The sequence below is a fragment of the Salinigranum marinum genome (genome assembly GCF_024228675.1).
GTDB classification, from domain to species: Archaea; Halobacteriota; Halobacteria; order Halobacteriales; family Haloferacaceae; genus Salinigranum; species Salinigranum marinum.
This window is the reverse complement of the sequence record NZ_CP100461.1, coordinates 2,187,195-2,412,357: the sequence shown is the minus strand read 5'-3', so window position 1 is coordinate 2,412,357 and position 225,163 is coordinate 2,187,195. Positions and strand designations below refer to the sequence as shown.

The window sequence follows — 225,163 nt, the reverse complement described above, 5'->3', positions numbered from 1 at the left end:
TGCACCCGCGAGTCCACGAATGAATTGCCTCCTGTCTACCATGGTGCTACACTCCACCCTTTTTCCCATTATTAATAATTCTTTCTATGGGTGGATACTCCTTGTACACGTAATACACGTCGTGAAACTCGCCCGCAGACACGCGTGAGGGTCGGCCACGCCGGCAAACGCCCTCGTCGAAGGGGATTCGCACCGTCGCCGCGCTGGTCGACGATAGTCCTGAATCTCCGGGAGCGATGGTCGCGAAAAGAACAGTTCCCCGCAGGAGCGGGATCGAACCGGGACGGTCTGTCTGTGATCGGCGGCCCGCTCAGACGGAGATGTTCTCGATGTCCATGCAGGTGTTGAGGCCGCCGTCAACCTTGAGCACCTCGCCGGTGATGAACGACGCCTCGTCGGAGGCCATGAACCGGACCGCGCTCGCGACCTCTTCGGGCTCCGCGCGGCGGCGCAACGGCGTCGCCTCTTCCAGCTTCCGGAAGTTCTCCTTCTCGGTGGCGGTGAGTTCCCCGCGCTCGGTCTTCACTTTCCGCCCCGGGATGACGCTGTTGACCCGCACTCCGTTCGGGCCGAGTTCCGCCGCGAGCGTCTTCGTCAGACCGATGAGTCCCGTCTTCGTCACGACTCCGTGTGCCTTGGTTCGCCGTCCCTGTACCGCCATCAGCCCGAGGACGTTGACGATCGCACCCGATTCGTCCGGACGCATGTCCGCGTACGCCTTCTGCGAGAGCAGGAACGCCGACCGGAGGTTCACGTCTTGGACGTGCTGCCACTGTTCGAGCGTGATCTCCTCGAAGGGAACGGAGGGACGGATGGCCGCGTTGTTGACCAACACGTCGATAGGGCCGAGTTCGTCGCGGACGTCGGTGACCATCTGGTCGATGTCTTCGGTGCTTCCGAGGTCACCGAGTGTGATGGCCGCCTCACCACCGAGCGCCTCGACGGCCGCCGCGGTCTCCTCACACCCTTCCCGGTCGCTTCGGCCCGTGATGCCGACGTTCGCGCCGGATTCGGCGAGCGCGATGGCGATGGCTCGGCCCAGGTTCTTACTCGACCCTGTCACGAGCGCAGTCTTTCCTTCCAGTCCAGGATAACGTACCGTGTCAGTCTCCGCCATGATGCAGAGGGGGTCGTTCATCACATAAATAGCTGTTGGCAACGTCGGCGACTGCTACTCCCCCGATAAACGTTAGTTAAATATATGAGGGTGTGGTCGGATTTGACGCCAATGGTTGAGGCTTTACTCCCGCCAACAGTGGACGCAATAGTTCTGCAAGTACTCCCAGCGCTAGACCCAATCGTCCTGCAGGCGGTCCTCATCGACTACTTCGCGTGGCTGTTCGAGAATCTAAGGGGGGCCGCCAGCGTCGTCGCGAACAACTACCTCTTCTTGCTCACGGGCGTCATCGCGGGGATGGTTATCGGGACGATCCCCGGGATGGGCGGGACGGTCGTGCTGACGATCCTACTCCCGTTCACCCTCGCCTTACAACAGTATGAGGCGTTCGTGCTGTTGAGTGGTGCCCTCGGCGCGACGACGTTCTCGGGTTCGCTGACGGCGATCCTGATCAACACGCCGGGATCGAGCAGTAACGCGGCGACGCTCATCGACGGCTATCCGATGACGCAGAAGGGTGAGTCGGAGACGGCCATCACGATCTCGGCAATCTCCTCCGCGTCGGGGGCGGTGCTCGCGGCGAGTATCTTCATCCTCGCGATCCCGCTCATGATTCAGGTGGTCCTGTTGTTCGGCCCCTCAGAGATCTTCTGGATCGTCATGTTCGCGATCGTCATTATCCCGTTCGTGGTTGCGGACCGACCGCTGTTCGGCGTGCTCACCGGCGGTCTGGGGGCACTGGTCGCGTTCATCGGGGTCAGCCCGCAGACGGGCGAACCGCGCTTTACGTTCGGTATTCTCACGCTCAACGACGGCGTCGAACTGATCGCGATGCTCATCGGGTTCTTCGCGATCTCGGAGATCGTCCGGATCGCGTCGCTCGGCCGGAACACGATCGTCGACTTCGATCAGGTCGAACTCGCCGGGAGCAAGATGGAGGGGCTCCGCATCTTCCTCGCGAACAAGTGGCTCTGGTTCCGCTGCAGCATCATCGGGCTCGTCATCGGTGCGATTCCCGGCGCGGGTGGCTCTGCGGCGGCGTTCGTCGCGTACGCGCACGCGATTCAGTCCTCGCCCGACAAGGAGACGTTCGGGAAGGGGAACCCGCTCGGCATCCTCGCTCCCGAGTCGGCGAACGACGCGAAAGACGGCGGACAGCTGTTCCCGACGCTCGGCCTGGGTATCCCGGGTAGCGGGTCGATGGCCGTCTTCCTCGGCGCGATGCTCATGCACGGCGTCTTCCCCGGTCCGACGGTCCTGACCGACAACACGGAGCTGGTGCTCATCATCGCGCTGTCGGTCCTCTGCTCGAACGTGATGACCTCGATCATCGGCCTCGCGGTGGCCAACAAGGCGACGTACATCCTGCGCGTCCCGGTGCCGCTCCTCCTGACGGGAATCACCGTCCTCTCGTTGACCTCAGTGCTGGTCGTCCGAAACGCGGCCGTCGACATGCTCGTCACGGTCGTCTTCGCCGTACTCGGCATCATCATGGTCTACCTCGAGATCAACCGCATACCGTTCCTCATCGCGTTCGTCCTCGCGGGGATCCTCGAACGGCAGTACCACCTGGCGACTCAGTTCGCGGGCGGCGACAGGCTCGGCGCGTTCTTCGGCGCTCCTCTCGACCAGTTGCTGATCGCGATCTTCGTTATCTCTCTCGTCTTGCTCGTGATTCCGCGGGAGAAGCTGCTCGAACGCTTCGTCGGTTAGTGTCCCCCCGTTCGGACTCCGTCTCGTCGACGCCGACACCGGCTGGGGATCGCTGACCACCCGTTGCCATCCGACCGCTGTTTTTGCTCTCAATCGCGTCGTCGTCCATCTCCGACCGGTGTCGCATCGTTCGTCCCCGACCTCTCCAGCCGGTCGTAGGTCTCGTTCGACTGACCGTCCGCGATGGTTCGTCCCGGATCCCATCGGGATCGTCTCCGGAGTACCGACACCCACTGGCGAGTGGGTGCTGTCATCGATCCCCGACGTATGTCGCGGACGCGTCCGGAGACCTGCCTGCCGCTGGGCTGATGCCGAACGGGAGCGACCCGGGTCGGACGGCCTGTCCACCGTGTCAGCTCCCACAGAACCGGCCGACCGACTCTCGCCGCCGCCCGGCTGCCATGTCGGCGAGCGATCGCGCCACGGCTGTCGCGCACGGTCACGAGAGCAGTACAGTGACGTGCGGTCCCCGGCACGGTCGACGGCGCGGACGCGTATCCCCGTCCGCTGCCACCACTCTCGCATGGTTCCGAGGACATCTGAAAACACGGAGGCCGCCGCCACCGACGACGCGCCGACAGCCGCGTCTGAGGATCCTATCACGAGAGAACAGTGTTCGGATTCGTCGGTTCGGTACGCCGGTCGACCACCGGTTCGGATACGGGCGGGCAGGGGTTCGCGCGTTACGGTAGGAACCCGAGGCGCCAGACCGACGAGACCCGAAGGAACTCGACGAAGAGGACGTACAGCACGCCGATGATGATCGCGGTCCACCCGAGAGCGAGCGGGATTCGCCGCTTTAACTCCGACGTCTCGTTGATCATAATATACACGATGCTGAACACCGCCGACATGGTGAAGAAGCCGATGTAGGTGATACTGAGAACGTAGGCGGTGACCCACACCAGCTCCTTGGCCACGCCGATCATGTTCAGGTCGTACAGGCCCGACATCGCACTGTCGTCCTCCTCCTCTTCCTCGTCGGCTCCGAAGTCGAAGCCCGCGCTCGTGTCCGACATCCCGACTTTCGCGCTGATCCGTTCCCCCCCGAACTTCATCACCAGGATGCCGATCAACGTGGCTCCGACGAGGTACAGCATGAACTGGGGGACGATCGCGGACGTATCGAGGAACGTCGTCGTCTCGATGTACGCGGTGATTACGACCATACCCACGACGAAGAGAAAGAGGAACTCGTACGGTTCCTCTCGAACCTTTTCGAGCATAAAAGTGGCTTGACTACAGAGGCTATTAAAGATATTCCCCCGTGCCGGCGGGAGAGCGGATCGGGGCGACGCACGAGAGTCGCCGTCTCCGGCCCGGTGCGGCCGGATCCGAGACTACTCGTCCGAGTCTGCAGTCGGCACGGCCACCACCGGCACGTCGGACTCCAAGAGGAGCGACTGTGCGGTGCTACCGAAAAGTACCTTCCCTGTCGGCGACCGCCGCCGCGGCCCGACGACTACGTACCGCGCGTCGTGTTCGTCGGCGTGCGAGAGTATGTTGTCGACGGCGCCGCCGACGAGGCCGACCCGTTCGACCGAGTCGCCGAAGTCGGCCGCGATCTCTTCTGCGATCGCTTCTGCGTGCTCTCGAATACGGTCGACGTCGACCGCGTGTCCGGTCTTTTCGATCTCGGTACGCTCCATCTCGATGAATTTCGACCGGCTCAACACGTACACCACGTGGACGGACTCTCCGAACGCATCCCCCAGCTCCTTCGCCTCCTGAATCACGTTGGCGGCGCGTTTCGATCGGTCGACAGCCGCAATGATAACCATAGCCAGATTCCTCGGCGCGCGCGTATTAGCTTTTCCGCCAACGCGGACAGAACCCGTCCCCAACGGACAACGAGGCGGTCGTCAGGCGCGGCTGAGCAGGCCGACCAGTTCCCGCGCGTCGATCTCGTCGAGGCTGCGGACGGCGTCGACGATCGCGTCCTGTTCGGCGGGCGTGTAGACGCCCTCCGCGAGCGCCGCGAACTTCTCGCCGAGTTGCTCCCACGACATCGGGGTGGCGGGGTGGCCCTCGAAGTACGACTTCTCGATCTCGTGGACCGTCCCGTCGGTGAGCGTCACCCGTACGACGGCGGGCATCTCGCCGTTCTCGTACCGCTCGGTGAGTTCGGGGTCCTCCCTGATGTGGATCCGCTTGAGGAGGTCCTGGACGTCGTCGCTGCGGACGCGGTCGAGTTCGTACTGGTCGTGGCCGAGTTCGCCGTCGAGCGCGAGCACGGCCATCGTGTACGGGAGGCTGTGGTCGGCCTGCTCGCGGTTCTGGACGTTGTGTCGGTTCCCCGACTCGCCTTCTTTCCCCGTGCCGCCCATGATGATCTTCGCCCGCTTGTACGTCTCCACCTCGATCTTCTCGATGTCGGCGGCGTCGATCGACTCCCGCTCCAACAGCTCTTCGAGCCCGTCTAGCTGTGTCTGGGCGACCGTCCCCGCCATGTACTTCTTCGTCATCGTCTCCGTGACGGCCTCGCCGGGCGTGTACGACACCTCGAACGGCCCCGAGATGATCTGCTTCCAGCCCTTCTGCCCCTCGAACACGTCGACCGGTCCCTCCATGCCGTTGTTCGCCAGCATGACAGCGTAGACGGCGTTCCGCCCCGCGTTCGACGCCGACAGGCCCTTCCACATCGTGAGGTCGCCCGTCCGCGTCACCCGCAGCGCGTTGTGGCCGGCCCCGGCGATACCGATCGCGTTCATCATCGCCTCGCGGTCGAGGCCGAACAGCGTCCCCGCCCCCGCCGCCGAGGCGAACGCGACGTACGTCCCGTGGTCCCAGCCGCGGTCCATGAGCGGGGCGTTCTTGCCCAGCTGGTAGTGGATCTCGTACGCGATGGCGATCGCCCGGAGCAACGCCGCGCCCGACGCGTCGGTGTACTCGGCGGCGGCGACCGCGGGCGCGACGTTGTTGCTCGGGTGGGGCACCTCGCCCGAGAGGAGGTACGCGTCCATGAAGTCGAGATACCGGACCATCCCGCCGTTGAGCGCCGTCGCCAGCGGCGGCGAGGTCCGCATGTCGGAGCCCCAGATGCTCGTCGTCCCGTCGTGGTCGAGTTCGGTCACCGTCTCGCGGAGGATCTCGATCGGCTCGGCGTCGGTCGACCCGCTCGCGATCGCGATCGAGTCGAGGAGTCGCTTCTTCGTCTCGTCGATCACCTCGTCGGAGAGGTCTTCGAAGCTCGTCGCTCGCGCGAAGTCGGCCATCTCGGCGGCTGTCGTCATGACAGTTCGCGTTCTCCCAGCCGAGCGAAGTAGCTTGTGATTCGCGCCACCGCTGCCGAGAGTTCGACCGGACGACCTGCCCCGACCGAACCGCTTATCATTGCAGGAATCGTCGCCATCGGCGACACGCGGCCGCGCCACACGCTCACGACGCGGCCGTCCCCGAGACCGACCGTCCTCCGGTCGTCACCGTCCGAGCGGAGACTGATACGACAATGGACTCACTCACGGACCGCCTCACGCTCGCCCGCGCGCGACAGTTGCTCGGGACGTTCGACGTGCTCGTGTTCATGTCGTTGCTCTGGCTCTTGGTCCAGTATCTCCGGTTCGTCTTCCCCCCGCTGTTCGAGACGATCCAGACCGAGTACGGCGTCTCGAACGCCGATGTCGGGATCATGTACTCGGCGCTCCTGTTCGCGTACGCCATCATGCAGTTCCCCTCGGGCTACCTCTCGGACCGGTTCAGCGAGCGGGGGGTGCTCACCGCGGGCGCGGTCGTCTTCGCGGTCGGATCACTGTTCGTGTTCCTCTCGGCTCCGTTCTGGTCGTTGCTCGTCGGCGTCGGACTGATCGGCCTAGGCACCGGGACCCACAAGACGGTCGCGATCAACATGCTGTCGCGGCTGTACCCCTCGCGGACGGGTCTCTCGGTCGGCGTGATGGACACGGTCGGGCAGGCCGGGGGGGCGCTCGCCCCCGTGACGGTCGTGGCCGTGCTGGCGGTCGCGGTCGACTGGCGAGCGATCTTCCTCGTCGGTGCCGTCGCCATCGTGGCGTCGGCGTACGGCTTCCACCACAGTGCTCCCGGGCCGTCGGAGCAGTCCGAGACGGACGCCGCCGAAGCCGCTGACGAGACCCACGGGGCCGACGGGACCGATGGGACCGACGAACCCGGCGGGACCGACGACACGGCGTCCGGCCGTGCGTACCTCCAGTTGTTCCGGTACTACCACTTCTCGGCGTTCGTCGCCGTCTCGTCGACGTTCACGTTCGCGTGGGTCGGGCTGACCTCCTTCTACCCGCTCTACCTGAGTAACGTCGCCTCCTTTTCGGCCGGCACCGCCGGCGCGCTGTACAGCTTCCTCTTCGTCCTCAGCGTGAGCCAGCCGCTCGCGGGGAGCCTCAGCGACCGCTTCGACGCGACGACGATCGTCCTCCTCACGTTCTGTTGCATCGTGGTGGGGCTGGTCGGCGTCCTCTTCTCGCGGACGCTCCTCGCCTTCGGTGCCACGACCGTTCTCCTCGGCCTCGGCTTCCACGGCTTCCGGCCCGTCCGCGGTGCGTACCTGATGCAGATCATCCCCGCGGCGGTCGGCGGCGGCGTGCTCGGCCTCGTCCGGACCGTCATGATCGTCCTGAGTTCGCTCGCGCCGACGCTTCTCGGCTTCACCGCCGACGCGTTCGGACTCGCCGCCGCCTTCGGCGTCCTCGTCGCGGTTTCGTCGGTGGGACTCGTCCTCGTTCTGTCGCTCAAACTCGTCCCGATGCCGCCCGAAGACGAGATCGTCTGACCCGCGATCGTGTGCCTGCGGCGCGGGCGTCCGATCCCTGCCCCGTCACTCCTCGGGCAGGTACTCCTCCTCCCACGCGAGCACCTCGGGCACGCCCGAGAAGTGGTCGTAGCTCTCGATCGGGGCGTCCTCGAACGCCGCTTTCGTGTCGCGCCACGCGTCCATTCCCTCCGTCCGGAGCTGTCCGAACCGCTCGAACAGCGCCGTGATCGTCGGCAGCGTCGACAGCCGGGGGAACATCACGACGTCGTAGCCGAGCCGCTCCGCGCGGTCGATCGGGACGATCGGGGAGCCGCCGCTACAGTTGTACAACAGCGGCGCGTCGACCGCCTCGCCCACGCGTTCGAGCTCCGCGACGTCCGCCGCGCCCTGGACGAACGCCACGTCCGCGCCCGCCTCGCAGTAGGCGTTGACCCGGTCGATCGCCTCCTCGAGGGTGCCGTCGGGTGCGCCGCGGGCGTCCGTCCTGGCGATGAGCACCAGGTCGGAGTCGTGCTCGTCGCGGACGTCCGCCGCGGCGCGGAACTTCCCGACGGCTTCGGGCTTCGAGATCACCCGCTTCCCGTCGACGAACCCACAGCGCTTCGGGAACGACTGATCCTCGATGTGGATCCCTCCGACGCCCGCCGCCGCGAACTCCCTGACGGTCCGCGTGACGTTGATCGCGTTGCCGAAGCCGTTGTCGGCGTCGGAGATGAGCGGGATGTCCACCGCCTGCTGGATGTACTTCGCGTTCTCGACCATCTCGGGGAGCGTGAGGACGCCGACGTCCGGCTGGCCGATCTTCGCGAGCGACGTCCCGTTGCCCGTCATGGCGACGAGGTCGAAGCCGGCCTCTTCTGCGACCCGCGCCGACAGCGGGTCGTGGACGCCGGGCGCGACGGCGATCCCGTCGCTGTCGAGTAGTGCTCTGAGTCTGCGACCGTAGCTCATACCCCGCTCTCCGCGGCACGCGACACTAAAGATACCGGAGCCGGTGACGGCCCGGACGCCGAGGCTGGCGACGACCCGAACACGGAAACCGGCGGTGACGTATGACCCCCCTGCCGTCGCTGACAACCACCGCTTCCACAAGCTAATTATACGGATTCCGCGAACGGAGGGACAACGACAACACCGTGACCTCTCTTCGCACACAGGCGGTCAGTGACGCCCGGACCGTCCTCCACGACCTCTGGCGCGGGGGCAAGGGGTGGATCCTCCTCACGGTCAGTGCCGGCTGGTTCCTCTCGATCGGCGGCCGCTACCTCTACCCGTCGGTCCTGCCGTTCCTCCGGCAGACGTTCGGCTTCGACCTGACGACCGCGGGGCTGCTCCTCAGCGCGCTCTGGTTCGCCTACGCGCTCGGGCAGTTCCCGGGCGGACTCCTTGGCGATCGGATCGGCGAGGGGAACATCCTGGTCATCAGCACGGCGATCTGCGCGGCCGCGATGCTCCTCGTGTCGGTCTCGGTCACCGTCTGGATGCTCTTTCTCGCGACGGCCGCGTTCGGCTTCGGGACCGCGCTCTACGGTCCTCATCGGTTCACGATCTTCACCGACATCTACACCGACCGGGCGGGGACCGCGGTCGGGCTGACGATGGCGTTCGGGAGCATCGGCAACACGGTGCTTCCGGCCGTCGCCGCGGCCATCGCCGGCTACGCGACCTGGCGGCTGGGCTTCGGTTTCGTCGTCCCGTTGTTCGTCGTCATGGCGGTCGGCATCTGGATCGTCGTCCCCTCCCGCACCTCTACCGCCGCGTCCGAGGACGGTGACGGCGACGACGGCGACGCTGCGGGCGCGTCGCTGTCGGCGGCGTCGATCCGCCGGCTCCTCTCGACGGTCAAACGCGGCGGGATCCCGACTGTCGTCGTCGTCCACATCGCCCTCGCGTTCGTCAGCCAGGGCTTTCTCGGCTTCTACCCGACGTACCTGATCGAGGCCAAGGGCTTTTCTCCCCAACTGGCGGCCGTCGTCTTCGGCCTCTACTTCGCGGCCGGCACGGTCGTCCAGCCGCTCACCGGAATGAGCAAGGACCGCTTCGGCGCGAAGTGGACGCTCGCGCTCCTCGCCGGCGTCTTCTTCGTCGGGCTGGTCGCACTGCAGTTCGGCCAGACTCTCCCGCACTTCCTGCTGTTGACGGTCCTGTTGAGCCATCGAAACGGTGTCGGCGTCGTCACGAACACGTACATCGCGGACACGCTCCCGACGGACATCAAAGGCTCCGGCCTCGGCCTGCTCCGGACCAGCTGGCTCCTGATCGGCGCGACGAGCCCGATCCTCGTCGGCTACCTCGGCGACCTCGGCCGGCTCACGGACGCGTTCGTGGTCCTCGCGGGCGTCGCGGGCGTCGCGACGCTTCTCACCCTGCTCATCCCGACCCGGTCAGAAGAGGCTGTGTGACCAGCCGCCGTCGACGTTCAGGCTGTGGCCCGTGATGTAACTCGCCGCGGGCGAGGAGACGAACGCGACGGCTCGACCGAACTCCGCTAGTTCGCCGTACCGGCCGAGCGGGATGATGTCGGCGATGAACTCCGCGCGCGCCTCCTCGTACGACAGGCCGTGCTCCTCGGCGTAGCGGCCGATGTGCGTCGTCCGGTCCTTCTCGGTCTCCGTGACCGGACCGACCTTCTTCGGGCAGACGCAGTTCACGCGGACCCCCTCCTCGGCGTACTCGTGTGCGAGCGACTTCGCGAGCCCGTAGATCCCCGGCCGGATCGTGTTCGCCAGCACGTGGTTCGCCTCCGGCTGCTGGGCCGACGTGGCGATGAGGTTCGTGATCGCGCCGTCGCCGTCGCCCTCCTGTAGCGCCGGGAGCGCGGCGTCGATCGCCACGATGACGCTCTTGAGCACCGTCTCGTACACCTCGTCGAACTGGTCGATCGTCGCCTCCGCGAACCCGATCTTCGGCGGGCCGGCGCTGTTGGTCACGAGGACGTCCAGCCCACCGAGCCGGTCGATCGCCGTCTCGACCCGGTCGCCGACCGACGCCGGATCGGACAGGTCACAGGTGAGCGTCACGACGCGGTCGTCGTCGACGCCGGTCGCCTCGACGATCTCCGCTTTGGCCGTCCGGAGGTTCGATTCGCTCCGCGAACTGATCGCGACGCGGGCTCCCTCGTCCACGAGCGCCCGTGCGGCGGCGTGGCCGATCCCCTGGCTCGACGCGAGCACCAGCGCCCGCGTGTCGGCGAGTTGTAGATCCATGAATCCTCTATGACTCCCTCCCCAGCGGACGAATTAAAGCCGCGGTTCGTGGTGAATCCCGCCGGATGCCCGGCTGATCGACCCCCGGCCGGTCACTCACTCCCCTCGACGAGGTGCTCCTCCCAGTCGAGGTACTGGCGCATCTCCGCTCGCCCCTGGCCGTACGGCTTCCGCTCGGCACGGCGGGGCGCGCGGACCATTCCCTCCTCGCCGTCGTCGGTGGCGAAGCCGGCCTCGCGCCACGCGTCGACGCCACCCCGAAGCGCCGCGACGTCAAGCCCCTCGACCGCGGCGTCGACCGCGGCCGCGGCGGACGCCGACCGCGTCCCGTCCCGACAGCTCAGGACGATCGGGTCGTCCGTCTCGATCCGCCCGGCTTCGAGGTCGGCGTCGAGGTCGTACCGCGAGGTCCACCGCGCCCCGGGGACGTGCGCGTCGACGAAGGCCTCGCTGTCGTCCACGTCGACGACGGTCACGGCCTCGCGTTCGAGGCGCTCCGCGAGCGTCGAGGGACCGACGCACGCGACGCGCTCGTCGACGAGGTCCGCGTCGATCCGCTCGGAGGCGTCAGAGCTCTCGACGAGGGGCCTGCCGTCATCGGTCCACGCCTCGATCCCGCCGTCGAGAACGGAGACACGCGCGAAGCCCATCTCCGCAAGCCAGTAGGCGGTGATCGCCGACCGGACGTGCGTCTCCGAGACGAGGACGATCTCGGCGTCACGGACCGCCAGATGTGCCTCGGCCGTCTGGATGAGTTGGCCGCCCGGCACGGAGATGGCGTCCGGAAGGTGCCCCGCGTCGTACTCGGCCTCGCGGCGGACGTCGATCACGGACACCGACTGCGTGGGGGGAACCGACTCCGGGAGGGCGGCAACGTCAGCGGGTGGCAGGCGCGAGACGCCCGCGTCGTCCAGCAACGCTTCGGCCGACTCGCGGAGGCGCGCGACGCGCTCGGTGTCCGGTGCTCGCTCCGCCGGCCGGCCGGGCCCGTCGGCCAGGTCGTGACCGGCCAACTGCCAGCCCATCGTCCCGTTTTCGAGTTCGTACACCTCGGAGACGCCGAGGGCGTCGAGCGTCGCGGTCCCGATGATGCTCCGGGTTCGGCCCGCGCAGTTCACGACGATCGGCTGGTCGTCGTCGCGGAGTTCCTCGGCGTACAGCGCGAGGTCGACGCCCTCGACGTTGACCGCGTCCGGAACCGTCCCCCAGCGGCGGTACTCTTCGGGGTTCCGCACGTCGATCACGAGCGGGTCCGCCCCGTCGCGCAGGTCGGCCAACTCCGACGGCCCGATCGTGGGGAGGTCCCGTTCGGCCGCGACCCGTTCGCCGAACCGCTTGCTGGTGTAGTTGAGCGCCGTCGCGTGGACGTGCCCGACCGCCTCGACGAGATCGAACCCCGCCTCGGACCACGCCTCGACCCCGCCGTCGAGAAAGGAGACGTCCTCGTAGCCGAGTTCCGTGAGCCACCGCGCGTCCCGGGGAGCGCGGTCGCCGCGTCGGTCACAGAGGACGATCGGGGTCGCTCGGTTCGGGACGAGCGCGGGCAGTCGGCGTTCGAGGTCGCGCCGGGGGACGAACGTACAGTCGGGGATGTGGCCCTCGACGTAGTCGAGCGAGTCGCGGACGTCCAGCAGGGCGAGGGGATCGTCGGTATCGAGCGCTGTACGGAGCGCCTGAGGTGACAGTGGCTCGGTCATGGTTCGAAGCGTGCTGGCTTCGCAGTCGGGGCACGAACGCAAAAACACACGGGGTCGTTCCGGAGTTGTTACCACAATTGGCCGGAGGCGGAACACGCAAGAGGGCGATGGCTCAACTGGAGGGACACAGACCGTGAACTCACGACATCGACGAGCGATCAGGAACGTCACAGCGGCGACGCGAGAGCTCCTCAGCGGCGACCGGGGCTGGATCCTCGTGGCCGTGAGCGCCGGCTGGTTCATGTCGTTCGGCGTCCGCCTGGTCTACCCAGCGCTCGTCGCCTTCTTCAGGGAGAGCTTCGGCTTCAGCCTCTCGACGACCGGGTTGCTCCTGACGGTGCTGTGGGTGTCGTACGCCCTGGGACACGTGCCTGGCGGCGTCCTCGGCGACCGGCTCGGCGAGGGGCGGATCCTGGTCGTCAGCACCCTCTGTGCCGCGGTCGCGGTGCTCGGTGTCGCCGCGGCGACCACCCCGCTGTTGCTGTTCGTCGGCACGGCCGGTTTCGGCCTCGCGACCGCCCTCTACGGGCCGACCCGTTTCACCGTCTTCACCGACGTGTACGGCGACCGGGCCGGGTCGGCGATCGGCCTCACCATGGCCGCCGGGAGCGCGGGCAACGCCGTCCTCCCCGTGCTGGCCGTCCTCGTCGCGACGGCCACGTCCTGGCGGGTGAGCTTCGGCATCCTCGCCCCACTGTTCGTCTGCGTCGCTGTCGGGATCCGGTGGAGCGTCCCGACCCGGACCTCGCCCGCGACGAGCGACGCCGGCGGGTTCTCGATGCGGACGATCGAGCGGATCACGGCGGGCGTCCGGCGCGCGTCGATCCCGACCGTCGTCGGGATCCAGCTCTGTTTCTCCTTTACGTATCAGGGGTTCGTCTCGTTTTATCCCCTCTTGCTCGCGGACGCCAAGGGGCTGTCGCCCGGCCTCGCGGCCTCGCTGTTCGGCCTCTTCTTCGTCGCGTCGTTCGTCGTCCAGCCCATCGCGGGCAGTTGCATGGACCGGTACGGAATCCGGGTGACGCTCGTCGGCGTGCTCGCACCGAGCCTCGTCGGATTCGTCGCGCTCCCGTTCGTCACGGGGACGGTTCCACTCGCGCTCCTCACGCTGGTGCTCAGCAGCGTGAGCGGCTGTGCGGTGCTCACCCAGACGTACATCGCCGACTCGCTCCCCGCGAACGTCCAGGGGACGGGCATGGGCGCGCTGAAGGCGACGTGGATGCTGCTCGGGGCGACGAGCCCCGTGCTCGTCGGCGTCCTCGGCGACTACGGCTACCTCTCCGAGGCGTTTCTCATGTTCGCCGTCACCGTCTCGGTCGGACTCGTGCTCGCCGTCGTCCGCCTGTGAGGTGTCGCTCCCCCTCCCGCCGGTCCTGCATCACTCACCCCCCTCGCGTCCGCACCACTCGCCTCTCGAAGCGCGGAGCGCGGCCCGGCGCACACGCGATATCCGCTCCACGAGAGTCGATGTCAACGATTAAATGGATGCCCGGCGATGCGGTCGTTATGGGACAGACGATGGCAGAGGCGCTCCTCGCCAACGCCTCCGGAACGGATCACGTCTCGCCCGGCGACCACGTCGTCTGCGAGGTCGACCTCACGATGACGCAGGACATTCACACGCCGGGCGTCGTCCATCTCCTCGAAGAGATGGGCGTCTCGGAACTGCACGACGCGTCGAGCCTCGTCGTGGTGTTGGACCACGTCGGACCGTCGCACACCGTGAACAACGCCGACGAGAAGGTCGGCATTCGCGCGTTCGTCCGCGACCACCCCGACGCGCACTTCTACGACGTGGGGACGGGGATCAGCCACGAGGTGCTCCCCGAGAAGGGCCACGTCCGCCCCGGCGAACTCATCGTGGGTACCGACTCGCACACGGTCAGCCACGGGGCGTTCGGCGCGGCCAGCACGGGCATCGGCGACACGGATATGGCCTACGCGCTGGCGACCGGCCAGGCCTGGTTCAGGGTGCCGGAGACGATCGAGTTCGTCGTCGCGGGCTCGTTCGGCGACCGCGTCTCCGCGAAGGACCTCCTCTTGCACATCGCGGGCGAGTTCGGCACCGACGTCGCGCGGTACAAGGCGATCGAGTTCCGCGGGCCGACTGTCGAGGCGCTCCCGATCGACGACCGCATCACGCTGACCAACATGTCGATCGAACTCGGGGCGAAGTTCGGCTTCACGCCCGTCGACGACGTCGTGACCGACTACGTCGAGGCCCGCACCGACGAGCCGTTCGAGGTGTTCCACGCTGAGGACGCCACCTACAGCGAGAGCCATCGGATCGACGTCTCCGATCTCGAACCGCAGGTCGCGCTCCCGCACGACGTCGGGAACGTCCACCCGATCTCCGACGTCGACCCGGTCGAGGTCGACCAGGTGTTCTTGGGGTCGTGTACGAACGGGAAGTTCGAGGACCTCGCCGCGGCCGCGGCGATCCTCGACGGCCACGAGGTCGCGCCGATGACGCGCTTCATCGTGACGCCGGCGTCGCGGGAGATCTACGGCCGCGCCGAGCGCGCGGGGATCATCCGGACGTTCACCGACGCCGGCGCGACCGTCACGAACTCGACGTGTGGGGCCTGTCCCGGCCTGGGGATGGGCGTTATCGGCGAGGGCGAGCGGTGTCTGGCGGCGCAGAACCGGAACTTCCGCGGTCGGATGGGCCACAACGACTCCGAGATCTACCTGGCGAGTCCGGAGACCGCCGCGGCGACGGCGATCACGGGTCGGGTCACCGACCCGAGGGAGGTGTGACGATGGCGTTCGAAGGGGCTGCTCACACGTTCGGCGACGACGTCAACACCGACTACATCACGCCCAGCGACTACTTCGGCCAGTCGTACGAGGAGATCGCCACTCACCTGTTCGAGCCGATCGACCCCGGCTTCTTTGAGCGATTCGAGCCCGGCGACGTGGTCGTCGCCGGCGAGAACTTCGGCTCCGGGTCGAGCCGCGAGACTGCGCCGAAGACGCTGAAAGTCGCCGGGGTGAGCGCGGTCGTCGCCGAGTCGTTCGCGCGGCTCTTTTACCGCAACGGGATCGCCATCGGTCTCCCGGTCGTCACCTGTCCCGGCGTGACCGCGATCGTCTCGGGCGGCGACGAGGTGTCGCTCGATCTCGAACGCCGGACGTTCACGAACGAGACGACCGACGAGACGCGCGACACGGAGCCGATGCCGGCCGAGATCCGGTCGATCTTCGACGCCGGCGGACTGCTCGCCCACTACGAACAGCACCCCGACGGGCTCGTCCTCGACTGAGCGCCCGCGGTGGTGTCGCGGGGTCCCGTCCCCTCCGTCTCACTCTCCGCGCTTACAGCCCTGCCGCGAGCGTGCGCACGCTGTCGCACGCGGGGAGTGCGTAGAGCCGCTCGAAGCACGCATCCTGGTCCGCCGCCGAGAGCGTCTCCTGGGTAAGATCGCGGAACTTCGCGGCGAGTTCGTCGTTCGAAAGGGGTGCTTCCGCCGCACCCTTCGGGTAGGCGACCTCGCGTTCGATCCGGCGGCCGTCTGTCGTCTCGACGACGACCCGTACCGGCCGCGTCTCGGGGTAAAGCGCCTCCATCTCGTCGGTCGCGACGACGGTCGTCCGCGCGAGCACCCTGGCGACGTCGTCGCGGTCGGCGTGGCCCGGATCGAACCGTTCGAGCGACGCCTCGCCCGTCGCCAGCGCGACCGCCACGCCGTAGGGGATGCTCATCTGCGCGTCGAGCAGGTTGTCGATCTCGGCGCTGTCGTGGTACGACGCCGAACGGTACGTCTGGACCTCGACCCTGTCCACGTCGGCCGGGGTGATCCCGTCGGCGCGGATCGCCAGGATCGCCTGGATCGGGCCGTGGATGTGTCGACAGCAGGGGTACGGCTTGACGTAGCTCTCGGTCACGGCGAATGGGTCGCCGAGACCGTCGAACGTCGACAGGTCGTACTCGTCCGAGAACGCCGTCGCGAAGCCGTCGTCGCCCTCGATGATCGTGTCGGGGCCGTCGAAGCCGGTCGCGGCGAGTTCCGCGGCGATCACGCCGGCCATCGCCGCCCGCCCTGGATGGAACCGTTTCGCCATCGACCCCTTCGTCATGAACTCGAAGAGGCCGCCCGCCTGCGTCCCCGCCAGCCCGAGCGCGTGTGCGGTCTCGGTCTCGTCGAGGCCGAGGACGCGGCTCGCGGCCGCGCCGGCCCCCAGACAGCCGGTCGTCGCGGTCGCGTGAAAGCCGCGCTCGCGGTGTGAGGTCTGTACCGCGACGGCCGTCCGGACCATCGCCTCGTAGCCGGCGACGATCGCCGTCACCAGCGTCTCGCCCGAGGCGTCGTGTTTCTCCCCGAGCGCCAGCGCGGCGGGGATGACGGCGCTCCCCGGGTGGGCGGACGCGCCGCGATGGCCGTCGTCGACGTCCAGCGCGTGTGCCGTCGTTCCGTTCGCGAGCGCGGCGAGGTGTGCGAGCGCCGGTCCGTCGCCGCCGATCACGGTGGCTTCGTCGCCGCCGAGCGTCTCGACGTACCCCAGCATCCGCGCCCCGGCGTCGGTCGTCGTCCCGGCGTAGGCGGCACCGAGCGTGTCGACGAATGCCGTCGTGGTCGCCTCGACGGTCGCCTCGTCCAGATCGTCGTACCCCAGCGTCGCACAGAACGCGGCGAGTCGAGCGGTCACTGCGGACTCCTCTGTGGTCATTGGCTCGTCGACGCGGCGGTCCGGAATAAACGCTCGGTCTCGGTGGCTCGCTTCCTCCGCTCAGCGCGGCTCGCCCAGCAGGGCGCGCGGGACGGTCCGGCTCATCCTCTCGACCGCGGACGCGGAGACGCCGTGTCGGCGTAGCCCTTCGACGAACGCGGCGTAGGCGTCGGGCGGCGACCGGTTCGTCGGCTGGCCGTGGTCGGTCGAGAGGACGCACCGCTCGGGCCCGATCTCGGCGATCCCCTCGGCCATCGCCTCGGTCGTGACATCGCCCTTTACGATAGGGAGGTAACACTTCTCGACGTACGCACCGCGGCTCGCCAGCTCGATCTGGTCGGCGAGCGACAGCCCCATGAACGCCGAGTCCGGGTGGGTGACGAGGTAGTCGACGGCCGTGCCGCGCTCGTCGATCGCGTCGAGGACGGCGTCGGTCTCGGCCGGGCTGACGTGGCCGTTGCCGAGGACGAGCCGGCGGTCGGCGTCGTCGAGCACGTCGAGGATTTCGAGCACCTCAGGCACGAGCTCGCCCGCGTCGTCCGTGACGGTCAGCGTCTGCCCGCGGAACGGGTACGGACGGTCCGTCTCGAAGTTCGCGGCGCTGAACGTCGGGAGCCAGACGACGCTCGCGCCGGTCTCGACCGCCAGCTCGACCGCCGATGGGTTGAGCCCGCCGACGAACGTGTTGAGCGTGAGCGACGAGTAGACGTCGACGCCAGGGACGGCGGCCCGCCCCAGCCGAACGGCCTCGAACGTGTTGCCGAAGTGGCTCTTGAGGACGATCCCGCCGAGCGGCGAGTCTCGCACCCGTTCGAGCAGCGTCGGTACGTCGTGCCGGCGTTCCCACAGCGACGGCGCGGCGTGGACGTGGCAGTCGATCGCGCCCGCGGGGATCACTCGCCGTCACCCCCGTCGATCGACCTCGTGACCGAGCGCGTCTCGCCGAACGAGTGCAGTGCCAGCGAGTGTTTGCCCGCGCCGCCGGCGACGAACACGACGACGTCTTGGGGACGTTCGACCAGCGGGATCCGGGCGTCACTGGACTCTTCCAGTCGGAACCGCCGGTGGAGGGTGTAGTTGTCGTAGACCCCCGCGGCCCGCAGGTCGGCCACCGTGTTCCGCGCCTGGTCGTACAGATACCACTGGACGTCCTCGACCGTCCAGCCGTCGCCCGCGACCGTCTCGGCGTGCTCCGGGCCGAGAACGAGCGCGATCTCGCCGCCCGAGTGGTGGGTGTTGTTGTTGCCGACTGTGGCGAAGACGTCCGCTGCGACCCCCAGTACCCCCGCCGCGTCGCCGTGGACGTGGTCGTTGATCTCGTGGGGCGCGTCGGCCCCCAGCACCGTCACCGTGCTCTCGTCGGCGTCGAAGCCGCGGCGGACGTGCAGGGGTTCCCACGGCGACGCCCGTTCGTTCTCGGCGACGCAGTAGCTGTACTTCCCGGGATGGCCGTGGGTCGCTCGGTCCATTTCGCCGGGGACGCCGCCGCCGACGTTGACGAGGAGGAGCCGGACCGCGCGGCCGATCGTCGCGTTCGCCCGCCAGCCCTGCCCGAACGCGTTGTAGCCGTAGTTGACGTTCAACTCGTCGACGATCGGGCCGTTGAGGACGAGCAACGGCGCGACGGGGTGGGTCGTGGCGTTGACCCCGTAGAGATTGAACGACTCGTCGGTCATCGCTTCGACCGCCGCCTCGATCACTGGCATGTACGCGGGCCGACAACCCGCCAGCACCGCGTTGATCGCGACCGTCTCGACGGTCGCCTCGCCGTACTTCGGGGGCACCACGCCGAGCGCTTCGTCGGGCTCTCGGTGGCTCCCCGCGAGCATGCGCTCGACGCGCTCGGGCGTCGGGGGGACGACGGGGAGGCCGTCGGTCATCCCCGCGCGGTACAACTGGTCCGTGACGGCCTCGACGTCGTCGGCCGCGATGTCGATCCGCTCCGAGGTGAACTCCATCCTGCCCCCTCCGGTCAGATCGGACACCGCAGGGTCGACGTGTCGACCGCGTCGTCGGCGTCGAGGTAGCGGTTCTCGTAGTCGGCTTCGAGCGCGTCACGGTCGCGGGTCAACACCGCGACGATCTCGGGGAGGACCTCCCGGGCGCGCTCGCGAACCTCGGCCTTGGGAACGCCGCCCATCGGGTGCGGGACGGTGACGAGCGGGAGGCCCGGGAGGCCGAGCGACCGGGCCTCCGACTGGCCGAGCGTGACGAACTCGTCGCTGTTCACCGTCGCCGTCGGCGTCCCCGCGCGTTCGAGGTGGACGCTGTCGTAGACGCACCACGACGTACACGAGCCGCAGTCGCCGTAGGCGTTGACCACCGCGTCACACCGCTGGTGAAGCTGTGTCGCGATCGAATCCGCCGGGATCGGGCTCTTGTCCTTGCGCCGCGAGAGCGTCTCGGCCACGCCGTACTCCGATTCGAGGAGCCGCCCGATCTCGGCGAGCAACACGTCGGCGTTGGCCTTCGAGTTGTCGAGCAGGCCGACCGTCGCCCCCGCCAGCGATCCGAGGCGGTCGGCGATCGGATCGCTTGCCGCGTTCACCGTCCCCCGGGGATCCAACACCGCCGTCGCTCTCGACTGTTCCGTCTCCGTGTCGTTCGAGCCCATGACTCACCGTCACGAGCGGGCCACAAAAGTGTTCAGTCGCCGAAAGCGCCGCGCTTGCCCCGACCAAACGTATTAGTCGGGGGCCGTCGTCGGTGCGGCCACGGAACCCACGCATCCATGAGTTCACTGAGCCGCGATCTGGCGGAGTACGTCGACCGGATCTCCTTCGATGAGTTCGACGAGGCAGTCGTCGACACCACGAGCGACCTGCTGTTCGACACGATCGGCTGTAGCATCGGCGCGTTCACGAGCCCCCCGGCCAAGGCGCTCCGAGACGAGTACGGCGGTCGCCGCGGGACGCCGGCCGCGACGGTCGTCGGCACGGACACCGACGTGGCCGTCGAGTACGCCGGGCTGATCAACGGGACGATGGCGCGGTACCTCGACTACAACGACTGCTACATGGCGACGGGCGGCGCGTGCCACCCGAGCGATCACATCATGCCCCTGCTCGCGGTCGCCCAGAGCGAGGGCGCGACGGGCCGCGACCTCGCCGAGGCGATCGTCGTCGCCTACGAGGTGCAGTGTCGCGGGCTGGATCAGGCCCCCGTCAGGGAGCGCGGCTTCGACTACGTCGCCTGGGGGACGTACTCCAGTACGGCCGCCGCGGGGGCGTTGATGGGGCTGTCGATCGACGAACTCGTCGACGCGTTCGGCATCGCCGGCGCGTCGAACGCGCCGCTGTACATCAGCCGCCGGGGCGACGTCTCGATGTGGAAGGGGATCGCCCACCCGTACGTCACGCACAACGCGATCCAGGCGTGTCAGATGGCGCGGGCCGGCATCACCGGCCCCAGCGCCGTCTTCGAGGGCGACTTCGGCTTCCAGGCGGTCGTCTCGGACCACGACCTCGACTTCGGCGGCACGCCGACCGGCGACGACTACCGGATCCTCGAGACCGGGATCAAGTACTTCGCCACCGGCTACTACATCCACTCGCCGGTGACGGGCGCGCTCGAACTGCTCGCCGACAACGACATCGCGCCCGACGAGATCGACGCGGTCCACGTCGACATCTTCGAGCGCGCCGCGGGCGCGCTCGCGACGCCCGAGAAGTGGGGAACCGACCAGACCCGAGAGACGGCGGACCACAGCATCCCCTACAGCGTGGCGGTCGCCATCGTCGACGGCGAGGTGACGCCGCGGCAGTTCGAGCCCGACCGCCTCCGCGGGAGTGACGTCCACGCGGTGATGGAGCGGGTGACGGTCGCCGAGGACCCCGACCTCACCGCCCACCGCCGCGAACGCCCCCGACACATCCCCTCCCGGACGACCATCACGGTCGACGGCACCGACTACGTCTCGCGGGTCGACGCCCCCCTCGGCCACCCGGAGCGGCCGATGACCGACGCCCAGCTCGCGGGGAAGTTCGCCGACCTCTGTGGGGGGCTCCTCGGCGACGACCAGATCGAACGGGTGACCGAGCAGTGTCGCTCCCTCCCGACCCTCGACAGCGTCGACCCGCTCGTCGACGCGCTCGTGATCTGAGCGCCGGCGTCCCGCTCTCGCCGCAATTCGCCGGCAGTCGACTCCACCGGCACGAGGAGTTATATCGGTGGGCTCCCCTCGGCCACTGTATGCAGTTCCAGCTCACGGACGAGCAGCGGATGATCCAGGGAGCCGCCGAGCGCCTCGCCGAAGAGGAGTTCGCCGACAGCGCGTTCACGTGGGAAGACGAGTTCCCCGCGGCGAACAAGGACCTGCTCGCCGAGCAGGGGTTGCTCGGCATCGCGCTCCCGGAGGCGTACGGCGGCGGGGGATACTCGGTCGTCGAGGTGCTCCTCGCCCAGGAGGCGGTCGGACGGATCTGCCCCGACACGGCGCACGTCCTCTCGCGGTCGTCGATGGGGGCGCCGCGGGCCATCGCAGCGCTCGGGAGCGACACCCTGAAAGAGCGGTACCTGCCGGCGGTGTGTGCGGGGGATCTGATCATGTCGGTGGCCGTCTCCGAGTCGGGGGCGGGCTCCGATGCAGGGGCGATGGAGACGAGTGCCAGAGTCGACGGTGACACGGTCGTCCTCGACGGGTCGAAGCTCTGGATCACCAAGGCCGACGTCGCCGGTGCGTTCCTCGTCTACGCCCGGTTCGAGGACGGCAACGTCGGCGCGGTCGTCGTCGACAAGGACGCCCCCGGCTTCGCCCTCGGGCGGGGTGACGAGAACATGGCCGGCCACGTCCAGTACGAACTCCTGCTCGACGGCTGTGAGGTGCCCGAGGAGAACGTCCTCGTCTACGGCGGCGGCGAGTCGTTCAAACAGCTGCTGATCGAGTTCAACGTCGAGCGCTGTCACAACGCGATGATGTGCGTCGCCTGCGGACTGAACGCCTTCGACAAGGCGATGGAACACGCGAAGACCCGGACGCAGTTCGACCAGCCGCTCGCCGACTTCCAGGGGATCGAGTGGAAGCTCGCGGACATGGCGACCCGGCTCGACGCCGCCCGCCTCCTGATCTACCGGGCGGCGGCCAACGCCGTCGACAGCTCCCCCTCGCGGCTCGAAACGTCGATGGCGAAGGTGATGGGCAACGAGGCCGGCCAGTTCGCCGTCGACGAGGCGCTCCAGATCCACGGCGCGATCGGCTACTCGAAGGCCAGCCCCCTCGAATACCTCTACCGGTGGGTGCGCGGCTGGCGCATCGCCGGCGGCACCGTCGAGGTACAGCGGAACATGATCGCCCGGGACCTGAAGAAACACGGCCTGGACTGACTCGCCCGGGGCTGCGGTTCCGTCGCCTGCGTTCGCCCCACGAGCGGTCGCGGTCACCGGCGTCGGCAGCTACTTATCGGGGCTGTCTGTACGTAGTCCACATGTCACAGCCTCTGTCGGGCATCAGCGTCCTCGATCTCGGACAGATCTACCAGGGCGGCTACACCGGACTGTTGTTGTCGTATCTCGGTGCCGACGTGGTCAAGGTCGAACCGCCGTGGGGCGAGAACGTCCGCACCCGGAGCGACGACGGCAAACCACCCCAGTTGCAGTATCTCAACGCCACCAAGCGCGGGATCACGCTCGACCTCAAATCGTCGGCAGGGACGCAGGCGCTGACGGATCTCGTCGCCGAGTGCGACGTCCTGATCGAGAACTTCGCGACCGGCAAGATGGCCGAACTGGGCCTCGGCTACGACACCCTCAGCGAGGTGAACCCAGAACTCGTCTACGCCCACGGCTCGGGCTACGGCGACAGCGGCCCGTACGCCGAGTACCCCGCGATGGATCTGACGGTCCAGGCGATGAGTGGCGTGATCCACACGACGGGCTACCCCGACCAAAAGCCCGTCAAGGCGGGGCCGGCGATCTGTGACTTCGTCGGCGCGGTCCACCTCACGCTGGGCGTCGTCAGCGCGCTCTTTCGCCGCGAACGAACCGGCGAAGGCGACTACGTCGAGGTGGGGATGTACGACTGTATGTATCCGACGCTCGCCTCGCCCGTCTCCGCGTGGGTCGCCGGGAAGGACACCCCGCCGCGGACAGGCAACAGACACTCCGGGCTCTCGATCGCGCCGTACAACGTCTACGAGGCCGACGACGGCTACGTCGCGATTATCTGTGTCTCTGAGCGCCACTGGACGGGGCTCGCGGGACTTATGGACCGCCCGGATCTGATCGATGCTGAGGGATATGACTCGAAGGCCGCTCGCGCGGAGCGACTCGAGGAGATCGACGCGCTCGTCGACTCGTGGCTCGACGGACGGACGAAAGACGCCGTCGTCGACGCCCTCCTCGACGCGGGCGTCCCCTGCGCGCCGGTCCAGACGGTCGAGGAGATCGTCGACGACCCACACCTCCGCGAGCGGGGGATGGTGAACGACCTCCGGAACCAGGGCGAGGGACGCGCGGAGATCCCCGTTCCGGGCATGCCGATCAAGTTCGCGGCCGTCGACGATCCCGAGGTCACCCAGGCACCGCTCCTGGGCGAACACACCGAAGAAGTGCTCGCGGAGATCGCCGGCTACGGCCCCGAGGAACTCCAGCGGCTCCGGGGTTCCGCCGACGGCGAGTGAGCCGGATCCGGCGAGGTCCCGCCCGACCTTTTTTGTCGGTTCGACGGGACGGAGCTGTGTATGAGCGCGTACGAACACATCGATTACGCGGTGCGGGACGGCAGAGCCGAACTCGTCCTCGACCGGCCGGACGTGTACAACGCGTTCGACCCGGAGATGCTGGTCGAACTCAACGAGTGCCTCCTCGAGGCGTTCGACGACGACGACGCCTACGTCGTCCTCCTCACGGGGCGCGGCAAGGGCTTCTGTAGCGGCGCGGACGTCTCGGGGATGGACGGCCGCGAGGACCGAGAGAACGCGTTCCGCTACGGCGCGCACCTCTGGAAGGTCCAGCACGTCACCCGCCTCCTCCACTTCGGGTCGAAGCCCACTGTCGCGGCGGTCAACGGCCCCGCGGTCGGCGCGGGCTGTGACTTCGCCCTCGCGTGTGATCTCCGGGTCATGGCCGAGAGCGCCTTCTTCCGGACCCAGTTCGTCGACATCGGGCTGGTCCCGGGCGACGGGGGCGGCTGGACCCTCCCACGGCTGATCGGCGAGAGCAAGGCGAAGGAGTACCTGCTCACCGGGCGGGACATCGAACCGGCGGACGCCGAAGCGATCGGGTTGGTGGTCGAGACCGTCGACGACGAGGACCTCATGACGGCCGCGCGCGACCTCGCGAACGAACTCCGCGACAAGCCGGCGACGGCGATGCGACACACCAAGGCGCTCATCGACGCGAACCAGTCGTTCGGCGAGTACGCCCAGGCGGCCCACGAGCGGCAGTACGACTGCATCACGGACCCCGAACACCACGAGGCCGTCGCGGCCTTTACCGAGCGCCGGGAGCCGGAGTTCGACCGGCCCTGGGAGTGAGAGAGCGCTACTCGCTCGTGTACCGGCGTTCGAGGTCGGTGATCTCGGCGAGTCCGGTGAGTTCGTTCCGTTCTTCCCACGTGAGCAGGTCGTCCATCACGCCCGCCTGCGTGCCCGTTTCGGCGATCTCCGCGTACACCTCGTCGAGCGCCTTCGCGGCGGCTTTGAACCCCGTCGCGGGGTAGAGGACGACGTCGAAGCCGAAGCCGGCGAACTGCTCGGCGGTGAAAAGCGGCGTCTCCCCGCCCTCGGTCATGTTCGCGAGCAGTGGGGCCTCGTCGCCGAGCGCCGTGGCGACGCGGCGGAGTTCGGCCTCCGACCGCGGTGCCTCGAAGAAGATCACGTCCGCGCCCGCGTCGACGTAGTCGAAACAGCGGTCGATGGCGTCGTCGAGGCTCGTCACCGCCCGGGCGTCGGTGCGGGCGATGATCGTGAAGTCGTCGTCCGCGCGGGCGTCGGTCGCCGCCCGGATCTTCTGGACCATCTCCGCGGTCGGGACGACCCCTTTCTCGTCGAAGTGGCCACAGCGTTTCGGGAACGTCTGGTCCTCGATGTGGATGCCCGCGACGCCCGCGCGCTCGAACGCCTCGACCGTCCGGACGACGTTGATCGGGTTGCCGTAGCCCGTGTCAGCGTCACAGAACACGGGCACGTCGACGGCGCTGACCATCTCGCGGGCGCGGTCGACCATCTCGGTCATCGTCGTCAGCCCCACGTCGGGCCGACCGTGGACGGCCGTCGAGACGGACGAGCCGCTCATGTACACCACCTCCCCGCCCGCCCGCTCGATCAGGCTCGCCGAGAGCGCGTCGTACCCGCCCATCGCGACGAGGATTTCGGGTCCCTCGATCAGCCGCCGGAACCGCGTCGTCTGCTTCACGTGGCGAGCCACGGGAGCGGTCGGTATAGTACCGACGGTGACGTGGGTGAGCGAGCCACAGCGCTGCGTCCACCTTCGATCAGCCAGAAACAATCGGGTAGATTTATTCACTCCGTGCGGGAATAGAGGCGCAGAATGGAAACACAGCGAGACAGCGAGCAACAGGGCCGAGTCGACGGGCTGTTGATGCGGGGCGGGACCAGCAAGGGGCTGTTCGTGCGGAAGTCGGATCTGCCGATCGGCCCGGATCACGAATCGTTCGAGGATTTCCTCTTGGAACTGTACGGCTCGCCCGATCCCTTGCAGGTCGACGGCATCGGCGGATCGCATTCGCACACGAGCAAGATCATGATGGTCTCGACGTCCGACCGCGACGACGCGGACGTCGAGTACACGTTCGGCGGCGTCGGCGTCGAGAACCCCGTCATCGAGTGGGGCGGCAACTGCGGGAACCTCACCGCCGCGGTCGGCGGCTTCGCGATCCTCGAGAACCTCGTCGAGGCGACCGACCCGGTGACGACGGTGCGGCTGTACAACACGAACGCCGACGCGCTGATCGAACAGGAGGTGCCCGTCGCCGACGGCGAACCCGCGGTCTACGGCGACTACTCGATCGACGGCGTTCCGGGCACCGGCGCGCGGGTGGACTCGCACTTCCTCGACCCGGCCGGCGGCGTCCTCGACTCGCTGCTTCCGACCGGCAACGCCGTCGATCGGATCACGGTCGACGGCGAGGCGCTGGACGTGTCGATCGTCGACGTGACGAACGTCGTGGCGTTCGTGCGCGCGTCGGATATCGGGCTCACCGGGACCGAACTCCCCGCCGAACTGGAGAGCGACCCCGAGATCATGGACCGCTTAGAGCGCATCCGCGGCGAGGTGTGCGTCGAACTCGGCCTCGTCGACGAGCCGGGCGAGGCGCTGTACGACTACCCCATCTTCCCGCACATCGCGTTCGTCTCCGAACCGCAGTCGTACGACTGTTCGATCGACAAACGGGTCGACGCGAGCGAGATCGACATCACGGCGCGAGTCATCAGCATGCAGAGCCCCCACCACGCGTACGCGATGACGAGCGGGCTCTGTCTCGGTGCGACGGCACGACTCCCTGGGACGATCCCGAACGAGGTCGTCCGCAACCCCGACGAGGAGTGGACGACGCTCGGCCACCCCAAAGGGACCATGTCCGTTGGCGCGGCCGTGACAGGCGAGGCTGACGACCCGACGGTCGAACGGGTGTCGATCGGGCGCACGTGCCGCCCGATCATGTGGGGTTCCGTCTACTACCGCTACCTCGACGAACTCCGCGCGCTGAAGTCGACGGAAGAGTGACGCGTGGCGCGTCGCATCGGGCGCACGCCGCGGTGACCGATTGCGTACGATCCGAGTGACTTTCGGCATACGACACGTCGGCTCCGGGCCGACGACCGACCGACCGTCCTCGTCTCCCCTTCTCCTCCTCTCCTCGTCTCCCCTTCTCCTCCTCTCCTCGTCTCCCCTTCTCCTCCTCTCCTCGTCTCCCCTTCTCCTCCTCTCCTCGTCTCCCCGTCTCCTCGTCTCCTCGTCTCCTCGTCTCCATTCCATCCGATCAGGGACGTCTCGTTGCACCCGAGTACTGGACGACCCGGTGCCACCTCGTGGTCCCCCCGGCCCGACGGTCGGCGATCCATCCAGCCGAGGTGCGTGTCGTATATCGAAAGATCGTGGTAGACGGCGCTGCTCTCGGTCACAGGCGCGGTCTGTCGGCTTCTCGGAGGTGTTTCCGGCGTCTGTCGGACGTACCTCTCCACAATGTGTGGGTCTTTCTCACATGGTATTCGGGCCCACAGTCGTGTGGTCGGAGGCGTCCTTCCCCGACGGAGCGGCGGAAATCCACCGTGTTTCGGACGGTTCGCCCACGAACCGACACGGAAGACCGTCTGGCTCCCGAGGGAATCGTTTCGGTATTGTGAACGCCGGCCCGTCCAGCGTCTCGGCCGGGTCGACGCTGCGGGTACGGTCGCCGGGCCCCTCGTCGCCGACGACGCACTCCGGACGCGGTCGTCGCGCGGCCCACTGCGGCGACCGACGCGACAGCCGCCGTTCGAGCCATCGGCGGCACCGTCAGCTATACGTCACCCGGTTGCAAGGCATGGGCTATGCACTACGGTCGAGCGCTTCGTGCGCGCCTTGCGGCCGACGAGATCCTGGTCACGCCCGACGTCCACGACCCGCTGAGCGCGCGGGTAGTCGAGTCGACGGGGCTGTACGACGCGGTCAAACTCACCGGGTCGGGATCGGCGATCTCCAGGGCGGGCCTCCCGGACGCGGGTCTCGTCACGATGACCGAGATGGTCGACCACGCGAAACACACCCAGGAAGCGGTCGACATCCCCGTCATCGCCGACGCCGACAACGGCTACGGCAACGCGACGAACGTCGTCCGGACGGTCCGCGAGTACGTCAAGTCGGGGGTCGCGGGGATCCACATCGAGGACCAGACGTTCCCCAAACGCAACGGCGACGTGAAAGGCGTCGAGGTGATCCCCTTCGAGGAGGCCGTCGGCAAGGTCGAAGCCGCCGTCGACGCCCGCGACGAGCGGGACCCCGACTTCGTGATCATCGCCCGAACCGACGTCCGGCGAACAGCAGGGGGAACGATCGACGACGCCATCGAGCGCGCCACCGCGTTCGCCGAGGCGGGTGCCGACGTCGTCTTCGTCAAGGTGCCCGAGAGCCGCGCGGAGGCCGAGCGCGTCGGGCGAGAGGTCGACGCGCGACTGTTGTATCCGTGTTCGGGAACCGCGATGCGGCTCGAACCGCACGAACTCGAAGCGATGGGGTGGGACATCGTCCTCTACGGCCGCCTCGTGATGACGGCGACGGTGCTGGCCATCCGCGAGACGATCGAACGGTTCCACGACGAGGGCGTGAGCGTCCTGCTCGAAAACGAGGCGGCGTTCGCCGAGTCGTTCGACAGCGTCCACCAGCTCGCCGGGATGTCCGAGATCGCCGACATCGAGCGGCGGTACCTCCCCGCGGCGGCTCTGGAAAAGTACGACGGCACGACCGGCCACGACGTCGAGTGACAGCTAGACAGTCAGGCGCTGTTTGATTACAGTTGTACAGTTGTAATCAGTTCTCTCGGGGACATTTGTTATAGAAGTAATTAGACTAATTGTCGGAATCGACCGGTTGCGACACGACGGACGACATCGATAGAAAATTGGTGATACGCTCGAACGATACGGCTCAGAGTGACTGAGTTCACTCGCGGCCGTGACCGCTCGACATTGGATCCGTTTCTCTTTCGCTGGTCTCGGTCGCTCGGTGTAGTTGAATCCAGATAGTAATATCTATTACTGTCCGATCTGCCTGTAGCTCTCGGATCCTATACCATTAGAAAATTAATGATAGATATCGAGTATCATAGTCGTCACGCGGCCGGCCGACCCGTGCGCGGGGCCGTCTCCGCGCCTATTTCACCCTTCGATCGGGCGGAACTTCGCGCCGTACCGGACGATGCCCTCCTGTTCGTAGATCCGCCGGACGACCGCCTCGACCCGGTGGCCACGGCCGACCGCGTGAGGGTCACAATCGGTCAGCATGCCCGGGACACGCGCGCCTTCGTCGAGTTCCACCACCACGACGCCGATCGCTCCCTCGGCGTCGACGAGGCGGGAAAACTCCGGTGGCGCGCCCCCCTCGATGACCGTGCGGGCGACGATCTCGCCCTCGCCCGACGGCTCGACCGGTTCGAGCGTGCCGACCGCGTTGCACTCGACGCACGCACCCTCCGCCGGGAACGTGTAGCCGCCGCACGCCGCACACTCGCCGAGGACGAGCCGATACCGTCCGTCGAGGGTGCGCCACCAGGTCGGGACGCTCAGGTACGCACCCATCAGTTGTCACCCCCGTTCGGGAGGACGTGCCCGCGTTTGCGGAGATACTCGGCGTAGGTGATGTCTGTCGCCGGCCGCCGCCACTCGACCGACAGCGAGCCCTCGACGACGAGCGCATCCGCGCTCGCCCCCGCGCCGTAGCCGACGACCGTCACGCGGTCCTCGCCGGCCGCCCACGCGGCGAGCAGGCCGAACAGCGGGCTGGCCGCCCCCGTGTCCCCGAGTTCGTCGGCGAGGTGGTAGACCGTGCCACCGTCGACGACGCCCCGCAGGCGACCGGGGAGCGAGCCGTCCGGCGCGGTCGGTGCGAGCGCGGTCGCCGGCTCCGACAGCTCCGCCACCGCACCGCCGATCACCGTGGTGTACGCGTCGCGCTCGTACGCCGTCGCGTCGTACGACTCCACGTCCTCGGAGCCACGCCGGCGGAAGCGGGTGCCGGGATACTCCTGGGCGTACGTCGCGCGCTCGCCGACCGTCGCGCCGTCGTCGCCGGTCGCGACGGCGACGGCACCCGCCCCCGCCGCGTGGTCGACGGCGCTGTCGGGTGTCCCCCGGGGGCAGTCGGCCGCGACTGCCAGCGCCGGCTCCCCTGCACTGAGCGCCGCCCGGACCGCCCTCGTCCCAGCGCGCGTCGACTGCGTGAACACCGCGACGTCGACGCCCGCGTCGAGACCGAGGATCTCGGCGACCGTGACGCCGACGTCACCCTCGTCGATCGGCGGGGTAGTCGTCCCCACGGCGAGCGTTCCGAACGCGTCACGGTCGGTCCCCGAGGCCGCGATTGCGTCCCTGCAGGCGGCGACGGCCATCGTCACCGCGTCCTCGTCCGCGCCGGCGACGCGTTTCTCCCCCACGCCGCGCGCGCGGAAGCCGTCCCACGCCTCGCCGATCGTCTCGGCCGTGATCCGATGGCGGGGGACGTACACCCCGACGCTCTCGATCGCGTTCACGCCCATCCCCCCTCGTAGACGTGGACAGCGACGGCGCCGCCCGACCCGCCGACGTTGTGTGTGAGCCCCCGTTCGAGCCCCGCGACCTGTCTGTCCCCCGCCTCGCCGCGGAGCTGTTTGAACACCTCGACGGTCTGTCCGGTGCCCGTCGCGCCGATCGGGTGGCCCTTCGACTTGAGCCCGCCGGAGAGGTTCACCGGCCGTTCCCCGTCGGGATCGGTCGCCCCGGACTCGACGTATGCGCCGGCCTCGCCGGTCTCACAGAAGCCCAGATCCTCGTACGCGATCAGTTCCGCGATCGAGAAGCAGTCGTGGACCTCCGCGAAGTCGATGTCGGCGGGACCGACGCCGGCGTCGTCGTACGCCTGTCGGGCCGCCGCCTTCGTCGCCGGTACGCTCGTCAGCGAGGGTCGCTGGAAGAGCCCCACGCGACCGCTCGCCTGCCCGCTCCCCGTGACCTGGACGGGGTCGTCGGTCAGTCCCTCGGCGACCGCGCGACTGGCGAGGAGGACGGCGCTCGCCCCGTCGGAGGTGGGACAGCAGTCGTAGAGGTTCAACGGCGCCGCGACCGCGGTCCCGTTGACCGCGTCGTCCAGCGAGCACTCGAACCGGAGGTGCGCGTGGGGGTTCTTCGCCCCGTTGGCGTGGTTCTTCACCGCGACCCGCGAGAGCTGTTCGCGGGTCGTCCCGTGCTCGGCCATGTGGGCGTCCGCCATCTGCGCGTAGACGCCCGCGAACGTCGTCCCGGCCATCCGCTCCCACTCCGTCTCCCCCGAGACTCCGAGCCAGTAGCGGGTGCGGTCGCCGCTCATGTCCGTCATGATCTCGACCCCACCGGCCAGCGCGACGTCGGCCATCCCCGCGCGGATCGACCCGACGGCCTGCCGGAGCGCGGCCCCCCCGGCCGCACAGGCGTTCTCGACGCGCGTACACGACGTGCCGTGCAGACCGACGTACTCGGTGACGCTCGGCCCGCTCAACCCCAACTGTCGGCCGCCGACGCCGAGCGTCCCGATGAACGCCTCGTCGATCGCGGTCCGGTCCAACTCTCCGTCGACGCTGTCGAGCGCCGCCTCGAAGGCCGTCGCGAAGAGCGATCGATACGACTCGTCGGGGAACGCGCCGAAGTCGGACTGCCCCGCGCCGACGACGTACACCTCTCGCATGACGCGTCGGTCCACGGCGGAGGAGTAAACCCTTTGGATCGATTCAGTCGTCGTCCGACCGCGGGGCTGGTCCCGGTGACGTCACCGCTCCGCTGCGGTCTCCCTGTCTCTGTCATCGACCCACGACTGAAGTCGTGGGCTTGTCCGTGGACTCCCGGTCTGCCTCCGAATTGGAGTAGGCGGTGTAATCGCCATTCCCGTTCAGCATCCCGGACTTGAGGGCGAGATGACCGTCGCCCAACTCAGCGGGACGTTTGCCCGCTGGTAAAGTTAGCAACTTCTTGGCGATGTTCTTCGCCGCGTTGTAGTCGCCGTCGAGTTCGTACCCGCACTCGTTGCACTCAAACCAACCATCCGAGTTACGGTTCGTGCTGGACTGATGCCCGCACTTTGAGCAGGTCTGGCTCGTAAACGCAGGCGGAATCTGCTCAACACGGATGCCGTACTCGGCGGCTTTGTACGCGAGCATCTCTTGGAGTTCACGGAACGCCCAGTTGTGCATCTGACGCTTCACTTGGTCGTTCCTGTTATCCATCCGCTCGCGGATGTGCGTCAGTTCTTCGACGGCGATATACGAACAGTCCTGGGCGTGGGCTTCCTCCACAATGCGTCGAGAAATCGTGTGCAGGCGATTCAGCACGAAGCGGGTTTCTCGCCCCGACAGTCGCCGGAGTACCTGCTTGGCGGAGCGAGTGCCTTTGTGCTGAAGGCTTCGACGCACGCGGAAGTAGTGGTTCTGACCCCACAACAGTTCGCCACCATCGTAGAACGACCCTGTTGAGGTAACGGCGACGTTCTTCAAATTCAAATCCACGCCCAGTACCTTGTCACCGTCACGTTCTTGCACTTCTTTCTTGATCACGATGTGGAGGTAGAACGCTTCTTCATCCTCGCGGTAATGGAGCGTCCCCATCCGTTTCTCGTAGTCGTCATCATCGACGTATGACTTCTGGTAGTCTCCGAGAACGTAGTCCACGGCGACCCTTCCGTTGATGGTAGAGAGAGTGGCCGACCTATCCTTGATGGTCAGTGTCCGTTTGTCGTACACCGCAGACGGTTTGTTGAACCGAGGGAGTGGGCGGCTGTTTCCCTTCTTCCAGTCTGCAACGGTGGACTTCATCGCTTCGACGGCTTTGGAGTACGCACGAACACAGAGGTTTGCGGGAAGGTCTGTCTCGTCTCGCAGGTCGTGGTACACTTTGTCGTGTATGGTGGACTTGTTGAGGATGAGGTAGCCGTCGTTCCTACCGTTCTGGATGGTGTAGTTGCAGGCGTGGTTGAACTGTTCAATGGTCTGATGGAGGTCGTCTTCGCGGTCTTCTGGAACCGAGAGTTTGACTGGAATGGTTCGTTTGACCTCCATCTGTAACTCCACACTCGGAGTGATATTTTTATAAACTCTATGACTGTTGTGGGGAGTCGGGCTGCTATCGCTCGTGGTTTGCGTCGAGCCTTGTCGGATTCCTCCCACGACTAAAGTCGTGGGCTTCCTCCTTGATTCTGTGTGATCTCGACGCGTTCGCCTCCCGCAGCACGACGCAGTGGCCGGGCGCGCTCGGCTGGACGTCCAACAGACCGCTCGTCCTATCGGTCCTGACGGGGCTCGTCGTCCTCGCGGTGCTCCTGTTCGTCGACCCGCTCGCGTCGCTCCTCGGCCACGCCCCACCGCCGCTGGTCGGCGCCGCCCTCGCCGTCGCGGCGGCACCGGCCGTCCTCGTGGTGGATCTCCTGCACAAATCGCTCCTGGCCCGACGGCGGGAGTGACGCCGATTTCCGGCGAGTGGCACGAACCGGCGGCGGTACCACCTCGTCGACCCCGACGGCCGTGCTGTTTCGGTTATACGCTCTCCGGACACCAGCCGTCCGAGTAACCATCTACAAATTGATATGCAGAGAAATAAAAGAAATAAATCACCTTCTATTACATGACAGAAATATATTGTTAACCGATCCCGGTACACGATGCGTACGTGGTGCGACTCAGTATCGGTCACTCCCGAGTGTGGTCGAAACGAGAGCGCAAACGACGGAGCGACGACACCACCACGGATCAACCGATGACACGTCCATGGACGGGTGATCGAACCGGTCGATCGGCTCGAAACGGTCGAGGAACAAAACGACGGTCGCTCGTACGCAATCTAATGCACGAATATCGAATATGTTTGGCCAATTCATGTATTTTATCAGAACGGCATTGACTAAACGGCACGTCGGTGTCGACCCACATCACCGGATGGGCCATCCCCGTCGACGACCGCGTTTTCGCGTTGGTAGTCGTGCATTTACTAGAGACATATGTATTACTGAATTATTATACTTCTGGCGTACTGGATCGAATTTCGAACCGTTCGGCCCAGCCGGACCGACACCCAGGGGAATCGATCACCGACCGGGCATCGGTCGACCCACTCCGGCCACCGTCGGCGAGGCGTCGGGACCGAGCGTCGGTATCGGCAGCAGCGCGGGATGTCAACTGCGTCCGTCCGCGCCGGTACGTACGTTTATTAGTCGGTACCTCCACCGTTCGGATAGAACAAGACGATGGGATGTAAAGTCGACACGCTCACCGAACGTCACGGACTCACGGTGGCTGCGTCCGAATACGACTCTGTCGACGACTTCCTGGTCGCTCGGTGGACCGGTCGGAACGGACGTTCCGCGGAGGGCTACAAAACCCTCACCGAGTGGTTCAATAAACGACTCCTCAAACGGATCTACGAGGCACACGGCCGTGACACGATGAGTGCTCATCTCGATCGGGAGTACGAACTGATCACGGGGGAGTCGACGCTCCAGCGGGACGAACTCGGGGCGGACCTCGCGACGGATGGACTCGACATCGACGACCTCGGTCGCGAACTCGTGTCGTGGAGTACGATGCGTCACCACCTGAAAGGGTGTCTCGACGCGGAGAAGGACGCGACCCCGGCGACGACGGATTGGGAGACGAACACGGTACAGCTCGCCCGTGAACGGACGGCTGAGAAAACCCGGTCCGTGCTGTCCTCGCTCTCGTCGAAGGAGCGCTTGCCGAACGCGGAGCGGGCGGAAGTACAGGTGCAGGTCAAACTGACGTGCCCCGACTGCTCCGTCCGGGTGCCGTTCGAGGAGGCCGTCGACCGGGGGTACGTCTGCGAGACTCACCTCGAGACCGACTCCGAAACGTCGTCCAAAGAACGCTGGCGGACGACGCTCTCCGGACTCGCGACGCCGTACGGTGTTCTCGAGGCCGTACAAACCGTCCTGCTCCAGGAATCGTTGCTGCTGGAGGCGTTCCTCGTCCCTGGGCTCTGAGCATGACGTGGACGCTCTCTCTGGAGAACATCGCCGGGATTCGACGTGCCGAGGCCGTCATCGAGCCGGGAGTCAACGCGGTGCGGGCAAGTAACTGGCAGGGAAAGTCGAGCTTCCTCGCCGGCATCGAAACCGTCTTTGGCACAGAGACATCCCTCACCGAGGGACAGGACACCGGGCGTGTCGCCCTGAGGACCGAAGACGACGAGTTCGTCGTCGAGCTCGCGCGACGCAGTGGCTCCGTATCACGGACCGGAACGCCCTACCTGAGTGACGACTACGATCTGATCTGTGCGGAGTTGTTCGCGTTCCTCGGCGACGACAACGCGATCCGGCGAGCGGTCCGCGACGGGGAGAACCTCGAAGAGCTGTTGACCCGCCCGCTCGACTTCGAGAACATCGACGAACGGATCGCCGACATCCGCGTCGAGCGGGATCAGGTCGAAACCGAGCGGCAGCGGGCAGCGGACGCCGCGTCGAGACTCCCACAGCTCCAACAGCGGGTGACGAAGCTCGAAGCCACGCTCGAAGAACTGCGCGTCGACCGCTCCGAACTCGAGGACGAGACGGCAGATACGGACGACGCACGCCGGGAAGAGCTGAGCAGTCTCCGGGCCGAGCGTGAGCGGGTCGAGACCCGCATCCAGCGGCTCGAAACGACTGTCGAGCGCGTCAGAGAGCGCCTTACCGAGACGGAGGCGGAACTGGACGCTCTGACCGTCCCATCGACAGAGGAGTTCGAGGAGGAACTCGAGACGACCCACGAGAAGCTCCGGGACGTCGAGCGCAAACGGGAACTCCTGCAGTCGGTGTTCGAGGCGAACAAACGCGTACTCGACGAAGGGGAGATCGCGCTTCTCACCGAGGTCTCACACGAGGTGCTCTCCGACAGAGCAGCGTGTTGGCTCTGCGGGCAGGCGACGACACGCGACGAGATGGAGACACAGCTCGACGCCCTCGATGCTCGAATCTCTGAGCTCCGAGCGGATGCATCGGCGTCCCGCGAGCGCGTCGAGGAACTCGAAACGAAGCGCGACGAGGCCCGCACAGCCGCCCGCCGAGAACGGGATCTCGAGGACCGTCTCACCGACCTCCGATCTCAACGTGCCGAAGACGAGGAGACGCTCGAGAACGCGCGACAGCGTCGAGACGAGCTGGTGTCACGGATCGAATCGTTCACCACGGAGATCGAGACGACCGACGACCGTGTCACGGATCTCGAGAGCGAGATCAAGTACACGGAGGCCGAGTTGGCCGACGCCCGTGAGGAGTTAGAGACCGCCGAAACGCGGGCGGCACAGCGCGAGGTACTCGCCGAGGAGTACGACGAGTTGACGCAGGAGATCAGGGATCTCCGAACGCGCAAAGAGACGGTCAAACGCCGGACCAGGGAGGCGTTTTCGTCGTCGCTCGCGGAGGTACTCGAACGGTTCGAGACCGGCTTCGAGACCGCCAGACTCACCAGCACGTTCGACCTAGTCGTCGCGCGAGACGGACGCGAGGCACGGCTCGACGCGCTCAGCGAAGGCGAGCGTGAACTCCTGGGAATCGTCGCTGCGCTCGCCGGTCACGAGGCGTTCGAGGTGGCCGAGCGCGTGCCGGTCCTGTTGCTCGACGGACTCGGCGGACTCGCCGGTGACAACCTCGATCTGCTCGTGGAGTACCTGACAGACCGAGCCGAATACCTCGTCCTCACCGCGTATCCCGAACACGGCGACTTCGACGGACACGAACTGTCGCCGTCGGACTGGGACGTCGTGTCACACCGCGCGGACGCCGAAGCGGCGTCGTAGCGCCCTCCCTGTTTCCCGGCACCCACCGCGATCCGGTCCTTCGTGCCCGAGCGAGGCCGGTCCACGCGAGTCGTGTTACCGTGTGACAAATTCTCGCCAGCGTTAAATCTACACCCCGTCTCGGATGACTCGATGAGTTGGTTTACCGAACAGCATCGGAACGGGGTCAGTGCGCTCACGAGACACCTCGAACACACGCGACAGACGTGTCGCAGGTGCGGCTTCGAAGACTACGTCCTCCACAGCGAGTGGAAGGCGCACGTCGAAACGACGCCGAAGTCCGGACACATCCGGTACCGTCTCACGTGCCCGGACTGTCACTCGACCGAGATCGTCGAACTGGACGTCTAACTCCGGTCGTCGGTCGTCGCGGTGGTGGGCGACGGGCTCACGGTGTCCGGCTCCGCGGGGATCGTGGGTCGACTCCGTCCCGTCGGTGGTCCATGTGGCCACCTTCCGACAGGGCGTTCGGCGGTGGATCAGTCCTCGGTGGGGTGTCCGGCGCGTGCGTCCGGATCGGCCGAAAGCGACTCTTCGACCTGCGTCCAGACGAGAACGAGTCCGATGAGCGCCAGCACCGCCCCGAAGGTGAACGGTGTCTCGAACCGCCCGACGTTGAAGAGAAAGCCCGATGCGAGCGGTCCGACGGCCACACCCAACCCGAACGCCATCGTCAGCACCGACAGGGTCGTCCCTGACTGTCCCTCGCTGGCGAGGTCGCCCGCAAGCGCGAGTGCCGGTGCGAAGACACAGGCGACCGCAACCCCCTGCAGGAGCCGGGCACCGAGCATGAGATACGGGTCAGTCACGAGTCCCTGCGCGAACACCGACGGGACGAGCACGACGAACCCCGCGAGGAGGAACGGCCGACGGCCGTACGTGTCGCTTGCACGACCGATCGGGATCTGGAACAGGACGTTCGCGATGACCACGGCCGCAAACTGGACGCTGAACAGGAACGTGCTCTCGTCCAGCCGTGCGCGTATCGGGCCTTCGAGCGTGGCGAACAGCGCAATCGTCGTCGCCATGAAGAACGTGCCGACGCCGAGGACGAACACGGTGTCGAACAGCGTCGAGCCGTCGGTGTCGAACACGCGGATCGAGAGGTCCTCACCTGCCTCGGCCTCGAGGGTCGGTGGGTCGTCCACGAGGAGACCCACGAGTACGAAGCTCGCGATCGCGCCGATGACGGCGACGCTGAAGGCGGCATTGAACCCCGAGAGCGGCCCGAACGGCGTCGGGTACGGATCGAAGCGATAAATACACCCGGGGATCCAGTCGTCCTCACTCGACGTCTCGGCCGGTGTCGTGTACCGGCCGCCCGACAGCGGGTGCTATGCAGAGCCCTACTGCGGCTGTTCGGGTATCGATCGCGCGCTACGCCGACCGATCCGTGAGTCTCCGTCGAACCTCGGACAGCTTGGGTCCGAACTTGTCGGTACTCAGTAAGTACGCGAAGTAGAACGCAACGGCGCCCACAACCGCGGCCCACGCCGCGAGCCTCGGTTGACCGGCCTCCACGGTCGCGAGCGCGAACCGTTCGATGTATGCACCGATCATAGCCAGTCCAACGCTACTGATTCCGAAGACCAACAACTCCAGGAGTGCCGGCAGGAGTTCGAACATGACGGTTTTCATCGCTATCCCATACTGGGTCACCGATAGAGATTCTTTCGATTCCGGGGAAGAGAAACGGTTAAGATTCTGCTGCTCGCACTGTCGTGTTGCATGACGGGTCGATACGGTGAGTTGAACTATCCGAAACTCACGAAACAGGGGATGGTACTCGGACTCATACTATTCGTAGTCGGCGAGATCGGCGTATACGCCGCGAGCGTTGGATGGGTGGTCGTTCCCGGGTGGGAGTCTGCCCTCCTGTTGGATACTGCCGTTATCGGCGTTCTCTTGCTGTTGCTCTCCCCGTTCGTGTTCGGCATCTTCCTCCCGCTCACCGAGTAGCACGACTGATCGCTCGAGTTCTCCGACCGAACAGCGACTCACTGGGGCGGTCGCGTCGTCCGGTGCCGAATCTCGGTACTGGTTTCGGATCACGGCGGTTCGAGAGGTCCCTGTGGGTTCGTCTGGGACTGAGCCAAAACAGGGGCTAAGTGGTTGTTACAGCGGGCGGGCCGTGCGTACTCACCGACACCGCGGGTGCGCTGCTCGCTCCGCCCCTTCCGGAATCGCGGCAGTGGTGCGGTCGCACGACCGTGGCGTTTCACCACCGCCTACACCCGTCACTTCGGCGGGCGGAGCCGGTAGTACCGACGGTTGAGGTCGTACATGTACCCCTCACGCATCGTCTTCAGCACCGCGCTTGGGAGGCGAACCGTTCCGGCTCTCACCCTTCGGCGGCTTCGACCCACTCTTCGAGCGGCTGGCGCTCGAAGTAGAGGAGTTCGACGCCCGCGACGGCGACCACCAACACGAGAACGGTTACGAAGACGCCGGGCTCCGTGTCGTAGAGATGCCAGAGCAACGCGACGGTCGTCCCCACCGCTCCGACGGAGCCGATCGCGGGGACGACTGCCGTCCGCCATCCCGACCGCTCCCGCAGGGCGAGCGCGCTGATGGCACCGAAGATGGTGATGAACGAGAGCGAGGCGAACGAACTGATGGCATTGAGGCTGCCGACCGTCACGAGCCCTCCCGTCAGCACACCTAAGAGCAAAAGCGCACGAACCGGTTCGTCCCCGTCGTCGCGTTCGAGTTGCTGCGGGAGCAGGTTCTCGGCGATCATCTGCTTGGACAGCCGTGACGCGCTGAACAACGTCGCGTTGAGCGCGCTGCCGGTCGAAAACAGCGCCGCGACGGAGATCAGTACGAACCCGATCCGTCCCAGGAACGGCTCGGCGGCGATGGCCAGCGCGGTTTCGGAGTGCTGCTGGATCGCGGCCGGTGTGAGAAGGTTCGTCGTCGGAATCGCGACGAGCACGTAGAGACCGGTCGCGATGGCGATCGAGAGGTAGATGGCCTTCCGAACCGTCCGCTTGGGTTCGGCGATGCTGTCTTGGTCGAACATGAGGAGCTCCCACCCCTCGAACGCGACGAACGCGATCGCGGCCGCGATGATCGGCCCCCCTCCAAGCGACGAGAGTCCCGAACTGAGTTCGCCGTTCGAGAACGCGTAGTACGTGCCACCGAGACCGAAGACGAGGAGGATGAGTACCTTGAGGCCGACGAGCACGTCCTCGGTCCGACCGGAGGCGTGGGCGCCGAGAACGTTGAGCGCGACGAACGACGCGACCGCGAGCAGCGACCACACCGGACGGAGCGGGACGCCGTACACGGTGCTCACGCCAATGAGTTCGGTGACGTAGCCGCCGAAGGCGTAGGCGTACAGCCCCATGGTGCCGACGTACCCGATGACGAACGTCCAGCCAGCCATCCCAGCGAGCGTCGTGTTGCCGGTGAACTGCTCGATGTAGGTGATCGGGCCGCCTGTCCCGTCGATGAGGTCGTTGAGTCTGACGAACGAGTACCCTGCACAGGCCGCGACGACGCCCGCGAGGACGAAGGCGAGCCAGGACGTCGGCCCGGCAGCACCTGCGACGACGCCAAGCACGGCGAAGATGCCACCGCCCACCATCCCACCGACGGCTATCGAAACCGACTCGAAGAGTCCGATCTTCTCGGCCATCGGGTTCCATATTGTCGACGACGTATTAAGAAAGCGGCTTGCGATTCGACTCTTTCCGACGACACTCCGCCGGGAGTGCGCCCCCGGTGAGGAAGCCGTACTTCGCGAACCCTTCCGCTGTCGAGACTTCGCGACTCCGCATGTCCCTCAACAGTCGAGAGCCGTACTGGGTGTTTCGGTTCGAGGTCTCCGCCGGGAGTGCGACCCGCCGGCCCGGACACTGACGACTCCGGATCGATCCACGACGCTCTGTCGCGGGGACATGCGGGGGTGTGGAAAACGCTGACACACTCGTGTGACAGAGTAGGACCTGCCGTCTATACCGCATCACGGAACGGACCGGTGGTCCACCAGCACATCCCAGTCGACTCCCTGGTCGAACGGGGTCTTGGTTGGTTCCTCACTCACGACCACCGATCCGTTCGATACCGGGGCATCCCACCCGGCGTCGGCCCGCGTTCGGTCGCGGTCGCCGTTGCCGGTTCGGCTCCAGTACCGAAGAGTCACGAGACCGCGTCTCCAGACGAACGAGCCGTACGGCCTGGGCACGTCCGTACCGCCGATCGGAGCGAATACCCGTGGCTGGTTCTCCGTCTCCCGAGCGTTCACTGGGGCCTCCGTCGAACCTGTCCGGCCGGACATCGTTGGGGAAACTGGCCGCCGCGATCGATTGGCTGGCCGTCACACGCGTCGACTCCTGTCGGTCGCCCGTGTCGCCGCCAGACAGGCGTGCCTCCTCGATCACGAGCCGCACCACGAGCGGTATGACAACCACTAAGCCCTTGTTATCTGGCGCGACGGTGTCATTACCTGAGGGATCGCGCCGGCTCCGCGGGGTCGATCACTTCGAGGCCCTGTACGTTCGCTTTCGGATCTCACCGCAGCTGGGACAGACGTGACGGTACAGGATCGTACTGCCATCGGTCATCGCTTTCCACTCTCCGTCGTCGTCCTCGTATCCGCACTCGGGACATCTCATGTCCTCGTGGTTGTATCTACTCTGCAGTCGTTCGAGAGGGGTCGCTCCCTCTTCGCGGTGAACCATGTCGAACGTATCATTCGTGACTCTAATAAATCTAGGGGTGTCAATTTTCGAAGGCAAAATTAATCCCGTTCGATATTCATGAATCAGATATCACAATGACGGATCGGCTCGACGACATCGACAAACGCATCCTCTATCACCTCACGGAGAACGCACGGGACATCTCGGCACCGATGATCGCCGAGACGGTCGACGTGACTCCCGCGACGATCCGGCATCGCATTCAACGGCTCGAACAGGACGACGTCATCGAAGGCTACCACGCCGACGTCAACTACGAACGGACCGGGGAGCGAACGAAGCGACAGATAACCTGCACAGCATCGGTCGAGGATCGGTCCCGTCTGGGCCGAGAGATCGCCCCCATCTCGGGAGTCGTCGAGGTTCGCGAGTTGCTTTCGGGTCGGGAAAACCTGGTCGTCACCGTCGTCAGCACCGACACCGACGACCTCTCACGCATCGAACGGGAGCTGTCGGAACTCGGCCTCGACATCGAGACGGAACACACGATCCGAGACGATATCACTCAGCCGTACGGCCCGTTCGCTCCCGGCCAGGGGCAGCAGAGCGCGACGTTGACCGACTTTCAGCGTCTGTCCGGTGGCGCGGAAGTCGTCGAATTCGCCGTGACAGACTCGGCACCGATCGCGGGAGAGACGATCGAGGAGGCGAGCGAGAGCGGACTGCTGGAGAACGTGCTCGTGGTGGGTCTCGAACGTGGAGACGAGCTGCTCACACCGAAAGGAGAGACCACGATCGCGGCGGGTGACGTGGTCACGATATTTGCGCGAACGGCGATTCCGGATCGGACGATCCGAGCGTTCGAGGGCGACGAGGATCGCGACGCTGTCTGATCAGTCCGCCCGTTCGACGGTGTCCCGTGCCGCTTGCGACACGAACGCCGAAAAGCGTCAGTCGCCGCTCGGCGTGTCATCACCCTCCCTGATGTCGGTCACCATCCCCTCGCCCGTCGTGACGATGTCGAAGTCGCCCTGTTCGGTCAACTCTTCGATCGTCTCGGCGAACTCCTCGGATTCGAGGATCCGGTACTCGTTGTCGAGTCCGAGATAGACGGTGTAACACATCAGACAGAGGATCACCGCGAACGGTACGCCGGTGGTGATCGCGGCCGTCTGAAGCGCGTTGAGGCCGCCGCCGAGCAGGAGGAGCGCGGCGACCGCGCCCTCAGTGACGGCCCAGAAGATGCGCTGTGCTTTCGGCACGTCGTGCTTGCCGCCGGAGGTCAGGTGGTCGACGACGAGCGATCCCGAGTCAGAGGAGGTGACGAAGAACGTGACCACGAGCAACGTGGCGAGCACACCCGAGAGCGCACCGAGCGGGAACTGCTCCAGCATGGCGAACATGGCGACGGTCTGGCCCACCTCGTTGTAGGTGACGAGGGCAGCACCGTTCCCCACGAGCGCGTTGTGCAGCGCGCTCCCGCCGAAGACGGACAGCCAGAGCGTCGAGAACAGTGACGGCAGGAACATGACCCCGAGGACGAACTCGCGGACGGTCCGTCCCTTCGAGATACGCGCGATGAACAGGCGACGCTCGCTCGCGTCCACCGCTCTCACGGGCCCCCGGTGGAACGCGGTTGTCTCTGTGAGTGCGACTCGTGCTATCTACCCACAGACCTTGTCGGCGTATCGTCATAAACGTTGATACGGACCGACATCTCGCGTGGAATCAGATCAGAGGACGCCTCTGATCCCGTGCGCTGACCCTCCTGAGACCCCCGGAATCCCCCGGAGTCGGACAGTAACAGCTCCTAAGCCGTTGCAAAATGATCATATATTTATCATATCTGGCTCCTCGACGGAGACTGTGTCACGTCCGTGACCGAGTGGTTCTCGCTGTCGAACGAACGCAATCGTTTAAGTACGAGGCGGTGGAGGGGACAGTCATGGGTGACAACACCCCATACGCAGACCCGGTAGAGACAGCGATCGGGACGCGGAGAGCACGGTCACCCAGCGAGCAGCTGTCGAGGTGAACCCGTGAGCACCGATACGCCCTCCCCTCCACCGGGCCTTCCGCGCCGGGTCGCGACCCAACTGCGTACACTGGACGACCACACACTCCGAGAGACGATCAGTTACCTGGGAGACGTTCTCGAAGCACACCATCACCAGGCGTTGGAGCAAGAGATCGAGGCGATTCCCGACCACGAACTCGTTCGCGTGACTGACCACGAGGGATACGTCGAAATCGTTCGCGGACACCGATGTGCGGAGGGCTGTTCTGAGTGTCCACACGGGCCATACCTGTATCACGTGAGCTCCGTTCGACATCCTGACGGGGAGGAGACGCTCCAGTGGGATCTCATCGGTCCGATCAACGAGACGTGATCATGTACGAGACTGTCCTCTATCCGACCGACGGCAGCGACACGGCGGAAGCGGCCTTCGAGCACGCTCTGGCGATCGCCGCGCAGTTCGACGCCACGCTCCACGTCGTCTACGTGTTGGAAGCGAACGAGCCGCCACCGACGACCGGGGACGCGGCTGCTCGGGGCGATCCCGATACGAGCGGGAGAGCAGCTTTCGAGGCTGCCACACGCGTCGCCGCCGAGCATGGAATCGAGACGATCGAGGCCGTCCTCAGAGGACCAACGGCCGACGCGATACTGATGTACGCCGACGAGAAGGGGATCGACCTCCTCGTGATGGGCACACACGACCGGTCGGGATTAGACCGACTGGTGATCGGAAGCGTTACCGACGAGATCGTCAGAGAATCGACGGTCCCGGTCGTCGTGTGCCGTGGCAGCGGGGAAGACTGACCCATGACGACCGACAGTGCGCTGCCGTCGCGAGCAGTCCATGAACCATCCGCTTACATCTCACACCAATGGTCGAGCACACTCGAACGTTAGATTTCAAGATCGCGTTTGCGATGGGTCTCGGAACCATGATCGCCGCGGGTATCTTTTCGCTCTCCGGAACGGCGGTTGCCGCGATCGGATCAAGCGCGGTTCTGGCGTTCGTCATCGCTGCGCTCGTCGCCGGGATCACGGCCGCCTCCTACTCGGAGTTCGCCTCGATCTACTCCGAGAACGGCGGCGGCTATCTCTTTTCGTCGCGCACCTTCGAACACGACACGCTCACGTACGCCGTCGGCGTGATGCTGTTTCTCGGCTACACTGGCACGACCGCCTTCTACCTCGCCACGATGGACGAGTGGTTCTTCAGGTTCATCCTCCCCGAGTCGCTGCAGTTCCTCCCACACGGGACGACGGGCGTCCTCGGCGCGGTGCTGCTGGGGATGCTCAACGCCCGCGGTACCGAGGAAAGCGGGACGTTTCAACTGTTCGTGACCGGTGCGAAAGTCGCGGTGCTCGTCGCCTTCGTCGGCGGAGCGTTCGCCTACCGGGGACCGACGACGGCGTTCGGCACGTTTGCTGGCCGGTTCTCCCCCGATGCCGTGGGAATCGTCACGATCGCCGCGCTCGCGTTCATCACCTTCTTCGGCTTCTCCGCGATCGCCGCCAGCGCCGGCGAGATCATCGAACCGCGGCGGACGGTCCCGCTGGCGATCGCGGCGAGCATCGTCACCGTCACCGTGCTGTACGCGCTGGTCATCGTGGCGATGGTGAACTCGCCGGTCCCCGCATCCGTCATCGCCGAAGAGGGCGAGACGGCGATGGGCCGGGTCGCCGCCGGGTTCATCGGGCCCGCTGGCCGGTCGCTGATCGTCGCCGGTGCCGTCTTCAGTATGGTCAGTGCCTCGAACGCATCGATCCTCGCCGCGTCGGGTATCGGGTCGCTCATGGGACGGCTCGGACAGGCACCCCGACCGTTCTCGCGTCTTCACCCACGGTTCAATACCCCGTTTTGGAGCATCGTCACGGCCACCGCGACCATCGTCGCGTTGATCGCCGTCTTCATCGGCGTGTTCCCGGCCGAGGGAGGGACCGTTCCGATCGACCTCAGTGTTTCACTCCCGGTGGTCGGTTTCCTCACGCTGACCGAACTCGGCCTGACGACGCTCACCGGGTTCGCCACGCTGAACCTGTTGTTGCCGCTCTCGGTCGTGAACGTCGCGTTGATCTACTCGCGCCGGCGGTACCCGGACATCACGCGAGGCTTCCGTGTGCCCGGGGTTCCGTATCTCCCGGCGCTCGGTGTCGTCGCGAACGTCGCGTTGATCTACAATCTCCCGATCAAAGGGGTGGTGACTGGACTCGCGCTCTTCGCCGTGCTCCTGCTGGCGTATCTGGTCTGGGGCGGTGCACCGGAGGTCGAGGAACTGTTCGAGCGTGTGGTTCCACCGACACGAGGGGCCGGGGGAGCGACCGGAGAGGGCGAGCGAGCGGCGGAGACTGAGAGCGAGGACCGGTTCCGAATCCTGGTCGCGGTTGCTCGGCCGGACCGAGCACCGCGGTACGTGCGGTTGGCAGCCATGCTCGGACGCCTCCAACACGGCGAGCCCCTCGTCGAGGTGATCAACGTGACGCAGATCCCCGAACAGACGCCGTCGGAGGCGGCCGAGGACACTGCGGCGGACCGCGTCGAGCGCATTCAACAGCTACTCGCGGCCGACGAGATCGCGGCTGACTACACCGTCGAGGGGCACATCTGTCGAGACGTCGCCTTCGACATCGTCCAGACCGCCCGCGACGACGGCGCGGACCTGATCCTCATGGGTTACCCCGAGGAACACACACGAGTCGCGGAGACGGTCGAGTTCACGGCTCCGTGTGGAGTGCTCTTCGCGAGCGGCTTCACCGACATGACCGACGTGAACGTCGTCAACGTCGGCGCTGGCGGGGGGCCGCACCACATGGACCTCCTGCCGCTCGTCGAGCGGATGGGACAGGATGGCGCCGAGCTTCACGTCATCAACGTGACGCCAGAGGGGAATCAGGGACGGCCGGAGAACACGGAGAACACGATCGCGGAACTGTCGGACGCGCCGTCGGTACAGGTTCACCACCTCACGTCGGTGAGCATCGCCGAGGGACTCGTCGACCAGGCCACCGAGAACGGTGGAATCCTGGTGATCGGGGCGACCCGGACACGACGGCTCCGTCGATGGGTGTTCGGGAGTACGCCTGACAACGTGATCGACCTCGCTAACCGGGAGGGACTGCCAGTCCTCGTCTATGCGAGTTCGCGCGGCGTCCAGGGCCCGATCGAGGACTACGTGTACCCACTCTACCGGTATCTCACGGGTCGACGCCGGTCCAGAGCCTCCGAGCCCGCTCCACGGGAGACGAACCAGTGATGGGCGGTCGGGCGGACGAACGACTGGCCGTGACGCGTATCGCGTCATTACACGTCAGTCGATTTATGTGTGTCGCACTCGTATCCGACGGCATGACGACCGAGACAACCGAGTTGAACGCGCGAGCGTTCGGACTTGCATGTGCGTCGCTCTGGTCGGGTGCGGTGGTCGTGTTGGGGATCACGGCCAGATTCGGGTGGGGACAACGATGGCAACGACTGCTCGCCGACGTCTACAAGGGGTACGACGAATCCGTCTCGGGACTGATCGTTGGTGCCCTCTGGGCGTTCGTCGATGGGTTCACCGGGGGGTACCTGTTCGCGTGGCTCTACGACCGTCTGCAGGGTCAGTGACCCACGACTGAAGTCGTGGACTTCCGCCTTGCACTTGTGTGAGGCCTGAGTCACTCTTCTGGTGGGGCCGCAATCGGTCTCGGCTTCTCCGTCTTGACCAGGTAGCGGTACGCTCGTTCGAAACGCGACGAGTCGGTTTCGGACCCGCCCCTGCCGGCCGACTCGAGGGATATCTTCGTCGATCTGATCAGAAGTTTCTGCCCGATAACTTCTGTTCCTGAACGGACCGATCGACGATCGCTCTCCACGGCCGTTCGTCGGACGCGTTCCACGGGCCAGGAGAGTACACGTCTCTTCTGGACGTCTCGGGGACGAATCGAAGTTCCGAACGGGTCGGGAGAACCCGAACGCGGTGTCGACGATGTCCGCACCCGTGCGAAGTCGTCCGATTCCGGCGTTTCGTACCGTCGAGCGTACAGGAGACGTGACGCTCCGATCGACAGGATAACGAGTCGTATTCTGAGTACTAACGAATAATTCTGCTCGGTTCGAAATTCGGACGTATTCGTCCGGCTTCGACTGTACCGAAGGGGCTTGATCTGACGGTTCGTTCTCCGACCGGAGACGTGTCGGGGGCGGCTCGCCCCGTCTGTAGGCGGGGCGAGCCGAGTGCCTCGGGGGTCAACCTGAGGCGGTTCACCGGCGACATGGCCTCGATGGACCGGTCAGCCGAGGAACCAGCGGAGCCAGGCGTTCTGCTGGACGATCGACGTCCGTTCGAGGTACTCGTCGACGCCGAGGATCCGGCCGGCACCGATCGCGCCGAGGCCGAACAGCAGGAAGGCGTAGACGAGGTGGTCGTCGACGACCCAGCCGTGAGCCAGCGGGAGGCCCGCGAGGAGGCCGCCCTCGAGCGCCGCGAGCCAGTAGAACAGCATCATCATGGCTCCCCAGAACGCGCTCCAGCGCACGAACGCCCCGAGGATGAGCGCGAGGCCAGTGAGGGTGAGTCCCCACATGTTGAGCGCGTCGATGAGCGGGTTCCCGGCCATCGCTGCGAAGAAGTCCGTCAGCGGGTTCCCCGCCGGGATGGCGTTCAGCAGGAAGCCCTCGGCGGTCCAGTTGTTCGCGGGGTCGGCGTCCAGGTAGGTGACGAGCTTCGTGATCCCGCCCTGGAAGAGTGTCCACCCCATCACCACGCGCATGGCGATGATGGCGTAGCCCAGCCAGTGTTCCGAGTACTCGAAATGCGTTTCACGACCGAACAGTTCGGCGTTGAGGGTACGGGTTTGGGTCGACATTGTGAATCTCCTCTACCTGGGCGGAGACGCGGAAGGGGTATTAATACGAGAGATCGTTCCCAGGGTTCGGAAATTTCGGGGCGTGTGACTCTCCCCGGCCACCCACTGAGACCCGCGAGCGACCCAGAGAGCCGTCGCAGCCCCCGGATTCTCGTTGTGTGAGAAGTATGCCAGTGTACCTGTTCGAGATCGATACGCACGGCGGCGTCGGCATCGCCCACAACGACGCAGGCATCGAAGGGAACACCGACCCGCTCGCCGAACAGACCGAGGAGGACTGGAACTCGACGGCCGATATCGACCTGTACGACGTCTGACTCTGCATGATGGACGAACTCCCAGGCCCGGTCGCCACGGACGGGGGACGATCGTGAACACCTCGTCGATCGCGGGGCTCGTCGCCGGCGGTATCCCGCCACTCCCGTTCCTTCGACGAAGTAGCGTCAATTCGGTCTGCCGCAGGACGTCCTGCGGTCCGGCACGCCCCCGGTTCTCCGACCCGATGAGACGTGGGAGCCGATACCGGCCGGCGCTGACGACGGCGAACAGAGTACCTCCACGAGTGTCCGTCCCTCGGCGTGTCAGTCCGTCTCGGCCGCTTCGGACCACCACCGCTCGATGACGGTCGAGATCGCGTCTTCCTCGCCGACCGTGCCGACGGTCTCCTCGAGGCCGCTCCGGCGGAGCAGGCGACGGACCTGCGCGTCCGCCCCCGCCAACCGGAAGTCCACGCCGCGCGACGCGAGCCCTGCGTGGAGCGATTCGAGCATTCCGATCGCCTCGAGATCGACCGTCGGTGAGGAGATCAGATCGAGGACGACGAGGTCTACGGGGCGGGTGGACCCGTCGACCCGCGCGAGAATCGTCTCTCGCACCCGCGACGCGTTCGCGTAGAACAGTTGCGCCTCGACGCGGTAGACCACGACCGCCGGGACGTCCTCAACTTCGCCGTGGCGTCCCTGATCGACGAAGTGGTCCGTCCCGGGGACGCGCCCCAGCGCCACGATCTTCGGGTCGCTGATCCGCTCGATCGTCACGAGCAGCGAGACGAACACGCCGATGAACACGCCCCAGAGCAGGCCGACCGCCATCACGCCGACGAGTGAGCCGACGGCGACGGTGAAATCGCTCTTGCTGACGCGGAACAGCCGCGTCAACTACCCCACCCTACTTCGCTCACCCTGGCGGGTTCGCTCGTGGAGGGTGGGGCTTGTCCATGAACTCGGCCTCGAACCCGTCTGGGTGGGCGGTGAACCCGCCGCTCAGCGTCACTGTTCCGGACTTCAGGGCAAGCTGACTGTTGCCCGTCCGCCGAGACGACTGTTGGCCCCGACGGACATACCGCATTCCGATGTTCTTCGCCGCGTTGTAGTCTGCGTTCGCTTCCGACCCGCACTTCACGCACTGGAAGTCATTGCGAGTTGGGCGATTCTCGTCTGCGGTAAATCCACACTCGGCGCACCGCTTCGACGTGTACGCCGACCCCACCTGTTTCACCGCGATGCCTTCCGGTTTGGCTTTATACTCAACTTGCTCGTAGAGCGTTCGGAACGCCCACTTGTGTCCCCACGACGCACCCGTGCGGTCGCGGATGTGGGTCAAGTCCTCGAACGCAATCACGTCGCACTCATAACGGCGTGCTTCGTTCACGATGGCGTTCGACGCTCGGTGGAGTACGTCGCGGATGTATCGCAGTTCTCGGCCACTCGACTGTTCGAGCGTTCGGTGAGCGCTTCGTGTGTCGGTCTGTTGGAGCCCGGCGCGAACTGTCTCGAACTCGCGGAGGTTGTGGGTCAACTCCCGCCCGCTGACGAATGAGGCGGTGCTGGTGACGGCGAGGTTCTCCATGCCGAGATCGACTCCGAGGACCGTTCCGTCCTCGGCGGTGTTCCGTTCGGTATCGGTCTTGGGTCGGCGGAAGCCGATATGTAAAAAGTAGTCGCCGTCGCGGGCAGTGAGCGTGCTTTCGGTGACGCTCCATTCGGCGGAGTCGAGATACTGCCGTTGGTAGCCATCGTCGGCGTCGGGCAGCGCAAGGTCACATCGGACGCGACTCTCCGTGGTGGAGAGGGACACCGTGTCGTCGTCGAACAGCGTCATGGTCCGCGTATCGTATTTCACGGTCGGTGCGGTGAAGGTCGGCTTGCTGACTTTCTTGCCGTTGGACCGGTGTTCGAGACAGCCAGTGATGGCCTCTGCGGCCTGGTGAGTGGCGAGAATCGTGTGCTGACTCCCGAGGCCGGTGTGTTCGCGCACGTCGTCGTAGGCGAGGGGCTGGACGTCGCTTTTCGCGTTGCACCTGCCCCACGCCATGTCGGTGGCGAGTTGGCACCCGCGTTTCCACTCAGAAATGGTCTCCTCGAGCAACTCGCGTTGCTCACCGTCTACCGAGAGGCGGGTTATTGCTGTCCGACGCACGTAGTCATCCGCCACAGTTTCAACGTAGATACGTGGTTATATGTAGGTTAGTGGTTGTAGCCAATACGAACGCGCTCCTCCCTTCCCTACTCACTCGCTTCGCTCGTTCGCTGAGGAAGGGGACTCCGCGCTACCGCTTCAGTTGAAGATAGAGCGTGAAGGCAGGACGAATCGGCCATTTATTTTTCCACTTTCAGACTGAACGACCACTCATTGCCCAAACGCATTGAGAACGGGGTCTCGTGGTACCGTCCCAAGCGTAGGCTGCTTGGCGGATCATCGTGTGAGAACACGTATAGAGTTCGTCATATCAAGAAGATCGACTATGCAGAACAGACCTGGGAGTAGTGCTCTGGAGTGGAGTGGACTGAGTAGTTCAGGATCGCCCCACTTTCGTTTCGACGCGCCGACAGGGGTATGCCCTCGGGAAGCGTACCGACCCTATGTCAACCCGGAGAGCCACGGGGCTCTTTCTGTTCATGGGGGTGGCGTTCGGCGGCGCCTTCCCGGCGATCAAGGCTGGACTAGCCGACGCGCCACCGCTGCTGTTCGCGGCTCTGCGGTACGACCTGGCGGCGCTGCTGTTGCTCGCCTACGCCGCGTTCGTCCTCCGGGACTGGCGCCCCCGCCGGCGCGCCGACTGGCTGGCCGTCCTCGGAGGGGGCGTGCTGTTCTTCGGGTCCTCGGGCTTCCTCTACCTCGGTCAGCAGTACACGACCGCCGGCGTCTCGGCGATCATCTACAGTCTCGGTCCCCTCCTGACGGTCGTCCTCGCGTGGGTACTGTTGCCCGCCGAGCGTCTCTCCCGAAGGGCACTGGTCGGCGTCCTCGTCGGCCTCGTGGGCGTCGCCCTCGTCGTTCGCCCCACCCCCGAGGCGCTGTTCAGCGACGACTTCCGGGGAAAGTTGCTGGTGTTGACAGCTATCACGGGCGTCACGCTCGGGTCGATCGCGATCCGCAAGAGCGGATCGCACATGCCCGCGGCGACGACGACGGGCCTCTCGCTGGCGCTGGGCGGCGCAGTGCTCCACGTCGGGAGTCTCCTGTCGGGCGAACCCCAGGCCGTCGCCCTCACCCCGACGTTCGTCGGATCGTACCTCTACCTCGCGGTGATCGCCACCACGATGGCCTTCGTGGCGTACTTCTCGCTGCTTGACCGAGTCGGCCCTCACCAGGCGAACCTCGTGGTTTACGTCGTCCCCGTCGTCGCCACGATCGTCGGGTGGGTCTGGCTGGGCGAGCGCCTGCCCGCAGTCACGCTAGCCGGGTTCCTGGTGATCTTCGGGGGGTTCCTCGTGGTCAAGTGGCCCGAACTGACCCGGAGCGTGCGGGACGCCCGAATCTGGACGCAGGGCCAGCGCGTCCGGCACTGATCCGGCCATTCGAAAGCGTACCAGTATATAGATAATAAACGGAGGGGTGAGTGCTGAATACGCGCTGTGAGCCGTGTTTAGACGCTAGGATTTGGGTTATTTAAAGGTCTGGAAGTAGTATCGACCACAGAGCTATCTGGCTAGAGAGCCAAAATTGCAAGATGGCAGATGACAAGAGCGGTCGAGACAACCAAGCAGACGACGCTGAGAGACGCCAGCAGGAGCGTGAGATCGCCACGGAACTGGAGCGCGGCGACGAACGAGAACCACCGGTGGTAGCGGAGGAACTGGCCGATTTTGAGGCGGCACTCGAAGAGCTGACATTCCCGGCTACGGGGGGCGAAATCGTCGCGGCAATCGGCCAACGCGAGATCGAATCGGTCGAGGGGAGCTACCGTATCGAGGAACTGGTACCGGAGACAGACGAGGACACGTTCGACTCTCCAGCTGCCGTCCGGGTACAGGTACAGCGGCCGACGGTAGCCGCGGCCATGAAACGGGTTGTGGAAGCCAGCAAGACGCTTCGGAATACGGATTTCAGTTGGACACAGCGCAAGGCGTACGAGAAGACCTTCCAAGAACTTGAAGCGATCGACGCCGATGACGACGATGAAGGCATCCGAGCCATCAGCGACTGGATCGTAGAGCGAATCCGCGACAAAGAAACGCTCCCGACGTCCCGGGCGGTACGCCGAGAAGCGGCGAAGTTCTGTCGGACGAACGGATATGAGGTCCGTAACGACGAGTGGCTCGGGATATAGACCGACGATCACGGGCGACCGCGGCAATGTCTGCTGTCAAGCCTCAAGCGTGACCCATACGCGCCCTCGGCCTTGTTTTGACGCGGTGCAGATCGTCCGCTACGACCGTTTCCCACAGAATACATTCGGGGAGAGAAGCACTCATAGGCGGATTCTGCTCACTCAGGAGAGCCACTAACCGACGCATCAGGAGCGTGTAAAAAAGCTCAGAGGATGTATTCCGCAATCGATTGGTGCCCTCACTACGACGGAGAGAACAAACGGGCAAGCAAACTGGAGCGTCCCCTGCAGTATCATATCACGTTGTCTCGTCGTACCATCGGTACAGCCAACCGAACGGCCTCAGTCGTTCGCTTGTGGAGGTGGGGTAGTTCACTTGTGCACACCCGCGCGCCTATTCCCCCGTATGTCACCCAAAGCCGCTGTCGACGTGGATTCGCTCCTTGCAGTAGAATCCGGTTCATGAAGTCCCTCTTGCGGTGTCTCACCGACGCCGGGAGGCTGACAGAACCCCTGATCGATCACCTTCGCCTCATAGCCACTGGCTCGGATCCGCAGCGGGAACCACCCTTCCTCGTCGATGCCGAGTAACGCCTCCGAGAAGCCGTCCTCGTCGTTCCCGGCCTTTGCCGATCGAACCCAGTTCACCTCGCGATCTGAGAGACTAAACCACTCGGCCAACTTCGGTGCCTCCTCGTTGACTCGATGGATAAGCGTCATCGAACAGAGGTTCGCGATCGTCCGAGCCTCCGGTGTGAGTGCGAATTCGCCACCAGTCTGGGTGATGAACTGCAGCGAGAGGTCGTAATGACGACTGTGCCTGACAGCCGTTTCGAGAAACGACAGTGACGTCGAATCGTGCATCAGGTAGTGCGCCTCGTCGATCACGAAGACGACCCGCTTGTCCGTCGTTTTCGCACGTTCGTAGACGGCCTTGAACAGCACTTGCATCATCAGACTCGTCTGACTGCGGCCACGTGTGCCCTCCTCTTGATGGAGGTCGAGGTAGATAACGTCCGAAGTAAAATCGAACTCTGTCGGTCGAGCGAGGTGTGCGAGATCACCGTCCGGACGGAACGACGGCCGAAGGTCGATCAGGAGCGATTCAGCGTGTTCGCGGACGTGTTCCTGTTCGGCCGTCGTCGCGTAGCCGAACGACGTCGGATCGTCGACGATTCGCTCCAGAACCTCGATCACGTCGGTCACCGTCGGAGACTCCTTGGAATGCGTTGAGGGGTCACGCGTGATTCCACGCTGGCTGTATGCCTCTTGGACGGCACGCCGAAGTGTCTGTGTCCGGTCACCGAGCGGATTGGCTGCGACCTGTTCGAAAAACGTCTCGAAGAACGTCATCACCCAACTGATCTGCTCTGCCCAGGGGTCAAGATCTGGAACCGAACGGAGTACGTCCGTTGGGATGGGCGTAATTTCGAGTGGATTGAACGCCCGCGTGCCACCAACAGTGACGCGTTCGCCACCGAGGAGGTCGTTCAGCCCACCGAATCCGGCTAGCGGGTCGAGCATCACGATGAGCGTGTCCGGGTCGTACATCGCCCGGCGAACGAGATGGAGTTTCGTCGAGAACGACTTGCCCGCACCGAGCTTTCCGATTACCATCATGCAGTAACCCGTTTCACGAGCGAAACGATCGAGGATAAGCGGGCTTTCGTTGAGCGCGTACGTCCCGTATTCGATCCCGGGTTCGGCGAACGTGCCCGCGACGAACGGAAACATCGCCCCGACTGCGCCCGCAAGCATCGGCGTCTTGGTATCGAAGCGCGTGACCAACCGGTCGACACCGATCGGACTCGCAGAGACGAGCGCGTCGAGCTGCGCCCACCGCGGGGTGATCGGCGTCAGATTCGCCGGTGACTGCCGTGCAACCGTCCGGACGCCCGCCGCGTCAATATCGTGTTCGGCGTCGTGCCGCGTGGTCAAGTACATCGAGACGTCGAACGCTTTCATTGGCGTGTTCCGCAGCACGTCGTAGAGGTCGCGGTGGTCGTTCAGGTCTTTCTTGATCCCACGAGCGCCAGCACGCCGTCGCGAGGCGAGAAATTCGAAGTCCGCTTCGAGGTCCTCGATTTGGTTTTCGAGCCCGTCGAGTGTCGAGCGTGTATCCCGCGGTTCGAGGTGCATCGAGATGTCCGTTCGGCGTGTTTCGGCTGTCGCATAGAGCCGCTCGAACAGGCCGTCGGACGGCATATCGGGAAACTCTCCGATCCAGAGCGTCCGCGTCCACTCGGTACCAGCGAACACTGACCCCGGTTGACAGTCGAGTGCTGAGGGACCAACCAGCCGTTGATACTGCTCTGTGACCGCGCGAGGCATCCGGTCCGTCGGGTCGGAACTCACGGTGACATCGTCAGCTGAGGCTGCCTCCTCGTCTTGGCTGAGTGACCCGTCGTCGGTATCCTTGATTGACTGCCCACCGTCACTCCCTGTCGACTGGGCTGTCGAGTCAGTCTCTTGCTTCTTTTCCTGTCCCTCGCCGCCGAATAGCGTATGTAGCAACTGAATCATGATTTACGTCGGATTACTGGTTGTCGTGACACAACCCGGCCAGGATCGTCGTACTGGACCTGCTCTCCTTCCCAGAACGACGCGAGTAACTCGGCCGCTTCGCTCGCCTCGATGTGGTGTGCGTCACAGCCGTCGATCTCTCGGAGCCCACGTTCGACGACGTGTAATCTGTCGGCCATCGCGTCGAACATTGCCGCCCGTTCGGCATCGCGTCGAGGTGCGAGTATCGCCTTGATGAATACGCCCAGCACAGGAACGTATGTTAGCTTCTGCGCCAGACTCTCCTGTTCGAATCGGACCTCCGGGGGCGTGACGGAGACGATGACGTAGTGGTCACGGATCGTCATCCGACGTTCGGAGAGCTCAGCCCGGTACCACTCAACGTACTCGTCGATGAGGGTCGCCAGTTGCGGGTTCGAACGCACGTCCGGGTCAGTCCGGCGTGATCTGTACTGGGCGAGGTACTCGTCAACCGGAAACGGCCGGGTCGTCGAGTACACCTGAATCGGAAAATCGACGGCCGTGTTCAGAAACTCCTGAAACCCCTCGGCCTTGTGTGCCCACTCGACATCTGTCGCGAGTGCCATCGGCGGTGGTAGTACCTGAACGAATCCGACGAGCGCACCGTCTGTCCGTTCGACGAGACCCTGTTCGGGATGGATGTCGTGCAGATGCGTGTGGTGGAGTGCTTCATGATGATCGAGTTCAGTTGCTCGGGACTGGAAACCCAACATGAGTGCGATCCACTGGACGGTGGTGAGATGAGCCGGGGTGAGGTAGACCACGAGCGCCCCGACGGCAATCGCTCCCGCTGTCAGCGGGAGTGTCGCACCAGTTAGTCGATAGCCCCCAACCGCCGCGTCCGGTGGCACGACGAGCTGAATCAACAGGATGACCGCTACTCCCGGAGTTGCGCCCACTGCGAGATCGGTAAGCGTGTATCGACCGATAATGTGTGTCCCCGTGTTGATCGACTTCGGAACCCGTTTGCTTGCGCCACGCGCGCTCACGGATCTCGCTCCCATGACCCACGACTGCGGTCGCGAGTGTCTCTCGAATTAGTGTCAGTACCCCATTCGCTGTTGTATTCGCGCGGTTCGTACCGTCCAGCGTCACGGCCCGGTTCGCTCCACCCGTCGTCGGTACCGAGGCGAAAGGTTTCTCTGAGTAACGTCGATCCCGAGCGAAGCCCCGAACCAACACGGTGGCCACGACTGGTCGCCGCCCCGGAGTTACTCTGCAAGAGTGTCTGTCCGTCGTGACGCACTGCTGGTTCATCACGGAGCCCCCGCATCGTGTTTCGGCCGGCGTGTGTGGCGTCGCCCATCCGCTGTCGTGCGTGACCAGTCCGCTGCTGGAGTCGCTCTCTCGAAGCGTGTCGGGCTAGCTTGTCTGCCACGGGCAAAATCGACCCCGCCTGCCAGACCAGAACGAACGGCGACAGGACCGCCACGAACGGAATCACGAGTGCTGTGAGCCACAGGCCGATCCCCCCGAGTGAGAGGGTCGCTGACTCCCCGAGAAGTTCTCCGAGTCGGAACAAGAGTGCAACTGGCACGGTCATGAGCAGGAACGGTACGTAGAATCCTGCAAGGCGCTGTGCGAAGCGGGCACTGAACCCGAACGGACCGACACCGGGAATCCACGCTACGATGAGTAGTGGCATCCCCAGAACGAACGCATAGAGGACGAGCTGTCGAACGAAGTAGATGAGCGCGATAAGTACGAACAGCAGGAGGTCGACGCTCAGCGTGGCGACGACACCCAGTAACCCGATACCCGCAAACGAGAGTGTCTGGAACAGTGAAATCGAATCGAGACTGGGCATGAGAAAGCGGGTGAGCTCATCGGCTAGCTGCAGCGAAAATCCAGCGATCCACCACCACGACAGAATACCCATCAGACCCACGAACGCCCGTCGTTTCAGGTGTGCACGGTGATAGCCACTGAGCAGGTGACTCATCGATTCGAGTAGAACGATCACGATGAGGCTCAAGCCGAACAGTAGCAGCGTAAGCGGGACAATCGCATCCCAGTAATATTGGTACAGCGCCAGCCACGGAGATGTGTTTGGCCTGGCGAAGATCACTTCGGGATGCGGCGTCCCCACGAGAAGGTCGAGAAGGCCGTTCGCGTGCGACTGGATGAGTCCTCGAATCGGGCTAAACAGTGTCTCCAAGAGCGATCTAAGACCGCTGACGATCGCATCCCCGATCGCCTCGTTCGAGAGATCACCCCCGGCTCCGGCCTCAGAGCCCGTTGAGTTATCGGTCGATGTCGGCGTTGCGGTTGCAGTCGACTGTGCACGGCCTCGGATTGGTCCACCGCCTACCAACCCCACTCCACAGAGTAGCGTGAGGATCGTGCGCACACGTTTTCGATCCTGCCTCGTGGGAGCCGACGATCTGAACGAACGTGCTATCGAAAGAGCACTGCCACATTTCAGAACGCGCAACTCCCTCCCCCCGCAACGATGTTATTGAGGATGAATTGAATGGTAACCGTTCCAAGGGGTGCGACAATGACTCCCCAGACGATTCCCTGATTCCGCATCTCCTTGAGTTCACGCTTGAGGTCTGCCCGTCGAACGGCCGACAGAGCAACCGTTGAACCGAGAGCGACAACGCCGCCGACCAACGGCCCACCGAATTGGATCACAGTGAAGATGTTCTTCACCGTTCGCGCGAGGGCGGTCTGACAGAACGTACTTCCTGCGGCCTGAGCCATCACCGGGTCGACCATGACCACGAACGCAGCGACCACGATCACCGACCGAGTAATTCGAATCGCACTGTGACTGCCGATATTACGGCCCGTTGTGTTTGTCGTGAGCCGATTCCCCACCGCTGAATACAATTTCTCGACGTCCAAGGTTGTGTTCTCTCCTTATGACCGTCTAATTCGACGGCCGTGCTTGGACACTGGGAAGAAAATCACCGTAATAACAGTATCTACAAGAATATCAATATTGATAGAATATGTTGGTTAGTGATAGAAATCACCTGAACTCGTGTCTCGCAAAGATTGGGTCCTCTTCGCTGTCATAGAATAGCGCATTAATTGGGGGAGTTGAAAAGAAACCAGAGGTGAACTGTTTTCGCCAATTCCTGTCAGATTTTGGTGAGGCCGAGACTGTATTCGAGTGCGGTATCGACCTCGTCTATCCGCTCTTGCGGAATCGAGCCGAGGTTCTCGTTGATGCGGTGCTCGATAGAGATGGTTCGAATCTGGCTACAGAGCGCGACTGAGTCTTCCCGAAGCGCACATTCTTGGGCTGGGAAGAGCACTTCGAACGGATAGAGCTGCTCGCCGAAAGAGGTAGTGAACGGGACAACGATCGTTGTCGGTGCATTTGCATTCCCTACGTCGTTCTGCACGACGAGACACGGACGTGTTCCCCGTTGTTCGGATCCCTGCGTCGGATCAAGTTCAACAATAACGACATCCCCTCGACGGACGGACGTTGCCATCCGCTACCACTCTGGGGCATCGCCCAGGTGTTCATTGGCCTCCGTCGAGACGCCCTCCAGTTCGTCAGCGAGTTCGCGGGTCCGGTGGGCACGCTGGCGGTATCCCTCAGCCAACTCCTCACGAGTTACCGATCGTTCGATAACGAGCTTCCCCCCCTCTTCGTGGATAATGACGTCGTCTCCTCCCTTCATTCCGAATCGTTCTCGGAGATCTTTGGGGATTGTCACTTGACCTCGTTTCCCGATTTTCCGGCGTTCGCCCTTACCCATACATATTCATATCATATTCGTACTCATAAACCCTTCGGGCTAAAGGCAGTCAGTACGAGCCCTATCTTTCTTCGAGGAGAGAATCCCACCCTTCAGGGTGGGAGTGAATCCGACACTTTCCACACAAGCACCGCCTATGGCACGGCCGGATATTCCACGTCTACGTTCACTTTCACTCCACTCGGAGCGATGCTAAGTACCTTGCCTACATAGGCGATGTATGGCGATTCAGGCCACTCGAACCTACGTTGGTTCGATCCAGAACCACTGGCAGGTCTGCGATGGCCTTGACTCACTCGGAGACGCCGCCTCAAAAATCTGGAACGTCGCACGATGGACAGCCGACCGCATCTGGAACGCAACTGGTGAAATCCCAGACGAAGGCGTGCTAAAATCGTATATGAAGAACCAGTCGTGCTGGAAAGACCTGAATGCCCAATCCAGTCAGAAAGTCATCGAAGAACTTTCCGACGCTTTCCAGTCCTGGTTCGACCTGCGACACAAGTTTGACGAGGCGAATCCCCCCGGCTACCGCAAACACGGCGACACCCGACCCAAGAGTACGGTCACGTTCAAAGAAGACGGCTTCAAACACGACCCCGAGAACAACCGCGTCCGACTCTCGAAAGGCTCGAACCTCAAGGAGTATTGGTCGGACTTCCTGCTCTGCGAGTACCAGACGCGCCCCGACGTTGACCTCACAGAAGTCAACTCCGTGCAGAACGTTCGCGCCGTCTGGAACGGTGACGAGTGGGAACTGCACTTCGTCTGCAAAATCGAACTCGAAACCACTGACTCCGCAGGCGATGGCGTGGCAGGCATCGACCTTGGCATCAAGAACATCGCCACGGTCGCGTTCCCTGACGAATATGTCCTGTACCCCGGGAATTCACTCAAACAGGACAAGCACTACTTCAAACGTGCTGAATACGATACTGAGGGCGAGAACGGCCCGTCTGAGAAATCGATGTGGGCACGCAGGAAACTCGCTGATCGCGAGACGCACTTCTACCACACGCTTACTGACGCCATCATCACAGAGTGTGTTGAGCGCGGTGTTGGCACGCTCTCGGTGAGTTGGCCCGAAGACGTGCGCGAGTCGGACTGGGGCAAGACTGGCAACAAGAAGTTGCACACGTGGGCGTTCGACCGCATCTACCAGTACCTCGAATACAAGGGCGAGATTCGAGGTGTCACGGTGCTGAAGGAGAACGAGTGGGATACCTCGAAGACGTGTTCACGGTGTGGTGATGACACGAGGTTGAACCGCAAGCACCGTGGCCTGTACGTCTGCTCGTCGTGCGGGTTGGTCGGGAATGCGGATTGCAACGGGGCGGAGAACATGCGCCAGAAGATAACTCCGAGTCCTCACGGCGAGGATAGGAGTAACGGCTGTGTGGCACAGCCATCGACATACTTGTTCGATTCAGAGAGTGGTGCGTTCGCACCGCGAGAACAGGTCGTGTCGTAGACCGGCAAATATCCCAACTTGCGGTTACGGGAAGCCCCGTCGTTTACGCCGGGGAGGATGTCACCAGGCACAGATCGAACTCGATGACACCGATATCGTCGACATGTCGTGCTCCTGCCCGTAGAATCACAGCGACTTCTAACGTGGTCTTGCTCACCTCTCTTTTCGTCGCTCGATACGCACGTTCTTCCCATCGATACGTTCAGCTCCTACAGTGCGCCTCTGTATTATTTGAACAGAGCTACTCCACCGGGCCAGCGAACCGTTCCCGTAGTGTCTCTTCACGCTCCTCGAATTGGGTCGCTTTCTCCTGAACGCCGTTGCTGACACGCTCGATCTGTGCGAGTGCCAACTGGCTTTCCAGTCCGGTCTGTCCGGCGCCGTCGGTTTCCGACTCTGCCTCCCGTTCATAGGCCTGTTCGACGCGTGAGAGGCTCGCCTCAGGATTGAACAGGAGGTCGTTGGCCGCTCTGACGTATCCGTCGAGTGCCGACCCTTCCTTCCCAGTGAAAAAGTGCGTCAGGGCGTAGGTGGCTCCCGAATGGAGCGTCCACATATCGATCTCGAACGGAGTTGATGCGTTCGCTCTGGCGTCACTCGCTGCTCGTTCTGAGAGATACGCTGGGAAGCTCAGAAGCGTGTAGAACTCTTCGACGTCGAACGGCATCTGGGTGAACTCTACCGTAATCTCCTGTGCGTCGGTGATGAACGCATAGAGGTCGTTGGCGACGAGTTCCACCTGCCCGAGGATCTGCTCCCACCACGGACCGAACGCGTCGACCTCACCGACGTGTTTCACTGTCTCGCGATCGGTGAGTGAGCGGATCGAGTTTGCACACGTCGTATCGCGGGCGAACCGTTCCTATTTTCGGTAGCAATTGGTAGTGACCCGTGCAAAACGGGACACACCACACGTCGCTGGGCTTGACGAGGAAGGTTTGCTACTATTGTTTTTCGTCTCTGTCGGGGTGACAGCGGGCGCGATATACGCCGACCCACCACCAGCAGTCACATCTTGTTCCGACTGTCCGAGATACGCTACGGGAGCGTCACCGAACGCGAGACGCGAGCCAGCGGAACGGCTAGCTGGCACGATTTCAGAATCCCCGATATACGAGGACCTAAAACCGTGTTCCAGCGTTGCCGAGTTACTGTAAAACACGCGAGCCACGTTGACAGCACCAACGTAATCTCGGTCGGCTTGATAACCGCACCGGGCATTATCACACCGGAAGTGCCCACCCCACCACACCTCAAACGAGTGGTCAGGCGACTTCGTAGTGTGACCAGTCGCACCACATCGTGGACACGACCGAGACGTGTTACCCGGATGCACTCGCTCCACGTGCAGTCCAGCGATTCCCGCTCGATACTCAATTTTTGAGATTATCTCTCGACGCGCCCACGAACTGAGTTCCCACGAAAGTTGTCCCTCACCACGAGGCGGTGAGAGACTCCGCAAGTCTTCGTGAACAATCGCATCCACGTCGTACACCAACGCGAGCGCAAGAACTTGGTTTGCAACATCGTGAACCAACTGCTCTCGCTTGTGCCGAATCTTGTTGTTCACACGCTCGTACTCTGCCTGAACGTGGTTGAACGAATCCGTGTGGTCACGCCCCTGACGGCGCAAATATGCCAACTTGGAGTTGAGTTGGTTGCGTTCACGAGCGAGATTCCTCATTCGCTCTCGCTCCGTGTTCTGGATGAAATGCGGGACAGAGAGTTGTTCCCCATCTTCGTTCACGACGACTGCGGTGGCGTCTTTTCTGAGACCTCCATCAATCGCTAAGACAGTTTCAACGTCATCAGTTTTCTCTTGGTGTTCGACTTCGATTGGGAACGAGAGGTCGTAGTAGTTGTCTCCAGTTTTTGTCTGCGTGGGGTGGAATGAGGGTGCGGAGAGACTGCCGTGTTCGAGGAGTTCGTGGAACGCTTCGTAGCCGTCCAACTCGTGTTCAGTCCACGTCCAGTCACCACGAGTCTCGGGTTTGAGCGTGTCAGGGGTTTTGAGTTTGACTGTAAGCGTCTGTGTGTCTTCGTCGCGCTCGTATTTCACAGCCTGCCCCGAAGTTGGCCCGTCGTCTGCGGAGTACGGAAGAACGCCTTTCGAGTACGTGGGACACTCTTGCATCTCAAAATACGAGTCTGGAAACCGTCCGTGACGGTCGTAGTACGAGTTGAGTTGTCCGATGAGCAAGTCAACGTACCCCGATTTGAGATACGTCGCAGAATCCCAGAGCTGTTCTTTGATTCGTCGGGAGTAGATACGGCGAATCTTGAGGTCGGGAAGAACGGACTGGATGGACTGGAAGGCTTTGCGTTTGTCGGCGTGACTGCGGAGTGTTTCTCCGACTTTCTGCATCACGCATCGTTTGTACCGGCTTGGGAGGTACAGGCCAACGTTTGCGAACGCTTCGTCTTCGTCAAAGTATTTCCACGCTTGGTATGAGTAGTCGTCAATCCCTTCGAGGTGTTCGGGCGTCCAGTATTGCTCGATGAGCGTATTTGCTACGTGAGTCGTGAGGGTGTCTAATCGAGCGTGGCGCTCTTGCTCCTCGAAGGGGAGTCGAATCGAGAGTGAGAGGTGTGTGGACGCCATTCTTGGTGGGTTAGTCTGTGTCGAGGCGGATAATTGCGACTTCTTCTCCAAGCCAGTCTTTCGGGACGAAGACGTGCGCTCCCGTCCCGGTTTTGGTGACTTCTTTCGTGATTACTTCCTGTCCCTCGAACGTGAACTCAGCCATTACCAACATATATATTAGATATACATATAAAGATTTGGAGTGGGTTTGATACCGAACACTACCAATCACGCCCGTTTTTCGTAGCAGTTACGCAACCCTTCTACGTAGACCGCATGTCCCCCGAAGTAGTCGTAGCCCGAGGTGAGTCCCATCGTGATGGGGTCACGCCGATCCGGGAGGTCGACCGAGAGACCGTCGAACATGACGTCCATGTGTACCTCGCCACCACCGCGGTACTGCCGGATCTCGCCGAACACGACCTCTCCGAGTGACCGATCGTCGACCGTCGTCTCACGCAGAACGCGCTCGAACGGCTCGTAGACATCTGTGGGGTTGATCACCGAATACGACTGCGTCGGGATGTGGAACAGCGCCCCGTCACCGTCGACCGCTCCCCGTGTACCTTCCCCCACCGACGCTGAGAGTTCCCCACCATCAGGTTGGATTTGCTCTTCGTTTTGTGCGTTCCTCGCTACCCGCGACGGCTCGACGAGTGCGTTGAATCGCGGCGTCTCGACCCACGACTCGTCGTACGGGTTGTAGTATGCGACTCGTGTCTCGACTGCGCGTGGCAGCGCTCTGATCACTTCGGCAAACGAGACGGCATCTGCGTCGGTCACTTCGCTCTGTTCGGCGAACCAGTCTGGAAGCCGTGCGTCCGCGCGGCCGTCGACACCCGCGAACACGGTCGTGGTTTTATTTCGTGTCATGGCTACTCTGCGAGGCACGCTTCTGCGCGCCCCGCACCCCCCAGGGGGCAATAAAATTCGCTGAGCGACTGTCGATTCGACCACCATGTGGGACACGACGCTGAGAATGGAGTCCAGACGGCCCTGTCGTAGGTCAGACCACCGTCACACAGCGCCCGCTCGAAGCTCCTCACACCGTGCTCGGATCGTCGTCGGCGTCGTCTCGGCGACCGCCGCGACTTCCTGTTGAGTCACCGAACATCCCGATTCAGTCGCCGCCAGATACACACATGCGGCTGCGACGCCTGACGGTCGCCGACCGTTCGCAATGCCTGTCTCCGCTGCGTGCTTGGCTAACTCTTGGGCCCGGCAACGAGCGTTCGGCGACAGGGTAACGTCGAGTTCCGACATGAGACGCGGGAGGAGTGTTCGCGGCCGGATGATCGCGGTCTCGAGCCCGAGTTCGGTGTTGACCGCTCGGTAGGCGGTTGACACGCCCGATTTGTCGACGTTCGCGACCGAGACGACTTCCTCGCGAGTTCGACCCTGTCCAGCACACCGACAAACTGCGTACACACACGCCGCGGCCATGCCTTCGATCGACCGCCCGACGACGAGGTGTTCGGCCATCGCCTCCCGGTAGAGCGCGCTCGCCTGTTCTCGAACGTCCCAGCCGAGATCGAGCGCGCTCGTGATTCGCGCGATCTCCCCACAGGCGAACGCGAGGTTCCGCTCCCGCTTCGAGGACCACCGTGCGCGGTTCTGATGGCGACGCAACCGGCCGAACTTCCGGCGCGTTCGGCCTGAGAGTGCGTTCCCGTGTGCGTCACGGCCGAACCCGATTTCGGTTGAAAGCCCTCGGTCGTGCCGCGTCATGGTCAACGGTGCGCCCGTCTGCTCGGTCTGGCTCTCGTCTTCGGGAAACGATCGTGGCGTCGCCGCGTGATCGATCCAGTATTCGGTGACGATGAGACCGCAGTCGAGACAGGCGACTTCACCGCCCGCTGTTTCCAGTTGACCAGAGCACTCCGGGCACTCCTCTGCTGAGATGGTTTTGCCGGTCTCTTCATCGAAGCCAGTGTCGTAGGTGTCTGTTAGCGACATCGGTATCCCGCGCGACGCATTTCCTTGCGCCCCGCACCCTCTCAGGGGCGAATAAACTCGGGCTGCGTCGACAGGGCTACTCGACACTCCGGATCGAATGGTGGTAACGGGTCACTGACGCGAGATACCGAGATCAGATACAACGGGAGAGGGACGAAATAACGGATTCACAGAACAAGACGACCGGCTCAAGCAATATATTTCATCTGAAGGAAGGAATATATATGCTAGTCACGTTGGTGGGGATATGACGGACGATCGCCTCCGTGACGGCCCGCCCTCGTTCGAGAGACCGTTCGAGGGCGAGGACACCAAGCAGCGCGTGTACGGTGCGGTGTTACACGCCCGAGACCCGATGACGGCTGCCGAAATAGCTGAGCGGGCGAACTGCTCGACTGAATCGGCACGGACGCATCTTTCGTTCTATGCTGGTCTCGGTATCGTCATCAGGCACGAGGGGCGGCCGGTCAGGTACGAGCGCAACGACGACTACTTCGAGTGGCGACGCGTAAACGAGTTGGCGCGAGAGAACACCATCGACGAGTTACAGACCCGGGTATCGGAGCTGACCGACCAGATCGAAGCGTACCGCGATGAATACGGTGCGGACTCGCCCGCCGAAGTCGATGTCCTCGAGTTCGACGCAGAACAGATTGACGATGTCTACGTCGAACTTGGGGATTGGGCTACCGCCATCGAGGAGCGTGGTCTTCACGAGCGCGCCAGGCGAAAAGTCGCTGGCTCCACGGCCTCGTCACACAGCTGAGGATGGTGCCGGTAGACGATGGCGCGAGCCCTGCGCCGATAGACCGGTCAGTGCTGGAACGGATGCGTTCTCGATTCGCCGGGAGTCGAACGTTCGAGTCGGCAGAAATGCACAACGAGGGGAACCTACACCTCCGCGTCGAGCTGTCCAGTGAGTACTATCCGAGTGAGGTGTCCGCTCGTTTTGAGATTCGTTGGTATCGCAACGATGATTTTAATTTCCACTATCAGGAAGAGCGCCTGGACAGCACGTGGAAATATCGATGGGATCGGCATCCGAACGCACATAACTCGAGAGATCACTTCCACCCGCCGCCGGCCGCCAGCCGTACCGACGCAGAGAACGCTCAGTGGCCTACTGACCATCGCGAGATGAGCCGCCTCGTCCTCGATATCATCGAAGAGCGCATCGAAACGCTGTGGGAACAGTACTGACTGACTTCGTTGAACCTACTCGATATTGGTCGGTGTGCCGTGCTGCAGACAGAGGATGAGTCCGGTACAGTATTTGACCCGGATTGAACTTCCCGTATAATCTCACAACTGATTTTTAGCTCCCGACGTTTTTTGTGCTGGTCATATCTGAGCAGCCATGGCTGTAACCTATCGGGAACTCGGGGAAGACGGTCATTACGAGATGGTCGTTCGGGTTCGCAATCGTTCGAAGGCCCAGAGAGAGAACCGCGCGTACGAACTGAGCCTTGAGGATGTCGAGGGGACTCGGTTCCAGTTTATCGTGTGGACGAGTTCAGAACAGGGGACGAACTGCGAGTGGAAGGAGGGCTGTTGGTATCGTCTCGGTGGAGTCACGGCCAACGTCTGGCCATCTGGAACTGTCCCACACGGCACGTCATCGCTTGTTGTCGAGTACCTCGGTCCCAAACGAAACAGACGACGGGCCGACATTCTTTATGCAACTGATAGCCATCTCGGAAAGACATCACACAGCTATGGCGGCTCGTCTTGGCCGATTTCTCCCGAAAACGGGTTCGACCGTGCAATTGAAGCTGCGATCAGCATGGATGTCGACGCAGTCATTCACGGGGGCGATCTCTTCCACAATCCGGGGGATGGGATCAGTCCAGAGGAAATCGCACTCTGTCGGGAGGGTCTCGTTGCGCTTGCCGAGAGCGGGATCCCGTTTTACTTCATTTATGGTAATCATGAGCGCCAGGCTGGTCGGCGGGTTATGAACCGATTCGTCGACGACAATTTAGCGGAACATCTCGGCCCCCGGTATGACAGCATTAACGATGCCGTCGCGGTTTATGGAATCGACTACCAGTCAAACTGGGCAGATTTCGTCCCCGACCTTGAACGTGCACCTGACAGCATGAGCACGATGCTCTTCGTACACCAGTCCCTCTCGCCATTCAGCGAGAGTAAGAGTCCGGATTGCTCGCTCCGCGAAGTCCGCGAGCAGGCAAACATACCGGTAGACTTGGTCGTAACGGGTCACGTCCATACGCGGACTGAGGAGCTACGTGGAGCGCTTCGAGGATTGTCGGGAGGCGCAACGGCACGAGTCGGTAAGTCACGTTCCGCCCTCCAACCGAGTGTGGAACTGATTTCTACCGGCGGTGAGGAGCCCGAAGTGAAGCGACTGTATCTCTAAGACCCTGTCTCTATAGTCGGTGTGCTACCACGCGAGTTCGTGGATTTGAATGTGCCGCAGACGCGCCCTCTATTCAGTGCGACTCACACGAACTCCTCGGCAACAGTCAGTAGTGATGTTCGAGATACAGAAGAGATCCCATCGAATACCGATCTACTGACAGAGGGAATCCTCGGTCTGCGGCACCGGACTGCCGTCTCATTTGCAGGAATTTCCCCACGTACACTCTTTTTCGATCTTCCGTTCTCCGTGTCAGCCATGGTGAGGCTGCATACAACCAGTTGACACGATGGGATACCTGACACGGCACAGACCGACTGCGATTGTGTGATAATTTCTCTAAACATTCGAACAGCCCAGGAGAGTGGCACGAACATCAACGGCAACGAACATATACCTCTCCTCCCTGGCCCTCAAGACAGAGGTCAAACGGCCTCAATCCGGATTCGGCTTTCTTTTTCATCGCGATATCCCTCCTCTCACCATTGGGTGACCATTACGGCTTAGTCCCGTCGGGGACAGGCGATACCGTGTGCAGTTCCGTCTCTCGTGTGCTCGTCGTTTCGATACTCCTCGTACTCGCTGGCTGTACGGCCGGTGTCTCCCCCACTGAATCTCCGACCACTGATGCCGGAGAGCAGTCACTCGCTCGTGGTGTGACGGTGACCATCACTCACGTCACCGACGGCGACACGATGGACGTCCGCTTCTCGGACGGACAAGAGGAGACCGTTCGACTACTGGGTGTCGACACGCCCGAGGTACACACCGAGACAGCCCCGAGCGAGTGGGAGGGAATCCCCGACACCGATGCGGGAGCAGCGTGGCTCCGGAACTGGGGAGAGAACGCGAGTCGGTTCGCAACGACCGAACTCGAGGGGGAAACGGTTCAGATCCGAACCGACCCACAGGCTGACCGCCGCGGGAGCTATGGTCGCCTCCTGGTGTATCTCTCACTCTCCAGTTCCAGTGACGACCGCTCGTTCAACCAGCGTCTCATCGAACGTGGCTACGCCCGCCTCTACGACACGGACTTTTCACGACGAGACGAGTTCGCTGCGGCCGAACGTCGAGCTAGAGACGAGGGAACGGGAGCCTGGGGATTCGCCGGCGCGTCGCAGGTGACCGCGACCGAGGCCCTCGCCGATAGTGGACAGTCCGTGCCGCTCGAACTCGTCCGCATCCACGCGGACGCCGCCGGGAACGACAACGAGAACCTCAACGACGAGTACCTCGTGTTCGAGAATACGGGTACCGAGACGCTCGATCTCTCGGGGTGGACCGTTGCCGACGAAGCCGGGCACACGTACATGATTCCCGAGGGAATGACGCTCGCTCCCGGTGAGCAATTGACGCTCTCCACTGGAAGTGGCACGAACACTCAGACAGAGTTGTTCTGGGACGCAGACGGCGCACTCTGGAACAACGGTGGTGACACCGTCATTGTCTCGACGGCTACCGGCACGGTCGTGCTTCGAGAGTCGTATTGACCTGTGCAGAGTTGACAGACGAGTCCTGATATGATATGAGCGAACTAGCGCAGTCATTTGCTCCGAGTGGCGCTCATGACCTGTCCATCTCACGCTGGATTCGTCCCGAGGGACGAGCACACCCCGTTTTGCTGCGATCCCGGTCAAGGGGACTCTGACTGGGTCGCAGAGCAACGGATACTGGTGACTGCCTGCATCCGAGTGGCCGCATCGAGAACCGCACGTCGCATCGCGACGGCGACGCGATGTTTACAAGCACTGTCGAAATGGGTGTCAGCTGGACAACTGCACGCGACCGGAACGCCGTCACGGATGGCCACGTCGTACTCGTGGTTCTCTGGGTCGGCGTAGCTGCCGTTCCGGACACGGACTCCACCTGGGATGAGGCTGAACTCGAACGCTTCGTACTGTGCGCGTTTCCGCACGCGACTCGAAAACTCGAGTCGAGCGAGCGGGTGTCGATCGTTCGTCTCTGTTGGCATTGGGTCTCTCTCCGGAGGATCGGGGTCGACTGCGCTACACTCGGTGCATCGCAAGTCCGTATGCCCCCGCCCCCGCCCCTCTGGGGCAAATAAACACGCCTTCGTTGCCAACACGATCGGCAACCGCTGCCGAGTCAGTGTAGAGGACTGGTCACTGCCGTTGGTCGGTCTCCGCTGACTCGAACGTCACATGAATATCCGGCCATTTACGCGGGACGTATCCGAGTGTTTCCACCCCGGAGGCGTACGTCTGGAGAAGCGCGACGAGGGCGCAGTCAGGCACGCCTCTTTCCGCATGGGTGCTCAGCCACCGTTCGAGATCGGTCATCGCTCGATTCAGCTGATCTTGGGAAACCTCTCGTGATGACTCTGATGTGTCTCTTTCCATTACTATCACGCAGGCATTGTTGCGCCTGCACCCTTCCTGGGGGCGACAAACTCTTGTTTGCGATAGCAGCTCATCTGGCGGCAGCACGCCAGTGATTCCCAAGTTGTGTTCTCCCTCGGGTCACGAACGGTCGGTGAACGACTGCAACGTCGTGTTCGTCGTCTCGGAGAGATATTCGCGAAGTCGCCGCTCTCGCCATCCGAGCGGTGCGAGCACGCTCGTCGCCGCCCGGACGAGGAGGTCGTCGTAGAACTCGGTATCGTATCGTTCACTTGCCTCCGTGGCGAGGCGCACCCGTGACGCCGTCTCGTAGTCGTCGTTCGCGACCACGTACGACAGTGTCTCCCCTGCCGACGTATCGAGCCCGAGTGTCGCGGCGCGTTCGAGCGCCGCGACGTTTCGGGTCGACTGCGTGTACCCGTCCAGCGTCTTCGAGACGCGATTGTCGATGACGAGTTCCGATACATCGACGTCGCCACGACGAAGCCGTCCGCGCCAGTACTGGAGTCGGTTACGGACTGCCTCTGCGGTCCGGTGTTCGTCGAACGTCTCGATCAGGTCACGCTGCGCTGCGGCGACGAACGGTGGCGTACTTCGCTGTCGGCACTCGATGCCCCGATACTTGTACTCGCCTCGGCCGCTGACGCGTCCGAAGTACTTCGTGAGCGCGCCAGCCTCGCTATCGCGCAGTGGACAGAACGCGATCCAGTCGTAGGCGTCCTCGTACTCCAGACGGATCCCCGTCGTTTCCGTAAGCTCTGCACAGAGTGCTTCGAGTGGCGTCTGTACATGACCATCCATCGGCGTCACCCAGAGGCTGTCGACGATTCCATGGATGATCTCCCAGCCGTTCGCTTCGAGGACCTCCTTCGCGTCGAGGAGGATCTCACGAGCGAACGCGTTGATCGCCTCGTGACATTCGATCCGGCCGAACTTCGCGTTCGAGAACCCCTGGTAGCCGAAGCACGAGACGAGGATCCACTTGAGGGCGTCCGACTGCCCGCTGAGACGACTTCGTTCATCAGGATCGGTCGCGTCCGTCAGCGCGTCTTTGAGCTCGTCTCGATCTGACACGAGTGGTTCGAGCACATCCGGGAGGTAGCCTGGCTCATCGCAGATGCTATAGCCGAGTCCGGGCACGTCTTCGCGGTCGTGACAGTCACATCGGACCGTCTCGGGGCTGATGTTCCGCGTGATGATGATATTGGGATAGAGCGACGAGAAGTCGAGTTCGTGGACGTCTTCGTGGAGTCCGACGTCGGGTGCGAACGTGACCCCGCCACGGTCGGCGTCGTGGAGTTGGCGCATCGTTTTGAATCGCTCTGGACGCCACGGCTTCCACTGCACGAGCACGTCTCTCGACCGGGCTTTGCGGATCTGGATCGCGGTAAGGACGTTGCCGATCGACGCCCACGCGAGTTCCTGCAGTGGCTTCTGTGACCGAGCAACGAGATCGAGACAGCCCTCCAGATTGGTCTCGTGGAAAAAGAACGTGTTCGCGCGGTTCACGATGACTCGGCCGGGAACGTCGTACCGAGCGGGTGAGTGGCCAACACGGCCATAACTCGCGTACGTCGATTTCTCGGCAAGTTGTTCACATCCGGGTTCCCGGCCAAGTTTGAACGACGCGTCTCCTCTCTCGTCAGCCATCTCGAAGAGAACGCGGACGAGTTCAGCCGTGTCGACGATCAAGACGTCTGGGTCACGCTCTTCGACGGCTGCTGCAACACGATCGAGAAGGTCTGGCGGTGGTCCAGAGAGTGGGTCGCCATCGACGCGAACTGTCTCGACCGGCGGATTCGCCACGTCGAGTTCGTCCACACCGAGCGACAGTGTCGATAGCTCCGTCTGTGGGGTTGGATCTGTCTCTGTCTCGAGACAGTAGCGGAACTGCGGAGAGAAATCGACGTTGAAACACCGGTACGTCCCGGGTGTCTCCCACGTGTGGATCTGACGTGCCAGTGTCTGCGTTGCTCGGGGCGGGCCAGCGATCGTGAGTTTGAGCACGCGTTCGACGTCGTGACGCCAACTCGGACGCTTGTCTGCGACCGAGACCGTGTCGACTAATGGAAGGTCTCGGAGCTGGTCGGCAGGCCCATCGAGGTTTTGCTCGTCGGTTGTGACGTACATCGTCGGCTGGTAGTCCGTCTCCTGAACGTACCCGGCCCCGGCTGCTGCTGTGTTCCACATCGTGACCGTCCCGTCCTCGTCGAACTCGAATTTGAATGGCATCGGTGTACTGGTGAACTGCCTCGGGGTCACCCCCCGAAGCACTCGGCTTGTCTCGCTGTAGATCTAGTTTCTGTCACGCGTCCAGTCGCTCGGCGTGAGAGGTGCTGTTCGATCAGTCGGTCTCCTCGGCCTCTCGCTGCGTGCTATCGATCGCCTGTTCGAGCGTGCTGAGTCGACGTTCTTGTTCGACGAGTATCGAGAGCAGCAACGGAAGTTCAGCGAACTGATGATTGAGGAGACCACCAGCATCAGCGTGGGCTCGGGCGTGTTCGAACAGTCGGTCGAAGTGAGACTGATCACGACAGCGGAGCGCCCGTCGAAAGGGTTGCCACTGGTCTTCGAGCCCACGGATGGTCTCTCGGTAGGTCGGATTAGTGCGTCCCATCGACAGACACCTCCGGAGGAGACATCGGGACTGAATCCGTCGATGCAGGGACGGACGGCGAGCGAGGTGTCGACCCTTCCTGTACTGCCTGGAAGCGCACCGAGAGGATCTCCGCCCAGTACGAGAGCGTCGTCTGGAAGCCGCCATCGACGGGATACACGAGTGTTTCGAACTCTTCTCCAACGAATCGCGGGCCGAACCGCGTGAGTTCACACCCGAGCACCGAATCGGCCGCTTCAACGATCGGAGCGCTGAGTGGTGCCGTCGTCTCTCTCGTCACGAGTATCGGAAGTTCACGCTCGCGAGCGAGCGTCGAGAGTGTCTGAATCCCCGTTTCGACGAGATCGTGTGCGACACCGAACCGCATGTCCGGGCTCCTGTACTGGTACTCGAACTCCGGCACGACGACGAGCGGCGTGCTCTCGTCTACATCCTCGGGGAGTTGTGAGACGAGACTGTGGTGCTGGTAGGCGGTGAACGCTCGGGCGACTCGAATCCGTTCGAGGAGGCGCATGCTCGGGACCACTCGCGAGAGGCTACTGGTCGTCGCCACGCCGTTACTATCGACCCAGACTGCTGTTGATCCAGTGGACTGATCTGTGAGGACGTGGTCGATGACGAGCGACTGGACGACTCCGACTGCACGCTCGTCGATGTCGACGAGGTGTAGCCCTGGGTCGAGCGACGGGAGCGTTGGCCCCCTCGCAGTCTCATCGTGCAGTGGCCGTTTCATTGAGCTCCGTGACATACCACGGACGAGAGACGAGAGACGGTTAATTCCGAGCGGGTGGTTTCCGAAACTTCCGTCTCTCGATGACCTCTCCGACTACCTCGGTGCCGACCGGAGAGTCGCAACCTTCCTCTCTGAATCTGTGTCATCTGTCGATCAGATTATACTCTTGACGCTCCTCAAAGTTACCGAGCACAGATGCAGATCGGGATCATCGGTTCGGGAAATATCGGAAGTACCGCAGCCCAACTGTTCGTCGACGCGGGTCACAACATCGTGATCAGCAATTCGCGAGGGCCAGAGTCACTTTCGGATCTCGTCGCCGAACTCGGCCCGAACGTACGGGCCGGAACAGTCAACGAGGCTGCTTCGTTCGGAGATGTCGTCCTCGAAGCGATTCCCTTCGGCGCGTACGAGACCTTGCCTGTCGATGACCTCTCCGGAAAGATCGTCGTCAGCGCGGCCAACTACTATCCACAACGTGACGGCGAGATCGATTTCGATGGCCACACGCAGACCGAACTCGTCGCTGCACACCTCGTCGATTCGACCGTGGCCAAGGGCTTCAATACCATGTATTATGAGACGCTTCGGGACGACGCGCACCCGGATGCACCGATCGAAGAGCGACTGGTCCTGTTCATCGCAGGCGACGATACCAATGCGAAGACGACCGTCGCGAGACTCATCGAGGAGATCGGCTTCGCCCCAATCGATGTCGGGTCGCTCGAAGAAGGTGCACACATGGAGCCAGGGTCTCCGATCTATAACGAGCCGATGAGACCCGATGCCGCTCGATCAGCGCTTGCGGATCTCCGCGAATGATCGGGTAGAACTCGGCCACGCAGGCTCGCGTACGTTCAGTTTGATAGCTCGGGCGCTCGTGCGGCGAGTCGATATCGTCGCCCCCGTTTCTGGCCCTCGGCGCGAATGAGGTTGTACTGTTCGAGCTTCGAGCAGTAATTTCGGATCGTACGCTTGGTCTTCGGATCATCGACCTGCTCACGATACTCGTCGTACAGCGTCCCAGGACTCACTTCTTCGGATTCGGCGATTATCTCGTACACCGTCCGCTGGTGGGGCGTCAGTTTCTCCAGATCCTTCCGTTTCAGTTCCGATTTGCCCTCGGGGACTGCCTCTTCGACAACGTCCATCGGGATGTGATCGAGTCCGTGCCCCTGTGCTTCCCGTGCGGCCGCTCGCAAGATCCCGATCGAGACACGGGCGTCGCCGGCTGCGGCATCGGCGATGTACCGAAGACACGCCTCGTCGACCACGTTCTCGTCGAGTCCCCAGTGAACGCGATCGGAGAGGATCGCAACCAGCTCGTCGACACCGTACTTGTCGAATCGAATTCGGACGGAACTCTGGAGGCGACTGCGAACCCGGTCGTCGAGTTGGGAGAACAGGTCACGCTCGCGGTTCGCGATGAGGATCGGATGGACGCCACGAATGCGGTGGAGGTCGTAGAGGACGTCCGTCGATTCGAGTTGATCCACCTCGTCGAGGATGACGACGTACGGTTTCCCGTCGTACGCGTGGAGCCGGTCGAGGAGTTCGTCCTTGGGTGTCGAGCGCCGATGGACGTCGAGCGTCTGGCCGATTCCGTCGAGGAGTCGGTACAGCAGGCGAAAGCGGGTGTAGTCCTGCCAGCAGTTCACGTACTGGTGTTCGACTTCGAGCATCGCCTCTCGGAGTCGGTCGACGGTAAAGCGGGCTATACAGGTTTTCCCCGTTCCTGAGGGACCGAGCAAGAGCGGTGTTTCGGCTGGATCGCCGTCTGTGAGGGGATCGAGTGCCCGTGAGAGGTGGTTGACCTCTGCATCCCGGTGTGCGACCTCCTTCGGGATGAACTCCGGTTGCAACACACGGGCGTCTTGGATCACACCTGCACACTGTCACGCGAGAGCACTTAATCAGAACCGTGCCATTTCCGATACTTCCGATATCGTGGGAGCGTTCAATCGGAATCGAAGCAATGTGAGGCGGGTTGTCGCGTTTCGGATTCCGAGCTGTGCCGCTCCTGTCCCAGTCACTTAAGAGGCGAGCGCAACAGCCCATGGCGAACGTATGGACCTATCGCAATCAAAAAACTTGAATAGTGGAAATAGTGGTATGACTTTGATCTCGTTCGGGCCTTCTCCCTACTGCAGCTACACCTAACAGTATACAAATAGGTCCATGAGTCGTGGTACTGATGAAGACGTTACTCAAGTCCTGCCGGTTGTCCATTTTGAACCCTGTCTGACGCATGGCTGACGGCAAGCGCTGTATCGTTGTGCAGGATATCGATTTTCACTTTCGTCCCGGTTGGATGACTTATTTACTACTCTCGATCGTGAATGGAACCGAGGGTGATACCATGAAGCCCTCGATCCGTGTGTCATACCGCTTCCCCCCTCTGGCTCGGACCCCTACACATGTCCCCGAAACACTCGTCCCGAATCGGAACATGCCCACACTGTCACAGTGAGATCACCGGACGGCATGTCCTGATCGAATATCAGACCGGTGATGGACAAGCATCAGTGTGGGCTGAGTGTCCTAGTTGTCTGGAGGTCGTCGACCCGTGATGTCTATCCTTGCAACCGCTGTAAAACGACTCCGTCGAACCAGGGAACACTGCATACTCCACGAGTGCCGCCACTGTGGAACAAACGTCGGCTACGACAGCGACCGGTGTCCGGAGTGCGACTCTCGGAACATCGCACAGTACGAGATCGCGTAACCTGTTTCGTCCCCTTACTGAGTTCAACAGTTGAGCTACTACGGATCGAGGCTGCTTGCACACCGATGCATGGTCTGAGAACAACCTGCTCTCTTTTCGTATTGGCGAGGCAACAGTAACTATGGCTTGCAGAACGCTCGTGGTTGTCGGCCTGATCGAAGCACTGTTTCCCCGAGGCGTAATCGACCTGGCCGAACGGATTGCATTCCAAGACCGCGGCGAGTCTACCCTCCGATCGTGGGTGATTCCTGCCGCCCGCTTGGAAGGCTTACTCTGGATTCTCCTCGGTCGACGAGACTCTAACTCTGCTCTCGGCTCGTTCCTCGGGATCGTCGGGTTCCCGATGCTCCTCGCCCCAAAACGAACGCTTGACACAATGCTGGCACTTGTCTACAAAGACAGCAAGAGCATCGAACTGGCCCCCTGGGTCGTTCCCATTGCGCGTGCAATAGGGCTACTTTACATCCTGATCGGTTTGAAGTCGATACGACGCTCGAAATCAACCTCTGAATAGCTAGAGTTGGTCCAGCAACGACACTGGCTCCCAGCTGTGCTGGTTAAACACGATCTTAGATCACCGCTGTCTATTGAATTTGAACCGTGATGAAAAAAGATGGACCCGACGGGAATTCGAGACGGTTCGAGACACAATTGAGTAAAGGCCTTCGCCGTCTTGCGTTTTCTACAACTGGCTTGCTATCACCTTCGTTGGTTCCTTAACCAACAATTCTAAACCGTTGGCTGCACAACCAACATTTGAGGGATGGAACCGACGGCCGACGAACTCGATGGGTACAGTAACGCCACAGTGTACGAAGACAGCACCGTGGTCCGCGTGTCGGTTCGTCGTACCGACGACGAGGCGTATCCATCGGGATGGCGGTACACGTTCCACTACGGTGCGCTGGCTCCCGATCCGGATACGCTCGAAGACGGGACGATCCGCCGCTACGACAACGCCCACGAAGACACGAAAGGCCACGAACTCCACGTCGCTCCCGACCCGGAGCCGAAACGTGTCGAGTTCTTGGGGATTGAGGAACTCTACGAACGGTTCTGGAACGAGATTCCGAAGCTGCGATTCGGTCCATCCGGCGACACAGGTGATATCCATGACTGACAACACGAACGTACTGCTAGTCACGGTCGATAGCGAGACGAACCCCTACGAGGAGGGGCTGGAAGCGATTCAGCAACTCACAGAGGGCGAATCCATCGACCAGCCAGCGACTGTGCGCTTCCCGAACGAGTCACAGCTGACGGAGGTGTTCAACGAGCGAACCTACACGCTTCTGCGTGTTATCAGGGACGAGGCACCGGAGAGTATCCGCGAAACTGCACGGCTGGTCGGACGAGACAAGAAGAACGTGTATCAGGAACTGACGACGCTGGAGGCACTCGGGGTGATTCGCTTCGAGGAAGTGGGCCGGGCGAAGCGGCCGGTTTTCCCGTACGACGAACTGATCGTGACGCCGCTCGCTCGTGGCTCCGGTGACGGTGCGGCGGCAGCGCCGTAGGATTGGATCCCATCCTCGTAGGAGATAGGCCTCATCGTCGCGGAGCGACGGAGTTCGAATCCGAGCGTACCACTACCTCGTTTGCCCACGTTGTACTCGACAGAGTCGCGTGAATGATTTGAGTCTGGTACGTTTCGAGACGAACTCTGCAAGAGTTCGTTATTCAAGGGATACAATCCGACGCTATCGGGCGATTAGAACGACGACGGACCCGAGGGGATTTGATTCTGTTTCAACTCTGTTCGAAGCCAAATCCAAGTCCTCTCCTCACGGACGCCAAGTGAGTACACAGACAGTGTACTTGGTCGTGGCTGCGCGCGCAGCGCCGAACGGCGCGAGCACGGAGCGGAGGGTGGGGAGGTGGGGCCTGGGTCGGACCGGCACGAAGCAAAAAAAGCCTGCAACGACCGGCTATTCCCACCACCGACCGCGCTCGGGGAACTGGATCTCCGACCACCCCGTCACGGCCAGCGACACTCGTCCGTTGTACCAGTTCCGGGCAGCACCCTGAATACGAATCTTCTGACCCTCTGCGATCCACGGCGCATCCGACGCCTTCCAGATCGTCACGCGCGTCTTCCCACTGTCGTCAGCGACGAGGCCGACCTGTGCGATACTTGGGTGCGAGGGATCCCACAGCGTCTCGACACGACCCTCGATGGTCACCTCTCTACGATCGACGGCTTCGAGCTTCTCGATCGGCACCGCCCGTCCCGGGGCCGTCTGTAACTCCTCGAACGTCCCGACCACCGCGCTCATCATTCCTTGCCCCCCAACGACTTTCTCGGCCAGCCGGCGACCGATCGCCACGCGCGACCACCCCTCTAGCTTCTCGGCTAATCGCACCGACTCTCTGTTCACCATCGCCAGTTCCTCCCGTGAGAGTTCCTCACGTGGATCGATCCGATCCGGGTCGTATCGTGCGTCGACGCTCGCCGCACGCTCGTCGAACTCTTTTTTCCGACTCGCACTCGCTTTCGTCACCACCTCACGCGTCCGCTTCGCCCGTCCTTCCTGCGTCCCGAGCTCCGCTTTGGCGCTGATCCGCTCCAGTTCGGCTTCCCGTGCTCGGATGCGTTCTTCTTGCGCCAGGGTCACACCGTAGATCCGCTCCTGACTGGTGTCGACGATGCCCTCAGGGTGGTTCGCATCGACCTTGGCCTGCACTTCCATCTGCACCGTCGCCCGGAACTCGGGCGTCTCGTCGACGATCTCGAAGCCATCCTCGTCGACCATCCCGCTCGCCGCCTGCTCGTATGCCTGTTCATCCACCGAAACTTCATTACCCAAAACGTTCTTACTCGACATTGCTGTTAGCTCCGAAGGCGCTCACTCGGCGTCTTCTTCCGACACGTCACCACGACTCTCCAGCCGTGGCTACTCACACCGACCAACCAACCGTCTTTGCGCTCTCGCTCGCGCCTCCGTGAGCGCCCGTGAGGGCGCGAGCGAGAGCGCTCGAAAGGGTCAAAAAACAGCCGCGCGCGCCGAGAGCGGGAGCCTAAGCGGCCAGCGACAAGGTGGTTCGCGGTCCGTCCCGTTCTGTGGGACCGTGTCCAGGCCGACTGTCGCGAGCACGGGGACGCGCCGACGCGAGGAGGTGCGGCACCGCGCGCAAGCGGCACCAAGGGCTGGAACGCGAAAGCCCACGAGGGTCGCAACCGCAACCACACTTGTCTGCTGGCGCACCGGGAGGGTGCGAGCGAAGCGAGGCGCGAGTGTAACGAGCGCCTCGAAGCGAGCGGTGAAACCGCGAGCGCGGCTCCCGCTCCGTGGAGGCGAGCGAAGCGCGGAACGAACGGAGGTCCCACGAGCGGAGCGAGTGGGGCTCGGAAGACGAGCATGGCGAGTCTTCCGTCCGGAGTGAGTTCCGCGAAGCGAACGGCGAGGGCGCGGGCTTTGCCCGCGAGACCGAGCCGTGAAGCGCGGCGAGGCACCACTTAGGTTCGGCAACAACTGTTTCCCGCGGGGAGGATGTCAACTGACGAGTCGCTCACTGGTGTTCGCCTCCCCGCTCTCAAAGCGATGACAAAACTGCACCTGCTCGCCCTCTTTCTGGCTCAACTTCGGCGATGATCACAGATACCGCCGCTGTTGCTGTCGCAATGAGCGCTATCTCACGCTTGCACCACGGTCGCTGTGGTTTTGATGGGAACACGACTGACATTTGAACTGCTCTGTTGAATAGCGGTCGAACTGGTTGATATCGTTGTTTTAGACAGGTGAAGTCGAGGAACTCGATTCTGACTTATGGAAGTCGACCTCCTCGACTTCATTGAACGGTGTCGTCACCTAGCCAAACAAGCGTTGGGGAAGCACGCGGGCGAGCCTGCCAGCGGCGGGTTCGCCCGCTGGATTCACGTCGTTCTACACTGCTTTCGGCTCGAAGAGGGCCATAGCTACCGTGAAACGCCGAATCGGCTGGAGTACATGACTGAGATACGTGATGTACTCGGGCTTGATCGGGACGACCTGCCCGAGTTCAGCACGGTCTACAAGTCGTTCGATCGGTTCAAAGTGTGGGTGTGGCGGGCGTTGCTGCGCGTTTCAGCGCAGCAACACCCGCACTCTGGGAACGCCGCTCTCGACAGCACCTTCTTCGACCGCCGTCGTGCGTCGTCGTACTTCCGTCAGCGGTCGGGAAGCACTGTACAGACGCTGAAAGTGACGACATTAACTGATGTGGAGTCGCTCGCTGTTCTTGACGTCCACATCACGGCTCGGTGGAAACACGATACGAAGACCGGGCCGCAGGTCGTCCGCCGGAACGCGGACGACCTGCTGACCGTCGCCGCCGACAACGGGTTTCAAGACTGGCACACTGAGTACGAGATTGCCGCACACGAGTTGAGTATCTCGTCCACTACCGCGGTTCATCACCGAAAGCAGCCATGAACAACGCGCTCATCCGAACAAAAGGCTATTCTCAGCGCTGGATGGCTGAATCCTCGTACTCGATAACGAAGCGCTCGCTCGGCGACGCCGTGCGAGCGCTGGGCTGGTATCGACAGTTCCGTGAAATTGTACTGATGTTCGCCATCATTAACGTAGAATCACTGTGTGAGCCGCTGTAACCATGACTCAGCATCTATTCAACAGAGCAGAATCGGCCTACTTCTAACAGTATCGAGGATTCGTTCTGCCAGCGAGTTGCCGATATTATCAGCCGCAGTCAGATCTTCGCTGCTCGCGTCTGTCACATCCGCTACCGTCTCGAAACCGATTGCCCTGAGCTCTTCCGCTCGGGTGGGACCGATCCCTTTGATGCTCTCTAATGGCATGTCTCTGTCAAGTGGCTCGCTCTGGAGGCTCTCTTCAACATCGAACTCTTCGGCTTCATCTGATTGCGATTCTCTTCGCTTGATTTTGACTTGGGCGCCAGCCTCCTGCAGACGCTCATCTATGAAATCTGCCTCTTCTTCGTCGTCCGTTTCTCTCACGACGCCGCCTGATTCGATGAGTTCCGATACACGTTGTTCGGAGTTCATAAGCCCGATTAAAATCTGCCGGACCTCATCCTCGCTCTCGGTAACCGGCTCGATGGTTATGAAGTACGTGGCTGGCATCCGAGATCAGGTCCCATCTTCACTTGATGCTTCCCAGGGAGGCAGGCGAATGAGTGGCCATTGCTATTTGTTAACAATAAACAATGGGCCACCTATTATTTATATTTTCGGCCGAAACAGGTGACACTGCTTAACGAAGTCGAGGAGTTCGACTTCCATGGACAGAGGCGAATTCCTCGACTTCACCCTTTTAACCCGGTGAAAGCGACCGGATCAAACGCTATTCAACAGAGCAATTTGAACCGCTTCTTGTTTCGGTTCGTGCGCTCCGTATGTCCACACATCGGGCATCGTTGACTCGTGTACGCGGGGTCAATCCACGCGGTTGGGATACCCTCAAATGACGTCTTGTATGACGTATAGAACTGACGAGCGCGGAACGGGAGGGGGGTGCAATCGCCGGTTCATCCGTGTACCGTAGTCGATACTGTCGCGCAGCTCTTTGAGGTCTTCAAAGACGATGCACGGCTTCTCGAACTGTTGATGCCATTTCGCTCTCCGAGGCTATTCAGAGTGGGCTATGGTGGGTAGTCTTCAAGTAGTAGTGGGTTATAGTGGGTAGCAAGATGAAAGTTGACGCCAACGACTTGCGAACGAACGAAACCGACGACCGAGGACGAATCTATCTCGGAACCGAATACGCGAACAAGCGCGTCACAGTTGCCGTTGTCGAGGTCGAATCCGACCGTCCTGACGAAGATGAACTGGCCGCCGCATACCGCGAGGCGTCCGAGAGTGCAGCCTCTCTTGGCAAAGAGTGGGACGAAACCTCGGACGAAGCCTGGAGCGGACTTGATGAATGAGCGAACGCCCAGAGGTAAGACGCGGAGACGTCGTCATCGTCCGGCTTGACCCGGCGGAAGGACACGAAATGAACAAGACGCGACCGGCGGTCGTCGTGCAAAACGACATCGGAAACAAGAACTCTGGGACGACTATCGTCGCACCTGCGACAGGAACCTATCGGGGGTACCCATTCGAGGTGTTGGTCGAGGCGCCGGGCTCTCCCTTCGAGAAGGATTCTTCGATTCGGCTCGACCAGATTCGTGCGATTTCCATCGAACAACGTATTCACTCTGTCGTCGGCTCACTAGACAGTCCGACGATGCTGGAGGTTGACGAAGCGTTGAAATTGAGTCTTGGTCTCGACTGAGTTACAAAACCGGTCGATTTCGAGAGCTACCATCTGAATGATCTTCCAGATGAGGGGACGAACGGGCGACGGATTCTCGAACACCTCGCACGGCATTCCGAACTTTGGTTCACACCGAGCGAACTTGCCGACGAACTCGACATCCCGCGAGGAAGTGTTGGGACGACGCTGAGCCGCCTCAACGAGCGGGGAGTCGTCCGAGTGAACTACCCTACCCTACTCGCTCACGGCTGACGCCGTTCGCTCCTTGAGGGTAGGGCTTCCTGCTTCCACGACGCGCTTTGCAGACACAGGTGTATCCACAGGGAGCGCAGTCTCCACAGGCGTTGATTCGGAGTATCCCACTCCTACGTCTTTGAGCCCACGAGAAAGAATGTTCCACGCCGCGTTCGCGTCTCTGTCCGCCTCGAACCCGCACGAGGGACAGGAGTGTTCACGGACCCACAACGGTTTCTCTGTCGAGACACCACACGACGCGCACTCTTTGGTCGTCCCTCTCGGGTTGACCGCGACGAAGTGCGTTCCCTTCCGCTCACACTTGTATTCGAGCAACGAGAGGAACGTCCGCCACGCCGCCGACGCCGTGTTGCGGCTGTTCGACGGCGACTCCAGCATCCCCTTCACGTTCAGGTCTTCGACCGCTACGAGGTCGTACTCCCGAGCGTAGTAGTTCGAGAGCTTGTGCAAGAAGTCGCGGCGCTTCCGTCGAAGGTCGGCGTGACACCCCGCCACGCGCCGCCGTTGCTTCTCGTAGTTGTTCGACCCGTGTTGCTTCCGCGAGAGTTTCCGTTGCTCGCGCTCCAAGCGTTCGCGTTCGTCGGAGAGGTCGAGCGACCCGACCGCCGTGCCGTCGGTGTCGTGGGCGTACTTGAGAATCCCTACGTCGATGCCGACGCACTTCTCGGGATTCTCGGGTGTCTCAGGCGGTTCACGGTCCAGTTGGACGCCGAAGGTGGCAAACCACTCGCCCGTCGGCTCTTTCTTGAGCGTGACCTGCTTGAGCGTGGCGTCGTCGGGGATGGCGCGGTGAAGCCGAATCGGTATGTCCGCGAGTTTCGAGAGTGACAGCACAGTCTGACCACCCTTCTTGTCGAGCTTGAAGCCAGACTGACTGTACGTGAAAACTGCGGAACTCCCGTGGTGGCTTCCACTTGAGTTGGCCGACGCCGTATCCGTTTCCTTGAGTGCCGAGAGTCCTTTGACGTTCTGCTCGATTCGCATGACTGTGGTTTGCAGAACTGTTGAATACACGTCCGAGAGGCCATCCCACCAGTCTTTCAGGGACGGGATTTCGTCTCGGATGGACCGAACACGCTGATTGAGCGTGCCTGCGCCCTCGGAAATTTGGTCGAAGCGGTAGAGCGCGTGATTGTACAGTTGCCTACAAATGTCTCGGTGTCGGTCCAACTCCTCACGGTGGGCGTCGGACGGCTTTGACGGTACTTGTAGGCGTAGTACATTCGCTACTCGTGTTCCTCGATATACTCGTCAAGCCGCTCGCGGATGAACGACGAGAGATTTAGGTGGTGTTCCTGAATCCACTCGTGTTGGTCCTCTCGGAGCGTGATTGTGGTCCGTTTCACCGTATGCATCGTATTCACTATATGCACAAAACAGTTGCGATTACGTGGGCCTGTGGGCCTGCAACCGTAGAGTGTATGAGAACCGTGCGGCGCTGTATCCCCTCCCTGCTCGCGCCTCCCGTTCGGTCGGCGCTCGCTGAGGAAGGGGGCTTAGCGCCTCAATTCAGCTAATGGTGAGTATTGGGCGATCAATATCGAGGCGGACGACGCTCAAACAGCCAGTGAGATCGGCCCGCGGGCAGTTGCTGACCGATTCGAGGGCGATCACGACCGGACAGGTCCGACGCTCGCTACGTGGTCCACTGTTCGGCCAGTCGTCGGAGACACATCATCGCACAATGCCGTCATGAGAACAGACGACCGCGCTGTACTGCCCAGCGCGAGTCTACACCTGGGAGGTCCGAAACATCCTCACCTCGTCCGAAGGTGGAGCAACCGGATTCGCCCGGCGAACAGTCCGAGAACGAGGCCGGTCATATGACCGATGAGAGCCGATCCGGGCCCCGACAACAGTATCGCGAGTATCACTGCAACGGAGATGAGCACAACCGTGGTCGCCCGGTCCGACTCGGTCACGCGGTCCACCCTGCGGAGCAGTCCATCGGCGACTCTGTTGCCGGTGATCAGGTATCCCATGAGAGCGAAGACGGCCCCGGACGCGCCCAGGACGCCGCGAGGGCGTACCGTCAGGACGGTCCCGGCCCCGACTTCGGCGAGCCCAGCGAGCATACCAGTGAGCAGAAAGAACGCGTGGAACCGCCGTCGGCTGGTCACACGCTCGACGAGCGCTCCGAACAGGATCAAGCCGAGAAGGTTCCCCACGAGATGCCCCGGGCTCGCGTGAGCGTACACGTTGGTGACGAGCGTCCAGGGCTCGACGAAGACGAGCGGACTCAGCGCGAACAGCCCGACCAGTCCCAAAAGCGTCAGTGGAAACTGGATCAGAAAGAACCCGATCAACACGATCGCGGTCTCGGCCGTCGGACTCCGCTCGTTCCGAGCGGTCGTCCGCGGGATCAGGGTACCACTGGATCGGTTCGACACGGGCCAGTTGCTCATGAGCACGGTAGCCGTCGCAGCCGCATGAACGTCCGGGTGCGTCTGTCGGAGCAGGTCTGAAATGTTCTTTGCGTCTCGAGCAAAGGCTGCGGTAGAAAAGTTAACCTCGTTGTATTCGCCTCGTGACCCTCGGCGGGGTCCAACTGGGCGATGACGACATCGCCACGCCGAAGCGCTGTCTCCTCCTTCATTCAGCTAGATCGTTCCACGCCTCGTCAGCTGTGTCATCCCACTCTTCGGCCAACGCCTCTGCACGCTTGGATGCGTCCCGATAGCAGAAACTTAATTACACTCGTTATCACACAGTTACAGTAGATTACAATGCCGGTCGATTTCGAGAGCTACCATCCGAGTAGCCTTCCAGATGAAGGAACGAACGGGCGGCGGATTCTCGAACACCTCGCACAGCATTCCGAACTTGGGTTCACACCGAGCGAACTTGCCGACGAACTCGACATCCCGCGAGGAAGTGTTGGGACGACGCTGAGCCGCCTCGACGAGCGAGGACTCGTCCGACACAAAGGTGAGTATTGGGCGATCAACATCGAGGCGTACGACGCTCAAACAGCCAGTGAGATCGGCCTGCGGGCAGTTGCTGACCGATTCGAGGGCGATCACTACGATACAAACCCCGACTGGGACGCTGCACTCCCAGATGTTGACGCTGAAGCGAACGACGAGCGATGCTTCGACGTGGAAGCATCGTCGTCGCCTCCGATCCCTATGGTCAACTCCTCGAAGACCCTACCTCATCTTGAGCGACGCGACACACCCATTCGCGGGTGAACAATACATCGCCGCCGGCATCACGACGAGAGAATACCCACCATCGATTTCGCTGGAGGGAGGGTTCGTCGAAGCGGCCTCTCGGAACGATCGTTTGTCTCGCCGTGGGCTGTCGTCTCTCTTCGCGAGCCCGATATCGAACGCGCAGTGGCAATCGTCGACCAAACGGTGACGAGAGCCGTGGCTCAACAGATAGCCTGATTCGTTGGCTACGGCCCAACCGACTCGTAACCTCCCGTTCGGAGCGTCAGGTGGCTCACACCGCCATCGGTGTGAAGATCGGTTGTTTGCTGAACTCATGCTTAATATTCAGTACGTCACTTCGATCAGACATTGATGGTTCGCTCATGGGAAGCACATTGTTGGTGAGTTAGAGAACGGTTCGAACGATTTCTTTGAGGGCGTCTCGACCAGGTTTGCGGAAGATTCGTCGGCGAAGTTGGAACGCTCTGAGATACGGCGTCAGCTTGTCTTTTGAGACACCTCGGTGCGGCAAGAGCCACCGTCGCGCCAGCGACGCGTGGCTCTCGCAGGAGTTCACGTGCGCGTCTCCATCTACGTATTCGCCGTCGCCGTGAATCACCGCTTCTCGTTGGAAGTTCTCGTCATCTTCGAGTGGATCGTATGCTCGAAATCCGTCGGTGTAGACAGTGAGCGACTCCTCCTCGCGGGCGCCGAAGAGGAGTCGCACGGCCGATTCGTCAGCTGATTTCGCTGGCACGACGTATCGCTGACCGCTGCCGCGATCAACGAGTGTGAACACCGGTGGCTTGTCCTCGGCGTAGCTTCCACGACCACGTTTCGACAGGCCACGCGAGCGCGACTCCTGGTCGCGCTCGCGGCCTTTCAGCCCCGCGGTGACGTACACTTCGTCGATCTCGACTGGACCAACGAGATCGATGGCTGGCGCGTCGAGCGTTCTGGCGAACTGCTCGACGCGCCGCCGGAGTGACCGGTAGGAGACGTCGAGCTCAGCGTCTAGCTGGCGAATACTCGTGTTGAACCGAAGCAACGTGTAGAACGCGAACAAGGGCTTGTCGAGGCCGATCTTCGCGTGCGCGAAGATCGTGCCGGTCGTGGGGTTGAACGTGCGGTCGCAATCCTTACAGAGAGACCGTTGGTAGTGTCGATAGCTGCCGTGTTTGATCACTGACTCAGACCGGCAGCGCGGGCAGTAGAGGCCATCGAACCAGCGAACCTGCTCCAGCAGGTTCGCGGCGCTCGCCTCTGAGTTCAGCAATTCAACTGGGAACATTGCATCGGGTGACGCATTCGCGTCACCCTTGCCCGCTGCGCTTCGACAGCGCCAGCTCTATGCGACCAACAACCTGCTTCCCAAGAGCGTTCCAGTTAATCCGCGTCACAAATGCAAACCCCACCCTCTCGGATCTGGTCGACGACGAAGCCGTGTACACTCCGAGCGAGTTCAGCCATGGCCTCGGCTTGATGATCGGTCGGCTGTCCACCGCCGTAGTAACTCTCGGTCCTATTTTCCGAATACAAGTTCTTCATGTTCTCGGCTGTTTCCCTCTCGAAGAGACCAAGTTGGTGGGCACGCTCATAGCTGAATTCGTGATCCCGGAACTCCTCTACTTCGTCTCCACTCATCGCTACCGCGTACGCCTCGATCGACCGTTCGATAGCACCGAAGCTCAGTTCGATAATCGCCGTGAAGTGGCCATTGTGCTCTTCGATGGACTCGATCACTTCCAAGAGCCTGCACGCTTTCGTGAGCTGTGTCTCCCAATCCCCGCCTGATTCGATTCCGTGTTCTGGAGTTGGCCTCCCGCGACCCCGATAGTCGAATGCATCTTGCGCCCGTCCGAGAGCATCGAGTATCTCATTCGGATCCGATCCGTTACTCATCACGTTCTACCTCGTTCATGAGAAGCCGTTCGACGGTCTCGAAATCGGATTTCTTGTGTACGGGGATCCCAGCCAACACGATCTCACGGATGTCCTCGGTGTACATCGGGATAGAGGACACGTCCTCCACGTCGATGTCGTACGCGTAGCGGCCTGATTCGAACTCCCGTTCCTCAAGTTCGCGAGCGACTCTATTGGCTGCCCGTTGACCCGCTGCTCGATCTTCGCTCACGAGGACCCATAGATCGATATCGCTCCGACGGTCTGCTTCCCCTCGCGCAACACTTCCGTAGAGCAAGATACCCAGGGTGTTATCGATCGTCTCAGTGAGTTCGTCCACAGCAGCTTTTACTGGTTTGTGAAATTCGGACTGTGGAATCTGGAGAATCGGATCATCAGGAACCGAGAGACGGTCACGGTTGATCCGGACGAGACGTTGGTTACCACCCGGTTCTTCAACGACGAGATCGTTCGACCTCAGGACATCGACCGCCCGTCCTACGGTTGGTTTAGTGTTTCCAGTCTGGGTTGCGATTTCTGAAACGGAGAACTCGTCGAATCGGTGTCGAGATAAAAAGAGAAGGATATCGTTGGTCGCCTTGTTCTTGTATATTTCAGGGTCTTGAGAGGGTACTTGGAGTGATATTCTGATACCGCTCTGGGGCTGCTTTTTCACCTCGTGTTCCATGTAATGCACAACGTAATCGAACTATTAATACTTCATTAGTAAATCGGCTCTTCACTTATATCCAAGTGTGTAATGACAATGGGGTGCGAATCGGCGCGGTCGACGAAGGACTTGGCGGCTGACTGGCTTCCGCCGAGGAAGACGCCGAGAGGACCATCTGCGCGATCTCGCTCGCGCCGTCGTGAGCGCCCGTGAGGGCGCGAGCGAGACGCCTCGTCGAGAGTGAAAGAACGAGCCGCTGGCCGCTCGGGCTCCCGCTCCGTGGAGGCGAGCGAAGCGCGGAACGAACGGCGTTCCCACGAGCGAAGCGAGTGGGAGCACGGAAGACGAGCGAAGCGAGTCTTCCGGAGCGAACGGGAACAAGCGAGATGTAGTCTCGCGTGGTCGCGGAATGCTGAGCCGTCGAGGGCTTCATCCTTCAGTTTCCCATCTCGACTGAGCCAGCAGATTGTTGCAAAACACCGAAAGGATTTATATATTAGTTCGCTAGTATGCAACAAGATGCTCACAGAAGGCGAGGTTCGCGCTCTCACTACCTTCCACGGTGAGCAGACGGTCTCTGAACTCGCAACAAGTCTTGACCGGAGTCCCAGCTACACCTCAGAACTCGTCGAACGGCTCGAAACAGCTGGCCTCGTCGAGACACGCCGACAGGGGAAGACTAAGCAGATTCGACTGTCGGACGCAAAGGCACTCGAGTTACTCACGGACCTCACGCAGCGGTATTCACACATCGACTGGCCGGAGTTGTTGTCAGGGTCAGCCCTCCGTGTGTGCTACTACCTCGACACCCCACGGACCGCGACCGATCTCGCACGCCATGCCGACGTCCACAGAAGTACCGTCCACCGTGCGCTTGCCCCACTTCAGCATCGCGGAGTCGTCTACCGAACCGACGACGGGACGTACGCACTGAACGACGGCTTCAAACAGCTAAGTGAATTCGCTCGTGAGCTTGCACATCACGCCCACCGCCAGACTGTCGAAGAACAGACCAACACGTACACGATTCTGTGGGAATCGCTTGACGAGTTCCTTGTGCAGACGACGACTGAGATCGCCAACGAACAGTTCATTCCGACAGGGCCAGACCAATTCCAGCGATATGGCCTCCCGCTGTTGGCACGTGACCGCAGACACTACCTCTATTCGGAGACAACGAGTGAGCTCTCGCCGGAGATGTTGTGCTGCCACATGCTCGTGATCGATTCGGGCGCACGGGCTCAGTCATACTGCCTGCTCTTGCTCAGTCACGTCGACATCGACTGCGACGAACTCCAAACCCAAGCCGTCACGTACCGCGTCGACGGCGTCGTCGACGAACTCTGCACATATCTCGACACCAGTGGCGACCAGCGAACGTCTTATCTTCCCGAGTGGGAGGACTTCGAAGAACTCGCTGAAGAGTACGAGGTGACGCTATGAGGGCACGGTTTGATAGCGCATACATTCGCTCAGAACTCGAGCGCATCGGTCAGCAGCTGGACAATCCACTCACCGTCTTCTTGATTGGCGGTGGGTCGATGGCGTTTCGCGGTCTCAAAGAGACGACCAAAGACATCAACCTCATCGTCTCTTCCGGCGACGACCTGAGTCAGTTACAAGTGGTGCTGCTTGAACTGGGATACGATATCGTCCGGGAGCCGGACGAAGAGTACGAAGAACTCGGTGCCCAGCGAATCTTCGAGAACGATGACGGGTGCCGTATCGACATCTTCAATCAGCAAGTGATCGGCAAACTGATTCTGTCTCCAGGCATTCGTGAGCGGAGCGAGCGCTATCTCGACCCGGGAGATCTCGTGGTCGAGCTCGTGAGTCCAGAAGATATCTTCCTGTTCAAATGCCTTGTTGAACGCAAGACAGCGTCGGGGTGGGGTTGCTGATCTACAATTTTACGGCGCTAAAGACGGCTTCTCGCCCTCAGAAGATGCAGTAGCTGTCACTCACAGCGGTTGCTGATGAGTCAAAACTATGGTACCTTGCTCCATTGTTCCGGTGACGGCGGCGATGCCTCTCCCGGATACGTCCGGAGAAGGGGAGCAGACGGCGAGCCCTAACTCGCCGCCTGCGTCAGGTTATGCACGATGCACTTGCGAGTCAGCTCCCGGAACTGGCCATGCCAGCTCCGGGAGCGGAGCTTCTCGCCGTCGTCTTCCTTCAACTGCGAGAAACCTGTCTCGCTCATCCAGCGTTGGTTGTAGTCCTCGTTCATCCGGGCGTTGTGGGCCTTCTGCAACGGTGTCTGCTCCCTGTGCTTGATCAACGGTCGCGTTGAGTTGGAGCGACACTCCTCGCGGAGGTCGCTCCACGAATAGTTCGCATCAGCAGACAACACACGCAGGTCTTCCGCGTTCCGGCGGAAGACCTGCATCCCGATGTGGCCGTCCCAGGCTTTCTTCGTCGTGAAATGAACGTCCTTGATCGCCAGCGAGTTCACGTCGATCAAGATCGTCGTCTTCATCGACTGGAACGAGTAATTCGCGCGGTCGCGGTAGTGGTAGCTGGTTTGATCGCGCTGGAAGCCACTCGCGTCAATCGCGGCTTCACCACTCCAGCCCGCCTGCTCCGCCGAAGCGCGGAGCAGGCGGCGCAGGTCACGCATCCGGTACTCTTGTTCCCACCGGCAGAACGAACTGTAGTGCGGTGCCTCGTCAAGTTCGAACACGGCGAGGACACCGGGCATCTCGTTAAGATAGTCTTCAGTCTCACGGAGGCTCTTCTCCAACTCGACGCGGTACAGAATCAAGGCGATCTGCACCCATTTCGCGTACCCGCCCGCGCCGTCCGGCGCGGCGGGTACTTCCGGGTCGTCAACGTGCTGTTTGGCAAGATCTCGACACATCCGTGCTAGCCGTCTGAGCGATGCCATATCGCCAGACGGCGTCCAATTACGGGTTAGCGTGACGGAATCTTCCCGTGAGAGCGTCTGAAGCTGCCGTTAGTCGACCGCAAAACAAGGCATGTTCAAAGCAGTCGCCGGCCGGGTGGACGACATCGAGGATATGTTCTCGTTGATGCAGACCGGCCTCGAGTTCGACATCGCCGAAGCAGAACTCGAGATGCAGGTCGAATTACTGGGGCAAGAGCTGTTCGTGACGTACGTGAACGAAGCGTTGACCGATCTCACCGAACAATACAACGTGGTGACACCATTGCACGACCCTGTCGCGAAGACTACCGAACGCGTCTACGAGGACCTGGAGGTGCTTCACGCGCTTGACGAACCGAAATCGGTGGCTGACCTGCAACAGGAATTCAACCGTCCTGTAGCAGACGTACAGGAGATTGTGAGACGTCTGGAAGAGAAAGACGCAGTCACGATAACCGATGGGCGCGTAGAACGTCGCTCAACGAAGATCTGACTGCGAGGGGCGCAACCACACTTGTCTGCTGGCGCACCGGGAGGGTGCGAGCGAAAGCGAGACGTGAGCAACGCGAACGTCGCGAAGCGAGCGGTGAAACCGCGAGCGCGGCTCCCGCTCCGTGGAGGCGAGCGAAGCGCGGAACGAACGGCGTTCCCACGAGCGAAGCGAGTGGGCGCACGGAAGACGAGCAGCGCGAGTCTTCCGGAGTGAGTGCCGCGAAGCGAACGGCGAGAGCGCGGGACGGAGTCCCGCGGGTGTTCGAGCGGGCCGTGCCCGCGAGATCGAGCCGTGACGCGCGGCGAGGCGCGGTCGTCACACTGGTCGAGAAAGGAGCGATCGCTCGACAGTCAGCCGAGTAACGTACACCCGATCACCCGGATGAGCAACGACAGCCCACACGAATCGGAGTGGGACGGAACAGAAAGACTGCAGCGGTGAATACTGGTGCATCTCGGTTACTCTGGTTGGTATGGATCGGTAGCGGTATCGAGTCGGTAGACGTCCTCCGCAGCGTCGAAGTCATCGTCGAACGCGTAGAGGTAGCCGAGTTCTTCGGTCTGCATGTAGGCGACGATGCAAGCGTCGACGAAGGAGAACTGTTCGTACTGCCGGAAGAGCGCTTTCCCCGTCGCGAAGGCATCCCCAGTCAGAGAGTCGATGTGGAATCGAGTATTTTCCTCGATTCGGTCGAGGAAGTCGGTCGCGGCATCGTGGCCTGCGTGAGTCGTCAACCCGTTCAGCGTCTCTGCAAGGACGTAATCGAGGACCACCACCTCAGGGAGGTCAGCAGTATCGACTCCCTGGAGTATTCGGAGGGCATCGTCATGTGCACCGTCCCGACGATACGCCGCCGCGAAGAGAACTGTCGTATCCACGAGAGCACGCGGCATCTATTCGATGTCGACGCCCCACGCATCGTGTTCGTCTGTGACCTCCGTTTCTCGATCTCCATCGTAGCCGTCGAAATCCCCGAACGTGCCGCTTCGTTGCTGGACGACCTGGACGCGGAGAGTTCCATCGTCCTCGATGCGCCAGCGGAGTTTGTCGCCATCGTCGATATCGAGCTTCCGGCGGATATGGGCGGGAATGTTCGCCTGATTTCCAGACACCTTGCTCTCGGAGTCAACCCCCTCACTACTCATGTTTGGGAGTAAGAGGTCGTACTTGATAAATAGTAGTGTGAGTACACACTACTATCCCGCTACACCCTTGACACCAGACCGAGTCCCTCGAAATCTCTCTGGGTAGACAATATAATTATATTGAATGTATGGAATTAGTATACTAATTGCGGTGAACCGATGCCTCCTTCCGAACGACACCCAGTTACGACCGAACCACCTGCGCCATCTGCCAACTCCTCCGCGACCGATTTCGACGCACAGCGGACGTACCTCCACATCGTTCCGACTGACACGTCGCTCAATCCGAAGACGGTGCACACACAGATCCTACGATTCTACGAGTTCTTGCAGGAGCGGCCGGTCGATCACAGATCCTCACGATTGCGACGTCGAGTAGCTAAGCGCCTCCTTGGAAGAAAAGACACACCCAGATCGTTCGAGTGCCTCGTCGTCACAGACGGCGACCCGGAGACACCGATCCAGTACTACCTCGGCATCGGATCGGTGACTGGGCACCCACCCACGGATCCAGCCGCCGACACGGGTGTCGATACTACCGCTAACGGAGACGCCGGCCTGGCCGCGTTCGAGCGGCTCGTTCGCGCAATGCTCCCGAACACGTACGAGATTGAATGCGTCCTCTGGCATCCCGAAGCCGTACTCGCCGCGCCGCTCTCACAACCGGTGGAAGGGGATGCTGCCGCGCCAGACCTGTCTGGTTCACACCTCGACGTGGAGGGCGACGAGCTAGATGAAGCCAGCTCGGAGGATCAGTTAACGCACCCCTCGGCTCCACCCACAGATGAGGTGGACTCCGACCGAAAAGAGACCGCAGATAGCGATTCGGACGCAGCCGTGACTGCTGACGGAGACACGAGCGCGTCTCCCGATCCCATCGACGAGACAGGCGCGTACCACGCCGTCGAGTTCGTCGGCAAGACAACGCGGCGTGCTGACTGGCAGACGCGTCTCGTTCCACTCGAAGCGTGGTACGACAACGGCAGCGCCGACATCGACTCGCGGCCGCCGCTGTCGACAGTGGTCGAGACGCTCGCGGCCAGTTCGATCCCCGCGGTGTATCAGGCGCTCGTGCAACCGATGCCGTCGTGGGCTGGTGCCGCCGAGGAACGCCGATACAACCTGCTCGAAGGCCGCGACACGTTCGTCGACCGGTGGTTCGACAATCTGGATCTCGGAAGTGGAGAATACGGCACTCGTAACAGAGAGACGCTAGAACGGCGGCGAGGTGAGATGACCGACGATCCCTTCAGTTCCGGTGGAGGCACGGCCACGGGTAGTGAATCGAATCCAGTCGACCGAGTCCGCGCGATCGAGGCTCGCGATGCCGACCGCTCGTTCGTCGTGAACGCTCGCGTGGTTGCCTGTGACCGGCTGCACGAGTCGACTGCGCCGCCCACCACCCAGACCAGTCCGCCCCCTACCGTGGACACTGACGCCGTCGGTGCTGCGTCACTTTGCACGGAACTCACGAGTGCGTTCAGTAGCATGCGTGGTCCGTACCACACGATCGAGGGTCGTCACCGCCGTGGGAGTGACGCAATTGCGGTTCGCGACGCGCTCTGTGGCCGGACCCTTCAGACTCCCGAGTACGACCGCGTCACGACGCGCTTGCCGGGCGTCCAGCCCACGAGCCGAGGGATCGTCGCGGGCCCTCGTGAGGCCTCCGTGTTCTGCCTGCTCGACGGTGGGAGTCTCACACCGACGGCGATGGAGGCACTCGCCCCCACGCCCGGTGAGCGTGCCCGCCCCGAGGGGCCACCGCCGTCGCGTGAGCTGTTGTCACGATATCGGGGCCCGGGCCTGACGCTCGGGACGCTCCAGCCGGGATGGACGACGGGCGTCGACGAGCACGGTGTCGGATACCACGACTCCACTTCTCGAGTAGTGGGTCGGACAGATTCCGGTACCACGGACTCGGGTATACGTACCGACTCGTTCGTCGTGCGACTCCCGCCGGCACTCCAGCGGCTTCACGTCGCCTGGTTCGGGAAGACCGGGTCGGGGAAGACGACGGCGGCGACGATCGGCTTGCTCGACAACCACGCGGCCACACAGGGAGCGACGGTCCTCATCGATCAGAAGGGCGACGGGATGGCGGACGACCTGATGCAGATGAAGTATACCCGTGAGGAACAGGCGGAACTCGACGATATCATCTACTTCGACGCGGCTCAGTTCCTCCCGGCCTTCTCGTTTTTCGACATTCGGGATCAGCTTCTGGCCGGTGTTCCCCACAGCGTTGCGGTCGCGGACGTCATCGACCACTACGTCGAGATCATCTGCCAGCTCAAGAGTCGCGAGTGGTACGACAGCGCCCCGCTCTCGGCGAAGCTCATCGAGGCGGTGCTGACGGCGATGTTCGACCCTGTCCACGGCCAGGACGCGTTCAGTCACCGCGAGTTCAGGGCGACGCTCTCGTGGATGCGTCGCGAGCAGACCGCCCCTGCTGTTTCCGATATCGAGACCCAGACGGTCCTCGAAGACGCCGTCACTGCTGGTGAGCGTGAGTTCACGAACATCATGAACGGCGTGCTCAACCGCGTCGACGAGATCACGAACCACACGTATCTCAGCACGGTCCTCAACAACGTGGGACCAGCCCCCGGTTCGGGAGCTGTCGCAGACTCACCCGAGAGCTCCGATCCCGACGTCGATGCTCACGCTGACTCTCACGCTTACTCGATCGCGGACCAGACTGACCTCGATGGTCGCGACAGCGCCGGTGAGACCGACCGTCTGGATGCGTCTCACCGCTCCGATGTCGGACGCGAATCGACACGGCGATCCAAACACGGATCCGAGTCCGACGCTCCGTCCGAGTTCGAGGCCGAGGCCGAGTCCGAGCCTGAGTTCGAGTTCGAGGCCGAGTCCGTGTCCACACCCACCTCCGAAACGCCCGGCTCTGGCTCAGAGAATCAGCACCCGCGTGAGACTATCCCGTCGTTCGAGTTCGGCGACGTGCTCGACACGAACACGATCGTCATCTTCGACACGGGGGGGCTGCGTGAGGAGGCACAGCGGGCGCTGACGGTTCTCATCGTCTCGAAGCTCTGGACGGCACTGCGTCGACGAACGCACCGACAGCAGCAACGGTACGGACATGAGCGAAGCCACGATCAAACTCCGGAGCAGCGTCACGGTCAGGGCCATGGCTCGACTCCGGACTCGGGGCGGGCCCTGGGAGTCAGTGACGATCTCGACTATCGTACGGATCGAACCACGGATGGTGACCGTGACCGTGAGGAAAACGCCGACGCTGGTGACACGACGCTCCCGCTGGTGAACCTGTTCGTCGAGGAGGCGTCGAAGGTGGCGGGGTCGGGCGTCGTCACGGACTTGCTCAAGCAAGCCCGCTCGTTCGGCTGTAGCGTCACGCTGTCGATGCAGTACCCCGCGCAGTTGAAGCACGCTGACGAGGAGACGTACAACGAAGTCCTGAACAACGTCTCGACGATCGTCACCGGGAACGTCCCGCTGGATCGCGACCTCGCGGCACGACTCGCCACGAGCGATATGCCACCGCAGGAGGTGGCCAACCGACTGCGTGCCCTCTCACGCGGCGAGTGGTTCTGTACTCTTCCGGCTGGCTTCGGACAGACCGAACCGCGACCGTTCGTGCTCGATTCCGCTCCGCTTCCATCGGGCCATCCCGAGGGTCCGGATCCGCTGCGGGGTTATGCGGAACTGCAGTGTGAGATCGAACAGGTGCGGTGTACGGACCGGACGCGGCGACGCCACGGGATCACGGTCGCACAGCCGAGTACGGTCGATGCCGAGCGTGACGGGGTCGAAGATGCAGTCGGAGCGCCGGCCGTCGAGACGGCTGCGATGAGTGGGGAAGACGACGCAGGAGCCGACGACGATCCGGACCGGCTTCCCCGCGTCGACACTGCGCTTCCGTACACCCGACGACTGCCGAAGACGGTCACGTACGTCGACGAGCGGCACGCACTGGACTGCACGGAGTGTGGCAACCGCTACGACCCATCGTCTGACGGGATGAAACGGGCCATCTCCTGTTGCTCGTCGCTGGAGGCTGTCGACCCCGACGACATCCCGATCACGGACGTGAATCTCAAACTCTCCCATGCGGAGCGCGCGGAGACGGATCTCTCGGATCGTGAGCTGCTGTTACTACAGGTGATTCACAACGCGCAGCAGCTCCGCTATGAGCCACCTGAGTACGACCTCTTACACGATTCGATGATCCGACTGCTGGAGCACGTCGGTGCCTCGAACGAGGACGTCCAGCGGCTTATTGAGGCGGGGTACCTGACACACGACGCTAACCACCCACACCGGCTCTACTCGGTCACGCCAACGGGCCGGAACGTGATCGGCGAGGCCTACCGCGAGGGCGTCGACTTCGGCCACGGAACGGGCGATCTCGAGGAGTCGAGCCTCCACGTGATGATGGTCGAGGTCGGCTATCGGTATCTCGTCCAGTCGTACAGGGACGACCCCGAGTCGCCGGTGACGGAGGTAATCAAATACTTCGACCTCGACCGGGCGCCGATCGAGACGACTGGTGGAGGTGTCGGAGGTGGTGAGGCAGATCGAGATGTGGCCACGAATGCGAACGGAGACGAAAAGACAGACACAGAGGCGGAAGTGGAAGAAACGACTGAGGCTGCTGCCGACACCGACGCGAACGCAGAGTCCAGCGATACGACGCCCCATACCGAGTCACGTCGTATCGATGCGGCGGGACTCGATGCCGAGGGCAACGTCGTCGTGACGCTCGAGGCCGAGCGTGTAAACCACGACGTCAGACGAGCTGTTCCTGCTGACTACGACAAGATGGCCGCATGCGATCCGGAAGACGCGATCTGGGTCTGCTGGAAGCAAAAAGAGGGGTACAAGATCCTTCGCGCGCTGAACGAGCCGCTCGATGGAATCACCCGGGTCGAAAAAGAGTACAGCTCTACGACGCCGCCACACCAGTACCGGATCGACACTCCCGGCCTGACTGCGATGTACAACGTCGAGTACCTCCGCGATCGCCTCGAAGGCGATCACGTTTAACCCGATCTTTGAGTTGAATCTATCGGAAGGTTGACTATCGTCGTGCGGAGGAAAACCTGGTCCGGGAGCTGTGACTGGTGTTGCTCTGACAGAGCAGTCTCAGCGACTATCGACTACGACTTTCTTCTGCTCGGCTCGGTGTTTTTGAAATTTGATAGAAGAGATGCCGCTGGATTTTCGGAAGACATATTTTTGATCTGATAGCTGAGCGATGCTGAGAGCGAGCGTGGACTGGTCCGCCTGAACGGAGATGGGTGTCGGCTGCTGCTGTCGACTGTGATGTAGGGATCTGGGACGATGAGCGGTTCATAATCGGTACGAAGGGCTAGTATGAGTCGATGGGTGGTCTCCGGTCGTCTCGGGTCGCGATGTGACGTTCATAATCGGCACAGACCCCGCACAGAGTGTCTCTGGGGCCATTCATGGCGTGGGACTAGGACGGTTTTGAGGGCGTTCGTGAGGGGGGTCCGTAGCGAGACCGCGAGAGTGTTAGGACGATTCGCGGGTCTTAGTGGGTCCAGATGCCTGAATCTCGGCTATTGGTGGTCTGCGATACTGGACGCCCGAACGTTGCCACTGGCCGAATATGGGCTCCCGAAATCGCCAGACGGAACCCGATTATGAGGATTTCATCCCTGACGTGATGTTTGTCGCCGCGTCGAGTTGTTCCCTCTTCTCTCGGTTTACCCTCTCTCTCGGTTGTGCAAGGCGTTTCCCACCACAGCGATATCCCCTCGTTCAGTGCCAATGGTTCCTCCTAGTTCCCCCTCTGTTGAATCTCACAGCGACTCTCTTGCGGAGCGATGGCCGGTTATGAACCATCTTTGAAGGTCTTAGAGGACTTAATACGTAGCATAGGACGAAATAAACCGATTATGAGGATTATGACTTTGCCGCCGCGCATTGTCCGTCATCGAGAGCCGAGTCGACTGGGCCCCGATTAAGATCGTGTGTAGGTCCTGGAGCGTATCATCAATCTAAATATGTATTCGGGATCGATACCATCTGTTAAATAATACCAGGAACCAAATATTTCCTCCATTCTCGCCACACCGACAGGACTGGTGCTGAATGTCGATCGTACTACCGTTCAACTTGTGTCTGTTACCTCTCTCGAAACCATCGTCAAAACCAGAATTACCGAAAATATTATGATATGTGTGGACGTATTCGTCTCAACACAATCAATGATAATCAACCCCACGTATGACCGCACTACCGACTACTGATCGACTCCCGTCTGATCTCCTCGACTGCGACCAATGGGTCTGCTGGCAAACGGAGACGAGAGACGGCAAGCAGACGAAGATCCCGATCGATCCTTCCACGGGCCGGTATGCCTCAGCGACCGATCCCGAAACATGGACGAATTTCGAGAGAGCGTGTGAGTACGCTCGTGCCACATCTTCAGCCGCTGGCATCGGATTCGTCTTTACCGACGACGATCCCTTCGTTGGCGTTGATCTCGATGATTGCCGCACAGGTGATGAGGTCGCTGGATGGGCGACTGATATCATCGAGCGCTTGGACTCGTATACGGAGATCAGTCCATCTGAAACGGGGTATCACATCATCGCCAGGGGCTCTCTTCCAGCGGGACCGAACCGGCGCGGTAACGTGGAGTGCTACGAGACTGCTCGCTACTTCACCGTGACCGGTGACAGCGTCCATGACCCATCACGTCCAGTCGCGGACCGACTATCCGAACTCGCTGCGGTCCACGCTGAGTACGTAGCTGACGACGAACCGACTGACGGTGACGAACATAACGGGACTGTCACCGAGGGCAGACGTGCCAACGCTTCGAACACCGGCCTCGACGACGAGACGGTACTTGAGAAAGCGATGAGCGCGACGAATAGCGCCAAGTTCGAGCGGCTATGGAACGGGTCGACGAGCGGCTACGACAGCCAGTCGGAGGCGGACATGGCCCTGTGCTTCCACTTGGCGTTCTGGACTGGGGGAGACACTGCACAGATCGATCGCCTCTTCCGGTGCTCGGGGCTGATGCGTGCCAAGTGGGACGAGGTACATTTCGCCGATGGAAGTACGTACGGACAGAAAACCGTCGAGCGGGCTGTCCATCGTGTCGATGATTTCTACGAACCGACAGAGTCGACCCCGAAATCACGACCCGATGGCACTGCGGCAACGCGTGATGAGCGCCTGAGGCCCGAGTTGAGCTCTCAGCACTCCCCATCTGCTCCTCGGAATGGTGCGTCTGCAACTGACTCTGACCCACGCTTGCTTGACATCGTCGACCGACTGGAGGCTCGCATTGAACGGCTTGAAGCGCAGAACGAAACGTTGCGAACGCAACTGGAAAACGCCCGCCGAGAGAATGATACTCATCGACCGGAGAGCGCTCCCGACGAGACGACTGCACCAACAGAGTCGACTTCGATTTGGACCCGAGTTCTCTCTCGGGTCACCCTTGTGGAGCGTGACTGAGCAGGGACATCACCTCTGTCGCCACTGGAGGTACGATCGGAGATTTATAGTGCAATTTAAATTATGATCGTTCTTTTCGGCCATGAGGCCGTCCACCGTGAGCGATTGAGTTCGACCTCGTGATTTTCGTATGGTAAACGAGACGCCCTTCTGTGTCGGAGATACACTCCACGAGGGCCTCCGTCGATACTGACCGGGCGGTCCTCGTAGGGGAGCGGTATCTTGGGCGTTCCACAAACAGCAACTGCTAGTAGATTCATGACGCTGCGTTAGTTTAATTATTATAGACTGTCTGATTATTGAGTGTGTATGCCAGGTAAAAAAGAAGAGGAGCGCGGAACACTTCCTTCAGTGCATCTTATCAGTCCCGAGGGTAAAGAAACAAATATCACGCCAGAATTTCAGTGGACAGCGAGTGATTCAGGAAATAAAAATCTAAATCACACCTTGCTGGTTTCAAAAGGAGATGGAAATCCTTTCTTAAAATCCAATTACAAATACACCTTCGATAGTGAAAATATACGAAAAATATCTGCCCGGCCGTTCATTCTCCAACGAAATGAGGATTATTCCTGGGGTGTGCTGGTTGATGATGGAGGGATTGGAGCAGCAAGATCTGAAATTTTCAGTATTGAGTTATGAATTCACAATTAGACTAATTTCATACTAATGTTTGTAGTATTGTATACGATAGAGTAAAAACGAGCAGTATGATATTCAATTCAACCCATTTTAATAATGCTCCTATAGCATATTCGATAACTGACATAACACAATTACAAATACATAACATTATAAATAGTCCACTTCCAGCTTCACCAGACAGATTTGCAAACGCAGCTATGATTGCTGTAATAAAGTATGAATTGATTGGAATTGTTACGATCAACAGGAATACTATGACGTCTGCGCCGATTCTTCCCTGCTTGAGAGACCATGCGAGTCTCTCAGCAACCCGATTATTGTATTTGTACATGACTGGCAGAGATACAAACGCGAAGAGAATACTCGGGAAGTAGTTGATCAAAGATGGATATACTCTACTGGATGCAGTAGACAAAACTCCACTAATTCGTTCTACTAGTGTTGGGGGCGAGTCGTCTTGAACTGATAGAGAAATATCTTGTACCCTTGTCCATGATCGGTTATCTCCATTGTTCAGTGTGTACACGACCCGTATGAGAATTGGATAGCTCCCCTCTTCATCAGCCGTCAGGGTAAAGCTTCCTGGACGGAGTCGATCACCGGGCTGTAGCTCGTTATTCGTTACAGGACATTGTGGATTACATCCCTCCGCCTGCATATTCGAAACCGACACGCCACTAGGGATGACCGCAATCAGTTGAAGACGGATCGAATCCGGATTTGAGGTGTACGCTACACCATCATAAGACACGATTACGCGTTCACCAGGAGCTACCTTGGTATCGGAGGTCCGCACAGCTACTTGCACGTGCTTCATCCCAATTGTGCCGTTCTGCTGAGCGAACCCCGACGTGGCAGTAGCCAACCCCGGCTGGGGCTCTGGAGTCTGAATCGACGATCGGTCCCAGCTCTGATCTCCCGATACTGGACTACTGATCAGACTCAATACGATGATCAAAAAAAGGACACCGCTGATCCATCCCGACAATGTATATTTAGACGATATCATAACTAAATTTATGTGTGCCTGTTGTGGGCGCGAATGTTCGGAACCATGTCTGTGTGCTGGACTAGCAAAGCTCGGAGAGTATTTGCTGGGCCTGCCCGATCGGAAGGCCTGTTTCTTCAACCACTTCGTTGATGACTTGTTCTACTGGGATCTCTCCATCGTAGCCCCTCTGTTGTTTCCATTGCCGGACAGCCTCCTTTGGTGAGACGTAGTAGATTGTCTGGTTATGTCGCAACTTCCCGAGTTCACCCTTAGCAACGAGTCGGTTCAGCACTTTTGAGACGTGCGAGCGGTGTCTGAGGCTCTTCGACTCTTCAACAATGTCCGGCCGCTGTCTCTCGATATACTTCGCAACATCACCAGCTGACGGTGGATCATCCAGTTCAGCGACAACTTGTCGGACCATCTCTTCGGCCTCCGAGAGCTGGTGATCGGTATGAAGTTTCTTTGTTTCGGCACGTGCTTGTGTGAGATAGATCTTCAGGAGGGCAGCGTCATCGTTTGTCAGGACTTGATTGATCAGTCGGGCGACTTTGGCCCCGTCTTCCTCCAGCTCAAGGTTACTGACGAGACGCTTGAATTCCTTATCCGGATTGATATTGGCGGTCATACAAGCCTCAACTGGACTCCGGTTGCATCGGAAGCATACGCTCGGAAGGCGTGGTCACGTGTCGGGCTACGCCACTCCACAAGCGTTTGATCCCCAGACGGACGTGACGGAGCAAAACGACTCTTTGGCTGATCAAACTCAGCTGTGAACGCATGGATCCCGAAACGAACGCGCACGTCCTCCCACGCCTGTCGATACGTCGATCCTGCGTCAACCCAGTTTGATTTGTCTGGGCCTGATGGTTTTGGCTCTGAACGCCGGGGATGTGTATGGACCAGTACAAACAACTCTGGCGTGTATGAGAGTTCACTATTTACGTATCGGATAACCTGCTGTCGATCATAGGAAATCCTCTCATAGGTCGCCTCGTTCACAACGTTAGCTGACGCCAGTGAATGAAAGCTATGGACTCGGTGTCGACTACGACCAGTCAATGCATAGAGCATCTCCACGTCGTCAGCATTGCCGGGTCGAACCTGCGAGATTGCTTTGTCCTCCATCTGATTGACGACCGCGTCTTCGGGAATTTCGATCCCGTTACTGTCCTCGTCTGTCGGTGGGCGTTTTTTTCTCGGCGTTTCCTTGGATTCTGGTCCATCTCGTTGCTGACGTTTAATGCGTACCTTACCACCACGTGCCGGCAGTTTGATTCGTTTGCGTCCCATGGTTGAGAAAAGCTGTCGTAGTCTTACTCCTCTAACATGATTTCGATTGGGCTGAACCCGCGGATAAGCGCGACGCCCCCAAGCAGGAGGAAGCCCGCAACACCGATGTACAGGATTAGTGACTGCGGAGGCCAACCACCATTACCGCCGCCACCAGTATCCCCACTAACGGCACCAGTACCGATGACCGTCCGATCACCGCTGGGATTATCGGGCGGCGAAGGGACACCTCTGACCGTAAACTGGAAACTGGGGTTGAGTATGTTGTATGCCTCGCGGTTGCCCTCTGGCCAGTAGGTGACCGTACCGTCCACAGTCATGTCCCGCACTTCAGTCGGATAGATATCCAGTTCGATAGTTCGGCTTGTCCCCGGCGGTATCTCGTAGGTGGCCGCAACGGTCCCTGCACCAGAGCCGGAGGCAAGTCGGCTCCCAACCATGTAGACGCCCGGACCAACACCCATCTGAGCATCCACGATCATCGTGCGTTCGTTGACCGCTGGATTACGAACGAATAGCGAAACCGTCCCCGGCGTGTTTTGAGTTACCGTCAACTCACGAGTCTGCAAGTCCACTGATGGCGGCTGATTGAATCGCACCGGACCTGACTCAGAGGGGTTGTTAGTGGCGGTCATTGCAGTCCCCGCTTTGATATCTGTCGTAGACTGAGCAATGGTTGTCCCGGCGAAGGCCGTTAATGAAGCTACCAGCAAGGCGCTCACGGCCAGCACCACTAGCACGGTCGCCACCGAGTGTCGTGTATTTTTGAGCATGGATAGTACGCGTACTAATTAATTGTACTCGTACAGAATATATCGTACAAGACCACTTATAACTTGTGCTAAATAAAGAATGTATCTTCAGACAGAATTTAGTCGTTCGTTTATTCCAAGACTGATATCAGAGTGTAGAACCTGAAGAAAGAGACCGTAACGACTGTCGCGACGACGCCGGGGTGGAGTTCGTACTGTGCTTGGACTTCCGGAGCGTACCACGCCTCCGAGTGGCCCGGCCCGACCGGTGCGGGGACGGGGTACCGCTCCGACTCGGCGCGTTCCTCCCCGGCCCCCACCTCACTTCCCCCTCGTCTGTTCCATGGGCCGAGTGTCTCTCTTTCCCACATAAGATTTCCACCGCAGAAATCACTCGTGAGAACGTGTACAACACACCGTCTGGCGCTCGGGGATAGAGCCCGCGTGACCGGCATCGTGAGGGGAAAGCGCCCGGATCGGGACGAACCACTCGGTACTCTCTCTCTCTCTCGCGCCCGCCCACCCGGCTAGAGCGTCGTCGACTCGCCGGCGAGCACGCGGTAGCTGTCGAGCGTCCCCGCCATTGACGGTGCCTCGCTGTCGTCCTTCCGTTGGGTGCCGTAGTCCATCCACTGCCCACGGCTGAAACTGTACATGTCGAACCCGGTCGTCGTCTCCACGATCACGTCCACGACGGCGTCGTCGGGTGCGTCCTTGGTGACGACCGTCGAGCGGACGCCCGTCTCGTGGTCCATCACCCAGACCGCGACGGCGTCGTCAACGTCGTCGAGCAGGGCTTCGGCCTCGGCCTCTGACAGGGGGCGGTCGGGCCAGTCGGCGGCCGGTTCGGGTCGATCCATACCTCCCCGTTGTCGACTGTCGGGCATGTAGCTTCTGGGCGACAGGGGACTCGAACGCCACGTCCGGTCAGACGGCCTCGCCCCGTCGACGGAACCAGACCCGCTGGCCGACGGGGTCCCCCTCGTCCAGTCGCCGGACGACGAGGTCCCGGACGGCGAACGTTACGACGAGTTCGGTCGCGCTCGACCCGCGCCCGGCGTCCGTCCGCTCGCCGCCGTCCCGATGGAGCGGTTCGACCACGAACACCGCGTGTCCGTCGCGTTCGGTCACCGCTCGAACGACTCCCTCGCGCCAGTTCTCAGGGTCGTGTGGCGGCCGGGCGTGGATGCGGTCGTGGGCCATACGGACCGTTCCCGCCGCGTCCACACGGGCGTTTCGTTCGCGTTCCGTCCGGCGTCCGGTCTTTCGGTCGTGGCGACCGAACTGCTTGCGGACGACCCGATCGTATCCCGGCACGCTTATCGCCGGTTACGGTCCGTACTGGCCGCGCGATGATTCGGTCGGCTCACAAAATTGCACGGCGGAAGCCAACGACTTCAGTCGTGAGTTACTGACTCGTCTCGGACTGTCTTCAGGTCAAGTCGTGGCGCAAACGATTCGTACGCCTCATCACTCGAGACGATAGTGTCACCATCGGATTCGACGAGATGGAGCGCATCGAAGAGTGCGAACCCGTGGTCTTCGACGTAGGTCGCAGCTGCGACGACTGTGTCCACGTCACCGCGCACCTCCAACAGGGCAGCCGCATTTGTGATGACTCGTTCAGTATCCCTTCGTTCACGGTACGCAACGATGAGCAGTTCGATGAGGGTGAACTGAGACTCCACAGTTCGTCCTGGTGCTCTCGGTAGACTGCCTCTGCAGCGTCACCAAGCCAGTCTTCATGCCTGATGAGCGCCAGAAGGAAGTCTGTTTCTGCGTACATTCAGCGTCCAGCCTCGTCTATCGCTGCGTTACGTGCTTCCTGGCGGAGTTCCTCGGTCGTCTTCTCAACGTCCGCGAACTCGGAACGGAGGGCATCGAGCGGATCGTCCTCGATTGGAACCAACTTGATACCGTCGTGAAGTTGGACAATATAATAACGTTCACCAATATCGTTCTCTGATTTCTTTGGAGAGCGTGAGACGACCACGACCGTCCAGCGTTGCCTCGGACATGAACGCACCTAAGATGAGTACATTCAAGAAATTTACCCGAAATCTAGCCCCCTACCCACGCAAGTAGGATGTCTCCTTTGCTGCATACACCCTCTGGGCCTTGTTTAGTCGCCTGAATTTAGCGGTTTGACCCCCCGATCGCGCGTTCGATGTTTCGCACCGCTGATTTCATGACAAGTTCTCGGTACTGACCGACCCACATTCTCGCCCACAGCGTCTCACCGTATCGCTGCCGTAATCCGAAAACCACCGATTCAGCGTTCGAACGCTGGTCATATGACCGACCGTAGATGAGTAAATTTCGGCTCTGTAGTTTCGCTAGACGGAAACGCCACGACTGCGTTATTGCCGTAGAAAGCGAAGAGACAGATCGGTGTGACATCTGAAGTCCGTCTCTTCACACGTGTTACGGTCGCTAAGTGTAAATCTGTTGCTACAAACCCTGACGAACCCGCCGACCCCGAAGGGGGTCGTGGGTTCGCTGAGTGGGCGATGCTCACGCTGCATGCACTTCGTATAGAGCTGGGCAAATCCTACCGCGTTGCGGTGGATTTGCTCAGCGAAATGCCCGGCGTATTAGACGAAATCGGCCTCACGCGGCTTCCTCACTACACTGTCCTCCGCACGTGGTTTGCGCGGATTCCAACGAAGACGTGGCGTGCGTTCCTCGACGCATCGGTCGAGGAACGCACTGGTCACGCCGCCATTGATTCGACTGGCTTCGACCGCGACCAACCGAGCCGCCACTACGCCAACCGCACTAACTACCGCGTTCGAGCGCTGAAAGTCACCGCTTTGGTGGATGTCGAAACGCTGTATATCACCGACATCCACTCAACTACCTCGAAGAAACACGATGCGAAGATCGGCCCGCAGGCCGCCCGGCGGAACGCCGGCGACCTGCGAAGCCTTGCCGCCGACCGAGGCTACGACGCGAAAGCCTTCCGCGACGAACTCCGCGAAAACGGCATCAGACCGCTGATCAAACACAGGATCATGAACCCGCTCGATCACGCTCATAACGCCCGCATGGACGGTGATCGGTACCACCAGCGCTCCATGTCAGAAACCGTCTTCTCGTCAATCAAGCGCACGCTCGGCGCTGCCGTGCGTGCGCGTAGCTGGTGGCTGGAGCTCCGTGAAATGCTACTGAAAGCGACCGTCTACAACCTCCGACGGAGCGTGAGATATCCGTGAAATCAACCACAGTGTGCCGAAACTACAGAGCCAAATAATTGGAGCACGGCGCGTTCGTCACTCCTGATGCTGAAGCACCGCTTCGACGGCGTCGTCCTGCAACCACACTCTCGCGACCCCGATCGGAAGGACATACGCTAACAGTACGACAGACCCCGATACGGTGTCGGGGAAGGCAAACGCAGCTGTCAACACGACGACAGTGGTGGGTACAATCACGTACACGACGATGATGATGAATTTAGCGACCGGTCGAAGGCCGAGTTCGAGTGCCTCTGCTGGCGATCGGTCCCGATACGAGTGATCGACGAGGAACTCGCGCCAGACGCGTAGTAGTTGTGAGACACAGATAGCGACTATCACGAGGCCAGCCGTCGGAGAGAGCAACGACGAGACGCTCCTGTCTACGATCGATATAAACATAACGACGAAAAACAAAAAGAAAACTGCGTATGTAAACATGTTATCCACGATCAGACCGATGTTTCGCGGATAAATAGGCGGGAGAAGTGGAACCAGTTGCACTGGGCTTGGGTCTTCACGCCACTTGTCAGCGTCGTGGTCTTCCACCGGTTGTGCTGCAAACAGTGCGACGATCGCGAACAGCACAGCGACGACGACGATTTCACTGAAATAGATGAATGTCAGCTCGACGACGTCCCACTCCAAAAACAGGATCCCGATAGTGAGCAGGAGATGCATCCCGATCGGCGAAAGGTAGTTGCGAGGGATCCCGAGCCGTTCAGCGATCTCCGTTTCAGCACTCCGCAACATCGCTGGTCTGTCGTTCAGATAGCGACGCCGTACTGTTCGTTTCGCTCGACGACGGCGTACCCTTGAGCTTCGAGCGCTTCGTCCCGGTACCGGTTCGCGACGATTCGCTGGGGAACCCGCCGCAGGCCGAATCGCCGATCCGCCGTGTACTCGTACTCGACGACGGTCCCGTCGTCCCGCGTGTCGACGGTGACGACGTACGTCGACCACGGCTGGCCGTCCACCGTGACTTCCAACTCGATCCGACGGCCGTCATCCGGCGTACGATCCGTCCGCGTCTCGACTGTCACCTCGGCCGAGCGCAAGCCGAACAGATACGAGAGCCGGTACGTGACCGTCCCGTCTCCGGTGAGAATCCCGTCAGCGATACCCCACTGAAACACGAGGATCGGCGGTGTCGGCCCAGTGAACGACTCGGCGACGGACTCGGCGTCCTCGTCGGTTCGAAGCCGGACGGTCCCGCGTGATTCAATAATCGGGGCACGTGCGACGACGATCAGCAGTCCCCCGACGGCGACTGCGGGTGCCAGCGACGTCGCGACGAACGTACCGAGGAACCCAGCCACGGCGAGCACGACGATCAGCGCACTCAGCGGGCGTTCACGTCTGAGATATCGCTGCGCGGCGGCGTGTGCCTCCCGTGGCCGGTCGACAGTTCGTGTGGAGGGCATCAATAAATCATCAGCGTGGCGGTCAATTAGTGGTGTTGGAAGCTTCTTCGCCGGTTTGACGACCGCGTCGATCCGTATGAATCTCCGGACACTGAGGAGTCGCGTTCGCGGACGACGGCGGGGACCGCTACGCCGGCTTGAATCGGCGTGAGACGTAGAGTAGAACGGCTCCGAACGTCGCAGTCACGACCGCCTCCGGAGCGACGACGGGTGGACGGGACTCCCCGGCCGTGCAAACCCGTAAACTGCCGACTTCCTCGGTAACGACGAGAAACGCCCCACCGAGTAGCAGTATCCCGGGAGAGCCTGTCCGGATACGCTCGGAGTCGAGAGACGACGTCCGTACTCACACGACGTCGCTACACGGCTCCGACACTTCAAGATTGGTTTCAGGATGAAAGATGTCCTCGATATCGCAGTCGAAAAACTCCGCGAGCGCAAACGCCAGTTCCAAACTCGGGTCGTACCGCCCTCGCTCGATGGCGTTAATCGTCTGTCGGGTCACGTTCACAGCATCGGCGAGCTCTTTCTGTGTCACGTCCACTCTCGCCCGCCGGACTTTGAGATCGTTTTCCACGAGTCTCACACCGACTGTCGTTTACACCACTCGTACAGTCCGAAGCGAGTGGCAACCATACCCAAGATCAAGATTACGAGACCCTCTTTGGCTGTCACGGGTACGCGTTCCGCCTCGACGATGAGAAACAAAATCATCCCGAAGGCGAGGGAGACTCTGAATGCAAGCTCCCCCGAGCGGTACGCAAGGTGTTCGATCCGCTCGTCGAACCTGACCTCGTCCGCTCGCTCTCGCTGTTGTCGGTACCAGGTCACCCCCCCGCCGAAGGTGGCCACGCCGGCGACAACTGCGCCAGCTTCAACCACGAGGCTGTCCGTGGTTCCCAACCCGATGCTCGCCAGCAGTACGCCAAGTAGTGCGGTGAGTATCGGACTGATTCGCTGGAGTTCCATCACGAGTGGATGTAAAATGTTCTTTCCATTTAGTCGTTATCCCATTACGTTACGGGCTTCGTCGATCTCTGCTCATAGATCGACACCACGCTGGTCGCCGCGTTCCGCTTCACCACCTGCGGTGGACTCTACGTGTCGCGTTTTGACGCTGTTACAAGAGGAATGAGGAAGAGCGGCCGCAGTCGCAGTGTCGATCCGCGAGGTCCCCGGCCCGAGGTTCGTCTCTCACGTGGAAACAAGCATCCATGCTTATCAATCGCCGACCCGGATTTCGAATATGCCCATGCAGTCGGTCTGTTCGGAGTGAGCGTCGGGCCGCTGACGGTCAGCGAATACGCCGGGCTGTCGAACTCGGGGGTGCTCGGCGTCGTCGTGTGGCAACTCGGGCTGCCCGCGTTCCTGCTCCTGTCGGCGACCGCTGCTCACCGGGCGTCCTGAATCGACGGGGTCACACCGTTCGGATGGCTGTTCGATCCGGCTCGAATCTACGGGAGACGGCCGCCCTGATGCGTCTCAGCTCGCCGTATAGAGGATCTGTACGAGAACGGCGGTCATCCCAGTGGCGATCAGGAACGCCCATCCGGTCACGCGGACGCGCCGTCCGTACTCGGGTAGCTCGTCGCTCTCCGTCCCGAGTATCGTGACGAGCCGACTCGGATGTCTGAACGGACTCGGCGGTTTCGGCTCGGAGAGCCGTCGCCGGAGCCGTCGGTACCGACTGAACGACTGGAGACCGTACAGGCACAGCGAGAGGATCATACCGACCCAGAAAGCGGCCCCCGCGAGCAGGGGGAGGCCGACTGGTCCGAGGAGGTCGGCCTCGACCGGTCGTGCCGAACTGTTGGAGAGGCTCAGGACGCCGAAGAACAGCCCGACCATCGAGAGCCAGAACGCCACGAAGCAGACGAGGAGTGCCCGTTTCGACAGCCGACGGATCCTCTCATTGTTGCGCTCGACCCACGTTCGGGACGGCGGCGACCGCACCTCGTGCTCCGGGCGGAGTTCGTACTGCCCCGGATGCTTCGATCCCAGTCCGGCGAGTACGACGATACAAAGCAGGACGCCCCCGGTGGCAACCGCTCGCGCCGGCCACGGGGTCCGCTCCCTGATCAGGAACGCGTCGCCCGGAGCGGATGGCCGCACGTACGCCCGGACCGTCGTCCCCGGCTCGTACGACCGAACGATGGACTGCGCGTTCGACCGGTCCGAGTAGGTTCGGATCGTCGGCCCCGGGAACACCTGCTCGCTCGTGTACGTCTCGCCCCGATACTCGTAGGTGTACTCGATCTCCGGTTCGTAATCGATGTCTCGACCGGCGTCGAGTCGCTCCACGCGTGCGTTATCGACCGTCGCTTGGACGGCGACGGCGTCGCCGACCGCCTGTTTCTGCTGGACGTGGCTGTACCCACCAGCCCCGATGAGGGCGACCGCCAGGACCAGCAGGTACACGCTCTTTCGTGAGAGGTGGAGGGTCGTGATTCCCACGGGGAGTTCCATCTCGGTCGGGAATATGGCAATCCAACAGTATGAGAGTGATGTCTGCCGCACGCATATCCGATTCTCAATCTAACATACGAGCGGCAGCCTCGCCCGCGAGTGCGGTCAGGGTGAACGCCACTGCAGCATCGAGGAGACTCCCGTTCCGTCCGGACACGACGATCAACAACCCGACGTAGATGACGAAGGTGGCGGTACACGCGGCGCCCGTGCGGACGACCGCGGAGGCGAACCGTGTCCCCAACAGGCCGTGTGACGTGAGCGTCGTCGGCGTCGAAACGCCGAGGACGATCAGTCCGAAGAACGCGGCGACGCCCGCACTGATGCGGAGTTGGATCACGTACGCGCCGGCGACCGAGAGGACAATGGCGACGGTGATACCTACATTCTCCGGCGTGAGGAGTCGGGGTTGAACGTCGCGGATGGAGGGCACGTCCCGGGCTTCGTGTGACGCATTATAAATCCTGTGCGGTGCGTGTCGCCATCGTACGGTTCGGTCGAGATTCGCTGCTGTCACTGGGCATCCCACACGTCATCGCTCCCGTGCGCTTACCGAAGTGCGAGGAGAAAGCCCCGCCCTTCACAGTAGACGCCGAATCAAATCGCGATCGGAGGAGATTCGAACCTCTCGATAGTTCAGGTGTAGCGATTGCGGAAGGGAAGCTCACAGAATGGAATTGGAGACCGAGGGACCGCCGCCGAGCGGCGGCGGTCCTGAGCGTTGCCACTCTGCGAGGGCGTTCTGACCGGTCGTCCCGGTCGGTGTGACTCAGCCGCTAGCCGTAGTCTGTCGAGAGGACGAACGTTCGGAAGATTCGTGTCGAGAGTGGCGGTTTCTTCGGAATCGTTCCACCCGAGAGGAGGACGTTCGCTAACACCCACAGATTGTACAGCGAGACCGCGAACAGGAAGTAGAACAACCGCACCGAGAACGTCGGCGACGACGTTCTCGGCAGGAAGTCGCCGATCTGCCGATACGATGTCTCGATTCCCCAGCGGCGGCGGAACGCCGCCGCGTACGCTTTGGCCGTCTCAGGCTCTACGTCAAGGTTCGTGACGAACCAAACGTGTTCATCCTCTCTCGTTCGATGTGGCACGGCGAAGACGGTGACATCAACCGACGCTGTCGGTGGCCGCTTTCGCTGCATCTGGTAGGCATCGACGACCGTCTCAGCGCCGGCGCTGAGACGGTCTTCCATCCTCTTACTCGGCCGCGCACGCACGATGAATCCGACATTCAATCGGTCTAATTCTGCGACGACGTGAACCTGGTAGAAGCCTCGGTCAAGATAGACGTGTCTAATCGACACGTACCGCCGCGCTTCGATGATAAGTGAGCGAACGGCTTCCTGCTTCGCACGGAAGCCGTTCGCGTCCATCGGTAAGACAGCAAAGCGTGAACCGAACACTCGGAGCGACGACACAGAGCGTCGCAAAGCAGTACGCTCGGTTCGTCCCGAGGTCAGGATAGGTGATGAGGACGTGGTCCGTGTCGGCTGAGCCGTAGAACCGCCACTCGTGGAGGTCGATCGCGACGTCAACACGAGCGGGCAGCAACCGGAGTGACCGAAGGACCTGAAACAGGCGGTCGCGGACGCCATCGAACTGTGCGTCGATGGCGTCCGCGTCAAGATGTCGAAGGTGATCGAGCAGTGATTTCGCGAGTGGGTTCCGAGCCGTCGACGTATGTCGACCGGCTCGGATCGATCCAGTTGGTCGGTCTTGCCGCCCGTATTGGCGAACTCTTGATCGAAGGCGATTCGAGAGAGGACTTGCGCGAAATCCTCTCTCGTGTAGGTCCCACACGGTTTGATCCTGAAGTCCAGTGCCGGGTAAACGAGGGTTGATGCGGCACGACAGACCTGTTTTGCCTCAGTCGTATCGACCATGCCAACGACTACGAATCGAGTCGTCAGTTAGGTTCGGCGTCTACTGTTTAGGGCGGGGAGGATGTCAAGCCGCGAAGAACTGTTCGAGTTCGTCGCGGGTCACTTCGATGCGGTACCGGCTGTCCGTGGTCTCCAGTTTGGCTGCCGCAGGGTGCCAGCTACCGTATCTGGTGACCTGTTCGAATTCGGTCTCCGCGTCGAAGCCTCGGTGGGCTTTTCGGAGGGTGATTATTCGCTTCACAGTTCCTACAAGGAGCCTCGCGGATTAAAGTTTTACTACAAAGTGAATAAATATCATTACCGTCGTTCGTACACTCCCGTCGCTTCGGGCGGATGTGGGACTGAGTCGGGAGCCCCGACCCGACCGAGGAGGCATCCGGTCGACGACCGCCATTGGGGTAGACGTGCGACGGAGCCGGTTCGCTTCGCACCCTCGCAGCCGGGAACGGGGGGAGCGGACGGGTCGCGCGTTCGGCGACCGTGGGACCGTGTCTCCTGTTCCCGTCCTCAGAGTTCGTGTTGTTTTTGATGTTTCAGTCGCTCAACGACGATGCCCGGTCTTGATTGGCATCATCGTCCGTCGGGTGACGCGGTGCGTCACCCTTGCCCGCTGTGACTTCCAGCTACTGCTCGGAACTAACCAACAATCCTCTACCCAAGAGCGGTTGAGTAAAGAAGCGCTCAAATACATGATCAAATCTGCGATAGGACTCACCGACAATCGACACCACAAGAACGTATAGTTATAATTAAAAAATGCTAATATCTATACAAAACAAGTACTTAGGCTATCTAATAAAGGAAGTTATCTATACTGAAATTTGGGGGCAAAAATAAAATAGATGGCAAGGACTGTCTGCAACACAGTTATGCCGGACCAAGCATCGTCGGCTTTCAGACAGTATATTGAGCGGACGCCAAACGGAACTGAAATCCCCGATGAGACGTTCAATAAGCGCCATCGCGGAGTTGTCCTGTTTACTGCAGCACTTCTCCCAGTTGTGTTCGCTATCAGCCGGATGCAGGGACCGGAGTCGATTACCGGTGCAACGCTACCAGCAGTCCCACTACTTCACTCCATCGTCGGGACCGGTCTCGTTCTTGGACTGGTTGTGATCGCTGCACTCCCACAGATGCCTCGCCGGATCAGGTCATCTCTGTCCGCGGTCGGATTCATGGTCAACGCTTCTGTCCTCGCGTATTTCACCGGCGGCTTCATCGAGGCACACTTCCTGTATTTCGTTGGTGTCGGCGTCGTTGCACTCTACGAAGATTGGATTCCATTCGCCATCACAATCGGGTATGTCGCGCTCCAGCACAGTGTCTTCGGGCTCGTAGAGTGGTTTACCGTATACAATCACCCGGCTGCGATGGAAAACCCCATTGTTTGGGGTGGCATCCACGCGGTCGGCCTGCTGATGCTCGCTACGACTATCACGCTCCTCTGGCAATCTCTTGCGATCCAGCGTGAACAAGCTCGGCAGAAAATCCAAGAGAAACAACAGAAGACCGCTGAGCAGAAAGAACGAATGGCCGCGCTGAACAAAGAATTAGAGGCCACAGCCGAGGAGTATCAGTCGGTGATGGTCGAATGCGCGAACGGGGACTTTACGCGTCGGCTGGACGCCTCTGTCGGCAATGAAGCGATGGCGGAGATCGCCACCACGTTCAACGAGATGATGGCCGAACTCGAGGAAACAGTCGGTACCGCCCGCGCGTTCGCCGACGAGGTTGCGACCGCGAGTGAGGAAGTGACTGTCGGGACAGAAGAAAGCCAAGACGCCAGTGAACAGGTGAGCGAGTCGGTCCAAGCTATCGCAGCGGACGCAGAGTCACAGTCCGAGAATCTTCAACAAGCGTCCAGAGAGATGCAAAGCCTCTCAGGGACGATCGAAGAAGTGGCGGCATCTGTCGATGAAATGGCTACAAAAGCAAAAGAAACGGCTGAGCTCGGCGAAAGTGGTCAGGAGGCAGCCACGGATGCCATGGACGAAATGGAAGCTATCAACGACAAAGCCGGAGGCACAATCGAGGAGGTCGAGTCACTCGCAACCGAAATCGGTGAGATTGGCGAGGTTGTCGAGTTGATCACGGATATTGCCGAACAGACGAACATGTTGGCATTAAATGCCTCTATCGAGGCTGCCAGTGCTGGTGAAGCTGGCGAGGGCTTCGCCGTCGTCGCTGATGAAATCAAGGGACTGGCCAGCGATGTCTCTGAGGCGACTACAGAGGTGGAGTCTCTCATTGCCGATATTCAATCCTCAGCTGACACTACTGTCGAAGACATTCAACAGATGGGCAATCGCGTGTCGTCGGGGACTGCAACGATTGAGGACGCCCTTGACGCGCTAGAAGCCATCGCAGCCAACGTCGAGGGATCGAGTCAGGGCATCCAAGAGATTAGCGCTGCGGCAGATGACCAAGCTGCCTCCACCGAAGAAGTTGCCAGCATGATTGACCAGGTTGCAGATGCTGCGGAACAAGTAAGTGGTGAATCCGGGAACGTTTCTGCAGCCGCCGAAGAGCAGGCATCCTCGCTCACGCAAATCGCACAGAACACGCAGACGCTTGCCGACCAAGCAGAGGAACTCCAAGGGCTGCTCTCGGGGTTCACGATTGGAGACGCAGCGGCTGAGTCATCAGTGCACACATCCAAAACGGGTGCGATGGCATCAACAGATGGTGGTATCCATCGCTAGCCTGTGAACCGCCTCGGGGTCAAGCCCCGAGGCTTCCCGTGGGTTAGTCGGATACTCCTATCCGACCATCAGCCTGATAGCCTCGAACGGTCGGATGGGTCACGGTCGGGGCGTCCACGGCCCCCGATGCCTGCCGTCGCACCTTCCGAACAACGGGAAGGCTGTTGAGAGCAGGCGCATCCCAATCCTGACACTTCTCGATGCCTTTCACGGCGATGTTGACGCTTGCACCTCGGTCGCTGTGATCTTGATGCCTACAGTCTCGACATTTGAACCGCTTCTTGTTGCGGTTCGCACGCTCCGTATGTCCACACATCGGACACCGCTGACTCGTGTACTCGGGGTTAATCCACGCAGTCGGGATGCCCTCGAAAGACGCTTTGTACGACGTGTAGTATTGGAGAGCGCGGAACGGAAGGTGGTGCAAGCGTCGGTTCATCCGCGTGCCGTAGTCGATACTGTCGCGCATTTCTTTGAGGTCTTCAAAGACGATGCACGGCTTCTCGAACTGACGACTCCACTCCACGATGTGACGACTCACCTTGTGGAGTCGGTCACGGACAAACCGTTCCTCACGCCCTTCCAACGTGTCGTGAATACTGTCTTTCCCCGCGTTCTGGACGCGCTTTCGCATCGTGAAGTAGCGGTGGCGCTCGAACTTGATTTCGGGGAAGTCGATAACCAACGTGTCTTCGACGCCAGTCTCGGAGAGTACGGTGAGGGCCACGTTGTCCTCGTTCACGTCCACACCGATAACCGTCTGCGACTCCTGTTTGTCTCGAACGATCTGTTCGGTGTTGGTGACGTTGACGTGCAACTCGGGGTTGTCGTTGTGGAACAGGGCTTCTGCCGTCCCAATCTTCCACTCGTCGCTTTCGAGTGCGGTCTTGAGAATGTCGAGGTGTGCGTCGTTGCCTTTGAGGACGCCCTTGACGTGCTTGTAGGGTTTCGCGCTGATGCGGAACGCCACGTCGCCGTCGTCATTGACATCCTCCCCGCCCTAAACAGTAGTTGCCGAATCAAGTTGAGGTCGGAGGAAATTCGTTCCTCTCGGCAGCTCAGGTGAGGCAGTTCCGGAACGGAAGCTCACAGAACGGAACCGGAGGCCGGGGGACCGCCGCCGCTCGGCGGCGGTCCCGAGCGTTGCCACTCTGCGAGGGCGTTCTGACCGGTCGTCCCGGTCGGTGTGACTCAGCCGCTAGCCGTAGTCTGTCGAGAGGACGAACGTCCGGAAGATTCGCGTTGAGAGCGGCGGTTTCTTCGGAATCGTTCCACCTGCGAGAAGGGCGTTCGCTAACACCCACAGGTTGTACAGTGACACTGCAAACAGAAAGTAGAACAATCGTACCGAGAACGTCGGCGACGACGTTCTCGGCAGGAAGTCGCCAATCTGCCGATACGATGTCTCGATTCCCCAGCGGCGGCGGAACGCCGCCGCGTACGCTTTGGCTGTCTCACGTGCTACGTTCAGGTTCGTGACGAACCAGACGTGCTCGTCCTCACTCGTTCGATGTGGCACAGCAAATACGGTGACATCAACCGACGCTGTCGGTGGCCGCTTTCGCTGCATCTGGTAGGCGTCGACGACCGTCTCAGCGCCGGCGCTGAGACGGCCTTTCATCCCCTTACTCGGCCGCGCACGCACGATGTAATCGACATTTAATCGGTCTAACTCAGCAACGACGTGGACCTGGTAGAAGCCCCGGTCGAGGTAGACGTGTCTAATCGACACGTACCGCCGCGCTTCGACGATAAGTGAGCGAACGGCTTCCTGCTTCGCACGGAAGCCGTTCGCGTCCATCGGTAAGACAGCAAGAGTGAACCGAACACTCGGAGCGACGACACAGAGCGTCGCAAAGCAGTACGCTCGGTTCGTCCCGAGGTCAGGATAGGTGATGAGGACGTGGTCTGTGTCGGCTGAGCCGTAGAACCGCCACTCGTGGAGGTCAATCGCGACGTCGACACGAGAAGGAAGCAACCGGAGTGACCGAAGGACCTGAAAGAGGCGGTCGCGGACGCCATCGAACTGGGCGTCGATGGCGTCCGCGTCGAGATGCCGAAGATGATAGAGCAGTGATTTCGCGAGTGAGTTCCGAGCCGTCGACGTGACGTCGACCGGCTCGGATCGATCCAGATGAACGGTTTTCCCACCCGTATTGGCGAACTCCTGATCGAGGGCGATTCGAGAGAGGACTTGCTCGAAGTCTTCTCTCGTGTACGTTCCACACGGTTTGATTCCGAAGCCTAGTGCCGGATAGAGGAGGGTTGAGGCGGCACGAAAGACCTGTTTTGCCTCGGTTGTGTCGACCATATCGACGACTACGAATCGAGTCGTCAGTTAGGTTCGGCGTCTACTGTAAAGCACGGGGCTTTCTCCTTGAATCTCCGTAAACGCAGAAGCCACTGCACTACGGGTACGACGCCACCGGCCGGCTAGTCAGTGTCGTTCGTCGGTCGACTGGTCCGTCGTGTCGCGGTAAAGCCACAGGTTCGCCGCGCCTTTGGGGAGCGTGTATGGGATGTAATCGCGCTCGAGGGTCCGACCGTCTGCCAACTGGAGCCGCTCACCGTGCACAGGTTCTCGTCGGTCGAGGAGTTCCTCGATCCGGTCGACGAAGCCGTCGGGGTCGGCGAAGAGCCCTCGCAGTTCGGCAGCCGCCCGCGCGCAGTCACGGCCGACGAGGTCCTCACACTGGACCGGCACGTCGAACAGGTCACAGAGCGTGTCGTTCGCCGCGATGATCTCCCGGTCGACGTTCTCGACGAGGACGCCGGTCGACAGTTCGTCGACGACCGTTTCCAGTACCGTGGCCGTCCGTGCGGCGTGTCGTTCGCGGCGTTTCCGCTCGGTTATGTCGCGCCCGAAGCCGGCAATCCGCGTGACGGTCCCGCTGTCGTCGGCGATCGGAGTGGCCTGCACCCACACCCATCGCTGTGTTTCCTCGGCGGGTGTGACCCGGTACTCAATGTCGACCGGTATACCGTCTGAGGCGGCGACCATCGCCGCCTCGACATCGTTCCGATCCGCCAGATGGACCTGATCGAGAAAACTCCGTGGATCGTCGAACAAGCCGTCGACCGTGTCTCCCCAGATGTCCTCGTACGCGGAGTTGACGTAGAGCAGTTCCTCCCAGTCGCCGTCGAACATCCAGAGCAGGTCCGACGTCGCTTCGGTCAACTCTCGCAGCCGTGACTCGATTTCGGCGACCCGCGCCTCGGCACGGTGCTGCGAGACCGCGTTTCGGACGCGGTTGGCGAGCAGTTCGTACTGCCCCGTGCCGCGCCCCTTCTGGAGGTAGTCGGTGACGCCGGCGGAGATCGCGTCGCTCGCGACATCCTCGCTCCCCTTTCCCGTGTATAGGATGAACGGCAGATCGGGGTGTCGGGTCCGGACCGTCCGGAGGAACTCGATGCCGTTCCGCTCGGGCATGTCGAAGTCGGAGACGACGCAGTCAAACGCCGCGAGGTCGAACGCCTCGAGGGCCTGCGCTGGGTTCGTCGCTGTCTCGACGACGAACCGGTCGGATTCCCGTCGGAGATACGTCGCGGTCAGGTCGGCGAACGCGGGGTCGTCGTCGACGTGGAGGATTCGAGTCCGGCAGTCGACCTGTCGGCGCGGGACAGTGATGCTCACGGTCGCTCTTGGGGTGTGCGGTGGGGGGGCATACCGACCGGTGCTCGGGTGCCGACACCAGACGGAGCGCCCGTTCCCCGCGCCACGCCGGTCGAGTACACTGCCCGGCGGTCGCTCACTCTCGCTCGAACCCAATGGAACGTCGGCGAGTCACCGTCGACCGTCGTCGTGTCGGGCCCGACTCGGGCAGTCACGTGGTCCCTCCGCCCATGCCTGCGGTCCTCATCTTATATATCTCTGAACTATCCGTCTATGTTTAATTTTTACTTTTGGATTATCATCGTAGATAATTTTCACCTATGGTAGCGTTTGAAACTCTTCGCAACCGATCACGTCATCTCTGTCGTTACAGCCGGTATCTGAGAGGCCTGTCCGAGCGAGTGAGTGGTTTCTTTCAAACGCTACTATAGTTCACCGACGCTGTCGCTCGGTGGGAGTGAACTCGAAGCGCACACCCCCAGACGCGCTCTTTGCGAGGTCGACCGACCAGCCGTGTGCGCCGGCGAGGTCGGTCACGATCGCCAGCCCGAACCCCGTGCCGTCGGGACTCGACGTGTAGCCGTACTCGAACACCTCCTCACGTTTCTCCGGCGGGATGCCGGGCCCGTCGTCTGCCACGTAGAACCCCTGTCGGTCCGTCAGTGGTTCGACGGTGACGCTCACGTCGTCGGGGCCGTGTTCGACCGCGTTGCGAAAGAGGTTCTCGAACAGTTGCGTGAGCAGGCTTTCGTCGCCCTCGACCGTCGGAAGCCCGTCGTCTATGTGCACCGCCGCGTCCTTCGTCTCGACGTAGCTCCACGCGTCGTGAGCGACCGCACACAGCGCACAGTCGGTCGAGTCCTCGATCTCGGTACCCGCTTTCGAGAGGGTCAATAGATCGTCGACGAGTGCCTCCATCCGGTCGAGCGCCGACGCCGTCTTCTCGAAGTACGCGGGCTCTCCCATCTCTTCGGCGAGTTCAAGATAGCCGTTCGCGACGCCGAGCGGGTTCCGCAGGTCGTGGGAGACGATACTGGCGAACTTCTCGAGGTGATCGTTCTGTGCTTCGAGCGCCCGCTCGCGGTCACGGAGGAGTGCCATCCCTTCCGCGCGGGACAGCGCACCGGACAGCGCTTCGGCGAGGAGTTCCAGAACGGTCGTGTCGATCTCGTCGAAGTCGGCTGCATCGATCTCGGAGACACCAATCACGCCGTGGGTTCCGAGCGGGATGGTCAGTGGCGTCTCCCTCGCCGCTGGGTCGACCGTCCCGCCGTCCGGAGATGTCTGTTTCCGGGTTGCCTCGCCGGTCGACGTGTTCCGCGCGAACGTCGAGAGCGGGCCGGCCTCGGCCGCGCGTTCGTACGTCGTCACCGCTCGGGTGGTCGCCTCGTCTTGGGGCGTGTTGGGAGCCCGTTGTGCGAGTCCCTGCAGCTGGATGCGGCAGAAGTCCACCCCGACGACGTCTATCGCCGCGTCGACACCGATCCGGGCTGCTTCGGCCGCATCCGACACGTCGATCAGCTGACTCGTGTACTGCTGAAGCCGTTCCAGTTTTCGCCTGTGTTTCTCGAACGGGGTGATGTCGGCCGCGATCCCCGCGAGTCGCACGACCCGTCCATCAGTGTCGCGGATCGGATAGACCCGCGACCGAAGCCACCGTGTGCCGTGCTCGGGGTGCCGGACGCGGAACTGCTGCACCTGTGGCCAGTCCGCCTCCCCCGTCATTTGCCGCTCGATGTCCGTTTCCATCGCGTCGAGATCACCCGGGTGAATCATGTCGAGCCACGCCTCCGGGTTCCGGCGCAGTTCGTGTTCAGAGACGCCGTAGAGGTCCTCGGCGGCCGAGTTTACGAACAGCACTTCCGAGTAGTCCGGTGGCACGAGAAAGAACCCCTGATCGACGTTCTCGGTGAACGTCTCGAACTGCTGTCGCGCCCGTCGCAACTCTCGTTCTCGGCGTTTTTGCTCGGTGACGTCTTGCATCACACCCCGCAGCATGGTGTTCGAGTCGTTGTTCACTACCGGATTGCCCCAGGCCCGAACGTCTCTGACGTCGTCATCGGCCCGGACGATGCGGAGGTCGAGTTCGTACGGGTTGCCCGTTTCGAGCGCTCGTTCGACGGCAGCAGTGATCGTGTCCCTGTCGTCGGGGTGGTAGAACTCGATCCCGTCGGTCAGCGTCGGCTCATAGCTCGGCTCGACACCGTGGATGCGTCTGACGCCGCGGGACCAGTAGAGGTCGTCCGCCGCCGGATCGTACTCCCAGATCCCGATGTCGGCGAGGTCCTGCACGCGCTCAAAGAGGAAGCTCTGTCGCTCAAGTTCGATGCGCCGTGTTTCCCGCGTGAGCTCTGCACCGATCAGTTCGGCCATGAGTTCCACGAGCGTGCGTTCGAACTCGTCGAACGGCTTGTCGCGGGCGCTTGGGCTCGAGAAGTTGAGCGTCCCGAACCGCTCCCCGTCGACAGTGAGGGGCACGCCGACGTATGCCTCTAGCTCGAACTCTTGGTACGCGGGGTGTGAGCCCTTGCCGGCGTCGATCGCGTCGACGAACGAGCTGACGGTGTCCGTCCTGATCACCTCGTCACAGTACGTCGCGGATAGGGCGAATTGGTCGCCGGGTTCGATCGGTGCGTCCGGCGCGTACGCGCCGTCGACGGTGTACGTGTCGTCTTCGATCGCCGCGACCAGACCGATGTCGAGGTCCAGCGTCTCACACCCGAGTTCGAGAAGCGACTCGACGCGCTCGTCGCTCGAGAGCGTCTCGTCGGCGACCACGGTCTGGACCTCCCGGAGTCGGTCGCGTTCGCGTTCGAGTTGCTGCTGGATCGCGTGTTGGTCGGTGACGTCCCGTGCCACGACGAGCACGTCTTGATCCTCGCCGCTCTCCAGGGGTGTCAGCCGAACGTCGTACCACCGTCGATCCAGTTGTGTGTCGAGACGGAGCCGGAGGTCGAAGTCGTACAACCCGGTCGCACCGCCGTCACCCTCGATCTCTCTGCGTGTCTCTTTGACCGCTTGGGTGAACTCCGTCGCGTCGGCGGCGGAAACCATCCCCTCGACGAGATCACCGAGTGACTCGTCTTCGACTCGCGCCGCGGTGCGTCGGCCAAGTGCTCTGGCGGCGGCGGCGTTCGCGAACTGCACGGTGAGTGTGTCGTCAACGACGAACACTGCGTCGTGCACGCTCTGGAGCACTGCCTCGTGTCGCTCGAGTTCCTGTTGCCGGTCTCGTTCACTGCTGATTTCTCGAGAAAAGACGGTGAGCCCATCGGCGTCAGGGAAGGCGCGGGTACGTACCCAGTAGTCGAACGGATTGCCGAGCCGTTTCTCGGCCGAGACGGGGAACCCGGTCTCCATGGCAGTCCGGTACTTATCTTCGAGATCCGTTCCGACGATCTCTGGGAACTCCTCCCAGAGCGTGTTCCCGACCACGGCGTCGGGGTCACGACCGACGCGCTCGGCCATGGCCCTGTTCATATACTCGATACGCCACTGCCTGTCGACCACGTACACGGCGTCGGTTGTCCGTTCGATCGTCTGTCGAAATCGCGTTTCGAGTCGTCTCGTGTGCCGTCGTTCGCGCACGTCTCTGACCTGTGCCCGGAGACGATCGGCTAAAAGCGCCACCCCGTCGTCGGGCATCTCATACGGGATGTAGTCGGAAACGCCCGCTCGGATGGCGCTTCGCGCCGTCTCGTCGCAACCGCTGTCGGTGAACAGCAGCACGGGGAGTGTCTCGTCGCGTTCTCTGATCGACGCGACGAGGTCGACGCCGGTCCGGTCCGGAAGTTCACTGGCAGTGACGACGCAGTCGACTCGCTCAGACGCGACCCGTTCGACGACATCTTCGGCACGGCTCTCGGAGACGATACTGATGTCGCCGTCCCGTTCGAACTGGGACTGCAACGCCTCTTCGATCGCCGGCTCACCGCCCACGCACAGAACCCGTGCCGGTGCGTCTCGTTCGTCGACCGGTCCTCGCATACTACCAGACTCCACGCAAAATCAGAAGATAAGCGTTTCCTGATACATTCAGAAGTGATAGCTATACCGTCGAATAACCGATACATACGGCTGGGCGTGACCTCCCGTCGGTGAGCTATAGTAACAATCAAAAATAGTTGCTCATGTTTGGAACAGAGACACGGTCGAGTGCTTTGTCGATCGCAGCGGTGAGTTCGTCGAGAGAATCGAAGAATCGGTTACCGAGAGCGTCTTTCAGTTGTCTCCAGCACTCTTCAACTGGATTGAGTTCGGGAGAATACGCCGGCAATCTCACGAGGGCGAGGTCGTCACGGGCCGTCAGGTCCGTGACGGCCGACGCCCGGAAGTATGGCGCACCATCGAGGATAACGATTAGATCTTCTTGGAATTCTTCGCACAGCGCAAGGATGAAATGCTTCGCGTGTTCGGCGGTGACGTACTCTTCGAATCGGGAGAAGAAGCGATCACCGTCCTCGGTGATCGCGCCAAGCACGCACGTCCAGTCACGTTGTCCAGAGAGTTCGACCGACGGCCGCGTGCCGCGCCGAAACCACGCGGCACGCGGCTCAACTTGCACGGATTTCTTGGTTTGGTCGATACAAACTACCGTGACGTCCATCTCTCGTCGCTTTTTTTGAGTTCTTCGTGGAATTCGTCTCGGTCTTCAGGCTCAGCTTCGGCGGCTGTACGACGAGGTTTTTGATAAGTCAATCCCGTCTCTTTCATCAACCGCCGACAACTGGGGATTGAATAGTTGACGTCGAACGCTTCCTGGAGAAACTCGCGAAGAAGCGCCAGCGTCCACGCCGGCGCGTCGATTCCTGCTTCAGTAGGTGGCTGATTGAGTGTTTGTTCCAACTGCTTCTGTTGTTCTTCGGTGAGCTTACGCGGTCTCCCTGACCGATGATCGTCCTGAACAGCCTGCTCAAGCGGCTCTGTTTCGAGCCGCTTGAGCCAGCTGTAAATTGTTCGTCTCCCCACACCGTACCACTCGGCAAGCTCGGTTTGTGTGACTCCGTTCTTGTACGCTATCGCTGCTGTCAGTCGCTGTGACGGCTTATTTCCCTCAACATTGTTGAGTGCGCGTTGAAGTTTCTCAACAGAAATCTCGTCGAGATGGTCCATGAGTAATAACAAATGCACGGGCAGAAAGTTCTAACGCCTACTATAGGAGTGGGGAATAAGAGTCGATGGAATCGGTACCGAGTCGACTCCGACTCTCCCTCACCCCCTTCGGGACGGTAAATTCGCGAATACGACAGGATTAGCAAGAAGCCGCACTGCGACTGGTTTGAAGACCGATTACGAACTACCTCGAAACATGACCCGGGGAACACTGCGGGACACCTACGTCGCTGCGCTCCAGCACGATCTAGTAGACCTGCCCGATCAAGCAGCCTTGGTCGGAGTTGTCAGATCGCCAATGCCCTGGTTTGCCCCAGCTGTCGACGAGAACCACCCCGCACTGAGCCCACCACAAACCTTCCTTGAGCAGATCAAACGACGGGCCGAGGAACTTGAGGCGGATGGGCTCGGCGATGCAGAAGCACACAACACGACGTGGGACGATGTCGACTTCGAACAGCGGTATCGTGAGCACTTGAACAGGGACGACGATGCACAAACGGACTTCAAGGCCCTCCGCACCCGGTTGCTGGATGGTGAGGCCGCACTGAATACCGAGCGCGAGTCGGTTACCCCGCTCTCGCTGAAAGGCGTTTCATCCCCGGTGAGTTCTGGAAACACTCATCTGCGTTCGGCGTCCAGCGTATGCCAATGCTCCGTGCGAAACTCTACCTCGATATGGAGACGGACTGTATCCTCAGTCAGGTCACTTCTCGCTGGGATACGGCGTTCACAGTCAACTACGAGGAGGTGATCGACGACGAGCACATCAAGTTCGTCATCGATGCCGGGGACAACGTCGACGAGTTCGTGCGGTTGTTCGAGGCATCGGAGCAGGTCCGCACCGTCGACCGGGTCGGTGAGACCCACGTGAAACTCACGAAGCGCTCGTGTGGCGCGCTGCCGATCATCCGGAACAACCACGGGATGATGCAGTGGTGGGACCGCGTGAACGGGACAGAGCGCATCTTCGATATCGTCGTCTATCGTCGGGACGACCTTCGGAACATCGTCCGAGAGCTTCGAGAGTTCGGATCGGTCGAAGTCATGCAGTTGCTGCCGTACAAATCGTCAGAGACGCTGCTGTCAGACCGACAGACCGAGGTCGTCACGCTCGCGCTCACAGAGGGATACTACGAGTGGCCCCGAGCGGCAGATGCCGAAACGCTCGCCGCAGAGCTTGACATCGCGCACTCGACGTTCCTCGAACACTTACGGAAGGCGGAGGCCCAGCTCTTAGCCAGCGCACTCGAGGGTGAACAGCGAAGTGGCACGAACGGTGACGGGGGGTTGCGTACTTCCTCCTCTCTCGAGAGTTAGCTTTCCGGCTCACCACGACGTCGAGTCACACACCTGCCGACACGGCAACTGGCAACGTTCGTGGAGCAGCCGACCCTACTTGACTGTCCTACATATGTAGGGCAAAGACGTTCATGATTAAGTGTAAAAGTAGGGGTCATGTCTCGGAGACACCGGTCTCGGCGTGCGTTCCTCACAGCAGCGGGCACCACAGCGACAGTCGGCCTCGCAGGCTGTCTTGGCAACGGTAGCGGCGACGGTGGCGGTGGAGAGACCAGCGGCGGTGGGAGCAGCGACGGCGGGAGCGATGGAGGGAGCGGCGGAGGCGGCGGGGGCGACACCTCGAGTACCATCACCTACCTCTCGGACCGCGGGGACTCGAAGGACGTCATCGACCAAATCATCTCGGAGTTCGAAGACGAGTACGACTACACAGTCGACGTCACGTACACCGCAAAAGGGACATCGACCGACGAGCAGTTACAGAAGATGCGGGCCGCGAACAACCCGCCGGACATCGTCTTCGACACCGCTTCGGACGCGTACCGCTACCAGCGTGACGGCAACGCCGCACCGGTCACGGACGCCGTCCAGGGAACCGGCCTTCCGGATCCCGTGAACGTCGGCGGCGAATCGTACTTCGTCCCGACGATGGTCGAACCCCTGATGGGGTGGTACCGGAACGACATCTACGAGGAGAACCCGACGACCTGGGAGAACTGGCTTTCTGAGGCCCAGCGCGCGAGCGAGGAGGAGGACATCAATGGGTACGTCGTCCAATCCGGGAACACGAACAACGCCGATACCTCGGTCACGCAGACGCTTTGGCAGAACGACGTCGACATCTACAGCGGTCCAGAAGGCGATATCGAGGTCACTATCGACCAGGGCGAGAACCGGACTCGCGCGGTCGAGACGTTCGAGTGGCTCGCGTCGATGGCCGAGTACGCACCGAACGGCTCGGGCTGGGAGTGGGGCGATGCGATCTCCGCCCTCCAGCAGGAGAACGCCGCCGCCGCAATGAGCGTCGGTGGGCTCCCGATTCTCACCATCATGGGGAACCGTCCTGACCTCGCTGAGAGGCTGTCTCCGACCGCGTTCCCCGTCCCCGACGGCAAAGAACAGGACAAATGGTGGGCGTACATGGAGGGCCACGTCGTCTGGGCCGACGGCGAGGCGACTGACGGCGCTCGCGAGTTCGTCAAATTCTTCAACGAGTCGGACAGGTTCATGGACTTCCTGCTCTCCGCACCGCTGTTCCAGTTCCCGCCGACGCGCGAGGGACTCGACAGTGAGGCGTACACCACCAACGAAACGGTTCAGAACAACTCCGAGGTCATGGACCTGGTTCGCGACAACTGGGATGCGTTCACGACCGTCCTCGCGACCGGTGACGACAACGCTCCGAACATCGTCGCGGCGGACGCCTACGGACAGCAGAAGTTCGGCGAAGCCGCCGATCAACTACTCGTCGGTGGGCTCTCGCCAAGTGAGACTGTGGACTGGCTCGCGGAGGAGCTCCGGGCACTGCAGGGCTAACTCAGGTATCTCTCCGCAATGAGTACCTCGACGTCTCTTCCGACACGGCTCGCAGACATCGACGAGCGTCGCCTGCTGCTGTTAGCGACGTTCGTCCCCCTCGTAACGTTCTTCTTCGTCGTGTGGGCGGTCCCGATACTCTACGCGCTCGGGATGAGCCTGTTCACCGACCCGACCGGCGCGAGCGTTTTCGTCGGACTGGAGAACTACGCCGAGATCTTGACCGCACCGGACTTCCTGACGTTCCTCTGGAACAGCGTCGTCTACGCCGTCTCGACAACGGTGTTCAGTCTCCTGCTCGGACTCGCGCTCGCGTTGGTCGTCAATCAGCAGATCAAGGGTGGGAACGTCCTTCGGACGATGATGATTTTCCCGTACCTCCTGCCGACGCTCGTCGTCATCTTCATCTGGCAGTTCCTCTTCGACCCGAACCTCGGCGTCATCAACCAGTGGCTGCTTGACTTCGGCGTCATCGACGAACCCATCGCGTTCTTCTCGACACTCCGGTGGGCGATGCCGGCCGTCGCGATCACGAGCGTCTGGAAGTTCGGTTCGTTCGCGTTCTTCATCCTGCTCGCACGCCTCCAGGCGATCGACCCGAACCTCTACGAGCGCGCCCGCGTCGAGGGTGCGTCGTCGTGGCAAGCGTTCCGTGATATCACGATTCCGCACCTCCGCGGGGCCATCCTCATCATCCTCCTCGTCCGCGGGATCTGGATGTTCAACAAGTTCGACATCATCTACCTCGCCACCAGAGGCGGTCCACTCGACGCGACGACTACGCTCCCGATTCGCGTGTACGAACTCGCGTTCAACGAGGTGAACTTCGGGGGCGCAACCGCACTGGCAGGGATCATGTTCTTCCTGCTCGCGATGGTCGCTGTCGTCTACTTCAAACTCTTCACTCCCGAGGAGGAGGTGGCGGCCTGATGGCCCTCGGCGAAGGCGCGGCAGGGTCGTACGTGCCCCAACGTGTCCAGGCGCGGGTCAAACGTGTCTCGCTCGTCGTGGTCGCGGTACTGGTCGCCATCTTCGTGACGATCCCCGTGTACGTGATGGTGGCTGTTGCGGTCCAAGCACCCCAGACCGTATTCGCCGGCGGTGACGTGAATCTCCTCGTCGACTCGCTCACGTTCAGGAACTTCGCGGTCCTGTTCGAAGAAACCGCGACCGTCCAGTACTTCACGAACAGTCTCATCGTCACGGTCTCTTCGACCATCCTCTCGACGTCGCTTGCGGTGGCGGCCGGCTACGGCCTCACACGCTTCGACTTCAGCGGGAAGACGATGGCGGCGCGTGCGGTGTTGTTCTCGTACATGTTCAGCCCGATCGTACTCGCGATTCCGCTGTACGTCATCTTCTTCACGCTGGGCATGCTGAACAGTTACTTCGCGCTTACGCTGGCACTGACGGGCATCTCCGCACCGTTCACGATCTGGTTGATGTGGCAGTACTTCCAGACCGTACCGATCTCGCTCGAGGAGTCGGCGTGGGTTCGCGGTGCGAGTCGCACCCGGACGCTCTGGGACGTCGTGCTCCCGGTCGCGCGACCAGGGTACGTTTCCGCAGCGATCTTCTCGTTCGCCGTTGCGTGGAACGACTACACGATGGCGCGCGTCGTGATGAGCCAAGACGAGATGTACACGATTACGGTCGGAGCGAGCCTGTTCCTCGACCGGGTCAGCATCGGCTGGGGGGAGACCATGGCGGTGTCGCTTCTTATCTGCATCCCGCCGTTCCTCATCGCACTGTTCCTTCAGAACTACTTGCTGCAGGGCTTCAACGTTGGAGGGCTCGAATAATGGCACGACCGATCCACTTCGATACGGTACGCAAAGAGTACAACACGGCCGGCACGGTCCACGTCGCCGTCGACGACCTCACACTGTCGATCCCGGAGGGCTCGTTCACGACGCTCGTCGGGCCGTCCGGCTGCGGAAAGACGACCACGCTCCGCATGATTGCGGGGCTGGAGACGCCGTCGAGCGGCCGCATCGCGTTCGGTGACGAGGACGTCACCGATCAGTCGCCACAGGAGCGTCACTGCGCGATGGTGTTCCAGTCGATCGCGCTCTACCCACACATGACCGTCCGCGAGAACATCGGATACGGTCTCAAGATCCAAGGGGTTCCGAAAGCCGAACGCGACGATCTCATCGACGAGGCGGCGGCCACACTCCAGATCACCGAGCAACTCGAGAAGATGCCGGCGGAGCTCTCGGGTGGCCAACAGCAGCGCGTGGCGCTCGGATCGGCCTTCGTCCAAGACCCCGACGTGCTCCTGCTGGACGAACCGATGAGTGACCTGGACGCGAAGCTCAAAGCCGAGCTTCGCGTCGAGGTCCAGCGCCTTCACCAAGAGCTCGACGCAACGGTCGTCTACGTCACACACGACCAGACCGAGGCGATGACGATGAGTGACCAGGTGATCCTCCTGAACGAGGGGCGGCTAGAGCAGTTCGCACCACCAGGCGAGCTGTTCGACCGGCCAGTCTCTGCGTACGTCGCGGAGTTTATCGGCACACCGTCGACGAACCTCCTGGCGGCGACCGTCGAAGCGTCCACAGACGAGTACGTCCTCAGCGCACCGGCGTTCGATGTCGTCGTGCCGGCCGAACAGTTCGCGAATCGTGTCGGCGAGCGCGTCACGGTCGGCATCCGCCCCCAGTATCTCTCGGCGGACGGTGGCACGTACGACCTCGACATCACCGCCGAAGTCATCGAACAGCTCGGCACCGAGTTCGTCGTCCACGGCTACACGAACGACGGCACGGCCGTCGACGCCGTGTCCGCCAGCTTCGGAGACGTCACCAACGGTGACGAACTCAACCTGTCGTTCGAGGCGAGCGACCTGTTTGTCTTCGACGCCGACGGGCAGACCATCTGTCACGGTCCGGACCTCGTCCGAGAGAACCTCTCACAGCCGAGCTGACCACCCATTTTTCCATCATCCACCTCATGACACACGATTCACCGACACAGGGAGCGCGAACGAGCCCCGAAGCGCGAGGCAGAGAAGACGGACCCGAGACCGTGACGTCGGTTATGACCGACGGTGGGCGCGTCGCGCCGTCGCTGCTTCCGGGCGGCGAGGGGCGGCCACTCTCGGACGTGACGGTGCTCGAACTCGGGCACATCATCGCGGGCCCGTTCTGCTCGATGATCCTCGCCGATCTCGGCGCGGAAGTCATCAAGGTCGAGTCACCGGGCGGAGGCGACGCCATCCGCGACTCCAGCCCGATCGGAAACAGCTCGTTCAACTACGTCAATCGGAACAAACTCAGTGTCACGCTCGACCTGAAGTCAGACGACGGCCAAGCCATCTTCGAGGAACTCGTCGCGAACGCAGACGTGTTGGTCGAAAACTTCGCGGCCGGGACGACCGACCGCCTCGGCGTCGGCTACGACGACCTCAAGACCGCCAACGAGGAACTCGTGTACTGCTCGATCAAGGGGTTCAACCAGGGCCCGTACGAGCGCTTCCCCGCGCTCGACCCGGTCGCCGAGGCGCTCTCGGGGGTCATGAGCGTGACCGGCCATCCCGGTCAGCCGCCGGTCCGGTCGGGAACGAGCCTCTCGGACATGGCGGCGTCGTTGTACGCCGCCGTGACAGTCCTCGGTGCCATGCGTCAGCGCCAGGAGACGGGGACCGGTCAGCACCTCACTGTCCCGCTGTTCGAGAGCACGGTCGCACTCATGGGTTACTGGCTCGCGTACACGCAGGCGTACGACGACGTCCCCGATCCGATGGGCGCGAGCCACCCCGGGTGGGCCCCGTACGACGTGTTTCAGTCTGCCGACGACGAGTGGGTGTTCATCGGCCCCTCGTCCGACCGGCAGTGGCGGCAGTTCTGTGACGTCCTCGACCTCGACATCGGTGACGACGAACGGTTTGCCGAACTCGAGAGCCGCCTGAAGAACCGCACGGAACTCCACGGCATCGTGGAGGCGACCTGCAAGCAGTACACGAGCGACGAGATCGTCGAGCGACTCCAGGACGGGGGCGTTCCGGTCGCCCCGGTGAACGATATGGGTGACGTCCGAGACGACCCACATCTCGAGGTGACGGAGGCACTCGCTGAGATCAAAGCGACCGAAGGTGAGGGTGCCCGGATCCGGACGCCACGGTTCCCCGCGCGCTCGACGGGCTTCGACCGGGTCGAGTCGACGGACCCGCCATCGCTTGGCGAGGACACCACTCCCGTCCTCGAGGCACTCGGCTACGACGAGGGAGAGATCGATAGACTCCGAGAGGCGGGCGTGCTGTGAAGCTTCTCGACTCACCTCGCGTGAGGTAGCACAGCGTCCGAGTGTCGAGCACAGGTCGACGACCGCTTATACACTACTGCGGCCGCACACAGCGTCCCGAACAGGTATGGGTCTGAACCCACAGTACGGACGTATGCAAGAACGTCAGAAGCACAAACTCGCCGACACGGCCCAGCAGATCGTCGGCGGGTTCCTGCTCGCTGGTCCGTTCGTCGTGACCCAGGAGGTGTGGATGCTGGCGCGGAACATGACGGTCTACCACAGCCTGTTTCTCGTCTGCGCGATCATGGCCATCGGCTACGGCGGGCTGTACGGTGCGGACAACGACCGCGACCCCAGTCGCGAAGCGGTCTTCGCCGGCGTACCGGTCCGGTTCATCTCGGTGATGATCGTCGCGTTCGGGTCGGTCGCGACGCTGGCGTACGCCATCACCGCGCCGGACCTGTTCCTCAGCGATCTCCAGCAGACCGATCGCCTGTACGTCACGTTCCGGGCGATGAGCGTCGCCGCGGTGTTCAGCGTCGTCGGCGCGGTGACGACGGACAGTCTCTTCTAGGGCTCGCACTCGTCTCATCAATCTCGTTTCTGAGATTCAAACAGGGCGCACCTACCTTCCCGGTAGTCCTTCGATCTCTATCTAATAGCTTTAAAGCGGCCAACTGTAGTTCTCGAAGTGTGGCTGTGAACTGCTCGTTCTGTACGGCCTCAAGAAATATCTATTCTGATACTCAACTGGTAAGCTATTTACAAGCAACTCGGGACCTCTCCGTGATGGGACTCAAACGCAGAGCAGTCCTCGCAACGATGGGGATCGGGGGAACCGCTGGCTGTGCGAAACTGGCAGCGAAGGGGGCGGTCAAGGCGGGCGACGACGTCGCCGCGCGCGCCACGACGGCGGAGCCGACGAACGGGGGGATCGCCGACGGGTTCGACGCTCTCGAATCGCCCGAGCCGATCGAGCACTTCGCGACCAGTTTCGACCTCGAGGTCCGCCTCGGCGTCGGGGAGCATCTCCCGCTCGAACTGTTCTACGCGGAGTACGCCGACTCGTCCGTCCGCGAGGTCGGCTTCGAGTACGCGATCTCGGTCGGGACGAGCGGCGTCGTGGACGTCGTCTTGTTCTCGCGCGACGAGTTCGCCCGCTACGAGCGGGGAGCTGAAGCCGAATACTACGTCGAGCCCTCGAACCTGGGTCTCGCCGACATCGAAACGGACGAACTCACGCTCTCGCCCCGGGATTATATTCTCCTGATCGAACACTCGCCGCCCGACTTCGTCGAATCCGCCGACCCGGTCGCGGTCGGCATCGAGACCACGGGGTGGCTCTACCGATGAGAGCGAACTGGTGGCACCTCGTGGTGGCGCTGCCGGTGTGGATCCTGGCCGCCGGCGTGTTGCTCCTCGTCGGGGTCGACCTGGCGATCGTGACGATCTTCTTCGCGCTCGCGTACCCGGTCGGGCTCTACCTGGACGTGCGGTACGTCCGCGCTCACTGTGAGACGTGGCAGCCGAACCGGGTCGTCTACGGCGTCCTCGGCGTGTTGGTGCTCGCGTCGATGGGTGTGCTGTCGTTCGTCGTCTCGCCGTACTACCTGTACAAGCGGAAGCGACACCGGGTCTGAACGCTACGCTGCTCGGACCTGCTTCTCGTTCGCGACGTTCCCACGCCACGCGACTCGTCCGCGCTCCTCGCGTCGATCCGGTCTCGACTGCGTCTGCCGTCGACGCCCGACGGTCGAGACCGGCTCACGAGCGCCAGTACGAGGGCGTCAGCAGGACCAATACGGGGATGATCTCGATGCGGCCGAGCCACATGAGGAACGTCATGAGGAGCTTCGTCGACCACGGGAACGGGTTGTAGCTCGCGAACGGGCCGGCGATCCCGAACCCCGGGCCGACGTTGAAGAACGTGGACGCGGCGGCTCCCATCGCCTCGAACTCGGTGACCGGCACCCGCGCGCGTGAGGCGTCGACGACGACGAGGATCGTCGCGACGATGAAGAACACGAGACTGACGAGCGTGTACGCGTAGATGTCCCGGATCGTCTCCTCGGTGACGACGCCCCCGCTGAGCCGGACCGGCCGGACCGCGTTCGGGTTCGCCGTCGTGAACAGGTCGCGGCGGAACGCCTTCAGCACGACCAGCCAGCGCAGCGTCTTGATCGAACACGTGGTGCTGCCCGCCATACCGCCGACGAACATGCAGACGAACAGCAGGTGTTTCGCCCCCGACGACCAGAGGTTGAAATCGGTGCTCGCGTAGCCGGTGGTGGTCACGATCGAGACGACCTGAAACAGCGCGTGCCGCGCGATCGCCTCGGGGTTCGTGTGGGGGCCGCCGTCGGCGAACAACACGCCCGCGATCCCGAGGGAGAACAGGCCGAGGATCGCGAGGTAAAAGCGGAACTCGTCGCTGTTCCGCAGTCGGCCGAAGTTCCCCTGGAGCACGAAGTAGATGAGCACGAAGCTCGTCGCCCCGGTGGCCATGAACGGGATGACCGCCCACTGCACCGCGGGCGAGAACGCGGCGATGCTCTCGGCTCGTGGCGAGAAGCCGCTCGTCGAGATGGTGGTAAACGCGTGGGTGACCGCGTCGAACAGCGTCATCTCGGGGGCGAGACCGGCGAGGTGGAGCCCGTACAGGACGGCGATCTGGAGCCCGGTCAGCCCGAGGTAGATCTTCCAGAGGAGGGCCGCGGTCTCGGAGATCCGCGGGGTGAGCTTGTTGAGGTCGCGGGTCTGGGTTTCGGTCTCCATGAGCTGTGCACCGCCGATCGAGAGCTGTGAGAGGACCGCCGTCGCCAGGACCAAGATCCCGAGCCCGCCGAGCCACTGGAGCACTGCCCGCCACATGAACACCGCCCGCGAGTGGCGTCCGAAGTCCACGATGACCGTCGCGCCCGTCGTCGTGATCCCGCTCATGCTCTCGAACAGCGCGTTCACCGGTTGGGCGAGCGTCCCCTCGCCGGCGAGGACGAACGGCACGGCACCGACGACCGCGACGCTCAGCCAGCTCAGTGCGACCATCAAGAACGCCTCCCGTGCGCCCAGATCACGCTCTTCGGTCAGTCGCTCGAGACCGAGGCCGACGATGACGGTCCCGGCCATCGGGACGAGGAAGGGCCCCACCGCGCTTCCGTCGAACAGCGCGATCAAGAGGGGAAACACCAGCGGCACCCAGAGCCACTTGAGGACCGTCCCGACCAACCGACAACTGACCCGCCAGTCGACTCGCACCCTCATACACTCCGTCCGACGTTCGAAGAGGCGAAAAGGGCGGGGGTCGCGACCGGCGGGAACCGGGCCCGCTGCCGACCTGTCGACCGGCGACACCGTCGTGTCGGCAGTCTGTACTGATATCGATATATACGCATATTTATATTATATGAAAGTTATTAAGTCATCGACCGCATAGAACGGAACGACGTTATGTCCAACCGACGTGAATTTCTCGAACTCCTCGGGGTGGCCGGTGCGGCCGGTCTCGCGGGCTGCACGGGCGGGAGTGGTGGCGAGAGCACCGATGCGCCGACCAGTACGCCCGGTGGGGCGTCGACGGAAGCCGCGACAGCGACGGAGACGTCGACGCCAGTCCCGTTCAACGACGGCCGGCTGACGTTCTACATGTCGCCGAGCGAACCGCAACAGTTGATGGAGTCGCAGTACGAGCCGGTCAAGAGCCGGTTCGAAGAGCAGCTGGGCGTCACCGCACAGCTCCAGTACGCGGCGGGCTACAGCGCCGCCCTCCAGAGCCTCGCGAGCGGCACCGGCGACGTCGGCGAGACCGGGCCGTTCGCGGCCGCGCTCGGCGTCGCCAACGACCGCTGTGAGATCGTCCTCCAGCGGTACGGCTACGGCTCGTGGACGTACGCCTCGGTCATCGTGACCCAGGAGGACTCCGACATCGAGTCGCTCTCGGACCTGGCGGGGGAGCGCGTCGCCTTCGCCGACCGGCTGTCGGCGTCGGGTGCGCTCTACCCGCTGTACATGATGAAACAGGCAGGGCTCGCCATCGGTGATCTCCCGACGGACACCGGCGACGCCGACTTCACGCCGCAGTTCTCCAGCCACGCGGAGGCGTTCGCGGCGCTCGAACGCGGGCAGGTCGCCGCCGCGGGCGTCGGGCAGTTCATCACGCTCGACGACAACCGCGAGCTGAAAGACGGCTTCCGGTACGTCGAAACCGAAGACGGGATCCCGCGCGCGCCGGTGATCGTCAGCCCGGAGCTGAGCGACGAGGAACAGCAAGCCGTCACGAACGCCATGCTGGAGGCGTCCGAGTCGATGTACCTCGGTGCCGACGGCGAGGCGGACACCGACGACGACCTCTGGTTCAGTGACGTCCGCGAGGCGACGAACGAGACGTACCAGCCCGTCGTCGAGGTGGCGAACGAACTCGAGATCACGACCGAGCTGCTGGACGGCTGACACCGGACCGCCGACCTATTTACTGCTGGTCGAGAAACTCACGACAGATGCCACGCGTCTCGCTGCAGAACGTGACGAAAGTGTACGGCGAGGACACCGTCGCCCTCGACGAGGTCTCCTTCGAGATCGATCCCGGCGAGTTCGTCGTCGTGCTCGGGCCCTCCGGCGCGGGCAAGTCGACGCTGTTGCGCATTCTCAACGGCCTGACCAGCCCGACCTCCGGAAGCGTCGAGATCGGCGGCGAACCCGTGTCGACCGCCGGAAGCGAGGTCGGCATGGTGTTTCAGATGCACTACCTCATCGAGTCGCTGTCGGCGTACCGCAACGCGCTGACCGGCGCGCTCGGCCGCACCGGCGACCTCCGGAGCGTGCTCACTCTCTACGCCCGCGCGGACAAACGCGAGGCGCTGCGCGCGCTGGAGACGGTCGGTCTCCTGCAGGAGGCCGAACAGCGCGCCGGCTCGATGTCCGGCGGGCAGAAACAGCGCGTCGGGATCGCCCGCGCGCTCGTCCAGAACCCCGAACTCCTCTTGGCGGACGAGCCCGTCTCCAGCCTCGACCCGAAGGCCGCCCGCGACGTGATGGGCTACATGAAACAGGCGGCCCGCGAGCGTGACCTCACCACCCTGGCGAGCCTCCACCAGGTGAACATCGCCCGCGAGTTCGGCGACCGTTTCATCGGGATCCGCGACGGCGAAGTCATCTTCGACGGCTCCCGCGAGGAGCTCTCGATGGAGGTGGTCGACGAACTCTACTACGGCGAGGGCGAGGGGACGTTCGCCGACGAGGACGGCCGCGGCGGTTCGACCGAGTCCGGCCAGGAGGACGAAGCAACCGCGGGAGGTGTCGGGACGTGAGCACCGACAGCGTCGACGCGATCCTCGCACGCATCGAGCGGCGAATCCTCGTCCGTCGGATACTCGTGTTCGTCGGCCTCGCCGTCGCCGCGCTGGCGGCGTACTTCGGCACCGGCTTCCTGGGGGCGCGGCCCGTCCCCGACATCGTCCGGTTCGCGCAGTTCGACTTCTTCGTCGCCGAGTTCGTCAAGTACCTCTCGCCGGACTTCGTCGACTTCACCCGCCTCACCCAAGAGGAGGGGATCGGCGGCTGGCGGGCGATCTGGGTCTCGGTGACGAACCCGTCGTCGATCGTCGAGACCGCGCTGTCGCTCCGGAGCAGCCTGCTCGTCTCGAGCATCGTGATCACGCTGTCGATCGGCATCGTGGGGACCATCATCGGCTTCCCGTTTGCCCTCTTTTTCGGCGTGCTCGGCTCCGAACGCGTCACGCCGTTTCCCTTCAACTTCCTCTTCCGCGGCGTGATGTCCGCGATCCGTGCGATCCCCGCACTCGTGTGGGTGTTCATCTTCGCGGCGCTGGTCCCGCTGTCGCCGCTGACGGCCATGCTCGCGGTCGCGACCGACACCATCGGGAACCTCGGGCGGCTCTTCACCGACGAACTCGAAGAGATCCAGGAGGGGCCGATCGAGGCGATCCGCTCGACGGGGGCCTCGGGCGGGCAGGTGATCAACTTCGGGATGCTCTCGCAGGTCTCCAGTTCGTTCGTCGCGTGGACCCTGTACATCCTCGAGATCAACACCCGGATCGCCGTCTCCCTCGGCGTCGTCGGCGCGGGCGGCCTCGGCCAGTACATCCAGACCAACCTCAACCTCTTCAACTCCTTCCGCGCCGGGGCGGGCCTGCTCACCCTGCTGTTTCTGGTGCTGTCGATCGAACTCCTCTCCTCGCGGCTGCGCGCGCGGCTCCGCCCCGAAGAGGAGGAGGGTCGCGGCTTCGTCGAGATGCTCCGCGACCTCGCCGACCCCGACCGCTGGCTGGGTCGCGTCGAGCGGTCGTAAAGTCGGACGGCGGCTCTTTTTTCACTCCGACGCCACGAACGCCACGGCGTGCTGGCCGTCGTAGTAGCCGTGTTCCGCGATGATGTCGTGAAGCTCCTGATTCGCCGCGAGGAATATGTCTCGAATGTCCTCGACCACCTCGTAGAACCCCCGGAACTCCAGTTCCTCCACCTCGTCTTCATCGAGGTCTCGAGCTCACCGAAACCTAATTGCCGCGCCTCCGCGCCGGGCTCTTCGGCCTCATCGCCGGCCGCCTCGTCGCTGGAGTCCGCTTCGTCTTCCTCGTCGTCTTCGTCCCACCCCTCCAAGGCGACCTTCCGCAGGTGGTAGCCGAGCGTCCACCGGGACGGGATGTCGTCCTCGTCGAACCAGTGCTTGTACTTGAGGCCGTCCGCGGCCATCGTGAGGTGGACGTAGTCCCGCGCAGCGCTGGCGAGCACCCGCAGGAGTACGTCTCTGGAGTGCGTGACGCTCTTGTCTCGGTTGAACCGGATATACGGGTAGGTCTTTTTGCGCAGGTCGCGGAGGATCAGCGTCAACGGGTACTCGCCCTCGCCATCGGAGATCGTCTCCGGGTAGATCGGCTCGCGGAGGTCCTCCACTTCGACGCCGTCCTCGTGGAGTTGGCGGACGGCGGCCTCGGCCGCGTCGTTCAACACCTCGGCGGCGTCGTACCCCGACACGTCGTCGTCCATGTAGTCCTCTTCCTCGATGCGCCTGAGCGTGGAAGCGCTCACCGACTCGACGCGAAGCTTCTCACGAAGTGCCGCTTGCCCCTGAATTCGGTCCCCGATGCGTGTCTGGGAAGACTCGTGCAGTTGATTGTAGAGGTGCCCGCGCATCATGTCCAGGCTGTCTGTGTAGCCATTCCACTGGTCCAAGACGTTCTTCGAGGGGTAATACGGGTGAAGACGGAAGTTCCCGACGGCCTCAGGGAGGTCGTCTCCGTTGCGCAGATTGCGGACCGCTGTCCCTCGATCCCGAGGTTCTACCAGTCGTTCAGCGTCATCACCGTCTCGGGCTCCGGCGAGTTGTAGACCGAAGAATCGGATGTCCGCGCCAGGTTCGTCGCACACTCGAGTTGGTCAGCGGCCTCTTCGTCCTGGTCGTCGTCGGGAACGTTGGTCACCCCTTCGCCGTCATCGTCGAAGAGCGACCCGTCGTCCGTCATTCCTCAGCAGACCAGACCAGAGAATTTCCGACTTTCTTCTTCGAAACCCGACCTTCATCCAGAAGACGTCGAAGCCGATAGTCCGCGCTCTGGCGTGCGATTCCAAGTTCGTCGGCGACCTCTTTTGTGCCCGCGGGCTCATGTTTTTGCACCGCATCGAGCACCTCCTCATCGGTGTGTTCGGGCTCGAACCGCCCGCCTTCGTTCCTTTCGCGGTCTTCGTCCATTACTTTCTAAGTTGCAGATATCCCCCTTCAACCTTCTGCTCAGGGGCAGGAGGCACAACAATTAATGCGGTATGCTGTGTAGCAGAAGGTGCGAAGGAAGCTCAGCCCCTCGGGCCAGGACCGTCGTAGGAAACGCCGAGTGCTTGGAACACTCGGGGCGGGCTTCTGAGGCCAAAAACCCATGAAGACATCCGTCCTGGCCGAATTTGAACCCTCTGGCACGACGATCGAACCGACCACTGAAGACAACTGCGACGAGTGCGCGAAGTTCGACGACGGGTTCCCGTGCGCGGACTGCTACATCTCCGGCCGCAAGGATTTCTTAGGTGACTACCGATGAGCGGCGAGGATGTCGATCCCGAGAAGGCTGAATCCCTCGCTCGTGACCACCTCGTGGAAGCTCTCCGGCACCCCGGCGAGTCCACCCGGAGTGACGTCGCCCGACTCGCCGAACTGACCGCGTCCATCCAGATCGTCTTGAAGCGCGGCGAGACGCCCGAGAAGCGCGACACCGAGCAAGCCCGGTTCTACACGGAGCAGGTCGAAGAGCGGCTTGAGGAAGTGATGGCGCTGTTCGGCTGGAACCCGTGGGACACGGGCGCGACATGGGGAGAACTCACCGACGAACAGCAGGCCGAGATCGAGGAACGCGATCGCCAGCGACTCGGTGACGACACAGACGAGTCGGACGCCGAGGACGACACCGAAGAGGAGGACGTACTGGAAGACGACGACCTCGTGTCGCTCCGCTCGAACCTCGAAGAAGGCCTCTCGCAGGTCGAACACAAGGGTGCCGACCACCGGCGACGGTCGCCAGCCCAGCTGGAGATCGTCGGCAGGCCGCGCGGGGAAAACGTGTGCGCCGGGGTTCGAATCGCCGAGCGGGCACTCTGGGTAGCGACTTACCGCGACACCAAACATGATTGAAGACATCGACCGCGACGTGTTCGTGCGGATTCAGACCGACCTACTGGTGGTCGGGGATAGCATCATGACCGACAGACACCACGCCTCGAACGGCAACTACGAGGACGACGACCCGCAGAACCAGATCGGCGGCATCATCCCCGCCTTCCCCCTCTCCGGGTGGCTTCGCCACGGCATGGAGGAAGTCGTCCACGAGTACGACGGCACCGCCTGTCATCCCGGGGAAGCCAACGCGAACTTCATGAAGGAGGACGTCTACGAGCGCGACCTCGACGACGGCTACCACGAGAAGGGCGCGTGCACCGACGACCCGAAAGAAGACGACGGTTGCGTGGTCTTCGACCTCTTCGGCGGCTTCGGTGGCGTCCCCGGGAAGGTGATGCGGCGGCCGATCAAGTTCAATCCCGTCCGCTCCAGCGTGGACTACACGCGTGGGCAGGCTGAGGGTCACTACCGTCGGCTGAACCGGAACGTCGTTTCCCGGAACGAGGAAGACAACCGGGAGCCGCTTCGGAACACCGAGGTTGACGCCGTCGCCAATCTGGACGGTTGCTGGCACCTCTCCTTCCGAGAGGTAAAACCGGAGTTCGTCGGCCTTCTGGCCGAGGGCATCGACTTCCTCGATGCTCACAAGACGGACTTCATGCACCAGCTCGGTGGCGCTCGCAACTTCGGCGCGGGGATCGTCGATTGCCACCTCATCAACCCGCTCTACAACGAGCGCGAGTTGAAGCGCGTCTTCGACCGCGGAAAGGGCAACACGAACAAGATGGACGAAAAGGACGACCAGTGGACCGAGGAGTACCGCCCGGCGTTCGTGGAGGCGCTGGGAGACCGTATCGCGGAGGGACCGTAGATGGCCGAGAACGCCAGCCTCAGCGACCTCCAGGGCGACGGCGGCCAGGACGTGATGGTCGCCGCGTACCGCCACGATGCTCACAAGATGAACGGCCAGCCGCACGACTACGCCCCGGAGACGTTCGCCGGGGTTCCCGTGAATCAGACGGTTCCCCACGGCGCGGACGGCGATGCGTCGGCGCTCAGCCGGCCCAACGGCCAGCCTGAGCAGACGATGGAGAACCACGAGACACTCTACAGGCTGTCGCTCATCGAGGGGGAGAGTCGGTATGACCCGGAGGAGTTCACGCGCAACGGCGTGGAGAGCGCCGTGAGGTCGCTCCTGACCGAAGACGACTCGGCGGCCATGCATCGGGCGTGGCTGGAGAGCGAGGTCGTTTCGGCGTTCAACGAGAGCGTCTACTACCCGTACACGAGCCTGAAGTACCACACGTTGCTGGTCGCGGCCCTACTCGACAACTACCGCGACGGCCACGAGTTCGCCGATCTCCTCCTGGTCGTGGACCGTGCCGGGGAGATCGTGCCCCACCGCACCGTGTACGCAGGCGATGACTTCGCACTCCGAATCGACGAGAGCGCAGGCGGACGGCCGTCGTCCCGTCTCGGGAGTCGGCCGTGGCGGTCGTGGGCTTCGATGTGGAACCGGCTGAGCGCGCACCCGCTCGACGCCGCTCACGACAAGTACGACATGGTGCTCGACGCGAACCTCCGCCGAATCGGCGCTTGGTCCACCGCGCTCCAGTACATCGAGGACTTCCGGGAGGCGTTCGACCGATGACGCGCATCCAGCAAGTCCATTGGGAGCTGGAGATGGATTACATCGGTCACCCATACTACGTTTCGGGGAACGCCATCATGCACGCGCTTGGTCAGCAGCTCCCGCACGACGTCCACCGCCACCTGAACGCGAGTCACGGCGTCTTCGTGCCCGGCCAGTTCGGGACGTTCCCCGAGGAGCACTCGCAGAGCGGCATCCGGCCGTACCTCGGGAGCGGCCTCCCGGACGTGGAGTCCTACGACGACCTGTTCCTGATGCGGCAGGCGTCGCACTCGTGGCTCCTCGATTCCCGGCCGCGAGACGCGCTGAACACCCACGATATCCGCGTCCAGGGCGGCCACCCGGCGCTGTCCCACGAGACCATCATGGGGAAGCCCGACGACGCGCGGAAGCAACAGCAGACGACGAAGTGGTACATCAACGCGTACCTCCACGCCGACCGCGACGACGTCCTCCCGCTCGACGAGAGCGCCCTGGACGGCCTCCAGTTCGGCGGAAAGCGCAACTACGGCTACGGTATCACGCGGCTGAAAGACACGCAAGTCGTAGACCTGGGGGCGTTGGACTACTCGCGTCTCGATGACGGTGAGGCGTTCATCCTCGAACTCGTGACGCCGTTCGTGCTGGAGTCGGAGTACCCGAACGCCCACGACCAGGACGTCCCGTGGTGGTGGAAAGAGGACCGCCGCGATCTCCGCGAACGCGAGGAGAAGGTACTGGAACAGCGGGAGGTGTACAAGCTCCAGACGGTGGACCACGGACAGGTGGTCGCCTACGAGGGCGACCGCCCGGTGGAAACCGCGAAGAGCGGTATCCTCCGGGTCGGCAGTCACTCGAAGTACGGCTTCGGAGAGCTACGAGTGAAGCCCGTCGAACCCCGCTCGAATCAGTGTCAGAACTCAGAGGAAAAGACGAAGGTCACCGGGTGAGATAACTCATGTGTGACGGGAGAATCGGCATGAAAAAACCACGCCGTAGACTGAATAAAGAAATCGTATTTGCAACAACTGTTACGGCGGCGTGAGTCGTACGACCGGCGCGTCGCCCGCGTCGACAGCCACGTAGAGGTGTCCCGTGTCGGGCTCCTCCGCGACGGTTCGGACGCGCCAGCCGCGCTCTGTGAGCAGCCGTTCGGCCAGCGTCGTCTCCGTCCCGTCGACGGTGAACCGGGCGAGCGCCTGCGACGCGAGGCCGCCGACGAACAGATTCCCCTGCCAGTCGGGGAACGCGTCGCCGGTGTAGAACGTCATCCCGCCGGGCGGGAACCCGCCGCTCCCGCAGGGCCACGAGTAGACCGGCGCGACGACGTCCTCACGGTCGCTGTGTGAGACGCCGATGGGTTCGCCCCCGCCGTACGTACACCCCTCGTCCGCGACCGGCCAGCCGTAGTTCCCCCCGCGGGTGACGACGTTGAGTTCGTCGCCGTCCTGTTCGCCGTACTCGCTCTGCCAGAGCGCTCCCGTCTCGGGGTGGACGGTCATCCCCTGGGCGTTCCGGTGGCCGTAGCTGTAGATGGTGTCCCGCGCCCCCTCGTCGCCGACGAAGGGGTTGTCCTCGGGAACCGACCCGTCGGTCTCGAACCGGAGCGTCGCGCCGTGTTCGGTCGTCAGGTCCTGTGCGGTGTGGTCCGGCCCGAAGTCCTTGAACTGCCGGTCCCCGACGGTCACGTACAGCCGCTCGTCGGCGTCGAACGCGAGCCGCGAGCCGTAGTGCCCGGCCGACTCGACGAACGGTTCGGCGGCGTGGAGCGTCTCGAACCCGTCGAGACTGGCGGCCTCGGGGTCGAGCCGTCCTCGCCCCACGTGTGTCGTCGACGCCCCGTCGGGCCGCGCGGCCGCGTACGTCAGATATAGCCACCGCGTCTCGGGGAACCGCGGATGAAGGCCCACGTCCAGCAGGCCGCCCTGCCCGCGCGCGTCCACCTCGGGCGTCCCCTCGACCCGTTCGACCGTTCCCCCGGCCGGGTCGACGAGGTTCAGCCGTCCCGCTCGCTCCGTGACGAGCAGTCGCCCGTCGTCGGGAACGAACGCGAGACTCCACGGGTTCTCGAAGCCCGACGCCACCGTCTCGACGGCGACCCGGTCACCGGAGCCCCCGGCCGACCCGCCGTCGCCGGTCGGGTTCTGGGCGGTGCCGGTCGGTTCCTCACCTCCCCCGGACGATCCACGGCTCGTGCAGCCGGCGACGACACCGCTCGCCGCCAGCCCCGCCATCGAGAGATACTGCCGCCTGTTCATGTCGTGTCTCCATCGTGGGGACGGACAGGTATCAACTGCGCGGCGCGGTCGTCCCGGACGGCAGAGCCGGCTGTCACGTCCGACGCGCGGGTGGGTACGCAGCCGACCGTCTCAGGCTCGTTCGTCGTCCGATTCCCGCCTGGCGAGCGATTCGGGATCGGACGCCCGCTCGTGTGGCGCTTCGCCGGTCGATCGCTCGGCTCCACTCCCGGTTTCGTCCCGGTCCTCGTCGTCGCCGTCCCACTCGCCGACCGCGGGCGACGCCGGGTCGATGTCGGCGACGAACCGCATCGTCGCGGTGTTGACCGCGAGTCCGAGGACGCCGCCGGCGACGATCCCGATCGGGACGCCCACGACGGGGGCGTTCACCACGACCACGGTCACGACCGGTGAAACCACGAAGACGAACAGCGCGATGCCGACGGTGTACGAGAGGTACGCGCCGCCGCCGACGGCGAGCGCGTACGACGCCCCTGCGGCTGCGACGAGCCCGGTGTCCCGCAGGACGACCAGATACGGCACCGGGTAGAACAGGTAGGCGACGACGAGGTAGACCAGCGCACCGAGGACGAACACGGCCCCGAGTGCGGCCTCGCCTCCCGTGGACGCGCCGAGGCCGACCAGCCCCAGGGCCGGCGGGAGCAAGACCGCGACCGGAACCACGGTCAGGATCAGAAACGAACCGAAGTACGAGACGACGTTCTCGACGAAGCGGTAGTCGCCGGAGACGAGTTCGTCCGCGAGGCTCCCGAAGTAGCCCGCCGACAGTCCCGCCTGGACGACGAGCAGGAGCGGCACCGTGGCGACCGCGACCGGGAGCGCCTCCAGGGGCACGCCAGGATCGACGTTCACGCCCGTCTGCGGGAGGCTCACGAACTGCCAGACGGTGACCACGGCGCCCGGCACGCCGAACCGAAAGCCGACGTGGACGCCGTCGAACGCGACAATCGATCGCATCCCGTCGATGTTCGTGAGCGCGAGCACCATCGGGACGAGCGCGAGGCGGAGCGAACGGAGCGCGCGCTGCCAGCCGTCGGCGAGGCGGGTGGTGAGGCCCGGCATCAGTGCCGCGCCACCTCGGTGTCGGTCCGGGAAGGGAGGGCGAGGGCGAGGGCGAGGGCAGCTGTCGATCTGCCGTGACGTTCGCACGACGGGGGCCGCCGGCGGCCGACCGGGTTCGCGGTGGCCGCACGCGACGCTCGGACTGTGGAGGGCATCACCTGGTGACTCCCGCGAGAGACACAAACGCGTTCTGGTCCGCGGAGACGGGAGCGCCGCCGCCTCAGTCGCCGGTCGCGTCCGCGCCCGCGTCCGGGTCCGGGTCGCTCGGTCGAACCAGGTTCGCGAGCGTGACGACGAACCCGAGCGTCCAGCCGACCGGCACGGCGAGGCCCGTCCACATCCCCACGTACGCGAAGCCGGCGAGGTCGAACCGCGCCCGCAGGAGGGCGTTCAGGTCGCCGACCACGAGCACGTTGTCGAGCAGCCAGATGGCGAGCGACTCGCTCTCGGGGAAGACGACGCCCGCGAGCGTCGGCGAGTACAGCGCGGCGACCACCGGCGGGAGGAAGACGGCGACGACCGCGAACGGGTAGGCGACGACGACGGTCGTCAGCCGGCCGCCGACCCGCGAGAAGACGAGCGCGAGGACTGTCGCCACGACGGCGACGGTGCCGGCGGCGGCCACCGCGAGGAAGCCCTCGGTCGAGAACCGCAGGCGTGCGAGCGCGGTCAGCCCGCCCCAGACCACGATCGCGAGGCCGACGGTGCCGACGACGCCGATCCGGGTCGTGGTCCGGTCGAAGCGGCGGACGTAAAACCGGACGGCGAAGCCGAAGACCGTGAGCGGGTAGCCGACGAGCAGGCCGAGCCCGCCGAGCACCGACCAGAGGCGATATGCCACCCGCTGGGCCGTCGTCTCGGGGTGCCACTGGCCCATGACCGGGTGGGACTCCCGCAACTGCGGGAAGGCGATCGCCATCCAGAGCCCGTGGAGCGTCCGCAGGTCGTACTGCACGCCCGCGACGATGCTCGACAGCAGCGCAACACCCATTTCCTCGCCGGTTCGCACGGTGAGGGTGTTAACTGTTCGGCATCGGTCCGCGCGTCGGCACTCGGCCCGGGCCGCCCAACACACTCCCTCCGGTCAGTCGTCGATCCCGTCTCCTCCGCCCTCGCGATCCAGGTGGCCCGCTCCCGTGGGGAGCCGCGAGTCGGCCGCGACACCTCCGGCCACGACGGCGTAAAACGGATCAGCCCCCGGCCGTTCCCGGATCACCGTCCGTCGCTCGAACCCGCCGGCGGCGTCGAGATACCGGTCGAGCAGGGCGATACGTTCGTCCATCGTGGCGGCGCGCCACGCCCGGACGGCTTTCGTCGGGAACAGCCGGTTCGAGAAACTGACGACGAGGACGCCGTCGGGCGCGAGCACGCGGCGGAACTCGGCGAACACCCGGCCCGGGAACTCGAGGTACTGGACGGACAGCGCACAGCAGACGGCGTCGAACGCGGCGTCCGGATACGAGAGGTCCTGGTCGGCGTTGAGGTCCTGGACGAACCACTCGTCGAGCCGGTCGTTCGCGGCGAGTTCCTCGGCGTTCAGCCCGTGGCCGACCACCTCGTACGACTCGTCGGGCAGGTGCGACACCCAGCTACTCATCGCGTCGAGGACGCGGTCGCCCGGTTCGAGCACCTCGCCGTAGAGGTCGGTTAGCCGCGCGCAGAACGCGTCGTCGGCGTGGGTGACGAACCGCGGCTGCTCGTAGAACGTCTGATCGGGCCGCTCGTCGAACTTGGTTCGCTCGGCGGCCGAGAGAACGGACCGCATGCACGACGGTAGGGCCGTCCGACGCATCAATCCGTCGTTCGGGGGAGTCGGCCGCTCTCCCGGACGGGGTCAGAACGAGTAGTCGTCGCCGGTGTCGGTCCGCGCCGCGGGATCCTGTTGGTCCTCGACGGCCTGCGAGAAGAGGTTCTGATCGGGTTCCTGCGATTCGGTGGTCGTGTCGTACGCCGACATGCCCATCGAGAGGAGCTCCTCGACGGCCTGGTCTTGGTTGACGAACTCGCCCTGCTCGACGAGCCGCCGGATCTCGCTGTCGATTCGGTCCGGCAACGAGACTTCGACTTTGGACATGCTCAACACTCAGAGATGCAGGGGTGATAAATGTGCGCTCTCAACCCCCCGCATCCGACCAACACGGGCGGTGTCTCCGCACGCTGCGTCACACCTAGTATATATAATTGCCGGTGAGTGCCCGTGTCGTTCGGCCGGTGACCGGCGCGGCGCTCCGTCGTGGCGACGCCCTGGCCTATATGGCTTCGACGAGTGCCATCGAGGTATGGAGCCGAAGAACTTCCTGTTCTGCTCGCTCGACGCCGCGCTCCTCACGGACGTCGCCTGGCACGTCCACGCCGAGGGCCACGACGTGAAGTACTACATCGAGGCCGAGAGCGACCAGGAGATCGGCGACGGTTTCGTGCCGAAAACCGACGACTGGCGGGCGGAGGTCGCGTGGGCCGACGTGATCGTCTTCGACGACATCTGGGTCGGGACCGAGGTCGGCACGGGCGCGCTCGCACAGGAGCTGCGCGCCGAGGGGAAGGCCGTCGTCGGCGGGACGCCCGACACGGATCGACTCGAGGAGGACCGTGGGTACGCGATGGAGGTCCTGGAGTCCCACGGCGTGAACACTGTCGACCACCGGGTGTTCGAGGATTTCGACGCCGCCATCGCCCACATCGAAGCCAACCCCGCGCCGTACGTCGTCAAACCGCTCGGGGAGGTCCAGAACGTCAAGCGCTTGCTGTACGTCGGCGACGACGACGACGGCAGCGACGTCGTGGACGTCCTGCGTGCCTACAAGAAAGCCTGGGGTCACCGCATGAAGGGCTTCCAGTTGCAGCGGAAGGTCGAGGGCGTCGAGATCGCCGTCTGTGGCTTCTTCAACGGCGAGCGTTTCGTCGAGCCGATCAATTTCAATTTCGAACACAAGAAGCTCTTTCCGGGGAACATCGGCCCGTCGACCGGCGAGATGGGCACGTCGATGTTCTGGGGCGGGCGGAACAAACTGTTCGAGGAGACGTTCGGCAAGCTCGAAGGCTGGCTCGCCGAGGAGGGCTACGTGGGGAGCATCGACATCAACTGCATCGTCAACGAGACGGGCATCTACCCGCTCGAGTTCACGCCGCGATTCGGCTATCCAACGATCGTCCTCCAGCAGGAGTCGATGATCACCCCGACGGGGGAGTTCTTCTTCGACCTCGCGCACGGGAACGATCCCGGCCTGGAGGCCCACCGCGGCTACCAGGTCGCGGTCCGGGTCTGTCTGCCCCCGTTTCCGTTCACCGACGAGGCGACGTTCGCGGAGAACTCCCGCAACGCGGCAGTCGTCTTCGAAACCGAGAGCCGTGAGGGAATCCACCTCGAAGACGCAAAGAAAATTGACGGGCAATGGCGTGTCGCAGGCGACAACGGGATGCCCATCGTCGTGACGGGTAAAGGGGACACAATGCAGGCTGCACGAGAGCAGGCGTACGGCCGCATCGACGACATCGTGATGCCGAATATGTACTACCGGGACGACATCGGTGAGCGCTGGATCAACGGTGAGGGCGACCGCCTCTTGGCGTGGGGGTACCTCGGGCCACAGTCGTAGTCAGCCGATGTACGGACGGAACAGGCCGAACGACTCGGGGTTCGCCCCCGATGTCTGTCACTGGACGCTCCCGTCGGTGATGAGTTCGGGAAGGCCGAAGAGTTGCACGTCATCTCGCGTGGTAGCGACGCGTTCGAGATCGTCGGTGTACCCGGATCGACTGAACAGGACGTACAGCGTCCTCCCGTCGGCTGGCTCCTCTGACCACCGGACTTCCGACGTCGTTCGCTCGAGGTCGGCGAGAACCCCTTCACTCACGGGTTGGGACGTGAACTTACACTCGCCGGCGACGAGTCCGTCGTCGGTGAGACCGAGGACATCCAGTTCGTGTTGCTTGAACCACCACTGCCCGACGTCACGGAACCGTCGGTCGACGAGGGCTGGGAGCGCTCGCTGGCAGAGTCGTTCGAACAGCGGACTCACGTAATCCGCCAGTTCTGGTGCGACGAGTTCGCCGTACGCGTCGTCGTCGAGCATTCGGAGCTGGTCCTGGGTGCCGTAGACGAACCGGAACCAGAACCGGAACAGCGGCGTAGCGATGCGATACCGACCGCGCTTTGATGCCGTTGGTGACTCCGTGACGGGGATGTGGCGTTCGACGAGGCGGAGTCGACGGAGTTTCTGGAGGTACGCGCTCAGCGACCCGGACTCCACGCCGGCCATGCCCGCGATCTCGTTCGGGGTGCGTCGCCCATGGGCGAGCGCGCGGAGGACGCTGAAGTACGTGTTCGGTTGTCGGAGTTCGGCACGGAGCAGGAACTCGGGTTCGGAGTACAGGAGGCCGCGCTCTGACAGGATCGCCTGCTGGACGTTCGTTCCCAGCGGCTGGTCGGGATCGATGGTCTGGACGTAGTACGGAGTGCCGCCGTAGATTGACCACGCGGTGATTGCGGTCTCGGGGCCGTAGTCGGGGAAGAACTGGCGTGCGTCGGCTGCGGAGAGGGGCTTGAGGTCGATCGTCGCCGTTCGGCGACCGTAAAGCGGCGCGCTTCCGGAGAGCACCTTGTCCTCCATGACGCTGATCGAGGAACCGACGAGTACGAGCGTCGTTCCGGTGTCCTGGAGTTCCAGATCCCAGACACGCTGAAATCGGGACGGAAGCGACCCGTCCTCCTCGATGAGGAACGGGAACTCGTCGATGACGACGATCGCGTCCTCCTCACCGAGTTCTTCGAGGAGCACCTCCCAGTCGCGCCGGACGTTCTGCAGCGAAGGGAACTGCGCAGTGACGGTCTCGACGAACTGTTCGAGCTGGTTCTGTGCCGTGGATTCGACTGCCTGGTAGTAGACGGCATCGTCTCGATCGGCGATGGACTGGCGGACGAGTTCGCTCTTGCCGAGGCGACGGCGTCCGTAGATCACGACGAAGTCAGCCGTCTCGGACTCGTAGCAGTCCGTGAGTTGATCGAGTTCGACGTCCCGATCCACGAATCGCTCCATACTATCGGTACCGTTCCCTGGCAAAATAGAATTTCCGAATTCGGAAATCGCGATTTCTGAAATCGTGATTTCTTTTGGATCGGTGTCAGAGACGGAGATCGGGAAGTCTCGGTGTCTGGATACTCTCTCGAATCGTTATAGAGAACCAAGGAGAATACCTGACCCTTTAGGGTCAGGATGAATCCGACAATACCCTACACAACCCACCGACGATAGCAAGGCCGGATATTCCACGCCAATCGACACTATTATGAAAATAGCGTTCATAACCAGTTATGAAGCCAGAAATGAGCCGAACCGTCCGAACCTTCGAGGCTACGATTACGAACCAGCAACAGGTTCGTGACGACCTCGACCAACTCGGATGGGCCGCCTCAAAACTCTGGAACGTCGGTCGCTACTACGCACACGAACAGTGGGACGAGACGGGCGAGATTCCCGATGACGGGGAACTCAAAGCCGAACTCAAAGGCCACGAACGCTATACGGACTTACATTCTCAATCCAGTCAGCGCGTTCTCGAAGAACTCGCTGAAGCGTTTAACGGCTGGTTCAGCAAGCGTCGGAACGGCGACGACCGTGCCCGACCGCCCGGCTACCGCAAAAACGGAGACTCCCACCCACGTTCAACCGTGTCGTTCAAAGCGGCTGGTTTCAAACACGACGCACAGTTCACCCGCGTTCGCCTCTCGAAAGGCCGTAACCTCAAAGAACACCGTTCGGACTTCATCCTGTGCGAGTACCAGACTCGCCCGGATGTTGCCCTGACTGAGTGGGACATTCAACAGGTTCGTGCCGTCTACAAACGCGACAAGTGGCGGCTTCAATTCGTCTGTCGCACCACTATCGACCCGGAACCGCCGGGTGACGAAGTGGCTGGTGTTGACCTCGGAATTTGCAACTTCGCCGCCGTCTCGTTCGGCGGCGAGTCGGTGTTGTATCCCGGCGGCGCACTCAAACAGGACGAATACTACTTCACGAAGAAGAAAGCCACGTGTGACGATTCCTCGTCCCGAGAGGCAACTCGTCTTGACCGCAAGCGAACGGGTCGCCGGACTCACTTCTTGCACGCACTCTCGAAAGTGATTGTGGAGGAGTGTGTCGAACGAGGCGTTGGTGCGCTTGTCGTTGGCGACCTCGGCGGCATTCGAGAGGACGACGAGAACGGCGAACCCCGAAACTGGGGCGACCACGGAAACCTCGACTTGCACGGGTGGGCGTTCGACCGCTTCACGACGCTACTCGACTACAAGGCGGAAGCCGAGGGCATCGACGTGGAGTTGGTGTCGGAACGCGATACGTCGAAGTTGTGTTCAGCATGCCTTGTTTTGCGGTCGACTAACGGCAGCTTCAGACGCTCTCACGGGAAGATTCCGTCACGCTAACCCGTAATTGGACGCCGTCTGGCGATATGGCATCGCTCAGACGGCTAGCACGGATGTGTCGAGATCTTGCCAAACAGCACGTTGACGACCCGGAAGTACCCGCCGCGCCGGACGGCGCGGGCGGGTACGCGAAATGGGTGCAGATCGCCTTGATTCTGTACCGCGTCGAGTTGGAGAAGAGCCTCCGTGAGACTGAAGACTATCTTAACGAGATGCCCGGTGTCCTCGCCGTGTTCGAACTTGACGAGGCACCGCACTACAGTTCGTTCTGCCGGTGGGAACAAGAGTACCGGATGCGTGACCTGCGCCGCCTGCTCCGCGCTTCGGCGGAGCAGGCGGGCTGGAGTGGTGAAGCCGCGATTGACGCGAGTGGCTTCCAGCGCGATCAAACCAGCTACCACTACCGCGACCGCGCGAATTACTCGTTCCAGTCGATGAAGACGACGATCTTGATCGACGTGAACTCGCTGGCGATCAAGGACGTTCATTTCACGACGAAGAAAGCCTGGGACGGCCACATCGGGATGCAGGTCTTCCGCCGGAACGCGGAAGACCTGCGTGTGTTGTCTGCTGATGCGAACTATTCGTGGAGCGACCTCCGCGAGGAGTGTCGCTCCAACTCAACGCGACCGTTGATCAAGCACAGGGAGCAGACACCGTTGCAGAAGGCCCACAACGCCCGGATGAACGAGGACTACAACCAACGCTGGATGAGCGAGACAGGTTTCTCGCAGTTGAAGGAAGACGACGGCGAGAAGCTCCGCTCCCGGAGCTGGCATGGCCAGTTCCGGGAGCTGACTCGCAAGTGCATCGTGCATAACCTGACGCAGGCGGCGAGTTAGGGCTCGCCGTCTGCTCCCCTTCTCCGGACGTATCCGGGAGAGGCATCGCCGCCGTCACCGGAACAATGGAGCAAGGTACCATAGTTTTGACTCATCAGCAACCGCTGTGAGTGACAGCTACTGCATCTTCTGAGGGCGAGAAGCCGTCTTTAGCGCCGTAAAATTGTAGATCAGCAACCCCACCCCGACGCTGTCTTGCGTTCAACAAGGCAGTTCAGCATGTGGTCACACCGATGACAAACAGCGTGTGGAACGTGGACTGTACGTGTGCGAGGAGTGCGACACCGTTGCGAACGCGGACGTGAATGGTGCGGAGAATATTCGGCAAAAGGTACTCCCGAGTCTCGCCACGGATGGTGGTGATAGGGATAACGGCTGGTTGGCACAGCCAGCGGTTCACCTGTTCGACCGTAGTGAGGGCTGTTTCGCCCCACGAGAACAGGTCGTTAACCGCGAACCGTAATATCCCAACTCAGCGGTGCGGTTCCGTGGGATTTCCGCGTCTTCAGGCGCGGGAGGATGTCAACTGGCTGATTTGGATCGTCGAATCTACCGTCGGCCGAGGACGGTGGCGCGAGCAGTGACCGCGCTCGTTGGGCCTTCGGAGCGAGGGCCGGTGACACCGACGTAACCCCCTGTCACCGGTGTCCGCGAGCGCTTATAGGTACTCGTCGGTAAGGATCAGTCACACCAACACGCACGATGTCACAACAGAAATCCGACTACGCTGACGACGCCGCGATCGACGAGACGCTCGACGACCTCCCGACCGACGCGGAACTCGACGAGACCGTCGAGAACCTCGAAGCGAACGGGTTCGAGGTACAGGTGGTCGACACGGCCGCGGAGGCGCTCGACGCGGTACAGGGGCAGATCCCCGGCGACGCCTCGGTCATGGACGGGCACTCGACGACGCTCGAAGAGATCGGCTTCATGGAGTACCTCATGGAGGGCGACCACTCGTGGCAGAACCTCCACGCCGAGGTGTTCGAGATCGACGACGACGCCGAGCGGTTCGCCGCCCGGCGGTCGGCGCAGACGGCCGACTACTTCGTCGGCGGCATCAACGCGGTCGCGCGCACGGGCGAACTCGTCGCGGCCGACCGCTCGGGCAGCCGGATCGGTGCGTACCCGTTCGCCGCGGGGAACGTCGTCATCGTCAGTGGCGTCAACAAGATCGTCGACGACCTCGACGCGGCGTTCGACCGCCTCGAGAGCGTCGCCTACCCGCTGGAGAACGAGCGGGCGAAAGAGGCCTACGGCGTCGAGAGCGCGGTCGCCAAACAGCTCGTCTTCCGCAAGGAACTCACCGAGGGTCGCACGACGGTCGTCCTCGTCCGCGAGAAGCTGGGTTACTGAGCGGCCGCCTGCGCCGTCCGATCGCCTCGTTCTTTCCGACACACCGTCGCCGTCCAAGCCTGACTATCCACCTTCCCCGTCGAGCGGCGGGAGCTGTGCCGTGATCATCTCCCGGTCGTCCGCCAGCCACGGCGGGAGTTCGAGCCGGACGCCCGACGCGTCGCTCTCGTCCTCGACGGCGACGCCCGGTCCGTCCGTCGCCAACTCGACGAGGATCCCGCCGGGTTCGCGGACGTAGACGGACTGGAAGTAGTGCCGGTCCGTCACGTAGGTTGGCTCGAGACCGTCGTCGAGGAGCACCTCGTGCCACTCGGCCAGCGCCTCCTCGTCCGGGAACCGAAATGCGACGTGGTGGGCGGTGCCGGCACCCTCGCGGCCGAACGGCACCTCCCTGTCGAGCACGTCGACCACCGTTCCCCGTGGTCCATCGGCCCGGTACCGGACGCGGTCGCCCTCCTGGGCGACGAGATCGAACCCGAGCGCGTCGACGACGCTCGCGGTCTGGAATGGGCTCGTCGAGGCGAGCGTCACGCCGTCGAGTCCGGTGATCGCGTACGCGGACGGGACGGGTCCGTCCCGCGTCGTCTGATCGTCGGCCGACGCGATGAGTTCGAGCGGCTGGCCGTCCCCGTCGTCGAACGACAGGTACGGCGCGTCGAACCGTCGGCCCCGCTTGACTCCGACTCCGTGTGCGTCGAGCCGGTCCGCCCAGTAGTCGAGACTTCCCTGGGGAACCGACAGCGCTGTCGCGGTCGGCTGTGGACTGCCGACGCGGCCTCGCTGGCCGCGCTCGGCGGGAAAGCAGGTGAGGAGCGTCCCGGGCGTCCCGGTCGGAGCCCCGAAGTAGAGGTGGTGCATGAACGGGTCGTCGTAGTTCACGGTTCGGACGACGAGCGCGAGCCCGAGCACGTCACGATAAAAACGGACCGTCGCGGCCGACGTCCCCGTGATGACCGAGACGTGGTGCAGGCCGGGCGTCGCCGGTCCGAGGCTCACTCTGCGCCCCTCCCCGTATCCGACGCGTCGGCGTCCGTCCGTTCGTCTCTCCGCAGCCCCGCGAGGAGGTCGCGGACGAGCGCCATCTCGTCGTCGTTCACCCTGTGGGCCATCCCCTCGTAGATCCGCTCGGTCACGTCGCCACCGAGGCGTTCGAACAGCGCGCGTGACTCGTGGACGCGCCCGACCGGAACGTGCGGGTCGACGTCGCTACAGCCGAGAAACACGGGCGTCCCCCGGAGGTCGCCTTCGTGGCCGAACGTCGTTCCCTCGGGGCCGACGAGGCCGCCGCTCAGGACGACGAGACCGCCGTAGCGTCGCGGGTTCCGTGCGACGTACTCCGCGGCCAGACAGGCCCCCTGCGAGAAGCCGAGGAGGACGATCCGTTCGTGCGGGATCCCGCCCTCGGTCACCTCCGCGACGGCCGAGTCGACCGCGGCGAGCGCGGACGACAGCGCCGGTTCGTTCCGCCCGACGGGCGCGAGAAACGAGTGGGGATACCAGCTGTTCCGTCGTGCCTGGGGGGCGACGTAGGCGACACCGTGTTCGTGGAACTCGTCGGCGAGTCGCAGGATGCCCTCAGCTGTCGAGCCGCGACCGTGCAGGGCGACGACCGCCGCGTCGGCGACCCGACGCGGTGCGCCGGCCCACTTCGGCGACTGTCCCCCGTGCCCGTCGAACGCGTCTTCGGTGTTCACATCTTCTGTGGGTCGACGACCGACATAACGGTTCGCTGTCACCCGCGTCCCCTGGTGACTTGGACGTCACCGCGGCGGTTCGCGCTCCGTTTGGAACAAAACAAATTAGATCTACTCTTCGATACTGGATTCGAATAAATACGATAATATATTTTATACCGAGTGATAGTGCACAAAAAACAAAGTAGAGTAAATTTACAGCTATAATAATAAATAAAAACTAATCTGAGAACACGAGAGATTTCGCGAGTTTAGGCACTTATATTAACAACCGGCGGTGGAGACGTCGGAGAGGAGTTTCACGCGGGGACTGTCGACCCCGTCGATCTCGAACGCCGCCGCGGACTCGCTGAGGAAGTCGCCCGGATGGCCGACGGCGGTGTGGAGCGGTTCGAGGACGACTACCCCCGCGTTCGATCTCCACCGGCCGACCGCTTTCGCGAGACACGAATCCATCACGAACGTTCGTGCAGTGGGGATTACACCAGTACACCTGTAATGGCATTCTCATCGGGTGCTCAGGTGAGCGAGTTCTCGAGCTCGAACTCGTTGGCGACGCCGAGGAGTACCTCCGGGATCTCCCGCTCGAACCGCTCGTCGGTCATCCGGTTCGCGGGGCTGGCGACGCTGAACGCGCCGACGACCTGTCCGTCGGCGCCGTCGACGGGGACGCCGACGGCTTTGACCCCGTCGAGCTGTTCCTCACGGTTGAACGAGACGCCGCGGTCGCGGACCGCCGAGATCTCCTCGGCCAGGACGTCGGCGTCGGTGATCGTGTTCTCCGTCGCGGCGGGGAGCCCCCACTCGTCGACGATCGCGGTGATCCGCTCGTCGGACAGCCGCGAGAGGATCGCCTTCCCGGCGGCCGTCTGGTGGAGGTGAAATCGCTTCCCGACGGTCGAGTACGTCCAGACCGCGTGTTCGCCCGAGAACGTGTACATGTACACGCCCCGGCCGTTCTCCTCGACGGCGAACACGGCGCGACACTCGGTCTCGGCAGCCAGTTGTTCGGTGTACGACTCGGCGATACGGTAGGCGTTTCGTCTGTTGCGAACGTAGTCGCCGAGGGCCAGGAACTGGAGGCTCAGCTGGTAGACGTCCCCCTGTTTCACCACGTACTCGGCGTCGACGAGCGTCGTGAGATGGGCGTGGACGGTGCTCGGTGCCAGATCCATCTCCGCTGCCAGCTCCGTCACCCGTGCGCCGTCCATCCGGCGAAGGGTCTCCACGACTTCGAGCGAGGTCGCCGTCGTCTGCAGCGTTCGTCCGCCGTCTCGGGTGTTCATACCTCCTGATACTCCGCCACGGTATTTAATATTCGGGAGATGCGAACCGGCCGTCGGTCCGTGCCACTAATCCTCGTGTCGTTTGCTTTCATTCGATGCTCTGCCCGACGAGCGCGGGATTCCGATTCGTCTCTCGTGAATGCGATCGTGACACTCGTGAACGCGACGGTGATCGCGCCCGTGAACGGACCGACGGAACTCTCCCCGGATCGCCTCCAGCCGGTCGGCTACACACCGAAGCGAACAGGGTGGGTTCAGAGCCCGAGCATCGAACGCGCTTCGGCCGGCGTGGCGACCTCGCGTTCGAGTTCCTCCGCGATCCGCGCGGTTCGACGGACGAGCTGTGCGTTGCTCTCCGCGAGTTCACCCTTGCGGTAGTAGACGTTGTCCTCCATCCCCACTCTCACGTGCCCGCCCATGGTGATCGCCGCCGTCGTCATCGGGAGCTGGTGTTTGCCGACGGCGAGGCACTGCCACTCCACGGGGTCGGGGAGGTTGTCGACGAAGTTCACGAGGTTCCGCGGTCCAGGGGGCATCCCGTTCTGCATCCCAAAGATGACGGTCGCCCAGTACGGCTCGTCGAGGAGCCCCTCGTCGATGAGATGCTGTGCCTCGGGGATGTGACCGGGGTTGAACAGTTCGAGTTCGGGCTTGACGCCCGCCTCGCGCATCCGCTCGGCGTACTCCTCGTTCTGTTCGCGGGTGTTCTCGGCGGTGCGGGTCTGCCCGAAGTTGATCGGCCCGAGATCGACGGTGGCGACCTCGGGTCGTGGCTCCGTCTCCAAAATGGGGGCGATGCGCGTCTCGCGGCTGTAGATGCCACCGCCGCCCGTGGTGAAGTTCACGATGATGTCGTCGCAGTGATCGTCGATGGCGTCTCTGAGCGCCTGAAACCGCTCGACCGACTTCGTGTCCTCGTGCGCTTCGTTCCGGGCGTGGAGGTGGACCATCGACGCGCCTGCGGCCTCGCACTCGGCGAGGTCTCGCGCCACTTCTTCGGGCTGGGTCGGCAGGTTCGGGTTCGCCTCCTTGCCGTGGAGCCCGCCCGTCGTCGCCACGGTGATGATGAGCTTCTTCTCGAAGTAGTCGGTGTAGCCCTGGTACGGCATGATTCGACCGACTCCATCGTGGGACTTTACGGTTTCGGGTACCGACCTCGTCGTCATCCTGACGACTCACTGACGGATGCGTCGCCCACGAGAAACCTCATCTTTATGTATGCGAGTACGAGTTGGGGCTACATGGAACGTGATAGCACAGCCCTGGTTACCGGTGGTGGGCGCGGCATCGGACAGGCGATCTGTGTGGAACTGGCCTCGGAGGGGAGTGATATCGCCATCGCCGACGTCGACGAGGACGGGATGGCCGACACCGTCGAACAGGTCGAGGCCGAGGGACAGCAGGCACTCGCGCTCCCGACCGACCTGAAGCACCTCGGGAGCGTCGAGGAGACGGTCGAGACCACCCTCTCGGAGTTCGGTACCATCGATCACCTCGTCAACAACGCGGGCATCGCGGGTCCGACGTCGATCTGCGAGGACATCTCCCCCGACGAGTGGGACGAGACCCTCGCCGTCAACCTCCGCGGTCCCTTCTTCACCTGTCGTCAGGTCCTCCCCTCGATGAAACAGCAGGGGTACGGCCGCATCGTCAACATCGCCTCCGTGACCGGCAAGCGTCCCCTGACCAGGCGTACTCCGTATGCGACGACCAAGATGGGTCTCATCGGCTTCACCCGGACCCTCGCCGCCGAGGTCGGCGAGCACGACATCAACGTCAACGCCATCTGCCCGGGGTCGGTCGACGGCCCGCGTATCCAGCGCGTCTTCGAGGAGAAGGCCGAGGCCACGGGTCGGTCCTACGAGGAAGTTCGCACCGACGCCGAGAACGAAAGCCCTCGGCGAGAACTCGTCACCAGGGAGGACGTCGCACGCGCCGTCGCCTTCCTCTGTTCGCCCGACGCGAACCGGATAACGGGGCAGGACCTCAACGTCTCGGCCGGAAAGGTGATGTACTGATGTCGGACAGGGGACGCCGGTAACGACACCGCCCGTTCGTTGCAGAACCATCCTGATTTTCAATCACAAACTATATATTGGGTTGTTCACCACATCAGGGTGTCGCAAACATGGTACGAGATAGCAGCAACCAGTCCAGGCGTCGCTTCCTGAAGAAGACCGCCATCGGTGGGTCGGCGGTCACACTGGGGGGCCTCGCGGGATGTACCGGCGGATCCGGCGACGGTGGGTCGTCGACCAGTTCGGGTGGGTCGAGTGGCTCTTCGGGTGGCGACTCCGGCGGGAGTGACTCGTCGGGCAGTTCCGGGTCGGACGGAGGCACGATGACTTCGATGGGCTCCATCGCCAACCGGCAGAACTCCTACTGGCTCAGCTGGGAGAAGGGGTACCTCGAGGCCTGTGAGGCCTTCGGCTACGAACCGAACGTCCAGACGAACAACGGTGAGGTCCAGACACAGCAACAGCAGTTCGACACGGCGGTGTCGAACAACGCGGACCTCATCGCCGGGCAGACCTACACCAACGCCGCCGCAATCACGCTGGCGGAGACGCTGGTCGAGGGCGAAATCCCGGGTGTCCTCGCGGTCACTATCGCCGACTGGTTCGTCCCGCAGGACGCCGGCGAGGAGTACGTGACGTTCTTTACGCCCCACTTCGTCAACCACGCCTACACGGGCGCGAAGATGCTGTTTGAGGCGATGGGCGGTAGCGGAACGTTCGTCCACATCGAGGGCAACCGCGGGACGGCCCCCAACATCGGCCGGAACAAGGGTGTCGACTTGGCGATGGAGGAGTACCCCGACATCGAGATGGCGGGGCCACGCCAGCCGGGCAACTTTATTCGCTCGGACGCCCGCAGCGTCATGAACGACAAGGTCTCGCAGTTCGGTGACGAGATCGACGGCTACTTCGGCCAGAACGACGCCGTCGCGCTGGGTGGGCTCACCATCCTGGAGGAGAACGACATCGACGTGCCCGTCGTCGGCATCGACGCCAGCGAGCCCGGGCTCGCGGCCATCGCCGAGGACCGGATGACCGGCACCGTCTCGGGCATGGGCCCGTGGCAGGCCGGCTGGTCGGTCGCGAAGTGCCACGACTATATCAACGGACACACGCTCAGCGACGCAGAGAAGATGATGTCGTTCAACGCGCCGGTCTGTGTCAAGAACCCCGGCGAGTGGACCGACGTCGTCGACCGGCTCCCGGTCGTCGACGCTGCCGACTACAACGAGGCCATCTTCTCGGGCGAGACGCCCTACGACTGGACGGCGATGTCCGTCGCCGAGGCCGGCGAGGACGCCTGGGACCCACAGATCGACATGCAGCCCATGAACCTCGCCGACATGAAGGAGGTCCTCGACTGGAAGGACGCGGACAAGCCGAGCGGCTACAGCCTGCCGGGCGTCTACACTGACGACGCCGCCCAGGAGGAGACGACCCAGCTGTACGTTGATCGTTTCCAGAACAACCCGCTCAAATAACGCTCACTGTACACCCCCATGGGACCACAAACACACACCGACGCGATGGACGCGGACCGGGCCAGGCCCGAGAGTGAGGGCGACCACAGCTTCCGCGTCGAGGGCATCTCGAAATCCTTCCGCCACGTGCAGGCCCTCAAAGACGTGTCGCTGGCGGTCGACCACGGCGAGGTCATCGGCCTGGTCGGGGAGAACGGCGCGGGCAAGAGCACGCTGTTGAACATCCTGACCGGCGTGTTGCAGGCCGACGAGGGGCAGCTGTACGTCGACGGGGAATCGGTCACGTTCACGAATCCGCGTGAAGCGGCGAACTACGGCGTCTCGCTCGTCCACCAGGAGCAGGACGTCATCACGACCATGCGGGGGTACGAGAACCTCTATCTCGGGCGGGAGATGGAGCGATTCGGGGTGCTCGAGAAGGACCGGATGCGCGAGGAAGCCCAGGCCTTCGTCGACGACCTGGGCATCGACATCGACGTGGACGAGCGCGTGCGCAACTACACGTTCAACGAGCGCCAGATGCTCGAGATCGCGAAGGCGTTCCACGTCTCCCAGAAGTCCGAGAACCCCGTCATCCTGCTCGACGAGCCGACGGCCGGACTCGAAGAGAGCGGCCGGAAGATCCTCTTCGACCTCGTGGACGACCTGCGAGAGCGGGCGACGTTCGTCTTCGTCTCCCACGAACTCGACGAGGTGCTGCAGATATCCGACCGGATCTACGTCCTCAAGGACGGGGAGCGCGTCGACGCCACCACCGCGGCCGAAGCCACCACGGACTCACTGCAGCAGGCGATGGTCGGTCGGGAGACCGCCGACGAGTACTACCGCGTCCCCGACCAGCAGCGCGAGGCCGACCTCGGTGAGACGGCGATGACCGTCGACGGGGTGGCGCACGAAGACACCGTCGGCCCACTCTCTTTCTCCCTCCGTGAAGGCGAGATATTCGGCATCGTCGGCGTCGAGGGCTCGGGTAAGCAGCGGTTCGGCCGGTTGCTCGCCGGCGACCTCGACATGACGCAGGGCTCGGTCTCCGTCGACGGCACCGCCCTGCAGAACCCGACGGTCTCGGACATGGTCGACGCGGGCGTCGGCTACATCCCGAAAGACCGGAAGTCAGAGGGCCTGCTGCTCTACCAGTCGGTGCTGGTCAACACCTCTCTGGCGATGGTTCGGGACATGAACGGCAACGTGCCGTTGCTCGACCTGGATGCGGAGAAGGAGGCGACCCTCGACGCCATCGAAGAGCTCGCTATCAAGACGCCGGGCCCCAACGCGCTGGTACACGGCCTGAGCGGCGGGAACCAGCAGAAGGTCGTCATCGCCCGCTGGCTGGCCCAGGAGACCCCGGTGCTCGTGATGGACAACGTGACTCGGGGCATCGACGTCGGTGCCAAGGAGGAGGTGTACCGTCTCTGCCGTGAACTGACCGAGCAGGGCGTCTCGATCGTCTTCATCGGCGACGAACTACCCGAGGTCATCGGCATGTCCAACCGAATCGCCGTGATGGCGAAAGGCGAGTTCGTCGGCGAACCATTCGACGCCTCGCCGGGCAACAAACCGACCGAAGAGGACCTGATACAGGAGATGATCTGATAATGAGTACGAGTAGCGTCAGCGAGTGGATCACCGACCAACGAGAGCAGCGCACCCTCCACGACTGGATCCAGGATCTGGGCCCGTTCGTCATGCTGTTCGGGCTGATGATCGTCTTCACGTTCACGACGGAGCGCTTCTTCACCGAGGGCAACCTGCTCGACAACGTCGCGAAGAACGCCGTCACGCTGCTCTTGGTGGCACTGGCGGGGACCTTCCCCATCCTCCAGCAGAGCATCGACCTCTCGGTCGAGTCGGTCGTACTGCTGACGGGCGTCGTGACCGTCGTCCTGATCTCGCAGTTCGGTCTGGGCCTCTTGGCCATCCCACTCGCCATCGGCGTCGGGATGCTCGCCGGCCTGTTCAACGGCATCGTCTTCACGAAGCTCAAGGTGCCCTCGTTCCTGGTCACGCTCGGGACGCTCTCGGTGATGGCCGGGGTCGGGAAGATCATCACCGGTGGCTCGACCATCACCTTCCGGAACCCCGCTATCCGCACCATCTCGACCGGGGACGTCCTCGGCATCCCCAACCTCGTGCTCTGGGGGTTGCTCATCTACGTGGCCACCATCGTCCTGGCCTTCCGGACGAAGTTCGGCCGGTACTGCTTCGCGCTGGGCGAGAACGAGCGCGTCGTCGAACTCGCGGGAGCAAAGGTCGACCGCTACAAGATCTACCCCTTCGTGCTGTCGGGGCTGCTCTGTGGCACCGCCGGCGTCCTCTTGACGCTGCGCATCTCGTCGGCCTCGCCGAACATCGGGAGCGGGCTCCTCCTGCCCAGCATCGCCGCAATCGTCATGGGCGGGACGGCGCTGACCGGCGGCGTCGGCGGGCCCCACCGCACCATTCTGGGTGTGCTTGTCATCGCGGTCCTGAACAACGGCATGAACCTGCTCGGCATCGACTCGTTCGTCCAGGAGATCATCCTGGGGCTCGTGGTCGTCGCGGCGGTGGCGCTCTCGATCGACCGCGAGAAGATCGACGTCGTGAAGTAGCGCGTCTCGGCGTTCGGTTTCCGGTTGCTTTCCGTCTCCACCGCTGCCGGACCCGCACTTTCATGCTCCCTAGTAGCGTACGGCTCGATATGGGACGCACACTAGTCGCGCTAGACGATTCACCACAGGCACAGAACGCGCTCGAGTACGCCCTGTCGGTCCACGACGACGACGAGTTCGTCCTCGTCCACGTCATCGACTACAGCGAGTCCATCACCGACCCCGGCCGCGGCGGCCGCGGGCGGCTGGAAGGCTGGTACCAGAAGGCGACCGAGGACGCCGAGGAGCTGTTCGCCGAGGCGAAAGAACGTACGGACGAACACGGTGTCTCCGTGACGACAGTCACCAGAGATGGCAAACCCGCCGGCGAGATCCTCGACTGCGCCGACGAGCACGATATCGATCAGATCGTGATGGGCAGCCACGGCCGAACGGGCGTTGCACGCGTCCTCCTCGGGAGCGTGGCCGAACAGGTCGTCCGTCGCTCCGAGTGTCCGACGACGGTGGTCCACTGACCTCGAACCGGTAGCGAGTACCGGGAACGGAACCGAAAACAGCAATAAAGGCGGAACCGGCGTGGGCGGTCAGTCGGCGCTCGCGGCGACGTCTACCTTGTTCGAGGGCACGGTCCCCTCGTCGGTCCAGCCACGTCGTTCGTAGTACTCGTCGAGGGCCGTCTCGAACTCCGGCAACTCGTAGGGAAGCGTGTCGTCCGCGCGGTCGACACCGCGCTGGTTGTTGAAATGTCGTTCGAGGTCGACGACCTTCGAACCCACCCCCAAGAGCGCCTCGTAGTCGGCTTCGAACAGGCCTTCGAGGCGTTCTGGCGTCATGAAACTCCGCGAGAACCGACAGATGATGCCGCAGTCCTCCAGCGCGCGGGCGTTCTCCTGCTCGATGACCATCTCGGGCTTTCCGTCCAGCCCCGTTGGGTCGTACGCCTCGTCCTTGTCGACGAGCGGGTACTCCCAGGCGTACATCGTGGTGAACATGTGATCTGCGCCCCGGGTGGCCGTCGCGTACGACAGCCCCTGACCGTTCAGGGTCCGACCGTCGTGGGCGGCGAAGTCGAGCCCCTTGACCGTCCAGTTCTCGACACCTAACTCTTGATGGAAGTCGTCGATGCCCTCCGCGAGGAGATCACCGATGCCCTCGCGGTGGGCGATTTTTTCCACTGTTTCGAAGATCAGCTCGGTGTTCCCGAACTCCTCCTCGCTCGCGAGATACGCCGAGACGACGTTGCCACAAGAGATGCTGTCTAATCCGTAGCGGTCGCACAGCTCGTTCGACTGCATCACGTCGACGATGTCGTCGACGCCGGCGTTCGACCCGAACGACATCACCGTCTCGAACTCCGGTCCTTCCGTCTCGACGCCCCGCTCGTCGTCCTTCGTCGGGAGCTTACAGGCGAACGCACACGCCGAACAGGTCCCCTTCTCGAACTTCTTCTCCTCGACCCGATCGCCGTTGATCCCTTCGACCCCCTCGAACTGGAGTTCGGAGAAGTATCTCGTGGGCAGCGCGCTCACCTCGTTGGCGAGGTCCGTCACCGACGTCGTCCCCTGCCGCTTCATGATGTGGTCGGCGGTCGCCGCGTCGCGGTGGACGTCCATCTGAATCGGCGGGATCTCGATTTCGGGCGCGGAGTCGCCATCGAACGTGATCGCCTTGACGTTCTTTGCGCCCAGCACCGCCCCGAGGCCCCCGCGACCGAACGCGCGGGACTCGGATGTCATGATACAGGCGAAGCGGACCTCGTTCTCGCCACCCGGCCCGATGCAGGCGACGTGGTCGTGTTCGAGATCGTGTTCTGATTCGACGTACTCGACGGTCTCGGGGACGGTCGCTCCCGCGAGGTCGGGAACCGGCTCGAACTCCACCCCGTCGTCGGTGACGTGGACCACGACGAGGTCGTCGCTCGCGCCGACGAGTTCGACCGCGCCGTAGCCCGTCGCGGCGAAGTTGCGGGACATGAAGCCGCCGGCGTTCGACGAGAGCAGTCCCCCGGTCAGTGGGGAGACACTCGTGCAGTTCATCCGCCCAGTAAAGGACATGTTCGACGCCTGCATCGGGCCGGTGGTGAAGTAGATCCGGTTCTCCGCCCCGGAGGGATCGGCGTCGAAGGGGATGCGGTCGTGGGCGAGTCGTGTGGCGACGCCGCGGCCACCGATGAACGTCTCGTGGACGGCGTCGATCTCGGTCGTCTCGGTGGAACGGTCGCCGACATCGACCGTCAAGAGGGGTCCCTCTGCGTGGAGCATACGCTCACAGGTCGCTCCCACGAAGTGATAAACGTTGCTCACGACACCTTCGGGGGAGTCGCGATCCGCCGTCGGTTACGCGGTGAACCCGCCGTCGATGACGAGGTTGTGCCCGGTGACGAACGACGACTCGTCGCTCGCGAGATACAGCGCCGCCTCGGCGACTTCCTCGGGTTGGCCGGCGCGACCCAACGGGGTCTGGTCGAGGATCCCACCCGCCGTCTCGCCGTCCTCCATGGTCATCGCCGTCTCGATGAACCCCGGGTTCAGCGCGTTGACGCGAACCCCGGCCGGGCCGTGTTCGACCGCCAACTGCCGCGTGAGGTTCGTCACACCACCCTTCGAGGTGCAGTACAGCGAGGAGTTCGCCAGCCCGCGTATCCCTGCGATCGAAGACATGTTGACGATGCTCCCGCCCTCGGCTTGCTCGCACATCACCTCGACGGCGGCCTGACTCCCGAAGTAGACGCCCTTGAGGTTGATCTCCATCAACCACTCGTAGTCCTCCTCGGTCACCTCCTCGAGCGCCAGTTGGCGCTCGACGCCGGCGTTGTTGACCATCACGTCGAGCGATCCGTACGCCTCGACGGTGGTGTCGACCGCTGCCCGGAGGTCCGCGATCGAACTCACGTCGCACTCGACGAACTGCGCTGCTCCCCCCTCGCGTTCGACGAGTTCGTGTGTCGGCTCGCCGCCCATTCGCGGATCCTCACGGACGTCGGCGACGGTGACGTTCGCACCCTCCTCGGCGAACCGTCGCGCGATCGCTCGGCCGTTACCGGACGATCCGCCAGTGACCAGTGCTGTTTTCCCCCGCAGTCGCTCGGACATAACAGACTACCGTGGTCTTCCGTCCCAATTAAGTGTTTCTCGGTCGCTGCGGGGGGAGTCCCGTGGACGGGTCAGTGGTCGTCGTTGGCACCGGAACGACGGACGAGGCGGATCGAACAGAGCGACTGTCCGGTCTTCGTGCTGACTCGGCTCCGCTCCTGTCGATTCGACACCCCCAACCGTGACGTGCTGCGCCTCTCAATACACTGACTCGCAGACCCCCTCGCGTGCGCGGCGCACGAAGACCCAAATGTTTAATAATAGCTCTCTGGACGTACACAGTGAGATGTTAGATAGTGGCTCACTCGTGGTTGACTCCGTGTCACACTGCTTCAACCACACCCCGGAGAATCACAAACACCCCCACGCACAGCGGTGGGACGACGAGACGTTCGAGCTCGGCGAGAAACTCCTCCCCGACGGCTACGTCCCCTCCAAGGAGGTGTTCTACCGCGACCACCAGCCCGAGGAACTCGCACGACTGCTCTTCTTGGAGAGTCAGATCGACTACTCGGTGTACCACTCCCTGCCGCTGGACGACTACTTCCACGACGGCTACGTCTCCCGCGAGAAGGGGTTCGAGTTCATGGAACAGAACCCCGAGCGCGTGTCGATGTACGTCGATATCAACCCGCTGGAGGACGACGCGGGGGATCAGATCGAGGAGTTCGCGGCCAAGGACGGCGTCGAGGGGATCAAGTTCTACCCCGCGCGGTACCAGAACGGCAACGATCTCTCGCTCCAGTTGACCGAGGACGCCGTCTGGCCCCTTCTGGAGCGAATCGCCGACTCGGAGGTCGACACGCTGGCGATCCACAAGTTCATCCCGTTCGCGACCGCTCCCGTCCGGTACTTCAAACCCGGCGACGTCGAGGACGCCGCGAACTCCTTCCCCGACCTGAACTTCGAGATCATCCACGCGGGCTTTTCGTTCATCGAGGAGACCGTCTTCGCGATGGCGAGCCACAAGAACGTCTACGCCAACCTCGAGAACACGGCGTGTCTCGTCAACACTCGCCCGCGGAAGTTCGCCAAGGCACTGGGCGAGATGCTCTACTGGGCCGGCCCCGACCGCATCGTCTACGCCGGCGGCGCGACGGCGCTGCACCCCCAGCCGCCCATCGAGGGGATCTGGAACTTCGAGATGCCCGAGGATCTCGTCGAGGAGTACGACTACCCCACGGTGAGCCAGGAGGACAAGGAGAATATCCTCGGTAAAAACGCCCTGCGGCTTCTGGACAAAGACCCAGAGCAGATCAAAAAGGACATCGAGGGCGACAAGTGGGACCAGCTTCGGCAAGAACGCGAGGAGACGAACGACTTCCCGGCCGAACCGTGGTCGACCTACGACGTCGACGTGGCGGCCTCCGCCGACGACTGAGAACCATGTCGACGTACACCGACCCGTACGCGAGTTCGGACCCGCCCACGCACGTCACCCCGGAGACGGAGTTCGACGACGAGCGCAAGAGCCGGATCAAAGCGAAGTTGAGTGAGGTGCTCGACCCCTGTAGTTGCATGAGCGAGCATCCGATCAACATCGTCGACCTCGGTCTCGTGGAGTCCATCGAGGTCGACGGCTCCGCGGTCGAGATCACGCTCCTCCTGACCTCACAGCGCTGTACGTACTTCCTCGACATCGACGACGAGGTGTGCGAGCGCGTCGAGTCGCTGCCAGAGGTCGACACCTGCGAGGTCCACCAGGACACGAGCGCGAAGATCTGGACCAACGACCGCATGTCGGACGCGGAGCGAAGAGCGAGACGAAAACGGTTCCACGAGCGGATGGAGGCCGCCGGAATCACGCCGTACGCCGAACGCTCGGACTGACCCCACACGCTTCGACTTCGCTGTTCTTTGTCTCCACGGCTCTCCTCCTGGCGCTCGTCGTGCGTCGTGCGAGAAAACGAACCGGGCTCACGGAGCGGTCAGGCGGCGTCCCGAAGTTCCTCTAAGGCGTCGGGGTTTTCGATGCTCGACATGTCTCCGAGCTCTTCGCCCTGGTAGACCGACGAGATCGCTCGGCGAATGATCTTCCCCGACTGGGTCTTCGGGAGCGCGGAGACGAAGAGGATCTCTCGCGGCCGGAACGGCTTGCCGTGTTCTTCGCCGACGAGCGCCGACAGTTCGTCTCGGAGGCCATCACTCGCCTCGTGGTCTGGTTCGAGCATGACGTACGCCACCACCGCCGTGCCCGTCGTGTCGTCGGGCACGCCCACCGCGGCCGCCTGGTTCACTGCCTCGTGCTCGGTGAGGACGCCTTCTATTTCGGCGGGACCGACCTTCCGCCCCGCCACGTTGAGCGCGTCGTCCGCCCGTCCATGGAGGAACCAGAAGCCCTCGTCGTCTTTTTGCGCCCAGTCGCCGTGGTCCCACAGACCCTCCCAGGTCGACCAGTACTCCGCTAGATACCTCTCGTCGCCCTCCCACAGCGACTTCGTCATCGACGGACACGAGTCCCGCGCGACCAAAAAGCCGCGTTCGTGGGTGTCGGCGATCGACTCGCCCGACTCGTCGACGATATCGATGTTCATTCCCAACCCGGGGCCGCCCAGGGAGGTGGGTTTGAGCGGTTGCGTCGGCATCGGCATGAGGAAACAGCCGCAGATCTCGGTCCCGCCCGAGATGTTGATGATCGGTGCCTCCCCGCCGCCGACGTTCTCGTAGAACCACTGCCAGGACTCGGGGTCCCACGGCTCGCCGGTCGAGCCCAGCAGTCGAATCGACGACAGATCGTGGTCTTCGACCCACTCGTCGCCGTGTTTTCGCAACGCGCGGATGGCCGTGGGCGAGATCCCGAACGTCGACAGGGAGTGACGGTCGATCATCTCCCAGAACCGATCGGGTTGGGGATGGTCGGGCGCGCCCTCGTACATGAACACGGTCCCGCCGAAGGTGTGGTTGCCGATCAGGGTCCACGGGCCCATCATCCAGCCGATGTCCGATACCCAGAAGAATCGGTCCGAGGGCTTGTGATCGAAGCCGAAGTAGATCTCTTTCGCACACTGCATCTGCACCCCGGCGTGGGTGTGGACGATGCCCTTTGGCTTCCCAGTGGTACCCGACGAGTACAGCAGCATCGACTCCTGCGACGAGGGGAGGGACTTGGTGTCGTAGTCGTCGTCCTGGGTTTCGACCGCGTCGGCCCACCACTCGTCACGCTCGTCGTGCCAGGGGATGTCGACGTCGCCGTCGCCGTCGCCGTCGCCGTCGGGTTCGCTTTCGCTGGCCCCGAGGCGGTCGTAGACGACCGTGTGGTCGACGTGGCCCGCCTGGGCGATCGCCTCGTCGGCGGTCCCTTTGAGCGTGATCGGCTTTCCTCTCCGGTAGAAGCCATCGCCGGTGAAGAGCACCGAACACTCGGAGTCGTCGATTCTGGTCGCGGTCGCGTCGACACCGAAGCCCGAGAAGATGGGGACGGCGATGGCACCAATTTTGAAACAGCCGTACAGAATGGAGACGACCTCGGGGACCATGGGCATGTAGAGGCCGACGGTATCGCCGGTGTCGATGCCCTTCGATTCGAGGTAGTTGGCGACCTTGTCGGACTGGCGGGCGAGTTCGTGGTAGGTGATCTCTCTGACGTCACCCGGTTCTCCCTCCCAGATGCAGGCGACCGTGTTCCTGGTTTCGGCGTCGACGGCGGCGTGGCGGTCGACGACGTTGTGGGCGACGTTCAATTCCCCGCCGGGGTACCAGTCGGTGAACTGTGGGCCGTCGGTGTCGTCTCTGACCCGGTCGTAGGGCTCGAAGAAGTCGACACCGAGGTACTCGGGCATGGTGTCCCAGAACCACTCGACGCCCGACTCGTCGATGCCAGCGAGATTCGAGGTGGTGCGTTCGATGAGTTCGTCGTAGTCGTCGATGCCGTACGTGGACATGAACTCGAACACGTTGGTCGATTCGACGAACTCTGCGGACGGGTCGTGGACGACGCTCTCTCGCTGTGGCTGGCTGGGCATGGCGTGTGCGACGAAATGACGCGCCACGCACTACAAGTTATCGAAAGCCCGTCGCCGTCACTCGAACCGACCCGTCTGCTTGTACTCTCGGCCGAGGTCGACGTAGTGCTCGTGGACGCGGGCGATCTCGTCGCGCTGCTCGTCGGTGAGCGGCTTCGTCTGCGCCGGCGCGCCGTAGGCGAGATGCCCCTCCGGCACTGTCTGCCCCTGGAGGACGACGGCTCCTGCAGCCACGATACTGTTCGATTCGACCGTCGCGTCCCGGAGCACACAGCTGTTCATGCCGACGAGCGAGTGATCCTCGACGGTGGCGTAGTCGACGACGACGCTGTGTCCAACGGTGACCTCGCTTCCGACGTCTGCCCCGTGGAGCATCGAGAACTCCTGGACGTTTGTCTCGTCCCCGACACTCACGGCACCGCCGTCGCCGCGCAGGCAGGTGAACGGCCAGACGCTCGCTCTGTCGCCGACGGCGACGTCACCGACGAGGTACGCCAGCTTCGAGACGAACGCCGAGTCGGCGACGACGGGTGTGTGTCCGAACAGCGATTCGCGCAACGAGCCTTCGGTACCGGACATACCCTCTCAACCCGCTCGAACGCGATAAAAACTGCGTCGTTCGGGTCACGCTCCGACGAGATCGTCCCGTGTGCGGCGTCCGAGTCGGCGTCGCGTCAGCAGGGTGATGAGCGCGATGCCGACCATCGCCGGGACCAGGAGGCGCATCCCGCTCCCGATGTCCACCCGTTCGGCGACGACGCCGACGACGAGCGGTGCCGCGGAGATGCCAACGTAGTTCGCGCCGGTCGCGATGGCGTTGACCGGACCGCTGTACGCGGCCGCGTTGTCGATGCCGAACGCCGAGAGGGTCGGGAAGAAGCCGGCGACGACGAAGCCGAGCGCGAGCGACCCGAGCATGAGGACGTCACTGGACTGGGTGGTGAACGTCACGGTGACCAGAGGTACCCCCACGACGGCGAGGCCGATGACGAGGTCGAGCGAGGAGAAGCGGTCACAGAGGTAGCTGTAGAGCAGCCGACCGGGAATGTACATGACGATGAAGCCGGAGAGCAGGAGGTTCGCCCGCGGTCGGGGGACGAACCCGCCGGCGTAGTAGGCGAACCACGCGAACACCGTCCCCTCGATGGAGCCACTGAGGACGAGTGCGGCGGCCATCCCGAGCACTGCCGGCCGGCGAAGCAGCCGTCGGACGTCCGCGAGCGAGACGCTGTGCTCGCGCTGCATCTCGCGTGGTGGGTCGGCCAGCGCGAGGAACGCGACGACGGGGACGAGCGGGAGGAGCAGGAGCAGGAACGTCGTCCGCCACTCCAGGGTCGAGAGGACCGCGTTGACGAACACGGGACCGATCGTTCCCCCGATGGCCCAGGTGAGCGCGTAGAGGTTGAACATGCGTCCGCGGGCGTCGGAGTAGAGGTGGCTGAGGAGCGGTCGGTCGAGCGCCCGCACCGTCCCGAAGCCGAGTCCCTGAAGCGAGAACAGTCCGACGAGCGCCCAGTACGAACTCACGGTGCTCAGCAGTGCGAGCGACGTGATAGCGATGCCGGCCCCAGCGAGCAGTCCGTGTCGGATGCTGACTCGACCGGCGTTCATCCCCACGACGAGGACCGCGAGGAGCAGTCCGATGCTGGCCGCGGGTGCGACGAGGCCGAGGAGTCCCTGAGAGACACCGAACGACGCCTCGAAGCTCGCGAGGAGCGGCCCCCGGGTCTGCCAGACGACGCCGTGACAGGCAGCGAAGAGGAAGAGGGCGACCGTCCATCGCGTTCGTGCCTTCATGACCGGTCGGTCACACGGTGGACGCTAAAATCGTTCGCCTTCTGTCGGGTTCGGCGCGATGATTTATGTGGGCTGCTGTCGAAGACCGACCGTGTACAGAGTACTCGTCGCGGTCAGTGACGAGGTCGAACAGGCGATCGAACAGGCACGGTTCGTCACCTCGCTGCCCGGCGCGTCCGCCACGGACGTGACGATTGCACACGCGTACGACGACACGGACGACCGTGACCCACACGGCGACCCGCTCCCACCCGAAGAGAGCGACGCCGTTCGAACCGTCAGGGCGCGACTGGCGGACGCAGGACTCACCGTCGAGACGCGGGAGGCGTACCACCCCGTCGCCGACGGCATCGTCGACCTCGCGGCGGAGGTCGACGCCGACCTCGTCGTCGTCGGCGGCCGACGGCGCAGCCCCGTCGGGAAGGCGATGTTCGGGAGCGTCACCCAGTCCGTCGTCCTCGACTCCCCGGTCCCGGTCGCAGTCGTCGGCGTCGAGTGACCGCCCGGTGTGCAACCACGGCGGTGACGGCACTGGTGGGGACGCCGAGTGCCGACGGGACGCTCTACATCCACTGCCCGTGCCTCTCTGTTGGCCGCACAGTGGTGCGATTTAGACAGTAGTAGTTGAATAATTGGCCGCGTTCGGTCGATCCGGTTGCGTCGTTCGGAGGATGGGCCGACACGCGAGCGACGTCCGGAACCGTCTCACGGTCGGTCGTTCCTCGGACCCGACCGACAGCCTCGGCTCTCTGGGGGTCGTCACGACCGTGCTCGTCACCGTCCTCGACGCCGTGGACTCCGTGGACACTGTCGCCGAACATGCTCGGTGACGCACGACGGACCCCGGTAAAGTCCAACTATATTTGTTCGATCACCGACTCGGTTCACAGTGGTGTGGAGGTTGTACAGGTTGACCCTCGGAACACCTCGAAGCGGTGTTCGACGTGTGGGTTTACCCACCGCGACAATCGGTCGGCAAGAGCGTTGTGTTGTCAGAAGTGTGGGTACGAAAACCACGCTGACTACAACGCCTCGAAGAACATCGGTTTGCAGTATCTCCGTCGTCGGCAAAACGCAAACGACGGAGGCGCACCCGTAGATGTGCGCTTGAATCGCGGGACGCTGAACGTGAACGGCGAATATTCGCCTCCCGCTCTCAGCGGGTAGAACGGGAGTCCACGCGAAAGCCTCGGGGCTTGACCCCGAGGCAATTTATAGAGATTCGAGGAGAGTACCCTATGTCCCGGTGAAGTCGATGCGACTCCCGGACGACCCCGTCTGTTCGCCCGACGAACCGAGGCGCTCGAACGCGTAGTCGTCCTCCACCACGAACACTTCGCCGTCGACGACGTCGATCTCCACGGCGTCGAGGTACGAGCCTTCGCAGGGGCCGAAGTTGCAGTAGCCCGACCCGGTCTCGAACGTCGCGGCGTGTTTCTGACAGACGAGCTCGCCGTTGCGGACGAGCGCGCCCGACCCCTTGTCGAGCCGCACGTCGGTCCAGTGTTGACAGTAGTTCTTGTACGCGACTACCTCGTCGTTCGCCCGAACGAGGACGACCTCTTCGAGGCCCTCGTCGCCCCGGACAGTGAACAGCAGCGTCCCGTCGGCTGGCACCTCGTCGAGCGACACGACGTGCCGGTCGTCGTCCATACCGGCGGTTGGGATGGGGTGTAGTCAACCGTTACGGTCGACGCCGCGGTCGAGGAGGGCGTTCGTGTACAGCGCCGCGACGTCGACCTCCTCGGCGGGGATGTGATCCCCGTCGAGCGTCCGGAGGACGTTCTCGTCGGCCAGCCAGGAGACGAACTCCGCCCACCGCTCGTGACGCATCCACCCCCACTCGCCCTCGGAGCAGTACGCCTCGCCGATCCGGCGCTGGCTCTCGACGAGGAACGCCTCGTCGTCGAGATCCGGCCCCTCGGCCGTCTCCGCGAGCAGTCTCGCGGCTTCTTCGGGGTGTTCGGCGGCGAACTCGTAGCCCCGCGCCGTCGCGCCGAGGAACGCCGAGAGGGAGTCCGAGTCGGTCTCGATGGTCGCCGGATCAGCGAGGAGGACCGGCGTGTAGCCGTACGGGACGCCGTACTCGTCGAGCGAGAAGGCGTTCAGCCCGATCCCGTCGCGCTCGGCCTGGACACCCTCCCACGGCATGAACACCCACGTCGCGTCCGCCGTCCCGTCGAGGAGCGTGTTCGGGATCCCGAGTTTCGGCGGCGTGATGACGTCGATCTCCCCCTGCCCGCCGTCGTTGCGGACGAGCTGTCGGACGATGTGATCCTCGAACCGAGCGTCGTACGACGCGTACGTCTTCTTGTCCAACTTTTTCGGTCGGTCGATGCCGCTCGATTCGAGCGTGACGACCGCGCTCGTGTCGCGCTGACACACCGCGGCGACCGCGGTCAACGAGGGGTAGTCGGGATGGGTGTGGTAGCTGATCGCGCTCTCCGACGGGGCGATGGCGACCGTCGCCGCGCCGTCGGCGACGCGCTTGGCCGGCGTCGTCTCGTAGTCGTCGTCGGCCGGCGAGTGGATCGCGAGGTCGACGCCGGCCTCGTCGTAGTATCCCTTCGCTCGTGCGACGTAGATGCCCGTGTGGTTCGTGTTCGGTGTCCAGTCGAGGGCGAGTTTCATCTGTGGTACTACTGGGTACTCGACCGGGCCGACACATAGCTCTGGTGTCCACGACCCGTTACGAGCCGTCGCCGACGTCCCACCGGCTATCGACGGCTCCGGTGTCCTCGCCGGCGTCGGTAGTCGCGTCGGTCGTCTCTGCGCCGTTGTAGTGCGCTCGTTCGACCCGCTCGTCGAACAGCCGCGACAGGAGCGCCGTGACCGGCCCGCCACCGCAGTCGATGCCGTCGACGGTCGCGACCGGGCGGAGTTCCCACGTCGTGTTCGTCACGAACACCTCGGCGGCGTTGCGGACGTCGTCGGGGGTAAACCGATCCTCACGCACCGGAATCCCCTCCTCGCGGGCGAGTTCGATGACGACATCTCGGGTGACGCCGGGGAGCACGGGACCGTCGAGCGACGGCGTACAGAGCGCCTCGTCGGAGACGAAGAAGACGTTGCTCGTCGCCCCCTCGGCGACCATCCCTTCCGAATCGAGCACGAGCGCCTCGTCCGCGCCCGTGACGCGGAGTTCGAGCCGAGCGAGGATGCCGTTGAGGTAGTTGTGCGTCTTCGCCCGTGCCGGGATCGCGCGGTCCGGGACGCGGCGCGTTTTTACTGTTTGGACCGTCGCCGGCCCGTCCCACACCGGGTCGCTCTCGCGGCCCCCGCGCGGGAGTTGCTTCACGACGACGACGACGGTCGGGTCGACGTCGGGTGAGGGGGTGAGTTTCCCGGGCTGGACGCCCCGCGTCACCGACAGGCGGACGTACGCCTCCGAGAGGTCGTTGGCCCCGAGTGTCTCCTCGACGCGCCCACGAAGGTCCGCGTCGGTCAGTCCGTGGTCGAGCTGGAGGAGCTCGCAGGTTCCGGCGAGCCGGCGGGCGTGGGCCTCCCACTCGAACACGCGCCCGCCGTACGCCCGGAGCGTCTCGAACGCCGCGTCGCCGTACATAAAGCCCCGATCACGGACCGAGACTGTCGCCTCGCTGGCGGGGACGAGCGCGCCGTCGACGTGGTAGACGCACTCGTCCGTCGGCGTCTCTCCGCCGGGCTCCGCCGCGCTCGTCGCGTCGTCGCCTGTCATCGATCGAGAGGAATGCACGCCGGCCGTATCGACCTTCCGACTCTCGCGAGTTACAGAGCAGCGCGTCGGTTGCGGGAGGCTTCGGGGGTCGACGCTCGGGCGACGAACGTGTGGGGACCGGTCAGTGCTCCTTGGCGCGGTCGACCCAGCGTGAGACCCGCTTCGCCGAGACGTCGATGGCGTCGGCCACTTCGTCGACGTCGGCGGCCGCCAACTCCGCGACCGTCTCGATCCCGGTGTCGGCGAGCCGGCTCGCGTACGCCGGGCCGATCCCTTTCAGCACTTCGGGCGAGTCCCCTTCGCCTTCGCCTTCGGCCTCGGTCGCTGTCTCTGCCTCCTCGGCGGCCTCAGGACCGGGCTCGTCTGTCTCGCTTTCGGACCCGTCGGCCTCGGACCCGTCGGCGTCGGCCTCGGACTCGTCGGCGTCGGCCTCGGACGCGGATTCGGATTCGGATTCGGCGTCCTCGTCCTCGGGCTCGACTTCGACCGCGTCCTCCGCGTCGTCGCCTGCCGGCTCGTCGTCGTGCGGCTCGTCCACGGCCGCGTCGTCCGGTTCCCCGGCCTCGTCCGCCTCCGGTTCGTCGTCCGCATCCCCTTCCGGTTCGTCACCCGCACCCACGTCGACGGCTTCGGCGGGCTCTGCGGCCTCGTCCGCGACGTTCTCGTCGACCATCGAGCCGGTGGAGGCGGCCGCGTCCCCCCCGGCAGCGGCCGACCCGTCGGTCTCGGGCGGCTCGGTGTCGACCTCCGTCTCGCCCTCGTCGCCGATCCCGACAGCCTCGGCGGGCTCCGCGGCCTCGCCGGGCTCGTCGGGTTCGTCGACCATCGAGCCGGTGGAGGCGGCCGCGTCCGTCCCCGACGCCGCGGGCTCGGGCTCGCTCTCGGCCCCCGCCTCCTCGCCGGCTTCGTCGGCTTCGTCGGGTTCATCGGCCTCGTCGGCGGGCATCTTCACCGCCGACTCGGTCTCCGTGCGCGCCTCGCGCGTGTCCCGCTCGACGGTCACACCGACCTCGTCGTCACCGCTCCCACGGTCGTCGCCGCCGAACCCGAGCAGCGACTTGATCGTGTCGAGCAGGCCCATCACGCACCAGCTCCCGTGGCGTCCAGCACCGCGCGTTCCTCACAGGTCCGTGTCATGCTTCGCCCTACGCCCCCTCGTATTTAAAACTCTTCGTCGGCAGTCGGACTCCGTCGTTCGGTCTTCGTCACAGGCGTGCCCGCAACGCCGCGTTCATCTCGTCGATCGGCGCGTCGTGGTCGGTCCACCGCTCGAACGCTTCGACGCCCTGGAACAGGAGCATCCACGCGCCGTCGATCGTCGTCGCCCCGGCCGCGCGGGCCTCGCGTAGGAGGCGGGTGTCGATCGGGCTGTACACCGCGTCGAGGACCGCGAGGTCGCCGTGGAGGTGTTCGGCGGGAACCGGCGAGGCGTCCTCGTCCATGCCGACGCTCGTCGCGTTGACCACGACGTCCGCCTCGGCCACCCGGTCGAGCGAGGCGAGGCCGCCCGCGGTCGCCCCACCCACTGCCGCGGCGAGTTCCTCGGCGCGTTCGACCGTCCGGTTGGCGACGTGGACCGCACAGCCCGCGTCCGCGAGGGCGAACGCGACCGCCCGTCCTGCCCCGCCCGCGCCGACCACGACGGCGTCGCGGCCGCCGAGCGCGACGTCGTGGTGGGCGAACGACCGCGTCACGCCCGCGGCGTCCGTGTTGTACCCGCTCGGGGGCGTCGTCGAGAAGTCCACGGTGTTGACCGCGCCGATGCGCGCCGCCAGCGGGTCCGGGTTGACGCAGTCGAACACGCGTCGCTTGAACGGGATCGTGACGTTCAGCCCGCTGACCCCGAGGGCGGCCGCGCCGTCGATCGCCCGCTCGATCGCCTCCTCGTCGGGTTCGAACGTGACGTAGCGCGCGTCGATCCCGAGCGCCTCGTAGGCGGCCTCGTGCATCGGCGGCGACAGCGAGTGGCCGACGGGGTTGCCGACGAGCCCGAACACCTGCATACTCATGGGTCGGCGGTGTCGGGCGGCGTACAAAAAGCGTGCGTTACCCGCGTGTGTCGGTCCGTCTCACGGGGAGGTTTTGTTTGCCGCCCGAGTACGTGACGTATGCTCCCCTCCACGGCGTGGCACGCCGCACTCGTCCTCGTCGGGGTCCTGTGTCTCTACCTCGGTGCCGAGGCGCTCGTCCGCGGTGCCACTCGCCTCGCGCTCGGTGTCGGCCTCCGGGCGGCGGTCGTCGGCGTCACCGTCGTCGCGTTCGCCACGACCACGCCCGAACTGTTCGTCGCCGTCCTCGCCGGGGCGGGCTACGCCAGCGCCCTCGGCCTCGGCGCGGTCGTCGGGTCGAACATCGCCAACATCGGCCTCGTCCTCGGTGTCGCCGCCCTGGTCCGCCCGTTCGATGTCGACGGCGAGGTGCTCCGGCGACACGTCCCGTTCATGCTCGGCGCGACCGGCCTGCTCGTCGTCCTCGCGATCGACGGCCGCATCTCGGCGTTCGACGGGGCCGTCCTCCTCGTGGCGCTCGTCGTGTTCACGGGCACGCTGCTGCTCCGCTCCTCGGGACGCGGCAACGCCACCCGAGAGGTGACCGCTCGGGATCTCCTCTTGGTCGGCGGCGGCCTCCTCTTCCTGCTCGCCGGCGCGCGCGCCCTCATCGAAGGGGGGACCGGACTGCTCGCCGGCTTCGGGATCCCGTCGCGCGTCATCGGCCTCACGGTGCTCGCGCTCGGTACCTCTCTGCCCGAACTCGCCACCTCGGTGGTGAGCGCCCGCCGCGACGAGGGGACCGTCAGCGTCGCGAACGTCGTCGGGTCGAACATCTACAACGTCCTCGCGGTGCTCGGCGTGTTGGCCCTGTTCGTCCCCGTCGCCGTCCCCCGAGAGGTCGTGACCGTCGACCTCCCGGCGCTCGTCGTCTTCACGCTCGCCGGGGTCGTCCTCATGCTCCACCGCCGCGACGTCTCCCGCCTCGACGGCACGCTGCTTCTCGGGGGGTACGTCGTCTTCGTCGGTCTGCTCGTCTGAGCGGCGAGCGGTCCGATGCGAAAGGCGTAACTCTCCCCCAGAGCCTCATTGAGACGATGAACCCGCGACTCCGCCACCCGCTCGTGGCCGTGGGGCTCGCCGCCCTGCTCACGTTTCCCTGGCTCGGGTTGCACACGCTTTTCGGCGTTCCCCTCTCGACCGTCCACACTGTCGGGCTGAGCGGCGTCGCCGTCCTCGGGGCGTCGTTCCTCCTGGCGTGGGGGGCCGAAACCGCCGAGGAGGACGTCCCGCGCGCGTTCGCCCTCGCCATCCTCGCCGTCCTCGCGGTCGCCCCCGAGTACGCCGTCGACGCGCTGTACGCCTGGGAGGCCGGCATCGACCCCGGGTCGCCCGCCTCGCAGGAGGCCGCCAGCCTCGCCGTCGCCAACATGACCGGCGCGAACCGCATCCTCATCGGCATCGGCTGGTCGGCCATCGCGCTGTTCACCATCGCCCGCGTCCACACGACCGGCGACCAGGCGGTGGAGAAGCGCGGGGGCTTCCTCGCGGACCGCGTCAACCTCGATCGCTCGGTCGCCCTCGAGATCTTCTTCCTCCTCGCCGCGACCGTCTTCGCCTTCTTCGTCCCGCTCGGCGGTGGGATCGGTGCGGTCGACATGCTCGTTCTCGTGGGGCTCTACGTCGTGTACATCTACGTCGCGCTCCACTCCCCCCACGAGGAGACCGAACAGGTCGGCGTGCCGGCGTACCTCCAGAATCAGGTAAAAGCCCGACGGATCGCCACCGCCGTCGGTCTCTTCTTGTTCTCCGGCGCGGTCATTCTGCTCGCGGTCGAACCGTTCGCCCACGGCTTGGAGGAACTCGGCACGCAGGTCGGCATCCCGCCCTTCTTGATGATCCAGTGGGTCGCGCCGCTCGCCTCGGAGTCGCCCGAACTCATCGTCGTCGCGGTGCTCGTGAACAAGGCCCGGTCGACGGCGGGGTTCAACGCGCTCATCTCCTCGAAGCTCAACCAGTGGACGCTCCTCATCGGGACGCTCGTGCTCGTCTACAGCCTCTCGCTCGGCTACTACGGCGCGCTCCCGCTCGACACCCACCAGTCGGCCGAGATCTGGCTCACGGCCGCACAGTCGTTCTTCGCGCTCGCGATCCTCGTCACGTTCTCCATCTCCGTCCGCGAGGCGCTGGCGCTTCTGGGCCTGTTCAGCGCCCAGCTGGTCTACTCCGTCCTCGGGGTCGCGCCCACCGTGACGCTCCCCGTCCTGGGGCCGGTGGTCGTCGACAACCTCTTCGCGCTCCACGCGTTCACCGTGCTGTACATCGTCCTCGCGTTCGTCCTCATCGCGCTCCGCTGGTCCGACGTCGTCTCGCTGGTTCGGAACGCACGCCAGCGCGTCGAACTCCAGTCGACCGGCGACGTCGCGCCCGAGACGCTCGAATCCGAGGACTGAGACGGGCTGTTGTCACTGGGGGCCGGTCGATCGCGGGATCGTCCGCGATCGATCCGGTCGTGACCGACAGGAGTCCGTCCGCTCCCGAGCAAGTACCGGCCGGCTACTCGTGGCTCCCCGCCCGAGCCGACGCGTTTTTGCCCGCCACCATCTTCACCCGAACCGTGATCGCTCTCGTCGTCAGCCGCGCCGACCGCGCCTCAGAACACATCGGCGAGCACGCCCTGGAGCTCGTCTCGTGGGACGAGCACGTGGACGAGGACAGGCCAGCGGAGGCGGGCGGCGGGACGTACTACCGCCGACCCGGCTTCGAACTCCGAACCTTCGACGAGTTGCATCTCCGCCTCGACGACGCGGCCGACGCCTTTACTGAGCCGTCGCTCCTGCTCTTCCTCTCGCGACACTCCGGCGAGACCGGCCCGCTCCTGTCCGCTCACTTCACCGGCAACTTCGGGCCCGCGGAGTACGGTGGATCGGACGGCGAGTTGGCACGGGCCTGTCCGCGGGCGCAGCAGGCCGTCGTCGCCGCGCTCGACCGGCACGCGCCCGACGGCTACGACGTCGGCATCGAGTGTACCCACCACGGCCCATCTCGGATCGGTGTCCCCTCGATGTTCGTCGAACTCGGTTCGAGCGACGAGGAGTGGGACGACCCCAATGGGGCACGCGCCGTCGCCCGGGCGGTCCTCGATCTGTCGGGCGTCCCCGCCGACCGGACCGACGGCGACCGGACGCGCCACGTCGTCGGCTTCGGCGGCGGCCACTACGCCCCCCGGTTCGAGCGCATCGTCCGCGAGACCGACTGGGCCGTCGGCCACGTCGGTGCCGACTGGCCACTGGACGCGATGGGACACCCCCGGGAGCACCCCGAGGTCGTCCGGGGGGCGTTCGAGGCGAGCGCCGCCGACCTCGCGGTGGTCGACGGCGACCGCCCCTCGCTCGTCGACGTCGTCCGGGAGGAGGGCTTTCGCGTCGTGAGCGAGACGTTCCTCCGGGCGACCGAGGGAGTTCCCCGGACGCTCGTCTCGCGCGTCGAGGACGCCCTCGGCTCGGTCGACGACGGGGTTCGGTTCGGCGACCACGCGCAGGTCGGCGTCGACGACGGGTCCACGCCAGACGACAGTGACGGCGACGGATCCTGCGGTGTCGCGTTCACCGTCGTCGACCTCCCGGCCGGTCTCCTCGACGAGGCGCTCGGGATCGACCAGGCGGCCACCCGGGCGGCCGTCGCCGCCCACACGGTCGGCTACCACACCGACGAGAACGGTCGCCGCCCCGCCGGCAGGGCGGCGTTCCCGCGGGCCGCCGACGGGGGGGCCGAACGTGCGGAGCGGGAGGGCAAAACGACGGCCGCGTACGACCGCCTCGTCGAGGCGCTCTGTGACGTCCTTCGCGGGCGGTACGACGAGGTCGTCCGTGACGGTGATTCCGTCGTCGCGCGGGAATCGGCGTTCGACCCCGAGGCCGCGGCCACCCTCGGCGTGGAGGCCGGCCCGGCGTTCGGTCGACTGGCCGCGGGCGACCCCGTCGAAGTCGGTGGTCGCCGGATCGACCCCGACGCGGTCCACCGCGAGCGGACTGTCAACTTCCGGGTATAAGCTCCGCTTAATCGCCAGAGAGCGCGTCAGACGGGCGTATGACATCAGGGGAAAGGTAATGAGGCTCCGTCCGGAACAGGGGTGCATAACGTATGGACTCCATCGTCGACAACGCAATCGATGAGGCCGAAGGGATGGAGGATGGGACGACACACGACGTCGACGGACCGTCTTCTTCGACTGGACCGACGGGAACGATGACGGACGAGGAACTGCAGGACGTTCTCCGGGACCTGCAGACGAACATCACGGTCGTCGGCTGCGGCGGTGCCGGCGGGAACACGGTCAACCGGATGGCCGAGGAGGGGATCAAGGGCGCGAAACTCGTCGCCGCCAACACGGACGTCCAACACCTGGTGAACGTCGAGGCCGACACCAAGATCCTGATCGGCGAGCAGAAGACCCAGGGGCGCGGTGCCGGGTCACTGCCGCAGGTGGGTGAGGAGGCGGCGCTGGAGTCCCAGGAGGACATCCACGACTCGATCCAGGGGTCGGACATGGTGTTCGTCACCGCCGGACTCGGCGGCGGCACGGGAACCGGCTCGGCCCCGGTCGTCGCGAAAGCCGCCCGCGAGGCCGGCGCGCTCACCATCGCCATCGTTACCACGCCCTTCACCGCCGAAGGCGAAGTACGACGGACGAACGCCGAAGCGGGGTTAGAGCGGCTCCGCGACGTGGCCGACACCGTCATCGTCGTCCCGAACGACCGGCTGCTGGACGCGGTCGGGAAGCTCCCCGTCAAGCAGGCGTTCAAAGTCAGCGACGAGGTGTTGATGCGCTCGGTGAAGGGCATCACGGAGCTCATCACGAAACCCGGGCTCGTCAACCTCGACTTCGCCGACGTGAAGACCGTGATGGAGCGCGGGGGCGTTGCGATGATCGGCCTCGGCGAGTCCGACTCGGAACAGAAGGCCCAGGACTCGGTCAAGAGCGCGCTCCGCTCGCCACTCTTGGACGTGGACATCTCCGGAGCGAACTCCGCCCTGGTCAACGTCACCGGCGGCTCCGATATGTCCATCGAGGAGGCCGAGGGCGTCGTCGAGGAGATCTACGAGCGGATCGACCCCGAGGCGCGCATCATCTGGGGCACCTCGATCGACGAGGAGCTCGACGGCTCGATGCGGACGATGATCGTCGTCACCGGTGTGGACTCGCCGCAGATCTACGGCCGGAGCGACGTCCAGCCGCAGGTCGACGCCGCGGACGACATCGACTTCGTCGAGTAGCGCGACACTCGATCCATCCCGTCGTTTCTTCGAGGCCGACACTCCGACGTTTCGACGGGCGTGCTGCGGACGCGACCATATTCAACGCGCAGCCATCGTCTCCGCAGGGAGTACGGATAGCGGGTCGATCCATCGATCGGCCCGACCAACCGCGACCGTGATCCGAGGGAGCGGCTCCCGCACTCGAAGCTCCGCACGGCGTTGTCCGGATGCGACGACTTTTGCTGTTCGACGGGGCAGACTGTTCCGTGACCGACGGCCAGCCGGACCCGCCGGTTCCGACGACAGTCCCCTCACCACGAGAGTGCGTGGGGGCGATAGCAAGACGGCGGAGCGGTTCGTGGACGGCGAGGTGTCGGGAGCCGTCGTCTGGCACCGTGAGGAGCTTCGGATACGTGACCACCCGGCTGTCACCGCGGCGCTGGACGAGGCCGATGTCGTTCTCCCGCGGTTCGTGTTCGGCCCCGGCTTCTACGGTGAGAACGGGCTGGCCTGTGACGCCCGAATTCGATTCCCCCACGAGTGCTTGGTGGACCTGAGCGACCGCTACTGTCGAGTACTCGTCCGTTTCACGACCCCGAAACCGGCCTTCCGTGTCACCCGATTCTGCCCCGTGAGAGAGCAGGTAACGACGAACTCGTAGGTTCCCTCCTCGAGGTCTGCCACGACGTACGTCGTTTCTTCTGTGTACGGCGTCGGGTGCGGAGTGAGGCTCAACGACCACCGGTGCGTCTCACCGGTGTCGAGTGTTCGTTCGCTGGAACTCCCGTCTCCACGTGCGACGGTTTCTCCGTTCGCCCCCTCGCCTTCGATCCGCCAACCGCTGGGAGCGACAGTCACCGAACACGAGGCTCGGTTCCGGAGTGTGAAAGTAAGGGTTTCGACAGTATCGTCTCCGGTATCGACCACGAACTCGTCGGTTTCCGCCTCCAGAGAGAGGTCGTCAGTTCCGGCACAGGTGGACGACCCACCGTCACGTACCGGCGCTTCGAGACACCCAGCAGCGGGGAGAATCGCCGTCGCTAAAACAGTCAGAACGAACCGGCGTTCCATACGAGCGCCTACCAGCTACACGGATAAATGCGTTCGATACGGTCAAGCACGCATTTGAGTGACCCACACCGAGACAATCACGACGAATACGACAGATCTCGCGCGGACGACCGACGAACCAACCGAACTCGGGGCTCGAGATTACTAGTCCAGACATCGTCGCCAATCATCACAGCCGTTGGTCTAGCGTGTTACTTCGTCAGTACAGTCGTATCTTCATTACCTTTCATCTGTTGAACAAACAGCGTCAACCCGGTATACACCGTTTGTTACAACGTATTAATTGTGAATCTAGTAATGTATATCTACTCATAAGACTTGGAGTGATGTGGAGTGAGGCCCCGGCCGTGACCAGAGTCACAAGGGGGGAAAGGGGTGTTTCGTTGAGCGGACCGCGCCTCATTCCGATCTGCTAACCGAGTGGGGGAGGGAATGACCCGGGGGGTCCATCACCGGTCTCGCCTCGGGGGAAAGACGCGATGGAAACCGCCCGGCCGCTGTCTTGCGTTGCCACGGGACAGTCACCGGGAGCCGTGTGAGTAACTAACGATATGCGTCTCGAATCGAGACGTTCGCTTCGATCGGATATTCGGTTCGTCCTGCTCCGGCGGTTCGGCCCGACCGCCGCGCGCATCAATAGATAGAAAAAGCCCGCCACCCTAGCGCTGGCAACAGACCATGGACGTCAAGTACGATCTCAACAGCTACGTTCGGGTGTTGAAGCTCGCGTCGACGCCCTCCTGGGGAGAGTTCTCCCAGATCTCGAAGATCGCCGGGGCCGGCATCTTCCTCGTCGGGCTCCTCGGCTTTCTCATCTTCGCGATCATGAGCTTCCTTCCCGGGGGCGTGTAGCGATGCCGATCTTCGCCGTCAAGACCACCGCGAGCCAGGAGCGAACGGTCGCGGACATGATCGCCAACCGTGAAGAGCGGGAGATCCACGCCGTCCTCGCGCCGGACTCGTTGACCTCGTACGTGATGGTCGAGGCCGACAACAACGCGGTCATCGAGCGCGTGCTGGAGGAGATCCCGCACGCCCGCGGCCTCGTCGGTTCCGGGGGCAGTGTCGGACAATCGTCGATGGCCGAGGTGGAGCACTTCCTCTCGCCGACGCCCGACGTCGAGGGGATCGCCGAGGGCGACATCGTTGAACTCGTCTCCGGCCCGTTCAAGGGCGAGAAGGCACGCGTCCAGCGGATCGACGAGGGCAAGGATCAGGTCACCGTCGAACTGTACGAGGCCACCGTCCCGATCCCGGTGACGGTCCGCGGGGACCAGATCCGCGTGCTCGACAGCGAAGAACGGTAGTTCCTCGGTCCGGTCCACGTTTCGCACCGTGTGTCGTCTCCGACCTTCAGAGTCATCCACCGACGGGGCGTCCGTTTGGCCCGTCGTCGACCGCCCGGCGTCGGCGTGACCGACGCGACCCGTGGAGGGCCGAATGCGTTCACCGCAGACCGACGCACCGGGGTCGACGCCCGGCTCAGCCCTCGTCGTCGGCCAACTGTTCGGCCAGGTCGTCGACGTCGACTGCGGATTCGACCACTGTCTTCACCCACTCGCGCTCGCGGACGGCGTCGGCGTCGAACTCGTACGCGCGGACGTACTCCGCGCGGCTGTGTTCGTCGAGCGCGTGGCGGATCGCGAAGTAACCCTCCGGGACGTCCGCGTCGCAGATCCGACACGTGTGGGTGTCGTGTGCCGTGGCCTGGTGGCGGATCGTCGCTTCGGCGTCGGGGAACTGCGCACCACAGCCGCGGATGGCGCACTGCCAGGCGGACATACACTGGACGTTACGGCCGGCGGTGAAAACGGTTTCGCGGCCACGGTCGGGCTGCGTGCTCCCGGCGTGACCCGGCTCTCGTGACGACGAGCGGGCAGTCGCCGTCACGGAGTTCGGCCCCGAATAGCAACCACTAACTGCCGACTGTCCCACGGGGCTGTCGTGACGCGCGAGGCGCACGCGGACGGGAGCGAGACACGGGTCGACATGCACGTGAAGATCCTCGACGACCGCGTCGTCGAGCGGGCGAAAGCCCGCGGCCTCGACGTCCTCGTCTACGCGCCCCACTTCACCCGACTGGGCGACATCCGCGCCCGCGCGCGGTCGTTCACCGACGACGACCTGCTCGTCGTCCCCGGCCGTGAACTGTTCACCGGGTCGTGGCGCGACCGCAAGCACGTCCTCGCGGTGGGGCTCACCGATCCCGTCCCCGACTTCATCAGCTTCGACGGCGCGATCGACGAGTGCAGACGCCAGGGTGCGGCCCTCCTCGTCCCGCATCCCGAACTCCTGAACGTGAGCCTCGACGCCGCGGACGTCCGGGCCAACCGCGACGCGATCTGCGCCCTCGAACGCTACAACGCGAAGTGCCTGCCGTGGCAGAACCGGGCGATGGGACGGATCGTCCGCGAGACGGGCCTCCCCGGCTTCGGCTCGTCGTACGCCCACCTGCACGCGACGGTCGGCGAGGCGTGGACGGCGTTCGACGGCGTGATCGACGACGAGACGGCGCTCGTCCGCGCCCTGCGTGAGGGCCGTCCGCGACGCGTGATGCGCCGGTCCGGTCCGAACCACCGACTCCGCGGTCTGGTCGAGTTCTCACATCTGGGCTACGAGAACACCTGGGGGAAGCTCGACCGACTCCTGCTGTCGGGGATGGAGCCGACACACCCCCGTCACATCGCCTACCGCGGCCGGTTCGACGACGTGGCCGTCTACTGACCCGGCGGGCGTCGGGGCCGACGCGAGCGTGAGCCGAGGCCCGGCCGGGGTCAGACCAGAAGCGCGAGCGACGCGAGCGAGGCCATCACGGTCTCCTGGAGGCCGGAGACGCCCGCGTCGAGCGGGAACGCGAGGTAGTGGATCCCGCCGAGGACGCCGAGTTCGACGACGGTGATGACGACGGTGACCGCGTCGGCGTGTCTGTGGCTCGTCGTCACGCCGGTCGGCAGGTTGTACTCCGTCTTCGAGAGGGGGTAAAACAGCGCGATCCCGCGGCGGCTCCCAACCACGTCGAGGAGGTAGTGCGTGGCGATCCCGATCCAGACGAACTGGAGGTTGCCGAAGAACACGGGGAAGAGGAGAAAGACCCCGAGCACGGGCAGGTTGTGGAGGGTTTTGCGGTGCTTACCGAAGGCCGTATCGACATCCGGAAAGAGCGCGCCGAGGGTCACGGGCACCGACAGTTCGACCACGCGGGCGAGGCCGTCGACGACGACGTCGGTCGTGGCTCGCGTCGTCGGGTCGACGGTGAGGATAACGCCCAGTCCGACCCCGAGCAGTACCGCGTTCAGCACGTGGCCCTTCTTGTTCACGACTGTTCGTGTCCCCGCGGGGGACTCAAGCGTTTCGTCCCGACCGGCCGCGCGGTCGCCTCGACCTGCGTTCGCGCTTCGATGGAAGCGACTGTCGGTACGCGGTTCCTAGCCAGCGGCCGCGCGCCGCTCCGACCCCGACCGATCTGCGGTTGCCAGACTATCTCGAGAGTTGACATGACTTAGCCGCACAGCAAGCTGGCCATAACGTTATGATAACAATCCGTCCGGTCCGCGTCCGTGCGGTCATGGACCACACCAACTCCGACGCTTCGATCGGCCCAACGGAACGGGCCGCCGGAGCGGAGTCGACACGGCCGACACGGACCCGGCGGCAGGCGATTCGTGCCGTCGGTGTCGCCGGGTTGGCGCTGGCGGGAGTCCGCCCGGCGCGCGGGCAGTCCTCCTCCTCGAGCGACTGTCTCGTCTTCGACCAGTCCGGACGGTACACGCTGGACGCGGACACCGACTGCGTGGAGATCACCGCCAGCAACGTCCGGCTGGACGCCGACGGCAACCGCGTCAACCGCACGACGGTTCTCGCCGACCGCGTGACCGTCCGGAACATCGGCGGGCCGATCGACTTCGTCGGCAGCGGGGTCACCCTCGAGTCGGTCGACGGCTGCCGGGTCGTCGACAGCACCGTCGGCGAGGACGGTTTCACGCTCACCGACGCCAACCGGAACGTCCTCCGCAACAACACGAAAACCAGGGAGGGGAGCGCGCTCACCCTGGAGCGATCCGACAACAACCGCGTCCTCGACAGCACGCTCGTGGGCGTGGAGACGATCACGCTCCGTGACTCCAACGGGAACACGCTATCGGGCAACGAGACCGACACCGAAGACGAGAACGTCCTTCTCGTCAACTCGAACCGCAACCGCCTCGTCGACAACACGATCAACGGTGAGGTGAGCACGACCGGCGTCACCGTTCGCGACTCCGAGCGAAACGAACTCCAGGACAACGACGTCCTCGGCAACGGCGTCGGGATCGAACTCTCGGACGCCGACCGAAACTCCCTGCGGGGCAACCGGATCGAAGCCGACGAGCAGACGGGGATCGCGCTCACGTCGGCCGACCGCAACACGCTCGTCCGGAACCGGATCACCGACTACGAGGTCGGCGTCCAACTCACCGACGCGGACCGGAACCGGATCGTGCGGACCCGGCTGTGTGACGTGGGTGAGGAGTTCCGGATCGACGCGGATTCGACTGACAACGTCGTGCGAAACACCGTCACGGACTGTTCGGCGGACTGACCCACGAAGGGTCGGTCGTCGTCTCGGTGTGTCGCCCGCGGCGCGAGGACGAAAACACCAACACCCTCGGTTGCTATCGGGGGGTATGGACTACGACGAGCCCCTGTTCTTCCACGTCATCCAGTACGCCCACCGGGCGGACCGAGACGTCGTCGACATGGTGAGCGGCAACCCCGACTGGGACCCGCCGGCGGCCCTCCGCGACGGGTTGCACGAGTACGCCGACGCTCCCACCGAAGCGTTCCAGTACCCGCCGAGCGACGGGCTCCGCGACCTCCGCGAGGAGATCGCCGCCCGGCGCGACGTCGACCCCGCGCGCGTGATCGTCACCAACGGCGGCGGCGAGGCGAACTACCTCGCGATGGCCCGGGCGATGGAGCGCGACGCGGGCGACGAGTTCGTTCTCACCGATCCCGTCTACCCCTACTACCCCGGCAAGGCGCAGATGCTCGGCGGCACGGCCACCACGGTCCCCGTCCACGAGGACGGCCACCTCGACATGGACGCGATGCGCGCGGCGATCACCGACGAGACGGCCTGCATCGTGGTCAACACACCGAACAACCCCACGGGGGCGGTGTACCCCCGCGAGACGATCGAGGAACTCGCCGGCCTCGCCGAAGCCCACGACGCGCTCTTCCTCGTCGACGAGGTGTACGACCACTTCGACTTCTCGGGGCGGTTCGAGTCCGCGCTCACGGTCGACTCCCCGAACCGAGTGGTCACCTCCTCGTACTCGAAGACGTTCGGGATCACGGGCTTTCGGGTCGGCTACTCGGTGTTTCCCGAGCCGCTGGCCGAGAAAGCCAAGACCCGGCACATGCTCGTCAACGTGACCGGGAGTCGGCCCTCGCAGGCGGCCGTCCTCAGCGCGCTCGAAGCCACCGGCCCGGCGTACCACGAGAACGTCCGCGACACGCTCCGGACCCGGATCGACGCGTTCTGTGACGCCCTCGACGCCGCCGGGGCCGACTACTCCCGGCCCGAGGGGGCGTTCTACGTGCTCGCGCGCTTCGACGGCTTCCCCGGGACGATGGAGAACGTGAAGGCGCTCATCGACGACGGCGGCGTCGCGGGGATGCCCGGCGAGGCCTTCGGGGAGGCTCGCGACGAGTGGATCCGCTTCGCGCTCTGTACGCCGCGCGCCGAGGAGGCCGCCGAGCGACTGGCGGCGTACTTCGCGTGAGCCTCCGCGGGACCGACGGGTACACAAGGCTCGACGGCAGAGAGCGCGTATGACGAACATCGACGTCGAACCGGTCGACTCCGTCGACGCCGCCGACGAGGGCGACGCGGGCGACGAGGCGCACGGGCACGACGCGGACGGCGAGTCGATCGACGTAGAGACCGACTCGATCGAGGACGCCGACGCCGACCTGCCCGTCGGGGTCGACGCGCCCGAGTACGTCCTCTACGGCGGCAAGGGCGGCGTCGGCAAGACGACGATGGCCGCCGCGACGGCGCTCGCCTCCGCGGCCGCGGGAACGGCCACGCTCGTCGTCTCGACCGACCCGGCCCACTCGCTGTCGGACACGCTCGAGGTGGCCATCCCGGCACAGCCGACGCGGGTCCGCGACGACGTGCCGCTGTACGCCGCCGAGATCGACCCCGACAGCGTCGCGGCGGGACCGTTCGCCGGCGGCGAGTTCGACCCTGGCTTCGGCCCCGACGACGGGACGGGCCCGACGGGTGCGACCGCCGGCCCGGGCGGCGTCTCCGGGAGCGACGAGAACCCCTTTACCGACGATGCCAGCGCCGACGCCGAGGACAACCCCTTCACCGGAGCGGACGCGACGGGGAACCCGTTTGCGGGTGGCGACGGCGGCCCGATGGGGATGGGCGGCCTCGGCGACCTCCTCGGGGGGGACTCCCCGCTGAGCGGGCCGATGCCCGGCGCGGACGAGGCGGCGGCGATGCAACAGCTGTTGGAGTATCTCGACGACCCGCGGTTCGACCGCGTCGTCGTCGACACGGCACCGACGGGCCACACGCTCCGCCTGCTCGAACTCCCCGAGGTGATGGACTCGATGGTCGGCCGCCTGCTGCGGATGCGCGAGCAGTTCTCCGGGCTGATGGACGGCATCAAGGGGATGTTCGGCGGCGGGTCGGACGCGGAGCGGCCGATGGCCGAACTGGAGGACCTCGCCGAGCGAATCGAGCGGCTCCGCGAGGTGCTCCGGGACCCCGCCCGCACGGATTTCCGCGTGGTGATGGTGCCCGAGAAGATGAGCGTCCTCGAATCCGAGCGACTCGTCAGACGGCTGGACGAGTTCGGAATCCCCGTGCAGACGGTGGTTGTGAACCAGGTGATGGAGAATCTGGCCGACGTCACGAGCGACGTCGACGCCGGGTGGGTCGTCTCGCCCGACCTGGAGCACTGTGAGTTCTGTCAGCGCCGCTGGAAGGTCCAGCAGGGGGCGCTGTCGGAGGCGATGGAGCTCTTCCGGGGACACGACGTCAAACGTGTCCCCCTGCTGGCCGACGAGGTGCAGGGCGAGGCGGCTCTCAGAGTCGTCGCGGCCTGTCTGCGGTGAGCGACGCGCAGAGCGACTTCCGTCCGGGACGCGTTCGAGGGACTGCGCTGAACACGGCGCGCGAACTCGGCACGCAGGTCCCATTGATCGACCGAGGGACCTGTCGGCAACGACCTCCGGATCGGCAGTCAACTATTCGTTTCTGGTGTTCGCATAGCGTCCGTGTCGCCACGGAGAACGAAATTGCCGATCCAGAGCAACGCGACGACCACGTCTGCCGATGCGATCAACCCCTGAGCGATTCCTTCGACGGCTCTCGCGGCTGCAAACGTGATCGCGAGCACCATCGCGATACCTGCCGTGTCACGGAGGAACCAGCCCATCGCAGATCGAGTTCTTTACAGGCTGTCGAGGAGAATTCCCCGGGGCTTGACCGCCGGATACATGTTTTTCGTGTGTCCGAGACCCGAGAGGGACTGCCGCCTGATACATAGTGCGAGCGCATACCCGCGTCTTCAGGTGCGGGTCAAGCGGACAATTCGGTCGGAAGCGAGCGGACCGATCGCACGCGACTGCCGACGACAGGGGACGTAGTCGGCACCCGACGCGCGTCGACTGCGGTACCCGTCGGTGGGGTCCGACCGCGGATGAGGCGTCGGCAACCTAGTCGTTTGGGCGTTCAGGAGAGCTTTCGAACCAGGCCGAACGCCTTGTCGCGGAGCGAGTCGGGGACGAACCGTGCCAGCACGCCCACGCGGGCGACGGTCCCGACGGGGTACCGGGCGGCGGGCTTCGTCGCCGACGCCGCGTTGACGATATCCTCGGCGACCCGTTCGGGGGTCTCCTCCCAGAACCCGCCCCCGCTGACGGCCTGGCTGTCGTCGAACGCCTTGTAGAACGAGTCGTACGCCTCCGAGCGGTCGAGTTCGCCGTCGACTTCGTCGGCGGCGCGCTGGTCGAACTGGGTGTCGACCGGCCCCGGTTCGATCAGGACGACGTCGACCCCCTTGTCGTCGACTTCGACGCGGAGCGCGTCGCTCATCGCTTCGAGGGCGAACTTCGAGGCGCAGTAGACGCCACCGCCGGGGATGGCGAGGCGGCCGGCGACGCTGGAGACGTTGACGATCGTCCCCTCCTCCTGCTCGCGCATGTGCGGGAGCACGGCTCGTGTCAGGCGGTGGGGACCGTAGACGTTGACGTCGAACTGGTCGTGGACCCGGTCGACAGGAACGTCCTCGACGGGGCCGAACTGGGCGTAGCCGGCGTTGTTGACGAGACAGTCGATGCGGCCGTGCTCGTCGACGATCCGGGAGACGACGCGCTCGACGTCCTCGTCGTCGGTGACGTCGAGCGTGGAGATGTCGCAGCCGCGGTCGCCCAGCGTCTCGATGTCCGCCGGGTTGCGAGCCGTGGCGTACACCTCCCACTCCTCGTCGAGGAAGGCGAGGGCGGTGGCGCGACCGATCCCGGACGAGCAACCGGTGATGAGAACCGTCTTTGGATGCACGGCGGTACGTCGGAACGCGGACAGTTAAGTGCCACCGATCCGGGCGGATCGAACGCGAGTCCGGCCGTCTCGCCCGACCCGCTCGGTTCGCCCCGCTCGCCGCCTCACTCGTAATCGGCGTTCACTCGGAGTCGGCGTTCACTCGTAATCGGCTTTCACTTCGTCCGCGTACGCGTCCGCGAGGCGGGTCGGCTCGGGGAGTTTGTAGCCGGCACAGCACGACGAGACGAGGTCTGCGGCCGTCCCGGCGGCGACCCGGTGGCCGGGGCTGACGTACAGTGGATTGATCGTCCGACTCGACTCGTACTGCCGCGACTGGACGGCGTAGCCGATGACGCGGCCGTCGGGCGTGTCCACGTCGGCGTTCGAGAGGATCGGCGTCCGCCACCCTTCGGGCCGGCCGTCGACGGACTCACGCGGTCGTCCACACAACAGGGACTTCGCGATGCCGACGCTCGGTCGGTCGAAGACGACGCCCATGTGGGTGGCGAGACCGGCCTCCCGGTAGTGGATGCGGCCGCTCCCGTCGAAGAAGAGCAGATCGGGGTCGGTGTCGAGTTCGGCGAGCGCGTCGACGATGGGTCCGCCCTCGCGGAACGACAGCAGGCCCGGGATGTACGGGATCGAGAGCGCCGAGACCGCGTGGACGCGTTCGATCACCTCTCCGTCTTGGAGGCAGACGACCGCGCTGACCGCCGCGTCGTCGAGGAACGCCTGGTCGATCCCGGCGACGACGGGGCCGTCCGCGCGCGACGAGCGGTCGAGATCGAGCGTGGTCTGCTTGCGGTCGCCGCAGACTCCCTCGGGGTCGAAGGCGAACTCGTCGGTGAACGAGGCCGCGTCCGCGACGGCGCGCTGGAGGGATTCCATCTCCGCGCGCGAGGCGGCGGGGTCCGGGAGATAGCGCGGAAAACGGGGCTCCATCGGTTCAGAAGCGCCCGCGACCGGGGCCGCCTGGCCCGCCCCGCCCCCCGCCGAACTGGAGCGACTGCGGGACGCCGACCGATCCCTTCACGCGACCGCCGTACGCGAGGCCGACCAGGAGGCCGACGAGGTGAGCGAAGTGAGCGACGTTGCCACCGAGCGCCCCGGCACCACCGAAGTCGCCGAAGCCGGCGACGAGGCTGAACGCCGCGAAGCCGAACGTCAGCACCCACAGCGGCATGGGGATGATGAAGTACAGGTACACCTTCAGGTTCGGGTTCAGTACCGTGAGCACCCCGAGAACGCCCATGATCGCGCCCGACGCGCCGACCACGCCGGGGCCGAACGGTCCCGTGGTGAGGAGCGTCGTCCCGACCTGTGCGAGCCCGGCGAGCACCCCCGCGCCGAAGAAGAGCCCGGTGAACCGCTTGGTGTCGATGTACCGCTCGACGACCGGCCCGAAGAAGTACAGCGCGATGCTGTTGAACGCGATGTGAGTGAAGCCGCCGTGGGCGAAGATCGAGGTGAACCAGGTCCAGACGTACACGATGTGGTCGGGGCTGAGGACGAACACGGCCTGCCAGACTGCAGAGCGAGGACCGAAGCCGAAGAGCGGAAAGACGAAGAACTGCAGCGCGAACGTGATCCACATCAGCCCGAGAAAGAGGTAGCTCATGTTCCCGCGGAAGTACCCCAGCGGACCGCCCATCGACGTGAGCCGGTCGAGCACGCCTTTCGACCCTCCGCCCCGCTTGTCGACCGAGTCGTCGAAGTCGCTCTCGAAGACGCCCGCGGGGTCATCCCACTCGTTCAACCCGGGACAGCTGTGGTTCTCCGGGAGGCGGTGTTCGCCGCAGAACGTCTGCCCGCAGCGCCGACACTGGTACGGCAAGTTCTCGTGTTTGCCGCACTCGTCACACTTCGCCATTACGCACGCTTAACGGCGTGACGGTAAAAGGGATTGCCCTCCGCGCACCACCGCTACACACCGCAACTCAGGCGTCTCGGTCGCGTGTCTCGGTCTTCGACCCGTTCTCCCCGCCGCCGTTCCCGCCGCCCACCGGCGCGGGGGCGGGGACGACCGTCAGGTGGTCGATGCCGAGGTGGTGGTGTCTGGCTGCCATCTCGTCTCCCTATCGAGGGGCCAACCACTAAAGATTACTCATGCGCATAATTTATCGACAGCGAGCCGAGTGATAACCGGTGGGTATACGCTCACCCGGGGAGGCTCCGGAGCGCCTCGCGCGCCTCCGTGACGAGTCGCTCGACGACCGTCTCCGCCGGCCGCACGTCCGAGACGAGACCGCTACTCTGTCCCGCGTACAGCGGCAGCGCCTCGACGTCACCGGTCGCCTCGGGGCTAGCGAGCGAGTCCTCGTACCGCCGGACGTCCGTCCCGTCGACCCGGGCGACCACGTCGCCCTCGCCGGGCCGCTCGCCGCGGGGTGGGCGACCCCTCGCGTCCCACTCGTCCACGGTGGCGTTGCGGAGGACGCGGTGGGGAACGTCCGGCCACCCTTCGTCGAACGGCGTCCCGGAGACGGTGTCCGTCTCGGCCGCCGAGACGATCCGTCGACGGTACCGGGTGTGCGCACGCGCCTCCTCGGTGGCGACGAAGCGCGTCCCGAGCCACCCCGCGTCGGCACCGAGCGCGAGAACGGCCGCGAGTCCGCGCCCGTCGCCGATCCCACCCGCGGCGACGACCGGGACGTCGACGGCGTCGACGACGCGGGGGACGAGCGCCATCGTCGACACGTCGCTCTGGAGATGTCCCCCGGCCTCGACTCCCTGCGTCACGACGACGTCCGCGCCGGCGGCGACGGCCTCCTGGGCCTCGGCCGCGCTCCCGACGGTCACCCACACGTCGACGCCGGCGTCGTGCGCCCGGCCGACGTAGGGCGTCGCGTCACCGAACGAGAGCGACAGCACGTCGACGCCGGCGTCGAGACAGGCGTCGACCAGCGCGTCCGTCGGCGTCGCCGTGGCGCCGGGGTCGACGACGACGTTCGCGCCGACCGGGCCGTCGGTCCGACGGCGGGTCGCCGCGACGGCCGCGGGGACGTCCGCGGGGTCGCGCCAGGTCACGGCGAGCGTCCCGAGCCCGCCGGCCTCGGCGACGGCGGCGGCGAGCGCTGGGGACGTCGCGCTCCCGATCGGAGCCTGGACGACAGGGACGTCGATACCGAGCTGTCGGGTGAGCGGCGTTCGGAGGGAGGGCATACGCTTCAGCTCGTCGAACGGCCCAAAAAAAGTCGGTGATCGGGTTAGGCGAACTGCTCCTCGTAGAGGTCCATCGCGTGTTCGATGGCCTCCTTCGCGGCGGCGGCGTCGTCCCAGCCAAGCGTTTCGACTTCCTTGCCCTCCTCGAGGTTCTTGTACGTCTCGAAGAACTCGCTGATCTCCGCTTTCTGCTGGTCGGTGAGGTCGTCGACGTCCTCGACGTGGTCGTACCGGGGGTCCTCGGTGGGGACCGCGATGACCTTGTCGTCCTTCTCGCCGTCGTCGTCCATGCCCATCAGGGCGACGGGGCGGGCTTCGATGACACAGCCGGGGAACGTCTGGTCCTCGACGAGCACGAGCACGTCGAACGGGTCGCCGTCGTCGTAGTAGGTCTGGGGCATGAACCCGTAGTCCGACGGGTAGTGGACGTTCGAGTGGAGCACGCGGTCGAGGACGACGCCCGGGACGTCCTTGTCGTACTCGTACTTGTTCCGCTCACCTTTCAGACACTCGACGACGGCGTAGACGACATCAGGCGCGTCCGGGCCCGTCTCCATGTCTTCCCACAGGTTAACCATACCTGGTTCTCCGCTGACCGGCGCAAAAATCCGTCGGTCTCCTCTCCCTCTCGGTCTCGGTCTCGCGGCCGCGTCACTCCAGCTGACGGCGTTCCTGTCCGAACGTTGCCCGATGACCGTCTAACCCCCTCACAAGTGACCTAGTAAGTCACTATACGGCAAATTCAGCCTAATTTGCCCGTTTCAGTCAAATGTTCTCGGTTACTCTGTCTTTTATTATACTTATATTTATCGAAAGAAACAATGGTATACGAAGTGTTAAGTGCCCCGGTGACATTTCGAGTAGTATGTCAGAGGCACAATCACTGGGCACAGAATCTGGCTTGGCGCGCGATCTGACCGCGTTCCAGCAGAACATCCTCGTTATCCTCGCCGAGGAGCCGATGTACGGGCTGGCTATCAAGCGCCATCTCGAGGACTACTACGGCACCGAAGTCAACCACGGGCGACTCTACCCCAACCTCGACGACCTCGTCGAGATGGAGCTCGTCGACAAGAGCGAACTCGACAAGCGAACGAACCAGTACGAACTGACTGATAAAGGGCACCAGACAGTTCTCGACCGGTTCAACTGGATGCTGTCGAAGTTCGTCACCGGTGACGAGCGCGCGGACGAGATCCAGGAACTGATCGACGCTCACCTGTAGTCGGGCAGGTCGGCTCCGGCCGTCTCGAACAGGAGTCGCAACGACTCCTCGACAACCGTTTTTTGACGCTCGCTTGGCCAGGCGTTCCTGGGGTAGTACTCGTCGAGGAACTCCCGGAGCTCGCGCCGAGACGCCGTCTCGACCCGTCGCGTGTAGTGGTTCCCCATGAAGTCGGCGAACGCGCGTCCGTTCGCCGCGTGGACGGGTCCGTGTTCTGCGTCGACCCGTTCGACCAGCGCGGCGTTGTGCTCCTCGACGGCACGCCACTTGTCGTCCGCCCCGGCGTCCGACAGCGGCCGCTCGATGGTGCGCGAGAGGTCGTCGATGCGCTCCGTGCGGACGACGCCGTCCTCGAACCACTCCGCGGGGTTCAACACCAGCGTGTCGTCGTTGGTGCGGTAGCGCGCGGTGTACCCGATCTCGGCGAGCATCTCGTCGCGTCGGTCGCGGTGGGCCGCCGCCTCGGCGGGGTCCGGCACGTCGCGCGCCAGCCGCGTCAGTCGTTCGGCCTCCTCGATCAGGTCGTCCGGAACGTCGTCAGCCATCGTCGAGTGCCCTGTTCGCCAGCGAGTCGGCGCGATCGTTTATCTCCCGCGGAACGTGTTCGAGCGACCAGCGGTCGAACTCCGACAGCAGTTCCCGCACGGTGACGCGGCGCTCGCGGAGGCCCGGGTCGTTGGTGTTCCACTCGCCGCGTACCTGCTTGACGATCAGTTCCGAATCACCGCGGAGGTCCACCTCGTCGAAGCCGTGGTCGCGGGCGACCTCCAGCGCGCGCACGAGCGCCTCGTACTCCGCACGGTTGTTCGTCGTCTCGCCGATCCGCTCGCCTCCCTCGGCGACGATCCCGTCGGCGGTGACGATGGCGTACCCCACCGCCGCCGGTCCCGGGTTCCCCCGACTCGCGCCGTCGAAGTAGACGTGGGCGCGCCCACCACCCTCCCGGAGGAGCGCGAGGAGATCGACGGGCTGGGCTCCCTGGACGACCACCTTGTCGTCGTAGGCGACGGCGACCGCGTCGCCGCGTGCTGCTCGCCACCGTTCATACTCGGTGTTCCCGGGTTCGACGTCGACGTCCGCCGCTGCGAGGCGTCGTCGGGCCGCGTCCGGGTCACACTCGACACTCGGCATCGTCTCGACCTCGGTGGCGGGACACTAAGACCGTTCGTTCCCGTCCGCCGGCCGTGACGCGACCGCACCGGCCCCCACGCTTAAGTGTCAGTGGAGATGGACGTGAAAAACGTGATGACACGGCCCACCCGTCAGCGAACGCGCGACACGGACCGGCGACGATGGCAGGCCGACGAGACGGAGGACGACGACGGGATCGACCTCGACGAGGTGGACTCCGACGAACTCGTCCGGACGGCCGACGGCGAACTCATCCACGAACCGACGGGAATCGTCGTCGAGGAGGAACAGATCGACCGGGGACCGGAGTGGCGGGCGTTCAACCACTCCGAGCGACAGGAGAAATCGAGGGTGGGGGCTCCGACGACGCAGACGATGCACGACAAGGGCCTGACGACGACGATCGACTGGAAGGACAAAGACGCCTACGGACGGTCGCTCTCCTCGGAGAAACGCTCACAGATGCACCGGCTGCGCAAGTGGCAAGAGCGCATCCGGACGAAGGACGCCGGCGAGCGCAACCTCCAGTTCGCGCTGAGCGAGATCGACCGCATGGCAAGCGCGCTCGGGGTCCCCCGCTCGGTCCGGGAAGTGGCGTCGGTCATCTACCGACGGGCGCTCGGCGAAGACCTCATCCGCGGACGAAGTATCGAGGGCGTCGCCACGAGCGCGCTGTACGCCGCCTGCCGGAAGGAGGGGATCCCACGGTCGCTCGAGGAGATCGCCGACGTCTCGCGCGTCGAGCGGAAGGAGATCGGCCGCACGTACCGGTACATCTCCCAGGAACTCGGGTTGGAGATGAAGCCCGTCGACCCGAAGAAGTACGTCCCCCGTTTCTGCTCCGAACTCGACCTCTCGAAGGAGGTCCAGTCGAAGGCCGAAGAGATCATCGAGACCACGGCCGAAGCGGGTCTGCTGTCGGGGAAGTCGCCCACAGGGTTCGCCGCGGCGGCGATCTACGCCGCCTCACTACTGTGCAACGAGAAGAAGACCCAGCGCGAGGTCGCCGACGTCGCGCAGGTCACCGAGGTCACGATCCGGAACCGGTACCAAGAACAGATCGAGGCGATGGACATCCACGCCTGAGACGAACTGCTGTCACCGGGTCCCGGCCGGTCGCGGGACAGCTGTGATCGATCCGGTCCTGACTGACAGCAGTCCGTTCGAGCCGGCCGGCCGACGCCCCGGAAACGACGCCGGTACGACGAGGTCGGGCCCGACGCTTCTTGTCGTCTCACGCGGTACAGGGGGACGATGATAGACCTGCCCTGGGGTGGCGACCGCGACGACGCAGGGGACACCTCAACCGACGGCGTCGGCGAGCAGGCCCACGCCGAGGCGGTCGTGGTCTGCGTGTTCCAAGACGGTACCCTCGCGGTGTACGAGGACCGAGTCGTCGTCGAGCGGACCGCGCGCTCGCGGTTCGACGACCGGACGGTCCCCTTCGACGAGATCTGCGGCGTCGACTTCGCCGGTGGGATCACCATCGGCTACATCCAACTCGAACTGGTCGGCGTCACCCCCGACACCGGCGGACTCCTCTCCGACCCGGTCAACGAGCGCACGCTCCACTTCGGCTGGGGTGACAAGGAGTGTGCGAAGCGGGCCCGGGACGCGATCGTCGAGCGGGCACGCGGGTGAACTGGCGGGGCAAGCCGTCAGCACGGCGAACGGCGCAGCGCGCGGCCGACAACCCTTATCAGCGGACCGCCTCTAGAGAAAGCGAATGCGCCTCGACGACTACCTCGACATCGAGGCGAACGAGCGCGCCGAGCGTCGCCGCCTCGCCGAAGAGAAGTCCTACGCCATCGTCGACCACCTCCAGCGCTTCGAGGACCGGTTCGACGAGGTCGTCCAGGGGGACGCGCTCTACGGCGGGGTGTCGCCCTCGATCTTCGTCGGTCGCGCGAACTACCCGCGCGTGTCGACGGGCATCCTCTCGCCCGTCGGACACGACGAGGACGCGGCCGCGTTCGAGACGAGCGCGGAGTGGTACCACGAGGGCGTCTCCATCTCGGACGTGTTCCAGCGGCGCACCTCGCTTTTGAACTCGAACCAGTCGGCGGCGGTCGAGGGCGTCCACGACGCGTGGGACGGCTTCCTCGGCGTCCAGCGCGAGGTCGCGATCGCGGACCGACCCGTGACCGTGGAGATCGGACTCGACGGCCGCCCGGACGTCGATCTCGATCCCGGCCGAGACGACATCGCCACCCCGACGGGGCCGCGCGCCCGTGCGCAATCGGCCGAGTTGGGCGAGAACCCCCACGTCCCCTCGCCCGTCGAGAAGACACTGGAGGACGACGACTGGAACGCACAGGGGGCGATGACGTATCTCTACCGGCGGGGCTTCGACGTGTACGACATCAACACGATCCTCTCGGCCGGCGCGCTCGGGCAGGCACACAATCGACGGCTCGTCCCGACCCGGTGGTCGATCACGGCCGTCGACGACACCCTCGGGCAGTACCTCCGCGGCAGGATCCGCGACGCCCCCGCCGTGGACCGCGTCGAAGTGTACCGCAACGAGTTCCTGGGCAACGCGTTCTGGGTCGTCCTCGCGCCCGGCGCGTGGGAGTTCGAACTCGTCGAGATGAAGGCCCCGGGAAGCGTCTGGAACCCCGATCCCGATTCGGGTGTGTGGCTCGCCGCCGACCGCGAGGGGCGGGAGGGCCGGACGGGCTACGTCGAAGAGACCGCGGGCGCGTACCACGCCTCGCGGCTGGGCGTGCTCGAACACCTCGAATCGCGGGGCCGACAGGCGAAGGTGCTGGTCCTCAGACACGTCTCCGACGACTACTGGGGTCCCTGTGGCGTCTGGCAGGTCCGCGAGAGCGTCCGGAACGCGTTCGACGAGGAGGGCGGCCGCGCGGAGACGCTCGGGGGCGCGGTCCGCTCTGTCGCCCCGTATCTCCCGGTCTCGCTCCAGCAGTTGCGCCGGAAGTCGACGATGGTGTCGGGGCTCCAGGCGACGCTGGCCGACTTCGGAGCCGACGGCTGACCGTCGTCGACCGTTCGAGGAACAAACCTATCATCGATGGTACCGCACCGTCGAGCATGGTCCCACTGTTCCCCGGGGTCCCGGGCGGTCCGGAGCTGCTCGTCATCCTCCTGCTCATGATCGCGCTGTTCGGGCTCCCGGTCGTCCTCGCCCTCCTCGGCTGGCGCTACCTCCGCGGAGACGACGTCGAGGACCTCGAAGCGCGCGTCAGCGAACTGGAGGCGGCACTCGAAGAGGACGACGAAAAAGAGTGACCTGCGGCCGCGGCTCAGTCGTCGGCTTCCACGGTCGCGTCGAGGTTCGACCACGCGTCCTCGACCATCTCGCCCGTGGTGGCGACGATGTCGGCCATCTCCTCGTCGTCGGGGGCCATCCCGACGAGCCGGGCGATGCGCATGATGCTGACGTGGTACACCTCCTGCACGCCGGGTTCGGTCTGCCGGACGATGACGTTACACGGCATCAGCCCGCCGAGTTCGTCGTCGCTGGCGTCGAGCGCCCGGTTCGCGACCTCGGGGCTGCACGCGCCGAGGACGTAGTACGGGTCGCGGTCGACTCCGATCTTCTCGTGCAGCAGGTCGGAGACGGAAAACTCCACCGCGGTGCCGAACCCCGCCCGCTTGAACGCGTCGCGGACGTGTTCGATCGCCTCCTCGTGCTCCATGTGGAGCGTCGTGCGGTGTTCACCGATGTCGTCGCCGCTGAGAACGGACGGATCGATCGGAAGCGTCATCAGGTTCGGTTTGGTCGGCGACCGAAGAAAAGGTATGGTAGTGTGTCTGCAGTGCAAGACAGTTTCGGGGAGCACACGCGACACACCGGGAGCACACTCACAGCGGGATGGGGAGGAACGAAAACCACTCGACGACCCGCTCCGTGGGGACCAGCGGTGGGTGGAGGACGAGCCAGTCGAGGAGCGCGAGACCCATCCCGTGGGCGACGACCGAGGGGAGGATCGAGTTGGCGTCGTAGTCGACGGCCCCGAACAGCACGTCCGTCGGCCCCGACAGGAGGAGTTCGATCGGCGGCTTGCCGACGTGGTGGAGCGCGTACACGACTGGCGAGATGAAGACGCTCTTGAACCCGAGTTCGTCCCGCACGCCCACGCAGAGGAGCCCCCGGTAGTACGTCTCGGCGGCGACGACGACGACGAACTGCTGGAGGGCGTGGGGGAGGAACGACCCCAGCGCCGTCGACGTCTGCCACATCGGGTAGTACGCACGGATGCTCGGGAGCGACGAGCCGACGAGATAAAACGGGAGGACGAACGCCGCGACGAGCACGGCGTTTCGGAGCGCGCGCCGGTCCACCCGCCAGCCGAGATGCCGGCCGTGGGTGACGGCGAGCGCGGCCGGCACCGCCACGAAGACGACGGCGTCGCGCAGGGCACGCATCGTGAGGTTCCCCTGTGGGACGTGCCAGGCACCCCAGACAACGGAGAGAACGACGCCGACGAGCAGCGTCCGCTGTACCCACGAGAGGTGTTCGAGCCGGGCGACAGAGAGCCGTTCGAGTCGCGTCACGCCCTACTCGGTCCGGACGGGACCGTGTCCGACGGCGTCGGTGACGGCCGTCACGAACGACGCGCGCGTGTCGAAGTAGGACACGTCTACTGCGTCGAGAACGGCGGCGAGTTCGCGCGGCCCCTCCGGCGTACGGACGATGCTGTCGCCTTCCTTCTCGACCACGCGACTCTTCTCCTTCGGCCAGGTCAGCCTGGACGCGACCCGCGCGAGCGGCTGCCCGTCGACCGGTTCGCGCTCGCCGAGTTCGACGACAGGCCCCTCGTCTTCTTCGTCGTCTGCCATACGCGACGGTTGGCCATCGCCGACAATAATCCCTTCCCTTCCGGTCTCGACCCGTCTGGGTTCGCTCGGCGAGCCGGCCCGACGCGCCACGGCCGGCCGCCGTCCCCCCGTCGCGTTCGGCCCGTCGCCGTCGGTGTCATGCGACCGTCTGACGTAGCGTTTTGTGTGCGGGCGGTGTATTCGGGCGTATGACCAGTCTCTCGGAGGTGTACACAGGGGAGGGACGGTCGGGCGAACACCGCCCGGACCTCCGGCGGCTGTACGCGGGAGTCGGACTCTTCCTCGTCGGGGCGTTGCTCGTCCTGGGTGGCATTCTCGTTGCGGCGACGGACGTCTTGTACACGACTGCGACCGTCGAAGGGATCACGAACAGTCGGCACGTCGGCGGCGTCCTCGGCGGGATCGGCGTCCCGGCCGTCTTCCTGGGCGTCCTGACCGTCCTCCCGTCGGCCAGACGGACGCGTGCGGCCGCCCTCCTCGGGGCCAGCATCGCCGTCCTCGGCGTCGGTCTCTTCTGGCACGCCTACCCCTGCCAGTGGTCCGGGTCGAACTGCGGGGCCGGCCTCATGGACCTCACGCTCCCCACCGTCGGCGTCTACTTCTTCGGGCTCATCACGACGTTCTGGTGGCTCTTCGTCGGCATCGCCAACTTCAAGACGCGGAACGCGCCCGGCGGCACGGTGCGGATGGAGGTCACCCGGCAGGGCGAGACGAAAATCGTCGAGGTTCCCCGGGGCGGAGCCAGCGGCGTCGGCTTCCTCGGCTCGCAGCCCGACGGCGGCGTCGAGACGCAGACCGGCTCCGGTGGTTCTGACGGGACCGACGGCACCGGCGACCGTGCGTCGTGGAGCACGTCAATGTTCTCGCCCGAGCCGACCTCGTCTCCGCCGCCCACGGCCGCGCCGGCGTCGGAATCCTCGTCCCGGTCGGCCACACAGCGCGCGTCGAGCGTGCGGGCTTCTCCCGGCGACTCGACGACGGCGTCCGACGGCGGCGCGTCCGCCTCCGACATCCGCTCGCCGCTCGACGCCAGTGACGACGGCACGGAGTTCGTCCCCAACTCGGGCGACGAGCCGACCCCTCGACAGGTCGGCGACACGTACTGCGGTAGCTGCCAGCACTTCGACTACGTCCGCACCGACACGGGCATCCAGCCGTACTGCGGCCTCCACGACGACCTGATGGACGACATGGAAGCCTGCGAGGAGTGGACGCCTCGTTGACCCCTTCGCGAGACACCCTCACCGCGTTCACGACGCTCGTTCTCCCGCCTGCCGGTGTGCGCACGGCTCGTCGCTCTTTGTACGCCACGCGTACGGCTTTCGAGTAAGCTACCCACGACTGAAGTCGTGGGCTTCCGCCTCGAACTTCTGTGAAACGCAACTCGGAACTCGGCTTCGTCGTCGGCCGCCACCTCGCCGTCTTCGCCGCTGCGATCTCCCCACCGAACGCGGCGGCGGGCATCGCCTTCGGCGGTGCGAGCGCCCTTCCCCTCGTCGTGATGCTGTTCTTCGAGGTGTCTCCCTGACCGCGCGTCCATCCGTCGGCGACAGCGCCTCCGTCCGTCCGTGACTGTGCGGCGGACGACCCTGTCACAAGCCTTCGATGCGTTCTCTGACGTCCTCCCAGTGGCTCCCCTTCCAGAACACCTGCTCGCAGTCGCGACACCGGTAACACGGAGTCTCCGACGGCTCGGGCGCGTAATCGGGCACCGACGCGTCCTCGTCGATCGGCTCCACCGGTCCGTTGCACCGCCCACACCGCGCTGGCTCCCCCGCGAGCGACAGCTCGAATCCCGCCCGTCGGAGCTCGCGGAGCTGGTCCGTGACCTCCCGCGAGTCGATGCGCACCCCCCGGGGAGCCCGCGTGGCCAGCTGGCGGTCCCGGGTGACGAGCGTCCGGTCCTCCGCAGTCGCGACCGCGAGGAGATCGTCGTCGGCCTCGACACCGCGGTCGAGCGCGTACGCCGCGTCGTAGCCACACATCCGGAGGTACCGGGCCAGCTTCCCCAGCATCGCATCGAGAAGGAGGCGGTCGGGCATCGGACTCACTCGTCGTCGACGAACGACCGCACGTCGGCCGCGCGCCAGGTGTTGAGCACGTCCGCCGATTCGGCCCACCCGCGCCGCGCCGTGTGGACGCCGTACCGGACGTAGTCCAGCTCCGAGGGCGCGTGTGCGTCGGTGTTCACGACGACGACCGCGCCGGCGTCGACCGCCGCGCGGACGCCCGTCCCCGAGAGGTCGAGGCGGTGAGGGTTGGCGTTCACCTCCAGCGCCGTGCCGGCGGCGGCGGCGGCCGCGGCGATCCGCTCGCGGTCGAGTTCGAGCCCCGCGCGACGGTTCAACAGCCGTCCCGAGGGGTGGCCGAGAACGTCCACCGCGGGGTGTTCGACCGCGCGCACGAGCCGGTCGGTCGCCTCCTCGCGCCCTTGATCGAGCGCGGCGTGCGGCGACGCGACGACGATGTCGAGCCGGCCGAGGAGGTCGTCGCCGACTGAAAGCTCACCTTCGGCGTCGATGTTCGCCTCGACGCCGTGGAACACCTCGATCTCGGCCTCGACCGAAGCGGCCGCCTCGGCCACGACCGACGCCTGCTCGGCCAACTCCTCGTCGGAGAGGCCGACGCCGCCGACCATCCCCGGGCCCGTGGCGTGGTCGGTCACGGCGTAGTAGTCGTAGCCGCGCTCCACCGCGCCGGCGAGCATCTCGTCGAGGGTGGCGCGTCCGTCCGACCAGTCAGTGTGGGTGTGGAGGTCCCCGCGGACCTCGTCGGTCGTCACGGGCGCCGGCAGGTCGTCGGCGGCGGCGGCCTCGACCTCGCCCGTGTCCTCTCTGAGTTCGGGTGGCATCCACGCCAGGTCCAGCACCGCGTACATCTCCTCCTCGGTGCGCCCGGCGATCCGCTCGCCGACGCGCTGGCCGGCGTCGGGCTCTTCCACGTCGGAGACGTCGAAGACGCCGTACTCGTTCATCTTCAGGCCGCGTGCGATGGCTCGGTTCCGGAGGGTGACGTTGTGCTCTTTGCTCCCGGTGAAGTACTGCAGGGCGGCCCCGTACTCCCCGGGGACGACGACGCGGAGGTCGACCCGGAGTCCGTCGACGCGGACCGACGCCTTGCTCGTCCCGCTCTCGATGACCGTCGTCGCGTCCTCCCAGTCGGTGAAGGCCGCGACGACCCGCTCTGCGTCCTCGCTGGCGACCAGCACGTCGACGTCGCCGATGGTCTCACGCCACCGACGGATCGAGCCCGCGACCGACGCCTCGGCGACGACCTCGTAGCCCGAGAGGAACGCGAGCAGGTCGTCGGCGACGGGGCGTGCCTCACCCAGCAGTGAGCGTTCGCGCGCCTCGCGTGCAAAGGGGATGTTCTCGAGGATGTTCTCCTCCGTCTTCGCGCCGAACCCCTTCACCTCGCGGATCTTCCCCTCGCTGGCTGCGGTTTCGAGGTCGTCGAGCGTCTCGACGCCCAGCGCCTCGTACAGCCGGCCCACGGTCTTTGGGCCGACGCCCTCGACGCGGGTCAGCGCCGCCATCTCCACGGGCAGGTCGGCGCGGGCCTCCTCCAGTTCCTCGATCGCGCCCACCTCGAAGTACTCGACGATCTTCGAGGAGATGGCGTCGCCGACGCCGTCGATCTCCGCCAGCGCGGACTCGCCCTCCGCGGCGACCGCCTCGATCGGCTGGCCGAACTCGCGGATGTTCTCGGCGGCCCGGCGGTAGGTCTGTGGCTTGTACGAGACGTCCTGGGCCTCTAGTAGGTCGGCGAACTCCTCGAACAGCGCGGCGACCTCGTCGTTCCGGCTCATCGTCTGTTCGGCTTGGTGGCGTCCTCGCGGCCGAGCGCCTGCCGGAGGAACTTCATCCACCGCTTCTGGTCGGCGGCCTTCTGCGCTTTCGCCTCGCGTTCGAGGTCTGCGGGCCGGAGCTGTTCGAGGGCGTTCAGCGCCCGGTCAATCCCGACGATGCTCTCGACCAGTCGCTCGCCCTCTCCGTAGGAGACCTCGTTGCGTTCGATGCGCTGGAGCCGCTGGAGCCGCTCGCGTCGGAGGTTCTTCTTCGCGCGCTCGACCCGGTCGCGCTCGCCCGGGGGGATGGTGTCCCGGCGCTTGATCTCGAAGACGAACTCCCGGAGGTTGATCTCCTCGCCCTGGACGGCGATCCGCTCGGGAATGTCCGCGCCGACGGTCGCGCCCTCCCTGTTGACGCGCTCCAACAGTTGCTTCTGCTGGTACTCTTTCACAGTTCTCGTTACCCCGCGGCGGACTTTGCTCCTTCGCCGCCGGTCCGGTAGCGTCTCGAAGTCCGGTCTTCTACCGAAGGGGTTGCGACGGTCGGGTATCGCTCGGTGGCGCTGTGTCGTCGACGGCAGGGGACGAACGAGTCGGGGCCACACCAGGGAGGTGAACGGCACCCTGCCCGCGCGGTCGCCAGGGCGGTGACGCCACAGACCTCCCCAGCCGACTGCGGTACTCGGACGCTCGTGTCACTCGCGCGCGGGTCGCGGACCGCCAGCCGCGACGCCACGCGCCACCACTCCGCGTGGTTGCGGTTGGCGCGCGGGAGTGAGTGAACGGAGTGAGCGAGCGGCGCGCGAGGGGCCTGCTCGCGGCTCCGTCCGCGAGCGACCCGGCTGGGGTGGAACGAGGCTGCGGTCCACCGCGCCCGCGTGTCGTGCGGTGGTCTCACGGTCTCACACGACTGAGGATCCGCTATCTCGGACGACCGACTACCGGCCGTCACGTCTCCTCTGCCGTACCCGTGCCCGTACGGTCGTCTCGCTGTCCCTCCCTGCCCCGGAGGTCGGCCGACTCTCGTCGCCCACCGCACGGAAAACCATCACTCTACACCTGTTCCCCGAGGTCTCCGCAAGAACGTCACCGGAAAAGAAGCTTCTTGTGTCCCTCTCAGGTATGAAATGGTATGGGACTGTTCGACCGACTGCGCGGAACCGACAACCCGCGCGTCGCCTTCATCGGAATCGACGGGGTACCGTTCACGCTGCTCAGCGAGCACCCCGAGGAGTTCCCCAACGTCGCCTCGCTCATCAACGAGGGGAGCGCCGGAGCGATCGACAGCATCGTTCCGCCCGAATCCAGCGCCTGCTGGCCCGCGCTCACCACGGGCGTGAACCCCGGCGAGACCGGCGTCTACGGCTTCCAAGACCGCGAGAACGGTTCGTACGACACCTACGTTCCGATGGGTCGGGACGTCCAGGCGACGCGGCTGTGGGACCGCGTGAGTCAGGACGGCCGCGACGCCACGGTGTTCAACGTCCCCGTCACGTTCCCGCCCCAGCGGAACGTCCAGCGTATGGTCTCGGGCTTCCTCTCGCCGTCGGTCGACAAGGCGGCGCTCCCCGACGACGTCGCGAACTACCTCAAGTCGATCGACTACGCCATCGACGTCAACGCCAAACTCGGCCACGACGAGGACAAGACCGAGTTCATGGAGGACGCCCACCGCACGCTCGACGCGCGGTTCGAGGCGTTCAGCCACTACCTCTCCGAGGACGACTGGGACCTCTTCTTCGGCGTCTTCATGACCACGGACAGAGTCAACCACTTCCTGTTCAAGGACTACGAGCGGCTCGCACCCGGCGCGAGCGGCGACACGGAGGGGCTCAAGGAGGAGAACCGCGAACTGTTCCTCGAGTTCTATCGCCAGGTCGACGAGTACCTCGGGAAGATCCGGTCGATGCTCCCCGACGACGTGACGCTCGTCGTCGCCTCCGACCACGGCTTCACGTCCCTGGACTACGAGGTCAACTGCAACACCTGGCTCGAAGAGCAGGGGTGGCTCTCGTACGACGGCGACGATCACGAGGAACTGGCCGATATCGCCGACGAGACCCGGGCGTACTCGCTCATCCCCGGTCGGTTCTACATCAACCTCGAAGGCAGAGAGCCCCGCGGGTCGGTCCCGCAAGCGGAGTACGAGGCGGCCCGCGACGAACTCAAATCGGAGTTAGAGGCGTGGGAGGGCCCCGACGGGAAGAAGGTCGCCGACCGCGTCGTCGAGAAGGAGGAGGCGTTCCGCGGCGACCACGACGAGATCGCGCCCGACCTCGTCGTCGTCCCGAACCACGGCTTCGACCTCAAATCCGGCTTCAAGCACAAGGAGTCGGTGTTCTCACAGGGCCCGCGCAACGGGATGCACTCGTTCGACAACGCGTCTCTGATCGTCGACGACCCCGACGTGGTCGTCGAGGACGCCGACCTCTTCGACATCGCGCCGACGATCCTCGACCTGATGGAACTCGACTACACGCGCACCGAGTTCGACGGCGGTAGCCTCGTCAGGCAGTAGTTACAGGTCGTCGAGTTCGTCGACGGCCCAGCCCGCCGCGGCGTCGTCGGCCGTCCCGACCGGGTCGGCGGGTTCGGCCTGTGCCTCGCGTGCGCGCTCGAAGAACGCCCGGAGGCGCTCGGTCCGCTCGACGCCGCTCAAAAGGACGAGCGACGCGAGCGAGTCGGAGGCGAGCGGGAAGTCGCCGCCGCGGACCTGCATACTGCCGGTCTCGTCTTCGACCCAGCGGCGCGCCCGCTCGACGCCTTTTCTCGGGATCGCCGCCGGGCGACCCGCCACGACCACGAGCGCCGCGTCGGCCGTCTCCGCGTCGGGAACGCTCGTCCCCGTCAGCACCGCCCGCCGGGTGATGCTCGTCACGACGTTGACATTCTCCTCGGCGTCGGGTGCGGCCACCGCGTCCGCGTAGCCGACCGCGGCGAGTTGGCCGTTCCGCAGCGTGTTGATGAGCTCCGACGAGTCGACGACCGACTCCGCGACGCCGTCGCCCGTCGTCTCGCCCGCCGCCAGCAGGAGTCCCAGCCGTGTGGCGATGGCCTCGTTGATGCGGTCGAACCCCCCGCCGAGGCTCTCGCCCGCCTGCCGGAACGCGTCGTTGTCGACGAGGACGACCGAGTCGGCCTCCCGCGCTAGCGTCTTCAGCGATCGGCCCGCGTTCACCTGGTACATCGCCCCCTCGTCGCGCCCCGGGAGGACACCGATGCCGTAGACGGGGCGGTCGTACACCCGCTTGAGTTCCTGGGCGAGCACCGGCGCGCCGCCGGAGCCGGTGCCGCCGCCGAGCCCCGCGACGACGAAGATCGCGTCGATCTCCGAGGTGATCGTGACGGCGTCGAGCACCTCGGTCGCGTCCTCGCGCATCACCTGCGCGCCGAGTTCGTTGTCGCCACCGACCCCGTGGCCGGAGACGCGTGACTGTCCGACGAGGAGGGTCTCGATCCCGCTGGGGAGCGACTGGAGGTCGGCTGTGGCGGTGTTGACTGCGTAGGCACGGCGGACGGCACCGTGGCTCTCGGCAGCGTCGAACGCGTGGAGGGCGCTGACGAGTTTGCCGCCGGCCTGGCCCACACCGATCAGGGCGGACTTCATGTCCCGTACGTGATTCTATCAGCTTTTTATACTTTCGTTATCTCAGATCCGGGCTGATCGATCGGGGCGAGAGTTTATCGATGGGGAGGCGGCCACCGGAGCGCATGACCGACGATCTGACGCGACGGCTGGAGGCGGTCGAGCGTGGCGGTGACGGACGGCCACACGGACCTCACGAGCGTCGCCGACGCGACCGACGTCGCGACCCGACTCGACGCGGTCGAACGCCGCCTCGACGATGTGGAGACGCGGCTCGGAGAGATGGAGGCGGCCACGCAGGCGCTCCGCGGCTACCTCGGCGGCGTCGACGGGGTTTCGGACGCGGTCGAACGCCGCGCGGACCTCGCACTGGCGAAGGCCGAAGCCGTCGAAGACGCGGTGTTCGACGGGCGCGACGGGCTCGCCGTCGAGCGACTCCCGGACGCGGATGCGCCGGCGCCGGGAGCCGACACCGCCGCCGACCCGGTCGACGGAGCCGACCCCGCAGCTGACACGGTCAACAGCGTCGACGCCGACCGAGACGGAAACCCACGACCGCGGACAGGAGGCCCGAACGTGAACCCGAGCAGTCGAGCCGCCGCCGAGGGCGCTCGGCGTCGTGCACAGGTGGAGCCGCTGGCGGCGCTCGCGGCGCTGTTCGCGGTCTGCGTGGGGCTGTCCGTCTACGCGCTCGTCCTGGCCGACGCGGGGCGTCCGACCGACCGCGGCCTGGCAGAGCCGGCGCTCGCGGCCGTCGACGACGCCGTCTCCGTCAGCGGCGTCGCACACCCCGCGCGTCTCGATCGGGCGGTCGACGCCCGTCCGTCGGGCACCCGGCTCAACGTCACGCTCACGACCGACAGCCGGGCGTGGGCGGTCGGCCCGACGCCGGCCGTCCACGGCGACCGCGCCACGCGGCGCGTGAGCGTCCGTCTCGGACCGGGCCGCGTCCGCGTTGGCCGCCTACGCGTGGTGGTGTGGCGATGACAGGCCGAACCCGCGGCATCAGCACGATCTTCGACGTGACGCTGTTCCTCCTGCTCGTCAGCGCGGCCGTCCTCTCGGTCGTCACCGCCGGCGGTAGCGTGACCAGCGACCCCGGGACCGTCGGCCGCGACGAGGCGGCCGTCGAGACGCTCGCGACCACGACAGCGACCGTCCGGTACGACCTGGGAGTCGATCGCCGGACGAACGACACCGTCCAACGGGTCAGTTACGGGACGCTGGCTGAACTCCTCGCGGAGGCAGCGCTCGTCTCGCTCGCGGTCGACGACGAGCGGGTGTCGCCGTACGCCGGAGGGTTCGTTGCCGCGGTCGGCGAGGCCGTCCGGCCGGCGCTCGACGGCCGGACCCAGATCGTGGCGACCTGGTCACGGTACCCCGGGTCTAGCCTTCGTGGACGCGTTCGCGTCGGCCCCACCCCGCCAGCCGACGCGACGGTCCACGCTGCGACCCTCGTCGTCGACAGCGGCGTTCCGCCGGCGCGCGACGCCGCCGTCGCCGCCGCGCCGACGGGGTTCGACCGCGTCGCAGCGGTCGTCGCCGGGCGCACCGTTCGTGGGCTGTTCCCACCGCGCCGGACCCACACGATGCTCGACGGTGGGGCCGCCGACGGGACGGTCTCCCGGGCGCGATTCGAGCGCGCGGCGGCGTCGACGGCGTCGTCGCGACGCGTGCGATCGGCGGCCCCGACGCGCTCGACCGGACCGGCACGGTCACCGGTGCCCGGCCGGACGACCTCGACGCGTGGGTGTCGGCCGACCTCATGGCCCTCCGCGGCGAAGTTCGAAACGTCTCCGTCGCCGTCCGGATGGGCGACGCCGCCACGGGGCGGTCGAACCCGGCCGCTCGACTCGCGACGGCGCTCGACGACCGGCGCGCGACGCTCCGTGCGGCCGAGAACGCCACCGGCCCGGACACGCCCGTGACGCGGGACGAGCGAGAGCGGCTCGAAGCGGATGTCGGCAAGGCGCTGAACGCGATCGAAGCCAGAACGCACGTCGTCCTCGCGCGCGAGACGTCGCTCGACTCCGACGAGCGCCACGACGCCATCGACACCGCGCTCGGGCAGTGGAGCCGACCCTCGACGACGGCGCTGGCCGTCACGAACGGCTCGTACGTGCCGGCGGTCGTCGACGCCGCCGGCGTCGAGGGCCGAGCGGCCGACCGCCTCCGGGTTCACCTCCGCGTCGCCGTCGCCGAGGCGCGTGCCTCCCCGGAGACGCGCGTCGCGTACGCCCCGGTCAACGACACCGCAAGCGCGGTCCGTCGCGTCTCGACGACCGCCCTGACCGCGGCGGCCGGGAGCGTGGTCGCGAACGGGACGGACCGACTCGCCGACCGCTACGAGGACGACGTCGTCGTCCTCCCCGCGGGGCTCCCGCTCCTCCCGACGCCGACGAACTGGTACGTCACGGTGAACGTCTGGGACGTCGATGTCCGGGGGCACTACTCGCGGTTCGCCGTCCGGACGAACCGGGGAACGCCCGGCGAGACGGTCACGTACGTCCGCGACGGCGGCCGGGCCGAACTCGATATCGACGGGGACGGGAACACGGAACCGCTCGGACACGCCGACCGCATCGACTTCTCGGTCCGGACCGTGGTCCTCGTGGCCGTCCCGCCGGGGCGGACGGGTGTCGGTGACGTCGACGGGCAGACCGAGGAGACGTCGCCGGGGTGGGAGGAGTGACCCTCCCGGCTCTCCCGACGGCGGTCGGTTCCCTCGCGTCCGTCGATTCGGGGGTTCGGGGCGGCCGTGGCCGTTCTACTGACCGTTCCGGGCGTTTGACTTCCACGCTCGGGGGAGTGACAACCGTTTTGGCCCCGCCCCGTCGACACATAGCCATGCTCTACGACGTGGTCGACGACCCGGCGTCGCGCGCGGCCCCCGAACTCCGGGCTGCGTACGAGCGAGCGCTCGCGGACGTCGTCGACGCACACGGCGTCGCGCGTGTCGCGACCGACGCTGGCGTCGACGAGGCGCGCCTCGAAGCGCTCGCCGCGGACGACGAAGTCACGCTGAGCGTCGAGGAGGCGATGGCCGTCCTCGCGGTCGACGCCGACCGTGACGCCGAGACGATGACGCTCGAACTCCGCGACCGACTCCTGATGGGGATGACGACCGGGGTGCTCGACGTCGACACGCTCGCCGCCGAGACGGGCCTCGACATCTCCGGCCAGGAGGTCCAGCAGTCGCTCGAGGGCCGTCGGACGACGACGCTCGCGGAACTCGCGGCCATCCACCGCGTCATCGCCGTCCGGAACGAGTAGGAGGTCCCGATGAAAACTGTCGTGCTCGGCTGTGGCTACGTCGGTCTCGCACTCGGCCGCCAGCTTGACGACCGCGGCCACGACGTCGTCGGGGTCCGCCGCTCCGACGAGGGCCTCGACGCCGTCGCCGAGGCGGGGCTCGACCCTGTCCGCGCGGACGTCACCGATCCCGAGTCGCTCTCGGCCGTTCCCGACGCCGACTGGCTGGTCTTCGCGGCGAGTTCCGGGGGCCGGGGAGCCGGCGCTGCCCGCCAGGTGTTCGTCGACGGGCTGCAGAACGCGGTCGACGAGTTCGCCGGCCGCGACGCCCCACCGGAGCGGCTGGTGTACACCTCGTCGACGGGCGTCTACGGCGACCACGGCGGCGACTGGGTCGACGAGGAGACGCCGCTGGAGCCGACGACGGAGAAGACGCGCGTCCTAGCCGAGGCCGAGGCGGTGGCGCTCTCGGCACCGATGCCGTCGGCCGTCACGCGCTTCGCCGGGCTCTACGGCCCGGACCGGTACCGACTCGAACGCTACCTCGACGGGCCGGTGACCGAGGGCTACCTCAACATGGTTCATCGGGAGGACGCCGCCGGCGCGGTCGTGTTCGCCCTCGAACACGACGTCGACGGCGTCCTGCTCGTCGTCGACGACGAACCCGTCTCGAAGTGGGAGTTCGCTGACTGGCTCGCCGACGCCTGCGGGGTCGACCGCCCGCCGAAGCGGACGAAAGACGAGCGGCTCGCCGACGGCGACCTGTCGGAGGCCGCCCGGCGGCGGATCCTGACGAGCAAGCGCTGTTCGAACCGACGGCTCCGGGAGCTCGGCTACGGGTTCGACTTCCCGACGTTCCGCGAGGGGTACCGGGCCGCGATCGACGCCTACCGTGCGGAACACTGAGTAATTCGTCGCTCGCTGAACGACACGATGTGGGAATCTTCATGACCTTCGACATTGACAGGGCGGGTATGCCGCCACGGACGGACGCCGTCGTCTTCGTCCCCGACGCCGGTTCGGCGCTCGACGAGGCCGAGTCGTTCGTGCGGATGTATCCGGAACTCGCCGCGGCCGTCGTCCTCGCGGCCGTCGCGCTCGTCGGTGGCACGTACGCCCTCCTGCGATTCAAGCGACCGACGGGGACGCGATTCTTGGAGACGATCGAGAGCCGAGACGAGGTCGCGGTGTTGATGCACCCGAACCCCGATCCCGACGCGATGGCCGCGGCCATCGGCGTCGCGTGCCTCGCGCGCCAGGTCGACACGGCGGTGACGCTCCAGTACACGGGACAGATCCGCCACCAGGAGAACCGTGCCTTTCGGACGGTACTCGACATCGAGATGGCCGACATCGACCACGTCTCCGAACTCGCCGCCGAGGCGGTCGTCCTCGTCGACCACAACGAGCCACGGGGCTTCGCCGGCGCCGAGGGGATCCTCCCCTTTGCCGTCGTCGACCACCACCCCGGTGACGGCACGGGCGAGGCGTTCACCGACGTCCGTACGGACTACGGGGCCTGTTCGAGCATCATCGCCGAGTACTTCCGCGACGTGGGCGCGACGCCCGTCCCGCCCGACATGCACGCATCGGAGGTCGCCGCCGAGTACACGCTCCCCTCGGACGTCTCGACGGGGCTCCTCTATGGGATCCTCACCGACACCAACCGGCTCACCGCGGGCTGTTCGGCCCCGGACTTCTCGGCGGCGGCGTACCTCTACCCGGGGGTCGACGAGGACCTCCTCAACCGGATCGCCAACCCCGAGGTGTCGAAGGAGGTGCTGGAGGCGAAAGCGCGCGCCATCGCCGGCAAGCAGGTGCGCGGCCCGTTCCTCGTCAGCGACATCGGCGCGCTGTCGAACCTGGACGCGATCCCGCAGGCCGCGGACGAACTCATCAAGATGGAGGGGGTGACGGCCACGGTGGTCGTCGGCGAGAAGAGCGGGAACATCTACCTCTCGGGGCGATCGCGGGACGACCGGGTCCACATGGGCCGGACGCTGGAGGCGGCGCTGGCTGACGTCCCCGGGTCGTCGGCGGGCGGTCACGCGCGGATGGGCGGCGCGCAGATCACGCAGAACGACGGCGTCGTCGACACCGACGGCGGCCTCCGCGTCGAGCGCGAGGCGCTCGTCGAGCGCCTGTTCGACTCGATGTCCGGCGAGACGTGAGGCGGTCTGAACGGTCCCGATCGCGAGTCGGATTTCGTCGAGGCGGTGTCCAGTGGGGACGCGTGAGTTGATCGTGTCGAGGCGCTCGTGACGACGGAGACGGTAGCTGGGCGCGGCGGGACCGCCCTGAACCTCCCCGGCCGCCTCGTTCGCTCGGCCGTCCCACAACTCATCGCACACACGGACCGACCAGTGCCAGATATCAACGCCTAACCCCGCCGACCTCGTTCGTATCGGTATGGCCACCGGCGAAGGAACCTGGCGCTACCGCGACCGCTTTGGCGACAGCTTCGGCCGCACCTACTTCCGCCGGTTCGGGCCCGGCGTCGTCTCCTCGATCGGCATCGGCACCTACCTCGGCGACCCCACCGACGCCGTCGACGACCGCTACTACGCGGCGCTCGTCGCGGCACTCGAACACGGCGTCAACCTCGTCGACACCGCGATCAACTACCGCTGTCAGCGCTCGGAACGCGTCGTCGGCCGGGCGCTTTCGGACGCCGACGTCGACCGCGACGAGGTCGTCGTCGCCACGAAGGGCGGGTTCGTCCCGTTCGACGGCGCGCACCCGGCCGACCCCGCCGACTACGTCCGCCGGGAGTTCCTCGACACGGGGCTCGCCTCGCCCGCGGACCTTGCCCGCGGGAGCCACTGTCTGACCCCCGCGTTCGTCGACGCGATGCTCGACCGCTCGCTGTCGAACCTCGGGCTCGACCAGATCGACCTCTACTACCTGCACAACCCCGAGACGCAACTGGCCGCCCGCTCTCGCGACGAGGTGTACGACCTGCTCGAACGGAGCTTCACGCGCTTAGAGGAGCGACGGGCGACGGGCGACGTCGGCGCGTACGGCGTCGCGACGTGGACCGCGTTCCGGGTGCCGCCCGCCCACGACCAGTACCTCTCGCTCGCGGAGGTCGTCGCCCGCGCGGAGGCCGCCGCCGACGCCGCCGGCGCGTCCGAGTCGGGGCTCGCGGCGATCCAGCTCCCGTTCAACGTGACGATGGCCGACGCGTTCACCGTCGCGGCACACGGTGATGGACACCGCGGCAGTGACGGCGATGGCGACGAGGACGGACGGCAGAGCGCGCTCCGGTACGCCCACGAGCGGGGGCTCGACGTGTTCACGTCGGCGAGCATCGGCCAGGGGGACCTCGCGCGGTCGATCCCTGCGGCGGTCGACGCCGAACTCGCCGGTGACACGCCGGCCCAGCGCGCGCTCAACTTCGCGCGGTCGGCACCCGGGGTGACGGCGGCGCTCGTCGGTGCCTCCCGGACGGATCACGTCGCGGAGAACGTCGCCGCGGGGACGTTCGATCCGCTCGGGGCGCGGGCGTTCGATGCGGTGTTCGAGTAGTTATCTCAGCTCTTTCCACTGTCGGCCGCACTCAGGACAGGTTCGGACGGAGAACACTTCGTCGGGGTCGTTCTTCTTCTTCAGCGTCTTCTCGCACTCGACACAGTTGAGCCGCTCGTAGTTGTCCTTGGACAGTTCGCCGTCACGAAGTCCCTTCCGTGTCGATTTCATGTGCGGCCGTTGGAGACCCCTGGGGAAAAAGACCCCACACGGCGTCTGACGCGGGGCCGACAGCGTATCATCCCACAGAGGCGGCCCGAGACACCGGATCCGGGCGCACTCCGCCGACCGTCGGGGCCGCCCCGTCGCCCTGCACCGAGGCCACCGGCGAGGCCGCCGCCGCCCGGTCTCGTGCGCCGAAGTCGGAACGCTTGTCGTCCGTCCCAGCGACGTTCCCCCGTGTCCAGACGCCCCCTCTTCGGTACCCTCTGTGCGATGGCGTTCTTAGTGAACCTCGCACGCGTCGTCTTCGCCCCGCTCGTCGGGCAGTTCATCGTCGTCTTCGACGTCGGCGAGGCCACGGCAGGGACCATCGCGACTCTCGTCTGGCTCGGGAGCGCCCTCCCGCGACTCCCGGCGGGGTGGCTGCTCACCCGCGTCCCCAGACACCGCGTCGTCCTCGGGACGGGGGTCGTACTCACCGTCGCGTCGCTGTTCACCGCCGCGGCGGACACGGTCGTCACCGTCGGTGCCGGTGCGCTCCTGATGGGGCTCTCGTCGGGCGTCTACTTCGTCGCCGCCAACCCGCTCGTGAGCGAACTGTACCCCGAACGGGTGGGCCGCGCGATGGGAACGCACGGCACGGCGTCGCAGATCGCCGCCGTCGCCGCTGCCCCGCTCGTGACGCTCGCCCTCGTCGTCTCGTGGCGCGTCGTCTTCGTCGGCACCGGCGTCGTGGCCTTCCTCGTCACGCTCGCCCTCGTCGTGACCGCACGCCGGACCGACCTCCCGGACGCCGGCGTCGCGGACCGGGACCTCCTGGCCGGCATCAGACGCGAGTGGCGACTCATCGCCGTCGGCGTCGTGATCCTGGGCGTGACCGGCTTCGTCTGGCAGGGGCTGTTCAACTTCTACGAACTCTACATGCGGACGAAGGGCCTCTCGCCCACGATGGCGAAGAACACGCTCACCGTCGTGTTCGCCGCGGGCGTGCCCGCGTTCGTCGTCTCCGGACGGCTCGCCGACCGCCTCCCGCACGTGCCGTATCTGCTCGGCGTCGTCGCCGCGTTCGCCGGGAGCGTCTTCCTCCTCACAAGAACCACCGGACTCCTCGCCCTCCTCGTCGTCACGGCCGTCGTGGGCTACGTCATCCACAGCCTGTTCCCCGCGATGGACACCTTCCTGCTCGACACGCTCCCCGACGAGACGCGCGGGAGCGCCTACGCCGCGTACTCCGGGGCGATGATGCTCACGCAGGCCGGCGGCTCCAGCGCTGTCGGGACGCTCGTCGAGGGCGGTCTCGCGTACGACGCCGTGTTCTCGACGTTCGCGGTCGGCCTCGGGGCGGTGGTCGCGGTGCTCGGCGCGCTCCGACTCGCCGGGCTGCTCCCGGGAACCGCCCGCGGGAGAGCCGCCGAGTCGGTGTCGAGCGATCCCGAGTGACGGTGTCGTGGGGCTGTCGAGATCCCGCGCGACGGCCGCGCCCTGTCGCGTCGCGCTCGACGGTTCCCATGTCGGCTCTGCGTCGGCTCCGCGCCGGTTCCACGCCGCCGAACCGTGTTCGCGGGACTTTTGCCTCCCGAACCCGTGACACGGGTGATGGAGTACGTCCAAGAGCGTGTCACGACGCTCCACGACCTCGGCGGGGCGACGCCCGACGCCCCGGTCGATCGCGCCGCGGTGGTCGTGCCGATGACGGAACGCGAGTACGCCGGCCTCGCCGCCGAACGCGTCCTCTCGACGCTCGAGCGGATCGCCCCCGGCCGCGTCGTCGTTCCGCTCCGAGCGTCCGCCTCGCGGGTCGACGCGTTCGCCGAGTGGCTCGCCGACTACGACCTCCCGCTCACACTCCTGTGGTGTGACGGCCCGGGCGTCGAGACGCTCCTCCGCGACGGGGGCCTCGCCGGCGAGCGCGGCAAGGGACGCGACGTGTGGCTCGCGCTCGGAGCCGCCCTCGCCGGCGACGAGGAGTACGTCGTCTTCCACGACGCCGACACCAAGACGTACGACCGGACGTACGTCCCCCGACTGCTGTTCCCGCTCGCGCGGGGGCACTCGTTCTCGAAGGGCTACTACGCACGGGTGGAGAACCGCCGGCTGTACGGCCGGCTGTTTCGGCTGTTCTACGCGCCGCTCGTCCGCGCGCTCGCCGCCGACCACGACGCAGCGGTCCTCGACTACCTGGCCTCGTTCCGCTACGCCCTCGCCGGGGAGTTCGCCGCGACGCGCGACCTCGCCGCCCGGCTCCGGATGCAGCGGTCGTGGGGGCTCGAAGTCGGGACGCTCGGCGACGCGTTCGCCCACGTCGGCTTCGACGGGAGCGCACAGGTCGACCTCGGCGCGTACGAACACGACCACCGCGCCGTCTCTGGGCCCACGGGCCTGTCGGACATGTCCCGACAGGTCGGGATGGCGCTGTTCGCCGTGGTCGAAGCTGAGGGGGTCCACCCCGCCTACGAGACCCTTCCGGCGCGGTACCGCGAGACGGCCCGCCGGTTCGTCCGCGCATACGGAGCGGACGCGGCGTTCAACGGGCTCGACTACCCGGTCGACGAGGAGCGCTCACAGGTCGACCGGTACGCCGAAGCCATCGTCCCCCCCGCCGGAGACGACCGCCTGCCGGCGTGGGCCGACGCGCCGATCGACCCCGACGAGGTGTGCGAACGCGCCGCGGCCGACCTCCGGGAGGTCCGCGAGTGACCGACGCCACGGACGACGCCGGCGACCCCTTCGCCGCGCCCACGTTGCCGGTCGCCGATCCCGACGAACTCGCCGGCGTCGTCGACATGTTCGGCGCGCTCGCCCGCGAGGAACTGACGCAGGCGCTGGTCGAACTCGCCTACCGCCAGCGCGGCGACGCCGCCGCCGACGAGTCGGCGGTCGCGTCCGCGGTCGACGCCGCCGTCGCGTCGGCCGTCGACCGCTACTTCCTCGTCGAGTACACGCCGGCCGACGGCGCGGACGGGGACGAAGCGCCCGACCCGGAACCGCTGGTGACCGTCGGCCCCGTCGCCTTCCCGGCGCTCCCCGCGGCGGCCGACGACCTCCCGCACATCCTCGACTACCCGACGCGGTCGGTCTCGCGGGGGGCGCTCGCGCGGTCGGTCGAGGGGCGACTGCGCGGCGACGCCGCTCGGGCGGTCGCCGCCGAGAACGACGCCCGGATCGAGCACCTACTGGACGTGACGTACGATCTGGAGGCGTGGGCACCGGTCGACGTCGCCGAGATCCGCGAGCGGCTCGACGACGCGCGCTCGGCGTCGGACCCGGAGACGGGCTGAGACATCCCGCGTTCCATACAGGATTAAGACCTTCGACCCGTTGTATCGTGTATGGACCTCTCCGGCGTCGGTCGGCACACGCCCGTCCCGTTCGAGGGGGCGACGCGGCAGGCGGCGGTCGTCGCGCCCGTCGTCGACCGCGACGGTGAGGACCACCTCCTCTTCACGAAGCGTGCGGATCACCTGGGCGAACACGCCGGACAGATGAGCTTCCCCGGCGGCGGCCGCGAGCCGAGCGACGAGTCGCTCGAAGCGACGGCGCTCCGCGAGGCGCGCGAGGAGATCGGTCTCCGGCCCGAGGAGGTCGAACTGTACGGCCGGCTCGACGACATCGAGACCGTCACCGACTACTCGGTGCGGCCGTTCGTCGGCCGGGTCCCCGCCCGCCAGTACACGCCCGACGAGCGCGAGGTGGCCGAGATCGCCGTCCTCTCGATCGACGAGCTCACCGATCTCGCGAACTACGAGTCCGAACGGCGCGACCACCCCTACTACGGCGACATCCGTATCCACTTCTTCCACGTCGACGGATACACCGTCTGGGGGGCGACGGGGAGGATCCTCGTCCAACTGCTGGAACTCACGACCGACTGGCGGATGCCGCCGGAGGTCGACCGCGTCGTCGACCCGGACGCGGACCTGCCGGTCTGAAACGAAGAGTCACCGTCCGGTTCGACGGCCGAGCCGCCGCGAACACGAGAACGAAGCGAGAGTAAACCGAGAGTGAACCGAGAGTGGCGTCGCTCTCGGACTGGTGACGTCGATGAGAACCCGCGGGCTCTTCGGGTGCCGCTCACCCGAGGAAGTACTTCAGCGCGGGGCGCTGGCGGACGGTCTCGGTCTGCTCGAGCACCGTGTCGACGCCGAGGATACGGCCCGCGGCGAGGGTGCCGATGATGACGAACATCAGGAGGCCGAACAGGTCGCCGTTGACGTAACCGTGGGCCCAGTCGGCGTTCCCGAGGTAGAAGAACACCATCAGGAACGCGCCCCAGAACGCGGCGAACCTGGTGAAGGCACCGACGATGAGCGCGAGGCCGATGAGCGCCTCGCCGACCGGGATGGCGAAGTTGGTGAACCCCAACAGCCAGGGAGTCTCCGCGACGAAGACGAGGAAGCCGTGGATGGGGCTCGCGGCCGTCGCGTTCGCGAGCCAGCCCGCGGCGTTGAACGGTTCGCCGGCGACGAAGGCGAACTTGGTCACGCCGGCGTGGAGGAACCAGTAGCCGGTGACTAGACGCAGAAGGACCGTCAGGTATCCGGTGGTCGATTCGGCGTACGCGAACTCGATGGGCTTGCCAAACCACTCGACGCTGTTGGTAGTCATGATCCTTCTCCACTTCCTCCTTCTCGACGACACATCGTATATACCGATTGTTACTCCCAGCTTCCGGGAAACGGACGTTTCGAGGCGCAGGGCGTGCGTTTCGTGGTACACGATCCGTTAATCCGGCACGTGGCTTCCGCTCGCGACGCACCGGACGTGACCGAGGAACGACAGCGTTTTGTCTCGAACGTCGATACGCATCGTATGGTCGCACAGACGATGGATCGCGTTCCGCGACGACAGTGAACTCGTTCTCAGAGGTGGGCCGACGTGTTGACCGGTGAGCGTGCCGTCGCACGAACGGGCCTCGACGCCGTCGCGCTGAAGCCCGCCGAGTGTGACGTCCGCCGCGCGCTCGACGTCCCGCTTCCGACCGTTGCCGTCGACTACGAGGGGCGCGACCACCTCCCCGACCCCGACGTACTGGCCGAGGTCGCCGCCGAGAAGCGACTCCGGCTCACTACGCCGGTCCGTGCCGACGGCTTCGACCCGCTCGGCGACGACTCGCTGTGGGAGACGGTGCCGTCTGCGGTCCGGCGCGTCCTCGTGGCCGGCCACGGCGCGTATCTCTCCGACGAGGAACGCCGGCGAGCGGTCGCCCCTCGCCTCCGCGCCGCGCGCGACCGGGTGCCGGACGCGTGGGTCGGCACCGAGGGCATCGAACGGCTCGCGCTGGCCGCCGGCGGGACGCAGTACGAACTCCTCTCGCGCTCGACGGTTCGTGACGTGCGCGCGCTCCGGGCCGCGGGGTTCGACGGCCGGGTGGCGGTGTACGCGCCGACGGTGCTCTCCGACGACGAGGACGCCGCGCTCGACGCGGTGGGGGCGTACGCCGCCCGTCGCCGTCCCGTCGCCCGTGCGCTCCCCGACGACGCAGCCACGGACGCCGGCGCGACGGGCCGTGCCCGCGAGGTACTCTCGGCGGCCGTCCGCGACTACGCGCTCGTCGGCGGCCCCGACCAGGTGGCCGACCAGATCCGAGCGCTCAAAGACGCCGGCGTCGACGTGGTCGTCGGCTACCCCGCCCGCGGCGTCGACGAGTTCTGCGGCTGACTGACCACCACCGGCGGCTCGCTTCACCACGCCGCTTCGCCCCGTTCCGCGACGCCAAGCAGTAAATCGCTCCCCGTCGAGCGACCAGTATGAGCACACCGCTCGCGGACGCCTCGACGGCCGACGCCGCCGCGCTTCTCGCCGACGCGGAGATCGCCCTCCTTCCGACCGGCGCGACCGAACAGCACGGCCCGCACCTCCCGCTCGGAACCGACACGCGGGCCGCCACGGCCGTCGCCACCCGACTCGACCGCGAGGGCTGTGTCGTCCTCCCACCGGTTCCCGTCGGTGTGAGCGGCCACCATCGCCAGTTCCCGGGGACGCTGTCGGTCTCGCCCGACACGTTCGCCGCCTACGTCCGAGAGACCGTCGAGAGCCTCGCCGCTCACGGCCTCCGGAAGGTCGTCGTCGTGAACGGCCACGGCGGGAACGACGACGCGCTCCGCCGGGTCGCCCGGGCGCTTCGCGCCGACGGGACGGCGTTCGTCGTCCCCTGGGACTGGTGGTCGAACCGCGACGCCGACCACGAGGAACTGTTCGGTCGGTCCCACGTCGGTCACGCGGGTGCGGCGGAGACGAGCGTCGTCCGGACGCTCGCGCCCGACCTCGTCGACGAGGGCGCGATCGACGACGCCGACGCCGGCGCGGGCGACGTGTGGGGCGTCCACGTCGCCGGCGCGATGGTGCTGGACGACACCACGGATTTCTCGGACAACGGCGTCGTGGGCGTCCCCTCCGAGGGTTCCGCCGCGGCGGGCGAGCGACTGCTCGACGGTGCGGTCGCGGATCTCGACGCGCTCTGTGCGTGGCTCGAATCGAAGGAGTTCGCGTCGCTCTTGCCCGCCGACTACCGCTGAGTCGTCGGACGAGAGACGGACTGATCGGCGTCCGCCACGGGGGACGGCTACGACTCGCCGGCGTCTTCGGCGTCTCCGTCGCCTTCCTCGTCGACGACTTCCACGTCGGTCGCCCGGTCGTCCTTGGGGATCTGGATGCGGAGGGTGCCGTTGTCGGCGAGCGTCGCCGAGGCACCGCCGGCGTCGACGGCGGCGTCGTCAGGGAGCGTCACCTGGCCGTCGAGCGAGAGCCCGCGCCCGGGAAAGCGCATCTCGAAGTCCTCGTAGAACTCCCGGAAGCGGTCGACCCTGACCTGCACCTCGCCGTCGAGAAAGCGGACTTGGACGTCCGAGCGCTGGACGCCCGGCGTGTCGAAGACGATCAGATAGGCGCCGTCGCTCTCGAGGAGGTCGTGCGGGAGGGGCTTTCGCTCTTGGACCCGACTCATCCCGCGACCGACCCGTTCGAGCACGGTGTTAGCGACCGACTCTCCGATCTCGCGAATTCCTGTCATTGCTCGTGTCAGGCGGTAGTGGCCGCCGGGAGAAAAGCGTTGTTCGACGCGGGCGGCGGTGGCGCGAGCGGGACGCCGGCTCAGAGTTCGATGCGCTCCAGCGACTGGGTCTCCCCACAGTACGGACACCGAAGGTCGTCGAGGATGAGATCGTCGGGGACGTCGTACGTGTAGTGGACGTCTATATTTTAGTACACATTTAATGTGTAGTCGACACCTATTTTTATATTCGCTTGGTGAAAGAGCGCTTCTACCGTGGCTCGAATACCTATCGTAACAGATGGCGAGAAAAAAGAAGAAATTGAGTAGTACGCGGAGAACAGCGTAAAGTACGAGAGCGTATCGCAGTTGTTCAGAGCAGCGGTTAATAAGGAGATGGCCGGCGAGTTTGAAAGAGACCATTCTCCTTCACCAGAGGTGATAAAAAAGGTCGAACGACTGGAAGCCGAGATGCGAGAGGTTAATCAGGAGCTCAGGTCTCTCAATGCGAACCTTGCGGACGACAGTAGAGATACCGAGGAACTCGCTCAAGATGTACTAGATGCGATTCCTGTAGCTCCGACTGCGAATAGTGCCGAGATTACCAACTCGGATATGAACTCCGACGAACTTGACGAGATGCACGCACATAACGCACTGAGCCATACTGACTCCCCTTCGACCCTCTCCGGGCTAGCACAAGAATTGGAAGTCGACCGAGGAGAAGTCAAGGACGCAATACAGCATCTCAAATCTAATTTCCTCCCTACCTACGAAATCATCGGCGAGGAAGGCTACAAACATTATCTGAAGCAAGATGAGAGAATATGATTCCAGAAGGTGAGGACTTCCTCCGTCACTACCGGAAGAAGCGTGCCGAAAGTACGGTCCGAAACAAGCGAACTGACCTTAGGGACTACACAGAATTCCTTGATTCAGAGGGTCTTGAGGTCGATGAAGTAACTTGGAAGGAGATAGAGGATTATCTGTATCAGCTCGGGGAGGACGACTACGCAAACAATACCATTAGAAATCGCTTTAACACTCTCCGTGTACTGTACCAGTTCCTGAAGAGGGATAGTGTAGTGAATAAAAACCCTACCGAGGATGTGAAACTGGGTGACTTCGCCTCTCGAAAGAACAAGCGAGAGGAAAAAGCACAACAGAAGCGTGTCTGGTTGAAGAAAGACCCAGAGGACGGTATTGATGAGGTCAGAGACCTCGTTCAAAATGCTCCTCAGCCGATAGTGAGGAACCGCTGCATCATCTTGTTCATGTATTATACTGCGTGCCGTCGCAGCGAAGTTTCCAATGTGCTGTTAGAGGAGATGAACTGGGATGACCGGAAAGTGGATGTATACTCTCCAAAGACTGACAAAACCATTACTGTCCGCTGGCAGCCCAGTCTCGACCCGCTGCTCACGGAGTGGAAAAATAACTACCGAGACTCATACATCACCGCTGCTGATAGCTCATATCTCTTTGTGACGCAGAAGAACGAGAAGATTCACCCTAACCATATCTCACGGATAATTAGGAACGCTGCCGAGAGAGCGGGTATTCAGGACGTTCTATACGTAGACAAGGCTGGAAATAAACGGAGAAGAGTGACCAGTCATTCACTTCGTCACTCTTTCGGTGTCCACTACTTACAGCCTCCGAAGAAGGGTACGCTTGAAGACCTCCAGCAGATTTTGGCTCATGAAGACATTCAAACTACTCAGATTTACGCAGATAT

Annotated in this window: 221 protein-coding genes and 14 pseudogenes (2 of these 235 only partly in view); 116 read left to right on the top strand and 119 right to left on the bottom strand. The window is 64.0% G+C overall.

The features are described from left to right. Together NKJ07_RS11950 and NKJ07_RS11945 are read right to left on the bottom strand one after the other, a co-directional pair. A protein-coding gene (locus NKJ07_RS11950) for a type 2 periplasmic-binding domain-containing protein (protein ID WP_318567044.1) crosses the window boundary here: on the bottom strand, positions 1-42 show its start. 1,221 nt of this gene lie to the left of the window's left edge; 42 of the gene's 1,263 nt are visible here — the first part of the coding sequence; the start codon lies at positions 40-42; the stop codon falls past the left edge of the window. 268 nt (positions 43-310) lie between these two features. Further along, a complete protein-coding gene (locus tag NKJ07_RS11945) occupies positions 311-1,117 on the bottom strand; it encodes an SDR family NAD(P)-dependent oxidoreductase (protein WP_318567043.1) in 807 nt (268 codons plus the stop codon). Positions 1,118-1,228: 111 nt separating this feature from the next. Between NKJ07_RS11945 and NKJ07_RS11940 the strand changes: the two genes are divergently transcribed. After that, a complete protein-coding gene (locus tag NKJ07_RS11940) occupies positions 1,229-2,830 on the top strand; it encodes a tripartite tricarboxylate transporter permease (RefSeq protein WP_318567042.1) in 1,602 nt (533 codons plus the stop codon). A gap of 683 nt (positions 2,831-3,513) precedes the next feature. On the opposite strand, the gene NKJ07_RS11935 is transcribed toward NKJ07_RS11940, so the two are convergent. From NKJ07_RS11935 to NKJ07_RS11925, 3 genes are all read right to left on the bottom strand, one after another. Beyond that, positions 3,514-4,056, bottom strand: a complete 543-nt coding sequence (locus NKJ07_RS11935) for a tripartite tricarboxylate transporter TctB family protein (RefSeq protein WP_318567041.1) — start codon at positions 4,054-4,056, stop codon at positions 3,514-3,516. A 114-nt stretch (positions 4,057-4,170) separates the two neighbouring features. Beyond that, positions 4,171-4,611 (bottom strand): universal stress protein, encoded by a 441-nt coding sequence (locus tag NKJ07_RS11930; RefSeq protein WP_318567040.1) that lies wholly within the window; start codon positions 4,609-4,611, stop codon positions 4,171-4,173. Between the two features lie 81 nt (positions 4,612-4,692). After that, positions 4,693-6,063: an MmgE/PrpD family protein gene (locus NKJ07_RS11925; protein WP_318567039.1), complete on the bottom strand. Its 1,371-nt coding sequence runs from the start codon at positions 6,061-6,063 to the stop codon at positions 4,693-4,695. A 215-nt stretch (positions 6,064-6,278) separates the two neighbouring features. Here NKJ07_RS11925 and NKJ07_RS11920 point away from each other — a divergent pair, with 215 nt between their 5' ends. Continuing rightward, positions 6,279-7,574 (top strand): MFS transporter, encoded by a 1,296-nt coding sequence (locus NKJ07_RS11920; protein WP_318567038.1) that lies wholly within the window; start codon positions 6,279-6,281, stop codon positions 7,572-7,574. Positions 7,575-7,619: 45 nt separating this feature from the next. Here the strand turns inward: NKJ07_RS11920 and NKJ07_RS11915 are convergent, their stop codons facing one another. Then, positions 7,620-8,507 carry an isocitrate lyase/PEP mutase family protein gene (locus NKJ07_RS11915; RefSeq protein ID WP_318567037.1) on the bottom strand — a complete coding sequence of 296 codons (888 nt, stop codon included), beginning with the start codon at positions 8,505-8,507 and terminating at the stop codon, positions 7,620-7,622. Between the two features lie 185 nt (positions 8,508-8,692). Between NKJ07_RS11915 and NKJ07_RS11910 the strand changes: the two genes are divergently transcribed. Then, positions 8,693-9,958: an MFS transporter gene (locus NKJ07_RS11910; RefSeq protein ID WP_318567036.1), complete on the top strand. Its 1,266-nt coding sequence runs from the start codon at positions 8,693-8,695 to the stop codon at positions 9,956-9,958. Here NKJ07_RS11910 and NKJ07_RS11905 read toward each other — a convergent pair. Next, on the bottom strand, positions 9,941-10,762 hold the full coding sequence (locus NKJ07_RS11905) for an SDR family oxidoreductase (RefSeq protein ID WP_318567035.1): 822 nt from the start codon (positions 10,760-10,762) through the stop codon (positions 9,941-9,943). The two genes, NKJ07_RS11910 and NKJ07_RS11905, sit on opposite strands and share 18 nt — an antisense overlap. A 92-nt stretch (positions 10,763-10,854) precedes the next feature. After that, positions 10,855-12,459 (bottom strand): rhodanese-like domain-containing protein, encoded by a 1,605-nt coding sequence (locus NKJ07_RS11900; RefSeq protein WP_318567034.1) that lies wholly within the window; start codon positions 12,457-12,459, stop codon positions 10,855-10,857. 133 nt (positions 12,460-12,592) lie between these two features. Between NKJ07_RS11900 and NKJ07_RS11895 the strand changes: the two genes are divergently transcribed. From NKJ07_RS11895 to NKJ07_RS11885, 3 genes are all read left to right on the top strand, one after another. Then, positions 12,593-13,807, top strand: a complete 1,215-nt coding sequence (locus NKJ07_RS11895) for an MFS transporter (RefSeq protein WP_318567033.1) — start codon at positions 12,593-12,595, stop codon at positions 13,805-13,807. Between the two features lie 158 nt (positions 13,808-13,965). Continuing rightward, the gene (locus tag NKJ07_RS11890) at positions 13,966-15,219 is read left to right on the top strand and encodes a 3-isopropylmalate dehydratase large subunit (protein WP_318567032.1); all 1,254 of its coding nucleotides are present in this window, start codon (positions 13,966-13,968) and stop codon (positions 15,217-15,219) included. Positions 15,220-15,221: 2 nt separating this feature from the next. After that, entirely contained in the window at positions 15,222-15,725 is a 504-nt protein-coding gene (locus tag NKJ07_RS11885; protein ID WP_318567031.1) for a LeuD/DmdB family oxidoreductase small subunit, read from the top strand. A 52-nt stretch (positions 15,726-15,777) separates the two neighbouring features. On the opposite strand, the gene NKJ07_RS11880 is transcribed toward NKJ07_RS11885, so the two are convergent. From NKJ07_RS11880 to NKJ07_RS11865, 4 genes are read right to left on the bottom strand one after another with little or no spacing between them, the layout of a single operon-like run. Continuing rightward, on the bottom strand, positions 15,778-17,130 hold the full coding sequence (locus tag NKJ07_RS11880; RefSeq protein WP_318567030.1) for an MmgE/PrpD family protein: 1,353 nt from the start codon (positions 17,128-17,130) through the stop codon (positions 15,778-15,780). 60 nt (positions 17,131-17,190) lie between these two features. Further along, the gene (locus NKJ07_RS11875; RefSeq protein ID WP_318567029.1) at positions 17,191-18,027 is read right to left on the bottom strand and encodes a DUF6282 family protein; all 837 of its coding nucleotides are present in this window, start codon (positions 18,025-18,027) and stop codon (positions 17,191-17,193) included. Continuing rightward, a complete protein-coding gene (locus NKJ07_RS11870; protein ID WP_318567028.1) occupies positions 18,024-19,088 on the bottom strand; it encodes a hypothetical protein in 1,065 nt (354 codons plus the stop codon). The genes NKJ07_RS11875 and NKJ07_RS11870 overlap by 4 nt, the downstream gene beginning before the upstream one ends. 14 nt (positions 19,089-19,102) lie before the next feature. Continuing rightward, positions 19,103-19,744: a UGSC family (seleno)protein gene (locus tag NKJ07_RS11865; RefSeq protein WP_318567027.1), complete on the bottom strand. Its 642-nt coding sequence runs from the start codon at positions 19,742-19,744 to the stop codon at positions 19,103-19,105. A gap of 117 nt (positions 19,745-19,861) precedes the next feature. On the opposite strand from NKJ07_RS11865, the gene NKJ07_RS11860 reads away from it, so the two are divergent. From NKJ07_RS11860 to NKJ07_RS11845, 4 genes are all read left to right on the top strand, one after another. After that, on the top strand, positions 19,862-21,232 hold the full coding sequence (locus tag NKJ07_RS11860; protein WP_318567026.1) for an MmgE/PrpD family protein: 1,371 nt from the start codon (positions 19,862-19,864) through the stop codon (positions 21,230-21,232). Positions 21,233-21,321: 89 nt separating this feature from the next. Next, positions 21,322-22,452 carry an acyl-CoA dehydrogenase family protein gene (locus tag NKJ07_RS11855; protein WP_318567025.1) on the top strand — a complete coding sequence of 377 codons (1,131 nt, stop codon included), beginning with the start codon at positions 21,322-21,324 and terminating at the stop codon, positions 22,450-22,452. A gap of 101 nt (positions 22,453-22,553) precedes the next feature. Next, entirely contained in the window at positions 22,554-23,747 is a 1,194-nt protein-coding gene (locus NKJ07_RS11850; protein ID WP_318567024.1) for a CaiB/BaiF CoA transferase family protein, read from the top strand. 60 nt (positions 23,748-23,807) lie between these two features. Then, entirely contained in the window at positions 23,808-24,602 is a 795-nt protein-coding gene (locus NKJ07_RS11845) for an enoyl-CoA hydratase/isomerase family protein (protein ID WP_318567023.1), read from the top strand. 7 nt (positions 24,603-24,609) lie between these two features. On the opposite strand, the gene NKJ07_RS11840 is transcribed toward NKJ07_RS11845, so the two are convergent. Further along, positions 24,610-25,482, bottom strand: a complete 873-nt coding sequence (locus NKJ07_RS11840) for an isocitrate lyase/PEP mutase family protein (RefSeq protein ID WP_318567022.1) — start codon at positions 25,480-25,482, stop codon at positions 24,610-24,612. A 135-nt stretch (positions 25,483-25,617) separates the two neighbouring features. Between NKJ07_RS11840 and NKJ07_RS11835 the strand changes: the two genes are divergently transcribed. Together NKJ07_RS11835 and NKJ07_RS11830 are read left to right on the top strand one after the other, a co-directional pair. Beyond that, positions 25,618-26,814: a 2-methylaconitate cis-trans isomerase PrpF family protein gene (locus tag NKJ07_RS11835; RefSeq protein ID WP_318567021.1), complete on the top strand. Its 1,197-nt coding sequence runs from the start codon at positions 25,618-25,620 to the stop codon at positions 26,812-26,814. 806 nt (positions 26,815-27,620) lie between these two features. Further along, positions 27,621-28,550 carry an isocitrate lyase/PEP mutase family protein gene (locus NKJ07_RS11830; protein ID WP_318567020.1) on the top strand — a complete coding sequence of 310 codons (930 nt, stop codon included), beginning with the start codon at positions 27,621-27,623 and terminating at the stop codon, positions 28,548-28,550. 393 nt (positions 28,551-28,943) lie between these two features. On the opposite strand, the gene NKJ07_RS11825 is transcribed toward NKJ07_RS11830, so the two are convergent. The 4 genes from NKJ07_RS11825 to NKJ07_RS11810 form a co-directional block, all read right to left on the bottom strand. Beyond that, on the bottom strand, positions 28,944-29,363 hold the full coding sequence (locus NKJ07_RS11825; protein ID WP_318567019.1) for a Zn-ribbon domain-containing OB-fold protein: 420 nt from the start codon (positions 29,361-29,363) through the stop codon (positions 28,944-28,946). Continuing rightward, the gene (locus tag NKJ07_RS11820; RefSeq protein WP_318567018.1) at positions 29,363-30,319 is read right to left on the bottom strand and encodes a hypothetical protein; all 957 of its coding nucleotides are present in this window, start codon (positions 30,317-30,319) and stop codon (positions 29,363-29,365) included. The genes NKJ07_RS11825 and NKJ07_RS11820 overlap by 1 nt, the downstream gene beginning before the upstream one ends. Then, entirely contained in the window at positions 30,310-31,479 is a 1,170-nt protein-coding gene (locus NKJ07_RS11815; RefSeq protein ID WP_318567017.1) for a thiolase domain-containing protein, read from the bottom strand. Before NKJ07_RS11815 ends, NKJ07_RS11820 begins: the two co-directional genes overlap by 10 nt. Before the next feature lie 112 nt (positions 31,480-31,591). Then, entirely contained in the window at positions 31,592-32,842 is a 1,251-nt protein-coding gene (locus tag NKJ07_RS11810) for an RNA-guided endonuclease InsQ/TnpB family protein (protein ID WP_318567016.1), read from the bottom strand. 131 nt (positions 32,843-32,973) lie between these two features. On the opposite strand from NKJ07_RS11810, the gene NKJ07_RS11805 reads away from it, so the two are divergent. The 4 genes from NKJ07_RS11805 (at position 32,974) to NKJ07_RS11790 (ending at position 36,920) form a co-directional block, all read left to right on the top strand. Further along, positions 32,974-33,243, top strand: a complete 270-nt coding sequence (locus tag NKJ07_RS11805; protein WP_318567015.1) for a cation transporting ATPase C-terminal domain-containing protein — start codon at positions 32,974-32,976, stop codon at positions 33,241-33,243. Between the two features lie 780 nt (positions 33,244-34,023). Beyond that, positions 34,024-34,776, top strand: coding sequence for a rod-determining factor RdfA (gene rdfA / locus NKJ07_RS11800; protein ID WP_425504650.1), 753 nt, complete (start codon positions 34,024-34,026; stop codon positions 34,774-34,776). A 2-nt stretch (positions 34,777-34,778) separates the two neighbouring features. Next, positions 34,779-36,569, top strand: coding sequence for an archaea-specific SMC-related protein (locus NKJ07_RS11795; RefSeq protein ID WP_318567013.1), 1,791 nt, complete (start codon positions 34,779-34,781; stop codon positions 36,567-36,569). Between the two features lie 132 nt (positions 36,570-36,701). Further along, complete coding sequence (locus NKJ07_RS11790; protein ID WP_318567012.1) at positions 36,702-36,920, top strand: hypothetical protein; 219 nt, start codon at positions 36,702-36,704, stop codon at positions 36,918-36,920. Between the two features lie 128 nt (positions 36,921-37,048). Here the strand turns inward: NKJ07_RS11790 and NKJ07_RS11785 are convergent. Both NKJ07_RS11785 and NKJ07_RS11780 read right to left on the bottom strand, forming a co-directional pair. Continuing rightward, positions 37,049-37,792 (bottom strand): annotated as a pseudogene (locus NKJ07_RS11785) (MFS transporter); the annotation flags it as partial. Between the two features lie 154 nt (positions 37,793-37,946). Beyond that, entirely contained in the window at positions 37,947-38,207 is a 261-nt protein-coding gene (locus tag NKJ07_RS11780; protein WP_318567011.1) for a DUF8151 family protein, read from the bottom strand. Between the two features lie 90 nt (positions 38,208-38,297). On the opposite strand from NKJ07_RS11780, the gene NKJ07_RS11775 reads away from it, so the two are divergent. Beyond that, on the top strand, positions 38,298-38,528 hold the full coding sequence (locus NKJ07_RS11775; RefSeq protein WP_318567010.1) for a DUF7860 family protein: 231 nt from the start codon (positions 38,298-38,300) through the stop codon (positions 38,526-38,528). Between the two features lie 382 nt (positions 38,529-38,910). Here NKJ07_RS11775 and NKJ07_RS11770 read toward each other — a convergent pair whose 3' ends face one another. After that, on the bottom strand, positions 38,911-40,209 hold the full coding sequence (locus NKJ07_RS11770; RefSeq protein WP_318567009.1) for an APC family permease: 1,299 nt from the start codon (positions 40,207-40,209) through the stop codon (positions 38,911-38,913). Positions 40,210-41,050: 841 nt separating this feature from the next. Then, a complete protein-coding gene (locus NKJ07_RS11765) occupies positions 41,051-41,254 on the bottom strand; it encodes an HVO_0649 family zinc finger protein (protein WP_318567008.1) in 204 nt (67 codons plus the stop codon). Positions 41,255-41,349: 95 nt separating this feature from the next. On the opposite strand from NKJ07_RS11765, the gene NKJ07_RS11760 reads away from it, so the two are divergent. Next, positions 41,350-42,108: an Lrp/AsnC family transcriptional regulator gene (locus tag NKJ07_RS11760; RefSeq protein ID WP_318567007.1), complete on the top strand. Its 759-nt coding sequence runs from the start codon at positions 41,350-41,352 to the stop codon at positions 42,106-42,108. A 57-nt stretch (positions 42,109-42,165) separates the two neighbouring features. On the opposite strand, the pseudogene NKJ07_RS11755 reads toward NKJ07_RS11760, so the two are convergent. Continuing rightward, positions 42,166-42,801 (bottom strand): annotated as a pseudogene (locus NKJ07_RS11755) (BCCT family transporter); the annotation flags it as partial. A 453-nt stretch (positions 42,802-43,254) separates the two neighbouring features. Here NKJ07_RS11755 and NKJ07_RS11750 point away from each other — a divergent pair. From NKJ07_RS11750 to NKJ07_RS11735, 4 genes are all read left to right on the top strand, one after another. Continuing rightward, positions 43,255-43,605, top strand: a complete 351-nt coding sequence (locus tag NKJ07_RS11750) for a hypothetical protein (RefSeq protein WP_318567006.1) — start codon at positions 43,255-43,257, stop codon at positions 43,603-43,605. Positions 43,606-43,607: 2 nt separating this feature from the next. Continuing rightward, positions 43,608-44,039 (top strand): universal stress protein, encoded by a 432-nt coding sequence (locus tag NKJ07_RS11745; RefSeq protein ID WP_318567005.1) that lies wholly within the window; start codon positions 43,608-43,610, stop codon positions 44,037-44,039. Positions 44,040-44,107: 68 nt separating this feature from the next. Then, a complete protein-coding gene (locus NKJ07_RS11740) occupies positions 44,108-46,483 on the top strand; it encodes an amino acid permease (protein ID WP_425504648.1) in 2,376 nt (791 codons plus the stop codon). A 92-nt stretch (positions 46,484-46,575) separates the two neighbouring features. Beyond that, positions 46,576-46,836 (top strand): bacteriophage holin, encoded by a 261-nt coding sequence (locus NKJ07_RS11735; RefSeq protein ID WP_318567003.1) that lies wholly within the window; start codon positions 46,576-46,578, stop codon positions 46,834-46,836. 665 nt (positions 46,837-47,501) lie between these two features. On the opposite strand, the gene NKJ07_RS11730 is transcribed toward NKJ07_RS11735, so the two are convergent. Beyond that, on the bottom strand, positions 47,502-48,077 hold the full coding sequence (locus NKJ07_RS11730; RefSeq protein ID WP_318567002.1) for a DoxX family protein: 576 nt from the start codon (positions 48,075-48,077) through the stop codon (positions 47,502-47,504). Between the two features lie 167 nt (positions 48,078-48,244). On the opposite strand from NKJ07_RS11730, the gene NKJ07_RS11725 reads away from it, so the two are divergent. Next, positions 48,245-48,394 (top strand): hypothetical protein, encoded by a 150-nt coding sequence (locus tag NKJ07_RS11725; RefSeq protein WP_318567001.1) that lies wholly within the window; start codon positions 48,245-48,247, stop codon positions 48,392-48,394. Positions 48,395-48,658: 264 nt separating this feature from the next. On the opposite strand, the gene NKJ07_RS11720 is transcribed toward NKJ07_RS11725, so the two are convergent. Next, complete coding sequence (locus NKJ07_RS11720; protein ID WP_318567000.1) at positions 48,659-49,234, bottom strand: STAS domain-containing protein; 576 nt, start codon at positions 49,232-49,234, stop codon at positions 48,659-48,661. A 19-nt stretch (positions 49,235-49,253) separates the two neighbouring features. After that, positions 49,254-50,510 (bottom strand): RNA-guided endonuclease InsQ/TnpB family protein, encoded by a 1,257-nt coding sequence (locus NKJ07_RS11715; protein WP_318566999.1) that lies wholly within the window; start codon positions 50,508-50,510, stop codon positions 49,254-49,256. 428 nt (positions 50,511-50,938) lie between these two features. Here NKJ07_RS11715 and NKJ07_RS11710 point away from each other — a divergent pair, with 428 nt between their 5' ends. Beyond that, positions 50,939-51,868 carry a DMT family transporter gene (locus NKJ07_RS11710; RefSeq protein ID WP_318566998.1) on the top strand — a complete coding sequence of 310 codons (930 nt, stop codon included), beginning with the start codon at positions 50,939-50,941 and terminating at the stop codon, positions 51,866-51,868. Positions 51,869-52,029: 161 nt separating this feature from the next. After that, positions 52,030-52,629 carry a DUF5789 family protein gene (locus tag NKJ07_RS11705; RefSeq protein ID WP_318566997.1) on the top strand — a complete coding sequence of 200 codons (600 nt, stop codon included), beginning with the start codon at positions 52,030-52,032 and terminating at the stop codon, positions 52,627-52,629. 372 nt (positions 52,630-53,001) lie between these two features. Here the strand turns inward: NKJ07_RS11705 and NKJ07_RS11700 are convergent, their stop codons facing one another. From NKJ07_RS11700 to NKJ07_RS11675, 6 genes are all read right to left on the bottom strand, one after another. Beyond that, positions 53,002-54,834 carry a VirB4 family type IV secretion system protein gene (locus NKJ07_RS11700; protein WP_318566996.1) on the bottom strand — a complete coding sequence of 611 codons (1,833 nt, stop codon included), beginning with the start codon at positions 54,832-54,834 and terminating at the stop codon, positions 53,002-53,004. A gap of 314 nt (positions 54,835-55,148) precedes the next feature. Then, positions 55,149-56,072: a TraC-like domain-containing protein gene (locus NKJ07_RS11695; RefSeq protein WP_318566995.1), complete on the bottom strand. Its 924-nt coding sequence runs from the start codon at positions 56,070-56,072 to the stop codon at positions 55,149-55,151. A gap of 86 nt (positions 56,073-56,158) precedes the next feature. Continuing rightward, positions 56,159-57,523, bottom strand: a complete 1,365-nt coding sequence (locus tag NKJ07_RS11690) for a TrbL/VirB6 family protein (RefSeq protein ID WP_318566994.1) — start codon at positions 57,521-57,523, stop codon at positions 56,159-56,161. Between the two features lie 71 nt (positions 57,524-57,594). After that, positions 57,595-58,023 (bottom strand): hypothetical protein, encoded by a 429-nt coding sequence (locus tag NKJ07_RS11685; RefSeq protein ID WP_318566993.1) that lies wholly within the window; start codon positions 58,021-58,023, stop codon positions 57,595-57,597. 239 nt (positions 58,024-58,262) lie between these two features. Then, the gene (locus NKJ07_RS11680; protein WP_318566992.1) at positions 58,263-58,622 is read right to left on the bottom strand and encodes a type II toxin-antitoxin system PemK/MazF family toxin; all 360 of its coding nucleotides are present in this window, start codon (positions 58,620-58,622) and stop codon (positions 58,263-58,265) included. Between the two features lie 3 nt (positions 58,623-58,625). Beyond that, entirely contained in the window at positions 58,626-58,892 is a 267-nt protein-coding gene (locus NKJ07_RS11675; RefSeq protein WP_318566991.1) for an AbrB/MazE/SpoVT family DNA-binding domain-containing protein, read from the bottom strand. A gap of 220 nt (positions 58,893-59,112) precedes the next feature. Between NKJ07_RS11675 and NKJ07_RS11670 the strand changes: the two genes are divergently transcribed. Continuing rightward, positions 59,113-60,363: an RNA-guided endonuclease InsQ/TnpB family protein gene (locus tag NKJ07_RS11670; RefSeq protein WP_318566990.1), complete on the top strand. Its 1,251-nt coding sequence runs from the start codon at positions 59,113-59,115 to the stop codon at positions 60,361-60,363. Positions 60,364-60,604: 241 nt separating this feature from the next. Here the strand turns inward: NKJ07_RS11670 and NKJ07_RS11665 are convergent. The 5 genes and pseudogenes from NKJ07_RS11665 to NKJ07_RS11645 form a co-directional block, all read right to left on the bottom strand. Beyond that, positions 60,605-61,225, bottom strand: a pseudogene (locus tag NKJ07_RS11665) (hypothetical protein); the annotation flags it as partial. Beyond that, positions 61,226-62,965 (bottom strand): transposase, encoded by a 1,740-nt coding sequence (locus tag NKJ07_RS11660; RefSeq protein WP_318566988.1) that lies wholly within the window; start codon positions 62,963-62,965, stop codon positions 61,226-61,228. It lies immediately after the preceding pseudogene. Between the two features lie 10 nt (positions 62,966-62,975). After that, positions 62,976-63,110, bottom strand: coding sequence for a DUF2080 family transposase-associated protein (locus tag NKJ07_RS11655; protein ID WP_318566987.1), 135 nt, complete (start codon positions 63,108-63,110; stop codon positions 62,976-62,978). 95 nt (positions 63,111-63,205) lie between these two features. Beyond that, a pseudogene (locus NKJ07_RS11650) lies at positions 63,206-63,820 on the bottom strand (hypothetical protein); the annotation flags it as partial. Positions 63,821-63,964: 144 nt separating this feature from the next. Then, positions 63,965-64,903, bottom strand: a complete 939-nt coding sequence (locus tag NKJ07_RS11645; protein ID WP_318566985.1) for a transcription initiation factor IIB — start codon at positions 64,901-64,903, stop codon at positions 63,965-63,967. Positions 64,904-65,150: 247 nt separating this feature from the next. On the opposite strand from NKJ07_RS11645, the gene NKJ07_RS11640 reads away from it, so the two are divergent. The 4 genes from NKJ07_RS11640 (at position 65,151) to NKJ07_RS11625 (ending at position 68,773) form a co-directional block, all read left to right on the top strand. Then, positions 65,151-65,669, top strand: coding sequence for a DUF7342 family protein (locus tag NKJ07_RS11640; protein ID WP_425504647.1), 519 nt, complete (start codon positions 65,151-65,153; stop codon positions 65,667-65,669). Positions 65,670-65,731: 62 nt separating this feature from the next. Next, positions 65,732-66,103, top strand: a complete 372-nt coding sequence (locus tag NKJ07_RS11635) for a toxin-antitoxin system TumE family protein (RefSeq protein ID WP_425504764.1) — start codon at positions 65,732-65,734, stop codon at positions 66,101-66,103. Positions 66,104-66,260: 157 nt separating this feature from the next. After that, positions 66,261-67,283 carry a metallophosphoesterase gene (locus NKJ07_RS11630; protein WP_318566982.1) on the top strand — a complete coding sequence of 341 codons (1,023 nt, stop codon included), beginning with the start codon at positions 66,261-66,263 and terminating at the stop codon, positions 67,281-67,283. A 662-nt stretch (positions 67,284-67,945) separates the two neighbouring features. Further along, the gene (locus NKJ07_RS11625; protein WP_318566981.1) at positions 67,946-68,773 is read left to right on the top strand and encodes a lamin tail domain-containing protein; all 828 of its coding nucleotides are present in this window, start codon (positions 67,946-67,948) and stop codon (positions 68,771-68,773) included. Positions 68,774-68,916: 143 nt separating this feature from the next. Here NKJ07_RS11625 and NKJ07_RS11620 read toward each other — a convergent pair whose 3' ends face one another. The 4 genes from NKJ07_RS11620 to NKJ07_RS11605 form a co-directional block, all read right to left on the bottom strand. Next, positions 68,917-69,255 (bottom strand): SWIM zinc finger family protein, encoded by a 339-nt coding sequence (locus tag NKJ07_RS11620; protein WP_425504646.1) that lies wholly within the window; start codon positions 69,253-69,255, stop codon positions 68,917-68,919. Between the two features lie 508 nt (positions 69,256-69,763). After that, positions 69,764-71,875 carry a type B DNA-directed DNA polymerase gene (locus tag NKJ07_RS11615; RefSeq protein ID WP_318566980.1) on the bottom strand — a complete coding sequence of 704 codons (2,112 nt, stop codon included), beginning with the start codon at positions 71,873-71,875 and terminating at the stop codon, positions 69,764-69,766. A gap of 112 nt (positions 71,876-71,987) precedes the next feature. After that, positions 71,988-72,260 carry a DUF8156 family protein gene (locus NKJ07_RS11610; RefSeq protein ID WP_318566979.1) on the bottom strand — a complete coding sequence of 91 codons (273 nt, stop codon included), beginning with the start codon at positions 72,258-72,260 and terminating at the stop codon, positions 71,988-71,990. Continuing rightward, positions 72,247-73,008, bottom strand: a complete 762-nt coding sequence (locus NKJ07_RS11605) for a hypothetical protein (protein WP_318566978.1) — start codon at positions 73,006-73,008, stop codon at positions 72,247-72,249. The genes NKJ07_RS11610 and NKJ07_RS11605 overlap by 14 nt, the downstream gene beginning before the upstream one ends. Before the next feature lie 180 nt (positions 73,009-73,188). Between NKJ07_RS11605 and NKJ07_RS11600 the strand changes: the two genes are divergently transcribed. Then, on the top strand, positions 73,189-73,815 hold the full coding sequence (locus NKJ07_RS11600) for an NADPH-dependent F420 reductase (protein ID WP_318566977.1): 627 nt from the start codon (positions 73,189-73,191) through the stop codon (positions 73,813-73,815). 35 nt (positions 73,816-73,850) lie between these two features. Here NKJ07_RS11600 and NKJ07_RS11595 read toward each other — a convergent pair whose 3' ends face one another. After that, positions 73,851-74,876 carry a Cdc6/Cdc18 family protein gene (locus NKJ07_RS11595; protein WP_318566976.1) on the bottom strand — a complete coding sequence of 342 codons (1,026 nt, stop codon included), beginning with the start codon at positions 74,874-74,876 and terminating at the stop codon, positions 73,851-73,853. Positions 74,877-75,410: 534 nt separating this feature from the next. Here NKJ07_RS11595 and NKJ07_RS24585 point away from each other — a divergent pair. From NKJ07_RS24585 to NKJ07_RS11580, 4 genes are all read left to right on the top strand, one after another. Next, the gene (locus tag NKJ07_RS24585; protein ID WP_484593985.1) at positions 75,411-75,563 is read left to right on the top strand and encodes a DUF7837 family putative zinc-binding protein; all 153 of its coding nucleotides are present in this window, start codon (positions 75,411-75,413) and stop codon (positions 75,561-75,563) included. 210 nt (positions 75,564-75,773) lie between these two features. Further along, a complete protein-coding gene (locus tag NKJ07_RS11590; protein ID WP_318566975.1) occupies positions 75,774-76,232 on the top strand; it encodes a hypothetical protein in 459 nt (152 codons plus the stop codon). Between the two features lie 249 nt (positions 76,233-76,481). Then, complete coding sequence (locus tag NKJ07_RS11585) at positions 76,482-76,838, top strand: toxin-antitoxin system TumE family protein (RefSeq protein ID WP_318566974.1); 357 nt, start codon at positions 76,482-76,484, stop codon at positions 76,836-76,838. Further along, positions 76,831-77,235 carry an HVO_A0114 family putative DNA-binding protein gene (locus tag NKJ07_RS11580; protein WP_318566973.1) on the top strand — a complete coding sequence of 135 codons (405 nt, stop codon included), beginning with the start codon at positions 76,831-76,833 and terminating at the stop codon, positions 77,233-77,235. Before NKJ07_RS11585 ends, NKJ07_RS11580 begins: the two co-directional genes overlap by 8 nt. Before the next feature lie 411 nt (positions 77,236-77,646). Here the strand turns inward: NKJ07_RS11580 and NKJ07_RS11575 are convergent, their stop codons facing one another. Then, positions 77,647-78,543: a DNA-binding protein gene (locus NKJ07_RS11575; RefSeq protein WP_318566972.1), complete on the bottom strand. Its 897-nt coding sequence runs from the start codon at positions 78,541-78,543 to the stop codon at positions 77,647-77,649. Positions 78,544-79,485: 942 nt separating this feature from the next. Between NKJ07_RS11575 and NKJ07_RS11570 the strand changes: the two are divergent. After that, a pseudogene (locus NKJ07_RS11570) lies at positions 79,486-80,309 on the top strand (IS5 family transposase). An 18-nt stretch (positions 80,310-80,327) separates the two neighbouring features. On the opposite strand, the gene NKJ07_RS11565 reads toward NKJ07_RS11570, so the two are convergent. Both NKJ07_RS11565 and NKJ07_RS11560 read right to left on the bottom strand, forming a co-directional pair. Next, complete coding sequence (locus NKJ07_RS11565; protein WP_318566971.1) at positions 80,328-80,801, bottom strand: helix-hairpin-helix domain-containing protein; 474 nt, start codon at positions 80,799-80,801, stop codon at positions 80,328-80,330. 236 nt (positions 80,802-81,037) lie between these two features. Next, positions 81,038-81,293 (bottom strand): annotated as a pseudogene (locus NKJ07_RS11560) (IS200/IS605 family accessory protein TnpB-related protein); the annotation flags it as partial. A gap of 74 nt (positions 81,294-81,367) precedes the next feature. Here NKJ07_RS11560 and NKJ07_RS11555 point away from each other — a divergent pair. From NKJ07_RS11555 to NKJ07_RS11545, 3 genes are read left to right on the top strand one after another with little or no spacing between them, the layout of a single operon-like run. Further along, on the top strand, positions 81,368-81,604 hold the full coding sequence (locus tag NKJ07_RS11555) for a hypothetical protein (protein ID WP_318566970.1): 237 nt from the start codon (positions 81,368-81,370) through the stop codon (positions 81,602-81,604). After that, positions 81,601-81,954 (top strand): type II toxin-antitoxin system PemK/MazF family toxin, encoded by a 354-nt coding sequence (locus NKJ07_RS11550; RefSeq protein ID WP_318566969.1) that lies wholly within the window; start codon positions 81,601-81,603, stop codon positions 81,952-81,954. The genes NKJ07_RS11555 and NKJ07_RS11550 overlap by 4 nt, the downstream gene beginning before the upstream one ends. A gap of 33 nt (positions 81,955-81,987) precedes the next feature. Further along, entirely contained in the window at positions 81,988-82,188 is a 201-nt protein-coding gene (locus tag NKJ07_RS11545; protein ID WP_318570451.1) for a helix-turn-helix domain-containing protein, read from the top strand. On the opposite strand, the gene NKJ07_RS11540 is transcribed toward NKJ07_RS11545, so the two are convergent. Next, the gene (locus NKJ07_RS11540) at positions 82,171-83,361 is read right to left on the bottom strand and encodes an RNA-guided endonuclease InsQ/TnpB family protein (RefSeq protein WP_318566968.1); all 1,191 of its coding nucleotides are present in this window, start codon (positions 83,359-83,361) and stop codon (positions 82,171-82,173) included. The two genes, NKJ07_RS11545 and NKJ07_RS11540, sit on opposite strands and share 18 nt — an antisense overlap. A 587-nt stretch (positions 83,362-83,948) precedes the next feature. Then, positions 83,949-84,596 (bottom strand): rhomboid family intramembrane serine protease, encoded by a 648-nt coding sequence (locus tag NKJ07_RS11535; RefSeq protein ID WP_318566967.1) that lies wholly within the window; start codon positions 84,594-84,596, stop codon positions 83,949-83,951. Between the two features lie 321 nt (positions 84,597-84,917). Here NKJ07_RS11535 and NKJ07_RS11530 point away from each other — a divergent pair, with 321 nt between their 5' ends. After that, positions 84,918-85,382 (top strand): MarR family transcriptional regulator, encoded by a 465-nt coding sequence (locus NKJ07_RS11530; protein WP_318566966.1) that lies wholly within the window; start codon positions 84,918-84,920, stop codon positions 85,380-85,382. 370 nt (positions 85,383-85,752) lie between these two features. Here the strand turns inward: NKJ07_RS11530 and NKJ07_RS11525 are convergent, their stop codons facing one another. From NKJ07_RS11525 to NKJ07_RS11515, 3 genes are all read right to left on the bottom strand, one after another. Then, positions 85,753-86,637, bottom strand: a complete 885-nt coding sequence (locus NKJ07_RS11525; protein ID WP_318566965.1) for an IS1595 family transposase — start codon at positions 86,635-86,637, stop codon at positions 85,753-85,755. Positions 86,638-86,732: 95 nt separating this feature from the next. Continuing rightward, positions 86,733-87,248 (bottom strand): DUF8154 family protein, encoded by a 516-nt coding sequence (locus NKJ07_RS11520; RefSeq protein WP_318566964.1) that lies wholly within the window; start codon positions 87,246-87,248, stop codon positions 86,733-86,735. Beyond that, the gene (locus NKJ07_RS11515; protein ID WP_318566963.1) at positions 87,241-87,936 is read right to left on the bottom strand and encodes a nucleotidyltransferase domain-containing protein; all 696 of its coding nucleotides are present in this window, start codon (positions 87,934-87,936) and stop codon (positions 87,241-87,243) included. Before NKJ07_RS11515 ends, NKJ07_RS11520 begins: the two co-directional genes overlap by 8 nt. A gap of 501 nt (positions 87,937-88,437) precedes the next feature. Between NKJ07_RS11515 and NKJ07_RS11510 the strand changes: the two genes are divergently transcribed. Together NKJ07_RS11510 and NKJ07_RS11505 are read left to right on the top strand one after the other, a co-directional pair. Next, on the top strand, positions 88,438-89,361 hold the full coding sequence (locus NKJ07_RS11510) for a MarR family transcriptional regulator (protein ID WP_318566962.1): 924 nt from the start codon (positions 88,438-88,440) through the stop codon (positions 89,359-89,361). After that, positions 89,358-89,792, top strand: a pseudogene (locus NKJ07_RS11505) (hypothetical protein); the annotation flags it as partial. The gene NKJ07_RS11510 and the pseudogene NKJ07_RS11505, both read left to right, overlap by 4 nt. A gap of 197 nt (positions 89,793-89,989) precedes the next feature. Here NKJ07_RS11505 and NKJ07_RS11500 read toward each other — a convergent pair. Next, positions 89,990-90,805, bottom strand: a complete 816-nt coding sequence (locus tag NKJ07_RS11500) for an IS5 family transposase (protein ID WP_318566907.1) — start codon at positions 90,803-90,805, stop codon at positions 89,990-89,992. Positions 90,806-90,896: 91 nt separating this feature from the next. Between NKJ07_RS11500 and NKJ07_RS11495 the strand changes: the two genes are divergently transcribed. Further along, positions 90,897-91,298 carry a hypothetical protein gene (locus NKJ07_RS11495; RefSeq protein WP_318566960.1) on the top strand — a complete coding sequence of 134 codons (402 nt, stop codon included), beginning with the start codon at positions 90,897-90,899 and terminating at the stop codon, positions 91,296-91,298. Between the two features lie 458 nt (positions 91,299-91,756). Here NKJ07_RS11495 and NKJ07_RS11490 read toward each other — a convergent pair whose 3' ends face one another. Together NKJ07_RS11490 and NKJ07_RS11485 are read right to left on the bottom strand one after the other, a co-directional pair. Continuing rightward, entirely contained in the window at positions 91,757-92,191 is a 435-nt protein-coding gene (locus tag NKJ07_RS11490) for a PIN domain-containing protein (RefSeq protein ID WP_318566959.1), read from the bottom strand. After that, a complete protein-coding gene (locus tag NKJ07_RS11485) occupies positions 92,192-92,443 on the bottom strand; it encodes an AbrB/MazE/SpoVT family DNA-binding domain-containing protein (protein WP_318566958.1) in 252 nt (83 codons plus the stop codon). A gap of 837 nt (positions 92,444-93,280) precedes the next feature. Between NKJ07_RS11485 and NKJ07_RS11480 the strand changes: the two genes are divergently transcribed. The 3 genes from NKJ07_RS11480 to NKJ07_RS11470 all read left to right on the top strand — a co-directional run bounded on the left by NKJ07_RS11480 (position 93,281) and on the right by NKJ07_RS11470 (position 100,564). Beyond that, on the top strand, positions 93,281-97,471 hold the full coding sequence (locus NKJ07_RS11480) for a type IV secretory system conjugative DNA transfer family protein (protein WP_318566957.1): 4,191 nt from the start codon (positions 93,281-93,283) through the stop codon (positions 97,469-97,471). A gap of 1,206 nt (positions 97,472-98,677) precedes the next feature. After that, positions 98,678-99,922, top strand: coding sequence for a phage NrS-1 polymerase family protein (locus NKJ07_RS11475; protein ID WP_318566956.1), 1,245 nt, complete (start codon positions 98,678-98,680; stop codon positions 99,920-99,922). Between the two features lie 309 nt (positions 99,923-100,231). Further along, positions 100,232-100,564 (top strand): hypothetical protein, encoded by a 333-nt coding sequence (locus NKJ07_RS11470; protein WP_318566955.1) that lies wholly within the window; start codon positions 100,232-100,234, stop codon positions 100,562-100,564. A gap of 19 nt (positions 100,565-100,583) precedes the next feature. Here NKJ07_RS11470 and NKJ07_RS11465 read toward each other — a convergent pair whose 3' ends face one another. The 8 genes and pseudogenes from NKJ07_RS11465 to NKJ07_RS11430 all read right to left on the bottom strand — a co-directional run. Beyond that, a complete protein-coding gene (locus NKJ07_RS11465) occupies positions 100,584-101,225 on the bottom strand; it encodes a hypothetical protein (protein WP_318566954.1) in 642 nt (213 codons plus the stop codon). A 412-nt stretch (positions 101,226-101,637) separates the two neighbouring features. Further along, positions 101,638-102,186, bottom strand: a complete 549-nt coding sequence (locus NKJ07_RS11460) for a histone H1/H5 family protein (protein WP_318566953.1) — start codon at positions 102,184-102,186, stop codon at positions 101,638-101,640. A 688-nt stretch (positions 102,187-102,874) separates the two neighbouring features. Then, on the bottom strand, positions 102,875-103,624 hold the full coding sequence (locus tag NKJ07_RS11455; RefSeq protein ID WP_318566952.1) for a hypothetical protein: 750 nt from the start codon (positions 103,622-103,624) through the stop codon (positions 102,875-102,877). 506 nt (positions 103,625-104,130) lie between these two features. Further along, positions 104,131-104,463, bottom strand: coding sequence for a hypothetical protein (locus tag NKJ07_RS11450; protein ID WP_318566951.1), 333 nt, complete (start codon positions 104,461-104,463; stop codon positions 104,131-104,133). A gap of 67 nt (positions 104,464-104,530) precedes the next feature. Further along, entirely contained in the window at positions 104,531-104,806 is a 276-nt protein-coding gene (locus tag NKJ07_RS11445) for a DUF7861 family protein (protein WP_318566950.1), read from the bottom strand. 194 nt (positions 104,807-105,000) lie between these two features. Continuing rightward, positions 105,001-105,389 (bottom strand): annotated as a pseudogene (locus NKJ07_RS11440) (PIN domain-containing protein). Beyond that, a pseudogene (locus NKJ07_RS11435) lies at positions 105,390-105,621 on the bottom strand (AbrB/MazE/SpoVT family DNA-binding domain-containing protein). Between the two features lie 118 nt (positions 105,622-105,739). Beyond that, positions 105,740-105,898: pseudogene (locus NKJ07_RS11430) on the bottom strand (IS5 family transposase); the annotation flags it as partial. 98 nt (positions 105,899-105,996) lie between these two features. On the opposite strand from NKJ07_RS11430, the gene NKJ07_RS11425 reads away from it, so the two are divergent. Next, the gene (locus tag NKJ07_RS11425) at positions 105,997-106,818 is read left to right on the top strand and encodes an IS5 family transposase (RefSeq protein ID WP_318566949.1); all 822 of its coding nucleotides are present in this window, start codon (positions 105,997-105,999) and stop codon (positions 106,816-106,818) included. Positions 106,819-106,875: 57 nt separating this feature from the next. Here NKJ07_RS11425 and NKJ07_RS11420 read toward each other — a convergent pair whose 3' ends face one another. From NKJ07_RS11420 to NKJ07_RS11405, 4 genes are all read right to left on the bottom strand, one after another. Next, a complete protein-coding gene (locus NKJ07_RS11420; RefSeq protein WP_318566948.1) occupies positions 106,876-107,592 on the bottom strand; it encodes a DUF6498-containing protein in 717 nt (238 codons plus the stop codon). 14 nt (positions 107,593-107,606) lie between these two features. Beyond that, entirely contained in the window at positions 107,607-108,263 is a 657-nt protein-coding gene (locus NKJ07_RS11415; protein ID WP_318566947.1) for a hypothetical protein, read from the bottom strand. Positions 108,264-108,609: 346 nt separating this feature from the next. Beyond that, a complete protein-coding gene (locus NKJ07_RS11410; RefSeq protein WP_318566946.1) occupies positions 108,610-108,840 on the bottom strand; it encodes a helix-turn-helix transcriptional regulator in 231 nt (76 codons plus the stop codon). Between the two features lie 5 nt (positions 108,841-108,845). Then, positions 108,846-109,232, bottom strand: coding sequence for a DUF2178 domain-containing protein (locus tag NKJ07_RS11405; protein WP_318566945.1), 387 nt, complete (start codon positions 109,230-109,232; stop codon positions 108,846-108,848). A gap of 303 nt (positions 109,233-109,535) precedes the next feature. On the opposite strand from NKJ07_RS11405, the gene NKJ07_RS11400 reads away from it, so the two are divergent. Further along, positions 109,536-109,670, top strand: a complete 135-nt coding sequence (locus tag NKJ07_RS11400; protein ID WP_318566944.1) for a hypothetical protein — start codon at positions 109,536-109,538, stop codon at positions 109,668-109,670. Between the two features lie 75 nt (positions 109,671-109,745). Here the strand turns inward: NKJ07_RS11400 and NKJ07_RS11395 are convergent, their stop codons facing one another. The 4 genes from NKJ07_RS11395 to NKJ07_RS11380 all read right to left on the bottom strand — a co-directional run bounded on the left by NKJ07_RS11395 (position 109,746) and on the right by NKJ07_RS11380 (position 112,859). Next, entirely contained in the window at positions 109,746-110,729 is a 984-nt protein-coding gene (locus NKJ07_RS11395; protein WP_318566943.1) for a DUF3592 domain-containing protein, read from the bottom strand. 64 nt (positions 110,730-110,793) lie between these two features. Further along, complete coding sequence (locus NKJ07_RS11390; RefSeq protein ID WP_318566942.1) at positions 110,794-111,162, bottom strand: hypothetical protein; 369 nt, start codon at positions 111,160-111,162, stop codon at positions 110,794-110,796. 343 nt (positions 111,163-111,505) lie between these two features. Continuing rightward, positions 111,506-112,108 (bottom strand): transposase, encoded by a 603-nt coding sequence (locus NKJ07_RS11385; RefSeq protein ID WP_318570450.1) that lies wholly within the window; start codon positions 112,106-112,108, stop codon positions 111,506-111,508. 574 nt (positions 112,109-112,682) lie between these two features. Beyond that, positions 112,683-112,859, bottom strand: coding sequence for a hypothetical protein (locus NKJ07_RS11380; protein WP_318566941.1), 177 nt, complete (start codon positions 112,857-112,859; stop codon positions 112,683-112,685). Between the two features lie 628 nt (positions 112,860-113,487). On the opposite strand from NKJ07_RS11380, the gene NKJ07_RS11375 reads away from it, so the two are divergent. Then, the gene (locus NKJ07_RS11375) at positions 113,488-115,320 is read left to right on the top strand and encodes a methyl-accepting chemotaxis protein (protein WP_318566940.1); all 1,833 of its coding nucleotides are present in this window, start codon (positions 113,488-113,490) and stop codon (positions 115,318-115,320) included. Positions 115,321-115,363: 43 nt separating this feature from the next. Here NKJ07_RS11375 and NKJ07_RS11370 read toward each other — a convergent pair. From NKJ07_RS11370 to NKJ07_RS11350, 5 genes and pseudogenes are all read right to left on the bottom strand, one after another. Then, a pseudogene (locus NKJ07_RS11370) lies at positions 115,364-116,308 on the bottom strand (RNA-guided endonuclease TnpB family protein); the annotation flags it as partial. Between the two features lie 210 nt (positions 116,309-116,518). After that, a complete protein-coding gene (locus NKJ07_RS11365) occupies positions 116,519-117,631 on the bottom strand; it encodes a transposase (RefSeq protein WP_318566939.1) in 1,113 nt (370 codons plus the stop codon). A 126-nt stretch (positions 117,632-117,757) separates the two neighbouring features. Further along, on the bottom strand, positions 117,758-118,954 hold the full coding sequence (locus NKJ07_RS11360) for a response regulator (protein WP_318566938.1): 1,197 nt from the start codon (positions 118,952-118,954) through the stop codon (positions 117,758-117,760). Positions 118,955-119,365: 411 nt separating this feature from the next. Further along, positions 119,366-122,920: a PAS domain-containing protein gene (locus NKJ07_RS11355; protein WP_318566937.1), complete on the bottom strand. Its 3,555-nt coding sequence runs from the start codon at positions 122,918-122,920 to the stop codon at positions 119,366-119,368. 127 nt (positions 122,921-123,047) lie between these two features. Beyond that, positions 123,048-124,045, bottom strand: a protein-coding gene (locus tag NKJ07_RS11350; RefSeq protein ID WP_318566936.1) for an IS630 family transposase whose coding sequence is annotated in 2 segments (ribosomal slippage) — positions 123,048-123,556 and positions 123,556-124,045 — 999 coding nt in all. Because the reading frame shifts where the segments join, the coding sequence is not laid out codon by codon here. A gap of 651 nt (positions 124,046-124,696) precedes the next feature. Here NKJ07_RS11350 and NKJ07_RS11345 point away from each other — a divergent pair. From NKJ07_RS11345 to NKJ07_RS11305, 9 genes are all read left to right on the top strand, one after another. Next, entirely contained in the window at positions 124,697-125,365 is a 669-nt protein-coding gene (locus NKJ07_RS11345) for a helix-turn-helix domain-containing protein (protein ID WP_318566935.1), read from the top strand. A gap of 138 nt (positions 125,366-125,503) precedes the next feature. Then, on the top strand, positions 125,504-126,883 hold the full coding sequence (locus tag NKJ07_RS11340) for an ABC transporter substrate-binding protein (protein ID WP_318566934.1): 1,380 nt from the start codon (positions 125,504-125,506) through the stop codon (positions 126,881-126,883). Positions 126,884-126,901: 18 nt separating this feature from the next. Further along, positions 126,902-127,813 carry a carbohydrate ABC transporter permease gene (locus tag NKJ07_RS11335; RefSeq protein WP_318566933.1) on the top strand — a complete coding sequence of 304 codons (912 nt, stop codon included), beginning with the start codon at positions 126,902-126,904 and terminating at the stop codon, positions 127,811-127,813. After that, positions 127,810-128,685 (top strand): carbohydrate ABC transporter permease, encoded by an 876-nt coding sequence (locus tag NKJ07_RS11330; protein WP_425504763.1) that lies wholly within the window; start codon positions 127,810-127,812, stop codon positions 128,683-128,685. The genes NKJ07_RS11335 and NKJ07_RS11330 overlap by 4 nt, the downstream gene beginning before the upstream one ends. Then, positions 128,685-129,815 carry an ABC transporter ATP-binding protein gene (locus NKJ07_RS11325; protein ID WP_318566931.1) on the top strand — a complete coding sequence of 377 codons (1,131 nt, stop codon included), beginning with the start codon at positions 128,685-128,687 and terminating at the stop codon, positions 129,813-129,815. Before NKJ07_RS11330 ends, NKJ07_RS11325 begins: the two co-directional genes overlap by 1 nt. A gap of 113 nt (positions 129,816-129,928) precedes the next feature. After that, positions 129,929-131,152 (top strand): CaiB/BaiF CoA transferase family protein, encoded by a 1,224-nt coding sequence (locus NKJ07_RS11320; RefSeq protein WP_425504642.1) that lies wholly within the window; start codon positions 129,929-129,931, stop codon positions 131,150-131,152. Between the two features lie 133 nt (positions 131,153-131,285). Then, complete coding sequence (locus tag NKJ07_RS11315) at positions 131,286-131,708, top strand: DUF2391 family protein (protein ID WP_318566930.1); 423 nt, start codon at positions 131,286-131,288, stop codon at positions 131,706-131,708. 215 nt (positions 131,709-131,923) lie between these two features. Then, entirely contained in the window at positions 131,924-132,487 is a 564-nt protein-coding gene (locus NKJ07_RS11310) for a hypothetical protein (RefSeq protein WP_318566929.1), read from the top strand. After that, positions 132,484-132,774 carry a hypothetical protein gene (locus tag NKJ07_RS11305; protein ID WP_318566928.1) on the top strand — a complete coding sequence of 97 codons (291 nt, stop codon included), beginning with the start codon at positions 132,484-132,486 and terminating at the stop codon, positions 132,772-132,774. Before NKJ07_RS11310 ends, NKJ07_RS11305 begins: the two co-directional genes overlap by 4 nt. Before the next feature lie 124 nt (positions 132,775-132,898). Here NKJ07_RS11305 and NKJ07_RS11300 read toward each other — a convergent pair whose 3' ends face one another. Then, positions 132,899-134,395 (bottom strand): TrkH family potassium uptake protein, encoded by a 1,497-nt coding sequence (locus NKJ07_RS11300; RefSeq protein ID WP_318566927.1) that lies wholly within the window; start codon positions 134,393-134,395, stop codon positions 132,899-132,901. A 186-nt stretch (positions 134,396-134,581) separates the two neighbouring features. On the opposite strand from NKJ07_RS11300, the gene NKJ07_RS11295 reads away from it, so the two are divergent. From NKJ07_RS11295 to NKJ07_RS11285, 3 genes are read left to right on the top strand one after another with little or no spacing between them, the layout of a single operon-like run. Continuing rightward, positions 134,582-135,580 carry a phosphate/phosphite/phosphonate ABC transporter substrate-binding protein gene (locus NKJ07_RS11295; protein ID WP_318566926.1) on the top strand — a complete coding sequence of 333 codons (999 nt, stop codon included), beginning with the start codon at positions 134,582-134,584 and terminating at the stop codon, positions 135,578-135,580. A 47-nt stretch (positions 135,581-135,627) separates the two neighbouring features. Then, positions 135,628-136,437: a phosphonate ABC transporter ATP-binding protein gene (phnC, locus tag NKJ07_RS11290; RefSeq protein WP_318566925.1), complete on the top strand. Its 810-nt coding sequence runs from the start codon at positions 135,628-135,630 to the stop codon at positions 136,435-136,437. Next, a complete protein-coding gene (locus tag NKJ07_RS11285) occupies positions 136,434-137,438 on the top strand; it encodes an ABC transporter permease family protein (protein WP_318566924.1) in 1,005 nt (334 codons plus the stop codon). Before phnC ends, NKJ07_RS11285 begins: the two co-directional genes overlap by 4 nt. A gap of 21 nt (positions 137,439-137,459) precedes the next feature. On the opposite strand, the gene NKJ07_RS11280 is transcribed toward NKJ07_RS11285, so the two are convergent. After that, entirely contained in the window at positions 137,460-137,609 is a 150-nt protein-coding gene (locus tag NKJ07_RS11280; protein WP_318566923.1) for a hypothetical protein, read from the bottom strand. A gap of 38 nt (positions 137,610-137,647) precedes the next feature. Between NKJ07_RS11280 and NKJ07_RS11275 the strand changes: the two genes are divergently transcribed. Next, complete coding sequence (locus NKJ07_RS11275) at positions 137,648-138,475, top strand: hypothetical protein (protein ID WP_318566922.1); 828 nt, start codon at positions 137,648-137,650, stop codon at positions 138,473-138,475. Here NKJ07_RS11275 and NKJ07_RS11270 read toward each other — a convergent pair. Next, positions 138,427-138,609: a hypothetical protein gene (locus tag NKJ07_RS11270; RefSeq protein WP_318566921.1), complete on the bottom strand. Its 183-nt coding sequence runs from the start codon at positions 138,607-138,609 to the stop codon at positions 138,427-138,429. The two genes, NKJ07_RS11275 and NKJ07_RS11270, sit on opposite strands and share 49 nt — an antisense overlap. Further along, the gene (locus tag NKJ07_RS11265; protein WP_318566920.1) at positions 138,606-138,836 is read right to left on the bottom strand and encodes a winged helix-turn-helix domain-containing protein; all 231 of its coding nucleotides are present in this window, start codon (positions 138,834-138,836) and stop codon (positions 138,606-138,608) included. Before NKJ07_RS11265 ends, NKJ07_RS11270 begins: the two co-directional genes overlap by 4 nt. Before the next feature lie 181 nt (positions 138,837-139,017). On the opposite strand from NKJ07_RS11265, the gene NKJ07_RS11260 reads away from it, so the two are divergent. From NKJ07_RS11260 to NKJ07_RS11240, 5 genes are read left to right on the top strand one after another with little or no spacing between them, the layout of a single operon-like run. Beyond that, positions 139,018-139,176, top strand: a complete 159-nt coding sequence (locus NKJ07_RS11260) for a hypothetical protein (RefSeq protein WP_318566919.1) — start codon at positions 139,018-139,020, stop codon at positions 139,174-139,176. After that, positions 139,173-139,763, top strand: a complete 591-nt coding sequence (locus NKJ07_RS11255) for a hypothetical protein (protein ID WP_318566918.1) — start codon at positions 139,173-139,175, stop codon at positions 139,761-139,763. The genes NKJ07_RS11260 and NKJ07_RS11255 overlap by 4 nt, the downstream gene beginning before the upstream one ends. Then, entirely contained in the window at positions 139,756-140,619 is an 864-nt protein-coding gene (locus NKJ07_RS11250) for a hypothetical protein (protein WP_318566917.1), read from the top strand. The genes NKJ07_RS11255 and NKJ07_RS11250 overlap by 8 nt, the downstream gene beginning before the upstream one ends. Further along, entirely contained in the window at positions 140,620-141,399 is a 780-nt protein-coding gene (locus tag NKJ07_RS11245; protein WP_318566916.1) for a DUF8168 family protein, read from the top strand. After that, positions 141,396-142,328, top strand: a complete 933-nt coding sequence (locus NKJ07_RS11240; protein ID WP_318566915.1) for a hypothetical protein — start codon at positions 141,396-141,398, stop codon at positions 142,326-142,328. The genes NKJ07_RS11245 and NKJ07_RS11240 overlap by 4 nt, the downstream gene beginning before the upstream one ends. Before the next feature lie 81 nt (positions 142,329-142,409). Here the strand turns inward: NKJ07_RS11240 and NKJ07_RS11235 are convergent, their stop codons facing one another. From NKJ07_RS11235 to NKJ07_RS11215, 5 genes are all read right to left on the bottom strand, one after another. Next, on the bottom strand, positions 142,410-143,636 hold the full coding sequence (locus NKJ07_RS11235) for a PQQ-dependent sugar dehydrogenase (RefSeq protein WP_318566914.1): 1,227 nt from the start codon (positions 143,634-143,636) through the stop codon (positions 142,410-142,412). A 111-nt stretch (positions 143,637-143,747) separates the two neighbouring features. Beyond that, complete coding sequence (locus tag NKJ07_RS11230) at positions 143,748-144,698, bottom strand: hypothetical protein (protein ID WP_318566913.1); 951 nt, start codon at positions 144,696-144,698, stop codon at positions 143,748-143,750. A gap of 220 nt (positions 144,699-144,918) precedes the next feature. Beyond that, positions 144,919-145,689, bottom strand: a complete 771-nt coding sequence (locus tag NKJ07_RS11225; protein WP_318566912.1) for a hypothetical protein — start codon at positions 145,687-145,689, stop codon at positions 144,919-144,921. Positions 145,690-145,782: 93 nt separating this feature from the next. Beyond that, the gene (locus tag NKJ07_RS11220) at positions 145,783-146,463 is read right to left on the bottom strand and encodes a class I SAM-dependent methyltransferase (RefSeq protein ID WP_318566911.1); all 681 of its coding nucleotides are present in this window, start codon (positions 146,461-146,463) and stop codon (positions 145,783-145,785) included. Between the two features lie 69 nt (positions 146,464-146,532). Then, the gene (locus NKJ07_RS11215) at positions 146,533-146,772 is read right to left on the bottom strand and encodes a DUF7120 family protein (RefSeq protein ID WP_318566910.1); all 240 of its coding nucleotides are present in this window, start codon (positions 146,770-146,772) and stop codon (positions 146,533-146,535) included. A 205-nt stretch (positions 146,773-146,977) separates the two neighbouring features. Here NKJ07_RS11215 and NKJ07_RS11210 point away from each other — a divergent pair, with 205 nt between their 5' ends. Next, positions 146,978-148,294 (top strand): phosphoribosylamine--glycine ligase, encoded by a 1,317-nt coding sequence (locus tag NKJ07_RS11210; RefSeq protein WP_318566909.1) that lies wholly within the window; start codon positions 146,978-146,980, stop codon positions 148,292-148,294. A 57-nt stretch (positions 148,295-148,351) separates the two neighbouring features. Here the strand turns inward: NKJ07_RS11210 and NKJ07_RS11205 are convergent, their stop codons facing one another. After that, positions 148,352-149,734: an ATP-binding protein gene (locus NKJ07_RS11205; RefSeq protein WP_318566908.1), complete on the bottom strand. Its 1,383-nt coding sequence runs from the start codon at positions 149,732-149,734 to the stop codon at positions 148,352-148,354. Positions 149,735-150,021: 287 nt separating this feature from the next. Between NKJ07_RS11205 and NKJ07_RS11200 the strand changes: the two genes are divergently transcribed. From NKJ07_RS11200 to NKJ07_RS11185, 4 genes and pseudogenes are all read left to right on the top strand, one after another. Beyond that, the gene (locus tag NKJ07_RS11200; protein WP_425504762.1) at positions 150,022-151,119 is read left to right on the top strand and encodes an RNA-guided endonuclease InsQ/TnpB family protein; all 1,098 of its coding nucleotides are present in this window, start codon (positions 150,022-150,024) and stop codon (positions 151,117-151,119) included. 26 nt (positions 151,120-151,145) lie between these two features. After that, positions 151,146-151,961 (top strand): IS5 family transposase, encoded by an 816-nt coding sequence (locus NKJ07_RS11195; RefSeq protein WP_318566907.1) that lies wholly within the window; start codon positions 151,146-151,148, stop codon positions 151,959-151,961. A 214-nt stretch (positions 151,962-152,175) separates the two neighbouring features. Further along, positions 152,176-152,424: pseudogene (locus NKJ07_RS11190) on the top strand (zinc ribbon domain-containing protein); the annotation flags it as partial. Positions 152,425-152,663: 239 nt separating this feature from the next. After that, on the top strand, positions 152,664-153,320 hold the full coding sequence (locus tag NKJ07_RS11185; protein ID WP_318566906.1) for a lactate utilization protein: 657 nt from the start codon (positions 152,664-152,666) through the stop codon (positions 153,318-153,320). Between the two features lie 63 nt (positions 153,321-153,383). Here the strand turns inward: NKJ07_RS11185 and NKJ07_RS11180 are convergent, their stop codons facing one another. The 5 genes from NKJ07_RS11180 to NKJ07_RS11160 all read right to left on the bottom strand — a co-directional run bounded on the left by NKJ07_RS11180 (position 153,384) and on the right by NKJ07_RS11160 (position 157,409). Beyond that, complete coding sequence (locus NKJ07_RS11180) at positions 153,384-154,316, bottom strand: VOC family protein (RefSeq protein ID WP_318566905.1); 933 nt, start codon at positions 154,314-154,316, stop codon at positions 153,384-153,386. Then, positions 154,313-155,014 (bottom strand): alpha/beta hydrolase, encoded by a 702-nt coding sequence (locus tag NKJ07_RS11175; RefSeq protein ID WP_318566904.1) that lies wholly within the window; start codon positions 155,012-155,014, stop codon positions 154,313-154,315. Before NKJ07_RS11175 ends, NKJ07_RS11180 begins: the two co-directional genes overlap by 4 nt. Before the next feature lie 264 nt (positions 155,015-155,278). After that, positions 155,279-155,470, bottom strand: coding sequence for a hypothetical protein (locus NKJ07_RS11170; protein WP_318566903.1), 192 nt, complete (start codon positions 155,468-155,470; stop codon positions 155,279-155,281). 62 nt (positions 155,471-155,532) lie between these two features. Next, a complete protein-coding gene (locus NKJ07_RS11165) occupies positions 155,533-156,300 on the bottom strand; it encodes an IclR family transcriptional regulator (protein WP_318566902.1) in 768 nt (255 codons plus the stop codon). Between the two features lie 254 nt (positions 156,301-156,554). Next, positions 156,555-157,409 (bottom strand): beta-keto acid cleavage family enzyme, encoded by an 855-nt coding sequence (locus NKJ07_RS11160; protein ID WP_318566901.1) that lies wholly within the window; start codon positions 157,407-157,409, stop codon positions 156,555-156,557. Positions 157,410-157,541: 132 nt separating this feature from the next. Here NKJ07_RS11160 and NKJ07_RS11155 point away from each other — a divergent pair, with 132 nt between their 5' ends. The 5 genes from NKJ07_RS11155 (at position 157,542) to NKJ07_RS11135 (ending at position 162,902) form a co-directional block, all read left to right on the top strand. Then, the gene (locus NKJ07_RS11155) at positions 157,542-158,318 is read left to right on the top strand and encodes an SDR family NAD(P)-dependent oxidoreductase (protein ID WP_318566900.1); all 777 of its coding nucleotides are present in this window, start codon (positions 157,542-157,544) and stop codon (positions 158,316-158,318) included. A gap of 110 nt (positions 158,319-158,428) precedes the next feature. Next, complete coding sequence (locus tag NKJ07_RS11150) at positions 158,429-159,799, top strand: sugar ABC transporter substrate-binding protein (protein WP_318566899.1); 1,371 nt, start codon at positions 158,429-158,431, stop codon at positions 159,797-159,799. 18 nt (positions 159,800-159,817) lie between these two features. Beyond that, positions 159,818-161,392: a sugar ABC transporter ATP-binding protein gene (locus NKJ07_RS11145; RefSeq protein ID WP_318566898.1), complete on the top strand. Its 1,575-nt coding sequence runs from the start codon at positions 159,818-159,820 to the stop codon at positions 161,390-161,392. 92 nt (positions 161,393-161,484) lie between these two features. Beyond that, entirely contained in the window at positions 161,485-162,387 is a 903-nt protein-coding gene (locus NKJ07_RS11140) for an ABC transporter permease (protein ID WP_425504761.1), read from the top strand. 89 nt (positions 162,388-162,476) lie between these two features. After that, complete coding sequence (locus tag NKJ07_RS11135) at positions 162,477-162,902, top strand: universal stress protein (protein WP_318566896.1); 426 nt, start codon at positions 162,477-162,479, stop codon at positions 162,900-162,902. 69 nt (positions 162,903-162,971) lie between these two features. On the opposite strand, the gene NKJ07_RS11130 is transcribed toward NKJ07_RS11135, so the two are convergent. After that, positions 162,972-164,648 (bottom strand): aldehyde ferredoxin oxidoreductase family protein, encoded by a 1,677-nt coding sequence (locus tag NKJ07_RS11130; RefSeq protein WP_318566895.1) that lies wholly within the window; start codon positions 164,646-164,648, stop codon positions 162,972-162,974. Positions 164,649-164,723: 75 nt separating this feature from the next. Beyond that, positions 164,724-165,479, bottom strand: a complete 756-nt coding sequence (locus tag NKJ07_RS11125) for an SDR family NAD(P)-dependent oxidoreductase (RefSeq protein WP_318566894.1) — start codon at positions 165,477-165,479, stop codon at positions 164,724-164,726. Positions 165,480-165,765: 286 nt separating this feature from the next. On the opposite strand from NKJ07_RS11125, the gene NKJ07_RS11120 reads away from it, so the two are divergent. Then, positions 165,766-166,860 carry an amidohydrolase family protein gene (locus tag NKJ07_RS11120; protein ID WP_318566893.1) on the top strand — a complete coding sequence of 365 codons (1,095 nt, stop codon included), beginning with the start codon at positions 165,766-165,768 and terminating at the stop codon, positions 166,858-166,860. A gap of 5 nt (positions 166,861-166,865) precedes the next feature. Next, a complete protein-coding gene (locus NKJ07_RS11115; protein WP_318566892.1) occupies positions 166,866-167,309 on the top strand; it encodes a metal-sulfur cluster assembly factor in 444 nt (147 codons plus the stop codon). 98 nt (positions 167,310-167,407) lie between these two features. On the opposite strand, the gene NKJ07_RS11110 is transcribed toward NKJ07_RS11115, so the two are convergent. The 3 genes from NKJ07_RS11110 to NKJ07_RS11100 are packed head-to-tail and all read right to left on the bottom strand — an operon-like array spanning position 167,408 to position 171,238. Further along, a complete protein-coding gene (locus NKJ07_RS11110; RefSeq protein WP_318566891.1) occupies positions 167,408-169,441 on the bottom strand; it encodes an AMP-binding protein in 2,034 nt (677 codons plus the stop codon). Between the two features lie 57 nt (positions 169,442-169,498). Next, positions 169,499-170,020: a gamma carbonic anhydrase family protein gene (locus tag NKJ07_RS11105; RefSeq protein ID WP_318566890.1), complete on the bottom strand. Its 522-nt coding sequence runs from the start codon at positions 170,018-170,020 to the stop codon at positions 169,499-169,501. Between the two features lie 45 nt (positions 170,021-170,065). Then, the gene (locus NKJ07_RS11100; RefSeq protein WP_318566889.1) at positions 170,066-171,238 is read right to left on the bottom strand and encodes an MFS transporter; all 1,173 of its coding nucleotides are present in this window, start codon (positions 171,236-171,238) and stop codon (positions 170,066-170,068) included. A gap of 91 nt (positions 171,239-171,329) precedes the next feature. On the opposite strand from NKJ07_RS11100, the gene NKJ07_RS11095 reads away from it, so the two are divergent. The 3 genes and pseudogenes from NKJ07_RS11095 to NKJ07_RS11085 all read left to right on the top strand — a co-directional run. Further along, on the top strand, positions 171,330-171,737 hold the full coding sequence (locus NKJ07_RS11095; RefSeq protein WP_318566888.1) for a universal stress protein: 408 nt from the start codon (positions 171,330-171,332) through the stop codon (positions 171,735-171,737). 172 nt (positions 171,738-171,909) lie between these two features. Continuing rightward, entirely contained in the window at positions 171,910-172,068 is a 159-nt protein-coding gene (locus tag NKJ07_RS11090) for a hypothetical protein (RefSeq protein ID WP_318566887.1), read from the top strand. Between the two features lie 61 nt (positions 172,069-172,129). Then, positions 172,130-172,405 (top strand): annotated as a pseudogene (locus NKJ07_RS11085) (zinc ribbon domain-containing protein); the annotation flags it as partial. A 69-nt stretch (positions 172,406-172,474) separates the two neighbouring features. Here the strand turns inward: NKJ07_RS11085 and NKJ07_RS11080 are convergent. The 5 genes from NKJ07_RS11080 to NKJ07_RS11060 form a co-directional block, all read right to left on the bottom strand. Beyond that, on the bottom strand, positions 172,475-172,891 hold the full coding sequence (locus NKJ07_RS11080) for a Rieske (2Fe-2S) protein (RefSeq protein ID WP_318566886.1): 417 nt from the start codon (positions 172,889-172,891) through the stop codon (positions 172,475-172,477). Between the two features lie 24 nt (positions 172,892-172,915). Then, positions 172,916-173,869 carry an ABC transporter substrate-binding protein gene (locus NKJ07_RS11075; RefSeq protein ID WP_318566885.1) on the bottom strand — a complete coding sequence of 318 codons (954 nt, stop codon included), beginning with the start codon at positions 173,867-173,869 and terminating at the stop codon, positions 172,916-172,918. A 58-nt stretch (positions 173,870-173,927) separates the two neighbouring features. Next, positions 173,928-174,935 carry an aminotransferase class IV gene (locus NKJ07_RS11070; RefSeq protein ID WP_318566884.1) on the bottom strand — a complete coding sequence of 336 codons (1,008 nt, stop codon included), beginning with the start codon at positions 174,933-174,935 and terminating at the stop codon, positions 173,928-173,930. Positions 174,936-175,056: 121 nt separating this feature from the next. Further along, entirely contained in the window at positions 175,057-176,016 is a 960-nt protein-coding gene (locus NKJ07_RS11065) for a helix-hairpin-helix domain-containing protein (RefSeq protein WP_318566883.1), read from the bottom strand. 124 nt (positions 176,017-176,140) lie between these two features. After that, the gene (locus NKJ07_RS11060; protein WP_318570448.1) at positions 176,141-176,938 is read right to left on the bottom strand and encodes a shikimate dehydrogenase; all 798 of its coding nucleotides are present in this window, start codon (positions 176,936-176,938) and stop codon (positions 176,141-176,143) included. 105 nt (positions 176,939-177,043) lie between these two features. Here NKJ07_RS11060 and NKJ07_RS11055 point away from each other — a divergent pair, with 105 nt between their 5' ends. The 7 genes from NKJ07_RS11055 to NKJ07_RS11025 all read left to right on the top strand — a co-directional run bounded on the left by NKJ07_RS11055 (position 177,044) and on the right by NKJ07_RS11025 (position 184,560). Next, the gene (locus NKJ07_RS11055) at positions 177,044-177,964 is read left to right on the top strand and encodes a calcium/sodium antiporter (protein ID WP_318566882.1); all 921 of its coding nucleotides are present in this window, start codon (positions 177,044-177,046) and stop codon (positions 177,962-177,964) included. A 56-nt stretch (positions 177,965-178,020) separates the two neighbouring features. Further along, on the top strand, positions 178,021-179,376 hold the full coding sequence (locus NKJ07_RS11050; RefSeq protein WP_318566881.1) for a sodium:calcium antiporter: 1,356 nt from the start codon (positions 178,021-178,023) through the stop codon (positions 179,374-179,376). 164 nt (positions 179,377-179,540) lie between these two features. Then, positions 179,541-180,974, top strand: a complete 1,434-nt coding sequence (locus tag NKJ07_RS11045) for a D-aminoacyl-tRNA deacylase (RefSeq protein ID WP_318566880.1) — start codon at positions 179,541-179,543, stop codon at positions 180,972-180,974. A gap of 92 nt (positions 180,975-181,066) precedes the next feature. Then, on the top strand, positions 181,067-182,200 hold the full coding sequence (gene ftsZ, locus NKJ07_RS11040; protein WP_318566879.1) for a cell division protein FtsZ: 1,134 nt from the start codon (positions 181,067-181,069) through the stop codon (positions 182,198-182,200). Between the two features lie 340 nt (positions 182,201-182,540). Further along, on the top strand, positions 182,541-182,843 hold the full coding sequence (locus tag NKJ07_RS11035; RefSeq protein WP_318566878.1) for a deoxyribodipyrimidine photo-lyase: 303 nt from the start codon (positions 182,541-182,543) through the stop codon (positions 182,841-182,843). Positions 182,844-183,931: 1,088 nt separating this feature from the next. Next, complete coding sequence (locus NKJ07_RS11030; RefSeq protein ID WP_318566877.1) at positions 183,932-184,105, top strand: protein translocase SEC61 complex subunit gamma; 174 nt, start codon at positions 183,932-183,934, stop codon at positions 184,103-184,105. Positions 184,106-184,107: 2 nt separating this feature from the next. Further along, entirely contained in the window at positions 184,108-184,560 is a 453-nt protein-coding gene (locus tag NKJ07_RS11025; RefSeq protein ID WP_318566876.1) for a transcription elongation factor Spt5, read from the top strand. A 175-nt stretch (positions 184,561-184,735) separates the two neighbouring features. Here NKJ07_RS11025 and NKJ07_RS11020 read toward each other — a convergent pair whose 3' ends face one another. Further along, positions 184,736-185,035: a DUF7565 family protein gene (locus NKJ07_RS11020; protein WP_318566875.1), complete on the bottom strand. Its 300-nt coding sequence runs from the start codon at positions 185,033-185,035 to the stop codon at positions 184,736-184,738. Between the two features lie 207 nt (positions 185,036-185,242). Here NKJ07_RS11020 and NKJ07_RS11015 point away from each other — a divergent pair, with 207 nt between their 5' ends. Continuing rightward, positions 185,243-185,977 carry a PHP-associated domain-containing protein gene (locus NKJ07_RS11015; RefSeq protein ID WP_318570447.1) on the top strand — a complete coding sequence of 245 codons (735 nt, stop codon included), beginning with the start codon at positions 185,243-185,245 and terminating at the stop codon, positions 185,975-185,977. 50 nt (positions 185,978-186,027) lie between these two features. On the opposite strand, the gene NKJ07_RS11010 is transcribed toward NKJ07_RS11015, so the two are convergent. Then, positions 186,028-186,570, bottom strand: coding sequence for a metal-dependent hydrolase (locus NKJ07_RS11010; protein WP_318566874.1), 543 nt, complete (start codon positions 186,568-186,570; stop codon positions 186,028-186,030). A 212-nt stretch (positions 186,571-186,782) separates the two neighbouring features. Here NKJ07_RS11010 and NKJ07_RS11005 point away from each other — a divergent pair, with 212 nt between their 5' ends. The 3 genes from NKJ07_RS11005 (at position 186,783) to NKJ07_RS10995 (ending at position 190,366) form a co-directional block, all read left to right on the top strand. Beyond that, a complete protein-coding gene (locus tag NKJ07_RS11005) occupies positions 186,783-187,832 on the top strand; it encodes a right-handed parallel beta-helix repeat-containing protein (RefSeq protein ID WP_318566873.1) in 1,050 nt (349 codons plus the stop codon). An 85-nt stretch (positions 187,833-187,917) separates the two neighbouring features. Continuing rightward, positions 187,918-189,018: a pyridoxal phosphate-dependent aminotransferase gene (locus NKJ07_RS11000; protein WP_318566872.1), complete on the top strand. Its 1,101-nt coding sequence runs from the start codon at positions 187,918-187,920 to the stop codon at positions 189,016-189,018. A 49-nt stretch (positions 189,019-189,067) separates the two neighbouring features. Beyond that, complete coding sequence (locus NKJ07_RS10995) at positions 189,068-190,366, top strand: ArsA family ATPase (protein WP_318566871.1); 1,299 nt, start codon at positions 189,068-189,070, stop codon at positions 190,364-190,366. A gap of 619 nt (positions 190,367-190,985) precedes the next feature. Here the strand turns inward: NKJ07_RS10995 and NKJ07_RS10990 are convergent. The 6 genes from NKJ07_RS10990 to NKJ07_RS10965 form a co-directional block, all read right to left on the bottom strand. Beyond that, positions 190,986-191,813 carry an SDR family oxidoreductase gene (locus NKJ07_RS10990; protein ID WP_318566870.1) on the bottom strand — a complete coding sequence of 276 codons (828 nt, stop codon included), beginning with the start codon at positions 191,811-191,813 and terminating at the stop codon, positions 190,986-190,988. A gap of 138 nt (positions 191,814-191,951) precedes the next feature. Beyond that, on the bottom strand, positions 191,952-192,737 hold the full coding sequence (locus tag NKJ07_RS10985) for an endonuclease V (protein ID WP_318566869.1): 786 nt from the start codon (positions 192,735-192,737) through the stop codon (positions 191,952-191,954). Between the two features lie 4 nt (positions 192,738-192,741). After that, positions 192,742-193,665 carry a rhomboid family intramembrane serine protease gene (locus NKJ07_RS10980; RefSeq protein ID WP_318566868.1) on the bottom strand — a complete coding sequence of 308 codons (924 nt, stop codon included), beginning with the start codon at positions 193,663-193,665 and terminating at the stop codon, positions 192,742-192,744. Between the two features lie 67 nt (positions 193,666-193,732). Then, positions 193,733-193,861 carry a hypothetical protein gene (locus NKJ07_RS10975; protein ID WP_318566867.1) on the bottom strand — a complete coding sequence of 43 codons (129 nt, stop codon included), beginning with the start codon at positions 193,859-193,861 and terminating at the stop codon, positions 193,733-193,735. Positions 193,862-193,952: 91 nt separating this feature from the next. Further along, complete coding sequence (locus tag NKJ07_RS10970; protein ID WP_318566866.1) at positions 193,953-194,957, bottom strand: NAD(P)H-dependent flavin oxidoreductase; 1,005 nt, start codon at positions 194,955-194,957, stop codon at positions 193,953-193,955. A 44-nt stretch (positions 194,958-195,001) separates the two neighbouring features. After that, positions 195,002-195,535: an inorganic diphosphatase gene (locus NKJ07_RS10965; RefSeq protein ID WP_318566865.1), complete on the bottom strand. Its 534-nt coding sequence runs from the start codon at positions 195,533-195,535 to the stop codon at positions 195,002-195,004. A gap of 287 nt (positions 195,536-195,822) precedes the next feature. Between NKJ07_RS10965 and NKJ07_RS10960 the strand changes: the two genes are divergently transcribed. Then, complete coding sequence (locus NKJ07_RS10960) at positions 195,823-196,182, top strand: PadR family transcriptional regulator (RefSeq protein WP_318566864.1); 360 nt, start codon at positions 195,823-195,825, stop codon at positions 196,180-196,182. On the opposite strand, the gene NKJ07_RS10955 is transcribed toward NKJ07_RS10960, so the two are convergent. Together NKJ07_RS10955 and rnhA are read right to left on the bottom strand one after the other, a co-directional pair. Beyond that, positions 196,173-196,727 carry a DUF7108 family protein gene (locus NKJ07_RS10955; RefSeq protein WP_318566863.1) on the bottom strand — a complete coding sequence of 185 codons (555 nt, stop codon included), beginning with the start codon at positions 196,725-196,727 and terminating at the stop codon, positions 196,173-196,175. The genes NKJ07_RS10960 and NKJ07_RS10955 overlap by 10 nt on opposite strands. After that, positions 196,720-197,313 (bottom strand): ribonuclease HI, encoded by a 594-nt coding sequence (rnhA, locus tag NKJ07_RS10950; RefSeq protein ID WP_318566862.1) that lies wholly within the window; start codon positions 197,311-197,313, stop codon positions 196,720-196,722. The genes NKJ07_RS10955 and rnhA overlap by 8 nt, the downstream gene beginning before the upstream one ends. Before the next feature lie 114 nt (positions 197,314-197,427). Here rnhA and NKJ07_RS10945 point away from each other — a divergent pair, with 114 nt between their 5' ends. From NKJ07_RS10945 to NKJ07_RS10930, 4 genes are all read left to right on the top strand, one after another. Further along, on the top strand, positions 197,428-198,399 hold the full coding sequence (locus NKJ07_RS10945; RefSeq protein WP_318566861.1) for a transcription initiation factor IIB: 972 nt from the start codon (positions 197,428-197,430) through the stop codon (positions 198,397-198,399). A 168-nt stretch (positions 198,400-198,567) separates the two neighbouring features. Beyond that, positions 198,568-198,954, top strand: a complete 387-nt coding sequence (locus NKJ07_RS10940; RefSeq protein ID WP_318566860.1) for a hypothetical protein — start codon at positions 198,568-198,570, stop codon at positions 198,952-198,954. A gap of 85 nt (positions 198,955-199,039) precedes the next feature. Continuing rightward, complete coding sequence (nreA, locus tag NKJ07_RS10935) at positions 199,040-200,311, top strand: DNA repair protein NreA (protein WP_318566859.1); 1,272 nt, start codon at positions 199,040-199,042, stop codon at positions 200,309-200,311. A 56-nt stretch (positions 200,312-200,367) separates the two neighbouring features. Further along, positions 200,368-200,565, top strand: a complete 198-nt coding sequence (locus NKJ07_RS10930) for a preprotein translocase subunit TatA (protein WP_318566858.1) — start codon at positions 200,368-200,370, stop codon at positions 200,563-200,565. Between the two features lie 14 nt (positions 200,566-200,579). Here NKJ07_RS10930 and NKJ07_RS10925 read toward each other — a convergent pair whose 3' ends face one another. The 3 genes from NKJ07_RS10925 to NKJ07_RS10915 form a co-directional block, all read right to left on the bottom strand. Continuing rightward, the gene (locus NKJ07_RS10925; protein WP_318566857.1) at positions 200,580-201,044 is read right to left on the bottom strand and encodes a DUF302 domain-containing protein; all 465 of its coding nucleotides are present in this window, start codon (positions 201,042-201,044) and stop codon (positions 200,580-200,582) included. Positions 201,045-201,141: 97 nt separating this feature from the next. Then, complete coding sequence (locus NKJ07_RS10920; RefSeq protein ID WP_318570446.1) at positions 201,142-201,705, bottom strand: CPBP family glutamic-type intramembrane protease; 564 nt, start codon at positions 201,703-201,705, stop codon at positions 201,142-201,144. A 132-nt stretch (positions 201,706-201,837) separates the two neighbouring features. Beyond that, positions 201,838-202,119: a DUF5789 family protein gene (locus NKJ07_RS10915; RefSeq protein ID WP_318566856.1), complete on the bottom strand. Its 282-nt coding sequence runs from the start codon at positions 202,117-202,119 to the stop codon at positions 201,838-201,840. A 188-nt stretch (positions 202,120-202,307) separates the two neighbouring features. Here NKJ07_RS10915 and NKJ07_RS10910 point away from each other — a divergent pair, with 188 nt between their 5' ends. Then, entirely contained in the window at positions 202,308-203,342 is a 1,035-nt protein-coding gene (locus NKJ07_RS10910) for a cell division protein CdpA domain-containing protein (protein ID WP_318566855.1), read from the top strand. Between the two features lie 149 nt (positions 203,343-203,491). Then, positions 203,492-203,647 carry a hypothetical protein gene (locus tag NKJ07_RS10905; RefSeq protein WP_318566854.1) on the top strand — a complete coding sequence of 52 codons (156 nt, stop codon included), beginning with the start codon at positions 203,492-203,494 and terminating at the stop codon, positions 203,645-203,647. Positions 203,648-203,711: 64 nt separating this feature from the next. Here NKJ07_RS10905 and NKJ07_RS10900 read toward each other — a convergent pair whose 3' ends face one another. The 3 genes from NKJ07_RS10900 to NKJ07_RS10890 are packed head-to-tail and all read right to left on the bottom strand — an operon-like array spanning position 203,712 to position 206,361. Beyond that, positions 203,712-204,161, bottom strand: coding sequence for a Mut7-C RNAse domain-containing protein (locus NKJ07_RS10900; protein ID WP_318566853.1), 450 nt, complete (start codon positions 204,159-204,161; stop codon positions 203,712-203,714). Positions 204,162-204,166: 5 nt separating this feature from the next. Then, positions 204,167-205,927 carry a DNA polymerase/3'-5' exonuclease PolX gene (gene polX / locus NKJ07_RS10895; protein WP_318566852.1) on the bottom strand — a complete coding sequence of 587 codons (1,761 nt, stop codon included), beginning with the start codon at positions 205,925-205,927 and terminating at the stop codon, positions 204,167-204,169. After that, the gene (locus NKJ07_RS10890; RefSeq protein WP_318566851.1) at positions 205,924-206,361 is read right to left on the bottom strand and encodes a DUF5788 family protein; all 438 of its coding nucleotides are present in this window, start codon (positions 206,359-206,361) and stop codon (positions 205,924-205,926) included. The genes polX and NKJ07_RS10890 overlap by 4 nt, the downstream gene beginning before the upstream one ends. A gap of 680 nt (positions 206,362-207,041) precedes the next feature. Between NKJ07_RS10890 and NKJ07_RS10885 the strand changes: the two genes are divergently transcribed. Beyond that, positions 207,042-208,427 carry an alkaline phosphatase family protein gene (locus NKJ07_RS10885; protein ID WP_318566850.1) on the top strand — a complete coding sequence of 462 codons (1,386 nt, stop codon included), beginning with the start codon at positions 207,042-207,044 and terminating at the stop codon, positions 208,425-208,427. On the opposite strand, the gene NKJ07_RS10880 is transcribed toward NKJ07_RS10885, so the two are convergent. Then, on the bottom strand, positions 208,428-209,516 hold the full coding sequence (locus tag NKJ07_RS10880) for a tubulin/FtsZ family protein (RefSeq protein WP_318566849.1): 1,089 nt from the start codon (positions 209,514-209,516) through the stop codon (positions 208,428-208,430). Positions 209,517-209,660: 144 nt separating this feature from the next. On the opposite strand from NKJ07_RS10880, the gene NKJ07_RS10875 reads away from it, so the two are divergent. The 7 genes and pseudogenes from NKJ07_RS10875 to NKJ07_RS10845 all read left to right on the top strand — a co-directional run bounded on the left by NKJ07_RS10875 (position 209,661) and on the right by NKJ07_RS10845 (position 216,275). Then, positions 209,661-210,482 (top strand): DUF7285 family protein, encoded by an 822-nt coding sequence (locus tag NKJ07_RS10875; protein WP_318566848.1) that lies wholly within the window; start codon positions 209,661-209,663, stop codon positions 210,480-210,482. Further along, positions 210,479-211,108: pseudogene (locus NKJ07_RS10870) on the top strand (DUF7284 family protein); the annotation flags it as partial. The gene NKJ07_RS10875 and the pseudogene NKJ07_RS10870, both read left to right, overlap by 4 nt. A 20-nt stretch (positions 211,109-211,128) precedes the next feature. Beyond that, on the top strand, positions 211,129-212,187 hold the full coding sequence (locus tag NKJ07_RS10865) for a DUF7286 family protein (RefSeq protein WP_425504760.1): 1,059 nt from the start codon (positions 211,129-211,131) through the stop codon (positions 212,185-212,187). A 155-nt stretch (positions 212,188-212,342) separates the two neighbouring features. Continuing rightward, positions 212,343-212,768: a DUF5791 family protein gene (locus NKJ07_RS10860; RefSeq protein WP_318566845.1), complete on the top strand. Its 426-nt coding sequence runs from the start codon at positions 212,343-212,345 to the stop codon at positions 212,766-212,768. Between the two features lie 9 nt (positions 212,769-212,777). Continuing rightward, on the top strand, positions 212,778-213,653 hold the full coding sequence (locus NKJ07_RS10855; RefSeq protein WP_318566844.1) for an SDR family oxidoreductase: 876 nt from the start codon (positions 212,778-212,780) through the stop codon (positions 213,651-213,653). A gap of 68 nt (positions 213,654-213,721) precedes the next feature. Beyond that, on the top strand, positions 213,722-214,918 hold the full coding sequence (locus tag NKJ07_RS10850; RefSeq protein WP_425504641.1) for a DHH family phosphoesterase: 1,197 nt from the start codon (positions 213,722-213,724) through the stop codon (positions 214,916-214,918). A 238-nt stretch (positions 214,919-215,156) separates the two neighbouring features. Further along, a complete protein-coding gene (locus NKJ07_RS10845; RefSeq protein ID WP_318566843.1) occupies positions 215,157-216,275 on the top strand; it encodes an aldo/keto reductase in 1,119 nt (372 codons plus the stop codon). Here NKJ07_RS10845 and NKJ07_RS10840 read toward each other — a convergent pair whose 3' ends face one another. Then, positions 216,276-216,446, bottom strand: a complete 171-nt coding sequence (locus tag NKJ07_RS10840) for an HVO_0758 family zinc finger protein (RefSeq protein WP_318566842.1) — start codon at positions 216,444-216,446, stop codon at positions 216,276-216,278. It abuts the gene before it with no gap. Between the two features lie 264 nt (positions 216,447-216,710). Between NKJ07_RS10840 and NKJ07_RS10835 the strand changes: the two genes are divergently transcribed. From NKJ07_RS10835 to NKJ07_RS10820, 4 genes are all read left to right on the top strand, one after another. Next, positions 216,711-217,877, top strand: coding sequence for an MFS transporter (locus NKJ07_RS10835; RefSeq protein WP_318570444.1), 1,167 nt, complete (start codon positions 216,711-216,713; stop codon positions 217,875-217,877). A 156-nt stretch (positions 217,878-218,033) separates the two neighbouring features. Next, a complete protein-coding gene (locus tag NKJ07_RS10830; RefSeq protein ID WP_318566841.1) occupies positions 218,034-219,134 on the top strand; it encodes a glycosyltransferase family protein in 1,101 nt (366 codons plus the stop codon). A gap of 86 nt (positions 219,135-219,220) precedes the next feature. Next, a complete protein-coding gene (locus tag NKJ07_RS10825; RefSeq protein WP_318570443.1) occupies positions 219,221-219,715 on the top strand; it encodes a DUF7109 family protein in 495 nt (164 codons plus the stop codon). A 51-nt stretch (positions 219,716-219,766) separates the two neighbouring features. Then, positions 219,767-220,366, top strand: a complete 600-nt coding sequence (locus NKJ07_RS10820; protein ID WP_318566840.1) for an NUDIX hydrolase — start codon at positions 219,767-219,769, stop codon at positions 220,364-220,366. 142 nt (positions 220,367-220,508) lie between these two features. Here NKJ07_RS10820 and NKJ07_RS10815 read toward each other — a convergent pair whose 3' ends face one another. Then, a complete protein-coding gene (locus tag NKJ07_RS10815) occupies positions 220,509-221,042 on the bottom strand; it encodes a TQO small subunit DoxD (protein WP_318566839.1) in 534 nt (177 codons plus the stop codon). A gap of 270 nt (positions 221,043-221,312) precedes the next feature. Here NKJ07_RS10815 and NKJ07_RS10810 point away from each other — a divergent pair, with 270 nt between their 5' ends. Continuing rightward, positions 221,313-222,095 carry a DUF7388 family protein gene (locus NKJ07_RS10810; RefSeq protein WP_318566838.1) on the top strand — a complete coding sequence of 261 codons (783 nt, stop codon included), beginning with the start codon at positions 221,313-221,315 and terminating at the stop codon, positions 222,093-222,095. Positions 222,096-222,184: 89 nt separating this feature from the next. Further along, on the top strand, positions 222,185-222,952 hold the full coding sequence (locus NKJ07_RS10805; RefSeq protein ID WP_318566837.1) for a creatininase family protein: 768 nt from the start codon (positions 222,185-222,187) through the stop codon (positions 222,950-222,952). 47 nt (positions 222,953-222,999) lie between these two features. Here NKJ07_RS10805 and NKJ07_RS10800 read toward each other — a convergent pair whose 3' ends face one another. Together NKJ07_RS10800 and NKJ07_RS24415 are read right to left on the bottom strand one after the other, a co-directional pair. Further along, complete coding sequence (locus tag NKJ07_RS10800) at positions 223,000-223,446, bottom strand: Hsp20/alpha crystallin family protein (protein ID WP_318566836.1); 447 nt, start codon at positions 223,444-223,446, stop codon at positions 223,000-223,002. An 80-nt stretch (positions 223,447-223,526) separates the two neighbouring features. After that, positions 223,527-223,592: a DUF7559 family protein gene (locus tag NKJ07_RS24415; protein ID WP_425504759.1), complete on the bottom strand. Its 66-nt coding sequence runs from the start codon at positions 223,590-223,592 to the stop codon at positions 223,527-223,529. Between the two features lie 229 nt (positions 223,593-223,821). Here NKJ07_RS24415 and NKJ07_RS10795 point away from each other — a divergent pair, with 229 nt between their 5' ends. Both NKJ07_RS10795 and NKJ07_RS10790 read left to right on the top strand, forming a co-directional pair. Further along, positions 223,822-224,256 carry a hypothetical protein gene (locus NKJ07_RS10795; RefSeq protein ID WP_318566835.1) on the top strand — a complete coding sequence of 145 codons (435 nt, stop codon included), beginning with the start codon at positions 223,822-223,824 and terminating at the stop codon, positions 224,254-224,256. Beyond that, positions 224,253-225,163: the 5' portion of a tyrosine-type recombinase/integrase gene (locus NKJ07_RS10790; RefSeq protein ID WP_318566834.1), read on the top strand. The gene runs 268 nt beyond the window's last position; the window shows 911 of its 1,179 coding nt (coding positions 1-911); its start codon is at positions 224,253-224,255; its stop codon lies off the right edge, out of view. Before NKJ07_RS10795 ends, NKJ07_RS10790 begins: the two co-directional genes overlap by 4 nt.

What these genes read in the sequence shown, in the direction of transcription:
- NKJ07_RS10860 (WP_318566845.1), top strand. Translation starts at nt 212,343, where the DNA reads ATGCTCTACGACGTGGTCGACGACCCGGCGTCGCGCGCGGCCCCCGAA.
- NKJ07_RS11565 (WP_318566971.1), bottom strand. Translation starts at nt 80,801, where the DNA reads ATGCCAGCCACGTACTTCATAACCATCGAGCCGGTTACCGAGAGCGAG.
- NKJ07_RS11730 (WP_318567002.1), bottom strand. Translation starts at nt 48,077, where the DNA reads ATGTCGACCCAAACCCGTACCCTCAACGCCGAACTGTTCGGTCGTGAA.
- NKJ07_RS11855 (WP_318567025.1), top strand. Translation starts at nt 21,322, where the DNA reads ATGCAGTTCCAGCTCACGGACGAGCAGCGGATGATCCAGGGAGCCGCC.
- NKJ07_RS11700 (WP_318566996.1), bottom strand. Translation starts at nt 54,834, where the DNA reads ATGCCGTCCGACGGCCTGTTCGAGCGGCTCTATGCGACAGCCGAAACA.
- NKJ07_RS11335 (WP_318566933.1), top strand. Translation starts at nt 126,902, where the DNA reads ATGAGTACCTCGACGTCTCTTCCGACACGGCTCGCAGACATCGACGAG.
- NKJ07_RS11315 (WP_318566930.1), top strand. Translation starts at nt 131,286, where the DNA reads ATGCAAGAACGTCAGAAGCACAAACTCGCCGACACGGCCCAGCAGATC.
- NKJ07_RS11155 (WP_318566900.1), top strand. Translation starts at nt 157,542, where the DNA reads ATGGAACGTGATAGCACAGCCCTGGTTACCGGTGGTGGGCGCGGCATC.
- NKJ07_RS11930 (WP_318567040.1), bottom strand. Translation starts at nt 4,611, where the DNA reads ATGGTTATCATTGCGGCTGTCGACCGATCGAAACGCGCCGCCAACGTG.
- NKJ07_RS11810 (WP_318567016.1), bottom strand. Translation starts at nt 32,842, where the DNA reads ATGGAGGTCAAACGAACCATTCCAGTCAAACTCTCGGTTCCAGAAGAC.
- NKJ07_RS11885 (WP_318567031.1), top strand. Translation starts at nt 15,222, where the DNA reads ATGGCGTTCGAAGGGGCTGCTCACACGTTCGGCGACGACGTCAACACC.
- NKJ07_RS24585 (WP_484593985.1), top strand. Translation starts at nt 75,411, where the DNA reads ATGTCCCCGAAACACTCGTCCCGAATCGGAACATGCCCACACTGTCAC.
- NKJ07_RS11765 (WP_318567008.1), bottom strand. Translation starts at nt 41,254, where the DNA reads ATGGTTCACCGCGAAGAGGGAGCGACCCCTCTCGAACGACTGCAGAGT.
- NKJ07_RS11030 (WP_318566877.1), top strand. Translation starts at nt 183,932, where the DNA reads ATGGACGTCAAGTACGATCTCAACAGCTACGTTCGGGTGTTGAAGCTC.
- NKJ07_RS11395 (WP_318566943.1), bottom strand. Translation starts at nt 110,729, where the DNA reads ATGGAACTCCCCGTGGGAATCACGACCCTCCACCTCTCACGAAAGAGC.
- NKJ07_RS11815 (WP_318567017.1), bottom strand. Translation starts at nt 31,479, where the DNA reads ATGCGAGAGGTGTACGTCGTCGGCGCGGGGCAGTCCGACTTCGGCGCG.
- NKJ07_RS11245 (WP_318566916.1), top strand. Translation starts at nt 140,620, where the DNA reads ATGGCCGAGAACGCCAGCCTCAGCGACCTCCAGGGCGACGGCGGCCAG.
- NKJ07_RS11760 (WP_318567007.1), top strand. Translation starts at nt 41,350, where the DNA reads ATGACGGATCGGCTCGACGACATCGACAAACGCATCCTCTATCACCTC.
- rdfA (WP_425504650.1), top strand. Translation starts at nt 34,024, where the DNA reads ATGGGATGTAAAGTCGACACGCTCACCGAACGTCACGGACTCACGGTG.
- NKJ07_RS11795 (WP_318567013.1), top strand. Translation starts at nt 34,779, where the DNA reads ATGACGTGGACGCTCTCTCTGGAGAACATCGCCGGGATTCGACGTGCC.
- NKJ07_RS10965 (WP_318566865.1), bottom strand. Translation starts at nt 195,535, where the DNA reads ATGGTTAACCTGTGGGAAGACATGGAGACGGGCCCGGACGCGCCTGAT.
- NKJ07_RS11915 (WP_318567037.1), bottom strand. Translation starts at nt 8,507, where the DNA reads ATGAGCTACGGTCGCAGACTCAGAGCACTACTCGACAGCGACGGGATC.
- NKJ07_RS10855 (WP_318566844.1), top strand. Translation starts at nt 212,778, where the DNA reads ATGAAAACTGTCGTGCTCGGCTGTGGCTACGTCGGTCTCGCACTCGGC.
- NKJ07_RS11660 (WP_318566988.1), bottom strand. Translation starts at nt 62,965, where the DNA reads ATGGCGTCCACACACCTCTCACTCTCGATTCGACTCCCCTTCGAGGAG.
- NKJ07_RS11310 (WP_318566929.1), top strand. Translation starts at nt 131,924, where the DNA reads ATGGGACTCAAACGCAGAGCAGTCCTCGCAACGATGGGGATCGGGGGA.
- NKJ07_RS11535 (WP_318566967.1), bottom strand. Translation starts at nt 84,596, where the DNA reads ATGAGCAACTGGCCCGTGTCGAACCGATCCAGTGGTACCCTGATCCCG.
- NKJ07_RS11090 (WP_318566887.1), top strand. Translation starts at nt 171,910, where the DNA reads ATGGGCCGACACGCGAGCGACGTCCGGAACCGTCTCACGGTCGGTCGT.
- NKJ07_RS11160 (WP_318566901.1), bottom strand. Translation starts at nt 157,409, where the DNA reads ATGCCGTACCAGGGCTACACCGACTACTTCGAGAAGAAGCTCATCATC.
- NKJ07_RS11225 (WP_318566912.1), bottom strand. Translation starts at nt 145,689, where the DNA reads ATGGGTGTTGCGCTGCTGTCGAGCATCGTCGCGGGCGTGCAGTACGAC.
- NKJ07_RS11725 (WP_318567001.1), top strand. Translation starts at nt 48,245, where the DNA reads ATGCCAGTGTACCTGTTCGAGATCGATACGCACGGCGGCGTCGGCATC.
- NKJ07_RS11945 (WP_318567043.1), bottom strand. Translation starts at nt 1,117, where the DNA reads ATGGCGGAGACTGACACGGTACGTTATCCTGGACTGGAAGGAAAGACT.
- NKJ07_RS10840 (WP_318566842.1), bottom strand. Translation starts at nt 216,446, where the DNA reads ATGAAATCGACACGGAAGGGACTTCGTGACGGCGAACTGTCCAAGGAC.
- NKJ07_RS11205 (WP_318566908.1), bottom strand. Translation starts at nt 149,734, where the DNA reads ATGGAGCGATTCGTGGATCGGGACGTCGAACTCGATCAACTCACGGAC.
- NKJ07_RS11170 (WP_318566903.1), bottom strand. Translation starts at nt 155,470, where the DNA reads ATGGATTCGTGTCTCGCGAAAGCGGTCGGCCGGTGGAGATCGAACGCG.
- NKJ07_RS10805 (WP_318566837.1), top strand. Translation starts at nt 222,185, where the DNA reads ATGAGCACACCGCTCGCGGACGCCTCGACGGCCGACGCCGCCGCGCTT.
- NKJ07_RS11000 (WP_318566872.1), top strand. Translation starts at nt 187,918, where the DNA reads ATGGACTACGACGAGCCCCTGTTCTTCCACGTCATCCAGTACGCCCAC.
- NKJ07_RS11015 (WP_318570447.1), top strand. Translation starts at nt 185,243, where the DNA reads ATGCACGTGAAGATCCTCGACGACCGCGTCGTCGAGCGGGCGAAAGCC.
- NKJ07_RS11405 (WP_318566945.1), bottom strand. Translation starts at nt 109,232, where the DNA reads ATGGAACTCCAGCGAATCAGTCCGATACTCACCGCACTACTTGGCGTA.
- NKJ07_RS11475 (WP_318566956.1), top strand. Translation starts at nt 98,678, where the DNA reads ATGACCGCACTACCGACTACTGATCGACTCCCGTCTGATCTCCTCGAC.
- NKJ07_RS11355 (WP_318566937.1), bottom strand. Translation starts at nt 122,920, where the DNA reads ATGCGAGGACCGGTCGACGAACGAGACGCACCGGCACGGGTTCTGTGC.
- NKJ07_RS11585 (WP_318566974.1), top strand. Translation starts at nt 76,482, where the DNA reads ATGGAACCGACGGCCGACGAACTCGATGGGTACAGTAACGCCACAGTG.
- NKJ07_RS11105 (WP_318566890.1), bottom strand. Translation starts at nt 170,020, where the DNA reads ATGTCCGGTACCGAAGGCTCGTTGCGCGAATCGCTGTTCGGACACACA.
- NKJ07_RS11260 (WP_318566919.1), top strand. Translation starts at nt 139,018, where the DNA reads ATGAAGACATCCGTCCTGGCCGAATTTGAACCCTCTGGCACGACGATC.
- NKJ07_RS11070 (WP_318566884.1), bottom strand. Translation starts at nt 174,935, where the DNA reads ATGACAGGCGACGACGCGACGAGCGCGGCGGAGCCCGGCGGAGAGACG.
- NKJ07_RS11110 (WP_318566891.1), bottom strand. Translation starts at nt 169,441, where the DNA reads ATGCCCAGCCAGCCACAGCGAGAGAGCGTCGTCCACGACCCGTCCGCA.
- NKJ07_RS11835 (WP_318567021.1), top strand. Translation starts at nt 25,618, where the DNA reads ATGGAAACACAGCGAGACAGCGAGCAACAGGGCCGAGTCGACGGGCTG.
- NKJ07_RS10995 (WP_318566871.1), top strand. Translation starts at nt 189,068, where the DNA reads ATGACGAACATCGACGTCGAACCGGTCGACTCCGTCGACGCCGCCGAC.
- NKJ07_RS11775 (WP_318567010.1), top strand. Translation starts at nt 38,298, where the DNA reads ATGACGGGTCGATACGGTGAGTTGAACTATCCGAAACTCACGAAACAG.
- NKJ07_RS10815 (WP_318566839.1), bottom strand. Translation starts at nt 221,042, where the DNA reads ATGACTACCAACAGCGTCGAGTGGTTTGGCAAGCCCATCGAGTTCGCG.
- NKJ07_RS11780 (WP_318567011.1), bottom strand. Translation starts at nt 38,207, where the DNA reads ATGAAAACCGTCATGTTCGAACTCCTGCCGGCACTCCTGGAGTTGTTG.
- NKJ07_RS11675 (WP_318566991.1), bottom strand. Translation starts at nt 58,892, where the DNA reads ATGGGTAAGGGCGAACGCCGGAAAATCGGGAAACGAGGTCAAGTGACA.
- NKJ07_RS11300 (WP_318566927.1), bottom strand. Translation starts at nt 134,395, where the DNA reads ATGAGGGTGCGAGTCGACTGGCGGGTCAGTTGTCGGTTGGTCGGGACG.
- NKJ07_RS10820 (WP_318566840.1), top strand. Translation starts at nt 219,767, where the DNA reads ATGGACCTCTCCGGCGTCGGTCGGCACACGCCCGTCCCGTTCGAGGGG.
- NKJ07_RS11845 (WP_318567023.1), top strand. Translation starts at nt 23,808, where the DNA reads ATGAGCGCGTACGAACACATCGATTACGCGGTGCGGGACGGCAGAGCC.
- NKJ07_RS11005 (WP_318566873.1), top strand. Translation starts at nt 186,783, where the DNA reads ATGATAACAATCCGTCCGGTCCGCGTCCGTGCGGTCATGGACCACACC.
- NKJ07_RS11415 (WP_318566947.1), bottom strand. Translation starts at nt 108,263, where the DNA reads ATGCCCTCCACACGAACTGTCGACCGGCCACGGGAGGCACACGCCGCC.
- NKJ07_RS10980 (WP_318566868.1), bottom strand. Translation starts at nt 193,665, where the DNA reads ATGGCGAAGTGTGACGAGTGCGGCAAACACGAGAACTTGCCGTACCAG.
- NKJ07_RS11575 (WP_318566972.1), bottom strand. Translation starts at nt 78,543, where the DNA reads ATGTCGAGTAAGAACGTTTTGGGTAATGAAGTTTCGGTGGATGAACAG.
- NKJ07_RS11640 (WP_425504647.1), top strand. Translation starts at nt 65,151, where the DNA reads ATGACGGACGATCGCCTCCGTGACGGCCCGCCCTCGTTCGAGAGACCG.
- NKJ07_RS10960 (WP_318566864.1), top strand. Translation starts at nt 195,823, where the DNA reads ATGTCAGAGGCACAATCACTGGGCACAGAATCTGGCTTGGCGCGCGAT.
- NKJ07_RS10830 (WP_318566841.1), top strand. Translation starts at nt 218,034, where the DNA reads ATGGAGTACGTCCAAGAGCGTGTCACGACGCTCCACGACCTCGGCGGG.
- NKJ07_RS11125 (WP_318566894.1), bottom strand. Translation starts at nt 165,479, where the DNA reads ATGTCCGAGCGACTGCGGGGGAAAACAGCACTGGTCACTGGCGGATCG.
- NKJ07_RS11025 (WP_318566876.1), top strand. Translation starts at nt 184,108, where the DNA reads ATGCCGATCTTCGCCGTCAAGACCACCGCGAGCCAGGAGCGAACGGTC.
- NKJ07_RS10795 (WP_318566835.1), top strand. Translation starts at nt 223,822, where the DNA reads ATGGCCGGCGAGTTTGAAAGAGACCATTCTCCTTCACCAGAGGTGATA.
- NKJ07_RS11620 (WP_425504646.1), bottom strand. Translation starts at nt 69,255, where the DNA reads ATGCCAACAGAGACGAACGATCGACACCCGCTCGCTCGACTCGAGTTT.
- NKJ07_RS11080 (WP_318566886.1), bottom strand. Translation starts at nt 172,891, where the DNA reads ATGGACGACGACCGGCACGTCGTGTCGCTCGACGAGGTGCCAGCCGAC.
- NKJ07_RS10880 (WP_318566849.1), bottom strand. Translation starts at nt 209,516, where the DNA reads ATGAAGTCCGCCCTGATCGGTGTGGGCCAGGCCGGCGGCAAACTCGTC.
- NKJ07_RS10800 (WP_318566836.1), bottom strand. Translation starts at nt 223,446, where the DNA reads ATGACAGGAATTCGCGAGATCGGAGAGTCGGTCGCTAACACCGTGCTC.
- NKJ07_RS11870 (WP_318567028.1), bottom strand. Translation starts at nt 19,088, where the DNA reads ATGGAGTTCACCTCGGAGCGGATCGACATCGCGGCCGACGACGTCGAG.
- NKJ07_RS11215 (WP_318566910.1), bottom strand. Translation starts at nt 146,772, where the DNA reads ATGTCCAAAGTCGAAGTCTCGTTGCCGGACCGAATCGACAGCGAGATC.
- NKJ07_RS11745 (WP_318567005.1), top strand. Translation starts at nt 43,608, where the DNA reads ATGTACGAGACTGTCCTCTATCCGACCGACGGCAGCGACACGGCGGAA.
- NKJ07_RS11065 (WP_318566883.1), bottom strand. Translation starts at nt 176,016, where the DNA reads ATGGGCCTGCTCGACACGATCAAGTCGCTGCTCGGGTTCGGCGGCGAC.
- NKJ07_RS11830 (WP_318567020.1), top strand. Translation starts at nt 27,621, where the DNA reads ATGCACTACGGTCGAGCGCTTCGTGCGCGCCTTGCGGCCGACGAGATC.
- NKJ07_RS11925 (WP_318567039.1), bottom strand. Translation starts at nt 6,063, where the DNA reads ATGACGACAGCCGCCGAGATGGCCGACTTCGCGCGAGCGACGAGCTTC.
- polX (WP_318566852.1), bottom strand. Translation starts at nt 205,927, where the DNA reads ATGAGCCGGAACGACGAGGTCGCCGCGCTGTTCGAGGAGTTCGCCGAC.
- NKJ07_RS11455 (WP_318566952.1), bottom strand. Translation starts at nt 103,624, where the DNA reads ATGCTCAAAAATACACGACACTCGGTGGCGACCGTGCTAGTGGTGCTG.
- NKJ07_RS11265 (WP_318566920.1), bottom strand. Translation starts at nt 138,836, where the DNA reads ATGGACGAAGACCGCGAAAGGAACGAAGGCGGGCGGTTCGAGCCCGAA.
- NKJ07_RS11825 (WP_318567019.1), bottom strand. Translation starts at nt 29,363, where the DNA reads ATGGGTGCGTACCTGAGCGTCCCGACCTGGTGGCGCACCCTCGACGGA.
- NKJ07_RS11140 (WP_425504761.1), top strand. Translation starts at nt 161,485, where the DNA reads ATGCTGTTCGGGCTGATGATCGTCTTCACGTTCACGACGGAGCGCTTC.
- NKJ07_RS11860 (WP_318567026.1), top strand. Translation starts at nt 19,862, where the DNA reads ATGAGTTCACTGAGCCGCGATCTGGCGGAGTACGTCGACCGGATCTCC.
- NKJ07_RS11865 (WP_318567027.1), bottom strand. Translation starts at nt 19,744, where the DNA reads ATGGGCTCGAACGACACGGAGACGGAACAGTCGAGAGCGACGGCGGTG.
- NKJ07_RS11130 (WP_318566895.1), bottom strand. Translation starts at nt 164,648, where the DNA reads ATGCTCCACGCAGAGGGACCCCTCTTGACGGTCGATGTCGGCGACCGT.
- NKJ07_RS10915 (WP_318566856.1), bottom strand. Translation starts at nt 202,119, where the DNA reads ATGGCAGACGACGAAGAAGACGAGGGGCCTGTCGTCGAACTCGGCGAG.
- NKJ07_RS10825 (WP_318570443.1), top strand. Translation starts at nt 219,221, where the DNA reads ATGTTCGGCGCGCTCGCCCGCGAGGAACTGACGCAGGCGCTGGTCGAA.
- NKJ07_RS11580 (WP_318566973.1), top strand. Translation starts at nt 76,831, where the DNA reads ATGACTGACAACACGAACGTACTGCTAGTCACGGTCGATAGCGAGACG.
- NKJ07_RS11920 (WP_318567038.1), top strand. Translation starts at nt 6,279, where the DNA reads ATGGACTCACTCACGGACCGCCTCACGCTCGCCCGCGCGCGACAGTTG.
- NKJ07_RS11210 (WP_318566909.1), top strand. Translation starts at nt 146,978, where the DNA reads ATGGAGCCGAAGAACTTCCTGTTCTGCTCGCTCGACGCCGCGCTCCTC.
- NKJ07_RS11150 (WP_318566899.1), top strand. Translation starts at nt 158,429, where the DNA reads ATGGTACGAGATAGCAGCAACCAGTCCAGGCGTCGCTTCCTGAAGAAG.
- NKJ07_RS11530 (WP_318566966.1), top strand. Translation starts at nt 84,918, where the DNA reads ATGCCGGTCGATTTCGAGAGCTACCATCCGAGTAGCCTTCCAGATGAA.
- NKJ07_RS11320 (WP_425504642.1), top strand. Translation starts at nt 129,929, where the DNA reads ATGACCGACGGTGGGCGCGTCGCGCCGTCGCTGCTTCCGGGCGGCGAG.
- NKJ07_RS11645 (WP_318566985.1), bottom strand. Translation starts at nt 64,903, where the DNA reads ATGTCGCTAACAGACACCTACGACACTGGCTTCGATGAAGAGACCGGC.
- NKJ07_RS11710 (WP_318566998.1), top strand. Translation starts at nt 50,939, where the DNA reads ATGTCAACCCGGAGAGCCACGGGGCTCTTTCTGTTCATGGGGGTGGCG.
- NKJ07_RS11495 (WP_318566960.1), top strand. Translation starts at nt 90,897, where the DNA reads ATGTTCAAAGCAGTCGCCGGCCGGGTGGACGACATCGAGGATATGTTC.
- NKJ07_RS11195 (WP_318566907.1), top strand. Translation starts at nt 151,146, where the DNA reads ATGGCATCGCTCAGACGGCTAGCACGGATGTGTCGAGATCTTGCCAAA.
- NKJ07_RS11735 (WP_318567003.1), top strand. Translation starts at nt 46,576, where the DNA reads ATGACGACCGAGACAACCGAGTTGAACGCGCGAGCGTTCGGACTTGCA.
- NKJ07_RS11240 (WP_318566915.1), top strand. Translation starts at nt 141,396, where the DNA reads ATGACGCGCATCCAGCAAGTCCATTGGGAGCTGGAGATGGATTACATC.
- NKJ07_RS11385 (WP_318570450.1), bottom strand. Translation starts at nt 112,108, where the DNA reads ATGGACGCGAACGGCTTCCGTGCGAAGCAGGAAGCCGTTCGCTCACTT.
- NKJ07_RS10925 (WP_318566857.1), bottom strand. Translation starts at nt 201,044, where the DNA reads ATGACGCTTCCGATCGATCCGTCCGTTCTCAGCGGCGACGACATCGGT.
- NKJ07_RS11705 (WP_318566997.1), top strand. Translation starts at nt 52,030, where the DNA reads ATGGCAGATGACAAGAGCGGTCGAGACAACCAAGCAGACGACGCTGAG.
- NKJ07_RS11145 (WP_318566898.1), top strand. Translation starts at nt 159,818, where the DNA reads ATGGGACCACAAACACACACCGACGCGATGGACGCGGACCGGGCCAGG.
- NKJ07_RS11740 (WP_425504648.1), top strand. Translation starts at nt 44,108, where the DNA reads ATGGTCGAGCACACTCGAACGTTAGATTTCAAGATCGCGTTTGCGATG.
- NKJ07_RS11790 (WP_318567012.1), top strand. Translation starts at nt 36,702, where the DNA reads ATGAGTTGGTTTACCGAACAGCATCGGAACGGGGTCAGTGCGCTCACG.
- NKJ07_RS10955 (WP_318566863.1), bottom strand. Translation starts at nt 196,727, where the DNA reads ATGGCTGACGACGTTCCGGACGACCTGATCGAGGAGGCCGAACGACTG.
- NKJ07_RS11325 (WP_318566931.1), top strand. Translation starts at nt 128,685, where the DNA reads ATGGCACGACCGATCCACTTCGATACGGTACGCAAAGAGTACAACACG.
- NKJ07_RS10920 (WP_318570446.1), bottom strand. Translation starts at nt 201,705, where the DNA reads ATGCGTGCCCTGCGCGACGCCGTCGTCTTCGTGGCGGTGCCGGCCGCG.
- NKJ07_RS11890 (WP_318567032.1), top strand. Translation starts at nt 13,966, where the DNA reads ATGGGACAGACGATGGCAGAGGCGCTCCTCGCCAACGCCTCCGGAACG.
- NKJ07_RS11270 (WP_318566921.1), bottom strand. Translation starts at nt 138,609, where the DNA reads ATGACGGACGACGGGTCGCTCTTCGACGATGACGGCGAAGGGGTGACC.
- NKJ07_RS11940 (WP_318567042.1), top strand. Translation starts at nt 1,229, where the DNA reads ATGGTTGAGGCTTTACTCCCGCCAACAGTGGACGCAATAGTTCTGCAA.
- NKJ07_RS11680 (WP_318566992.1), bottom strand. Translation starts at nt 58,622, where the DNA reads ATGGCAACGTCCGTCCGTCGAGGGGATGTCGTTATTGTTGAACTTGAT.
- NKJ07_RS11515 (WP_318566963.1), bottom strand. Translation starts at nt 87,936, where the DNA reads ATGGAACACGAGGTGAAAAAGCAGCCCCAGAGCGGTATCAGAATATCA.
- NKJ07_RS11770 (WP_318567009.1), bottom strand. Translation starts at nt 40,209, where the DNA reads ATGGCCGAGAAGATCGGACTCTTCGAGTCGGTTTCGATAGCCGTCGGT.
- NKJ07_RS11465 (WP_318566954.1), bottom strand. Translation starts at nt 101,225, where the DNA reads ATGCAGGCGGAGGGATGTAATCCACAATGTCCTGTAACGAATAACGAG.
- NKJ07_RS10970 (WP_318566866.1), bottom strand. Translation starts at nt 194,957, where the DNA reads ATGCCCTCCCTCCGAACGCCGCTCACCCGACAGCTCGGTATCGACGTC.
- NKJ07_RS11200 (WP_425504762.1), top strand. Translation starts at nt 150,022, where the DNA reads ATGAGCCGAACCGTCCGAACCTTCGAGGCTACGATTACGAACCAGCAA.
- NKJ07_RS10985 (WP_318566869.1), bottom strand. Translation starts at nt 192,737, where the DNA reads ATGGAGCCCCGTTTTCCGCGCTATCTCCCGGACCCCGCCGCCTCGCGC.
- NKJ07_RS11235 (WP_318566914.1), bottom strand. Translation starts at nt 143,636, where the DNA reads ATGAACAGGCGGCAGTATCTCTCGATGGCGGGGCTGGCGGCGAGCGGT.
- NKJ07_RS10845 (WP_318566843.1), top strand. Translation starts at nt 215,157, where the DNA reads ATGGCCACCGGCGAAGGAACCTGGCGCTACCGCGACCGCTTTGGCGAC.
- NKJ07_RS11115 (WP_318566892.1), top strand. Translation starts at nt 166,866, where the DNA reads ATGTCGACGTACACCGACCCGTACGCGAGTTCGGACCCGCCCACGCAC.
- NKJ07_RS11450 (WP_318566951.1), bottom strand. Translation starts at nt 104,463, where the DNA reads ATGGATCGACCCGAACCGGCCGCCGACTGGCCCGACCGCCCCCTGTCA.
- rnhA (WP_318566862.1), bottom strand. Translation starts at nt 197,313, where the DNA reads ATGCCGAGTGTCGAGTGTGACCCGGACGCGGCCCGACGACGCCTCGCA.
- NKJ07_RS11880 (WP_318567030.1), bottom strand. Translation starts at nt 17,130, where the DNA reads ATGACCACAGAGGAGTCCGCAGTGACCGCTCGACTCGCCGCGTTCTGT.
- NKJ07_RS11550 (WP_318566969.1), top strand. Translation starts at nt 81,601, where the DNA reads ATGAGCGAACGCCCAGAGGTAAGACGCGGAGACGTCGTCATCGTCCGG.
- NKJ07_RS11525 (WP_318566965.1), bottom strand. Translation starts at nt 86,637, where the DNA reads ATGTTCCCAGTTGAATTGCTGAACTCAGAGGCGAGCGCCGCGAACCTG.
- NKJ07_RS11600 (WP_318566977.1), top strand. Translation starts at nt 73,189, where the DNA reads ATGCAGATCGGGATCATCGGTTCGGGAAATATCGGAAGTACCGCAGCC.
- NKJ07_RS11375 (WP_318566940.1), top strand. Translation starts at nt 113,488, where the DNA reads ATGCCGGACCAAGCATCGTCGGCTTTCAGACAGTATATTGAGCGGACG.
- ftsZ (WP_318566879.1), top strand. Translation starts at nt 181,067, where the DNA reads ATGGACTCCATCGTCGACAACGCAATCGATGAGGCCGAAGGGATGGAG.
- NKJ07_RS11490 (WP_318566959.1), bottom strand. Translation starts at nt 92,191, where the DNA reads ATGCCGCGTGCTCTCGTGGATACGACAGTTCTCTTCGCGGCGGCGTAT.
- NKJ07_RS10850 (WP_425504641.1), top strand. Translation starts at nt 213,722, where the DNA reads ATGCCGCCACGGACGGACGCCGTCGTCTTCGTCCCCGACGCCGGTTCG.
- NKJ07_RS11135 (WP_318566896.1), top strand. Translation starts at nt 162,477, where the DNA reads ATGGGACGCACACTAGTCGCGCTAGACGATTCACCACAGGCACAGAAC.
- NKJ07_RS11305 (WP_318566928.1), top strand. Translation starts at nt 132,484, where the DNA reads ATGAGAGCGAACTGGTGGCACCTCGTGGTGGCGCTGCCGGTGTGGATC.
- NKJ07_RS10910 (WP_318566855.1), top strand. Translation starts at nt 202,308, where the DNA reads ATGACCAGTCTCTCGGAGGTGTACACAGGGGAGGGACGGTCGGGCGAA.
- NKJ07_RS11060 (WP_318570448.1), bottom strand. Translation starts at nt 176,938, where the DNA reads ATGCAGGTGTTCGGGCTCGTCGGCAACCCCGTCGGCCACTCGCTGTCG.
- NKJ07_RS10930 (WP_318566858.1), top strand. Translation starts at nt 200,368, where the DNA reads ATGGTCCCACTGTTCCCCGGGGTCCCGGGCGGTCCGGAGCTGCTCGTC.
- NKJ07_RS11820 (WP_318567018.1), bottom strand. Translation starts at nt 30,319, where the DNA reads ATGGGCGTGAACGCGATCGAGAGCGTCGGGGTGTACGTCCCCCGCCAT.
- NKJ07_RS10940 (WP_318566860.1), top strand. Translation starts at nt 198,568, where the DNA reads ATGATAGACCTGCCCTGGGGTGGCGACCGCGACGACGCAGGGGACACC.
- NKJ07_RS11050 (WP_318566881.1), top strand. Translation starts at nt 178,021, where the DNA reads ATGAACCCGCGACTCCGCCACCCGCTCGTGGCCGTGGGGCTCGCCGCC.
- NKJ07_RS10835 (WP_318570444.1), top strand. Translation starts at nt 216,711, where the DNA reads ATGGCGTTCTTAGTGAACCTCGCACGCGTCGTCTTCGCCCCGCTCGTC.
- NKJ07_RS11365 (WP_318566939.1), bottom strand. Translation starts at nt 117,631, where the DNA reads ATGGTCGACACAACCGAGGCAAAACAGGTCTTTCGTGCCGCCTCAACC.
- NKJ07_RS11615 (WP_318566980.1), bottom strand. Translation starts at nt 71,875, where the DNA reads ATGCCATTCAAATTCGAGTTCGACGAGGACGGGACGGTCACGATGTGG.
- NKJ07_RS11610 (WP_318566979.1), bottom strand. Translation starts at nt 72,260, where the DNA reads ATGGGACGCACTAATCCGACCTACCGAGAGACCATCCGTGGGCTCGAA.
- NKJ07_RS11485 (WP_318566958.1), bottom strand. Translation starts at nt 92,443, where the DNA reads ATGAGTAGTGAGGGGGTTGACTCCGAGAGCAAGGTGTCTGGAAATCAG.
- NKJ07_RS10975 (WP_318566867.1), bottom strand. Translation starts at nt 193,861, where the DNA reads ATGGCAGCCAGACACCACCACCTCGGCATCGACCACCTGACGGTCGTC.
- nreA (WP_318566859.1), top strand. Translation starts at nt 199,040, where the DNA reads ATGCGCCTCGACGACTACCTCGACATCGAGGCGAACGAGCGCGCCGAG.
- NKJ07_RS11935 (WP_318567041.1), bottom strand. Translation starts at nt 4,056, where the DNA reads ATGCTCGAAAAGGTTCGAGAGGAACCGTACGAGTTCCTCTTTCTCTTC.
- NKJ07_RS11670 (WP_318566990.1), top strand. Translation starts at nt 59,113, where the DNA reads ATGGCGATTCAGGCCACTCGAACCTACGTTGGTTCGATCCAGAACCAC.
- NKJ07_RS11905 (WP_318567035.1), bottom strand. Translation starts at nt 10,762, where the DNA reads ATGGATCTACAACTCGCCGACACGCGGGCGCTGGTGCTCGCGTCGAGC.
- NKJ07_RS10945 (WP_318566861.1), top strand. Translation starts at nt 197,428, where the DNA reads ATGACACGGCCCACCCGTCAGCGAACGCGCGACACGGACCGGCGACGA.
- NKJ07_RS10885 (WP_318566850.1), top strand. Translation starts at nt 207,042, where the DNA reads ATGGGACTGTTCGACCGACTGCGCGGAACCGACAACCCGCGCGTCGCC.
- NKJ07_RS11165 (WP_318566902.1), bottom strand. Translation starts at nt 156,300, where the DNA reads ATGAACACCCGAGACGGCGGACGAACGCTGCAGACGACGGCGACCTCG.
- NKJ07_RS11635 (WP_425504764.1), top strand. Translation starts at nt 65,732, where the DNA reads ATGCGTTCTCGATTCGCCGGGAGTCGAACGTTCGAGTCGGCAGAAATG.
- NKJ07_RS11340 (WP_318566934.1), top strand. Translation starts at nt 125,504, where the DNA reads ATGTCTCGGAGACACCGGTCTCGGCGTGCGTTCCTCACAGCAGCGGGC.
- NKJ07_RS11420 (WP_318566948.1), bottom strand. Translation starts at nt 107,592, where the DNA reads ATGTTGCGGAGTGCTGAAACGGAGATCGCTGAACGGCTCGGGATCCCT.
- NKJ07_RS11345 (WP_318566935.1), top strand. Translation starts at nt 124,697, where the DNA reads ATGCTCCGTGCGAAACTCTACCTCGATATGGAGACGGACTGTATCCTC.
- NKJ07_RS11630 (WP_318566982.1), top strand. Translation starts at nt 66,261, where the DNA reads ATGGCTGTAACCTATCGGGAACTCGGGGAAGACGGTCATTACGAGATG.
- NKJ07_RS11075 (WP_318566885.1), bottom strand. Translation starts at nt 173,869, where the DNA reads ATGAAACTCGCCCTCGACTGGACACCGAACACGAACCACACGGGCATC.
- NKJ07_RS11020 (WP_318566875.1), bottom strand. Translation starts at nt 185,035, where the DNA reads ATGTCCGCCTGGCAGTGCGCCATCCGCGGCTGTGGTGCGCAGTTCCCC.
- NKJ07_RS11555 (WP_318566970.1), top strand. Translation starts at nt 81,368, where the DNA reads ATGAAAGTTGACGCCAACGACTTGCGAACGAACGAAACCGACGACCGA.
- NKJ07_RS11510 (WP_318566962.1), top strand. Translation starts at nt 88,438, where the DNA reads ATGCTCACAGAAGGCGAGGTTCGCGCTCTCACTACCTTCCACGGTGAG.
- NKJ07_RS11655 (WP_318566987.1), bottom strand. Translation starts at nt 63,110, where the DNA reads ATGGCTGAGTTCACGTTCGAGGGACAGGAAGTAATCACGAAAGAAGTC.
- NKJ07_RS11120 (WP_318566893.1), top strand. Translation starts at nt 165,766, where the DNA reads ATGTTAGATAGTGGCTCACTCGTGGTTGACTCCGTGTCACACTGCTTC.
- NKJ07_RS11460 (WP_318566953.1), bottom strand. Translation starts at nt 102,186, where the DNA reads ATGACCGCCAATATCAATCCGGATAAGGAATTCAAGCGTCTCGTCAGT.
- NKJ07_RS11520 (WP_318566964.1), bottom strand. Translation starts at nt 87,248, where the DNA reads ATGAGTAACGGATCGGATCCGAATGAGATACTCGATGCTCTCGGACGG.
- NKJ07_RS11055 (WP_318566882.1), top strand. Translation starts at nt 177,044, where the DNA reads ATGCTCCCCTCCACGGCGTGGCACGCCGCACTCGTCCTCGTCGGGGTC.
- NKJ07_RS11605 (WP_318566978.1), bottom strand. Translation starts at nt 73,008, where the DNA reads ATGTCACGGAGCTCAATGAAACGGCCACTGCACGATGAGACTGCGAGG.
- NKJ07_RS11900 (WP_318567034.1), bottom strand. Translation starts at nt 12,459, where the DNA reads ATGACCGAGCCACTGTCACCTCAGGCGCTCCGTACAGCGCTCGATACC.
- NKJ07_RS11185 (WP_318566906.1), top strand. Translation starts at nt 152,664, where the DNA reads ATGTCACAACAGAAATCCGACTACGCTGACGACGCCGCGATCGACGAG.
- NKJ07_RS11445 (WP_318566950.1), bottom strand. Translation starts at nt 104,806, where the DNA reads ATGGCCCACGACCGCATCCACGCCCGGCCGCCACACGACCCTGAGAAC.
- NKJ07_RS11470 (WP_318566955.1), top strand. Translation starts at nt 100,232, where the DNA reads ATGCCAGGTAAAAAAGAAGAGGAGCGCGGAACACTTCCTTCAGTGCAT.
- NKJ07_RS11295 (WP_318566926.1), top strand. Translation starts at nt 134,582, where the DNA reads ATGTCCAACCGACGTGAATTTCTCGAACTCCTCGGGGTGGCCGGTGCG.
- NKJ07_RS10900 (WP_318566853.1), bottom strand. Translation starts at nt 204,161, where the DNA reads ATGCCCGACCGCCTCCTTCTCGATGCGATGCTGGGGAAGCTGGCCCGG.
- NKJ07_RS11850 (WP_318567024.1), top strand. Translation starts at nt 22,554, where the DNA reads ATGTCACAGCCTCTGTCGGGCATCAGCGTCCTCGATCTCGGACAGATC.
- NKJ07_RS11255 (WP_318566918.1), top strand. Translation starts at nt 139,173, where the DNA reads ATGAGCGGCGAGGATGTCGATCCCGAGAAGGCTGAATCCCTCGCTCGT.
- phnC (WP_318566925.1), top strand. Translation starts at nt 135,628, where the DNA reads ATGCCACGCGTCTCGCTGCAGAACGTGACGAAAGTGTACGGCGAGGAC.
- NKJ07_RS11250 (WP_318566917.1), top strand. Translation starts at nt 139,756, where the DNA reads ATGATTGAAGACATCGACCGCGACGTGTTCGTGCGGATTCAGACCGAC.
- NKJ07_RS11220 (WP_318566911.1), bottom strand. Translation starts at nt 146,463, where the DNA reads ATGCGGTCCGTTCTCTCGGCCGCCGAGCGAACCAAGTTCGACGAGCGG.
- NKJ07_RS11230 (WP_318566913.1), bottom strand. Translation starts at nt 144,698, where the DNA reads ATGCCGGGCCTCACCACCCGCCTCGCCGACGGCTGGCAGCGCGCGCTC.
- NKJ07_RS11500 (WP_318566907.1), bottom strand. Translation starts at nt 90,805, where the DNA reads ATGGCATCGCTCAGACGGCTAGCACGGATGTGTCGAGATCTTGCCAAA.
- NKJ07_RS11100 (WP_318566889.1), bottom strand. Translation starts at nt 171,238, where the DNA reads ATGAAGGCACGAACGCGATGGACGGTCGCCCTCTTCCTCTTCGCTGCC.